At 59.5% G+C, this 228,412-nt stretch carries 214 protein-coding genes, 2 tRNA genes, 3 rRNA genes and 8 pseudogenes (2 of these 227 running past the window's edge); 131 read left to right on the forward strand and 96 right to left on the reverse strand.

The genetic code is table 11. From position 1 onward, the window contains the following. The 6 genes from B723_RS23400 to B723_RS23425 all read left to right on the forward strand — a co-directional run. Window positions 1-203 carry the end of an ABC transporter substrate-binding protein gene (locus tag B723_RS23400; protein ID WP_017339461.1) on the forward strand. Its footprint begins 982 nt before the window's first position, so 203 of the gene's 1,185 nt are visible here — the last part of the coding sequence; its start codon lies off the left edge, out of view; it ends in the stop codon at window positions 201-203. A 35-nt stretch (window positions 204-238) separates the two neighbouring features. Beyond that, entirely contained in the window at window positions 239-1,198 is a 960-nt protein-coding gene (locus B723_RS23405) for a YVTN family beta-propeller repeat protein (RefSeq protein ID WP_017339462.1), read from the forward strand. After that, window positions 1,195-1,926 (forward strand): ABC transporter ATP-binding protein, encoded by a 732-nt coding sequence (locus B723_RS23410; RefSeq protein WP_017339463.1) that lies wholly within the window; start codon window positions 1,195-1,197, stop codon window positions 1,924-1,926. Before B723_RS23405 ends, B723_RS23410 begins: the two co-directional genes overlap by 4 nt. Further along, window positions 1,923-2,714 (forward strand): ABC transporter permease, encoded by a 792-nt coding sequence (locus B723_RS23415; protein ID WP_017339464.1) that lies wholly within the window; start codon window positions 1,923-1,925, stop codon window positions 2,712-2,714. The genes B723_RS23410 and B723_RS23415 overlap by 4 nt, the downstream gene beginning before the upstream one ends. Window positions 2,715-2,856: 142 nt before the next feature. After that, complete coding sequence (locus B723_RS23420; protein ID WP_017339465.1) at window positions 2,857-3,414, forward strand: PQQ-dependent catabolism-associated CXXCW motif protein; 558 nt, start codon at window positions 2,857-2,859, stop codon at window positions 3,412-3,414. A 56-nt stretch (window positions 3,415-3,470) separates the two neighbouring features. After that, a complete protein-coding gene (locus B723_RS23425; protein ID WP_017339466.1) occupies window positions 3,471-4,136 on the forward strand; it encodes a response regulator transcription factor in 666 nt (221 codons plus the stop codon). A gap of 161 nt (window positions 4,137-4,297) precedes the next feature. Here the strand turns inward: B723_RS23425 and nahK are convergent, their stop codons facing one another. The 4 genes from nahK to B723_RS23445 all read right to left on the reverse strand — a co-directional run bounded on the left by nahK (window position 4,298) and on the right by B723_RS23445 (window position 10,464). Beyond that, window positions 4,298-6,895, reverse strand: a complete 2,598-nt coding sequence (nahK, locus tag B723_RS23430; protein ID WP_017339467.1) for a hybrid sensor histidine kinase/response regulator NahK/ErcS' — start codon at window positions 6,893-6,895, stop codon at window positions 4,298-4,300. Further along, window positions 6,864-8,027 (reverse strand): nitric oxide-sensing protein NosP, encoded by a 1,164-nt coding sequence (gene nosP, locus B723_RS23435; RefSeq protein ID WP_017339468.1) that lies wholly within the window; start codon window positions 8,025-8,027, stop codon window positions 6,864-6,866. Before nosP ends, nahK begins: the two co-directional genes overlap by 32 nt. Window positions 8,028-8,297: 270 nt before the next feature. Then, on the reverse strand, window positions 8,298-9,482 hold the full coding sequence (locus B723_RS23440) for a porin (RefSeq protein WP_017339469.1): 1,185 nt from the start codon (window positions 9,480-9,482) through the stop codon (window positions 8,298-8,300). Between the two features lie 175 nt (window positions 9,483-9,657). Further along, entirely contained in the window at window positions 9,658-10,464 is an 807-nt protein-coding gene (locus B723_RS23445) for a sulfite exporter TauE/SafE family protein (protein WP_017339470.1), read from the reverse strand. A 161-nt stretch (window positions 10,465-10,625) separates the two neighbouring features. Here B723_RS23445 and B723_RS23450 point away from each other — a divergent pair, with 161 nt between their 5' ends. Beyond that, on the forward strand, window positions 10,626-11,489 hold the full coding sequence (locus tag B723_RS23450) for an MBL fold metallo-hydrolase (RefSeq protein ID WP_017339471.1): 864 nt from the start codon (window positions 10,626-10,628) through the stop codon (window positions 11,487-11,489). 95 nt (window positions 11,490-11,584) lie between these two features. Here the strand turns inward: B723_RS23450 and bkdR are convergent, their stop codons facing one another. After that, on the reverse strand, window positions 11,585-12,073 hold the full coding sequence (gene bkdR, locus B723_RS23455) for a Bkd operon transcriptional regulator BkdR (protein WP_017339472.1): 489 nt from the start codon (window positions 12,071-12,073) through the stop codon (window positions 11,585-11,587). A gap of 185 nt (window positions 12,074-12,258) precedes the next feature. Between bkdR and B723_RS23460 the strand changes: the two genes are divergently transcribed. The 5 genes from B723_RS23460 (at window position 12,259) to B723_RS23480 (ending at window position 18,474) form a co-directional block, all read left to right on the forward strand. Continuing rightward, the gene (locus B723_RS23460) at window positions 12,259-13,494 is read left to right on the forward strand and encodes a 3-methyl-2-oxobutanoate dehydrogenase (2-methylpropanoyl-transferring) subunit alpha (protein WP_017339473.1); all 1,236 of its coding nucleotides are present in this window, start codon (window positions 12,259-12,261) and stop codon (window positions 13,492-13,494) included. Window position 13,495: 1 nt separating this feature from the next. Beyond that, on the forward strand, window positions 13,496-14,554 hold the full coding sequence (locus B723_RS23465; RefSeq protein WP_017339474.1) for an alpha-ketoacid dehydrogenase subunit beta: 1,059 nt from the start codon (window positions 13,496-13,498) through the stop codon (window positions 14,552-14,554). Beyond that, on the forward strand, window positions 14,555-15,826 hold the full coding sequence (locus B723_RS23470; RefSeq protein ID WP_017339475.1) for a dihydrolipoamide acetyltransferase family protein: 1,272 nt from the start codon (window positions 14,555-14,557) through the stop codon (window positions 15,824-15,826). 3 nt (window positions 15,827-15,829) lie between these two features. Continuing rightward, a complete protein-coding gene (gene lpdA / locus B723_RS23475; RefSeq protein ID WP_017339476.1) occupies window positions 15,830-17,212 on the forward strand; it encodes a dihydrolipoyl dehydrogenase in 1,383 nt (460 codons plus the stop codon). A 242-nt stretch (window positions 17,213-17,454) separates the two neighbouring features. After that, on the forward strand, window positions 17,455-18,474 hold the full coding sequence (locus B723_RS23480) for a branched-chain amino acid aminotransferase (RefSeq protein WP_017339477.1): 1,020 nt from the start codon (window positions 17,455-17,457) through the stop codon (window positions 18,472-18,474). Between the two features lie 75 nt (window positions 18,475-18,549). Here B723_RS23480 and B723_RS23485 read toward each other — a convergent pair whose 3' ends face one another. Then, complete coding sequence (locus B723_RS23485; RefSeq protein WP_017339478.1) at window positions 18,550-19,482, reverse strand: LysR substrate-binding domain-containing protein; 933 nt, start codon at window positions 19,480-19,482, stop codon at window positions 18,550-18,552. A 94-nt stretch (window positions 19,483-19,576) separates the two neighbouring features. Between B723_RS23485 and B723_RS23490 the strand changes: the two genes are divergently transcribed. Continuing rightward, window positions 19,577-20,185 (forward strand): LysE family translocator, encoded by a 609-nt coding sequence (locus B723_RS23490; protein WP_017339479.1) that lies wholly within the window; start codon window positions 19,577-19,579, stop codon window positions 20,183-20,185. Here B723_RS23490 and B723_RS23495 read toward each other — a convergent pair. Beyond that, a complete protein-coding gene (locus B723_RS23495; protein ID WP_017339480.1) occupies window positions 20,182-20,946 on the reverse strand; it encodes an ArsR/SmtB family transcription factor in 765 nt (254 codons plus the stop codon). The genes B723_RS23490 and B723_RS23495 overlap by 4 nt on opposite strands. Before the next feature lie 82 nt (window positions 20,947-21,028). Here B723_RS23495 and B723_RS23500 point away from each other — a divergent pair, with 82 nt between their 5' ends. The 3 genes from B723_RS23500 to B723_RS23510 all read left to right on the forward strand — a co-directional run bounded on the left by B723_RS23500 (window position 21,029) and on the right by B723_RS23510 (window position 24,243). Beyond that, a complete protein-coding gene (locus B723_RS23500; protein ID WP_017339481.1) occupies window positions 21,029-22,141 on the forward strand; it encodes a cytochrome P450 in 1,113 nt (370 codons plus the stop codon). 108 nt (window positions 22,142-22,249) lie between these two features. Further along, the gene (locus B723_RS23505; RefSeq protein ID WP_017339482.1) at window positions 22,250-23,281 is read left to right on the forward strand and encodes a D-cysteine desulfhydrase family protein; all 1,032 of its coding nucleotides are present in this window, start codon (window positions 22,250-22,252) and stop codon (window positions 23,279-23,281) included. A 218-nt stretch (window positions 23,282-23,499) separates the two neighbouring features. After that, entirely contained in the window at window positions 23,500-24,243 is a 744-nt protein-coding gene (locus tag B723_RS23510; protein ID WP_017339483.1) for an SDR family NAD(P)-dependent oxidoreductase, read from the forward strand. A gap of 21 nt (window positions 24,244-24,264) precedes the next feature. Here B723_RS23510 and B723_RS23515 read toward each other — a convergent pair whose 3' ends face one another. Continuing rightward, the gene (locus B723_RS23515; RefSeq protein WP_017339484.1) at window positions 24,265-24,603 is read right to left on the reverse strand and encodes an FKBP-type peptidyl-prolyl cis-trans isomerase; all 339 of its coding nucleotides are present in this window, start codon (window positions 24,601-24,603) and stop codon (window positions 24,265-24,267) included. A 143-nt stretch (window positions 24,604-24,746) separates the two neighbouring features. On the opposite strand from B723_RS23515, the gene B723_RS23520 reads away from it, so the two are divergent. The 3 genes from B723_RS23520 to B723_RS23530 all read left to right on the forward strand — a co-directional run bounded on the left by B723_RS23520 (window position 24,747) and on the right by B723_RS23530 (window position 27,290). Beyond that, the gene (locus B723_RS23520) at window positions 24,747-25,811 is read left to right on the forward strand and encodes a M4 family metallopeptidase (RefSeq protein WP_017339485.1); all 1,065 of its coding nucleotides are present in this window, start codon (window positions 24,747-24,749) and stop codon (window positions 25,809-25,811) included. Next, on the forward strand, window positions 25,808-26,149 hold the full coding sequence (locus B723_RS23525) for a protealysin inhibitor emfourin (protein WP_017339486.1): 342 nt from the start codon (window positions 25,808-25,810) through the stop codon (window positions 26,147-26,149). Before B723_RS23520 ends, B723_RS23525 begins: the two co-directional genes overlap by 4 nt. Window positions 26,150-26,216: 67 nt before the next feature. Next, on the forward strand, window positions 26,217-27,290 hold the full coding sequence (locus tag B723_RS23530) for a sensor domain-containing diguanylate cyclase (protein ID WP_017339487.1): 1,074 nt from the start codon (window positions 26,217-26,219) through the stop codon (window positions 27,288-27,290). Window positions 27,291-27,434: 144 nt separating this feature from the next. On the opposite strand, the gene B723_RS23535 is transcribed toward B723_RS23530, so the two are convergent. Then, entirely contained in the window at window positions 27,435-27,740 is a 306-nt protein-coding gene (locus tag B723_RS23535) for an RcnB family protein (protein ID WP_017339488.1), read from the reverse strand. 184 nt (window positions 27,741-27,924) lie between these two features. Between B723_RS23535 and B723_RS23540 the strand changes: the two genes are divergently transcribed. Together B723_RS23540 and B723_RS23545 are read left to right on the forward strand one after the other, a co-directional pair. Next, on the forward strand, window positions 27,925-29,733 hold the full coding sequence (locus B723_RS23540) for a monovalent cation:proton antiporter-2 (CPA2) family protein (protein WP_017339489.1): 1,809 nt from the start codon (window positions 27,925-27,927) through the stop codon (window positions 29,731-29,733). Window positions 29,734-29,883: 150 nt separating this feature from the next. Further along, on the forward strand, window positions 29,884-30,984 hold the full coding sequence (locus tag B723_RS23545) for a DNA alkylation repair protein (RefSeq protein ID WP_017339490.1): 1,101 nt from the start codon (window positions 29,884-29,886) through the stop codon (window positions 30,982-30,984). Between the two features lie 10 nt (window positions 30,985-30,994). Here B723_RS23545 and B723_RS23550 read toward each other — a convergent pair whose 3' ends face one another. Further along, entirely contained in the window at window positions 30,995-31,891 is an 897-nt protein-coding gene (locus B723_RS23550) for a LysR family transcriptional regulator (RefSeq protein ID WP_017339491.1), read from the reverse strand. Window positions 31,892-32,012: 121 nt separating this feature from the next. Between B723_RS23550 and B723_RS23555 the strand changes: the two genes are divergently transcribed. From B723_RS23555 to lldD, 3 genes are all read left to right on the forward strand, one after another. Next, the gene (locus B723_RS23555) at window positions 32,013-33,659 is read left to right on the forward strand and encodes a GMC family oxidoreductase (RefSeq protein WP_017339492.1); all 1,647 of its coding nucleotides are present in this window, start codon (window positions 32,013-32,015) and stop codon (window positions 33,657-33,659) included. 228 nt (window positions 33,660-33,887) lie between these two features. Then, window positions 33,888-35,510, forward strand: a complete 1,623-nt coding sequence (locus B723_RS23560) for an MFS transporter (protein WP_017339493.1) — start codon at window positions 33,888-33,890, stop codon at window positions 35,508-35,510. 252 nt (window positions 35,511-35,762) lie between these two features. Next, window positions 35,763-36,905 (forward strand): FMN-dependent L-lactate dehydrogenase LldD, encoded by a 1,143-nt coding sequence (gene lldD / locus B723_RS23565; RefSeq protein ID WP_017339494.1) that lies wholly within the window; start codon window positions 35,763-35,765, stop codon window positions 36,903-36,905. A 58-nt stretch (window positions 36,906-36,963) separates the two neighbouring features. On the opposite strand, the gene B723_RS23570 is transcribed toward lldD, so the two are convergent. The 5 genes from B723_RS23570 to B723_RS23590 all read right to left on the reverse strand — a co-directional run bounded on the left by B723_RS23570 (window position 36,964) and on the right by B723_RS23590 (window position 42,511). Continuing rightward, complete coding sequence (locus B723_RS23570) at window positions 36,964-39,432, reverse strand: TonB-dependent siderophore receptor (RefSeq protein WP_017339495.1); 2,469 nt, start codon at window positions 39,430-39,432, stop codon at window positions 36,964-36,966. 98 nt (window positions 39,433-39,530) lie between these two features. Beyond that, entirely contained in the window at window positions 39,531-40,475 is a 945-nt protein-coding gene (locus B723_RS23575) for a FecR domain-containing protein (RefSeq protein WP_031319008.1), read from the reverse strand. Further along, complete coding sequence (locus tag B723_RS23580) at window positions 40,472-40,993, reverse strand: sigma-70 family RNA polymerase sigma factor (protein ID WP_017339497.1); 522 nt, start codon at window positions 40,991-40,993, stop codon at window positions 40,472-40,474. Before B723_RS23580 ends, B723_RS23575 begins: the two co-directional genes overlap by 4 nt. A 149-nt stretch (window positions 40,994-41,142) precedes the next feature. Continuing rightward, window positions 41,143-41,511: a DUF427 domain-containing protein gene (locus B723_RS23585; protein WP_017339498.1), complete on the reverse strand. Its 369-nt coding sequence runs from the start codon at window positions 41,509-41,511 to the stop codon at window positions 41,143-41,145. A gap of 166 nt (window positions 41,512-41,677) precedes the next feature. Next, window positions 41,678-42,511 carry an oxidoreductase gene (locus tag B723_RS23590; protein ID WP_017339499.1) on the reverse strand — a complete coding sequence of 278 codons (834 nt, stop codon included), beginning with the start codon at window positions 42,509-42,511 and terminating at the stop codon, window positions 41,678-41,680. Window positions 42,512-42,740: 229 nt separating this feature from the next. Here B723_RS23590 and B723_RS23595 point away from each other — a divergent pair, with 229 nt between their 5' ends. The 5 genes from B723_RS23595 (at window position 42,741) to B723_RS23615 (ending at window position 47,550) form a co-directional block, all read left to right on the forward strand. Then, window positions 42,741-43,637, forward strand: coding sequence for an AraC family transcriptional regulator (locus B723_RS23595; RefSeq protein ID WP_017339500.1), 897 nt, complete (start codon window positions 42,741-42,743; stop codon window positions 43,635-43,637). Window positions 43,638-43,768: 131 nt separating this feature from the next. Beyond that, window positions 43,769-45,718 (forward strand): DNA topoisomerase III, encoded by a 1,950-nt coding sequence (locus B723_RS23600; RefSeq protein ID WP_017339501.1) that lies wholly within the window; start codon window positions 43,769-43,771, stop codon window positions 45,716-45,718. Window positions 45,719-45,771: 53 nt separating this feature from the next. Continuing rightward, window positions 45,772-46,275 carry a GNAT family N-acetyltransferase gene (locus B723_RS23605; protein ID WP_017339502.1) on the forward strand — a complete coding sequence of 168 codons (504 nt, stop codon included), beginning with the start codon at window positions 45,772-45,774 and terminating at the stop codon, window positions 46,273-46,275. Window positions 46,276-46,794: 519 nt separating this feature from the next. After that, window positions 46,795-47,124, forward strand: a complete 330-nt coding sequence (locus B723_RS23610) for a hypothetical protein (protein WP_031319009.1) — start codon at window positions 46,795-46,797, stop codon at window positions 47,122-47,124. 123 nt (window positions 47,125-47,247) lie between these two features. After that, window positions 47,248-47,550 (forward strand): hypothetical protein, encoded by a 303-nt coding sequence (locus tag B723_RS23615; protein ID WP_017339504.1) that lies wholly within the window; start codon window positions 47,248-47,250, stop codon window positions 47,548-47,550. A 40-nt stretch (window positions 47,551-47,590) separates the two neighbouring features. On the opposite strand, the pseudogene B723_RS33950 reads toward B723_RS23615, so the two are convergent. Continuing rightward, window positions 47,591-47,821: pseudogene (locus tag B723_RS33950) on the reverse strand (LysR family transcriptional regulator); the annotation flags it as partial. Window positions 47,822-47,931: 110 nt separating this feature from the next. Between B723_RS33950 and cynS the strand changes: the two are divergent. Beyond that, window positions 47,932-48,399 (forward strand): cyanase, encoded by a 468-nt coding sequence (gene cynS, locus B723_RS23620; protein WP_017339505.1) that lies wholly within the window; start codon window positions 47,932-47,934, stop codon window positions 48,397-48,399. A 60-nt stretch (window positions 48,400-48,459) separates the two neighbouring features. Further along, window positions 48,460-49,119, forward strand: a complete 660-nt coding sequence (locus tag B723_RS23625; protein WP_017339506.1) for a carbonic anhydrase — start codon at window positions 48,460-48,462, stop codon at window positions 49,117-49,119. Between the two features lie 55 nt (window positions 49,120-49,174). Here B723_RS23625 and B723_RS23630 read toward each other — a convergent pair whose 3' ends face one another. From B723_RS23630 to glsB, 3 genes are all read right to left on the reverse strand, one after another. Continuing rightward, on the reverse strand, window positions 49,175-49,525 hold the full coding sequence (locus B723_RS23630) for a BON domain-containing protein (protein WP_017339507.1): 351 nt from the start codon (window positions 49,523-49,525) through the stop codon (window positions 49,175-49,177). A gap of 72 nt (window positions 49,526-49,597) precedes the next feature. After that, the gene (locus tag B723_RS23635; RefSeq protein WP_017339508.1) at window positions 49,598-51,100 is read right to left on the reverse strand and encodes an aldehyde dehydrogenase family protein; all 1,503 of its coding nucleotides are present in this window, start codon (window positions 51,098-51,100) and stop codon (window positions 49,598-49,600) included. Between the two features lie 84 nt (window positions 51,101-51,184). Further along, window positions 51,185-52,093: a glutaminase B gene (glsB, locus tag B723_RS23640; protein ID WP_017339509.1), complete on the reverse strand. Its 909-nt coding sequence runs from the start codon at window positions 52,091-52,093 to the stop codon at window positions 51,185-51,187. A 312-nt stretch (window positions 52,094-52,405) separates the two neighbouring features. On the opposite strand from glsB, the gene B723_RS23645 reads away from it, so the two are divergent. Genes B723_RS23645 through B723_RS23655 form a run of 3 tightly spaced genes read left to right on the forward strand, consistent with a single transcriptional unit; the run spans window position 52,406 to window position 53,933 of the window. Beyond that, entirely contained in the window at window positions 52,406-52,609 is a 204-nt protein-coding gene (locus tag B723_RS23645; protein WP_017339510.1) for a hypothetical protein, read from the forward strand. 54 nt (window positions 52,610-52,663) lie between these two features. Continuing rightward, the gene (locus B723_RS23650) at window positions 52,664-53,179 is read left to right on the forward strand and encodes a DoxX family protein (RefSeq protein ID WP_017339511.1); all 516 of its coding nucleotides are present in this window, start codon (window positions 52,664-52,666) and stop codon (window positions 53,177-53,179) included. 55 nt (window positions 53,180-53,234) lie between these two features. Further along, window positions 53,235-53,933 (forward strand): dienelactone hydrolase family protein, encoded by a 699-nt coding sequence (locus B723_RS23655; protein ID WP_017339512.1) that lies wholly within the window; start codon window positions 53,235-53,237, stop codon window positions 53,931-53,933. Window positions 53,934-53,998: 65 nt separating this feature from the next. Here B723_RS23655 and B723_RS23660 read toward each other — a convergent pair whose 3' ends face one another. From B723_RS23660 to B723_RS23675, 4 genes are all read right to left on the reverse strand, one after another. After that, window positions 53,999-54,973, reverse strand: a complete 975-nt coding sequence (locus tag B723_RS23660) for a nitrilase-related carbon-nitrogen hydrolase (RefSeq protein ID WP_017339513.1) — start codon at window positions 54,971-54,973, stop codon at window positions 53,999-54,001. Between the two features lie 198 nt (window positions 54,974-55,171). Continuing rightward, window positions 55,172-56,104 carry a GlxA family transcriptional regulator gene (locus B723_RS23665; protein WP_017339514.1) on the reverse strand — a complete coding sequence of 311 codons (933 nt, stop codon included), beginning with the start codon at window positions 56,102-56,104 and terminating at the stop codon, window positions 55,172-55,174. An 81-nt stretch (window positions 56,105-56,185) separates the two neighbouring features. Beyond that, a complete protein-coding gene (locus B723_RS23670; RefSeq protein ID WP_017339515.1) occupies window positions 56,186-57,121 on the reverse strand; it encodes a phosphatase in 936 nt (311 codons plus the stop codon). Window positions 57,122-57,252: 131 nt separating this feature from the next. Then, window positions 57,253-57,873, reverse strand: coding sequence for a cell wall hydrolase (locus B723_RS23675; RefSeq protein ID WP_017339516.1), 621 nt, complete (start codon window positions 57,871-57,873; stop codon window positions 57,253-57,255). Window positions 57,874-58,017: 144 nt separating this feature from the next. Here B723_RS23675 and B723_RS23680 point away from each other — a divergent pair, with 144 nt between their 5' ends. The 3 genes from B723_RS23680 to B723_RS23690 all read left to right on the forward strand — a co-directional run bounded on the left by B723_RS23680 (window position 58,018) and on the right by B723_RS23690 (window position 60,566). Further along, window positions 58,018-58,869 (forward strand): CAP domain-containing protein, encoded by an 852-nt coding sequence (locus B723_RS23680; protein WP_017339517.1) that lies wholly within the window; start codon window positions 58,018-58,020, stop codon window positions 58,867-58,869. A gap of 279 nt (window positions 58,870-59,148) precedes the next feature. Then, window positions 59,149-60,147: a GTP 3',8-cyclase MoaA gene (moaA, locus tag B723_RS23685; protein ID WP_017339518.1), complete on the forward strand. Its 999-nt coding sequence runs from the start codon at window positions 59,149-59,151 to the stop codon at window positions 60,145-60,147. Window positions 60,148-60,152: 5 nt separating this feature from the next. Further along, on the forward strand, window positions 60,153-60,566 hold the full coding sequence (locus tag B723_RS23690) for a bestrophin family ion channel (protein ID WP_017339519.1): 414 nt from the start codon (window positions 60,153-60,155) through the stop codon (window positions 60,564-60,566). Between the two features lie 188 nt (window positions 60,567-60,754). On the opposite strand, the gene B723_RS23695 is transcribed toward B723_RS23690, so the two are convergent. The 4 genes from B723_RS23695 to B723_RS23710 all read right to left on the reverse strand — a co-directional run bounded on the left by B723_RS23695 (window position 60,755) and on the right by B723_RS23710 (window position 66,751). Continuing rightward, complete coding sequence (locus B723_RS23695) at window positions 60,755-61,540, reverse strand: DeoR/GlpR family DNA-binding transcription regulator (RefSeq protein ID WP_017339520.1); 786 nt, start codon at window positions 61,538-61,540, stop codon at window positions 60,755-60,757. An 80-nt stretch (window positions 61,541-61,620) separates the two neighbouring features. Then, the gene (locus B723_RS23700) at window positions 61,621-62,289 is read right to left on the reverse strand and encodes a hypothetical protein (protein WP_017339521.1); all 669 of its coding nucleotides are present in this window, start codon (window positions 62,287-62,289) and stop codon (window positions 61,621-61,623) included. A 447-nt stretch (window positions 62,290-62,736) separates the two neighbouring features. Then, on the reverse strand, window positions 62,737-65,541 hold the full coding sequence (locus B723_RS23705) for an amino acid adenylation domain-containing protein (protein ID WP_031319010.1): 2,805 nt from the start codon (window positions 65,539-65,541) through the stop codon (window positions 62,737-62,739). 271 nt (window positions 65,542-65,812) lie between these two features. After that, window positions 65,813-66,751: a LysR family transcriptional regulator gene (locus B723_RS23710; RefSeq protein ID WP_017339523.1), complete on the reverse strand. Its 939-nt coding sequence runs from the start codon at window positions 66,749-66,751 to the stop codon at window positions 65,813-65,815. 143 nt (window positions 66,752-66,894) lie between these two features. Between B723_RS23710 and B723_RS23715 the strand changes: the two genes are divergently transcribed. Further along, window positions 66,895-67,299 (forward strand): RidA family protein, encoded by a 405-nt coding sequence (locus B723_RS23715; RefSeq protein WP_017339524.1) that lies wholly within the window; start codon window positions 66,895-66,897, stop codon window positions 67,297-67,299. Window positions 67,300-67,330: 31 nt separating this feature from the next. On the opposite strand, the gene B723_RS23720 is transcribed toward B723_RS23715, so the two are convergent. Then, the gene (locus B723_RS23720; RefSeq protein ID WP_017339525.1) at window positions 67,331-69,901 is read right to left on the reverse strand and encodes a bifunctional diguanylate cyclase/phosphodiesterase; all 2,571 of its coding nucleotides are present in this window, start codon (window positions 69,899-69,901) and stop codon (window positions 67,331-67,333) included. Between the two features lie 260 nt (window positions 69,902-70,161). On the opposite strand from B723_RS23720, the gene B723_RS23725 reads away from it, so the two are divergent. Beyond that, window positions 70,162-70,656 carry a PaaI family thioesterase gene (locus B723_RS23725; protein ID WP_017339526.1) on the forward strand — a complete coding sequence of 165 codons (495 nt, stop codon included), beginning with the start codon at window positions 70,162-70,164 and terminating at the stop codon, window positions 70,654-70,656. 107 nt (window positions 70,657-70,763) lie between these two features. Here B723_RS23725 and B723_RS23730 read toward each other — a convergent pair whose 3' ends face one another. Then, window positions 70,764-72,161, reverse strand: a complete 1,398-nt coding sequence (locus B723_RS23730) for an MFS transporter (RefSeq protein WP_017339527.1) — start codon at window positions 72,159-72,161, stop codon at window positions 70,764-70,766. Window positions 72,162-72,663: 502 nt separating this feature from the next. Continuing rightward, window positions 72,664-73,677 carry a GlxA family transcriptional regulator gene (locus B723_RS23735; RefSeq protein ID WP_033037628.1) on the reverse strand — a complete coding sequence of 338 codons (1,014 nt, stop codon included), beginning with the start codon at window positions 73,675-73,677 and terminating at the stop codon, window positions 72,664-72,666. A 247-nt stretch (window positions 73,678-73,924) separates the two neighbouring features. Between B723_RS23735 and B723_RS23740 the strand changes: the two genes are divergently transcribed. From B723_RS23740 to B723_RS23775, 8 genes and pseudogenes are all read left to right on the forward strand, one after another. Next, entirely contained in the window at window positions 73,925-74,350 is a 426-nt protein-coding gene (locus tag B723_RS23740) for a hypothetical protein (RefSeq protein ID WP_017339529.1), read from the forward strand. Window positions 74,351-74,988: 638 nt separating this feature from the next. Further along, complete coding sequence (wecB, locus tag B723_RS23745; protein WP_017339530.1) at window positions 74,989-76,167, forward strand: non-hydrolyzing UDP-N-acetylglucosamine 2-epimerase; 1,179 nt, start codon at window positions 74,989-74,991, stop codon at window positions 76,165-76,167. Between the two features lie 42 nt (window positions 76,168-76,209). Then, window positions 76,210-78,431, forward strand: a pseudogene (locus B723_RS23750) (hypothetical protein). A gap of 12 nt (window positions 78,432-78,443) precedes the next feature. After that, window positions 78,444-80,558 carry a glycosyl transferase family protein gene (locus B723_RS23755; RefSeq protein WP_017339531.1) on the forward strand — a complete coding sequence of 705 codons (2,115 nt, stop codon included), beginning with the start codon at window positions 78,444-78,446 and terminating at the stop codon, window positions 80,556-80,558. Next, the gene (locus B723_RS23760; RefSeq protein ID WP_017339532.1) at window positions 80,555-83,098 is read left to right on the forward strand and encodes a bacteriophage N4 adsorption protein A; all 2,544 of its coding nucleotides are present in this window, start codon (window positions 80,555-80,557) and stop codon (window positions 83,096-83,098) included. The genes B723_RS23755 and B723_RS23760 overlap by 4 nt, the downstream gene beginning before the upstream one ends. Before the next feature lie 8 nt (window positions 83,099-83,106). Further along, window positions 83,107-83,760, forward strand: coding sequence for an alginate O-acetyltransferase AlgF (locus B723_RS23765; protein ID WP_017339533.1), 654 nt, complete (start codon window positions 83,107-83,109; stop codon window positions 83,758-83,760). Further along, window positions 83,757-84,746, forward strand: coding sequence for an alginate O-acetyltransferase AlgX-related protein (locus B723_RS23770; RefSeq protein WP_017339534.1), 990 nt, complete (start codon window positions 83,757-83,759; stop codon window positions 84,744-84,746). Before B723_RS23765 ends, B723_RS23770 begins: the two co-directional genes overlap by 4 nt. Window positions 84,747-84,823: 77 nt before the next feature. Then, entirely contained in the window at window positions 84,824-85,603 is a 780-nt protein-coding gene (locus tag B723_RS23775; protein WP_425311828.1) for a hypothetical protein, read from the forward strand. Window positions 85,604-85,635: 32 nt separating this feature from the next. Here B723_RS23775 and B723_RS23780 read toward each other — a convergent pair whose 3' ends face one another. Beyond that, a complete protein-coding gene (locus tag B723_RS23780; protein ID WP_017339536.1) occupies window positions 85,636-85,965 on the reverse strand; it encodes a DHCW motif cupin fold protein in 330 nt (109 codons plus the stop codon). Window positions 85,966-86,063: 98 nt separating this feature from the next. After that, on the reverse strand, window positions 86,064-87,035 hold the full coding sequence (locus B723_RS23785; protein ID WP_017339537.1) for a threonine dehydratase: 972 nt from the start codon (window positions 87,033-87,035) through the stop codon (window positions 86,064-86,066). Between the two features lie 96 nt (window positions 87,036-87,131). Between B723_RS23785 and B723_RS23790 the strand changes: the two genes are divergently transcribed. From B723_RS23790 to B723_RS34205, 5 genes and pseudogenes are all read left to right on the forward strand, one after another. Next, window positions 87,132-87,941 (forward strand): helix-turn-helix transcriptional regulator, encoded by an 810-nt coding sequence (locus tag B723_RS23790; protein WP_031319013.1) that lies wholly within the window; start codon window positions 87,132-87,134, stop codon window positions 87,939-87,941. Window positions 87,942-88,061: 120 nt separating this feature from the next. After that, window positions 88,062-88,757 carry a tRNA (adenine(22)-N(1))-methyltransferase TrmK gene (locus B723_RS23795; protein ID WP_017339539.1) on the forward strand — a complete coding sequence of 232 codons (696 nt, stop codon included), beginning with the start codon at window positions 88,062-88,064 and terminating at the stop codon, window positions 88,755-88,757. Window positions 88,758-88,916: 159 nt separating this feature from the next. Further along, window positions 88,917-89,216, forward strand: a complete 300-nt coding sequence (locus tag B723_RS23800) for a hypothetical protein (RefSeq protein ID WP_017339540.1) — start codon at window positions 88,917-88,919, stop codon at window positions 89,214-89,216. Window positions 89,217-89,348: 132 nt separating this feature from the next. Next, window positions 89,349-91,475, forward strand: a complete 2,127-nt coding sequence (locus B723_RS23805; protein ID WP_017339542.1) for a TonB-dependent receptor family protein — start codon at window positions 89,349-89,351, stop codon at window positions 91,473-91,475. Between the two features lie 41 nt (window positions 91,476-91,516). Beyond that, window positions 91,517-91,615 (forward strand): annotated as a pseudogene (locus tag B723_RS34205) (arsenical resistance protein ArsH); the annotation flags it as partial. Between the two features lie 227 nt (window positions 91,616-91,842). On the opposite strand, the gene B723_RS23810 reads toward B723_RS34205, so the two are convergent. The 6 genes from B723_RS23810 to B723_RS23835 form a co-directional block, all read right to left on the reverse strand. Then, a complete protein-coding gene (locus tag B723_RS23810; RefSeq protein ID WP_017339543.1) occupies window positions 91,843-92,304 on the reverse strand; it encodes a hypothetical protein in 462 nt (153 codons plus the stop codon). 432 nt (window positions 92,305-92,736) lie between these two features. Next, window positions 92,737-92,852: ribosomal RNA gene (gene rrf / locus B723_RS23815) — 5S ribosomal RNA — on the reverse strand. Between the two features lie 156 nt (window positions 92,853-93,008). Then, window positions 93,009-95,900: ribosomal RNA gene (locus B723_RS23820) — 23S ribosomal RNA — on the reverse strand. 227 nt (window positions 95,901-96,127) lie between these two features. After that, window positions 96,128-96,203, reverse strand: a tRNA-Ala gene (locus tag B723_RS23825). A 10-nt stretch (window positions 96,204-96,213) separates the two neighbouring features. Beyond that, window positions 96,214-96,290 (reverse strand) — tRNA-Ile (locus B723_RS23830). Between the two features lie 123 nt (window positions 96,291-96,413). Further along, window positions 96,414-97,950, reverse strand: a 16S ribosomal RNA gene (locus tag B723_RS23835). Together the 16S, 23S and 5S rRNA genes with 2 tRNA genes alongside form the textbook arrangement of a ribosomal RNA operon. 431 nt (window positions 97,951-98,381) lie before the next feature. Here B723_RS23835 and B723_RS32530 point away from each other — a divergent pair. Continuing rightward, a pseudogene (locus tag B723_RS32530) lies at window positions 98,382-98,522 on the forward strand (TetR/AcrR family transcriptional regulator); the annotation flags it as partial. Between the two features lie 26 nt (window positions 98,523-98,548). Here B723_RS32530 and ydiJ read toward each other — a convergent pair. Then, window positions 98,549-101,572, reverse strand: a complete 3,024-nt coding sequence (ydiJ, locus tag B723_RS23840) for a D-2-hydroxyglutarate dehydrogenase YdiJ (protein WP_017338227.1) — start codon at window positions 101,570-101,572, stop codon at window positions 98,549-98,551. Window positions 101,573-101,729: 157 nt separating this feature from the next. Between ydiJ and B723_RS23845 the strand changes: the two genes are divergently transcribed. Together B723_RS23845 and B723_RS23850 are read left to right on the forward strand one after the other, a co-directional pair. Then, entirely contained in the window at window positions 101,730-102,614 is an 885-nt protein-coding gene (locus B723_RS23845) for a LysR substrate-binding domain-containing protein (protein ID WP_017338226.1), read from the forward strand. A gap of 181 nt (window positions 102,615-102,795) precedes the next feature. Further along, the gene (locus B723_RS23850; protein WP_017338225.1) at window positions 102,796-103,860 is read left to right on the forward strand and encodes an alpha/beta fold hydrolase; all 1,065 of its coding nucleotides are present in this window, start codon (window positions 102,796-102,798) and stop codon (window positions 103,858-103,860) included. 75 nt (window positions 103,861-103,935) lie between these two features. On the opposite strand, the gene B723_RS23855 is transcribed toward B723_RS23850, so the two are convergent. The 5 genes from B723_RS23855 to B723_RS23875 are packed head-to-tail and all read right to left on the reverse strand — an operon-like array spanning window position 103,936 to window position 108,647. Further along, a complete protein-coding gene (locus B723_RS23855; RefSeq protein ID WP_017338224.1) occupies window positions 103,936-104,394 on the reverse strand; it encodes a metallophosphoesterase family protein in 459 nt (152 codons plus the stop codon). Window positions 104,395-104,434: 40 nt separating this feature from the next. Then, entirely contained in the window at window positions 104,435-105,559 is a 1,125-nt protein-coding gene (locus B723_RS23860; protein WP_017338223.1) for an agmatine deiminase family protein, read from the reverse strand. Between the two features lie 23 nt (window positions 105,560-105,582). Continuing rightward, the gene (locus B723_RS23865) at window positions 105,583-106,680 is read right to left on the reverse strand and encodes an extracellular solute-binding protein (RefSeq protein WP_017338222.1); all 1,098 of its coding nucleotides are present in this window, start codon (window positions 106,678-106,680) and stop codon (window positions 105,583-105,585) included. Between the two features lies 1 nt (window position 106,681). Further along, the gene (gene aguB / locus B723_RS23870; protein ID WP_017338221.1) at window positions 106,682-107,590 is read right to left on the reverse strand and encodes an N-carbamoylputrescine amidase; all 909 of its coding nucleotides are present in this window, start codon (window positions 107,588-107,590) and stop codon (window positions 106,682-106,684) included. Between the two features lie 4 nt (window positions 107,591-107,594). Continuing rightward, window positions 107,595-108,647, reverse strand: a complete 1,053-nt coding sequence (locus B723_RS23875) for an agmatine deiminase family protein (protein ID WP_017338220.1) — start codon at window positions 108,645-108,647, stop codon at window positions 107,595-107,597. Window positions 108,648-108,781: 134 nt separating this feature from the next. On the opposite strand from B723_RS23875, the gene B723_RS23880 reads away from it, so the two are divergent. Then, window positions 108,782-109,654 (forward strand): LysR substrate-binding domain-containing protein, encoded by an 873-nt coding sequence (locus B723_RS23880; RefSeq protein WP_017338219.1) that lies wholly within the window; start codon window positions 108,782-108,784, stop codon window positions 109,652-109,654. Window positions 109,655-109,794: 140 nt separating this feature from the next. Here the strand turns inward: B723_RS23880 and B723_RS23885 are convergent, their stop codons facing one another. Together B723_RS23885 and B723_RS23890 are read right to left on the reverse strand one after the other, a co-directional pair. After that, window positions 109,795-110,175: a RidA family protein gene (locus B723_RS23885; protein WP_017338218.1), complete on the reverse strand. Its 381-nt coding sequence runs from the start codon at window positions 110,173-110,175 to the stop codon at window positions 109,795-109,797. Window positions 110,176-110,214: 39 nt separating this feature from the next. Next, window positions 110,215-111,201, reverse strand: coding sequence for a bifunctional helix-turn-helix transcriptional regulator/GNAT family N-acetyltransferase (locus B723_RS23890; RefSeq protein ID WP_017338217.1), 987 nt, complete (start codon window positions 111,199-111,201; stop codon window positions 110,215-110,217). A 207-nt stretch (window positions 111,202-111,408) separates the two neighbouring features. Here B723_RS23890 and B723_RS23895 point away from each other — a divergent pair, with 207 nt between their 5' ends. The 18 genes and pseudogenes from B723_RS23895 to B723_RS23980 all read left to right on the forward strand — a co-directional run bounded on the left by B723_RS23895 (window position 111,409) and on the right by B723_RS23980 (window position 131,831). After that, a complete protein-coding gene (locus B723_RS23895) occupies window positions 111,409-112,719 on the forward strand; it encodes a flavin-containing monooxygenase (protein ID WP_017338216.1) in 1,311 nt (436 codons plus the stop codon). 24 nt (window positions 112,720-112,743) lie between these two features. Then, window positions 112,744-113,160 carry a RidA family protein gene (locus B723_RS23900; RefSeq protein WP_017338215.1) on the forward strand — a complete coding sequence of 139 codons (417 nt, stop codon included), beginning with the start codon at window positions 112,744-112,746 and terminating at the stop codon, window positions 113,158-113,160. Window positions 113,161-113,253: 93 nt separating this feature from the next. Next, a complete protein-coding gene (locus tag B723_RS23905; protein WP_017338214.1) occupies window positions 113,254-113,931 on the forward strand; it encodes a DUF1028 domain-containing protein in 678 nt (225 codons plus the stop codon). Continuing rightward, window positions 113,928-115,079, forward strand: coding sequence for an acetylornithine deacetylase (gene argE, locus B723_RS23910; RefSeq protein ID WP_017338213.1), 1,152 nt, complete (start codon window positions 113,928-113,930; stop codon window positions 115,077-115,079). Before B723_RS23905 ends, argE begins: the two co-directional genes overlap by 4 nt. Window positions 115,080-115,365: 286 nt before the next feature. Next, on the forward strand, window positions 115,366-116,781 hold the full coding sequence (locus B723_RS23915; protein WP_017338212.1) for a purine-cytosine permease family protein: 1,416 nt from the start codon (window positions 115,366-115,368) through the stop codon (window positions 116,779-116,781). A gap of 594 nt (window positions 116,782-117,375) precedes the next feature. After that, window positions 117,376-118,686 carry a nucleotide sugar dehydrogenase gene (locus tag B723_RS23920; protein WP_017338211.1) on the forward strand — a complete coding sequence of 437 codons (1,311 nt, stop codon included), beginning with the start codon at window positions 117,376-117,378 and terminating at the stop codon, window positions 118,684-118,686. Window positions 118,687-118,744: 58 nt separating this feature from the next. Beyond that, complete coding sequence (locus B723_RS23925; protein WP_017338210.1) at window positions 118,745-120,226, forward strand: glycosyltransferase family 2 protein; 1,482 nt, start codon at window positions 118,745-118,747, stop codon at window positions 120,224-120,226. Window positions 120,227-120,291: 65 nt separating this feature from the next. Then, window positions 120,292-121,506 (forward strand): alginate biosynthesis protein Alg44, encoded by a 1,215-nt coding sequence (locus B723_RS23930; RefSeq protein ID WP_017338209.1) that lies wholly within the window; start codon window positions 120,292-120,294, stop codon window positions 121,504-121,506. Beyond that, entirely contained in the window at window positions 121,503-122,903 is a 1,401-nt protein-coding gene (locus B723_RS23935) for an SEL1-like repeat protein (protein WP_017338208.1), read from the forward strand. The genes B723_RS23930 and B723_RS23935 overlap by 4 nt, the downstream gene beginning before the upstream one ends. 41 nt (window positions 122,904-122,944) lie before the next feature. Next, complete coding sequence (locus tag B723_RS23940) at window positions 122,945-124,333, forward strand: alginate export family protein (RefSeq protein WP_238588349.1); 1,389 nt, start codon at window positions 122,945-122,947, stop codon at window positions 124,331-124,333. Between the two features lie 83 nt (window positions 124,334-124,416). After that, entirely contained in the window at window positions 124,417-125,934 is a 1,518-nt protein-coding gene (algG, locus tag B723_RS23945; protein ID WP_017338206.1) for a mannuronan 5-epimerase AlgG, read from the forward strand. 11 nt (window positions 125,935-125,945) lie between these two features. Then, the gene (locus B723_RS23950; RefSeq protein ID WP_017338205.1) at window positions 125,946-127,343 is read left to right on the forward strand and encodes an alginate O-acetyltransferase AlgX-related protein; all 1,398 of its coding nucleotides are present in this window, start codon (window positions 125,946-125,948) and stop codon (window positions 127,341-127,343) included. After that, entirely contained in the window at window positions 127,343-128,431 is a 1,089-nt protein-coding gene (locus tag B723_RS23955; protein WP_017338204.1) for a mannuronate-specific alginate lyase, read from the forward strand. The genes B723_RS23950 and B723_RS23955 overlap by 1 nt, the downstream gene beginning before the upstream one ends. A 116-nt stretch (window positions 128,432-128,547) precedes the next feature. Next, on the forward strand, window positions 128,548-129,969 hold the full coding sequence (locus B723_RS23960) for a mannose-1-phosphate guanylyltransferase/mannose-6-phosphate isomerase (RefSeq protein ID WP_017338203.1): 1,422 nt from the start codon (window positions 128,548-128,550) through the stop codon (window positions 129,967-129,969). 263 nt (window positions 129,970-130,232) lie between these two features. Beyond that, the gene (locus tag B723_RS23965) at window positions 130,233-130,451 is read left to right on the forward strand and encodes a PLD nuclease N-terminal domain-containing protein (RefSeq protein ID WP_017338202.1); all 219 of its coding nucleotides are present in this window, start codon (window positions 130,233-130,235) and stop codon (window positions 130,449-130,451) included. A 452-nt stretch (window positions 130,452-130,903) separates the two neighbouring features. Continuing rightward, window positions 130,904-131,197, forward strand: coding sequence for a hypothetical protein (locus B723_RS23970; protein ID WP_017338201.1), 294 nt, complete (start codon window positions 130,904-130,906; stop codon window positions 131,195-131,197). 27 nt (window positions 131,198-131,224) lie between these two features. After that, window positions 131,225-131,374, forward strand: a pseudogene (locus tag B723_RS33800) (type II toxin-antitoxin system RelE/ParE family toxin); the annotation flags it as partial. Window position 131,375: 1 nt separating this feature from the next. Further along, window positions 131,376-131,831 carry an addiction module antidote protein gene (locus B723_RS23980; RefSeq protein ID WP_017338199.1) on the forward strand — a complete coding sequence of 152 codons (456 nt, stop codon included), beginning with the start codon at window positions 131,376-131,378 and terminating at the stop codon, window positions 131,829-131,831. A gap of 16 nt (window positions 131,832-131,847) precedes the next feature. On the opposite strand, the gene B723_RS23985 is transcribed toward B723_RS23980, so the two are convergent. From B723_RS23985 to B723_RS24010, 6 genes are all read right to left on the reverse strand, one after another. Continuing rightward, window positions 131,848-132,294, reverse strand: coding sequence for an NUDIX hydrolase (locus B723_RS23985; RefSeq protein WP_017338198.1), 447 nt, complete (start codon window positions 132,292-132,294; stop codon window positions 131,848-131,850). Window positions 132,295-132,343: 49 nt separating this feature from the next. After that, window positions 132,344-132,769 carry a hypothetical protein gene (locus tag B723_RS23990; RefSeq protein WP_017338197.1) on the reverse strand — a complete coding sequence of 142 codons (426 nt, stop codon included), beginning with the start codon at window positions 132,767-132,769 and terminating at the stop codon, window positions 132,344-132,346. A gap of 45 nt (window positions 132,770-132,814) precedes the next feature. After that, complete coding sequence (locus B723_RS23995; RefSeq protein WP_017338196.1) at window positions 132,815-133,363, reverse strand: cupin domain-containing protein; 549 nt, start codon at window positions 133,361-133,363, stop codon at window positions 132,815-132,817. Between the two features lie 246 nt (window positions 133,364-133,609). After that, on the reverse strand, window positions 133,610-134,896 hold the full coding sequence (locus B723_RS24000) for an NAD(P)/FAD-dependent oxidoreductase (protein ID WP_017338195.1): 1,287 nt from the start codon (window positions 134,894-134,896) through the stop codon (window positions 133,610-133,612). Window positions 134,897-134,948: 52 nt separating this feature from the next. After that, window positions 134,949-136,439 carry an aldehyde dehydrogenase gene (locus B723_RS24005; RefSeq protein ID WP_017338194.1) on the reverse strand — a complete coding sequence of 497 codons (1,491 nt, stop codon included), beginning with the start codon at window positions 136,437-136,439 and terminating at the stop codon, window positions 134,949-134,951. A 171-nt stretch (window positions 136,440-136,610) separates the two neighbouring features. Further along, window positions 136,611-137,987, reverse strand: a complete 1,377-nt coding sequence (locus B723_RS24010; protein ID WP_017338193.1) for a glutamine synthetase family protein — start codon at window positions 137,985-137,987, stop codon at window positions 136,611-136,613. A 280-nt stretch (window positions 137,988-138,267) separates the two neighbouring features. On the opposite strand from B723_RS24010, the gene B723_RS24015 reads away from it, so the two are divergent. From B723_RS24015 to B723_RS24035, 5 genes are all read left to right on the forward strand, one after another. Next, the gene (locus B723_RS24015; RefSeq protein WP_017338192.1) at window positions 138,268-139,029 is read left to right on the forward strand and encodes a gamma-glutamyl-gamma-aminobutyrate hydrolase family protein; all 762 of its coding nucleotides are present in this window, start codon (window positions 138,268-138,270) and stop codon (window positions 139,027-139,029) included. Between the two features lie 209 nt (window positions 139,030-139,238). Continuing rightward, window positions 139,239-140,381, forward strand: coding sequence for an ABC transporter ATP-binding protein (locus B723_RS24020; protein ID WP_017338191.1), 1,143 nt, complete (start codon window positions 139,239-139,241; stop codon window positions 140,379-140,381). A gap of 29 nt (window positions 140,382-140,410) precedes the next feature. Further along, complete coding sequence (locus B723_RS24025; RefSeq protein ID WP_162491080.1) at window positions 140,411-141,292, forward strand: ABC transporter permease subunit; 882 nt, start codon at window positions 140,411-140,413, stop codon at window positions 141,290-141,292. Beyond that, a complete protein-coding gene (locus B723_RS24030; protein WP_017338189.1) occupies window positions 141,289-142,173 on the forward strand; it encodes an ABC transporter permease subunit in 885 nt (294 codons plus the stop codon). Before B723_RS24025 ends, B723_RS24030 begins: the two co-directional genes overlap by 4 nt. 271 nt (window positions 142,174-142,444) lie before the next feature. Further along, entirely contained in the window at window positions 142,445-143,542 is a 1,098-nt protein-coding gene (locus B723_RS24035) for a polyamine ABC transporter substrate-binding protein (protein WP_017338188.1), read from the forward strand. Between the two features lie 170 nt (window positions 143,543-143,712). On the opposite strand, the gene thpR is transcribed toward B723_RS24035, so the two are convergent. Then, complete coding sequence (gene thpR, locus B723_RS24040) at window positions 143,713-144,252, reverse strand: RNA 2',3'-cyclic phosphodiesterase (protein ID WP_017338187.1); 540 nt, start codon at window positions 144,250-144,252, stop codon at window positions 143,713-143,715. Between the two features lie 60 nt (window positions 144,253-144,312). Here thpR and B723_RS33805 point away from each other — a divergent pair, with 60 nt between their 5' ends. Then, window positions 144,313-144,507 (forward strand): hypothetical protein, encoded by a 195-nt coding sequence (locus tag B723_RS33805; protein ID WP_017338186.1) that lies wholly within the window; start codon window positions 144,313-144,315, stop codon window positions 144,505-144,507. Window positions 144,508-144,522: 15 nt separating this feature from the next. On the opposite strand, the gene B723_RS24050 is transcribed toward B723_RS33805, so the two are convergent. Both B723_RS24050 and B723_RS24055 read right to left on the reverse strand, forming a co-directional pair. Further along, window positions 144,523-144,876 carry a DUF1428 domain-containing protein gene (locus B723_RS24050; protein ID WP_017338185.1) on the reverse strand — a complete coding sequence of 118 codons (354 nt, stop codon included), beginning with the start codon at window positions 144,874-144,876 and terminating at the stop codon, window positions 144,523-144,525. 16 nt (window positions 144,877-144,892) lie between these two features. After that, a complete protein-coding gene (locus tag B723_RS24055) occupies window positions 144,893-145,960 on the reverse strand; it encodes a hypothetical protein (protein WP_017338184.1) in 1,068 nt (355 codons plus the stop codon). Window positions 145,961-146,326: 366 nt separating this feature from the next. Between B723_RS24055 and B723_RS24060 the strand changes: the two genes are divergently transcribed. Further along, window positions 146,327-146,587 (forward strand): hypothetical protein, encoded by a 261-nt coding sequence (locus B723_RS24060; protein WP_017338183.1) that lies wholly within the window; start codon window positions 146,327-146,329, stop codon window positions 146,585-146,587. Window positions 146,588-146,713: 126 nt separating this feature from the next. On the opposite strand, the gene B723_RS24065 is transcribed toward B723_RS24060, so the two are convergent. Further along, a complete protein-coding gene (locus tag B723_RS24065) occupies window positions 146,714-147,604 on the reverse strand; it encodes a LysR family transcriptional regulator (RefSeq protein WP_017338182.1) in 891 nt (296 codons plus the stop codon). Window positions 147,605-147,738: 134 nt separating this feature from the next. On the opposite strand from B723_RS24065, the gene B723_RS24070 reads away from it, so the two are divergent. Then, window positions 147,739-149,184, forward strand: coding sequence for an MFS transporter (locus B723_RS24070; RefSeq protein ID WP_017338181.1), 1,446 nt, complete (start codon window positions 147,739-147,741; stop codon window positions 149,182-149,184). Between the two features lie 59 nt (window positions 149,185-149,243). On the opposite strand, the gene B723_RS24075 is transcribed toward B723_RS24070, so the two are convergent. After that, window positions 149,244-149,693, reverse strand: a complete 450-nt coding sequence (locus B723_RS24075) for a cupin domain-containing protein (protein ID WP_017338180.1) — start codon at window positions 149,691-149,693, stop codon at window positions 149,244-149,246. A 137-nt stretch (window positions 149,694-149,830) separates the two neighbouring features. Next, a complete protein-coding gene (locus B723_RS24080; protein WP_017338179.1) occupies window positions 149,831-150,217 on the reverse strand; it encodes a DUF1801 domain-containing protein in 387 nt (128 codons plus the stop codon). A gap of 207 nt (window positions 150,218-150,424) precedes the next feature. On the opposite strand from B723_RS24080, the gene B723_RS24085 reads away from it, so the two are divergent. Both B723_RS24085 and B723_RS24090 read left to right on the forward strand, forming a co-directional pair. Then, entirely contained in the window at window positions 150,425-151,801 is a 1,377-nt protein-coding gene (locus tag B723_RS24085) for a pyridoxal-phosphate dependent enzyme (RefSeq protein ID WP_017338178.1), read from the forward strand. After that, on the forward strand, window positions 151,798-152,976 hold the full coding sequence (locus B723_RS24090; protein WP_017338177.1) for a cystathionine gamma-synthase: 1,179 nt from the start codon (window positions 151,798-151,800) through the stop codon (window positions 152,974-152,976). The genes B723_RS24085 and B723_RS24090 overlap by 4 nt, the downstream gene beginning before the upstream one ends. 161 nt (window positions 152,977-153,137) lie before the next feature. Here the strand turns inward: B723_RS24090 and B723_RS24095 are convergent, their stop codons facing one another. Continuing rightward, window positions 153,138-154,238 carry a polyamine ABC transporter substrate-binding protein gene (locus B723_RS24095; RefSeq protein WP_017338176.1) on the reverse strand — a complete coding sequence of 367 codons (1,101 nt, stop codon included), beginning with the start codon at window positions 154,236-154,238 and terminating at the stop codon, window positions 153,138-153,140. Between the two features lie 801 nt (window positions 154,239-155,039). On the opposite strand from B723_RS24095, the gene B723_RS24100 reads away from it, so the two are divergent. Next, window positions 155,040-155,309, forward strand: a complete 270-nt coding sequence (locus B723_RS24100) for a DUF2790 domain-containing protein (protein WP_017338173.1) — start codon at window positions 155,040-155,042, stop codon at window positions 155,307-155,309. Between the two features lie 53 nt (window positions 155,310-155,362). Here the strand turns inward: B723_RS24100 and B723_RS24105 are convergent, their stop codons facing one another. From B723_RS24105 to B723_RS24125, 5 genes are all read right to left on the reverse strand, one after another. Beyond that, window positions 155,363-156,301, reverse strand: a complete 939-nt coding sequence (locus B723_RS24105; RefSeq protein WP_017338172.1) for a LysR family transcriptional regulator — start codon at window positions 156,299-156,301, stop codon at window positions 155,363-155,365. A gap of 65 nt (window positions 156,302-156,366) precedes the next feature. Further along, on the reverse strand, window positions 156,367-157,317 hold the full coding sequence (locus tag B723_RS24110) for an aldo/keto reductase (RefSeq protein WP_017338171.1): 951 nt from the start codon (window positions 157,315-157,317) through the stop codon (window positions 156,367-156,369). A gap of 32 nt (window positions 157,318-157,349) precedes the next feature. Then, entirely contained in the window at window positions 157,350-158,828 is a 1,479-nt protein-coding gene (locus B723_RS24115) for an efflux transporter outer membrane subunit (RefSeq protein ID WP_017338170.1), read from the reverse strand. A 19-nt stretch (window positions 158,829-158,847) separates the two neighbouring features. Then, complete coding sequence (locus B723_RS24120; RefSeq protein ID WP_017338169.1) at window positions 158,848-160,317, reverse strand: DHA2 family efflux MFS transporter permease subunit; 1,470 nt, start codon at window positions 160,315-160,317, stop codon at window positions 158,848-158,850. Continuing rightward, window positions 160,314-161,450, reverse strand: a complete 1,137-nt coding sequence (locus B723_RS24125) for an HlyD family secretion protein (protein ID WP_031318774.1) — start codon at window positions 161,448-161,450, stop codon at window positions 160,314-160,316. The genes B723_RS24120 and B723_RS24125 overlap by 4 nt, the downstream gene beginning before the upstream one ends. A gap of 224 nt (window positions 161,451-161,674) precedes the next feature. On the opposite strand from B723_RS24125, the gene B723_RS24130 reads away from it, so the two are divergent. The 10 genes from B723_RS24130 to B723_RS24175 all read left to right on the forward strand — a co-directional run bounded on the left by B723_RS24130 (window position 161,675) and on the right by B723_RS24175 (window position 172,246). Continuing rightward, the gene (locus B723_RS24130) at window positions 161,675-162,298 is read left to right on the forward strand and encodes a TetR/AcrR family transcriptional regulator (RefSeq protein WP_017338167.1); all 624 of its coding nucleotides are present in this window, start codon (window positions 161,675-161,677) and stop codon (window positions 162,296-162,298) included. A gap of 10 nt (window positions 162,299-162,308) precedes the next feature. Continuing rightward, on the forward strand, window positions 162,309-162,836 hold the full coding sequence (mug, locus tag B723_RS24135; RefSeq protein ID WP_017338166.1) for a G/U mismatch-specific DNA glycosylase: 528 nt from the start codon (window positions 162,309-162,311) through the stop codon (window positions 162,834-162,836). 86 nt (window positions 162,837-162,922) lie between these two features. After that, window positions 162,923-163,351, forward strand: coding sequence for a nuclear transport factor 2 family protein (locus B723_RS24140; protein WP_017338165.1), 429 nt, complete (start codon window positions 162,923-162,925; stop codon window positions 163,349-163,351). Between the two features lie 233 nt (window positions 163,352-163,584). Next, a complete protein-coding gene (locus tag B723_RS24145; protein WP_017338164.1) occupies window positions 163,585-164,715 on the forward strand; it encodes a PAS domain-containing protein in 1,131 nt (376 codons plus the stop codon). Then, window positions 164,712-166,139 carry a sigma-54 interaction domain-containing protein gene (locus B723_RS24150; protein WP_017338163.1) on the forward strand — a complete coding sequence of 476 codons (1,428 nt, stop codon included), beginning with the start codon at window positions 164,712-164,714 and terminating at the stop codon, window positions 166,137-166,139. Before B723_RS24145 ends, B723_RS24150 begins: the two co-directional genes overlap by 4 nt. A gap of 260 nt (window positions 166,140-166,399) precedes the next feature. Continuing rightward, window positions 166,400-167,002 (forward strand): dimethylamine monooxygenase subunit DmmA family protein, encoded by a 603-nt coding sequence (locus tag B723_RS24155; protein WP_017338162.1) that lies wholly within the window; start codon window positions 166,400-166,402, stop codon window positions 167,000-167,002. Then, a complete protein-coding gene (locus tag B723_RS24160; RefSeq protein WP_017338161.1) occupies window positions 166,999-167,967 on the forward strand; it encodes a PDR/VanB family oxidoreductase in 969 nt (322 codons plus the stop codon). The genes B723_RS24155 and B723_RS24160 overlap by 4 nt, the downstream gene beginning before the upstream one ends. A 15-nt stretch (window positions 167,968-167,982) precedes the next feature. Beyond that, entirely contained in the window at window positions 167,983-169,005 is a 1,023-nt protein-coding gene (locus tag B723_RS24165; protein WP_017338160.1) for a heme-dependent oxidative N-demethylase family protein, read from the forward strand. A gap of 172 nt (window positions 169,006-169,177) precedes the next feature. Further along, window positions 169,178-170,716 carry an APC family permease gene (locus B723_RS24170; protein ID WP_017338159.1) on the forward strand — a complete coding sequence of 513 codons (1,539 nt, stop codon included), beginning with the start codon at window positions 169,178-169,180 and terminating at the stop codon, window positions 170,714-170,716. A gap of 105 nt (window positions 170,717-170,821) precedes the next feature. Beyond that, window positions 170,822-172,246 (forward strand): gamma-aminobutyraldehyde dehydrogenase, encoded by a 1,425-nt coding sequence (locus tag B723_RS24175; protein WP_052909689.1) that lies wholly within the window; start codon window positions 170,822-170,824, stop codon window positions 172,244-172,246. Window positions 172,247-172,342: 96 nt separating this feature from the next. Here the strand turns inward: B723_RS24175 and B723_RS24180 are convergent, their stop codons facing one another. Next, window positions 172,343-172,579, reverse strand: coding sequence for a hypothetical protein (locus B723_RS24180; RefSeq protein ID WP_017339318.1), 237 nt, complete (start codon window positions 172,577-172,579; stop codon window positions 172,343-172,345). A 181-nt stretch (window positions 172,580-172,760) separates the two neighbouring features. On the opposite strand from B723_RS24180, the gene B723_RS24185 reads away from it, so the two are divergent. The 5 genes from B723_RS24185 (at window position 172,761) to B723_RS24205 (ending at window position 179,377) form a co-directional block, all read left to right on the forward strand. Further along, entirely contained in the window at window positions 172,761-174,524 is a 1,764-nt protein-coding gene (locus B723_RS24185) for an L-lactate permease (RefSeq protein WP_017339319.1), read from the forward strand. A 646-nt stretch (window positions 174,525-175,170) separates the two neighbouring features. Then, window positions 175,171-176,670 (forward strand): glycolate oxidase subunit GlcD, encoded by a 1,500-nt coding sequence (glcD, locus tag B723_RS24190; RefSeq protein ID WP_017339320.1) that lies wholly within the window; start codon window positions 175,171-175,173, stop codon window positions 176,668-176,670. Continuing rightward, the gene (glcE, locus tag B723_RS24195; protein WP_017339321.1) at window positions 176,670-177,734 is read left to right on the forward strand and encodes a glycolate oxidase subunit GlcE; all 1,065 of its coding nucleotides are present in this window, start codon (window positions 176,670-176,672) and stop codon (window positions 177,732-177,734) included. The genes glcD and glcE overlap by 1 nt, the downstream gene beginning before the upstream one ends. Before the next feature lie 3 nt (window positions 177,735-177,737). Continuing rightward, complete coding sequence (glcF, locus tag B723_RS24200; RefSeq protein WP_017339322.1) at window positions 177,738-178,979, forward strand: glycolate oxidase subunit GlcF; 1,242 nt, start codon at window positions 177,738-177,740, stop codon at window positions 178,977-178,979. Then, window positions 178,976-179,377 (forward strand): heme-binding protein, encoded by a 402-nt coding sequence (locus B723_RS24205; protein WP_017339323.1) that lies wholly within the window; start codon window positions 178,976-178,978, stop codon window positions 179,375-179,377. Before glcF ends, B723_RS24205 begins: the two co-directional genes overlap by 4 nt. Window positions 179,378-179,419: 42 nt before the next feature. Here the strand turns inward: B723_RS24205 and B723_RS24210 are convergent, their stop codons facing one another. From B723_RS24210 to B723_RS24220, 3 genes are all read right to left on the reverse strand, one after another. Beyond that, the gene (locus B723_RS24210) at window positions 179,420-180,904 is read right to left on the reverse strand and encodes a bacteriocin immunity protein (protein ID WP_017339324.1); all 1,485 of its coding nucleotides are present in this window, start codon (window positions 180,902-180,904) and stop codon (window positions 179,420-179,422) included. A gap of 76 nt (window positions 180,905-180,980) precedes the next feature. Beyond that, the gene (locus B723_RS24215; RefSeq protein WP_017339325.1) at window positions 180,981-181,457 is read right to left on the reverse strand and encodes a DUF6392 family protein; all 477 of its coding nucleotides are present in this window, start codon (window positions 181,455-181,457) and stop codon (window positions 180,981-180,983) included. Further along, the gene (locus B723_RS24220) at window positions 181,457-184,009 is read right to left on the reverse strand and encodes an S-type pyocin domain-containing protein (protein ID WP_033037334.1); all 2,553 of its coding nucleotides are present in this window, start codon (window positions 184,007-184,009) and stop codon (window positions 181,457-181,459) included. Before B723_RS24220 ends, B723_RS24215 begins: the two co-directional genes overlap by 1 nt. A gap of 185 nt (window positions 184,010-184,194) precedes the next feature. Between B723_RS24220 and yghX the strand changes: the two genes are divergently transcribed. The 3 genes from yghX (at window position 184,195) to B723_RS24235 (ending at window position 186,835) form a co-directional block, all read left to right on the forward strand. Then, complete coding sequence (gene yghX / locus B723_RS24225) at window positions 184,195-185,082, forward strand: YghX family hydrolase (RefSeq protein WP_017339327.1); 888 nt, start codon at window positions 184,195-184,197, stop codon at window positions 185,080-185,082. Between the two features lie 63 nt (window positions 185,083-185,145). Next, the gene (locus B723_RS24230) at window positions 185,146-185,973 is read left to right on the forward strand and encodes a glycosyltransferase family 2 protein (protein WP_017339328.1); all 828 of its coding nucleotides are present in this window, start codon (window positions 185,146-185,148) and stop codon (window positions 185,971-185,973) included. 58 nt (window positions 185,974-186,031) lie between these two features. After that, window positions 186,032-186,835 (forward strand): 2OG-Fe(II) oxygenase, encoded by an 804-nt coding sequence (locus B723_RS24235; protein WP_017339329.1) that lies wholly within the window; start codon window positions 186,032-186,034, stop codon window positions 186,833-186,835. 10 nt (window positions 186,836-186,845) lie between these two features. On the opposite strand, the gene B723_RS24240 is transcribed toward B723_RS24235, so the two are convergent. After that, entirely contained in the window at window positions 186,846-187,790 is a 945-nt protein-coding gene (locus B723_RS24240) for an aldo/keto reductase (RefSeq protein WP_017339330.1), read from the reverse strand. A gap of 10 nt (window positions 187,791-187,800) precedes the next feature. Continuing rightward, window positions 187,801-188,067, reverse strand: a complete 267-nt coding sequence (locus B723_RS33145; RefSeq protein ID WP_144425270.1) for a hypothetical protein — start codon at window positions 188,065-188,067, stop codon at window positions 187,801-187,803. A 51-nt stretch (window positions 188,068-188,118) separates the two neighbouring features. Here B723_RS33145 and B723_RS24245 point away from each other — a divergent pair, with 51 nt between their 5' ends. Further along, the gene (locus tag B723_RS24245; RefSeq protein ID WP_031318996.1) at window positions 188,119-188,907 is read left to right on the forward strand and encodes an alpha/beta hydrolase; all 789 of its coding nucleotides are present in this window, start codon (window positions 188,119-188,121) and stop codon (window positions 188,905-188,907) included. Window positions 188,908-188,916: 9 nt separating this feature from the next. On the opposite strand, the gene B723_RS24250 is transcribed toward B723_RS24245, so the two are convergent. After that, complete coding sequence (locus B723_RS24250) at window positions 188,917-189,246, reverse strand: hypothetical protein (protein WP_017339333.1); 330 nt, start codon at window positions 189,244-189,246, stop codon at window positions 188,917-188,919. A 222-nt stretch (window positions 189,247-189,468) separates the two neighbouring features. Beyond that, window positions 189,469-190,509, reverse strand: coding sequence for a GGDEF domain-containing protein (locus B723_RS24255; protein WP_017339334.1), 1,041 nt, complete (start codon window positions 190,507-190,509; stop codon window positions 189,469-189,471). Window positions 190,510-190,664: 155 nt separating this feature from the next. Between B723_RS24255 and B723_RS33150 the strand changes: the two are divergent. Beyond that, a pseudogene (locus B723_RS33150) lies at window positions 190,665-190,730 on the forward strand (helix-turn-helix domain-containing protein); the annotation flags it as partial. 254 nt (window positions 190,731-190,984) lie between these two features. Here B723_RS33150 and B723_RS24260 read toward each other — a convergent pair. The 4 genes from B723_RS24260 to B723_RS24275 all read right to left on the reverse strand — a co-directional run bounded on the left by B723_RS24260 (window position 190,985) and on the right by B723_RS24275 (window position 195,575). Then, on the reverse strand, window positions 190,985-192,331 hold the full coding sequence (locus tag B723_RS24260; RefSeq protein WP_017339335.1) for a glutamine synthetase family protein: 1,347 nt from the start codon (window positions 192,329-192,331) through the stop codon (window positions 190,985-190,987). Between the two features lie 21 nt (window positions 192,332-192,352). Then, on the reverse strand, window positions 192,353-192,907 hold the full coding sequence (locus B723_RS24265) for a helix-turn-helix domain-containing protein (RefSeq protein ID WP_017339336.1): 555 nt from the start codon (window positions 192,905-192,907) through the stop codon (window positions 192,353-192,355). Window positions 192,908-192,933: 26 nt separating this feature from the next. Then, entirely contained in the window at window positions 192,934-194,223 is a 1,290-nt protein-coding gene (locus B723_RS24270) for an NAD(P)/FAD-dependent oxidoreductase (protein WP_017339337.1), read from the reverse strand. Between the two features lie 149 nt (window positions 194,224-194,372). After that, window positions 194,373-195,575, reverse strand: coding sequence for an NAD(P)/FAD-dependent oxidoreductase (locus B723_RS24275; RefSeq protein ID WP_017339338.1), 1,203 nt, complete (start codon window positions 195,573-195,575; stop codon window positions 194,373-194,375). A 265-nt stretch (window positions 195,576-195,840) separates the two neighbouring features. Here B723_RS24275 and B723_RS24280 point away from each other — a divergent pair, with 265 nt between their 5' ends. After that, entirely contained in the window at window positions 195,841-196,404 is a 564-nt protein-coding gene (locus tag B723_RS24280; RefSeq protein WP_017339339.1) for an RrF2 family transcriptional regulator, read from the forward strand. A 3-nt stretch (window positions 196,405-196,407) separates the two neighbouring features. Here B723_RS24280 and B723_RS24285 read toward each other — a convergent pair whose 3' ends face one another. After that, entirely contained in the window at window positions 196,408-196,743 is a 336-nt protein-coding gene (locus B723_RS24285) for a hypothetical protein (RefSeq protein ID WP_017339340.1), read from the reverse strand. Between the two features lie 69 nt (window positions 196,744-196,812). Next, on the reverse strand, window positions 196,813-197,025 hold the full coding sequence (locus tag B723_RS24290) for a hypothetical protein (protein ID WP_017339341.1): 213 nt from the start codon (window positions 197,023-197,025) through the stop codon (window positions 196,813-196,815). A gap of 169 nt (window positions 197,026-197,194) precedes the next feature. Here B723_RS24290 and B723_RS24295 point away from each other — a divergent pair, with 169 nt between their 5' ends. Beyond that, window positions 197,195-197,482 carry a hypothetical protein gene (locus B723_RS24295; protein WP_017339342.1) on the forward strand — a complete coding sequence of 96 codons (288 nt, stop codon included), beginning with the start codon at window positions 197,195-197,197 and terminating at the stop codon, window positions 197,480-197,482. 30 nt (window positions 197,483-197,512) lie between these two features. Here the strand turns inward: B723_RS24295 and B723_RS33810 are convergent, their stop codons facing one another. After that, window positions 197,513-197,701, reverse strand: a complete 189-nt coding sequence (locus tag B723_RS33810; protein WP_017339343.1) for a hypothetical protein — start codon at window positions 197,699-197,701, stop codon at window positions 197,513-197,515. 219 nt (window positions 197,702-197,920) lie between these two features. Between B723_RS33810 and B723_RS24305 the strand changes: the two genes are divergently transcribed. Then, window positions 197,921-198,283, forward strand: a complete 363-nt coding sequence (locus tag B723_RS24305) for an NUDIX hydrolase (protein WP_017339344.1) — start codon at window positions 197,921-197,923, stop codon at window positions 198,281-198,283. Window positions 198,284-198,297: 14 nt separating this feature from the next. Here B723_RS24305 and B723_RS24310 read toward each other — a convergent pair whose 3' ends face one another. From B723_RS24310 to benA, 4 genes are read right to left on the reverse strand one after another with little or no spacing between them, the layout of a single operon-like run. Next, window positions 198,298-199,071, reverse strand: coding sequence for a 1,6-dihydroxycyclohexa-2,4-diene-1-carboxylate dehydrogenase (locus B723_RS24310; protein ID WP_017339345.1), 774 nt, complete (start codon window positions 199,069-199,071; stop codon window positions 198,298-198,300). Window positions 199,072-199,116: 45 nt separating this feature from the next. Beyond that, entirely contained in the window at window positions 199,117-200,130 is a 1,014-nt protein-coding gene (gene benC, locus B723_RS24315; RefSeq protein ID WP_017339346.1) for a benzoate 1,2-dioxygenase electron transfer component BenC, read from the reverse strand. A 10-nt stretch (window positions 200,131-200,140) separates the two neighbouring features. Then, complete coding sequence (gene benB / locus B723_RS24320) at window positions 200,141-200,629, reverse strand: benzoate 1,2-dioxygenase small subunit (protein WP_017339347.1); 489 nt, start codon at window positions 200,627-200,629, stop codon at window positions 200,141-200,143. Then, window positions 200,626-201,990 (reverse strand): benzoate 1,2-dioxygenase large subunit, encoded by a 1,365-nt coding sequence (benA, locus tag B723_RS24325; RefSeq protein WP_031318997.1) that lies wholly within the window; start codon window positions 201,988-201,990, stop codon window positions 200,626-200,628. The genes benB and benA overlap by 4 nt, the downstream gene beginning before the upstream one ends. A 182-nt stretch (window positions 201,991-202,172) precedes the next feature. Between benA and B723_RS24330 the strand changes: the two genes are divergently transcribed. Genes B723_RS24330 through B723_RS24340 form a run of 4 tightly spaced genes read left to right on the forward strand, consistent with a single transcriptional unit; the run spans window position 202,173 to window position 204,927 of the window. Next, window positions 202,173-202,658 carry an Hcp family type VI secretion system effector gene (locus B723_RS24330; RefSeq protein ID WP_017339349.1) on the forward strand — a complete coding sequence of 162 codons (486 nt, stop codon included), beginning with the start codon at window positions 202,173-202,175 and terminating at the stop codon, window positions 202,656-202,658. After that, the gene (locus B723_RS24335; protein ID WP_017339350.1) at window positions 202,655-204,112 is read left to right on the forward strand and encodes a hypothetical protein; all 1,458 of its coding nucleotides are present in this window, start codon (window positions 202,655-202,657) and stop codon (window positions 204,110-204,112) included. The genes B723_RS24330 and B723_RS24335 overlap by 4 nt, the downstream gene beginning before the upstream one ends. After that, on the forward strand, window positions 204,109-204,492 hold the full coding sequence (locus B723_RS32545; RefSeq protein ID WP_080995151.1) for a hypothetical protein: 384 nt from the start codon (window positions 204,109-204,111) through the stop codon (window positions 204,490-204,492). Before B723_RS24335 ends, B723_RS32545 begins: the two co-directional genes overlap by 4 nt. 48 nt (window positions 204,493-204,540) lie before the next feature. After that, a complete protein-coding gene (locus B723_RS24340; RefSeq protein WP_017339351.1) occupies window positions 204,541-204,927 on the forward strand; it encodes a hypothetical protein in 387 nt (128 codons plus the stop codon). A gap of 23 nt (window positions 204,928-204,950) precedes the next feature. On the opposite strand, the gene B723_RS24345 is transcribed toward B723_RS24340, so the two are convergent. The 4 genes from B723_RS24345 to B723_RS24360 form a co-directional block, all read right to left on the reverse strand. Next, window positions 204,951-205,910, reverse strand: coding sequence for an AraC family transcriptional regulator (locus tag B723_RS24345; protein ID WP_017339352.1), 960 nt, complete (start codon window positions 205,908-205,910; stop codon window positions 204,951-204,953). Between the two features lie 120 nt (window positions 205,911-206,030). Further along, entirely contained in the window at window positions 206,031-206,960 is a 930-nt protein-coding gene (catA, locus tag B723_RS24350; protein WP_017339353.1) for a catechol 1,2-dioxygenase, read from the reverse strand. Between the two features lie 51 nt (window positions 206,961-207,011). Beyond that, window positions 207,012-207,302 carry a muconolactone Delta-isomerase gene (gene catC / locus B723_RS24355; protein ID WP_017339354.1) on the reverse strand — a complete coding sequence of 97 codons (291 nt, stop codon included), beginning with the start codon at window positions 207,300-207,302 and terminating at the stop codon, window positions 207,012-207,014. A gap of 10 nt (window positions 207,303-207,312) precedes the next feature. Next, entirely contained in the window at window positions 207,313-208,461 is a 1,149-nt protein-coding gene (locus B723_RS24360) for a muconate cycloisomerase family protein (protein WP_017339355.1), read from the reverse strand. Between the two features lie 127 nt (window positions 208,462-208,588). Here B723_RS24360 and B723_RS24365 point away from each other — a divergent pair, with 127 nt between their 5' ends. The 7 genes from B723_RS24365 to B723_RS24395 all read left to right on the forward strand — a co-directional run bounded on the left by B723_RS24365 (window position 208,589) and on the right by B723_RS24395 (window position 213,242). Continuing rightward, window positions 208,589-209,473, forward strand: a complete 885-nt coding sequence (locus tag B723_RS24365) for a LysR family transcriptional regulator (protein ID WP_017339356.1) — start codon at window positions 208,589-208,591, stop codon at window positions 209,471-209,473. Window positions 209,474-209,663: 190 nt separating this feature from the next. Then, complete coding sequence (locus B723_RS24370; RefSeq protein ID WP_017339357.1) at window positions 209,664-210,323, forward strand: hypothetical protein; 660 nt, start codon at window positions 209,664-209,666, stop codon at window positions 210,321-210,323. Next, the gene (locus tag B723_RS24375) at window positions 210,320-210,727 is read left to right on the forward strand and encodes a PAAR domain-containing protein (RefSeq protein ID WP_017339358.1); all 408 of its coding nucleotides are present in this window, start codon (window positions 210,320-210,322) and stop codon (window positions 210,725-210,727) included. The genes B723_RS24370 and B723_RS24375 overlap by 4 nt, the downstream gene beginning before the upstream one ends. Beyond that, window positions 210,724-211,296, forward strand: a complete 573-nt coding sequence (locus tag B723_RS24380; RefSeq protein WP_017339359.1) for a DUF4123 domain-containing protein — start codon at window positions 210,724-210,726, stop codon at window positions 211,294-211,296. Before B723_RS24375 ends, B723_RS24380 begins: the two co-directional genes overlap by 4 nt. Then, the gene (locus tag B723_RS24385) at window positions 211,289-211,654 is read left to right on the forward strand and encodes a hypothetical protein (RefSeq protein WP_017339360.1); all 366 of its coding nucleotides are present in this window, start codon (window positions 211,289-211,291) and stop codon (window positions 211,652-211,654) included. Before B723_RS24380 ends, B723_RS24385 begins: the two co-directional genes overlap by 8 nt. Before the next feature lie 13 nt (window positions 211,655-211,667). After that, a complete protein-coding gene (locus B723_RS33815; RefSeq protein ID WP_031319001.1) occupies window positions 211,668-212,492 on the forward strand; it encodes a Tox-REase-5 domain-containing protein in 825 nt (274 codons plus the stop codon). Between the two features lie 30 nt (window positions 212,493-212,522). Further along, the gene (locus B723_RS24395; protein ID WP_017339362.1) at window positions 212,523-213,242 is read left to right on the forward strand and encodes an Imm52 family immunity protein; all 720 of its coding nucleotides are present in this window, start codon (window positions 212,523-212,525) and stop codon (window positions 213,240-213,242) included. Between the two features lie 19 nt (window positions 213,243-213,261). Here B723_RS24395 and B723_RS24400 read toward each other — a convergent pair whose 3' ends face one another. Continuing rightward, window positions 213,262-214,161: a polysaccharide deacetylase family protein gene (locus B723_RS24400; protein WP_017339363.1), complete on the reverse strand. Its 900-nt coding sequence runs from the start codon at window positions 214,159-214,161 to the stop codon at window positions 213,262-213,264. A 100-nt stretch (window positions 214,162-214,261) separates the two neighbouring features. Further along, window positions 214,262-214,419, reverse strand: a pseudogene (locus B723_RS33155) (ABC transporter substrate-binding protein); the annotation flags it as partial. A 106-nt stretch (window positions 214,420-214,525) separates the two neighbouring features. Here B723_RS33155 and B723_RS24405 point away from each other — a divergent pair. From B723_RS24405 to B723_RS24415, 3 genes are all read left to right on the forward strand, one after another. After that, complete coding sequence (locus tag B723_RS24405; RefSeq protein WP_017339365.1) at window positions 214,526-215,206, forward strand: SOS response-associated peptidase; 681 nt, start codon at window positions 214,526-214,528, stop codon at window positions 215,204-215,206. 272 nt (window positions 215,207-215,478) lie between these two features. Continuing rightward, window positions 215,479-215,751 (forward strand): hypothetical protein, encoded by a 273-nt coding sequence (locus tag B723_RS24410; protein ID WP_017339366.1) that lies wholly within the window; start codon window positions 215,479-215,481, stop codon window positions 215,749-215,751. Between the two features lie 192 nt (window positions 215,752-215,943). Beyond that, entirely contained in the window at window positions 215,944-216,171 is a 228-nt protein-coding gene (locus B723_RS24415; RefSeq protein WP_017339367.1) for a DUF6555 family protein, read from the forward strand. 123 nt (window positions 216,172-216,294) lie between these two features. On the opposite strand, the gene B723_RS33510 is transcribed toward B723_RS24415, so the two are convergent. The 3 genes from B723_RS33510 to B723_RS24425 all read right to left on the reverse strand — a co-directional run bounded on the left by B723_RS33510 (window position 216,295) and on the right by B723_RS24425 (window position 217,531). Continuing rightward, complete coding sequence (locus B723_RS33510) at window positions 216,295-216,456, reverse strand: hypothetical protein (RefSeq protein ID WP_017339368.1); 162 nt, start codon at window positions 216,454-216,456, stop codon at window positions 216,295-216,297. A 65-nt stretch (window positions 216,457-216,521) separates the two neighbouring features. Then, on the reverse strand, window positions 216,522-216,833 hold the full coding sequence (locus tag B723_RS24420) for an AzlD domain-containing protein (protein WP_193393033.1): 312 nt from the start codon (window positions 216,831-216,833) through the stop codon (window positions 216,522-216,524). Further along, window positions 216,833-217,531, reverse strand: coding sequence for an AzlC family ABC transporter permease (locus tag B723_RS24425; protein WP_017339370.1), 699 nt, complete (start codon window positions 217,529-217,531; stop codon window positions 216,833-216,835). Before B723_RS24425 ends, B723_RS24420 begins: the two co-directional genes overlap by 1 nt. Before the next feature lie 174 nt (window positions 217,532-217,705). Between B723_RS24425 and B723_RS24430 the strand changes: the two genes are divergently transcribed. Together B723_RS24430 and B723_RS24435 are read left to right on the forward strand one after the other, a co-directional pair. Then, complete coding sequence (locus B723_RS24430; protein WP_017339371.1) at window positions 217,706-218,080, forward strand: DUF2784 domain-containing protein; 375 nt, start codon at window positions 217,706-217,708, stop codon at window positions 218,078-218,080. Window positions 218,081-218,104: 24 nt separating this feature from the next. Continuing rightward, a complete protein-coding gene (locus B723_RS24435; RefSeq protein ID WP_017339372.1) occupies window positions 218,105-219,022 on the forward strand; it encodes a LysR family transcriptional regulator in 918 nt (305 codons plus the stop codon). A 10-nt stretch (window positions 219,023-219,032) separates the two neighbouring features. Here B723_RS24435 and B723_RS24440 read toward each other — a convergent pair whose 3' ends face one another. Both B723_RS24440 and B723_RS24445 read right to left on the reverse strand, forming a co-directional pair. Beyond that, window positions 219,033-220,610: a sensor domain-containing diguanylate cyclase gene (locus B723_RS24440; protein ID WP_017339373.1), complete on the reverse strand. Its 1,578-nt coding sequence runs from the start codon at window positions 220,608-220,610 to the stop codon at window positions 219,033-219,035. 78 nt (window positions 220,611-220,688) lie between these two features. After that, complete coding sequence (locus tag B723_RS24445; protein WP_017339374.1) at window positions 220,689-221,216, reverse strand: DUF3087 family protein; 528 nt, start codon at window positions 221,214-221,216, stop codon at window positions 220,689-220,691. Between the two features lie 212 nt (window positions 221,217-221,428). On the opposite strand from B723_RS24445, the gene ppnN reads away from it, so the two are divergent. Beyond that, complete coding sequence (gene ppnN, locus B723_RS24450; protein WP_017339375.1) at window positions 221,429-222,802, forward strand: nucleotide 5'-monophosphate nucleosidase PpnN; 1,374 nt, start codon at window positions 221,429-221,431, stop codon at window positions 222,800-222,802. Window positions 222,803-222,956: 154 nt separating this feature from the next. Here ppnN and B723_RS24455 read toward each other — a convergent pair whose 3' ends face one another. Beyond that, window positions 222,957-223,220, reverse strand: a complete 264-nt coding sequence (locus tag B723_RS24455) for a DUF2790 domain-containing protein (RefSeq protein ID WP_017339376.1) — start codon at window positions 223,218-223,220, stop codon at window positions 222,957-222,959. A 295-nt stretch (window positions 223,221-223,515) separates the two neighbouring features. On the opposite strand from B723_RS24455, the gene B723_RS24460 reads away from it, so the two are divergent. The 6 genes and pseudogenes from B723_RS24460 to B723_RS24480 all read left to right on the forward strand — a co-directional run bounded on the left by B723_RS24460 (window position 223,516) and on the right by B723_RS24480 (window position 227,226). Beyond that, on the forward strand, window positions 223,516-224,256 hold the full coding sequence (locus B723_RS24460; protein WP_017339377.1) for a response regulator: 741 nt from the start codon (window positions 223,516-223,518) through the stop codon (window positions 224,254-224,256). Window positions 224,257-224,309: 53 nt separating this feature from the next. Then, a pseudogene (locus B723_RS33160) lies at window positions 224,310-224,432 on the forward strand (hypothetical protein); the annotation flags it as partial. 16 nt (window positions 224,433-224,448) lie between these two features. Beyond that, window positions 224,449-225,384, forward strand: a complete 936-nt coding sequence (locus tag B723_RS24465) for an MBL fold metallo-hydrolase (RefSeq protein ID WP_017339378.1) — start codon at window positions 224,449-224,451, stop codon at window positions 225,382-225,384. 202 nt (window positions 225,385-225,586) lie between these two features. Then, window positions 225,587-225,973 carry a hypothetical protein gene (locus B723_RS24470; protein ID WP_017339379.1) on the forward strand — a complete coding sequence of 129 codons (387 nt, stop codon included), beginning with the start codon at window positions 225,587-225,589 and terminating at the stop codon, window positions 225,971-225,973. Between the two features lie 182 nt (window positions 225,974-226,155). Next, on the forward strand, window positions 226,156-226,890 hold the full coding sequence (locus B723_RS24475; RefSeq protein WP_017339380.1) for a substrate-binding periplasmic protein: 735 nt from the start codon (window positions 226,156-226,158) through the stop codon (window positions 226,888-226,890). A 108-nt stretch (window positions 226,891-226,998) separates the two neighbouring features. Continuing rightward, the gene (locus B723_RS24480) at window positions 226,999-227,226 is read left to right on the forward strand and encodes a hypothetical protein (protein ID WP_017339381.1); all 228 of its coding nucleotides are present in this window, start codon (window positions 226,999-227,001) and stop codon (window positions 227,224-227,226) included. A 412-nt stretch (window positions 227,227-227,638) separates the two neighbouring features. Here B723_RS24480 and B723_RS24485 read toward each other — a convergent pair whose 3' ends face one another. Then, on the reverse strand, window positions 227,639-228,412 hold the 3' portion of the coding sequence (locus tag B723_RS24485; RefSeq protein ID WP_017339382.1) for an FAD/NAD(P)-binding protein. The gene runs 660 nt beyond the window's last position; the window shows 774 of its 1,434 coding nt (coding positions 661-1,434); the start codon falls outside the window, past its right edge; its stop codon occupies window positions 227,639-227,641.

Below are 228,412 nucleotides of genomic sequence, written 5' to 3' on the forward strand. Positions count from 1 at the left end.
TCAGCGATCAATTGCCACTGGATGGTTTCAAGGGTCGCAAGCTCAGTTATCGCCCGTGGAACGGCCAGTTGCGCCAGCCGATCCCCATCGTCCAGCCCCGGGCGCTGGTCAGCACCTCGCCGCAGGACGGCTTTCTGCACCCTTTCAACGAAATGGACAGCCTCGGTTACGACAAGCCCGAAGTCAGCTGCCGCTTTCCCTGATCTTCCACAACAACGACAACAATAAGGAATCTGCCATGCGCCGCACCCTGCTTTCATGCGCCCTGCTGCTCGCTGCCGGGCATGCCGTGGCCAGCACCGCCTGGGTCTCGAACGAGAAAGACAACAGCCTCAGCCTGATCGACATGCAGACCTTGCAAGTCACCGACACCCTGCCGGTCGGCCAGCGCCCGCGCGGTCTGTTGCTGTCCCACGACAGCAAGCTGCTGTACATCTGCGCCAGCGATTCGGACCGGGTTCAGGTAATGGACGTCGCCACGCGCAAGATCATCAAGGAACTGCCTTCAGGCAAGGACCCCGAGCAATTCGCCCTGCACCCGAACAATCGCTGGCTCTACGTTTCCAACGAGGACGATGCTTTGGTGACAGTGATCGACACCGAGACTTCCAAGGTGCTGGGCCAGATCAACGTCGGCGTCGAACCCGAAGGCATGGCGGTCAGCCCCGACGGCAAATGGGCGGTAAACACCAGCGAAACCACCAACATGCTGCACTGGATCGACACCAGCACCCAGACCCTGGCCGACAGCACGCTGGTGGATCAGCGACCGCGTTTCGTCGAGTTCGCGCCCGATGGCAAACAACTTTGGGCCTCGGCTGAAATCGGCGGCACCGTGACCATTCTCGACGTCGCGACCCGCCAGGTGCTCAAGACCTTGACCTTCCAGATCAAAGGCGTGCACCCGGACAAGGTGCAGCCGGTGGGCATCAAACTCAGCGCCGACGGCAAGTACGGTTTCGTCGCGCTTGGCCCGGCCAATCATGTGGCGGTGATCGATGCCAAAACCTTCGAGATCCTCGACTATCTGCTGGTCGGCCGCCGCGTCTGGCAGATGGCGTTTACCCCGGATCAGAAGCAATTGCTGGCGACCAATGGTGTCAGCGGCGATGTGTCGGTGATCGATGTCGACAGCCTCAAAGTGAGCAAATCGGTGAAGGTCGGGCGTTATCCGTGGGGCGTGGTGGTGACGCCATGAACGCGCTGGAAGTCAGCGACCTGAGCTTTGCCTATGGCGCGCGCGAGGCGTTGCGCCAGGTGAGTTTCTGCCTGGAGCCAGGGCGTTTCGCGGCGCTGCTGGGGCCCAACGGGGCAGGAAAATCGACCCTGATCGCACTGCTCACCCGGCTCTACGATTTGCAGCGTGGCGACATCCGCGTCGGCGGTTGTTCACTGCGTAACGCGCCGCGCCCGGCGCTGAGACAACTGGGTGTGGTGTTTCAGCAAAGTACCCTGGACCTGGACCTCAGCGTCGAGCAGAACCTGCGGTATCACGCCGCGCTGCATGGGATGTCACGCCGCCAGACCAGCCTGCGGGTCGACGCCGAACTGGCGCGGCAAACGCTGACCGAACGCCGGCGCGAGCGGGTGCGCGAACTCAATGGCGGACATCGTCGCCGGGTGGAAATCGCCCGCGCGCTGCTGCATGAGCCACGTCTGTTATTGCTCGACGAGGCCAGCGTCGGCCTCGATCCGGCCAGTCGCCTGGCGCTCAATCAACACATCCGCAATTTGTGCCGCGAGCAACACATCAGTGTGCTCTGGACCACCCATTTACTGGATGAAGTACAGCCCAGCGATGATTTGCTGATTCTTCACCAAGGGCATTTGGTGGCCAGCGGACAGGCCGATGCACTGAGCCTGGAACACGGCGGCGACCTCGGCTCCGCCTTCGCTCGCCTGACCACCTCCGGAGCCGCCCGATGAATGCTTACTGGCAATGTTTCAGCGGCATCGTGCTGCGTGAATGGCTGCGTTTTGTGTTGCAGCGCACGCGGTTTCTCAGTGCGCTCGTCCGGCCGTTGCTGTGGCTGCTGGTGTTCGCCGCCGGTTTTCGCGCGGCCCTGGGCATTGCCATTATCGAGCCCTACGACACGTACATCCCGTATGAGGTCTACATCATCCCTGGCCTGGCCTGCATGATTCTGCTGTTCAATGGCATGCAAGGTTCATTGTCGATGGTCTATGACCGGGAAATGGGCAGCATGCGCGTGCTGCTGACCAGCCCCTTGCCCCGGACCTTTCTGCTGTGCAGCAAATTGTTGGCGACGTCGTTGATTTCGCTGTTGCAGGTGTACGCCTTTCTGGCGATTGCCTGGGTGTACGGCGTGCAGCCACCGGCCATGGGACTGTTGATCGCCCTGCCGGCGTTGTTGCTGGTGGCGTTGATGCTCAGCGCGCTGGGGTTGTTGCTGTCGAACGCCATCCGCCAGTTGGAGAACTTCGCCGGGGTGATGAACTTCGTGATCTTCCCGCTTTTTTTCCTGTCCTCGGCGCTGTATCCGCTGTGGAAGATGCGCGAGTCCAGCGAGTGGCTGTATTGGTTGTGCGCCGTGAACCCGTTCACCCATGCAGTGGAGCTGGTGCGGTTTGCGCTGTATGAACGCTTCAATCCGTTGGCGCTGACAGTGTGCGCGGGGTTGACGCTGGTGTTCGCGCTGCTGGCGGTACTGACCTTCAACCCGCAGCATGCAGCCTTGCGCAAAGCCAACTGACAAAACCGTCGCTCCCACAGGGGATTCGTGTTGAACACGGGGGAAAATTACTACTTTAGTACTGGTTTTCCTGTCTATCGTCGCATTCCCAACGCACCGAGACTGGCATGTAATGGGTTCATAACTATAAGGATTGAACCCCATGCCGCGTGCCCGACGTCGTCTGCTACGCCCTTCTCTCGCTGCGCTGTCGCTGAGCCTGCTGCTGGGCGCGGCACAGGCCGAAACACCGCTGTTCTCCGCCGAAGGCTATCGCATCGGCCTCTACCGCAGTCCGACCCCGAATCAACTGCAAGGCGCGTCCATCATCGATACGCCGGCCCTGCAAACCCTGCTCACCCAGACACCACGTCCGGTGCTGATCGACGTCTATCGCCGTCAGTGGCTGCAAGGTCGCTTCATCGAAGACCAGCCCCATGAGAACCTGCCCGGCAGTCATTGGCTGGCCAATACCGGCGATGGCGACCTGACGCCCGACTGGCAGGGCTATTTTGCGCGTAACCTGAACACATTGACCGCGGGCGATCTTGCGCGACCGCTGGTCTTCTACTGCCGCTCCGACTGCTGGTTGAGCTGGAACGCGGTCAAACGTGCCGCCGCCTTGGGCTATAAGACTCTGTATTGGTATCGCGACGGCCTGGATGCGTGGCAAGCGGCAAACCTGCCCGTGGCGCCCGCCCGGCCCGAACCCTTTCCGTGACCTTTACGCGTGCGTGTTGTTGCCACACCATAATCAAAATAATGAGGTGAAAGGCTATGTACAAAATTCTGATTGCCGACGATCACCCGCTGTTTCGCGAAGCCATACATAACGTCATCAGCGACGGGTTCCCGGGCAGCGAGGTCATGGAAACCGCCGACCTCGACAGCGCCCTGGCGCTGACTCAGGAACATGACGACCTGGACCTGATTTTGCTCGACCTGAACATGCCCGGCATGCACGGCCTCAATGGCCTGATCAACCTGCGCAACGAGGCACCGACCATCCCGGTGGTGATCGTCTCCGCCGAGCAGGACAAGCAGATCGTGCTGCAAGCCATCACCTATGGTGCGGTGGGCTTCATCACCAAATCCTCGCCGCGGGTGCAAATGACCGAGGCGATCCAGCAGATTCTCAACGGCAATGTCTACCTGCCGCCGGACATCATCCGCACGCAGAAAAGCGGCACCCACCGCCGGATGAACGATAACCCGAGTTTCCCTCCGGAACTGCTCCAGGCCCTGACACGCAAACAGTTGCTGGTGCTGGAACGCATGACCAAGGGCGAGTCGAACAAACAGATCGCCTACACCCTGGAAATCGCCGAAACCACGGTCAAGGCCCACGTCTCGGCGATCCTGCGCAAACTCAACGTGCACAACCGGGTGCAGGCGATCCTGAGTGCCGGGGATATTGATTTCGGGTCTTATCTGCGGCGTTGAATGTCGGGATTACCAATCTCTGTGGCGAGGGAGCTTGCTCCCGCCGGGTCGCGAAGCGGCCCCCTGCAAACGTCCAAATACGCCGAGTGGCCTGATTTACGACGGCTTCGCAGTCGAACGGGAGCAAGCTCCCTCGCCACAGATTCAGTGTCCGGAGGGAGTTAACGGGACAGGCCGAGCAAATGACTCATCGCCGTCTTCAGCTTCATCGGCCGCACCGGTTTGTGCATCAAGGTGTGCCCCAGCTCGCGAATCTGCAATTTGAGCTCATTGCTGTAGTTGGCGGTGATCATCATCGCCGGAATGGCTGAACCGCGCCGGGCGTTGATCCGGGCCACCGCATCCACGCCGTTCTGCTCGTCATCCAGGTGATAATCGGCAATCAGTAAATCCGCTTCTTCATGGTAGTTATCCACCTGCCGCGCCAGGTCCTGCTCCGACAGCGCCGTCACCACCAGGCACCCCCACCCTTCAAGCAAGGTGCGCATGCCGGCACAGATCGCCGCGTCGTTGTCCAGCACCCACACCCGCGCGCCACGCAGACGCTCGAGCATCGGCTCACTCATCTGCAGGCTCGGCGGCGCCATGGGTGCCGTGGCGCTCAGCGGTACTTCGACGGAAAACATCGAACCCTTGCCCGGCCACGAACGCACGTGAATGCGGTGCCCGAGAATCCCGGCAATTTTCTCGACAATCGCCAGCCCCAGGCCCAAACCACGATCCTGATCCGGACGCTGCACATCGCCACGCTTGAACTCCTGGAAAATCTCTTCCAGACGGTTATCCGCAATGCCCATGCCGCTGTCCCAGACTTCGATCGTCAGCCGCTGATGATGACGCCGACAACCGAGCACCACCCGGCCGCTGTAGGTGTAGCGAATCGCGTTGCTCAACAGGTTGCGCAGGATCCGCGCGAGCAATTGAATGTCGCTGCGCACCAGCGCCGAACACGCGATGAAATGCAGTTCAAGCCCCTCACTGCGGGCCACTTGGGTGTACTCGGCGGCGAGGTTTTCCAGCAACTCGCTCAAGGCGAACGGCGCAATGTCGGCCTTGATCACCCCGGCATCGAGTTTGGAAATATCCACCAGGGTGCCCAACAGGTTTTCCACGTCTTCCAGGGAATTACTGACATTGCGCACCAGAATCTCGTTGGCCACCGGTTCCCGGCGTTCGAGCAAGGCACTGGTAAACAGTCGCGCTGCATTCAGTGGCTGCAACAAGTCATGGCTGACGGCGGCGAGAAATTTGGTTTTCGACAGGTTGGCCTGTTCGGCTTCGAGCTTGGCTTCGCGCAGGCGTGATTCAACGCGCCGACGCTCGTCGATCTCGCGCAGCAACTGGTCATTGAGGTTCGTCAGTTCCGCCGTGCGCTCACGTACCCGCAGCTCAAGGTTCTGATAGGCCTGGTGCAGCGCCTCGGCGGTGCGGCGGCGCTCGGTGATATCGCGGATCAACACGAAAATCCCCACCACCTCCCCGGTGGCCAGCCGATTCGGCACATAGGAGCGCAGCATGTAGCGCTCCTGATTGTTGATGTTGGTTTCGGCGAACTCGAACGTTACGCTTTCACCGGCCAGTGCCCGGGCCACGTAGGCTTCCAGCCGCTGATAATGTTGCTCGCTGTGCACCTCGCGCAGGCTCTGCCCGAGCATCACGCCGCGCGGCCAGCAGTACCATTCTTCGTAGACCTTGTTGGTGAACTCGTAGACCAGATCGGCATTGAGGTAGGCGATCAGTGCCGGTACGTGGTCGGTGATCAGGCGAATCCAGCGCTCGCTTTCGCTCAGCGCTTCGGCGTGCTGGTAGCGTTCGGTGATGTCGGTGAAGGTGTTGACGAAGCCGCCGGTGGGCAACGGATGGGTGCGGATTTCCAGGACCCGGCCATCGTAGAGGCGCTGCTCGCATTCCTGCACCGGGCGCCCGTTGCCGTCTCGACTGGCCGGGGTCAACAGGTTCAACTCGCTGTCGGCGATCACTTCGGCGAACGGCCGATGCGCCGCCACCGGCGCAAGGCCGCTGAGTTCAAGGAAGCGCCGGTTCCACAACTCCAGAATGCCGTCGGCGTTGACCATCGCCACGCCTTGGGACAGGTTGTCGACCGCCCGTTGCAGCAAATGGGATTTCTGCGCCACCGCCTGCTCGCGGCGCACCGTTTCGCTGAGTTTGACGTCGGTAATGTCGGTGAACAGGATCACCCGCCCGCCCTCTTGCGTCGGCCGTTCACTGACTTGCAGCCAGCGACCGTCCTGCAATCGGAACAGCAGATTTTCGTCGGCCTGCCCGCGCGGTTCTTCGGTGAACAGGCCGGTGGACAGCATCAGCCGCTTGACCTCAGCCAGGCGCATGCCGGCGTTGATCCGCACCCGACTGTTGCCCCAGAACGCCTTGAAGCGGCTGTTGAACAGCACGATTCGCTGGTCGGCATCGAACAGTACAAAAGCGTCGGAAATGCTCTCGATGGCGTCGATCAGGTGTTGATGCGCGGTTTCTGCACGCAAGCGCGCTTCGCTGAGCAAATGATTGCCCGACTTGAGTTCGGCCATGGCCTGGTTCAAGGCGTCGGTGCGCTCACGCACCTGTTCGGCCAGCACCACCGAATGCTGGAACGCCGCGTACGGGTCGTTGCCGCGGGTGATACCGGATTCGATCCGTTCGATCAGCGCGCCATTGATGCGCTGCAGTTTCTGGTTTTCGTGTCGCAGGCTGGCGACTTGCGCCTGAAGCTCAACGATGTCCAGGGGACCGGCCTCGGGCAATGGCAACCCCGGTGAAGGTCTGGTTGATGTGCATGCCATTGAACTGTTCTCCATAGGTGTTGAAACCCATCACCCGCTGGTCCCGCAAAAACATGGCGATCTGCTCGAGGCTGCCGCCGTCTTCCAGTTCCAGACGCCTGAGAAAACAGTCGCAGCCGATGGTCAGCAACAGATCGCCGAGGCGGTCCTGCAAACCCTCGAACAGATTTTGCAGGTTCGGCAGCATCGGGCCGGGGGTCATGACCGTGAGGACGATGCCGTTTTCCACCGCACAGTAGAAACTCAGGCTCAGGTCCGGATGAACCTGCTGGATTGCCCGTACGTAGTACTGATCGTTGATCCGCACCGCCAGCGGGTGGGCGGCGAAGACTCGGTGATCGAGCTCGGCGACGGGCACGCCGATGTGCCGGGCGTACTCCTCGGCGGCGGGTTCGGCATTCAGTTCGAACACCCGGCGCGAAGCACTGTCGGCGCCAGTGACCACCAGTTTTTCCGCCCGCGGCAGGATGTGGTGGGTGGTGAAGACTTCGAAATCCAGCCAGGTGTTGACCAGCACCACCACCGCCGCGCCACTGTGAAACTCGCCATTAAAATAGACGTGGGTATGGGTCAGGTAATTGTCGTCGCCGGCCGAACCACCGAAATGCGGGATGTCGCCCAACGCTGCGCTCAGCGCTGCGAGGACCATTTCTTCACGGCTGGACAAACCATCCAGCAGGGTCAGGGCAAAACTGTTGCCCTTGATCGGCGCCAGGGTGTTGCTGCGACAGCCACTGACCAGACGCTCGACCATTTGCTGGGCGTCGATCAGGCTGAATCGCTCCATCTCGTCGATCAGTTCGGCGTCGATGGAAAAATGCCGATGGTCGAACCCCACTGCCGTCACGCAGTTGCGACCGTAGCCCAGCGGGGTGATTTCACCGGCGCTGGTGCAGCCAACCAGGCGAATACCGCCGAAGCTTTGTTGCAAGGCCTGACCCAGCGCCTGCAAGTCGTACTCGGCGGAACAGAAAAACAACACGAACCCCAAATGCGGATGCAACAGTTGCCGCGCCAGTTCTTGAGCCACCTGTTCGGCATCGGTCGACTGAGACATTGCACTGACGACACCTTCGCTCTGGACCTGCTGCATCGTCGCCTCCCGCAGGTGCGCATGTATGAGGTTGGAGTGTACGAAGGCCAGGGGCTGCCACGTATGCTACTTGGGTAGCGGTCAGGCGGTTCGATGGGATGAGAGTCGGACATCAAAGGCTGGTGGCTGACACATTTGTGGCGAGGGAGCTTGCTCCCGCTGGACTGCGAAGCAGGCCCGGAACCGGCCGATGCGCGACCAGAACCAGGGTCGCTTCGCGCCCCAGCGGGAGCAAGCTCCCTCACCACAGATGATCTACATCGCCAGCGGTTACCAGGTCAGCACCGCCCCCACTGCAAAGGTGTCGGTGTCTTCGTTCTGCGCGCTGGTGTCGTGACCGTTGATTTCGAACTGGTTGTACTCGGCCACCAGCTTCAGGTTGTCGTTGACGTCATGGAACAGCGCAATGCCACGAGTCTCGTAGTCTGCGCCGCTGCCGACCACGCCGTTGCCATCGTCCTTGGTCTTGCCGTAGGACAAGGCCAGGCGGTTTTTCCCCAGTTTGTAGGAGCCCTGCAACAGGTAACCGTCACTGTCGACGTTGCGCAACGTCGGTTCGCCGGCGTTATTGGTGAAGAACGGGTTGATGCCCTTGGCCTGGAAGCCGGAACCGGTCAGCGACAACCTGCCCATTTTCGCTTGAACGCCATAGCCGACGCCTTTGGAGGTGACGGACTGCACCGTGGAGTCGGTGTTGTCCGACGTCTGGTAGCTGCCGTTGACCCAGCTGTAAATCTTCGCTCCGGCGACGTCGAACTGATAGGTGATCTCGCTCTCGGTCCGCGGGTTCTCCTGATAAGCCTTGCCCGTCGGGCTGCTGTCGTTGGTGTCCACCGGGTCCATGATCCCCACCGCCACCCGCAAGCCGTCCATCACCGGGGTGCGATAGGTGATCTGCGAGGTCGGGAACGGGTACGGATAACCGCTGCCGATGTTGCCGAACGACACCCCGCCACCATCCACCAGCCCCAGGGTATCGCTGACCTGACCGTAACCGGCGAGCAATTCATCGAGCAGGATGTTGGAACGGGCAAACAGGCCGAAGTCCTTGCCGATCAGCACTTCACCCCATTCAGGGTTGGCCACCGTGCCGTAGAACTGCCGCACATCGATAGCCGTGTCGGTGCCGTTGGTTTCGCTGTCGTTGATCGTCACCCAGAACGACGCCCGGGCGCCGAGCTTGAGATCATCGACCTGCTTGCCCATGTTGAAGCCCAGGTAGTTGGGCAGAAAGCCCATTTTGACCCGCGCCTGTCGACGATCGTATTGATCACCGGCACGGTCCACATCACTGTTCACGTAAAACGCGTTGATATAGCCGTCGGTGGAAAATGTGGTCTGGTCCTTGTCGTACAGCATGATCTCGGCTTCGGCCATTGAGCTCAAACCGAGGGTCGACAGGCCGGCGATCAAGGCTGGCAAGTAACGATGCTTGAAATTCTTATTGTTGTGCATGACGCGCTCCGCAGCGGGGGACTGGATGTCGGAGGCGATTATCGAAAGCTGACCGGCGGCGTCATACGCTGCCTTGGAGGGGGTATTGAAGTGCTTTGGCGTGGCGGGTGGAGTGCAGCAAATTCGGCGTAAGACCGGGCCACGACGAGGGCCCGGAACTTAGGGTGTAAGACCGTTAGACACCCGCTCTGAACAGCATGTAGGCCGCGACCACGACGCAGACGCTGGCGAAGCCGACCTGCAGGACCCTGGCCGGGACTCGGGCGCACAGCTGTCGGCCAATGATCATGCCGACCACGCTTGCAATGATGAATGCCACGCCCAGGCCATCGATCCGCACCCCGGCATGAAACGCACCGATCACGCCGATGGCGGAAATCAGGCTGATCACCATCAGGGACGTCGCCACAATCCCGCGCATCTGCACATCGGTCAGTTGCTTGAACGCCGGGACGATCAGGAACCCGCCGCCGACCCCGAGCAACCCGGAAACCACACCGGTCACCGCGCCGAGTGCGGCCAGGGTCGCGGTGCATTTGGCGGTCCAGGAAAAGCGTCCGGTCTGTTGATCGAGCATGCAGTTTTTCTGGCCCCAGTTGGCGTGCCCGTGGTCGCTCGGGCCTTCGTCCTGGCGCTCGCGGCGCAGCATCCGCCAGGCCACCATGACCATCAGCAGGCTGAACAGAATCATCAGGATCTTTTCCGGCAACTGATGGGCGAAGTAGATGCCGACCGGGGAAAAAATCGCCCCCAGCAATGCAATCAACAGCGCTGCGCGATAACGCACCAAACCATGGCGCAACCCGTCAATCGCCCCGACCGCCGCCGCGCTCCCCACCGCAAACAAGGCGACGGGTGCCGCCTGAGTCATGGTCAGACCCAACCCCAGCACCAGGGCCGGAACCGCAAGAATGCCGCCACCGGCACCGGTCAAGCCGAGGACCAGGCCCATGACCACACCAAAAAAACTTGCCAGCAACATAGAACGCTCGTAATCCATGACAAAAGCCGGGAACGCCCGGTATCGATGACTGACAGGATAGAACCCGCGCAGCTTTTTACATCAATTGAATTGTTGTAGGGCTGGTCAGCGCAGGGAAATTGACACTACCCTCAAGGCTTGTCCCAAAAGAAACGGCCACCATGCCCGCCTTGATTGAAGCCTTCCTCGACCCTGCCTCGTCGACCTACAGTTACGTGATCTACGAAGCCGACGGCGGCCCGTGTGCGATCGTCGACCCGGTGCTCGACTACAACCCGGCCGCCGGACGCACCGCCACCACCCAGGCCGATAAAATCATCGCTTTCGTGGGTGAACATCAGCTACAGGTGCAATGGCTGCTGGAAACCCACGCCCATGCCGATCACTTGTCCGCCGCGCCGTATCTGCGCCGGAAGCTGGGCGGCAGAATTGCGATTGGCCAGTCGATCAGCAAGGTTCAGGGGGTGTTCAAAAGCCTGTTCAATCTTGAACCGGAATTTGCGGTGGACGGTTCGCAATTCGATCATCTGTTCGCCCCGGACGAATCGTTCATGATCGGAAACCTCAAGGCCAAGGCCCTGCATGTGCCCGGTCATACCCCGGCGGACATGGCCTATCTGATCGGCAACAGCATCATTCTGGTGGGCGATACCTTGTTCATGCCGGATGTCGGCACCGCGCGCTGCGACTTCCCCGGCGGCAATGCCAGCCAGTTGTTTGCCTCGATCCAGAAGTTGCTGGCGTTTCCGGCCAGCGTGCGGCTCTACGTTTGTCACGACTATCCGCCTGAAACGCGCGAGCCCCAATGCCAGACCACGGTCGGCGAACAGCGCAAGCGCAACATCCACGTTCACGACGGCATCGACGAAGCCGCGTTCGTTGCGATGCGCACCCAGCGGGATGCGGGGTTGGGCATGCCGACGCTGTTGCTGCCGGTGATTCAGGTGAACGTGCGGGCGGGGCATTTTCCGCCGGCTGAAGAGAATGGCGTCATATACCTGAAGATCCCGATCAACAAGCTCTGAAAATCATAATCAAAGAATCGCAGGCTCCTGCAGGATTCGGTGTCACGGCGTATACCGTCAATGTAGGAGCGGCGAAGCCTGCGATCCTTTGATTTTCAATTGGCCAGTGTCAACCCATTCGCCGGCAACGGCAGCGCGGTTTTATAACGCACCTGCTTCAGCGCAAAGCTCGAACGGATGTTGGCCACGCCGGGAACCTTGGTGAGGAAGTCCATCATGAAGCGTTCCAGCGACTGAATGGTCGGCACCAGCACCCGGATCAGATAATCCGGATCGCCTGCCATCAAATAGCACTCCATCACTTCCGGGCGATCCGAGATCGCTTCCTCGAAATGCTGCAACGCCTCCTCCACCTGTTTTTCCAGGCTGACGTGAATGAACACATTCACATGCAGCCCCAGCAGATCGGCGTCCAGCAGCGTCACTTGCTCGCGAATCAGGCCCAATTCTTCCATCGCCTTGACCCGGTTGAAGCACGGCGTCGGCGACAGGTTAACCGAGCGAGCAAGGTCAGCGTTGGTGATGCGGGCGTTCTCCTGGAGGCTGTTGAGAATGCCGATGTCGGTACGGTCCAGTTTGCGCATGAGACAAAACCACCTGTTTTTTATGTTTATGCAGATTTTTTATCCTCAAATGATCTCAAGCGCAACGAAACAGAGAGAAATATTCTTCTTGGCCGGGCCTATGATTGTTGTAGGACAAGATTTCCTCCACAGAGGAATGACGGTCAGCTCACTACAAGAAATTCACAAGATCGAGCGTAGAAGCCATGAACCAAGCGTACGAACCGCTGCGCCTGCACGTTCCCGAACCTTCGGGCCGCCCAGGCTGCAAAACCGACTTCTCCTACCTGCGTCTGACCGACGCTGGCACGGTGCGCAAACCCGCCATTGACGTAGAACCCGCCGACACCGCCGACCTGGCCAAGGGCTTGATTCGCGTGCTCGACGATCAGGGCAATGCCCTCGGTCCATGGGCCGAAGGCGTCCCGGTCGAGATCCTGCGTAAAGGCATGCGCGCCATGCTCAAGACGCGGATCTATGACAACCGCATGGTTGTCGCTCAACGCCAGAAAAAAATGTCGTTCTACATGCAGAGCCTTGGCGAAGAAGCCATCGGCAGCGGCCAGGCCCTGGCCCTGAATGTCGATGACATGTGCTTCCCGACCTACCGTCAGCAAAGCATCCTGATGGCGCGTGAAGTGCCGCTGGTAGACCTGATCTGCCAACTGTTGTCCAACGAGCGCGATCCGCTCAAAGGCCGTCAGTTGCCGATCATGTATTCGGTCAAGGATTTCGGCTTCTTCACCATTTCCGGCAACCTCGCCACCCAATTCGTACAAGCCGTAGGCTGGGGCATGGCCTCGGCGATCAAGGGCGACACCAAAATCGCCTCGGCCTGGATCGGCGACGGCGCCACGGCTGAATCCGATTTCCACACCGCCCTCACCTTCGCCCACGTTTACCGTGCGCCGGTGATCCTCAACGTGGTCAACAACCAGTGGGCGATCTCCACCTTCCAGGCGATTGCCGGCGGTGAAGCGACCACGTTTGCCGGTCGTGGCGTCGGTTGCGGTATTGCCTCCCTGCGGGTCGATGGCAACGATTTTGTCGCGGTCTACGCCGCCTCCGCCTGGGCCGCCGAACGCGCCCGCCGCAACCTCGGCCCGACCATGATCGAATGGGTCACCTACCGTGCCGGCCCGCACTCGACATCCGATGATCCATCCAAATACCGTCCTGCCGACGACTGGAGCTACTTCCCGTTGGGCGATCCGATTGCGCGCCTCAAGCAGCACCTGGTGAAAATCGGCCACTGGTCCGAAGAGGAACACATTGCCGTCAGCGCCGAACTGGAAGCTGAAGTGATCGCCGCGCAGAAAGAAGCCGAGCAGTACGGCACCCTCGCCGGCGGCCAGATTCCGAGCGCCGCGACCATGTTCGAAGACGTCTACAAAGAGATGCCGGAGCACTTGAAGCGCCAGCGTCAAGAGTTGGGGATCTGACATGAACGATCACAACAATAAAATCGAGTTGGAAACCGCCATGACCACGACCACCATGACCATGATCCAGGCCCTGCGCTCGGCCATGGATGTGATGCTTGAGCGTGACGACAACGTCGTGGTGTTCGGCCAGGACGTGGGCTATTTCGGTGGCGTGTTCCGCTGCACCGAAGGCTTGCAGAACAAGTACGGCACTTCTCGCGTATTCGACGCGCCGATCTCCGAAAGCGGCATCGTCGGTGTTGCCGTGGGCATGGGCGCTTACGGTTTGCGCCCGGTGGCCGAAATCCAGTTCGCCGATTACGTCTACCCGGCGTCGGACCAGATCATTTCCGAAGCCGCCCGCCTGCGTTATCGCTCGGCCGGCGAGTTCACCGCACCGATGACCCTGCGCATGCCTTGCGGCGGCGGCATCTACGGTGGCCAGACCCACAGCCAAAGTATCGAGGCGATGTTCACTCAAGTCTGCGGCTTGCGCACGGTCATGCCGTCCAACCCGTACGACGCCAAAGGCTTGCTGATCGCCTCCATCGAAAACGATGACCCGGTGATCTTCCTTGAGCCGAAACGCCTGTACAACGGCCCGTTCGATGGCCACCACGAACGTCCCGTCACCCCGTGGTCGAAACACCCGGCTGCGCAAGTGCCGGACGGTTACTACACCGTACCGCTGGACGTGGCCGCCATCACCCGTCCGGGCAAGGACGTGACCATCCTGACTTATGGCACTACGGTCTACGTATCGCAAGTCGCCGCTGAAGAAACCGGGATCGACGCTGAAGTCATCGACCTGCGCAGCCTGTGGCCACTGGACCTGGAAACCATCGTCAAGTCGGTGAAGAAAACCGGCCGTTGCGTGGTCGTTCACGAAGCCACCCGTACTTGCGGCTTCGGCGCCGAACTGGTCGCCCTGGTGCAAGAGCATTGCTTCCATCACCTGGAAGCGCCGATCGAACGCGTCACCGGCTGGGACACCCCCTACCCGCACGCGCAAGAGTGGGCGTATTTCCCTGGTCCGTCCCGGGTGGGCGCGGCGTTGAAACGGGTCATGGAGGTCTGAATGGGCACGCACGTTATTAAAATGCCGGACATTGGCGAAGGCATTGCAGAAGTTGAACTGTCGGTGTGGCACGTCAAGGTCGGCGACATGGTCGTCGAAGATCAGGTGCTGGCCGATGTAATGACCGACAAGGCGATGGTCGACATTCCTTCGCCGGTGCACGGCAAGGTGATCGCGCTGGGCGGTGTGCCCGGCGAAGTCATGGCGGTGGGCAGCGTCCTGATCAGCATTGAAGTCGAAGGCGCGGGCAATGTTAAAGAGTCGGCTCAGCCTGTGGCTGCTGCCGTAAAAGAAGCACCGGCGCCGAAAGTCGAAGCCGTTGTGGAAAGCAAACCAGCCCCTGCTGTGGCGCCACGAGCAGCCGTATGCCAAGGCCCGATGGTGGCTCGCGAAGCCGATGAACGCCCGTTGGCGTCCCCGGCCGTACGCAAACATGCCCTTGATCTCGGCATCCAGTTGCGTCTGGTGCGTGGCACCGGCCCTGCCGGTCGCGTGCTGCACGAAGACCTCGAGGCCTATCTGGCGCAAGGTCAGTCGAATGCATCGACCGCCACTGCCGCATACGCACAGCGCAACGACGAAGAACAAATCCCGGTCATCGGCATGCGTCGCAAGATTGCCCAGCGCATGCAGGACGCCACGCAACGCGCTGCCCACTTCAGTTATGTCGAAGAAATCGATGTCACGGCCGTGGAAGAGTTGCGCGCACACCTGAATGAAAAACACGGCGCGACCCGGGGCAAGTTGACACTGCTGCCGTTCCTCGTCCGTGCGCTGGTCGTCGCCCTGCGCGACTTCCCGCAGATCAATGCCCGTTACGACGACGAAGCCCAGGTCATCACCCGCCTCGGCGCGGTGCATGTGGGCATCGCCACCCAGGCCGACATCGGCTTGATGGTGCCGGTGGTGCGTCACGCTGAAGCTCGCAGTTTGTGGGACAACGCTCAGGAAATCTCCCGCTTGGCCACCGCCGCGCGCACTGGCAAGGCCGCCCGCGATGAACTGTCCGGCTCGAGCATTACCCTGACCAGTCTCGGCGCGTTGGGCGGGATCGTCAGTACGCCAGTGCTGAACCTGCCGGAAGTGGCAATCGTCGGCGTCAACAAAATCGTCGAACGCCCGATGGTCGTCAAAGGCCAGATCGTGATCCGCAAGATGATGAACCTCTCCAGTTCCTTCGATCATCGCGTGGTCGATGGCATGGACGCGGCGCAATTCATCCAGGCCGTGCGTGGCCTGCTCGAACAACCCGCCACCCTGTTCGTGGAGTAAGACATGCAGACTTTGAACACCACGTTGCTGATCGTCGGCGGCGGCCCTGGCGGTTATGTGACGGCAATTCGTGCTGGCCAGCTGGGCATTTCAACCATATTGGTGGAAGGCGAATCGCTGGGCGGGACGTGCCTGAACATCGGCTGTATTCCATCGAAAGCCTTGATTCACGTTGCCGAACAATTCCATCAGACTCAGCACCACAGCAAAAACTCGGCATTGGGCATCAGCGTTTCCGCGCCGACCCTCGACATCAGCAAGAGTGTCGAGTGGAAGGATGGCATCGTTGATCGCCTGACCACCGGCGTCTCGGCGCTGCTGAAGAAAAACAAGGTTCAGGTCATTCAGGGCTGGGCGAAAGTGATCGACGGCAAGACCGTTGAAGTCGGCGACACACGGATTCAGTGCGAGCACCTGGTGCTGGCCACCGGATCGAAAAGCGTGAACCTGCCGATGCTACCGATTGGCGGGCCGATCATTTCCTCCACCGAAGCCCTGGCGCCGACTGCTGTACCGAAACGCCTGGTCGTGGTCGGCGGCGGTTACATCGGCCTGGAGCTGGGGATTGCCTATCGCAAGCTCGGTGCCGACGTCAGCGTGGTCGAGGCGCAGGATCGTATCCTGCCGGCCTACGACGCCGAACTGACCCAGCCTGTTCACGATGAACTGAAAAAACTTGGCGTGAAGCTTTACTTGAAACATAGCGTCCAAGGCTTTGATTCTTCTAGCAATACTCTGCAAGTTCTTGAACCGGGTGGCGACACGATGAACCTGGAAACCGATCAGGTGCTAGTGGCTGTGGGCCGCAAACCGAACACTCAGGGTTGGAACCTCGAAGCGCTGAATCTGGACATGAATGGCTCGGCGATCAAGATCGATAACCGCTGCCAGACCAGCATGCGTAACGTTTACGCCATCGGCGACCTGAGCGGCGAACCGATGCTTGCACACCGGGCCATGGCTCAGGGCGAGATGGTCGCCGAGTTGATCAGCGGTAAAACCCGCGAATTCAACCCGACCGCTATTGCCGCCGTGTGCTTCACCGACCCGGAACTGGTGGTAGTCGGCAAGACCCCGGACGACGTCAAGGCGGCGGGCCTGGACTGCATCGTTTCGAGCTTCCCGTTCGCGGCCAATGGCCGGGCGATGACGCTGGAGTCGAAAAGCGGCTTCGTGCGAGTCGTCGCTCGTCGGGACAATCATGTGATTGTCGGTTGGCAGGCGGTCGGTGTGGGTGTTTCGGAATTGTCGACCGCGTTTGGCCAGAGCCTGGAAATGGGCGCCCGGCTGGAAGACATTGCGGGCACGATTCACGCGCATCCAACCTTGGGTGAAGCGGTGCAGGAAGCCGCGTTGCGTGCTTTGGGGCATGCGCTGCACCTGTGATTCAGAGAAAAAGGATGGCAGCAGAGATGGCCCCATCGCCCGCAGCTAGCTCCCACGTTTGGAATGCGTTCTCCTGTGGGAGCTAACCTGCTGGCGATTTCTTGAGGCCAACCCGATTTATCTGCCTGTCATCCGATAGTCCGGGCTGCGAAACAGGCCCGGAATGAAGTATTGTTGTCCCCATCCAAAAAACGTCAGAAGCCTTGAACCGTTTCGGCGGTTGTTAAGTGATAGAGGGTGTCATGGGTAACGAAAGCATCAATTGGGACAAGCTGGGTTTTGATTACATCAAGACAGACAAGCGCTATCTGTCGCACTGGCGTAATGGCGAGTGGGACAAAGGCACCCTGACCGAAGACAATGTGCTGCACATCAGCGAAGGCTCCACTGCCCTTCACTATGGCCAGCAGTGCTTCGAAGGCCTGAAGGCCTATCGTTGCAAGGACGGCTCGATCAACCTGTTCCGCCCGGACCAGAACGCCGCACGCATGCAACGCAGCTGCGCCCGCCTGCTGATGCCACAGGTGTCCACCGAGCAGTTCATCGAAGCCTGCAAGGACGTGGTCCGTGCCAACGAGCGTTTCATCCCGCCTTACGGCACCGGCGGCGCGCTGTACCTGCGTCCGTTCGTGATCGGCGTGGGTGACAACATCGGCGTGCGTACCGCACCGGAATTCATTTTCTCGATCTTCTGCATCCCGGTCGGCGCTTACTTCAAGGGTGGCCTGACCCCGCACAACTTCCTGATCTCCAGCTACGACCGTGCCGCTCCACAAGGCACCGGCGCAGCCAAGGTCGGTGGCAACTACGCCGCCAGCCTGATGCCAGGTTCCCAGGCCAAGAAAGCGCATTTCGCCGACTGCATTTACCTGGACCCGATGACCCACACCAAGATCGAGGAAGTCGGTTCGGCCAACTTCTTCGGGATCACCCACGACAACAAGTTCGTGACCCCGAACTCGCCGTCGGTCCTGCCGGGCATCACCCGCCTGTCGTTGATCGAGCTGGCCAAGACGCGTCTGGGCCTGGAAGTGGTTGAAGGCGACGTGTTCATCGACAAGCTGTCCGACTTCAAGGAAGCCGGCGCTTGCGGCACGGCGGCCGTGATCACCCCGATCGGCGGCATCAGCTACAACGACCACCTGCATGTGTTCCACAGCGAAACAGAGGTCGGCCCGGTTACCCAGAAGCTCTACAAAGAGCTGACGGGCGTACAGACTGGCGAGATCGAAGCGCCAGCAGGCTGGATCGTCAAGGTTTGATCCAGCACTTCAGGCACTAAAGAAGCCCACCCCTCGCGAATGCGTCGGGTGGGTTTTTTGTTGGCCGGGCGTCTTTCAGCGCCGGTCACTTGCAGGCGAATCACCTTGCGCCCCCACCTGTCCGGAATCCTTTTCGATCCGCGCAAACAACCACTCGACAAACACTCGTGCCTGCGCCGTCACATCCGGCGCAACACCGTAGTAATAACGCGGCAACGGCATCCGCAACTCGGGCAACGGGCAAATCAGGCGACCGCTCGAAAGGTGGGTGCCCAGCAAAGAGGTCGGGCACAAGGCGATGCCCTGCCCATCCACGGCGGCCTCAAGCACCAGGTGCATGTGATCAAACTGCCGGGTGAGCTGAGTGGCTGACTGGGTTTGACCAAAGTGCAGGGCCCAATTGTGCCAGTCTTCGCGACGCGCCTTGGCGGTCAGTAACGTGTGCCGCCCCAGGGACGCGAGGTCCTCAAGGGCCTGGCGCTGGATGAGCGAGGGTGCCGCGACCAGCAACAGCTCGTCTTCGAAGAGGGCTTGCGCCTCAATCGCCGGGGCCCAATCGTCACGACCACGGCGTATGACGATGTCAAACCCGTCGCGTGCATGATCCGGTGCCTGGGTCTGGGTGATCACCTGCGGCGTGATGTCCGGGTGCTGCGCAATGAAATCCTCCAGCCTGGGCATCAGCCAGAGCATGGCAAAGGAGGGACGGACATTGATCTTCACGGTCGGCAGCGACGCATGGTGTTTGAGCGCAGCGGCGGCGTTGGCGATCTGCGCCAGCCCGGCACTGACTTGTTCATAAAAGCGCTGACCGGCCGGCGTCAGCACCGATTGGCGGATACGCCGCTCGAACAGCAGCACCCCCAAGTGTTCCTCAAGCAATTTGATATGTCGGCTGACGGCACTGTGACTGACATGCAGCTCCTCGGCCGCCAGGCTGAAACTCTGATAACGAGCAGCAACAGCGAAAGCGCGCACAGCATTAAGCGGTGGTAGTTGATTAATCATGCGTCTAATTTAGTCACCTATGCGCTGCATTTAAAGTGTTTGTCACGCCCACGTCGTCGCGCCAATCTGCCTGCACCACCTGACGGAGCAAGACATGAACAGCTACGGACTCTTTCTACTGTTTGCCACCCTGACCATTTTGAGCCCAGGACCTGGCGTGGTGCTGACCCTTTCCAACGCGGTGCGCCACGGATGGACAGGGGCGGTGCCGGGCATTCTGGGGATCGCGTCGGGGGCGTTTGTCGTAGCCACCATCAGCGCCACGAGTGTCGGCCTGATCCTCAGCACCTCCGCCAATGCCTTTACCGTATTGAAATACGCAGGGGCCATCTATTTGTTGTACCTGGGTTACAAAAGCTGGCGCTCGGATCGTTTCAGTACGCAGCTTGAAACGCGCCCCTCAAGTCCGGGCTATCGCTTCCTTGAAGCGGCTTCCATCCAGTTGTTGAACCCCAAAGCTGTGTTTTTCTTTCTGGCGGTGTTCCCGCAATTCATCGACACCTCGGCGCACTTCTCCACCCAGTTCTTCAAGCTCGTCGCCTCCTACGCCGTACTGGTTGTTCTGGTGCATGGCAGCTATGCCTTGCTCGCCAATGCCGCCAAAGGCTGGTTATCGAGCGCGAAAGGTTCCTGGCTGGCGGCGAAAGTCTCGGGCGTGACCTTCGCCGGTTTCGGCGTACTGATGGCCTCGGCCAATCGTTAAGGCGCAGAACTGGCGATCGCGCGGCGCTTGGGCTCGGTGGACGCAGGTTGTGCTGTCGTGACCTGGACCGGCAGTTCAACGGCAAACCGGCTGCTGAATTCCTTTCGCCCCGTTGCCGTCAACGTCAGCGCCCGACTGTCCAGATCCTGAGTCACCCATTTGCGCTGGATCGCCGTCTGCAGCAACGCCGCCCCCAGTGAACCGCCCAGATGCGGCCGGCGCATGCTCCAGTCCAGGCAGGGACAGGCGAACCGCCGCCTCAGGGTGCTCAGGTCCTTGACCTCAATGCCCAATCCTTCAAACAGCGCTTCGCCGCTGTCGCTCAGCCGATAGGCCTGCTCATCGGTGTCCAGCAACCAGCCGTTTTCCAGCAGCCGGTCATGCAACAACACCGCCAGCGTGCCGGCCATATGGTCGTAGCACGTGCGGGCAAATTGCAGGCGGTCCGGCGTGCGCGGGTTGAAGGTCGGCGCCGTGTTCTGGCCGATCACCATCAATGCTTCCAGTGCCTGGGCCACGCGCTTGTCCGCCAGATTGTAGTAGCGATGGCGTCCCTGAACGTGCAGGCGCACCAGCGCCAACTCCTTGAGTTTGGCCAGGTGCGCGCTGGCGGTGGAAGCGCTGACCTCGGCAATCGCCGCCAACTCTGTGCTGGTGCGGGCGTGGCCGTCCATCAATGAGCAGAGGATCCTGGTCCGCGCCGGTTCCGCAATCGCGGCGGCCACTTGAGAAACGCCGATGTCGTGTTGTTCTACGTTCATATTTCGCTCCCGGACGAATCAAGGGCCATTCGGACTGGAGATAGTAGCAACACTTTTTCAACCACGAACAAGGTTGCGCCCCATGGACCCGATCATCGCTGCGACTCACGCCGATCCTTATCCTTATTACGCGCAATTGCGCGCTCAAGGTGGGCTGGTTTTCCACGAAGGACTAAAGCTGTGGGTCGCCAGCAGCGCCAAGGCTGTGGCGGCGGTGCTCGCGCATGCTGACTGTCATGTGCGGCCGGCTCATGAGCCGGTGCCCAAGGCCATTGCCAGCGGTGTGGCCGGCAAGGTCTTCAGTCAGTTGATGCGGATGAACGAGGGCGAACGCCAGCGCTGCCCGAGGTCGGCCATTCAACCAGGGCTGGCGATGATCGACAGGGATGAGATCACTGCGCTGGTCGGCGCGCGATTGATCAGTGCGGATGCCGATGGGCTGCACAAGGCGATGTTCCGTGGCCCGGTGTGCGTGGTGGCGGCCCTGCTGGGGTTCACGCCTGCGCAGGGCCGGATCGTCAGTGAGCTGACCGCGGAGTTCGTCGCGTGCCTGTCGCCCCTCAGCGATCAGGCACAACTGGACGATGCCCATGCGGCGGCGGAACAGTTGAGCGGTTATTTCGTCGAATTGCTGGATGACCCGGACAATCAAAGCGGCTTGCTCGCCGGTATTCGCCAGCGGTTTGCGGCGGGTTCCGCCGACAGCGATGCAATGATCGCCAATCTCATCGGCCTGCTCTCCCAGACCTATGAGGCCACCGCCGGGCTGATCGGTAACGCGTTGTTGGCGTTGATTCGAAACCCACAGTGGCTGAGTGATTCGATCAGCATTGACGACCTGGTAGCTGAGGCCCAGCGTTTCGATCCATCGGTTCAGAACACCCGCCGGTTTGTCGCCGCCCCCTGTGAAATCGAAGGTGTGAGCCTGCAGCCCGGCGATGTGATTCTGCTGCTGCTGGCTTCGGCCAATCGTGACCTGCAGCTCAATGATCAGCCTGATACCTTCATGTTCGAGCGTCCGCAGCGTCACAGCTTCACTTTCGGTTCGGGACGTCATCAATGCCCGGGCCAGACGCTCGCCCTGAACATCGCCAGCGCCACATTGGCGCAGATCCTGGCCTTGAAACCCTTGCTGGGCCGATTGACCTGGCACTACCGCCCTTCCCTGAATGGTCGAATTCCACTGTTCGCATGAAGGGCCAATTAGTTACATCAGGTTAAAGGTGAAATGACTGGCGATGCGTTTATCACGACGGACTTTCTCCATAGAGTCAGGCTGATAACAGTCAGCGAGGCGCCATCGATGCAAACCCAACTGGACAAGTCACTGAGTGCTTTTGCGCGAGCAGACCTCCTGCAAGGTTCAACGCCCATTCAGCGCGCCGAACGTCTCGAACAGCTGTTGGGCCTGCAGACCCGGGGAATCCGCCTGTTTCTCAAGCGCGACGATCACATGCTGCTGGGCGGTGGCGGCAACAAGCTGCGCAAACTCGAATTCCACATCGGTGCCGCGCAGCAGGCCGGCATCGATACGGTCATTACCGTGGGCGGTGTGCAGTCCAACCATGCGCGACTGACCGCGGCGGTCTGCGCGCGTCTGGGCATCGATTGCGAATTAATCCTCACCCGCTCGGTGCCCAAATCCGAGGTGGATTACGAACTCAACGGCAACGTGCTGCTCGACCAATTGTTTGGCGCACAGCTGCAAGTGCTTGCCGCAGGCACCGACTCACTCGCCCGGGCCGAGGCGCGAGCGGCGCAACTTCGGGAATCGGGGCGCAAGGTGCTGGTGATTTCCATGGGCGGCTCAACCCCGCTGGGCAGTCTCGGCTATGCGCGTTGCGCAGCGGAAATCGCGGAGCAGGAGACGGCGCTCGGCCTCACCTTCACCCAGGTCGTGGTGCCCAACGGCAGCGCCGGCACCCACGCCGGGCTCGCGACCGGTTTCCAGTTGCTGGGCCGAGGCACATCCCTCGTCAAGTCTTACTCGGTGTTATCGGATCGCGACTCGTCAGCGACCCGAACCCTGAAACTGACCCGGGACACCCTGGCGTTACTGGGCAGCAACGCCCTCGTACCGCCCGAGGACATCGTGATTGACGGCAGTCAGCTGGGCGAGGGTTACGGTCTGCCGACCCAGGCCATGCAAGACGCCGTACGCCTGATGGCGCGCGCGGAAGGTCTGTTGATCGACCCTGTGTATTCCGGCAAAGCGTTTGCGGGCCTGTTGGCCGATCTGAAACAAGGTCGTTTCCGTGGCGGCGACAACGTGCTGTTCGTGATGACCGGCGGCACGCCTGGGTTGTATGCCTATCGGGAAACGTTTCAGGATTAAAAGCCGATCCTCAAGAAACAAGAAGAGTCTTAATGACTGCAAAAGCAGTCACTAAGACTCTTCAATGACTTAGTCAAAATAACAACACCCTCCGTGCAAACCGCAATCTGCAAGGCTTTTGGCATTGGCCCGTTTTTTGAAGACGTTCTCGCGCGCTCGATTGGCCTGCGAACGCACCAACCAAAAAACAGGCTGCCCATGAGTAAAAGGATTGCTGCATGCACAATGAATTTCAGAATCGCCTGGCGGTCGTCACCGGCGCGAGCTCCGGCATTGGCCTGGCCGTCACCGAACGCCTGCTGGAACAGGGCGCTCGCGTCTTGGCAATGTCACGCCAGCTCGGTGGACTGGCGGGATTGGCGGAACGCTTCAGCGACCAGTTGGCCTGGGTCGATGGGGATGTGACCCGCCAGGAGGATCTCGACCGGTTAGCCGAGCGCGCCAAAGTCCTGGGACCGGTGGATTTCGTGGTCCCCAACGCTGGCATCGCGCAACTGGCCGATGGCCTTGATGTTTCAGCTTTCGACCGGCAATGGGCAGTGAACGGTGCAGGGGCGCTGAATACCCTGGCGTGCCTGCGCAGCCACCTGGCCGATTCCGCTTCAGTGGTATTCATTGGCACGTTCCTGGCAGGAATCACCTTTCCCGGCCTGGCCGCTTACATCGCCTCCAAGGCAGCACTGATCGCCCATGCACGAACCCTGGCGGTTGAGCTGGCCCCCTTCGGAATCCGCATCAACACCGTCTCGCCCGGCCCAACGGCCACGCCGATCTGGTCGACCCTGGGGCTCAAGACCGAAGAGTTGGGTGACGTCGCCACCGCGGTCAACCTGAGGCTGCTCGATGGGAAATTCCTCGAAGCCGGTGCGGTGGCGGACGTGATCCTGTTCCAGCTGAGTCGCGGTGCTCGCAGCGTGCATGGGCAGGACTGGATTGTCGACAGTGGTTACACGCTGCGATAAGGCGTTTCAGCTGATGTGGGATCAATCATCCCGCGTCAGCACTTCCAGCAATTCAATCTCGAAAACCAGGTTCGAATTCGGCGTGATCTTGCCCATGGTGCGCTCGCCATAGGCCAGGTGCGCCGGCACCAGCAACTTGCGCTTGCCGCCGACCTGCATGCCCATGATCCCTTGATCCCAGCCCTTGATAACCCTCCCGGTGCCAATCACACACTGGAAAGGCTTGCCTCGGCTGTAGGAAGAATCGAATTCGGTACCGTCTTCCAGCCAGCCACGATACTGGGTGGTGATCAGAGCACCTTTGACGGCGGCTTTGCCATCGCCCGGCTCAATATCGATGATTTGCAGTTCGTCGTTCATGCTTCTACTCGTTTACGGTCGCCCGGTCCGGGGCGCGGACGAAGGTTTTCGCAGAATTCTGCACCGAAGGCAATCCATGGAACCGAAGCCCTTGGCTTCCGCTCACATGAGTATCGACCTCGTGCTCAGCAAAGGACGCTCAGATGACCGATCAACGATCACCGCGCAGTTTCATTCCGCCCTACATTCTCAATCGAATCATCGCCCACGGTTCCGAGCGTCAGCGCTCCAGCGCGATGATCACCTTGACCCACGTGCGCACGCTTCGGCACACGCCGGGTTTGTCGGTGCCTTCTTCCGCTGCGGCGATCCTGCCCACTTCGGCTCAACCCGGTCAGGTCCAGCGCAGCATTCATGATGCACAAGGCAAAATGCTGCTGCCGGGAATGCCCGCGCGCCTTGAAGGCCAGCCCGCGACGGGCGACGCAGCGGTTGACGAGGCTTATGATGCAATGGGTGCCAGTCACGATTTTTTCTGGAAGGTGCTGGGGCGCGACTCCATCGACAATCAGGGTTTTGCGCTGATCGGAAGTGTGCATTACGGCCAGAATTACGAAAACGCATTCTGGAACGGCGCACAAATGGTCTTCGGGGACGGCGACGGCGAGATCTTCGAGCGCTTCACCCGCTCGCTGGATGTGATCGGCCACGAACTGAGCCACGGCGTGATCGAAAGCGAAGCCGGCCTGGTCTATGCCAACCAGTCCGGGGCATTGAATGAGTCGATATCGGATGTTTTCGGGGTGCTGATCAAGCAACGCGTGCTGGGTCAGACAGCCGCAGAGGCGGACTGGCTGATCGGCGCCGACTTGCTGACGCCTCGCATCAAGGGCGTCGGTTTGCGTTCGATGGTTCATCCGGGCACGGCTTACGACGACCCGCTGCTCGGCCAGGACCCGCAACCGGATCACATGCGCAAGTTCGTCATCACTCAGGAAGACAATGGCGGTGTGCACATCAATTCCGGCATCCCCAATCGAGCGTTTTATCTGGTGGCCGAAACCTTGGGCGGATTTGCGTGGGAGAAGGCCGGGCGCATCTGGTACGACACGCTGTGCGACAAACGTCTGCCCGGCGAAGCGTCGTTCGAGCAGTTCGCGCAACTGACCGTTGCCCACGCTCGCAACCGCTTCGGCACCGACGAAGCCCGAGCGGTAAAACACGGATGGGCCGAAGTAGGTGTTAAACCGAGTCAGGAGGGTTCATGAAAACGCTGCCAGCGCTGGGCGATGAAGCCGTCGTTCGTCTGTCCCGTCAGGGTGGTTTCGCGAGGGTCCACGCCTTGACCCGCCCCCGAGAAATCGAGTTCACGCACTGCGATCTCGATCAGCGCATGCGTATCTGCACGTTGCTGCAGGCTTGCCTGCCACTGGCCCGGGAGTCTTGCGGTCAGGGCGATCAACGCTTCTATCAAATCGAAGTGCGCTCGCGCGTCAATGATCAGGGTGGTGGTTGGGTGCTGAATGTTCCCGAGGATCAGGCACCGGGGGAACTGGTGCAGTTGTGGGACAAAGGTGTACTTCTTCAGGGGGGACCGTGCAATTGAGCAAGCGTGTGAACTAACATAAGCACACCTTTTCGTGATGATGGCACGCCATGATGGCAAACCCTGAATGAATTTTGTCTGGACCAGCGCAGCCCTCGGCTCATTAGTAGTTGCCCTGATCATCCTGCTGATCTGCCGCGAACGCTCGCAGCAAAAGCAGTTGGCCGAGTACCATGCGCTGATTACCAACCTGTCCGAACGACAAACCATCCACCAGGATGGCGACGCCGAACGCTTCAAACGCAGCCAGTATTTCGCCAGGATCGGCACCTGGGACTGGGATGTCGACACCGACCGGCTCTACTGGTCGGAAGCCATCTACGGCATGTTCGGCTTCAAGATCGGCGAAGTGACGCCCTCCTACGCCTTGTTTTGCGCCTGCGTGCACCCCGACGACCGGGTCAGGGTGCGGGCCGGTGAGCTGCGTTGCCTGGAAACCGGCGAGAATCATGACGAGGAATACCGGGTGATCTGGCCCGACGGCACCGTTCGCTGGCTACGCGAGACCGGCAACGTGGTGAAGAACGATCACGATGAAACGATCAAGATGATGGGCGTGGTCCGTGACATCACCGAGGAAAAAGCTTCCGCCAGTTACTTGCAGCACCTGGCCCACTTCGATCCGTTGACCGGCCTGCCCAATCGATTGGTGCTCGAAGAACGCCTGTCCCAAGCACTGGAGCAGGCGCGAATCACTGCCACGCGAGTAGCCCTGGTGTTCGTCGACCTCAATGGTTTCAAGGCCATCAACGACCATTACGGCCATGCCGCCGGTGACCGCGTACTTGTCACCACCGCCACGCGCCTGAAGAGGATCCTGCGCGCAACCGACACCGTCGCCCGCATCGGCGGCGACGAATTCGTGGTCATCCTCCAGGGCCTGCCTCAAGGTGGCTGCCTGCAAGACGAAGCCCGACGTATCTGCCAGAAAATTTTCGTCGAACTCTCACCGCCAGTGACCATCGGCAACGACCATCGCCACATCGGCACCAGCCTGGGCGTCGCGGTGTTTCCGGACCATGCGCCGAGCATGGACCGATTGATTCATATTGCCGACCTGGCGATGTATGAGGCTAAACGCAGCGGGAATAACCAGTATCGGCTGGGTGAGCAGACGTTGAGTCATAGTCGGGTTGAGTGAAACTGTTCAGTCGTAACCTTGGCCATAGGCAACGTCGTTGAAAACGAGTCGCTCCTGACGTCCAGTCAACGACATCGCCGTGGAGCTTTACCGCGAGCCTGGACAATGACAATCAACCGTCCATGGCCAATTGTTGCTGGCGGCCTAACGCTCCACCGGCGTGATATCCATGATCGTCCCGTTGGTGATCATCACCATCATGTACTTGTCATTGATCTGCACCCACTGCGCCTGTTCCTTCGGGGCTTTCAGGCCCTTTGCCTTCCAGTTGCCGATGGCCTTCTCGCTGCGCTGGTAAACATCCGGGGCGCGGTCGCCGACCACCAGCTCGCGGGTGTTGTTGACGCCGGGCTGGACAGTTTTTTGCGGTTCATCGGCTTGAACGATCGAGCTGATGCCGGCGATGCCTGCGACGAGGGCGAGGCTGGCGATAAGGGTCTTGCTGTTCATGGGTGAAGCTCCAGTAATGTCGTGGTCTCTGAACTCCGACTGCGGCAGCACAGAAACATTCCTTGTGGTTGCGTGACAGAGGCAACGACGCACCATTCATACAATCATTGCCATCCGGGCTGACGCCTGCCGTCGCAGCCTTTATCCTTGTGCCCCCCGCCGTACCGAGTTCTGGAGTTTCCCAATGCCCCATGAAGGCAACCTGTTGCAAGCCGCTGTCGTGTTTCTGTTCGCGGCGGTGCTCACCGTTCCTTTGGCCAAGCGCCTGCAACTGGGGGCGGTGCTGGGCTATCTGTTTGCTGGCGTGATTATCGGGCCGTCGGTGCTGGGCCTGATCGGCAATCCGCAGAGCGTCAGTCATATTTCCGAACTCGGCGTGGTGTTGCTGCTGTTCATCATTGGCCTTGAGCTGTCGCCTCGGCGCTTGTGGGTGATGCGCAAGTCAGTGTTTGGGGTCGGCCTGGCGCAGGTGCTGCTGACCGGGTCGGTGATTGGCGTGTTGGCGCTGTTCGTGTTTGGCCAGCCGTTGAACAGCGCGATTGTGCTGGGCCTGGGCCTGGCTTTGTCGTCCACTGCGTTTGGTTTGCAAAGCCTGGCGGAACGCAAGGAACTGACCAGTCCGCATGGGCGTCTTGCCTTTGCAATTCTGTTGTTCCAGGACATCGCCGCGATCCCGTTGATTGCCATGGTGCCGCTGCTGGCGGGCGGCGATCACACCAGCAGTGCGGCCGAGGATTTGAATCACGGTTTGCGGGTATTGGGCAGCATTGCGGTGGTGGTCATTGGTGGTCGCTATCTGCTGCGACCCGTGTTCCGCGTGGTGGCCAGGACCGGTTTACCGGAAGTCTCCACCGCCACCGCGTTGCTGGTGGTGATTGGCACGGCGTGGCTGATGGACCTGGTGGGCGTGTCGATGGCGCTGGGCGCGTTCCTCGCCGGTTTGCTGCTGGCGGACTCCGAGTATCGCCACGAGCTGGAAGCACAGATCGAACCCTTCAAGGGTTTGCTGCTGGGACTGTTTTTCATCAGCGTCGGCATGGGCGCGAACCTGAGTTTGCTGCTCAGCGCGCCGATCACGGTGCTGGGGCTGACACTGCTGCTGATCGCCATCAAGCTGCCGCTGCTGTTTGTGGTGGGTCGACTGGCCGGTGGCCTGGGCAAGGTCAGTGCGATTCGCCTCGGCATCGTGCTCGCCGCCGGTGGTGAATTCGCGTTCGTGGTGTTCAAGATCGGACGGGATCAGGGCTTGTTCGAGCCGCGCCTGTACGATTTGCTGGTGCTGACGATCACGCTGTCCATGGCCGTGACGCCGTTGTTGCTGCTGCTCTGCGCGCGACTGGTCACACCGAAGGTGCAACCTGTGGTGGTGCCGGAAAAATTCCGCGAGATCGACACCGACGAACCCCGCGTGGTGATCGCCGGCATGGGCCGGATGGGTCAGATCGTCGCCCGTATCCTACGAGCGCAAAATATCAAGTTCGTGGCCCTCGACACTTCGGTGGAAACCATCGAACTGTCGCGCAGTTTTGGCGGCGTACCGGTGTTCTATGGCGACCCGATGCGCCCGGAAATCCTCAGCGCGGCCAAGGTCGAGCAGGCAGAGTACTTCATCATCGCCACCGATGATCCGGACACCAACATCAAGACCGCCGAGGTGGTGCACCGGCTGTATCCACACATCAAGATCATCGCCCGCGCCCGTAACCGCCAGCATGTGCACCGGTTGGTGGACCTGGGGGCCGAGGCGATTCGGGAAACCTATTATTCGAGTCTGGAAATGAGCCGGCGCACCTTGGTAGGACTGGGGCTGACCCAGGCTCAGGCCGATGCGCGGATCAAGCGCTTCAAGCATCACGATGAACAGGTGCTGGAAGCGCAGCATGCGGTGTATGACGATGCGGCGAAGGTGTTGCAGACTGCGCAGGAAGCCAGGGCGGAACTGGCGAAGCTGTTTGAGTCCGATCAGCTGGAAGAAGAATCCAGTAAGAGTTGAAGTGAATGTGAGGGCCTCATCGCGTGCAAGCCCGCCCCCCACACTAGAGCGCATCTGGCATGCTCATTCGATCAACTGTGGGAGCGGGCTTGCTCGCGAAGAACGATAACGCGGTATATCCGAATAAATAACGACTTCAAGGAATCCACAATGGCCGCTGCCCCACCCGCCCCCGCCCTCAAGGAAATCTTCAACGCCGAGCGCCTCAAGCACATCGCCACGGAGATGACGGCGGTCTACCCCGCGTTCAACGCCAGGGCCTTCCTGAAAATGGCCAACGACGGGCTCGCCGAGTTGTCGATCATGCAGCGGATGGCCCGGGTCAGCGAGTGCCTGCACGCTGTCCTGCCGTTGAGTTATGAAGCGTCGCTGGACGTGCTGCGCGCCCTCGCCCCGCGCCTGAACAGCGGTTTCGTCAGCATCTCGCTGCCGCATTACGTCGCGACCTATGGCGGCCACGCGTTCGAGCAGTCCATGGACGCGCTCAAATACTTCACCACCTTCGGCTCCGCTGAATTCGCGATCCGCTATTTCCTGCGCAGCGACTTCGAGCGCGCGCTGGCGGTGATGCACGAGTGGTCGCTGGACGAAAACGAACACGTCCGGCGTCTGGCCAGCGAAGGCTGCCGCCCGCGTCTGCCGTGGTCATTTCGACTGGAACAGATCCAGGCTGACCCGACCCTCGCCGCCGCTATCCTCGACAACCTCAAGGCCGACGACAGCCTTTATGTGCGCAAGTCGGTGGCCAACCACTTGAACGACATCACCAAGGACCATCCCGAGTGGGTGCTGGACCTGATCGAAGGCTGGTCGCTGGACAACAGGCACACCGCGTGGATTGCCAGGCACGCCCTTCGCAGCCTGATCAAACAAGGTAACTCGCGGGCGCTGGCGATCATTGGCGCGGGTGGCAAACCCGAGGTCGAGATCATGGACGTGAACGTCGAACCGGCGGTGATTGCATTGGGGGAGAAAATCACCTTGTCCTTTACCGTTAAATCCACAGTCGAGAACAGCCAGCGACTGGTGATCGACTACACCATCGATTACGTCAAAGCCAATGGCAGCACTTCAGCGAAGGTGTTCAAACTCAAAGCGCTGACATTGCCTGGCCACACCACCGCCGTGCTCAGCCGTGGTCAGCACATCAAGGAACTCACCACCCGCAAACATTACGCGGGCAAACATGCAGTACACGTGATGGTGAACGGCGAGCGCCTGGCCAGCACGGCCTTCGAAATCCTCCCCTGAAACCCGGCGCCTACAAAGGGTTCTGGCCCAGCAGTAAAGTTTGTTCCTGCTCACACAACTCCACTACGTAATCCCACAACACCCGCAGCCGCACGGATTTGTGCAGCTCGCGGCGGGTGCTGATCCAGTAGCTGCGCTGGATGCTTTCATCCGGCAACAACGGCACCAGCTGCGGATCGGCACTGGCCATGTAGCACGGCAACACCGCGATCCCCAGGCCTGATCGCGCCGCCTGTTGCTGGGCGATGACGCTGGTGCTGTGGAAGACCACCTGCGGGTTGCGGCAGAAGCTGTTGAGGAACATCAGTTCCTGGCTGAACAGCAAATCGTCGACATAACCGATCCACGCATGGCGACCGAGGTCTTCGCGGCTGCGCAGCGGTGGTGCGCTGTCGAGATACGCCTGGCTGGCGTACAGCGCCAGGCGATAGTCGGTGAGCTTGCGCGTGACCAGCATGTCGGCGGACGGGCGTTCCAGGTGGATGCTGATCTCGGCTTCGCGGTTGAGAATGCTGACAAACCGTGGCACCGCCACCAGTTCCACTTCGAGCCCCGGATAGCGTTCGAACAGCCCGTTCATGCGACTGGCGAGGAACATGATGCCCAGCCCTTCCGTCACGCCGACGCGAATCTTGCCCAAGGGCGCCGTCGATTGGGTGATCTCCTCCTGAGCCAGCAGCGCAACGTTTTCCATCGCCTCGGCGTGTTTGAGCAGCGCTTCGCCGGCCGGGGTCATCTCGTAGCCCTGGGCATGCTGGACGAACAGCGCCGAGCCAAGGCTCTTTTCGATGGCCTCGATATGCCGGGCCACCGTGGCGTGGGTAGTGTTCAAACGGCGGGCGGCAGTGAGCAAACGCCCGCTGCGCTGCAATTCGAGAAAAAACCGCAGGTCATTCCAATCGAACATGAACCGTCCTTAGGGCTGCGCTGTTTGAAAACGCACAGCGGCTGCGCAAAAACTAACATTCTTTTGACGAAAGCTAACAACTAGGATGACCGACAACAAGAACAACAATAAGAGGTCAGGGATGCAGACTTCCCTTGAAGAATTCGACTACATCGTAGTCGGAGCCGGGCCGGCCGGTTGTTTGCTGGCCAATCGGTTATCGGCCAATCCGCAACACCGCGTGCTGCTGCTTGAAGCCGGCGGCCGCGATAACTACGCGTGGATTCACATCCCCGTGGGTTACCTGTTCTGCATCGGCAACCCGCGCACCGACTGGTGCTTCAAGACCGAAGCGCAACCCGGCCTGCAAGGTCGCGCCCTGAGTTACCCCCGTGGCAAGGTGCTCGGCGGCTGTTCCTCTATCAACGGCATGATCTACATGCGTGGCCAGGCTGGCGACTATGACCGCTGGGCCGCCGACGGCAATCCCGGCTGGAGCTGGAACGACGTCCTGCCGCTGTTCAAGAAAAGCGAAAATCACTTTGCCGGCGACTCTGAATTCCACGGTGCCGCCGGGGAATGGCGGATCGAGCGCCAGCGACTGTCATGGCCGATTCTCGATGCGTTTCGTAGCGCAGCCGAACAAAGCGGCATCGCCAGCATCGACGACTTCAACCAGGGCGACAACGAAGGTTGCGGCTACTTCCAGGTCAATCAGAAAGCCGGCATTCGCTGGAACGCGGCCAAGGCATTTCTCAAACCGGTCCGTCTCCGTCCCAACCTCACCGTACTGACCGACGTCGAAGTCGACCGCGTGCTCCTGGAAAACGGCCGCGCCTCGGCGGTCAGCACACGCTGGCAAGGCCAGGTAAAAACGTTCAAGGCACGCAAGGAAATCATCCTTTGTGCTGGCGCTGTCGGTTCACCGAGCATCCTGCAACGCTCCGGCATCGGCCCTCGCCCACTCCTGGAAAAACTGGGGATCGGCGTGGTGCATGAGCTGCCCGGCGTGGGCGGCAATCTGCAGGATCACCTGCAACTGCGGCTGATCTATAAACTGGAAAATGCCCGGACCCTGAACCAGATCGCCGGCAGCGTCTGGGGCAAAATGGGCATGGGGTTGCGTTACCTGTATGACCGCAGCGGGCCGCTGTCCATGGCGCCAAGTCAGCTCGGTGCGTTTGCCCGGTCAGGGCCGGAACAGACCTCGGCGAACCTCGAATACCACGTGCAACCCTTGTCGCTGGAACGTTTCGGCGAGCCATTGCACGCCTTCCCCGCCTTCACCGCGTCGGTCTGCGATTTGCGCCCGCAGAGCCGTGGTCGAATCGACATTCGTTCGGCGAATCCGCAGGAAGCACCGCTGATCCAACCCAATTATTTGAGCCACCCGGAAGACTTGCGCGTCGCGGCTGACGCCATACGCCTGACCCGGCGCATCGTTTCCGCCCCCGCCCTGCAAGCATTCAAGCCGGTGGAATACCTGCCCGGTGACCGCTTGCAGACTGAAGAAGAACTGCACGAAGCCGCCGCCCGCATCGGCACGACGATTTTCCATCCGGTCGGCACCTGCCGCATGGGCGACGACGCCGACGCGGTGGTCGATGCGCAGCTCAAAGTCCATGGCATCCCCGGCCTGCGCATTGCCGATGCGTCGATCATGCCGCGCATCACCTCGGGCAACACCTGTTCGCCTACGCTGATGATTGCCGAAAAAGCCGCGCAACTCATTCTTAACCCCAATACAAGGAGCAACAGCCAGGAAAGGGAACTGGTCACGAACGTCTGAATGCCGAACTCGGTCAATGTAGGCGCTGGCGAAGCCTGCGATCTTTTGGCGCCCATGGCGCGCCAGAGCATCAAGGTCAAAAGATCACAGCCTGCGGCAGCTGCTACAGGGATCGGGTAAATCAGCAAGATCGATGCAGGTAGCGTCGAATTGACAGTAGCGGCACCCGCCCACAAGGCAGGCGCCGACAGTGGAACAACAAAAACAATCACTGTGAGGGATACCGATATGTCAGAACATGTACAGCCCCTGGACATCACACGCAGCGTCGATACGAGCCGCGACACCCGCAAAGTCATTTTCGCTTCGTCACTCGGGACGGTGTTCGAGTGGTACGACTTCTTCCTCTACGGTGCCCTCGCGGCGGTCATCAGCAAACAGTTCTTCGCCGGGGTCAACGACACCACCGCGTTCATCTTTGCGCTGATGGCGTTCGCCGCCGGTTTCATCGTGCGCCCCTTCGGTGCGCTGGTGTTCGGTCGGTTGGGGGACATGATCGGGCGTAAATACACCTTCCTCGCGACCATCATCCTCATGGGTGTGGCGACGTTCTGCGTCGGGCTGCTGCCGACCTACGCCAGCATCGGCATCGCCGCGCCGATCATTCTGGTGGTGTTGCGTATGCTTCAGGGGCTGGCCCTGGGCGGTGAATACGGCGGCGCTGCGACCTATGTCGCGGAACACGCGCCCATCGGCAAACGCGGCTTCCACACCAGCTGGATTCAGTCCACTGCAACCCTCGGCTTGCTGCTGTCGCTGCTCGTGGTGCTGGGTTGCCGTTATTTCACCGGTGACCAGTTCGAAGTCTGGGGCTGGCGGATTCCGTTTCTGTTTTCGATCGTGCTGTTGGGCATCTCGACCTGGATTCGCCTGAGCCTGCACGAATCTCCTGCGTTCGTGAAAATGAAAGAGGAAGGCAAACTCTGCAAGTCGCCGCTGCGTGATTCCTTCGGTAAATGGGAAAACCTCAAAGTCGTGCTGATCGCCCTGTTCAGCATCAACGCCGGGCAAGCAGTGACGTTTTATGCGGCGCAGTTTTATGTGCTGTTCTTCCTCACCCAGTTCCTGAAAATGGATCCGGCACTGGCCAACAGCCTGTTGATCGTCAGCGTGATCATCGGTGCGCCGTTCTTCATTTTCTTTGGCTGGCTGTCGGACAAGGTCGGGCGCAAACCGGTGTTGATGATCGGCCTGTTGCTGGCCACCGCGCTGTACTTCCCGATCTTCAAGTCCATCGCTCACTACGCCAACCCGGCCATCGACCAGGCCAGTCGCCAGGCGCCGATCACCGTACTGGCCGACCCGGCCACGTGCACCTTCCAGTTCGATCCGGTGGGCAAGGCGAAATTTGACAGCCCTTGCGACAAGGTCAAAACCTTCCTGGTGAAACAGGGCTTGCCCTACACCAGTGAAGCAGCCCCGGCCGGCAGCGACGTGCAGGTCAGCGTTGGTGAGGTAAAAATCGATGGCTACGACGAAGCGGCCCTGCGCGGCGCAGTGACATTGGCGGGGTATCCGTCACAAGCGGATACGCAACAGGTCAACAAGCCGATGATCGTGGCGCTGATGGTGGTGCTGATCATCATCTCCGCCATGTGCTACGGCCCGCTGGCGGCGCTGATGGTCGAACTGTTCCCGACGCGCATCCGCTACACCTCGATGTCCCTGCCTTATCACATCGGTAATGGCTGGTTTGGCGGGTTTCTGCCGACGGTGTCCTTCGCGTTGGTGGTGTATACCGGTGACATTTTCTACGGGCTTTGGTACCCGGTAGTGATTACTGCGGTGAGCCTGGTGGTGGGGATGATTTGTTTGCGTGAGACCAAGAATGTGGATCTGGATACCAACTGACACCTGACTTGATGAATTGATTGGTAGGCCAGCCTGCTAGCGATGGTCGTTAACGATAACGCGCTGTCTGAATGAACGCGCTGTCTGGACGTCCATCGCTGGCAAGCCAGCTCCCACAGGGTTCCGCTGACATCCGCGAGTTCAAATCGGTATCCACTTCCTCAAGTGAACAGAATTACCGCAATCGCGAGCCGTTTTCGCTACTCTGACCCGAAGCATCCATCGCCCCGCCACTCACCCGACCGAGGCACCATGATCATTTCATCCGCATCCGACTACCGCGAGGCAGCCCGCCGCAAACTTCCCCGCTTCCTGTTCGACTACATCGACGGCGGCGCTTATGCCGAGCACACACTGAGGGCCAACAGCGCCGACCTGACGGGTATCAGCCTGCGTCAGCGCATCCTGAAAAACGTCGAAACCCTGAGCCTTGAAACCACCCTCTTCGACCAGCCCCTTGCGATGCCGATCATCCTCGCACCGGTCGGCCTGACAGGCATGTTCGCCCGTCGTGGCGAAGTGCAAGCGGTCAAGGCCGCACAAAACAAAGGCATCCCCCTGTGCCTGTCAACGGTCTCGGTGTGCTCGATCGAAGAAGTGGCGGCCCAAACCCAACAATCCATCTGGTTTCAGCTGTATGTACTGAAAGACAGAGGCTTCATGAAAAATGCCCTGGAGCGGGCCAAGGCCGCCGGGGTGAAAAACCTGGTGTTCACCGTCGATATGCCCACGCCCGGCGCGCGCTACCGGGACGCACACTCGGGGATGTCCGGGCCTTTTGCGTCTTCGCGAAGAATCCTGCAAGCCATGACCAAACCCGACTGGGCCTTCAACGTCGGCCTGATGGGTCGTCCGCATGACTTGGGCAACATCTCGAAGTACCTCGGCAAAGCCGTCACCCTCGAAGACTACATGGGCTGGCTGGCCAACAACTTCGACCCGTCGATCAGCTGGAGCGATCTGGAATGGATACGGGATTTCTGGAAAGGCCCGATGATCATCAAAGGCATCCTCGACCCTCAGGATGCCCGGGACGCAGTCAGCTTTGGCGCGGACGGCATTGTGGTGTCGAACCACGGCGGGCGGCAGCTGGACGGCGTGCTCTCCACCACCAAGGCATTACCGCCGATCATGCAAGCGGTGGGCAATGACCTGACGGTGCTGGTCGACTCGGGAATCCGCTCGGGGCTCGATGTCGTGAGGATGCTGGCGCTGGGCGCGAAAGGCGTGTTGCTTGGGCGTTCCATGGCGTACGCGCTGGCCGCCGACGGTCAACGCGGGGTGGAAAACATGCTGGACATTTTCGCCAAAGAGATGCGCGTGGCGATGACGTTGACCGGGGTCACTTCGATTGGTCAGATTGATGAATCGACGCTGGTGCAGGCGGTTCGGTGAGCTGATCGCAATCATTAAAAAGCCGCGCAATGGCGCGGCTTTTCCCGAGAGGCGAGCGTCAGAAACTCGCTTTGACCGACACCATGAAGTTGCGTGGGTCGCCGTAATAGTTGCCGAAGCTCTCGGTACCGATGGTGGTGTAATAACGCTTGTCGAACAGGTTGTTGCCGTTCAACGCCACCGACCAGGTGTCGTCGATGCGGTAGCCGATCCGACCGTTCCAGATCGCATAACCTGACTGAGTGATCTTGTCGCCAGTGGCCGGAGAGACGCGGAAATTATCGCTTTGCGCGTTGACGCCGGCACCCAGGGTGAACCGCTCGAGAGCACCGCCCAGCGCGTAATCCCCCCACATGCGCAACACGTGTCTCGGCACATAACTGTTGAACGCGGCGCCGTTCAGGCTGGTGTCGATGTCGTCGAGGGTCTTGGTCTGGGTGTAGGTGTAACCCGCGAGCAATTGCAATCGTTCGATCACTTCACCGCTGATCTCGGCCTCGAAGCCCTGGGCGCGCACTTTTCCCGCGTTGACATAGCAGTAGCCATCCGATGACGGGCAAGAGGAATTGAAGTCCGTCTGCGCCTGGTCCTTCTGGATGGTGCGGAAAAGGTTGAACGAGCTGTTCAGGCGACCATCGAACCAGGCGCCCTTGATCCCCAATTCATAACTCTGCCCCACCAGCGGTTTGAGGGCCGAACCGTCTTCCGAACGAAAGTTGCCTTGAGGGGTAAAGATATCCGAGTAGCTGGCGTAAGCCGTCAGGTGCTCGTTCAGGTCCAGCAGCACGCCGGCAAATGGCGTGACCTGGCCTGTCTCCGTGGTGCTGGCGTGTTCCGAGGTGCCTGTATTGATGAAGTCGTAGTCGGTTTCCGAGTTGTACCAGCTCACACGACCGCCGACGACGAGGGTCAACGGATCTGCCAGTTTCAGGCGCAACGTCGAGTAAACGCCTTTCTGTTTGGTCACGGAATTGACCGGCCCGCCGCGAGACGAGTTGTCGATGAAGTAGCTGTCGTCCGGTTCAGGAACATGCTTGTCGGGGTTGAACACATTCTGCCGCTGCGGCAGAAACGCCACTGAGTAGAAGTCGTCTTTTTTCGCACGGCTGGCGTTGAAACCTGCCACCAATTCGTGTTGTTGGCCGAACGCGTCGAACTTGCCGTCCACGTAAGCATCCAGGCCGTAATCGACCTGGTCGTAGTCATACATACTGCCGAGCATACCCGTGGTGTTGGTGCCGGGAGTCACCGCGCCTGAGGCAAACGCGTATTTGATGTCCTGGGTGTTTTTGGTGTAAACGCTTGCGACCTTCAAGGACCAGTCTTCGTTGATTTGATGTTTCAGATCGCTGAAGACGGTGGTGCGCTGGCTGCGCCAGGTGTTCCAGGAAGGGTCGAGGCAGCTGGAGCGGCTGAGTTTCAGGTCACTGCGATCCCGGTAACGCGGCAGACCGCCCCAGCAGGGATTGGCGTCGACGTCTTCATAGGCAACGCCCAGCCCGAGTGTCGTGTCGGGGCTCACATCAAAATCGAGGGCACCGTAATACACCTGATCCTTGCGACTGGCGTCGTCCACAAAGTAATGCCGGCTCTGCTCGGCGACTACCGCCCGGCCGCGCACCGTGCCGGAGTCGTTCAGCGGTCCGCCGGTGTCGACCTGTCCGCGATAATTGTCCCAACTGCCACCGGACAGCGTGATGTCCGTATGCGGCGCGGTCTGGCCGCGCTTGCGCACGAAATTCACCCCGCCGGCCGTGCCACCCGAACCCTTCATCATGCCCGCGGCACCACGAAGGATTTCGACCCGATCGTAATACGCCATGTCACCACTGAAACTGTCGGCCTGAACATAAAGGTTGCCCATATCCAGCGGCACGCCGTCGTACTGGTACTGGCCCGACATACGGAAGCCGCGCGAATAGAAATATTTGCCGCCCATGGTCGAGTCGTAGACAGTAATGCCCGGCGTCTTTTCCATGACCTGTTCGATGGTGTTGAGGTTCTGGTCGTCAAGCATCTTGCGGGTCATCACCGTGACCGATTGCGGCGTTTCCTTGAGCGAGTGCTCGCCCTTGCCGATGGTCACCGCGCCCGTGGTGTACGAGCCGCTGTACTCGGTGGTCGCGCCCAGCATCTGCCCGTTGATGTTGGTCGCCCCCAGTTCCAGTGCCGAGCCGGTGGCCGGTACTGGCCGCAGCACGTAAGTGCCGTTGGCCTGGGGTTCGGCTTGCAGACCGCTGCCGCCCAGAATTCGCGCGAATCCTTCACTCACACCGAACGCCCCCTTGAGTCCGGGGGACTTCAGCCCTTCGGTTTGTCGCGCATCAAAGGAAATGGCGGCGCCCGCCGCACTGGCGAAATGACTGAGGACTTCGGTCAGACTGCCGCCAGCAATGTCGAAGGATTGAACCGAAGTTTGCTGTTGCGCCGCCATCGCCGCGACCGGCCATACGCACATCGACGTTGCCGCGATCAATCCGACGTTCACTGCAATCGCCAGACGACCTGACGTGTAGACCCGAGACATGCTTACCCTCCCCCAAAGATCATCAATAAAACTCACTGAGGGATGAGCCGAACGATGTGAATGAAAAGTGCAAAAGACTGAAATTATTTTTTGTCGCCTCAGCCGGAAACATTGACCCAATAGCGACTGAATCGGCTGATACGCAGGGAAAAACCGCTTTCCAGCGCAGCCAGCGCCAGGTCCGTGTTATCGATGGGGAACGCCCCGGACACCTTCAGATGGGCAATGCGCGGATCACAGCGCAGCACGCCAGTGCGATAGCGCGACAGGTCGGCCAGCAACTCGGCCAACGGACGATTGATGGCGATGATGCTGCCCTGCTGCCAGGCGCCCGTCGAAGCATCATTGCGCCGTACCGTCCCCAGTGAAGCAGGATTGAAACTCAGGGACTGGCCAGCCTCGAGGCGCACCTTCGGGCCAACGCCAGATGAAGTCACTTCCACCGCCTTCTCAAGCACGGCCACCTCGCCGTCCTGATGCCCGGACCGGACGATAAACCGTGTCCCCAGCGCCAGCACCTCGCCATGGCGAGTGACCACCTTGAACGGTCGCTGCGAAGGATCGACAGCGGTCGTGACAAGCATCTCGCCCCACAACAGTTCCAGCACCCGTTGGTGCCCATCGAAACGCAGGTTGACCGACGTGTCGGTATTCAGCAGCAATGAACTGCCATCCGCCAGGCGGAACTCCCGGCGCTCACCCACGGCAGTGCGGAAATCGGCGAACAGGTTCTGGCTTGTTTCACTGCGCCATCCCAACCAACCCAGCGAACCGGCCGAGGCCAGTACCACGACACTACGCAACACCTGCCGACGCGAGCTGTCAGCGCCGCGCAAGGCCGGTGAGGCCAAGGCGCCAGGCACGCGACTCATTTGCTCGCCGACGGCGGCCATGCGCTGCCAGGCTTGAGTGTGCACAGGGTCGGCGAGCAGCCATTCGTTCCATGCCGCGCGATCGGTGTCGGTCGCGACACCTGACTGTAGGCGTGCATACCACTGAGCCGCGACACTGATCGCCTTCAATTCGGCGGGTGAAAGGCTCATGCCAGCTGCAACTGGATTTGCATCAGACAGCAATGCTCCATGGCCTTGGCCATGTGATTGTTGATGGTGCGCACGCTGACGCCCAGGCGCTGGGCAATCTGCGGGTAGGTCAGGCCTTCGAACTGAGACAGAATGAACGCCTGTTTGACCTTCGGCCCCAACCCTTGCAGCAAACGATCGATTTCCATCAGGGCTTGCAGCAGGATCGCCTGCTCTTCCAGCGAAGGTTGTTGCCCTTCGGGCATGGCCGCCAAGGCTTCCAGATACGACTGTTCCAGCGAACGCCGGCGGAACAGGTCAATCAACAAGCCCTTGGCGATCATCGACAGGTACGGCCGCGGCTCGCGTATCTCCAGCGCGTTGCGCGCCTTGATCACCCGGACGAAGGTGTCCTGCGCCAGATCCGCCGCATCGAAGGCGTTACCCAAGCGCTTGCGCAGCCAGCCATTAAGCCAACTGTGGTGGTCGCAATACAGATCATTGACGGCGCTGCGCAGGGACAAATCGTTGGCGGACATGACAATGGAATAATTCGCGACTGATAATGAATCGCATTGTCATCGGTACAGGAGGTGATTGGCAATAGCTGTATTGGCCAAACCCCGCCTCACCCGTAGGTGTGACGGGGTTGTCAGCCTTAGAAGCTCTATCTTCGCTGAAGCGCCCCTCATTCAATGTTTTCGAGAATCTCGAACTTCACTTGATCGGGATAGAAGGCCACATGATTCTTGATTTGTTCTACCGACACTTTGGGGTTTTCATAACTCCATGCCGCATTGGCCCCCTCATGCCCCGTAATCTGCAGGCTGAAATAGCTCGCGTCGCCCTTGTAAGGGCAATAGCTGGTGTGATCGGTGCGGGCAAAATACTGCTCGTGGATGTCCTCCCGCGGGACGTAATACACCGGAGGGTAATTGGCCTCCAGCAGCACCCGCGCGCGGGTGGAAGCGGCCACCTGAATACCGTGAAACTTCACCAGCAGGGTGCCTGGCTGCTCGCCAATGGTGATGACAGGACTGGGACCGGAGCTTTTCATGAAATGCGTTCCTCGGGACGATGATAAACCTGTGGGAGCGTGCGAGCGGCGGTCCGACTTGCCCGCGATGGGGCGCGCAGAGGCCCCAAAACGTGAGAACACAGCTTCAGGTATAACCCAGATTTTTCCATCACGACGGCTTCGCAGCCGAACGGGATCAAGTGCTTTATCCGTCCGTGGACCGGCTCACCGCTTCCCACGCCTCGATTTCACGCGTCATCGCCTCCAGCCGCTCGCGCACCAGCTGCAGCGCATCGCTACCGAGCAACAGGTGCGCAGGTGGCGCCTCACTGTCAATCAACGTCAGCATGGCTCGGGCGGCTTTCACCGGATCGCCCAACTGTTTGCCGCTCTTGTTCTGCCGTGCGCTACGGATCGGGTCGAAAGTGGCATCGTATTCGGCAATGCTGCGTTCGGATCGGCGCATTGAACGCCCGGCCCAATCAGTGCGAAACGATCCCGGTGCAACGGCCGTGACTGCGATGCCGAATGGCTTGAGTTCCTTGTTCAAGGTGTCGGAAATCCCCTCCAGTGCAAATTTGCTCCCGCAGTAATAGGCAATGCCAGGCATCGTGATGAAACCGCCCATGGACGTGATGTTGATGATGTGCCCTGCCCGGCGCTGGCGAAAAAAGGGCACGAAAGCCTTGGTCACCGCCACCGCGCCGAACACATTCACCTCAAACTGCTGGCGCATTTCTTCAAGGGCCGACTCTTCGAAAATACCTTCGTGACCATAACCAGCGTTATTGACCAATACATGCACCGGGCCGAGGCTGGCTTCGACCTCGGCCACCACCGCGTCGATCCGCGCGAAGTCAGTGACATCCAGGCATCGACCGAAAGCCTGTTTCGAGGCATGCGCCTCGAACTCAACCCGCGCCGATTCGCTGCGCACAGTGCCGATCACCCGATGCCCCGCCGCAAGTGCCTCGTTGGCCAACGCCTTGCCGAAACCGCTGCTGACGCCGGTGATGAAGAGGGTCTTTTTTGTACTCATGTTCACATTCCACCCAGGTAGTGCTGCCGCACAGCGCGACAGTCAGGCTCGACACCATGTTAGAAGTGCGCACGCGCTGACTGAACGCTTATTGCTGTGAGTTATTTGCCTAATCCTATGGATTGATTGCTTTACACAGACGGCAGGGCCACATTCAAGCCCAATGAACACGCAGCAGGACCGAACCGTGAACCCATCAGCCGTAGATCAAAACGATTGCCAGCAACGGATGATCGACCTGCTCAGCCGACTCGCTCCGGACGAAGGCTACAACCTTACCGCGCTGGCGGATGTGCGTTTGCTGCGCTCAAACCGTCCGCTGCATCGCACCCCGGTGCTTTACGATCCGGGCATCGTCATCGTCTGCCAGGGGCGCAAACGCGGCTATTGGGGGGAAACGACCTACGTCTACGATGCCCGGCATTATCTGGCGGTGACCGTCCCGGTTCCCTTCACCATGGAAACCGACGCCAGCGAGGACGAACCGCTGCTGGCGATCTATCTGCATCTGGACTTCAACCTCGTCGCCGAACTGATGTTGCAACTCGACGACCAACCGTCGGCCGCGCCCCAAGGCATGTTCGCCTCGCCCATGGAACCGCGCCTGAGCCAATCGGTCCTGAGGCTGCTGGAGGCGCTTGACTCGCCGCTGGACAGTCGCCTGCTCGGACCGGCGCTGGTGCGCGAGGTTTATTACCGGATTCTTACCGGCGCTCAGGGCGGTTCGATGCGCGCCGCCCTCAGCGCCAAAGGCCGATTTGGCCGTATATCCCTGGCCCTGCGAAAAATCCACGCCAGCCTCGGCGAACGGTTGGAGGTGGAAGACCTGGCCAGGGAGGCCAACATGAGCGTGCCGACCTTCCACGCGCATTTCAAAGCGATCACCCACACTTCGCCGATGCAGTACCTGAAGACCACGCGCCTGCATCAGGCCCGCCTGTTGATGGCGCGCAACGGCTGCAGCGTCGCGTCGGCCGCTTCGCAAGTCGGCTATGAAAGCGGTTCGCAGTTCAGTCGCGAATTCAAAAGGCTGTTCGGTCGTACGCCCACCGATGAGGTGACGCGAATGAAAGGCTCGTTCGCCCTGCCGCCTCTGGAGAACGCGCAGTTTGTGTCCTCCCATTGAGCGCCTCGATCTGCAGATCGTTGCAATGTCTGGACATGCACAAGCTGTACATCCATACAGATAAAGATTGCTCCATCGCTCATCAGCCGCCATTCTGTGCACCTTCCGGCAGCTGATGAACGATGGTGGTTATGCGGTTGTACCTCTGTGAAAAACCTTCCCAGGCCAAAGACATTGCGGCCGTGCTCGGCGCTCGGCGTCGCGGCGACGGCTGCTGGCTGGGAACGGACGTCACGGTAACCTGGTGCATCGGCCATCTGCTGGAAACCGCGCCGCCGGATGCCTACGACGCACGTTACAAGCGCTGGGTGTTGGCGGATCTGCCGATCATTCCGGACAAATGGAAAATGACCGTCAAACCGCGCACCGCCAGTCAATACAAGGCCGTCAAACGCTTGCTTGGCGAGGCTGATGAGCTGGTGATCGCCACCGATGCCGACCGTGAGGGCGAAATGATCGCCCGGGAACTGGTGGAGCATTGCCGTTATCGCGGGCCGATCCAGCGATTGTGGCTGTCGGCGCTGGACGATGCGTCGATCCGCAAGGCGTTGGCTGCACTGAAACCGGGAGCGGAGACGTTCAGTCTCTATCATTCGGCATTGGGCCGTTCACGGGCCGACTGGCTGATCGGGATGAACATGAGCCGGTTGTTCACGCTGCTGGGGCGCCAGTCCGGCTACCAGGGCGTGTTGCCGGTCGGTCGGGTGCAAACGCCGACCCTGCGGCTGGTCGTGGATCGCGACCGCAGCATTGCCGATTTCGTCCCCGTGGCTTATTGGGCCATCGACGTGCAGCTGCTGCACGATGGCACCGCGTTCACCGCACAGTGGCGCGCGGCCTCCGACGCTTGCGACGATCAGGATCGCTGCCTCGACCAGGCGCTCGCGCAACAAGCGGCGGCGGCGATTGGCAATGCGGCGAGTGCCCGGGTGATCAAGCTGCGTACCGAGCGGATGCGAGAAGTGGCGCCGCTGCCGTTCGATCTGGGCACCTTGCAGGAAGTCTGCTCGAAGAAGCTTGGCCTCGGCGCCCAGGAAACGCTCGACATCGCCCAGGCGCTTTACGAAACCCACAAGGTCATTACCTATCCGCGCAGTGATTGCGGCTACCTGCCTGTCAGTCAACACAGCGAAGCGCCAGGTATTCTGGCAGCGTTGAGGCAGGCTGATCCGGCCCTCAACGCCTTGCAGGACTACCTGGAACCCCAGCGCCGCTCACGGGCGTGGAACGATGCGAAAGTCAGCGCTCACCACGGCATCATCCCCACTGCCGCGGCAAAAAACCTTGATCGGCTGGCGGGCAAGCAGCGTGCGGTCTATACCCTGATCCGTGCACGTTATCTGGCGCAGTTTCTGCCCAATCATGAATACGACCGGACCCAGGCCGACTTCGACTGCGCCGGTCAAGCCTTGCGCGCCGTCGGCAAGCAGATCATCGAGCCTGGCTGGAAACGCGCCCTGCCCGAGGCCCTCGCCCCGGCCAAGGGCCGCGAAGCGCCAGCGCCACAAACCTTGCCGACATTGGCCGAAGGACGTGAGTGCACGGTGGCCGAGGTGAAGCTCAAGGACCTCTGGACCCAGCCGCCCAAACCCTTCACCGAAGGTGACTTGATCAAAGCGATGAAGAACGTCGCCAAACTGGTGGAAGACCCACTGCTCAAGCAGAAACTCAAGGACACCACCGGGATCGGCACCGAAGCCACCCGCGCCTCGATCATCCAGGGCCTGCTCGACCGCGGTTACCTGATCAAGAACGGGAAGGCACTGGCCGCGACGCCGGCCGCCTTCAGCCTGATCGACGCGGTGCCACGTGCCATTGCCGATCCGGGCACCACGGCGATCTGGGAACAGGCGCTGGACATGGTGCAAAGCGGCGAAATGAGCCTGGAAGAGTTCGTCACCAAACAAGCCGCGTGGATGAGCAAGCAGGTGGCCCGCTGCGCCGGCCTCAGCCTGACCATCAGCGGCCCGGCAAGCCCGGCCGGGCGCGGTGGCGCGCCATGGAAAAACAAACGCAAACCGGCCAAGCGCAAACCCGCGACTGCTGGCACGCGCGCAGCAAAACCGGCGAGCAAGGCGTGATCGGGCAATGGTCTACTGTTCATCAGATCCGCTGACATCAGGAGCGAGCCCGCATGCCCTCGATTGAACTGCACGCCGCACAGCGCGATGAACTGGAAACCATTGAAAACCTGATGCAGTTCTACCTGCACGACTTCAGCGAATGGCTGCCGCTGAAACTCGGCGCGAATGGTTTCTTCAACCTCCAGGACCAACAGGATTACTGGCGAAACCCTGCCACCCGCCCCTTTTTGATCAAGGTCGATGGGGAACTGGCCGGTTTCGTGACCGTGGATGACCGCACCCATCTTCCCGGCGCCGAGCACAACATCGGCTACCTGTTCGTCAGCCGCCGCTTTCGTGGCCAAGGTGTCGCGACGTTTGTCGCATCCACCCTCTTGAGCCAGCTCCCCGGTCAATGGCAGATTTTCCACATCGACGCCAATCAGCCCGCGCGTTTGTTCTGGGCGAGTGTGATTGACGATCTCACCGGCGGCACGTACACACGGCATCAGCAGCCGGTAGACGATTTCCCCTGCACCTTTTATCGCTTCCAAAGCTCACCGCTATCGTCCTGAGTGACGTTCTCCAGTTCCGCTTTCTCATTCCAAACAGCTTTGTCCGACAATATGTAGTGCTTAAAAATAATCACTACAAAACCGTTGACGCCTCCGATTTGCCCTTGCATGATGCAGACATCTCCCCGATCGGGAGTACGGCAACATGTTTGAGCAAGCTCGTCTGACCGCCGAGCTGTTTTTCCCGGATACACGCTGCCCACAAGGCAGATTGAAGAAGCTGACCTGGCCCGAACGTCCAGTACAAGGACGAGAAGCGCTGGCGATCAATCCTCATGAAGCTTGTGGCCGACCCTGAAAACGTCGGTAGTGGCCCGAAGGTTATCGCTGCTTCTCTTCGTTGTGACGCTATTGCGTAGCAGTTATTCAACACGACTACATGCAACAGACGCGGGACCCCGTCATTTCGGCGGCCGACCGCTGACGTCCTGGTTTCGGTGCCAGGGATCAACTAACCGATGGGCTACCTGTATTAGCGAATCAACTTTGAAAGATCACCAAATGGTCAAGGGGCTTTATATGAATCTGAACAATCAACCCACCATCGATGAACTGGCTCGTATGTTCGCTGCGCAAAAAGACAGCCATGACAGCCATATCCTGTGGATCAGCAAATCGGGCCAGGTGCATATCGACTGCCTGTCGCCGCATGCCCATGAAGCCGAGTTCGACCAGAACAACCAGAATCTGCTGGCCCGATTGAAGATGTACCGTCGCGGTCAGGGCTATGTCGGCAAAAAAGCCGCAGCCGACAAAGACTTCATCGGTAATGTTCTGCAAACGCTGAAACAGGCCTGGGCCTCGATGCAGAACCAGAATGAAGTTCGGGTGATTGACCGGTTCTACTGATAATCCAACACAATAAAAAGGCCCCGCTCGAATGATGATCGAGCGGGGCCTTTTTGTTTGTCTCCACTGTGCCAAACAAAGCTATCGTTAAAGGTATCCGCTGTTGGTCCCTGGAGACTTGCGATGAAAAACAACCTGAAATTCCTGCTGTTGCTGCTGATGACGAGCGCTGTTCAGGCAAACAGCGTCAACGGAGTCCCGTCATTCGCAGTGGAGTGCCCTGGCAAGATCCTCGTCCAGGCGGATCAGGACGGGCCGGTGATGATCAACGGCAAGGAAGCCGAAACCAAAGCCATCAATGATCGCCGCTTCGAAGCCAAGAGCTCCGGCATCACACTGTCCATCGTCCTGGCCGATGACGATTCGGTGGTCGTGTCTTCCACCGGCAAGGCGCCCAATGGAGTGTGCCAGTCAGTCGATGACTGACGTCGACGACTCGGCTTTCCCAGAACCAACTCCATAACGGCAATTCCTTCACGTTATGCAGCGTCCGTTTGCCCGCCTCCAACGCCACCAGCCCCCACCTCACACACCCGATGCAGGCCTCGCCCGCGTCAGTCGGCCTGACCGTGCGCGAGGTGCGATCGAACAGGCTACCCCCCAGTGTTTCCTCCAGTCGGCGAATCTGTTGCGACAAGGTTGGCTGTGACACGTGCAGTGCCGCGGCAGCACGGGTGAAACCGCCGTAGGATTGAACCTATAGGCAGGACTTATGCGCAGCATTGCATATCGGTCTTGGACGCTATGAATCAACCAGCAGAAGATGGCTTCACACCCAAGCAACACCACGCCGACAGGAGATACCCGATGCAACAGTCCCACGCTTACAACGACCCGAGTCTGGCCCTGACCACGTCGATCCTCGACGCCAAGGCACGCAAAAACCTGTCCTGGCAGGACCTGACCGACGGCACCGGCCTTGGCCTCGCCTACGTCACCGCCGCCCTGCTCGGTCAACATCCATTGCCGGAAGCCGCGGCCAAAGTGATCGGCGAAAAACTCGACCTGGACGCCGACGCTGTGGCCCGCCTGCAGATCATCCCGCTGCGCGGCAGCCTTTCGGGTGTCCCGACCGACCCGACCATCTACCGCTTCTACGAGATGATCCAGATTTACGGCACCACCCTGAAAGCCTTGGTTCATGAACAATTCGGCGACGGCATCATCAGCGCGATCAACTTCAAGCTCGACATGAAGAAAGTCGATGACCCGGAAGGTGGCTCTCGCGCCGTGATCACCCTCGACGGCAAGTTCCTGCCACTGCGTCCTTTCTAAGTGGATACCGGCCCGCACACAGGTGCGGGCCAAACCCGAATCACGCATGAGGATATTGTTATGAAAACGCTCATTGAAGGTTTTCTGAAATTCCAGAAGGAAGCCTTTCCGCAACGCACCGACCTGTTCAAACACCTGGCCACCACGCAACACCCCGGTACGTTGTTTATCACTTGCTCCGACAGTCGTGTCGTGCCGGAATTGCTGACCCAGCAAGAACCCGGCGAACTGTTCGTAATCCGTAACGCCGGCAACATTGTGCCCTCCTACAGCCCGCATCCAGGCGGTGTATCGGCCACGGTCGAATACGCGGTCGCCGTGCTGGGCGTCACCGACATCGTGATCTGTGGCCATTCGGACTGTGGCGCCATGACCGCCGTCGCCTCGTGCAAATGCATGGACCACCTGCCCGCCGTCAGCGGCTGGTTGCAACACGCCGAGTCGGCGAAAGTGATCAATGAATCGCGCCCTCACGCCAATGACGCGGCGAAGGTGAGTTCGATGGTGCGGGAGAATGTGATCGCTCAACTGGCCAACATCCAGACCCACCCGAGCGTGCGACTGGCTCAGGAAAAAGGCCTGCTGAACCTGCATGGCTGGGTCTACGACATTGAAACCGGTTCGATCGATGCGCTGGATGCCCACAGCCGCACGTTCGTGTCGCTGGTCGAACACCCGACTACCTGCGCGGTGCACGGCAAAGCGATGGAAGCGGCTTGATCCAGGTCGGCAGCCGATGCAGCGCGCCCGGTTCACGGGAGCACTGCATCCAGTTTCATTTGTCGTCAGGCTTGCCTGACGCTGGTGACCGGATCTCCGGGCTGTCCTCGGCGTTTGGCGGTGTTGGAACGCTTCCGGGCGTGAACACGTGAGTCAGCAATTCCCTGGCATCGATTTCATTGACACCATTCACCGTGCGGGCCAGCGCAACGACCTGCTCACATTGTTTATGGGTGTTGACGCGACCACTTAACACCACCGTTCCTGCAAGTGTTTTGACATGGACTTGCAGACTAAGGGCAGGATCGGCCAGCGCCAGGGCCGACTTCACCCGAGCGGTCAGCCACGCGTCATGTGCGATTATTCCCAATTGATGAGAGTAATGCTCCAAGGAATGATGTTTCATGGCGAACCCTCTTTCGAAACGCAGACGCAGACACCTAAATTATAGTGCGGCCTGCGTCTGTGGTCGGGGTTCTCAGCGTTTGACCGACAGATCCACCTGCGTCATGCGACTGCGAATCGTGAACACACCATCCCCCGAGAGAATCGCGCTGCGGGCAAACAGGCGGCCGCTCTCCCAGTTCGAAAGCCCCAGTTCCGGCTTGTTCAGCGCGTATTGTCCATCGACCCAGCGGGTGATGCCGTTGCCGACAAAAGGCGCGTTGACCGCATTGTAGAAACGCTCATGGGCCTCGGCATCTTCACTGATCAACGACACGGTGAACTGCGGGCTGTAGCGGTTGAACAAGGCGATGGCGCTGTCCAGGTCGTCGACGATCTTCAGGCTGACTTCCGGGGTTTCTTCCCACTCCCACTCGCGGCCCAACTGGTCCTCGGGCAGCGGCTCGGCCAATGCTTCAGTTTGATAACCTTCAGCGCGGCAGACGTCGACCTTCGCGGTCCTCCAATCGTAAGGCAGGTACGTCTCGCTGCCCTCGACGATGTGCAACTTGCAGCCCTCGTCCCGAGCGGCGCCAGCCTGTTTCAAGGCCTGCAGAAACAGCGGCACCAGTTCGGCGGCGCGGTCGCGGTGGATCAGGCAGACGTTCAGGGTGTTGCAGACCTTGCGGTCCAGGGAATTGCGCACGACGGCGGCAAAACGTTGGGCGTCGGCCTCCTTGTCGGCGATCAGCCAGGCGCCACCGGTGCCATGCAGGCTGACGGCCGTGCCGGCCTGCTGCGCGATGCTGCCCAATTGGCTGACGGCACGCCCCGAACCACGGGCCACCGCCAGCGACAGGCGTCGGTCGGCGAACATCGCCCAACCGGCGGCGTGATTGACACTTTCCACCAGCGACACCGCACCCACCGGCAAACCGGCGTCGCTCAACGCCGGGTTCAACGCATGGGTGACAATGGCTTTCGCCGTGCCCAAGGCGTCGCTGCCAATGCGCAGCACCGCAGTGTTGCCGGTACGCAACACGCCAGCGGCGTCGGCGAAGACATTCGGCCGTCCTTCGAAGACGAAGGCGACGATACCCAGCGGCGAAACCACCTGCTCGACTTTCCAGCCGTCATGCTCGACGCAACTGATCACTTTGCCACGCGTGGCTGACGCATCGCGCCAGGCCCTGAGGCCCGCGATCATGTCGCGGCGCATGCGTTCATCGGCCAGCAACCGCGTGGTCGAGCGTCCACGAGACTTGGCCCACTCGATGTCGGCGAGGTTGGCCGCCTCGATCAAGTCCCAGCAGCCCTGATCTTCAAGGCGCCGGGCAAAGAAATCAAAGAACTCACTGATCGCCTGGTCCGACACGGCGGACATTGCCGTAAACGCCGCTTCGGCCCGCTCGATCGCTACCGCCGCCGCTTTCTGGTCCGCGACGGGAATCAGCAGCAACTCGCCGCTGACCTGCTCCACCAGCAGGTGGTCCCCGGGCTGAAAGCGCAAGGCCAGTTCGGGGCTGACCACGGTGACGCGGTTACCAGCGAAAGGAATTGGCGTGCCAGCGATTAGACGTTCGAGCGCAAGAGACATGAAGCGGTTTCACCATGCAAGGGGCGGCTGGAAAATGTATAGCAAAACGCCGGAAGCGTCATTAACCCCGCCCGCTCGAATTTCTCAAAACACCGACCAGCCAATTCGCTGGCTCAGCAGTTCCAGTGCGGCCATGCCCGCGAGCGAGTTGCCGGCCGTGTTCAGTTCCGGCGACCAGACGCACACCGTGAACTGCCCCGGCACCACGGCGACGATCCCGCCGCCCACGCCGCTCTTGCCAGGCAGGCCGACACGATAGGCGAAGTTGCCCGCCTCGTCGTAGAGGCCGCTGGTGGCCATGATCGAGTTGACTTGCTGGGTCTGGCGGGCGCTGAGGATCTGTTCGCCGCTGTGTTTGCAGAAACCGTCGTTGGCCAGGAAGCAGAACGCCCGGGCCAGGTCCACGCAGCTCATGCGCAGGGCGCAATGGCTGAAATAGCTGCGCAATACCGCTTCGACATCGTTATGAAAGTTACCGAAGGATTGCATCAGGTAGGCCATGGCGGCGTTGCGCGCACGGTGCTGGTATTCGGACTCGGCGACCTTGCCGTCCACCATCACCTGCGGGTTGCCCGACAAACGCCGGACGAAATCGCGCATCGATAACGCCGGTGCGGCAAAACGCGACTGGTTGATGTCGCAGATCACCAGCGCACCAGCGTTGATGAACGGATTGCGCGGGCGTCCGCGCTCGAACTCCAGTTGCACCAGCGAGTTGAACGGCTGGCCGGAAGGTTCGTGGCCCAGGCGCTGCCAGATGGCTTCGCCGGAATGATCGATGGCCTGCACCAGGCTGAACACCTTGGAAATGCTCTGCACTGAGAACGGCGTATGGGCGTCACCGGCACAAAACAGTTCGCCGTCGTTGCCATACACGGCAATGCCCAACTGGTTGGCCGGCACGGTGCCGAGGGCGGGAATGTAGTCAGCCACCTTGCCCTGACCAATCAGGGGACGAACTGCGTAAAGGATCTCGTTCAACAGCGCTTGCATGCCGGGTTCCGAAGTCTTGCCCCATGGGATTGCGGGGACACTGACGCTAGACGCTGGCGGTCAGCAACGAATCACAGATTGCCTGAACACAATCTCATAAACACCACTGCTCCCCGTGGGGGCTTGCTCGCGCCCACAGGGGATTTGCATTGCCTGTGTATCAGCATGTATACAGCCCCGTTTTTGACACACCCCGTCCATAAAAACCCGCACCCGCGACACATCGCAGATACACCCGATTGATGAAATGTGCCTGTCGATTGGCTCAGCCGATCAAAGCGCTCAACTCACTCAATGCTATGGGGTATCACCATGTTCAAGCTCTCGACTTCTTCCCTGACCCTCGGCCTGATCGTTGCGGGCGGGCTGGCCCTGTCCAACGTCGCGTCGGCTTCCGAGTCCGAAGCGTTCAGCATGAAACAGCTGGCCCACGGCTACAGCCAGGCCCAGGCCGACACCGCGGAAAAACCGGCTGAAGGCAAATGCGGCGAAGGCAAGTGCGGCGCCAGCGAGTAACCCCTGCGCAGGGCCGTCGGGCCCCGCATCCCTGACTGAACGGAGACCAAGTCCATGAACGCTGCAATCTCGTCGGCCGTAAAAGGCCTGCACCTGAACCTTGACCGTGCCGGTAGCTGGCTCGCCCCTCTGACCTTGCGGTTGTTCATCGCCTGGGAATTCTTCGAGTCGGGCCTGGAAAAGTGGAACGGCGAAAACTGCTTCGCCGACATTCAGGATCGCTTCCCGTTTCCCTTCGACCATGTGCCGGCCACGCTGAACTGGGAACTGTCGATGTGGGCCGAACTGATCTGCGCCCTCGCCATCCTTGTCGGACTGGGTACGCGGATCTCCGCCATTGTGTTGATCGTGGTGACTGTCGTTGCGACCGCTGCCGTTCACTGGCCAGCCGATTGGTCTACATTGAGTGAGCTTGCCCAGGGTTACTCCATCAGCAACAAGGGGTACGGCAACTTCAAATTGCCGCTGATCTACCTCGCCGCCCTGATGCCACTGTTGCTCTCGGGTGCCGGCAAACTCAGCCTCGATGCGTTGCTGGCCCGATTCTTCTGGCATCGCAACAATCGCTGAAATGTTAATGTGGCAAGCTGTACCTCCCACCTCACTTGCGTAGACAGGAGCCACCATGAGCGTGACCACCCAATGGATCGAGATCGACAGCGCCGAAGGTAAATTCGGCGCCTACCTGGCCATTCCGCATACCCGGAAAGGCCCTGGGATCGTGCTGATCCAAGAGATCTTCGGCGTCAACGAACACATTCGCTCCGTCGCCGAACAGTACGCCGCCGACGGCTACCTGGTGATCGCGCCGGACCTGTTCTGGCGCAGCGGCCACCGTATCGAACTGACCTACGATGAAGCCGGCTGGAAACGTGCGATCGAGTTGATGAACGCCACCGACGTCGACAAGGCGCAGAAGGACATCGAACTGGCCATCGACGCCCTGAAAGCCCAGCCGGGCCTGGACGGCGGGATCGCTTCCATCGGCTACTGCTTTGGCGGCCTGCTCTCGTACCACACCGCCGCCAACGGGCTGGTGGACGTGGCCATTGCCTATTACGGCGGCGGCATCCAGAACCAACTGGACCGGGCCGACGAAATCGAAGTGCCGCTGCTGATGCATTTCGGCGAACAGGACAGCCACATTCCGCTGGAAGCCGTCGAGAAAATCGCCGAGCGCTTCGACAACAACGATAACGTGGAAATCGTCGTGTACCCGGAAGCCGAACATGGCTTCAACTGCTCGCACCGTGACAGCTACAACCAGCGTGCAGCGGCCGAGGCCCATGGCAATACGCTGATCTTTTTGGGTATGGAACTGTAAGGCCCACACACGCGAAAAAGGCACCTTCATACGACGATGAAGGTGCCTTTTTTTTGCAACGATGGCTACAGGCTCACTTCTTCCGTTTGGGCAGCCACCACCAGCTGCGGTTGAGCGTTACGTTCATGCACATGGCGATGGGGCGTGCGGTCGATGTTAAGGCTCAGGATTTCCGGTCGGCTGTAGTGACCGCGGCCATCCATCTGGCGTTTACGGATTTCGATCTGGAACAAGTCGATGTCAGCGATGACTTCGCCTTCGCCTTCGGTCAGTGCGCCGACAACCTCACCTTGCGGATCGATGATCGCGGTGTAGCAGCCGCCGGAGATCGGACCGATCTCGCAACCGGTGTCAGCCATGATTTGCGCCTGCTGTTCCGGGTACAACCAGGCCGTCGAATTCACCACGAAGCACGCCGATTCCAGCGCGTGCATGCGGATGCTGACCTCCATCTGGCGAGTGAACAGCGGGCCGGCAAATGAACCGGGGTACATCGAGGCGTGAATCTGTTCACCGTCTTCGATCAAGGCGTAACGCGCCAGCGGGTTGTAATGCTCCCAGCAAGCCAGTTGGCCGATGCGGCCGACGGCGCTGTCGGTGGCCCGCAGGCCGGAGCCGTCGCCCATGCCCCAGATCATCCGTTCGTGATAGGTCGGCGAAATCTTGCGCCGCGCCTGAATCAGGGTGCCGTCCGCATCGAACAGCAACTGAGTGTTGTAGAGAGTGCTGCCATCGCGTTCATTGACGCCAATGGACACGACCATGTTGGCGTCCTTCGCGGCTTTGCCGATCGCATCGGTAGTCGCGGAAGGGACAACGACGGCCTGGTCCAGCAGTTTGTAGTGCTCGGCGCCCATTTTGAATGGGGCCTGCACGAAGGAAAAATACGGGTAGTACGGCACGATGGTTTCCGGGAAAACGGCGAATTGCACGCCCTTCTCGCCGAGTTCTAGGATTTTGTTGACGACCTTTTCTACAGTGCCTTCACGGCTGTAGAGCACAGGAGCGATCTGAACGGCGGCGGCTTTGACGATGGTCATGACGGTGATCTCGTTGGGGAATGGGTTTCAACGAGGACCAGATTACGGTAATAATATTTTGTCTTGAATGTCGAATACACCACCTTTCAGGACAAACCGCACCATTGGATTTTGCGACTGCTGCGCAGCCGAGCGGGACGGTGCGGCGTTCCGACAAGCTCCCTCGCCACAGTAGAGCACTCGGCCATCGGCCTGGGATCAACTGCGATTGGCACGCTGGATGACTTGCGGTGGTTGGCCGAACGCACGAATAAAAGCCCGGCGCATACGCTCACGATCACCAAAACCGGTCTCTGTCGCCACCACATCGATGGCATGCCGGCCGGTTTCCATCATCAGGCGCGCGGCTTCCACTCGCAGGTTCTCGATAGCCTTGGCCGGTGATTGACCCGTTTCGGCATGAAACACACGACTGAACTGTCGCGGGCTAAGGTTGGCCGCGCTGGCCAGCGCCTCGACCGACAGCTCGGACTTCAGGTTCTGCTTGGCGTAGATCAACGCGGACTGGATGCGGTCAGTCTTGGGCTCGAGTTCGAGCATCACCGAAAACTGCGACTGCCCGCCCGCGCGCCGGTGATACACCACCAATTGCCGGGCCACGCGCCGCGCCACGTCGGCGCCCAGATCCTTTTCAACCAGCGCCAGCGCCAAATCGACGCACGCGCTCATGCCCGCCGCGGTCCAGACGTTACCGTCGTTGATGAAAATCCGGTCTTCTTCCACCCTCACTTTCGGGTACGCCCGCTGCAATGCCGGCGCATGACACCAGTGCGTGGTCGCACGCCGGCCATCGAGCAGGCCGGCTTCGGCCAATGCGATGGCCCCGGTGCAAATGGACCCCAGGCGTCGAGAGGTCCGACTGGCGCTGCGCAAAAACTCCACCATGCCGGGCGAGACCGGACGGATCAGGTTGTCGCCCATCACCAGCAGCGTGTCGAAGGGGCCATGGTGGAACGCCGTGGTCTCCACGCCGAAACCCGCCGAGGTCCGCACGGTACCGCCGTGCTCGGACAGCAAGGTGATGTCGTACATCGGAGTGTCGACGGCACCGTTGGCCATTTCGAAAGCCGCACACATGGCCAGGCCCAGCACCTGGAAACCGGGGTAAACGATGAGGCCGATGTTGTGCACGGTGGCAGACTCCTTTGACCTTAAAGGTGGCATGACGGGTTTCCGGTCAGCCGAGTCTGCACTGTACTCCTGAATCAGTCGCTAGTGCCTGGTCATCAACCCGTGCAGCACACCGAACCGCAAGCCGGGCTCGGAAGGTGTCATGTGCGAGACGCCAAAGACTTTGAACGCCGCCAGCATCAGCACCAGTCCGCCCGGCAGGATGCTCAGGCGATGACTCTGCAGACCGGCCAGCCTGAGCTGTTCGACGTGCCCTGCTTCCAGCAGGCGCAACGAAAGACGCAACAGGCCGCTGTAGGTGATTCCGCTGTGGCCATCGTCGTTCAAACCGTTGGCCTTGAGGACTTTGGCCAGCATGCGTGCGGTGCCTGAAGAACCGATGACCTGCTGCCAGCCCAGCGTGCGATAACGGCGCGCGACGCGTTCGAACTGCAGAGTCGCGACACGCTCGGCCTCCAGCAGTGCCGGGGCCGAGATGCGGCCGCCTTGAAAGTAGCGCGCGCCAAAGGTGCCGCTGCCGATGGCGATGCTCTCGGTCAACAGCGGTTGAGCGCCCTGCCCCAGAATCAATTCCGTGGAACCGCCGCCGATATCGATGACCAGTCGCTTGCGCTCGGTGCCGGGCACCGTATGGGCCACGCCGGCGTACACCAGCCGGGCTTCTTCATGCCCGGAAATCACATCAATGCGAAAACCCAGGTGCCTTTCCGCGCTGGCCAGAAACAGCTGCGCATTGTCAGCTTCGCGCACCGCACTGGTGGCCACCGCCCGCACACGACCGGGCTCGAAGCCACGCAATTTTTTGCCAAATCGCGCGAGCGCCTGCCATCCACGATCCAGCGCCATTTCGTCCAGCGCGCCGCCTTGAAACCCCTCCGCCAACCGAACGGGCTCACGCAGGGTCTTCACTTCCTGGATCACCAGTTGCTGGTTCCGCCTGACCGACTGGCCGATCATCAAACGAAACGCGTTGGAGCCCAGGTCAATGGCCGCAAACAGGGAGGCGTCTCCTTTCATTGAGGTATTCCTTGCGCAATTCATCTGTCAGCAGAAGCCGCTCCGCTGAACACTCAAGACGGTTTGCAAGGATGTTGACATGGGTTCGATGACACCCAGATGACACGCTCCGGGGCGAACGAAAAACTCTCCTATTTCGCATCGCCATCATGGGGCTTGTAGAAGCGGAACAATCCAATATCCGCCGTTTTGATGTACTCCTTGGCCCAATCCGGTTTCACGGTGCGGTCGTGGAAGTACAAGGCTCCGCTTGTGCGATCCGGCAACTGTTTATTCAGCGCCTTGCGCGCGATTTCCTTGGCGAGTGCGTAAGGCACCTCTTCCTGGACCGAATCGGAGCGGCCGTCACACCACCAGGAAAACTGGCAGCTTTTGGTTTCGGAGCCCTGCTTGACCACACCGCACACGGTGTCCGGAAAACCTTTGTGACCCAGGCGATTCATGACGACGTTGGCGACCGCTTCCATGTCGACAGCGTCCTTGCCTTTGGCTTCCCAATAGATGGAACGGGCCAGGCAAGTGATCGCATCGTCCAGCGGCGCTACGCCTGCGGGATCCACGGCCTGGACCTCGGACTGGGTAATGGCTTCGGATTTTGGGGCCGGCGCGGGGCTGGGGTTATCCGCCGCTTTTTGCTCCAGTACCTCGGCCTTGTTCTCGGCCGCTTGCTGTTTTTGCTCCTGATCCGTGGCGAAAGCCAGGCCGGCAAACAGGGTAATTGCGAGGCAGGTGGCAATCCAATGGAAGCGCATCGTCGAAAGACTCGGTTGGCGGTTTCGGATAAGTGTAGTAGTGAAATGACAGCAATCACCTCCCCGGCATTTTGGAAAAATCCATTGCCTGCAGGGGGGCCACTTCGCGCATCATGGGCGCAGTCAGATCCAAGGGAGATTTCCATGCGTGTCCTGTCATCCGCTTTGCGTCTTGCCACGTTGTCGTTGGGCTTGCTGTTCGCCGCGAAGGCGCTGGCGGCTGACGAGAAACAACTGATCGATTCGATCAACGACTACCGCAGCCAGGTGCAGCGTTGCGCGGGTGAGGTATCGGCGGAACTGCCGCCGCTGGCGGGTGATCCACGGCTGGCGTTGTCCGCCACCAGCGTCGTCAATTTGCAACAGGCCATGGTCGCCGCGAATTATCCGATGAAGAATGTGCAGGCGATCAGCCTGTCCGGGCCGCGTGATGCGGCATCAGCGATGAAAGCGATCCAGGAGAGCTTTTGCCAGATCGTGCTGGACCCGCAATTCGTCGACATTGGTGTGAGCCGCCAGGACCGTGAATGGCGCATTGTGCTGGCCCGTCCACTGTTGAGCGCACGGCTGAGCGACTGGCAGGCCGAAGGCCAGAAATTGCTGGCCGAGCTCAATGTCGCACGCGGTCGGCCGCGCCAGTGCGGCACGCAATCCTTCGCTGCCGCCACACCGCTGACCTGGAACGCTATCCTGGCAACGGCGGCCGAGACCCATTCGCGGTCGATGGCCAACAACAACTATTTCGATCACAAGGACCGCGATGGCCGCACGCCCGGTGATCGGGCAGAGCTGGCGGGTTACAGCGGCCAGCAGATCGGCGAGAACATCGCCGCCGGACAAGACGCCGTGCGCAAGGTAGTCGATGGCTGGGTCGCCAGCCCCGGACATTGCGCCAACCTGATGAACCCGCAATTCCAGGAGTTGGGTGCGGCGTATGCGGTCGACCCGAAAAGTGATTCGGGAATTTACTGGACGGCGATGTTCGGTACGCCGTAAGGCACCTCCCATACAAACGCAAAAACCCGGAGTGGGTGTGGCGTCGACGCTATGTAGCCGATGCCCACCCTGCACAGCAGTTCGACCGTATTTGTTGAAGCAGGCCGGTTTCACCAGGCAACCGGTCCCCTCCCGGAATTCGTCATAGAGCCCATCGATCACCCGGTCATAAATAGTGATTGGACGCCCCCTCAAGTTGCTCTTAGCCTGCGGCTCACACATCCGTTAATGACGGAATACCCATTAGAAGTGCGACCCGAATCGCCAAGCGAGGCTGTCATGTCAGAGCGAGTCTTGATCGATGGGTTCTCCCGGCGTGTGGACTATCTGCGAATGTCTGTCACGGATCGCTGTGATTTCCGATGCGTGTACTGCATGGCCGAAGACATGCAGTTTCTGCCACGCCAACGGATCCTGACCCTGGAAGAAATCTACGAAGTCGCTGAAAGCTTCGTGGCGCTGGGAACGCGCAAAATCCGCCTGACCGGCGGCGAGCCGCTGATTCGCCCGGGCGTGGTGCAACTGTGCCAACGCATCGCCGCCCTGCCCGGCCTGCGCGAATTGTGCATGACCACCAACGGTTCTCAGTTGAGCAAACTGGCCAAGCCGTTGTTCGACGCCGGGGTCAAGCGACTGAACATCAGCCTCGACTGCCTGGACCCGCAGCGCTTTCGCGAACTGACGCGCACCGGCGACCTGGCGCAGGTCATCAAGGGCATCGACGCCGCCAATGCAGCCGGGTTTCGCAACACCAAGCTCAACTGCGTGGTCATGAAGGGTCGCAACGATCACGAGATCAACGACCTGGTGAGTTTCGCCATCGACCGCCAGCTCGATATTTCATTCATCGAAGAAATGCCCTTGGGCACCATCCATGAGCACAGCCGCGCGGAATCGTTTTATTCCAGCGCCCAGGTCCGTGAACGGATTGCCGAACGCTACACGTTGATTGACTCCGCCGAGTCGACCCAAGGCCCTTCCCGCTACTGGCGCCTGGCCGAGGCGCCGCAGATCCGACTGGGGTTCATTTCTCCTCACAGCAACAACTTTTGCGGCACCTGCAACCGGGTGCGGCTGACCGTCGAAGGTCGACTGCTGCTGTGCCTGGGCAACGAGCATTCCGTCGATCTCAAGGCCGTGTTGCGCGCCCATCCAGGCCAGCCCGAGCGCCTGGAGAACGCTATTATCGAGGCGATGAAGCTCAAGCCCTATCGGCACAATTTTGAAGTGAACGATGATGTTCAGGTGGTTCGCTTCATGAACATGACCGGCGGCTGAAGACCATGATTGTCAGGCCCAAACCCAATCTGATCGGCGTGCTGACTTCACTCAAGGGTTCGATCGCCAAACGCATTGCCTGGCGCAGCCTGATGGTGACATTGCTCGCCTCGGCCATCGTGCTGATCGAAACCCTGCACCCCAGTTACTTCTCCAAGGTCAGTGCAACGCCGTTCACCCTGCTGGGCTTGTCGTTGTCGATCTTCATGAGCTTTCGCAACAACGCCTGGGCCATTGTCAGCTACACGTTTTTCGGTCTGGACGCGATTGGCGATGAGCTGGAAGACCCGCTCGGTCGCGACGAAAATGACCTGCCCACCGATGCCTTGGTGCGTATCATCGAACGTGAAGTGCTGTCGGCGCTGGGGGTGACGCAACTTCCTCCGGTTCTGGAGCCCGTTGATTTTGTGCTTGAGTGATCGAGACGGGGCGACTTGGCCATCGTCAGCAGTCGGGCGATGGCTTCCGCCACGGACATCAGCGCAGACCATCTACGACATGTGCAAAGCGGTAGACCGAGGCTCGATCAGGCCGTAGGAGACTTAGACGAGATCGCCTTTTTTCCGCCAGTCACTGGCGGCTGAGAATGGTGGGCGTTGCGTCGTTTTCAGTCCTGCGCCTGAACCACCTCGATTCCCAGTTTCCGATAATCCCCAACATCGCCCGACGCCACATGACGCTCGGTGATCAGCGTATGAATGCGGTTGCATGGCGCGACCACGAACGGTTCCACCGCGCCCAGTTTGTCCGCTGTGGTGACGGCGATCACTTGCGAAGCACTGTCAATCAGCGCCTGCTTCACCGGCACCTCGTCGAAATGCAGTGAGCTGATGCCGACTTCCGGATGAATCGCGCAGACCCCGGTGAACAGCACGTCGGCCTTGATGCCCTGCAGCAGGCGCACGGTCTCGTGACCACTGACCGACATCGTCGCCAGGTTGAGTTGTCCGCCGGCCAGAATCACTTTGATGCCTTTGTATTCGGCGAGGATAATCGCGGTCATCGGCGAGGTCGTGATCGCCGTGATAGAAATGTCCGTCGGCAACGAACGCGCGATCTGGAGCGTGGTGGAGCCGGAATCGAACATCACGATCTGGCCATTCTCCACCCGGTCCGCGGCGAGCTGCGCCAGGCGGGTTTTCACCTCATCGGTTTCGCTGACACGGGTGAAATAATCCTTGCCCGTGTCCTTGGGCCGAGGCAGCGCCCCACCGTATACGCGCTGCACCAGACCGGCCGTGGCCAGTTCCGACAGATCGCGGCGGATGGTGTCTTCGGAGACTGCGAAATGCTGGCTCAACTCGGAGGCCATGACCTTGCCGTCACGCTCGAGGATCAGGAGGATTTTTTGCCGGCGCAGTTGGGGAAGTTCGGCCGCCGAATGATCGTGCATGTTTTCGCCTGAATTTGCGGGTTTATTCGAGATTAGCCAAACCCAGGCGCAAACACAATCGGCGCAGCGATGGGCAACCGTCAGTTACTCGCGACTTGAGCCACAGTGCCCGAACTCACCAGTGCCGCCAGGGAGGCATCGAACTGTTTCAGGGCGCTCACTTGCAGCTCGGTTTGCTGGTCGATCTGCGCGGCGATTTCCGGCGCCGCCTTGCCCTGCACCCACACCGAAGGCATTTGCTGCGCGCGAGCGCCTTCGGCCTTGCCAATGTATTGCAGGTTCGAGTCGTAGAATTTCGCCATGAAACGCGCTTCAACCTGATTGTTGCGCTTCGACACCAGACGGCTGTAAGTGTCCAGCATCACCACCACGTCCGGGCGCGCTTGCACCAGTGCGTCAAGGTTGTCGTAGACGGTCACCGTGGCAAATTTTTTGTGCAACGAACCCATCAGCCAGTTGATTGCCAATTTCGGATCGGAGCTTTTCACGAAGGCATTGCTGATACGCGAATCCAGCGCCGGGTTCTTCGCGCCGTTCAGCGCAACCGAGTGGTACTGCTCAAGGTATTCGAGGGTGTTGACGGTGTTTTCGCTGTAGAGCACACCCACCGTTTGGGCAGGCTTCAGGCTGGCGGCGCTGTCGGCGACCGGCAAGAAATGGCAGGTCTGTTCAGCGGCATAGGCCGGTGCGGTGGCGGCAACGCTGCCGGTCAATACAGCGACAAGGGCCAGCCAGGTAGAGATTCTCATCGCGCAGATTCCTTCGGAGGCGAATTCGGTATGTAGCTATCCTCCTCCGTTGCCGGAAAAACAGAACTTGCGTTTATTGATGGTGGTTATTGATTAAACGAATGGTTGGGCGTGGTGGTGACGGACTTCAGGCCGGCTATCAGGCCGCCTCGCTTTGGCCTTTGATCTTGATCTGCCCCGTCGGAAGGCCGAGCGCAGGTTCTGCGCAGTGGGCAACCCGGCATGGATGCCGGGTTAGCCGCCCCCGGCCATGGATGGCCGATGGCGGCGGGCCCACGGAGCAGGACCGGAGCGAGGGCATGCCGAGCTTTAGCGAGGCACCGTACGTCAGGGGCGCAAGCGCTTGGTTACTTGGCGCTCTTCCAAGTAACCCGCCGTAAGGGCGGAACCATTAGTGGCCTTCACAGCAGCAATGGATATTCACCCAGTCCCAATCCCAATCTCTATTCAAGCCACCCGCTCAACCGCATCCACACTGGCTTTCTTCTTCCCCCTGTTCCACCGCATCAAGACAATCCGAACCACCTTGTTCCACACATAACCAACCCCAACACCACCAACGAGAGCGACGACAACCGACAACGCCGGCACATCAACAATGTGACGCGCCAGGGACTGAAACTGAAAATGCGTCAAATAGATATACAGCGTTGATGCGGCAATTAACGCCAGGCCCCGCGCAATGAAGCCAGGCACAGGAATGGACTTGACCCAGATCACCACGAGCACGGCAGGCAAAGCGATATCGACATATCCGTTTATGTCCATGTTGTGCGGCCCATAGATGAGCAGAAGATCCTGCCCGCCCAGCACAATGACGGCCACCGCACTGACGATCCATTTCTTGATGCTCGAGTTGGCATAATGAATGGCCATTCCGAGCACCATGATCGCCAGATAGTGTTGCGGCACTCTGTCATAGAGTTCGGAAGCATCAAACAAATAGGCACTGATCAGAACATCCGCCACGGCCAATACGCAGGCCGCAATGACCAGATTCTGAAACGGATTTGACATGATCATTTTTCTGACTCGCTCGAACGACAGGGCGAATCCAATGATCAGGATCATTTGCAGAAGAACTTCGACATACCAATAGGTAAAGGTGCCTACAACACGTTCTGGAAACCAGTTCGAAACGAGCAATACCGTTTGCCAATGAACCCTGTCGAAAACTATTTGAATCAAGATGGCGTACAGGATGGTGGGTATCGCGATACTGACAATGGACTTTAAAAGTGTACGCGCATTACCGCGCTCATTGATCGCTTGAAGTTGAAACCTGGCCAGGCTGATGCCCGACACGATAAACAACACCTTCGTCTCGCCTGCAAGCGGGAATTTTGAAAAAATATCCAGATGCTCGATAACAATAAGCAAAATGGACATGACACGCAGAAGAACAGGAACCTCCATTGCCCGAAGTGAAAACCGGGAAGACCGGGTTTTATGGGTCAGCTCACACAATTCACGCACCGGTATCATTTCCCACTGATCCGGGAGATGGCCAATCAGCGCTTCAAGTGCCATGGAAGCCTGTACAAACGAGAGCGAATCCCCACCCAGTTCGACGAACGACAAATTTGAATCAATACGCGGGACTTCGAGTATTTCCGACCAGGCGGCTACCAGCTGGAGCGCCAGCGGTGACAGGTTCTGGCTCGAATTGATCGACGTCGCGTCCGTATCAATCGAGGGTAATGCGCGCCTATCTATCTTTCCGTTCGGCGTCAGTGGAATAGCGTCCAGGAAGACGAACAACGCCGGGACCATATAGTCGGGGAGCTCCTTGCCGACATGGTCACGCAATTCAACCGATGTAACCGGCGTAGTCGCAACGCAGTAAGCAACCAGCCGGGCGAGCGACGTGTCATGGTTGGCAAGCACGACACACTGTTTGATTCGGGGATGCCGTGACAGCGCGCCTTCGATTTCAGTCAGTTCGATTCGATGGCCGCGAATCTTGACCTGACTGTCACCTCGCCCCAGGAAGCTGACACTGCCATCGATAAGATAAGTGCCCAGGTCACCGGTTTTATAACAAATATCGTGTTCGTCGTTCGTAAACGGGTTCACCACAAACTTTTCTCTGGTTTGCGATGTGTCATTCCAGTAACCCAACGACAAATAAGGGCTGCGTATCAGAATCTCGCCCACTTCGCCTTCGCTGACCAACTGATTTGACTCATTGACCACCAGCAGTTGCGCACCTTCAATCCCCTTGCCCAGCGGAATTTTCAGACGGTCGATTTCAGGATCGAGATGATGGTACGCCATGGCCTGCGGCGTTTCTGTCGTGCCGTAGAAGTTCACGCTGACGGCACCGGGCGCAATAACGAGAATTTGTTTGTACAGCGTCTGACTTAATGCATCTCCGCCCCAGAACAGATATCGCAGGGCATTGAATTCAAGTTTTTTAAGTTTCGCGCCCGTTTCAATCAATTTTCCCAACGGGGGCGTCAGATGAATAATCGAAACGCCATTTTCCTGTATCCACGTAGCCAAAGCTGAAGGATCAATGACGATTGACTGCGATGGAACCACAACTTTCGCGCCAATGGAGAGCGGCGTAAAAACATCCCGGTACACCGGGTCATGCCCCAGACCGGACAGCAGGGAAAAGCAATCGTCTTTGGTTAATGAATGACGCCGGGCATGCCATTCAATGAAGTGAACCAAAGGCGCGTGATGAGTCACGATTCCTTTCGGCTCACCCGTACTTCCGGAGGTGAAGGTGACATAGGCCGGATCGGCCGGATTGACTTCAGGCAGGCTTGTTTGATCACAGGCGAAGGCTTGCAGTGCAAGGGCGGGACTTTCCGGAATGTGAACGACCCGCGTACTTGTCTCAAGGCATTCAAGCCTGAGTTCGTCAGGCGCCTCGCCGCACACCAGCACAAAGGAAGGCTCCAGCGCCTTGATGATTTGCCCTACACGCGCTGGCGGATAGGCGACGTCGGCCACCGTGAACATCAATCCGGCCCGCGACGCTCCGAGCATGGCGTAGACCAGCCCCGCACAACGACTCGAAACAATAACAACCCGGTCGGATTGTTTTGCGCCCTCCCTGATCAGCAAGGACGCCATGCCCCGGCTTATTTCTTCAAGTTGTCGATAGCTGCACGTCGCGTCTTGAGAGATGACAGCGATGGCATCGGGCGAACGCCTCGCCTGCTGCAAGAAGTCCATGAATATTGGGCGTTCGGCACAGTATTCCAGCCTTAACGTTGGGTTTGGGCGAAGATCGTGCATTTAATCCCTATGCTCCGCATGATCTATACGAGGTTGACGCCGTGCTCATAAGATCCTGAGTAAGAAGATTCAGAATCGGTGGCCGAGCAAAAACATGTAGCGTAGTTGCAGTTCAGAACGAATGCCTAAACGTTAGTGCAGAGTGGCCGGCGTTGCCGATAATTTCGAAGTGCTGCGATGCTCTGCCCGGCGTCATCGCAGGATGCCCACGCGAGTCGCTCGACCGGAGCCGAACATCTTCCTCCATGCGTCGGGTCAACGAAGCCATCGATCATTTGCCCAGCGGCAATGCCTGTCGGTCGCCCACCGGCGCATGGAGCGCCATCACCTCGACGACCCAATCGATGAACACGCGCAACTTGAGGCTTATATGCCGGTTCGGTGGAAAAGCCACGTAAAGCGGCATCGTGTCGAGGTGCCAGTCTTCGAACAGCGGCACTAACTCGCCACTCGCCTCGAAGGTTTTGGACATGTACTTGGGCAGCCAAAGAACACCCAACCCTGCCAGGCCGGCCGCGAGGTAGGCATTGCCATCGTCGACGGCCAACACGTAGCGACCTTTGATCTGCAAGCGCTCGCTGGGGTTGTGCATCGCATAGGGCAACGGTTTGCCGGTGCGCGCCCACAGGAAACCGACGATCCGATGGTTCGACTCTTCCAGCTCTCGCGGATGCAAGGGTGTACCGACGCGAGCCAGATAGCTCGGTGCTGCGAAAACGCCAAGCGACAGATCAGCGACGCGCCGGGCCATCAGCGACTGATCCGTGAGTTCACCGCCGCGCACCACGCAATCGACGTTCTCATCGATCATGTCGACGATGCGATCGCTGACGCCCATGTCGATCTGGATGTCCGGATATCGCGCGTAGAACCCAGGCAATGCCGGCATCAGAATCATGCTCGCCAACGGGCTCGGCACATCGACTCGCAACCGGCCCCGGGGCGATGCCGAGGCGCCGGACAGACTGGTTTCCGCGTCGTCGATGTCGGCCAGCAGTTTGATCACGCGTTCGTAATACACGGCGCCATCGGCGGTGACGTTGACTTTGCGCGTCGTACGGTTGAGCAACTTGACGCGCAACCGCGCTTCCAGTTGCTGCACCAGTTGAGTCACGGTGGTCTTGCTCATGTGCAGGGTCTCTGCAGCCTTGGTGAAACTGCCCGCCTCCACCACACGCGCAAATGCCTGCATCGCGTCAAAACGGTCCATCGCCACCCCTTGTTCCGATCAGATTGTTTGTATTTTCCAAACAGTGATCACCAAGGTTGCTCGTTTATCGCCCCGGCGCAAGTCCTTACAGTCCCTACATCGTTAGTTTCGGGTCGGTTTCGGCCTTTTGATCGAGGTGATTTATGACAACGCGTGACGTGGTTTTTCCGAGCGGACGCCAAGCGCTTTATGAGCGCAATCGCTACTCGCCGGCGATTCGCTCCAATGGCTTTCTGTTCGTGTCCGGACAAGTCGGCAGCAAAGAGGATGGATCGCCCGAGCCTGATTTGGAGAATCAGGTCCGGCTTGCCTTCAACAACCTGAACGCGATCCTGGTCGCGGCTGGTTGCACTTTCGACGACGTGATTGATGTCACCGTCTTCATCGTCGATCCCGAATCGACGTTCGAAACGATCTGGAAGATCGTGCCGGAGTTCTGGGGCAACGCGCCGCACCCGACGCTGACCGGGATTGGCGTCACGTGGCTGTATGGTTTCCAGTTCGAGATCAAGGTGATCGCCAGACTTCCGGAAACCGTCCAGGGATGAACGACCGTTGTTAAGGGTCGGTAGCCTGCCTCTAACGAGCTTCTTCGAAGAGGCCTACCAACTCATTGAAAGCAACAATATCCAGCGGCCGGCTCAGGAAATAGCCTTGACCTTCATCGCACGATACCGCCTTCAGCAACTTCAGGTGATCGGCCGTCTCAATGCCCTCAGCCGTTACGGTGAGCGATAACGCACGTCCCAGGCCCACGATAGCCCGGATGATCGCCTTGTCATCCTCGCTATCGGCCAGCCTGTTCAAAAAACTGCGGTCAATTTTCAGGCCGTCGAACGGGAATGCACGAAGGTAGCTCAACGACGAATATCCCGTTCCAAAGTCGTCCATTGATATCCGTACGCCGAGACGTTTGAGCGTACGCATGACCTCAAGAGCGCCGGTGGCGTCTTCAAGCATGACGCTTTCGGTAATTTCCAGCTCTACGCGGCCAGGGTCGATGCCAGAGTCCAAAAGGGTTGTCTGAATACGCTCGACCAGATTGCCTCGTTTGAATTCGGTCGGTGACAGGTTGACTGATACGAACAAACTTTCCGGCCACCGTGCGGCGCAGCGGCAGGCGGTATCGAGAACCCAGTTGCTCAGGGAAAGAATCAGCCCGGACTCTTCGGCAATCGGGATGAACGTGTCGGGTGGTATCAAACCGCGCTCAGGATGTTGCCACCGGACCAGCGCTTCAGCACCCACCATCTGACCGTCAGCGATACGATAGCGTGGCTGGAAATGCAGCCGCAGCTCTCCATGTTTGATCGCGAAGCGCAGGTCGCTTTCCAGACGACGGCGCTCGATGATCCTGGCGTTCATATCGCCGGCATAAAAGCGCCAAGTGTTACGCCCTCCGGCCTTGGCCTCGTAGAGTGCGATATCCGCATAGCGAAGCAGCACGGTCGCCTCGCATGCGTCATGAGGCGCCATTGCAATGCCTAGACTGGCGCTGACGAACACTTCCTGCTCATCGATCGTTATTGGCTGCTCGATGGACTCGATCAAGCGGCGACAGAGCGTCTCGACTTCTTCCTGGGAACTCACGTCGGTCAGGATCAATACAAACTCATCCCCGCCCACCCGAGCGACCAGGTCGCCATGGCGCACGCACTCTGACAGACGACTCGACACTTCATTAAGGACCAGATCACCTGCGGCATGCCCGAGCAAGTCATTCACCGGCTTGAAACGATCCAGATCCAGGCTGAGCATGACCAGCGGCTGTTCTATCGTTGGCAATGCCTTGAGTTTACCGTCGAGAAACTCTTGAAGGCGGGTTCTGTTCGGCAGCCCGGTCAGGGCGTCATGCTGCGAGAGGAATTCGATACGCCGACGAGCTTCGACTTCCTCTGTCACATCCGTCGCAGTCCCCCGGAACCCTCCACCTGCCATCTTTCGAGCCGAAAGACGAGTGATTCGCTCCTGGCCTTCGGTATCGACGTATCGGCACTGAATGCTGATATCCGGACGACGGTTCGGGATGCTGAGCCACTGAGCCAGCGTGCCCAGTTCGGTACTCAGCAGATCATCGATTACCGCACCAATCCAGATGTCTCTCGAGAGCCCCGTCACGTCTTCGAATCGTTCTGACAAATAGGTGAAATGCCACTCGGGATCAATTTCCCATACCCAGTCCGAGCTGGCTTCAACCACGTCGCGAAAGCGTGCTTCGCTGGTGGCAAGGGCGTCCTGACTGCTTTGCAGTGACGCATAGCTGGCATCAAGTGCCAGCGCACCCGCGGTCGTGCGACGCAAAATGACCCACGTCATCAGGCACACCAACAACGCGGCAATGCCGATCAATGGCAACCCTATCCCCAGCAACCGCAGGCCCGGCCTTTCCGGTCTCCACTGCAGGCTGCCGGCCGAACCGTCATCGCCCAGTGGCAAGAGCGACGCAGTGTCGGTTTCGCCGGACGTGACGACGTGCAAACGGTCGACCCCGAAATCGTCGCCGATCATCTGCAGCTTGGCGTTGTTCAACACATCGACGAAAACCAGCACTGAAGGTGGCCTGTCATCAGGCACCACTGTCGGATCGGTTCCCGGCGTAATGGCTGCTGCCGCGATGAGTGCGGGTACTCCTCCCAGGTTGATGAAGGCTGTTATCGGCGTCTCGGTTTCCGCTCCTGCACGCGCCTTGTCAAGAATTCCGGCGATGGACTGCTTGAGCCACTCAGTGACTTCCACGGATTTCAGCTCACCCTTGACCACAGCGTAAACAGTGCGATCAACGTCGTTGACGACAAACAGTCCCTGGACCCCGAAATCCGTGTAGAGCGTTGCTCCGACGTTCTGTCGTACGAAGGCCCAGTCAGGGTCCACTTCGGCATGCAGGTGCCTGTAGGCGTCACCCCAGAAGGCGTAATCCTTGACGGTTGAGCGCAGCGATTTTTCCAGCGACTGGACGGCCTTCTTCGTGTAGAACGCGCTTTCAGCCTCCTCTGTCCGGTCCAAATCATGTGCAAGGTAAACGAGCGAATAGCTGGCCAGTAAAAACACCCCCGCCAATAGACCCACAAACTTGAGCAGCGAGGCGCGAGCCAGTACCACGCTCGAGCGACGGGAGGAAGCAGGGTTACTGGAGGTGGAACTGTTCGGCATAGATTCCTGCTGGTCGTCGACGTTAGTGTGTTGCATACCCTGATATCGGCCGCGTTGGCAGAACGATGAACAGCGGCATCCATGAAGGGCCGATTACTATTAAAGCCTATGGTTCTGCGCCCGCCACGATCTGACTGTGAACAGATGTCACTGGGGAACGATCCGGCACCCGCGCCGGACATGATTTGCAGCAACCATCGCTAGCGGTTCAGCGTTAATATCTGCCCGCTCCCGTTCACATTCTTGAGGATGATCCAGGCATGTCCACACCCGACACTTCCCTGCAAGACACCGCCGCGCCTGACGGCGTTTGTTACGGCTGCGGCGGCAGCAATCCACACGGGCTGCACATCAAGAGCTTCTGGCATGAAGACGGCGAGCATGTCATTGCCGAGCATATGCCGGAAGCCAAGTATTGTGGTTGGCCGGATCTGGTTTACGGTGGTTTGATCGCGATGCTGGTTGATTGCCATTCCAACTGGACGGCGATGGCCTATCACTACCGCATGGAAAACCGCGAAGTCGCCAGCCTACCGCGCATCAACTGCGTCACTGGCAACCTGGGCATCAAGTTCATCAAGCCGACGCCGATGGGCGTACCGCTGACCCTGCGTGCGAAAGTGGAAGGCGAAGTGGGACGCAAAACCCGCGTCGTCTGCGAGGTCTATGCCGGGGATGTGCTGACGGCGGTCGGGGACTCTATTTTTGTGCGCGTCGATGCCGGGCAACTGGCGGCAGTTGCTCATGGTCGATAGGCAGCAACCTTCTTCAGAAGCCCGAACGATTTAAGTTGGGCTGATACGCAAAATGGCAAGGCTCGATAAAATCGGGCCTTGCCATTCACTTTTGTCGGGCCCGCCCCTTACAGGTCGGTGATTTCCTTATGGCGTGGCACCAGCAGTTTCATCACGCTCCAGGCCACCAGATAAGCCACCGCACAGATGGCGAACATGATCATGTAGCCGGTGTGAATGTCGTTGATCGATTTGTAATAGTCGAACACCCAGCCGCCGACTTTGGTCATTGCCACGCCGCCCAAGCCGCCCGCCAATCCGCCAATGCCGACCACCGATGCGATGGATTTTTGCGGGAACATGTCGGACACGGTGGTGAAGATGTTGCACGACCACGCCTGATGCGCCGACGCGCCTACGCCGATCAACAGCACCGGCACCCAGAAGCTGATGTATCCGAAGGGCTGCGCCAACAGTACCAGCAGCGGGAAGAAAGCGATCACCAGCATGGCTTTCATACGACCGTCATACGGCGCGTCGCCGCGAGCCATGAAGTAGCTGGGGAACCAGCCGCCGCCGATGCTGCCCACCATGGTCATGCTGTACAACACGGCCAGCGGCCACACGATGGCCTGGCCTTTCATGCCGTATTGCGCTGACAGATACGTCGGAAGCCAGAACAGGAAGAACCACCACACGCCGTCAGTCATGAATTTGCCGAAGGCAAAAGCCCAGGTCTGGCGGTAGGTCAGCAACTTGAACCACGATACTTTCTTTTCGGCGACGTTCGGCGCCGGAGTATCGATCACCTGCGCATCACTGCGGATGTAGGCCAGCTCCTGCGCCGAGAGACGTTTTTGCTTTTCCGGTTTGTCGTACAGCGCAATCCACACGGCCACCCAGACGAAGCCCAGCATGCCGATCACGATGAACGCCGCTTCCCAACCCCACAGGCCGGCAATCAGCGGTACGCAGATCGGTGCCAGGATCGCGCCTACGTTGGCGCCGGAGTTGAAGATACCGGTGGCGAAGGAGCGTTCCTTCTTGGGGAAGTATTCGGCAGTGGCCTTGATCGCGATCGGGAAGTTACCCGCTTCGCCTATCGCCAACACGGCGCGGGAGAGCATGAAGCCTGCGATCGACACTGGGATGACAGCCAGTCCGAACGCGCCGCACACCGCTGCGATGCCCTCGCCCATCGGTACTGAAAAGGCATGCATCATGGCGCCGGTCGACCAGATACTGATCGCAATGATGTAGGCCTTCTTGGTCCCGATCTTGTCGACGAACCGACCAGCAAACAACATGGAAATCGCGTACACAAACTGGAAAACGGAAGCGATGTTGGCGTAGTCGCTGTTACTCCAGCCAAATTGCGTCGACAAATCCGGTGCCAGCAGGCTGAGCACCTGGCGGTCCAGGTAGTTGACGGTGGTAGCAAAAAACAGCAGCGCGCAGATCGTCCAGCGGTATTTACCGACAGCCTGGCCGACACGTTGCGCATTGATGGGCTCGTTCAGATTCATGGCATCACTTTATTATTGGATTATGGTGATGATCTCTCGGTTTCAAGCGAGATCACTTCTTACGCGCAGCACGCCGCTCTGCGGCTCGCGTCAGACGAGTAGCACGTGCAAGCAGGGGGTTGGCGGAGCTGCCGCAGACAATGCGCACGGGCAGGCAGTCAGGACCGGACCATAAGAAGCGGGATGCAGGGAGGCGAGAAAGCGGATTGAGTTCATGATGGGACCCGGTTTTTGTTTTTAGGGGTGTAACATCGTATGTCGTCGTACAACTGCGCCTTTTATAGCGAGTCCCCTACCCGGCTGTCAATCTGGAAAATTGCCGTTCGTCTCGCCGTTCACCCCTCGCTGAAGATTCGCTATCGGCCAAACACTCGGGGCGAAGCAGTCCGACAGCCTTTAGTCCGGGCGAAATTGCCAGCAGATTTTTAATTTCAGATAGTCGTACGACAACACATGTCGAACGCAAAGATCGCCGGTCTCGAAGAACCGGCTCAGAAGAGTGTCATTTGACCAGCCGCGTTTCCTTGGACGGCCTGTAACCGAAATACGAGCTATAGCACTTGCTGAAATGGCTCGGCGACACAAACCCACAGGCCACCAGCACATCCACCTGGGACAGCTCCGTGTGCTGGAGCAGTCGACGCGCCTCGGTAATCCGCAGCTCCATGTAATAACGCTGCGGCGTGGTGCCGAGTTGCTCCTTGAACAAACGCTCGAGTTGCCGACGAGAACGACCTGCATAGACGGCCAGTTGTTCCAGCTCCAGCGGTTCTTCGAGGTTGGCGTCCATCAGCTTCACCACCTCGCGCAAGGGAGCGCTCACACAGACGTTCTCCGTCGGTTTGATGCGCCGGTAGCGGGACTCTTCGAACGCGAGGATGTCCTCAATACCCTCGACCAGCGCCTTGTCGTGCAGGCCCTTGATCCAGTCCAACGCCATGTGGAAGGCACCTGACGGGCTGGACGCCGTTAGCCGGTCCCGGTCGATGACAAAGGGCTCGCTGGTGACGTGCGTGGCCTTGGCAATTTCCGCGAGCGCGGGGCGATGTTCGGGGTGAATCGCGCAACGATAACCGTCGAGCAACCCGGCGATCCCGAGGAACCATGCGCCATTCCACAATCCCGCCAGGCTCACGCCCTGGTCGGCGGCCGCTCGCAACAGACTGATCAACTCGTCAGTCGCCTTCAGCTCGGTTCGGTAGCCACCGCAAATGACCAGCAGATCGAGGTCATGAATCACCGAGCAGTCGATGCGCGCATCCGGCCGAATGACCAGCCCCAGATCGCTGACCACTTCCCCGTCGTTCAAGCCGAAGGTGCGGGACGAAAACAGTTTGGGGCGTAGCAGATTCGCGGTGACGATTGTATCCAGCGCCTGGGTAAAAGCAGGCAGCGAGAAATGTTCGAGCAGCAAAAAGCCTGTTCGCGTCATTTGAACAGGCTCGTTGGGGTTGTCGTTCAGATAGCGGAGATTTTTCCCCTTCATGCCTCCGCTAAATTGGCGTCGTTCGATCAATGTTTTTGGCACTCGGTTGCGTGAACGGACAGGAGTCTGGTGCATCAGGATATCGCAAAACGGTCCACGCTCCTCCCATCGGTTCCTCTGGGGACCGCGCCATGATTCGTACCTTCGATTCGCGACTTCTACAGTGACAGCCTGTCGCCGATCAAAAACGAATGGAACCCGGCGCGTCATCGCGTTTTCGAAACGTTATCAGCGCCGATCCTTGATCTGGCAAGGCGCCATTGGAGAGGAAACCCCGATGAACAGTAGAGTGCTGTTTCTGATCGCCAGCCTCAGTCCGACCCTGGCTTTCGCTGAAGGCTGCGACGTCCTGACCCGCTCCCAAAGCCCTTCCGTGCCCGTGGTCGAAACCCATAGTTGCTATGAGTATGAAGGCATGCCGGTCAATTCCATTGATTGGTCATGCAGCAATGAAAGCAAGGAAATGATGACCAGCACCAAGAAAAAGGTGAAACAGTGCGACGGTCATTATCAGGCCACTTGCATTGCGACCTTGACTCAGGAGTCGCTGGCCAATCCTCACTCCACCAGTAAGGACAAGAACGCCAAGTCGCTCAACATTCCAGACAATGCCCAAGTGACTACGTATTACTACGACGCCGAACACTTGAGCCAGCTGAAGATTGATTGCGAGTCGGGTGGCGGACACTGGAAAGCGAAGTGATTAGCCAGGCTTAACTTGGCAGTCAAACACTTAACCTGCCAATTCGCAGCAGGACCGTTATCAAACACGGGTGACAAGCTCACAAAACATTGTTGCGTCGCGACAATATACAGGCGTCACTTAAGTGACTATAACCCGTTATACTCCAGCCAGCCGACGCCTTACCGGGAACGTTCCCGACTCTTATAACGCGAGAATAATTCACACGTAGCGACGAATGGTATTAAATAATAAAAAAGCCCATAAGAATCATAATGTTAAATTAAACATAACAAACATCAAGACTCTTGCTTAAATTGTAAAAAACTAGAAAAGACCGACCACCCATATAAAAGTTTCAAACTTTTCCCATCAGATAAAAAAATACATTTAACACTTTTAAATACTGTTCTCGGATGCTAATAATTCGGACGATTCCGGGTTCCAGGCAACAAACTTATTGACCTGAAGTGAACATCTACTCACCTCTCACGCCGATGACCCGACCTTAATTAAATTCAAAACGCTAGCTTGCCCAAGTTCCAATAAAACCTGGGCAGCTGTTGTGTTGCGCACTAAAACTGCGCAAGGAAGGCATCATCGCTCGCCATAAGATTAAAATCCTTTCGATCTTCGGAACCCGTCCAGAAGCCATCAAAATGGCGCCGTTAGTCAAAGCCCTCGCCGAAGAACCGGGAATTGATTCGCGGATCTGCGTCACTGGCCAGCATCAAAGCATGCTGAAACAGGTGTTGGATCTGTTCGATCTCAAGGCTGATTACACCCTTGATGTGATGACGCAACACCAGACGCTCAACTCGCTGACTGCGGCGTTATACGCAGCAATTGACCCGGTGCTGGAAATGACCCGCCCGGACCGGGTGCTGGTGCATGGCGATACCACCTCGGCCATGGTCGCCGCGATGGCAGCTTTTCATCGACGCATTCCGGTCGGCCACGTGGAGGCCGGGCTGCGAACCGGGGATATCTACAGCCCGTGGCCGGAAGAAATGAACCGTCGCTGCATCGACCTGGGTGCGGACATGCTGTTCGCGCCGACCCATGAGTCGCGCCAGAACCTGCTCGATGAACGCCTGCAGGGCCGCACCTTCGTGACCGGCAATACGGTGATCGATGCGTTGCAGATGACCGCACGGCGCATCGAGCAGGACGCTGACTTGCGGGCCAGTCTGGACCAGCAATTCTCGTTTCTGCAAAGCGGCCGCAAGGTGCTGCTGGTCACCGGGCATCGTCGGGAAAACTTCGGCGAAGGCTTCCTGCATATCTGCAAGGCCCTGAGTCATCTGGCCCGGCGCGCGGATATCCAGATCGTCTATCCGGTGCATTTGAACCCCAATGTCATCGGCCCGGTCACCGAGCAACTGGGCGATCTGCCCAACGTGCACCTGATCAAGCCGCTGGATTACCTGACCTTCGTGCGCCTGATGCAACGTGCCCATGTGATCCTCACTGATTCCGGTGGCGTGCAGGAAGAAGCGCCGTCACTGGGCAAGCCGGTGCTGGTCATGCGTGATGTAACGGAACGTCCGGAAGCGGTCGCAGCGGGCACTGTGCGCTTGGTTGGCACCGCACCGGACTCGATTATCGCCGGTGTCAACGCGCTGTTTGATGACGAACTGCTGTGGCGTCGCTGCGCCCAGGCGGCCAACCCTTATGGCGATGGCAAGGCCAGCGCGCGCATCGTCGACGCCCTGATGGGGCGCGCGGTCGATGACTTCGTCGTGGTACGCGCGCTGCCCAGGTTCCTGCAACACCCGACAGCGGCTGCCGTGCGCGAGGAACCCGGGAAAAATCTCTCGGCCTCCACCTCTCTATAAACCAAAACCGCTCCTCCCCCTATCTGCTCGAGATCTGCCTGAATGAAGTCTTCCGTTGCCATCCATACGGGTGCGCTCAGCGCCCTTGCCTGTGGCGTGAGCCTGCTCGCGCTCATGCCGACCTTTGCCTTGGCCGCGGACAGCCCGCTCACCCAGGCGATCAACCGGCTCAACGCCGACACTCGCCAGGAGCGTGAGGTGCGCTTGAGCGATCTGGGGATCGACGCGCCGATCATTCTCGGCTCCACCGATGCCCGTCGCGAGCTCTATCTGCCGGTGCCGGCGGGTGTGCCGCTGACGGAGGCCACCCTGAATTTCGACGCCAGCTATCTCAATGGTGAAGGCGGCCGCAATACGCTGCTGCTCTCACTGGACGGTTATCCGGTGCGCGCCGAAGGGCTCAGCGAACCCCAGGGTGACGCCAGCGCCACGCTGGGCGTGGACAAGAAAGCGCGGGACAGCGGCTCGCTGCGCCTGGGCATTGCCTGGTCGTCCATCGTGTCCCGCGTGTTGTGCGAAGACGAACGCGCCATCGGCAACGTGCTGCGTATCGAACCGGACACGCGCCTCACCTACAGCTACGACGCCAGCCAGTTGCAGGACGTCGGCGCCGCGTGGACGGCACTGCCGGGCAAACCGGGAATCATGGTCGCGTCGGGCACCTTGTCCGCCGAAAGCTACGATGCGGCGTGGCGCCTCGGGGTAGCGCTGGAACGGATCGGCAAACACAGCCGCATCCTGCCCTTCCCTGCCATTCAAGACAGTATTGACCTGGGCAGCCTGCACATTCCGGCTGAGCTGCTGAGCATTCCAGCATTCCAGCATTCGCCAGCCTCAACGGCAAAGGCCCGCACGCGCTGGCGGACGCTGCACAAATCGGCGCCCTCCTGATGTTGGGCCAGACGCCGAACGTCCAGGCGGACCTGGCCATCAACGACCCGCAACTGCTCAAGGCCGTCAATGCATCTCTGGACGCGCTGCACAGCCAGATTCAAGGTCTCGACGCCACAGCCGCCAACGCGCTGGTACAGTGGCGTGAACGGCATATCAATGCAGGCCTGGCCGCCACCGGTACAGACAACGTGCGCCTGGCACTACTGGGCACACGTCCGGTGCTGATGATCGCGCCGCAAGCCACCGGCAAGGCCCTGGCCTTGTTCAGTTCGGCCTGGAACACCTTGGCGCGCAGCCGCCAATTGACGGTCAGCGAAGCGCAGTTGCCATTGAGCGCCGACGGCCGCGTGGCCTTATCCCGCCTGGGCGGTAATCCTGGCGCCATCAACGTGCTGGCCAAATCCGACTGGAGTACTTCGTTTCCTCTCGGCAGCGTGGCCTATGACGGCCGCTTGCCAGTCAAGGCAGTGATCGATGTGTCTGCCGCGCCCGGTGCCTCGGACACTGCACCGGTAGCCTCGCTGTTTCTCAATGATTATCTGATTGGCGCGCAACAGCTCGTGGCCAACGGTGAAATGCAGCGCATCGAAGCGCGTATCCCGCGTTATGCGGTGGGTGCAACGAATGTCTTGCGCGTGTCGTTCCAGCGTCAGCCCGTGAGTGATCGCTGCCTGGAAACGCCACAAGCCTTCCCGGTCTCGGTGCTGCCGACCAGCCACATCGTGCTGGACAAGACGGCCCTGGGTGATGACTTCTCCGGCATGGCCGCGCGCTTTGCCATGGACACGCAAATCCTCGTCCCCCAGACCTACCTCGACCACCCGGCAAGCAGCTTGCCGCAAGTGATTTCGGTGGCTGACGGCGCTGGGGTTTCGCCGCTACGGGCACAACTGAAAGTCAGTGCCGATCCAAAGATTTCGGTCACACCGGATAAAGCCTTCCTCGCCTTCGAGCTGCCGATCAAGGACAGCAAGGAATCGGTACAAGCGGATGAGCAGGGTCGCCTGCGCATCAATCACAAGGATCAGGTGTTGCTGGACGTGCATCCCCTGAACCACCTGGCCTCGTTGCAAGTAGTGAATGCCGGCGGACAGCACGGTCTGGTCTATCGACCGCTGGGCACTGACGCGCCACGCTTCGCCAAACAGATTCTGCTGACCCGCGGCGACGTGGCGATCCTCGGTGACAACGGCGCACTGAACACCTTCGACACCCAGGACCCGAGCGGCAGCCAATTGATCGACAACAATGAACCCAAGGGCCTCGACGCCTGGCGCACGCCGTCGCTGTTGTGGCTGATCCCGGGTGGCATCCTGTTGGTTCTCATCCTGTTGCTGGCTGGCCGAAACGCCCGTCGCAATCGCCAGTAACGGAACCCTTCGATGACGTCGCTTTATTGGCCCTACTGGCTGGCCCACTACTACAGCTTCCTGGAAATCTCGACCATCGTGGTCGCGGTGCTGATCCTGATCTCCAGCCTGGACGATCTGTTCATTGACCTGTGGTACTGGTCTCGTCGCCTGTTCCGCAAGTTCACCGTGGACCGAAAATACCGGCCGCTGACCGCCGAGCAATTGATGGCGCGGGATGAACAGCCGCTGGCAATCATGGTCCCGGCCTGGTTGGAATACGACGTCATCGCGCCGATGATCGAGAACATGGTGTCGACCCTGGATTACCAGAACTATGTGGTCTTCGTCGGCACCTACATCAACGATCAGCGCACCATCGACGAAGTGGAACGCATGCGTCGGCGCTACAAGCAACTGCATCGAGTGGAAGTCCCGCATGCCGGGCCGACCTGCAAGGCTGACTGTCTGAACTGGGTGATCCAGGCGATATTCCTGCACGAGAAAACCCATGGCATGACTTTCGCTGGCGTGGTTCTGCACGACAGCGAAGACGTGCTGCACCCAATGGAATTGCGCCTGTTCAACTACTTGCTGCCGCGCAAGGACATGATCCAGTTACCCGTGGTGTCACTGGAGCGCAACTGGTACGAATGGGTGGCCGGCACCTACATGGACGAATTCGCCGAATGGCACGGCAAGGATCTGGTGGTGCGTGAAAGCATGACCGATACCGTACCGTCCGCCGGGGTCGGCACCTGTTTCTCCCATCGCGCCCTGCGAGTACTGGCCGGGGAAACCCAGAACCAGCCATTCAACACCGACAGTCTCACCGAGGACTACGACGTCGGCGCGCGCCTGGCCAAGGTCGGCATGAACGCGATCTTCGTGCGTTTCCCGGTGCAGTTTCGCGTGTTGCGCAAATCCTGGTTTCGCAAGCCTTACGAATCGACCCTGAAGATGCCGTTGTGCGTGCGCGAATTCTTTCCCGATACCTTTCGCACCGCGTTCCGCCAGAAGGCTCGCTGGACGCTGGGCATCGGCCTGCAAGGCTGGGAACAAATGGGCTGGAACGGTTCGCTGGCCAACCGCTATTTGCTGTTCCGTGACCGCAAAGGCGTGGTGACCGCGTTCGTCAGCATCATCGCCTACGTGATTCTGGTGCAACTGCTGGGCTTGATCATCCTGCGCCAGAGCGGTCTGTGGGACGTGAGTTTCCCGACGCCGTTCGAGACCAACGGTTTCATCAAATACCTGCTGCTGGCCAACGGTATCGCGCTGGCCTGGCGTATCGCCCACCGCTGCTATTTCACCACCGTGCTGTACGGCTGGCAGCATGGCTTGCTGTCGATCCCGCGCATGGTCGTGGGCAACTTCGTCAACTTCATGGCCGCATCAAGGGCCTGGCGCATGTTCATCGTCGGCAAAGTGCTGAACCGCAAGCTGGTGTGGGACAAGACCATGCACGACTTTCCGTCCACCGACCTGGTCGCGGCCGCACCGCGCAAGCTGGGCAGCGTGTTGCTGTCCTGGCAGGCGATCAACGAAACCGACCTGCAAAGTGCCCTCATCGAACAGAAAACCCGGCACATGCCATTGGGGCGGATTTTGCTCAGCAACGGTTGGCTGGATGACGAGACACTGGCGGAAGCCATCGCCTTCCAGAACGACCTGCCGCGGGTATTCGATGTGGCTGCCAAGGCGCAGTTGTCGACCCTGACCCTGGACGATGAATTCGCTTTGCGTTGGCGCGTCGTGCCGCTTGGCTTGAATGCCGACGGCCGCGCACAAGTTGCCGTGGCCAGCCCGTTGCCGACCGCCGGCCTGCAACAAGTCAGCGAGGTCTTGGGTAGCGAACCGGTGCAGCTGATTGCCCGGGAAAGCGAAATCGTTGCCCAGTTGCGTCAATTGAGCGTGCGCGATGGCCAAGCCGTGCCGGATGCCCGCGCGCCACTGTTGGGTGACCTGCTGATCGAAATGGGCCTGCTGAATCGCGACGAGTTCAACCGCGCCATGTTGCAGTACCGCCCGCAGCGTCACGGACGCATCGGCGACTATCTGGTCGACAGCGGCGTGCTGCCCCGCTCCACCATCGAAAAGGCCGTGGCCCGTCAGCACAGCCACTACCCTGCGGAGCTTCCGGCATGAACCGCCCCTTGCTGACCCTCATGGCCACGGGGCTGAGCCTGCTGCCTGCGTTTGTGCACGGCGAAACATTGCCGCTGCCGTTGACCGGTCCGGCCTATATCACCGCCAACGAGGCGTACAGTGCCTACGAGCGCAAAGACTATGACCTGGCCATCGCCAAGGCCCGCGAAGCATTGCGTCAGCGCGCCGACATCACGCGCTTGAATACGCTGATTGCGTTGGCTGAGCGCGACAAGGAATTGCGTGACCATCCCAAGCGCTATCCGCAGTCCCGTCAGGCCCCTGGCTTCGGGGCCGCGGCAAAGGCCTTCAAGGCCTATGATCGCGATGACTTCGGCGCGGCGGCTCAAGCTTCACGTATTGCAATCGCTCAGGCACCCAAACGCATGGATTATCGGCTGCTGCTGATCGAGTCGTTGCAGCGCCAACAGAATTTGCAGGAAGCGGATCAGGCGACGTCTCAGGCGCTGGCCGTGTTCCCGGACGACGATACGTTGCTGATGCGCCGCGAAGCGATTCGTCGGCAACTGGCCGCGCCACTGGCGGTTGCGGGCTATCGCGCCCTCGAGCAAGGCCATGTGCCGCTGGCCGTGGACCAGGCCAGAAAAGCCGTGGCCTGGGCGCCGGAAATCGGCGCCCATCAGCAACTGCTGATCAGTGCCCTGCTCGCCGCCAGCGACTACCGCGGCGCCGAGCTTGCCGCATCAGGCGCATTGGCCCAGGACGACGGGGAAATTGCACCGTGGATTTTGCGCAGCTACGCCCTTGATCGACAGGGCAAAACGCAGGCGGCCCAGGCAGATCTGAATCATGCCCTGGCTATCGATGGCCTGCTGGCAACAGAAACCCGTGACATTCGTTTCTTCGCCGCCGACACCGCACTGGACCATGGCGAGCCGCAACAAGCGCTCGATCATCTGCAGCCACTGGCCGACGATGAAAGCGGCGAAGTGGCCCGCCGACGCACCGCCGCTCGCATGGCGCTACGACAGAAAGACAACGGCTCGAATGCAGTGACCCGCTTTTCGGCACCGGCGTTGAACTGTCAGGAAACCGCGTTCGGCCTGGTCTGCGATATCTGGCCTGGCAATCAGCGCGACGGCAGCACCGAGATGGCCGGTCAGGCCTACGCGGCGGTGGCCCGCAAAGACCCGGCAACAGCGGGTGCACTGGCGACTGAAGCCATTCGCCGGGCGCCGCAGAATCCAGCTTACCGACGTCTGCTGGTCAGCGCCTTGAGCGAGCAGAAACGTGTACCCGAAGCCATCGCGGCGGCCAGCGAAGGTCTGATAATCACCGGCGATGACGCTCGCCTGCTGGCCCAACGCGGTCGCCTGCGTCAACAGTCGGGTGACGATTCCGGTGCACGCCAGGACTTTACTCAGGCCTTGGCAATGGGCAGTTTGCCCGCTTACGAAGAGGCCAGCCTGTATGCCGCCATCGGCCAGCGCCGGACTGCGCGCGAACGATTGCAACAAGCGCGCGACACCGGAGAACTGGAGTCGATGAGCGATTTGCAGATCGCTTATCTGTCGGTCCAGGCCGGCGATGATGACGGTGCCCACGCGTCATTTCGTCAATCCGATGCAGTCACCCCACTCACGCCGACAGCCGCTCAGGACGCAGCCTATAACGCCATCCGGGTCAATGACGACGCGCAAGCCGTGGCCTACTTCAAACGCGTCATCGATGCGCAAGCGTCCGGTGACCTGGACATCCCTGCGCAACAGCTGTTCGACACCCGCCGCACGGTGGGCGATGTGTCGCGCAGAGTCGGCTTGACCAGCACCACCAGCTATCGCGGCAACAATTCCAGCAGTGGCCTGAGTTCGGCGCCCGGCAGCGGCAGTAGCAGCAATGACAGCCTGCAAAACAGCACCGAACTGTCCTGGCGTGCCTTGGGGTATCGCAACGCTCGCTTTGTCGAACTCTACGGCCGCATCACTGACACGCTGTGGAGCAAGAACGGCGATTCGGATACCGGTTTCGATGCGCTGCAAGGCGCCGTCGGAATCCGGGTCAAACCGTTCACGTCGCTGAACGTGATGGCCGCCTTCGAGCGCACATTCCCCTTGGGATCGTCAGACGTCGACGGTGACTGGCTGGTGCGCCTGGGGTATGGCTCAAGCGTCGGCACCGATCTGCGGGTCGATGCTTCCAGTTGGTGGACCTCGCAGTTCTTCGCTGAAGCCGGTCATTACATCAACGACTCGCGGGACTACTTCAACAGCGAATGGCAGGTCGGTCGCAGCTACGCCATTGGCGGCGCGGGCTCGCGCTGGGTCACCTTCCCCCATGTGGTGGCCGCTTTCGACTACGACTCGAAAATGAACAGCGGGACCGATGCCGATGGCCGCACCGAATCATCGTCCGGCAAGGCCGGGGGCGTGGGTGTCGGCAATAACGTCCGCTACTGGTTCCGCGAGGACGCGTACAACGCGCCCCGCTCCTACGTGGATTTTTCCTTGCAGTACCGCGTGAAGGTGCTGGGCGATGACCGCGCTCAAGGCGTATTCGGTCGCCTGACTTATTCCTATTGAGGACTTGTATGAACGTTCGAATCTGTTTGTGGCTGGGCCTTGCCCTCCTCCCGTCGTGGGCTCAGGCCGCCCCCGACATTGCCCGGTTGTACGCACCCGCATTGCCCGAGGGTTCGGCGTGGCTGCGGGTGGTCAATCCATCCGACACGGCCATGCAGGTTCAGGTAGGCCAAGGCATGAGCGTCGCACTTTCCGCCCAGAGTGCGGTGGCCAGTCCCTTTCAGGTCGTCGACTCGCGACAGCCGTTGCAGGTCACCGTCAATGGTCGCGTGATCCAGGGCTTGAGCGCACCAAAAAGTGCGTGGGTCACGCTGATTCTCGACAGCGACCCGGCACGTGCACCTCGCCTGGTGATCGACCCGCCCTTGCGCGGTAAAGACCTGCGCGCCGAACTCAACGTGTACAACCTGGGCAGCGGTTGCGAAAAGGCCAACGTCCAATTGGCCAATGGCGCCACGGTGTTCAGCCAGGTGCCGTTCAACGGTCAGGCCCAGCGCACGATCAACCCGGTGCAGGCGACGCTGGTTGCCAGCTGCAACGAGCACAGAAGCCTGCCGTTGAAGCTGGAACCCTTCAAGGCCGGCGACCGTTACAGCCTGTTCCTGATCGGCTCCGGCCAGGCGCCACGATTGATTGGCCTTGTGGACCAGACCGCGCCATGACCTCTCCTTTTAAACACGTTCGCTTGACCCCGCGCCTGGCGGTTTCCACCCTGATTGCGGGTCTGTTGCTGAGCCTCTCGAGCACCGCCGTCCAAGCGGCTTCGGCAGTGATCACGGGCGACGGCGGGTGGCTGTTCCCGGCCTGGGAAAGCCTGAGCAAGGTCGACAACACCGGCACTGCCCGCAATGTTGTGCTGATCAAAGAATTGCAGCAGCAACTCGAACGCGAACACATCGGGCTGATCGTGCTGGTTGTGCCGATGAAAGCGCCGTTCTATGCCCAGCGCCTGCCCGTCGATCAGCCGATCAGCGCGGCAGTGATGCAGCGTTACGAACACCTGCAAAGTGACCTGACTCGCGCCGGACTGAGTACGCTGAACATCAAGCCCATCCTGCAAAGGACCGAGCAAGGCGAACAAACGGCGTTTTACCGCGCCGACTATCACTGGACCGCCTGGAGCGCCGAAAACACCGCCGACGCCACCGCGCAACTGATTACCGGGCGCTATCGGCTGCAAGGGGAACCCGGTGGCGGCGCCGCGCTGGGTCCTTGGTTCGACCGCCGCGCGTTCGGCGATCTGGCGAGCAATTTTCTTCCGGCGATCAAACGCAAGGCGATTGGCCGCGACCTCTACACCGTTCGCCATCAGGCAGAAAACGACTTGCTGATCGATGACGCGCCGGCACCGGTGCAAGTCATCGGCAACAGCTTTGTCCAGCCTTACCTGGGTTTTACCCAGAAGCTCTCCAATGCGCTGGACCGCCCCGTCGCGCTGACGTGGAACCCCGGTGATGTCGGCCCATGGGCTACGCTGCTGCAATACCTGGAGTCGGCGGATTTTGCCCAACACAAGCCGCAAGTGATCGTCTGGCAATTCAATGAGGGGCAGTTTCACCTTGGGCCGGATGCGACTGCCAACTGGAGCGCCAAGGGCGTCACCTCGCTGAGCCAATGGCATCAACGCATCAACAAGGCACTGCCGTGAATATTTTTGGCTATACCGCCCGCCGCGCCAGCGTGGCAGCGCTGTTGTTTGCCGTCACCCTCAGCGCAGGAACCAGCATGCTCTACATGACAAACAAGCCCCTGAACCCGGGGATTGTCGGCATCGTCTGGCAGCCGGACAACAGAACGGTCGGCATCAACGGTCACTGGGAAAAACTCGGTGCTCGTGAACTGCTGGTGCAATGGACCGTCGTTGACGACCAGGCCTTCATCCCCGGCACCGACCTGCCCGGTGTGCCGGTGCTGCCCGACTGGGTGCGCATCGCCAAGGCGCCCTGGGCGCAGGATGTGATCCTCGGGCTGGCGGGTTACTTCAGCGAAAATCGCTCGCGGGACAACATCGAGCAACTGGCTAAAGTCTCGGAACGTATCGCCAAACTGCCTACACCGCTCCACGTCACCGGCTGGTATTTTCCTGCCGAAGTCGACCCCAGCTGGACCCGTGCCAAAGAGTTGCCCGCCCTGCTTGCCAAACTGCCGCGACCGTTGTGGATCAGCGTTTACGACGGCGCCAATATCGGCCCCGTCGCCACGGCCGAATGGCTCAAACAGTGGCTGCCGAATGACATTGGCGTGTTTTTCCAGGATGGCGTCGGTGTCTACGCCCGCACCGCGCCGGTCGCCCGAACCTACGCCGACGCCTTGCGCCAGCGTCTGGGCAAAGACCGTGTGCGGATCATCGTCGAAGCCTTCCGCCCCAATTTCGGTGGCGGATTCCGCTCCGCCACCGCCGCCGAGCTCAAACCGCAGTTGGCCGCCTATGACGGCTATCCGCTCTACCTGTTCGACGGACCACACTACGTGACGCCTGAATTGGTGGAGCAACTCGGGCGATAACGAAGAACGTGCGCAAGTGGTCACTCCCAGCGTCAATCCACCACGAACAACCTGGCACCCAGGGGGCTGGAAGATCGATGCCCCTCTGCATTGCTACCCACCTGATAGCTCATCCCGGCGGTAAGTGTGAACTGGCGACCATCCTCCAGTTCCGTGTGCAACTCGCCTTCCAGGCACAACAGGATATGACCCCTCCAGCACCAGTGATCGGCCAGATAGCCGGGACTGTATTCGACCATCCGCACGCGCGTCGATCCAAACTGGCACGTTCGCCAAGAGGCGGTACCGGTTTGTCCAGCATGCTGGACTGGTTCGACCGTCGACCAATCAGTCGTACCAAAGGGAACAGCCGTGAGATCCATGGTTGCCTCATCAATGAAGAATGTCTGTGGACCGTAGCCATCCAGAGAGACTTGCGATAGACACAGATGCCTCGCATTTATGAGATACAGGCCTCCACTCAGGCATGAAGGTCTGGGGCGATCACTCTCGCATACACCGCTCGGTCAACATTCCCGCCAGACAGAATCACTCCGACCCTTTTGCCTTCCATGGTTTCACGCTCCTGAATAAGCGCCGCCAGGGCCGCCGCGCCTGCCCCTTCAGCGAGGTTGTGGGTATCGGTGTAATACACGCGCATGGCCTCGGCAATCTGGCCTTCGCTGACGGATACGATCCGCGCCGCCGCTGCCCCGTAGATAGCGAAGGCCTCGGGAACCGGCTTGCGTACGGCGAGGCCATCGGCAAAGGTATTCGCCGAGGCGGTTTCGCAGATTGCTCCCGCTTCGAACGATAGCTTGGCGCCTGCCGCCTCTGTGGAAACCACCCCCACCACTTGGGTTTTCAAGCCCAGTGCGTCGCGGGCGGCGATTACTCCACAAATCCCAGAGCCACAGCCAATCGGTACATAGACGATGTCCAGGTCCGGCGCAGCCTTGAACAGTTCCAGCGCATAGGTGGCCACGCCTTTGACCAGCTCGGTGTGGAATGGCGGCACGAGGTACAGGTCATGCACTTTTGCCAGGCGTGCAGCCTCTTCACGGGCCTCATCGAAGTCGCGGCCATACTCGACCACTTCACCGCCGAAGCCGCGCATGGCATTGTTCTTTTCCAGCGAATTGCCTTCCGGCACTACGATCAACGCCCGCAAGCCCAGCGCGCTTGCGGCCAGCGCCAGGCTCTGGCCATGGTTGCCTCGGGTAGCGGAAACAATGCCCTTCACGTCCGGGTGCGCACGTTTGAGCCAGTGCATGAAGGTAATGCCGCCGCGCACCTTGAAAGCACCCGTAGGGGTGTGGTTTTCATGCTTGACCCACACCGTGCAACCCACACGCTCCGCCAGCAAGGGCCAAGCGTACTGGGCGGTGGCGGGCATGACCTGGTACACATGGCGAGCCGCTTGTTCGATATCGTCGCGAGTCAGTCTGTTCATGAAGCAGCCTCCTGAGGTTTTGCCCAGTCTAGGCACCGCTGCACTGCGCTGGCTTTCAAAAAACTGACCTGACTTTTATGCCCGCTCTTCTCTACTATGGCGCTTATGAACCGTCGAAACCGCCTGCAGCCATCGCTCGTTCCTGAACCGGTCCGCCGTGCCGAGGCAGGGCCTTGGGCGATCGAACTGTTGCCCGGTTGCGCCTACTCAGCCCGATATGTAGCGACCCACGCGGCGATCGGTTTTGCCTTCGACAGCCAGCGAGGCCTGCACGCGATCGGCAGCGACCGGGTGCACCCTTTCCTGGCCACGCCCAATAGCCTGGCGTTCGTCCCGGTCGGTTGCGACGTGCTGTCCGAATCATCCCAAGGCGGTGAGTACCTGCGGGTCATACATACCGAGGGTATGGAATGGATAGGTGATCATGCCTTCAACAATCGCATTGATCCGCAGGCCATTACCCTCGCGTTGCGAATGCGCAGCGCGCTGTTGCGTGCCTCGGTGGATGACGATTGGGAGGCCTGGGCACTTGCCCTGGCTCAACGGGCGAAGGGGCACGACGTGTCGTCGATACCGTTCCAGGGGGCTATCACCCACAGCCGAATGCGCCTGCTCGATGAATTTATCGACGCGGGCCTCGAGGGTCCGCTCAGTGTGCAGGCGATGGCAGGATTGCTTGAACTGTCCGAAGGCTATTTCATGCGCGCATTCAAAAACGCGACGGGCAAAAGTCCGCATAGCTACCTGATCGACCGACGCCTCGCCAAGGCCCGTGCCCGGCTGCGCGATTCAACAGCCAGCCTGCCGGAGATCGCCCTCTCCTGCGGTTTCAACTCCCAGGCGCACATGGCGACCGCCTTCAAGCAACGCCTTGGCGTGAGTCCGGCGCAGTTGCGTAAAGGTTGAAGGGGCGTTCGTGGTCAGGCCATCGGATGGCAGGCATTTGTAATGCACCGCGTAGCTCGGCAGAATCGCGTCCCGATCCGGCCAAAAGTGGCGGGCGCTCGTAATGAAAAGAGGCTGCAGTTGAACGAACAGACATTGTCCATGCGCCTGGAGCACGTGGCGGCGCATGTGCCAGCAGGTGCGCGCCTGGCCGATATCGGCTCGGATCACGGCTACCTGCCGGTGGCGTTGATGCGCCGTGGCGCCATCACCGCGGCGGTGGCCGGCGAAGTGGCAGAGACGCCGTTCCGCTCTGCCGAACGCACCGTGCGCGAGAACGACCTGGACCAGTGGATCACCGTGCGCCGGGCCGATGGCCTGGCAGCGATCGAGCCGAGAGACGGGATCACGGCGATCAGTATCTGCGGCATGGGCGGCGAGACGATCCGCGACATCCTCGACAATGGCACAGCGCGTCTGAACGGCCAGGAGCGCCTGATCCTGCAGCCCAACGGCGGCGAGCAGCCACTGCGCCAATGGCTGATGGAAAATGGCTACCAAATCCTCGTCGAGGAGGTGCTGCGGGAAAACCGCTTCGACTACGAAATCATCGTCGCAGAGCGCACCGGGCCGGTGACGTACACCGCCGAAGAGTTGTATTTCGGCCCGCTGCAGATGCAGGCACGCAGCCCGGCGTTCCTGGACAAGTGGCAGCGCCTGCTGCGCCAGAAGCAAAAGACCCTGGCCCAGTTCACCCGGGCGCGACAGGCCGTGCCCATGGAGAAGGCGCAGGACATTGCCCGGCAGGCCCGGTGGATCAGCGAACTGCTGGCTTGAGCCCGCATGCCAGCCTGAGTCATTTGCCACCCATTAGCCGAATAGCATCCGTGAACAACGTGGTGGGTTTACACCGCCAGCTCTCAACCGCAGCCAACCGTCTAAACTGATGAGTACACGACTGCAGACACTGCGAGTCGTCTGTTGCAGGAAAACGCCATGACCGGAAAAACAGCACGTCAATACTCGTCATGGGCCCTGCACTCCCTGCTTGCCATCAATCTGGTGATGATGGCGGGATGCTCGGGAAAAAACTCCACAGTTCGGTATTCGGCTTCAAACATAGGCTCAAGCTGCTATGCCAAGGCATTGCCCACTTCCGGTGAGGGCGGCCTCGCTTGGGGGGATACCCTGGACATGGCGCGCCAGAAATCCATGAACAACTGCATTCGCTATGCCGGCCGCTCCGGTGGCACGCCGGATACCTGCCAGGTGGTGTTGGCCGAGTGCAGAAATTAGGCGCGTAGGGTAGCAAGAGCATTCTTCTCCCCCGCGCTTATCTGGTCAAAAAACAAAATTGCCATGTGTTTCCTTCGTTCTTCCCTACGTCGCAGTTCTTCACTGCCCATTCTGTTCGCCTGGAGTTTCTCAATGCCCTCGCCCAATTCCTTGCCCGCTGCGCTGCTGGGCCTGGCCTTTGTCTGTCCGGCCATGGCCGATGCCCAGGGCCTGGAACTTGGACAAGTGCTGATCAGGGCTGAGGACCAGAGCGGCGAAGACGCGTCGGTCGAAGACGCCGAGGCCCGACTTGCCGAAGTGCCTGGCGGCACCAATGTCGTCGACCTGCGCCGCCCCTTGCAGGGCCGCGTGGCCAGCAACCAGGATGTGTTGGCTTATCAGCCGGGAGTCTATGCCCAGTCTGCGGGCAACGAAGGGGTAAAAATCTCGATCCGCGGGTCGGGGATCAACCGTGCACCTGGCGCCCATGCCTCGGGGTTGTACACCCTGCTCGACGGTCTGCCTCTGACCGGCCCGGGTGGCACGCCCTATGAACTGCTGGAACCGCTGTGGCTCGACCACGTGGAGGTGCTGCGCGGCGCCAACGGTTTCGACCGGGGCGCCCTGGCCTTGGGCGGGGCGATCGATTACGTCAGCCACACCGGCTACAACGCACCGCTGTTACAGGTGCGTTATGCGATGGGCAGCCATGGTTATCAGCAGCGCCAGGTCAGCTCCGGGCAGGTACTGGGCGATTTCGACTACTACGTGGCCACGACCGATGCACGCTCCGACGGCTACCAGGACCACACGACCAGCGAGAGCCAGGGCGTCATCGCCAACTTTGGTTATCGCTTCAATCCGAACCTGGAAACGCGTTTCTATCTGCGCTATCGCCAGACCGACAACGAGCTCGCGGGACGGGTGACCAAGCACTCCATCGAGCACGACTCACGGGCAGCCAACCCCGCTTACGTGTCGCGCGATGACAGCCGTGAACAACCGGGCAGTACCTTCATCGGCAACAAGACCACTTACTATATCGATGACGATTCGAGCGTTCAGGCCGGTCTTGTCTACCACGACTATCCCATGGACTTGCGTGAAGGCCCCAACCGCCTGAAGGTCGCGTACACGGACGTCAGCGGCACGTTCGACTACAAGCGTCGCGACACACTCTGGGGCCTGGAAAGCCATAGCATGCTGGGACTTCGCGTGACCAAGCACCTGCCCAACGCGGGAGCCAGCGAATCGGTGCGCATCCCCACCGGCAACACCGCCCGCTACACGCCAGACACACCCATTCGCAACTTCACCTATCAGGGCTCGGACACCGTCCTGCACATGGGCAACGACCTGGAGATTGCCGACGACCTGTGGCTGACGACCGGTCTCGCCGCTATCTACACGCGCCGTGAAAGTACCGTGACCTACCCGCAAGGGGGCGGCAAGACAAGCCTGAACGACTGGGACTACGCTCCTCGTTTAGGCCTGCGCTACCAACTGACACCTGACGTGCAAGTGTTCGGAAATCTCAGCCGCTCGGTCGAAGCGCCACACCCGTGGTCGCTGATCTATAGCTCCAACATTCGATTCCCGGCAGGCAGCGGCGTTGCCACAGGCGCTCAGCGCGATCCGATCAAGCTGCAAAACCAGACCGCGACCACCCTGGAAATCGGCGGCCGCGGCGACAGCGCGATGGGGCAATGGAGCCTGGCCTGGTACTTCGCCCAAGTGCGTCACGAATTACTCTCGGTATTGCCGGATGCCAGCGCCACCACGCCTTACGAACTCAACGCCAGCCCCACCGTTCACCAGGGTGTGGAAGCCAGCCTGCAGAGCAACCTGTGGTCGCGGGACGATGGCGGCCAACTGAGCCTGCGCCAGAGCTATACCTTCAGCGACTTCCACTACCGCGACGACGACCGCTTCGGCGACAACCGTCTGCCGGGCCTGCCGATGCACTACTACCAGGGCGAGCTGCGCTACGACTGGCCGCAAGGCTTTTTCGCAGCGTTCAACACGCAGTGGGTGTCCAAAGTTGCGGTGGATTACGCCAACAGCTATTACGCCGATCCTTATGCCCTGTTCGGCGCCACCCTCGGTTACAACACACCCAAGGGCGACTGGCAGACCTGGCTGGACGTGCGCAACCTGACCGACAAGCACTACGCCGCCACCGTCACCCCGGGCTATGACGACAAAGGACTGGACGCAGCACGATCCACGCCGGGTGAAGGTTTGGGGGTGTATGTCGGGGTATCGTGGAGTTTGCTCTGAACGGGTTGAGGCAAACGAGTCTGACCATTGAGTCGATCAGTCCATCGGGATTGCCGTTACCGGATGACGCTCCAAACGATCACCCCAAAGTTCAGGAATTGCTCGAGCTGATGCAATGGTCTGAAGGACAGGTCTGGTGTCATCCGAGTGTCCGCCCCAAGGAAAAACACTCGCGGTCATGCAAGTCAGCGGCGGCTCCCCGGTAGTGGACGTCATGGAGGAACGGGTGAAGTTCACTCTGTTGGCCCGACGTATTAATCAGCGGTCGACTTGAACCTCAGGCACCTGCCTTTTGAAATACAAAACGCCCGATGTGATGCATCGGGCGTTGGGGTGAAACAGGTGCAGTAGTTGGCAGCAGCTGCTATCAGTTCTGCGCTTTGCTCATTTTGGTGAACAGTTCGGTCGGTACTTTCTTGCCGTTGGAGGTGAACTGGTTGGTACGGAATTTGTAGACCTCGCCTTCGGAGAGGAAACCGTCGTTGTTGGTGTCCATCGCCTTGAACTCTTCAGCGCCTTGCGGGGCGACGGCAAGCAACTCTTTCAGAGAAACGCGGCCGTCGTGGTCGGTGTCAGTACGAGCGAAAGAAGCGTCGCCGCATTTGCCTTCACCGCACTTGCCTTCACCCGTCTTGGTGACCTTGGCGCCGGTTTCGCTGGCGCCGCACTTGCCTTCGCCACACTTGCCTTCGCTGGTCTTTTCCGCCGCGGCGAGTTGGTAGCCTTGAGGCAGTGCGTCAGCGGCGAAGGCGGACGAAGCAAGGTTCATGCTGCCAACCAGCGCGACAGCAATCAGGCCAATACGGGATTTGTTCGAGATATGGGACATGGTTATTTCTCCGGATACTGTACGCGGTAAGACCGCTTAGGGTCATGCCACTGGGGCGATAAGCCGTGGTGCGAGAGGCATTTGCTTTCTCGCTAGGGCCAGGCTATTTGACTGCAACCGTGTATCCCGGATGTATCCGGATCGAGGGGCATTTGTACACCAGCATCTGTACAGCGGGTCCGGATACACAGCGATACACAGGCCCCCGCTCTTTTTATCCTTGCGACTGGAAGTCCCCGAATAAACGCCTCGACCTGGCGCGTAGCGCACGGGCATTCAGCCTGTGCCTCCATTGTCTACGGGACCGCTAGCAGGATTTAACATGTCAATGAATCGATCGCGCCGGACCGTTTACTCGGGAATTTTTGCGCCACTTTCCTGCGGGCAAAACAAAACCCCAACTGCTTTCGCAATTGGGGTTTCGGAATTTAATCTTGACGATGACCTACTCTCACATGGGGAAACCCCACACTACCATCGGCGATGCATCGTTTCACTGCTGAGTTCGGGATGGGATCAGGTGGTTCCAATGCTCTATGGTCGTCAAGAAATTCGGTAGCCAGGTCGTGGGCCTTTGCAGGTTCACGCTCCAGCGAATGGGTATGCGATAGTTTGTGTGTTTGTTTCTCGAACTTTCGGTTCGTTTCGTCTTCACACACCGCAATCTGGTGCCTTTTCAGGTCAGCAAATTGCTTGGGTGTTATATGGTCAAGCCTCACGGGCAATTAGTATTGGTTAGCTCAACGCCTCACAGCGCTTACACACCCAACCTATCAACGTCGTAGTCTTCGACGGCCCTTCAGGGGACTCAAGGTCCCAGTGAGATCTCATCTTGAGGCTAGTTTCCCGCTTAGATGCTTTCAGCGGTTATCTATTCCGAACATAGCTACCCGGCAATGCCACTGGCGTGACAACCGGAACACCAGAGGTTCGTCCACTCCGGTCCTCTCGTACTAGGAGCAGCCCCTCTCAAATCTCAAACGTCCACGGCAGATAGGGACCGAACTGTCTCACGACGTTCTAAACCCAGCTCGCGTACCACTTTAAATGGCGAACAGCCATACCCTTGGGACCGGCTTCAGCCCCAGGATGTGATGAGCCGACATCGAGGTGCCAAACACCGCCGTCGATATGAACTCTTGGGCGGTATCAGCCTGTTATCCCCGGAGTACCTTTTATCCGTTGAGCGATGGCCCTTCCATACAGAACCACCGGATCACTAAGACCTACTTTCGTACCTGCTCGACGTGTCTGTCTCGCAGTCAAGCGCGCTTTTGCCTTTATACTCTACGACCGATTTCCGACCGGTCTGAGCGCACCTTCGTACTCCTCCGTTACTCTTTAGGAGGAGACCGCCCCAGTCAAACTACCCACCATACACTGTCCTCGATCCGGATAACGGACCTGAGTTAGAACCTCAAAGTTGCCAGGGTGGTATTTCAAGGTTGGCTCCACGCGAACTGGCGTCCACGCTTCAAAGCCTCCCACCTATCCTACACAAGCAAATTCAAAGTCCAGTGCAAAGCTATAGTAAAGGTTCACGGGGTCTTTCCGTCTAGCCGCGGATACACTGCATCTTCACAGCGATTTCAATTTCACTGAGTCTCGGGTGGAGACAGCGCCGCCATCGTTACGCCATTCGTGCAGGTCGGAACTTACCCGACAAGGAATTTCGCTACCTTAGGACCGTTATAGTTACGGCCGCCGTTTACCGGGGCTTCGATCAAGAGCTTCGCGTTAGCTAACCCCATCAATTAACCTTCCGGCACCGGGCAGGCGTCACACCCTATACGTCCACTTTCGTGTTTGCAGAGTGCTGTGTTTTTAATAAACAGTCGCAGCGGCCTGGTATCTTCGACCGGCATGAGCTTACGGAGCAAGTCCTTCACCCTCACCGGCGCACCTTCTCCCGAAGTTACGGTGCCATTTTGCCTAGTTCCTTCACCCGAGTTCTCTCAAGCGCCTTGGTATTCTCTACCCAACCACCTGTGTCGGTTTGGGGTACGGTTCCTGGTTACCTGAAGCTTAGAAGCTTTTCTTGGAAGCATGGCATCAACCACTTCGTGTTCTAAAAGAACACTCGTCATCAGCTCTCGGCCTTAGAATCCCGGATTTACCTAAGATTCCAGCCTACCACCTTAAACTTGGACAACCAACGCCAAGCTGGCCTAGCCTTCTCCGTCCCTCCATCGCAATAACCAGAAGTACAGGAATATTAACCTGTTTTCCATCGACTACGCTTTTCAGCCTCGCCTTAGGGACCGACTAACCCTGCGTCGATTAACGTTGCGCAGGAAACCTTGGTCTTTCGGCGTGGGTGTTTTTCACACCCATTGTCGTTACTCATGTCAGCATTCGCACTTCTGATACCTCCAGCAAGCTTCTCAACTCACCTTCACAGGCTTACAGAACGCTCCTCTACCGCATCACCTAAGTGATACCCGTAGCTTCGGTGTATGGTTTGAGCCCCGTTACATCTTCCGCGCAGGCCGACTCGACTAGTGAGCTATTACGCTTTCTTTAAAGGGTGGCTGCTTCTAAGCCAACCTCCTAGCTGTCTAAGCCTTCCCACATCGTTTCCCACTTAACCATAACTTTGGGACCTTAGCTGACGGTCTGGGTTGTTTCCCTTTTCACGACGGACGTTAGCACCCGCCGTGTGTCTCCCATGCTCGGCACTTGTAGGTATTCGGAGTTTGCATCGGTTTGGTAAGTCGGGATGACCCCCTAGCCGAAACAGTGCTCTACCCCCTACAGTGATACATGAGGCGCTACCTAAATAGCTTTCGAGGAGAACCAGCTATCTCCGAGCTTGATTAGCCTTTCACTCCGATCCACAGGTCATCCGCTAACTTTTCAACGGTAGTCGGTTCGGTCCTCCAGTTAGTGTTACCCAACCTTCAACCTGCCCATGGATAGATCGCCCGGTTTCGGGTCTATTCCCAGCGACTAGACGCCCTATTAAGACTCGCTTTCGCTACGCCTCCCCTATTCGGTTAAGCTCGCCACTGAAAATAAGTCGCTGACCCATTATACAAAAGGTACGCAGTCACCCCACAAAGTGGGCTCCCACTGCTTGTACGCATACGGTTTCAGGATCTATTTCACTCCCCTCTCCGGGGTTCTTTTCGCCTTTCCCTCACGGTACTAGTTCACTATCGGTCAGTCAGTAGTATTTAGCCTTGGAGGATGGTCCCCCCATATTCAGACAAAGTTTCTCGTGCTCCGTCCTACTCGATTTCATGACTAAGAGATTTTCGCGTACAGGGCTATCACCCACTATGGCCGCACTTTCCAGAGCGTTCCGCTAATCTCAAAGCCACTTAAGGGCTAGTCCCCGTTCGCTCGCCACTACTAAGGGAATCTCGGTTGATTTCTTTTCCTCAGGGTACTTAGATGTTTCAGTTCCCCTGGTTCGCTTCTTAAGCCTATGTATTCAGCTTAAGATACCTAACTTATGTTAGGTGGGTTCCCCCATTCAGACATCTCCGGATCAAAGTCTGTTTGCCGACTCCCCGAAGCTTTTCGCAGGCTACCACGTCTTTCATCGCCTCTGACTGCCAAGGCATCCACCGTATGCGCTTCTTCACTTGACCATATAACCCCAAGCAATCTGGTTATACTGTGAAGACGACATTCGCCGAAAATTCGCGATTAAACTCACAAATTTTACCTTAGCCTGATCCGCTACCAGTGAAAGTAACGTTCAGTCTATCTTTCTATCACATACCCAAATTTTTAAAGAACGATCTAATCAAAGACTAGAAATCAATATTCACACCGGAATATTCATTTCTAAACTCTAACAGCAGAAGCAGTTATATGGTGGAGCCAAACGGGATCGAACCGTTGACCTCCTGCGTGCAAGGCAGGCGCTCTCCCAGCTGAGCTATGGCCCCATAACAAAATTGGTGGGTCTGGGCAGATTCGAACTGCCGACCTCACCCTTATCAGGGGTGCGCTCTAACCAACTGAGCTACAGACCCAATTTCGAGCGCGCAACTGTTAGCTTGGAGCTATCAGCTTGGAGCTTAAAGCTGCTTCTATCGTCTTCTTCAATGAATCAAGCAATTCGTGTGGGAACTTATGGAGCAGCTGATGTCGTCGATTAAGGAGGTGATCCAGCCGCAGGTTCCCCTACGGCTACCTTGTTACGACTTCACCCCAGTCATGAATCACACCGTGGTAACCGTCCTCCCGAAGGTTAGACTAGCTACTTCTGGTGCAACCCACTCCCATGGTGTGACGGGCGGTGTGTACAAGGCCCGGGAACGTATTCACCGCGACATTCTGATTCGCGATTACTAGCGATTCCGACTTCACGCAGTCGAGTTGCAGACTGCGATCCGGACTACGATCGGTTTTATGGGATTAGCTCCACCTCGCGGCTTGGCAACCCTCTGTACCGACCATTGTAGCACGTGTGTAGCCCAGGCCGTAAGGGCCATGATGACTTGACGTCATCCCCACCTTCCTCCGGTTTGTCACCGGCAGTCTCCTTAGAGTGCCCACCATAACGTGCTGGTAACTAAGGACAAGGGTTGCGCTCGTTACGGGACTTAACCCAACATCTCACGACACGAGCTGACGACAGCCATGCAGCACCTGTCTCAATGTTCCCGAAGGCACCAATCCATCTCTGGAAAGTTCATTGGATGTCAAGGCCTGGTAAGGTTCTTCGCGTTGCTTCGAATTAAACCACATGCTCCACCGCTTGTGCGGGCCCCCGTCAATTCATTTGAGTTTTAACCTTGCGGCCGTACTCCCCAGGCGGTCAACTTAATGCGTTAGCTGCGCCACTAAGAGCTCAAGGCTCCCAACGGCTAGTTGACATCGTTTACGGCGTGGACTACCAGGGTATCTAATCCTGTTTGCTCCCCACGCTTTCGCACCTCAGTGTCAGTATCAGTCCAGGTGGTCGCCTTCGCCACTGGTGTTCCTTCCTATATCTACGCATTTCACCGCTACACAGGAAATTCCACCACCCTCTACCATACTCTAGCTCGTCAGTTTTGAATGCAGTTCCCAGGTTGAGCCCGGGGATTTCACATCCAACTTAACGAACCACCTACGCGCGCTTTACGCCCAGTAATTCCGATTAACGCTTGCACCCTCTGTATTACCGCGGCTGCTGGCACAGAGTTAGCCGGTGCTTATTCTGTCGGTAACGTCAAGACACCAACGTATTAGGTTAATGCCCTTCCTCCCAACTTAAAGTGCTTTACAATCCGAAGACCTTCTTCACACACGCGGCATGGCTGGATCAGGCTTTCGCCCATTGTCCAATATTCCCCACTGCTGCCTCCCGTAGGAGTCTGGACCGTGTCTCAGTTCCAGTGTGACTGATCATCCTCTCAGACCAGTTACGGATCGTCGCCTTGGTGAGCCATTACCTCACCAACTAGCTAATCCGACCTAGGCTCATCTGATAGCGCAAGGCCCGAAGGTCCCCTGCTTTCTCCCGTAGGACGTATGCGGTATTAGCGTCCGTTTCCGAGCGTTATCCCCCACTACCAGGCAGATTCCTAGGCATTACTCACCCGTCCGCCGCTCTCAAGAGAAGCAAGCTTCTCTCTACCGCTCGACTTGCATGTGTTAGGCCTGCCGCCAGCGTTCAATCTGAGCCATGATCAAACTCTTCAGTTCAAACATCTTTGGGTTTTTAAGAAACCCTAAACTTGGCTCAGCAATCGTTGGTTACATCTTTGATTTCTCGCGGAGTAACTTGTGATGCTGATAATCTTGTTGACTATCAGTCTGACTCCACAAGCACCCACACGAATTGCTTGATTCAGTTGTTAAAGAGCGGTTGGTTAAGATCTTTCGTCTCAACCGAGGTGCGCATCCTACAGCAAGCGACCTCATGTAGCAACCTTAAAAGTTTCTAATTTCACTAATGAAATCAACTACTTAAGCCAGGCAAACATTGATCTGCTCGCTAGCGGGAGGCGAATAGTACAGGATTAAAATACGTGGTCAACCCCCCGCCTCAAAATTCTTTTCCTTATCAAGGAACCAGACCAAGTCAGCATCCGTTCGTTGCTACACCTTTTTTTGCCTCCACTGTCCCACCCTCGTCGTCGATCGCGGGAGCGATGCTGATTGCCAGGGCGCTGGACAACCCTGAGTTGTCCGAGCAGTTCCTGCAGTCGGTCATCAATGCATGGCCTGCTGCTCCCGAGAAAGAGGAGCAGGCCAGCGTTTCGACAGCCACTTGACGGCCCAAAGGACGACTCAAGTCCTTTCATTTAAGGCGCGCATGCTCCAACACCACTTCCAGCGGATGGCGCAGTTGCTTACTGGCCAGGCGCTTGACCTGGCTTCGGCACGAGTACCCCGTCGCCAGCGCTTCGCCCGCCTTGTCCAGCTTGCCCGCCCATGACTGTTCGAAAATGGTCCGCGAAGTGTCCTGGTTTCGCGCTTCATGGCCGTAGGTCCCGGACATCCCGCAACAGCCCGTCGCCTCGGTCACCAGCTTGAGCCCGAGCCGGGCAAACACCGCTTCCCATTGCGAAGTACTGGCCGGGACGTTGGTCTTCTCGGTGCAGTGCGCCAGCAAACGGAATGTCTGTGGGGCGGGATGAGACTTTTCAGGCAGCACATCAAAGAGCCACTCCTGGGGCAGCAGAACCTTCGGGCACCCGTTGAGCCCCGGCACTTTCTGATATTCCTGGCGATAGACCAGCGTCATCGCCGGGTCCAACCCCACCAGCGGTACTTCACAGTCAGCCAGCGCCTTGAGCTGACTGGCGTTGCGGATCGCTGCCCTGGCGAATGCGCCGAGGAAGCCCTGTACGTGCAAAGGCTTGCCGTTGGCGCTGTAGGGCGCCAAGAAAATCCGATAACCCAGCTGGTGCGCCAACTCGATAAAGCTCGCCAGCAATGGGGTTTCGAAGTAGCGGGTGAAGGCATCTTGCACCAACACCACGCTACGCTGACGTTGCGCAGCGGTCAGTTCGCGCAGGGCCGGCACGCTGGCGACAACGACGTTGCAGCGGGTCAACGTCGCCTGCAAGTCGTAGCGATTGATCAGTGGGCTGTCGAGCATGCCGACGCGTCGCTCAAGCAGGCGGCTCATCCATTTCGCGCCCATCACTGCGTTGTACAGGCCCGGCGCGTAGGCCATATAGGGAATGGTGAACTCCAGCGAACCGATCAGGTAGTCACGAAGCGGACGTTGATAGCGACCGTGATACAGCTCCAGAAAACGCGATCTGAATTCCGGGACGTTGACCTTGACCGGGCATTGCCCTGCACAGGATTTACAGGCCAGACAGCCCGCCATCGCGTCGTACACCTCGTGGGAGAAATCCGCCTCACCCCGCGAACGCGCCATGTTGTTACGCAACCGCGCTGGCAACCCGCTCAACCACGACAACTTGCCCCGGGCCGCTTCCAGTACATCAATATTGGCCGCACCCTGCAGGCGCAACCATTCGCGAATCAATGACGCCCTGCCTTTCGGTGAATGCTGGCGTACACGGGTGGCTTTCCACGACGGGCACATCGCATCGTTGGGATCGTAGTTGTAGCAGGCGCCGTTACCGTTGCAGTGCATGGCGGTGCCGAAACTTTGCCACACGCGCTCGTCGATTTGCCGATCCAGATCACCGCGCAGCGTGACTTCGTTGACCTTGAGCAAGCCTTGGGCAGCATCCGGTGGTGTGCAGATTTTGCCGGGGTTGAGCTGATTGTGCGGGTCGAACGCGCCCTTGAGCGATTGCAGCGCCGGGTACAGTTCGCCAAAAAACTCGGGGACATATTCCGAGCGCAAGCCCTTGCCGTGCTCACCCCACAGCAGTCCGCCATAACGTCGCGTCAGCTCGGCCACGGCATCGGAAATCGGTTTGACCAGCGCGGCCTGGGCCGGATCTTTCATGTCCAGCGCCGGGCGCACATGCAACACGCCGGCATCGACGTGACCGAACATGCCGTAAGTCAGACCATAGCTGTCGAGCAACGCACGAAACTCAGTGATGTAGTCGGCCAGTTTCTCCGGCGGCACGGCGGTGTCTTCAACGAAAGGCTGCGGCCGAACCTCACCTTCGACGTTGCCCAACAGCCCGACGGAACGTTTACGCATGGCGTAGACACGGGTCACCGCCTCGGCACCCTCGGCCAGCGTGTGGCCCAGCCGCTCGATGGTCGTGTCGACCTGCAGATGCTCGACGAACGACGCCACTCGAGCGTTCACGCCCGTCAGGTCTTCCCCGCTGAACTCGACCAGATTGATGCCCAGCGTCGGGCACTCGGCGTCCGCCGGAAAATACTCGGCGACGCTGTGCCAGACGATGTCTTTCATCGCCAGCATCAACACTTTGGAGTCCACCGTCTCGATGGACAGCGGCTTGTGCGCCAGTAACGCGTTGGCGTCGCGCAGCGCATCCATGAAGCTGCTGTAGCGCACATTAACCAATACCGAATACCTGGGAATCGGCAGCACGCTCAGCTTGGCCTCGACGATGTAGCCCAACGAACCTTCCGCGCCGCACAGCACGCTATTGAGGTTGAAACGCCCGCGCTCGTCGCGCAGGTGCGCCAGGTCGTAACCGGTCAGGCAGCGATTGAGTTTGGGGAATATCGACTCGATCAGGTCGGCCTGGGTTTCCTGTATCTGGCGCGCTGTGCGGTACACCTCGCCGATGCGCCCGGGCTGTGCGCAGGCTGCCTCCAACTCTGAGACGGAAAGCGGATGGCTGTGCAAGCGCTCACCACCGAGCAGCACGCTGTGCAGTTCCAGCACATGATCGCGGGTCTTGCCGTAGGTGCAACTGCCCTGGCCACTGGCATCAGTGTTGATCATGCCGCCCACGGTGGCACGGTTGGACGTTGACAGCTCCGGTGCGAAGAACAGGCCATGGGGCTTGAGCGCGGCATTGAGCTGATCCTTGACCACGCCGGCCTGCACCCGCACCCAACGCTCGGCGACGTTGATTTCAAGAATTGTGTTCATGTGCCGCGACAAGTCGACCACGATGCCATCGGTCAACGACTGGCCGTTGGTGCCGGTGCCGCCGCCACGCGGGGTCAGCTTGATCTGGCGAAAGCGCGGTTCGGCCATCAATGCAGCGATGCGCACGATGTCGTCGGCGTCCAGCGGGAATACCGCTGCTTGCGGCAGGCGCTGATAAATCGAGTTGTCCGTTGCCAGCACGGTACGGGTGGCGTAGTCGGCACTGAGCTGACCGCGGAAGCCGCTGGCACGCAGGGCTTGAAGAAATTCCGGGTACTGTGCAGCGAGGGCATCCGTAGGCAGCTGGGCGATCATCGCAAAATGTTCTCTTGTAGGTCTAACACGGAAAAATCAAAACACTTGTCGCCTGAGCATTAATCGGTCAGCCTCAGGTCATCGGCTGCGCCAATGATCCTGCAGGCTGTGGCGCCGGACAAACGGATAATCCTGCCGCTATCGATGACTTTTACGAATGAATTACCGCCACCTCACCCCTTCCATGTCGTTGTTGCTGGCCTTTGAAGCCGCCGCCCGGCATGAAAGCTACACCCGCGCCGCGATGGAGCTCTCACTGACCCAAAGCGCCGTCAGCCGGCAAGTCCAGGCGCTGGAGCAGCAACTGGGCCTGACGCTGTTTCGCCGTGAAGGCCGGCAAGTGCAGTTGACCGATGTCGGCCGCCTCTATCAGCGGGAAATGAGTGACGCGCTCGGACGCATCCGCAGCGCCACGTTACAGGCGATGGCGTATCAATCGGGCAGCGGAACCTTGCGCCTGGCCACCCTGCCAACGTTCGGCTCGAAGTGGCTACTGCCGCGTCTTCACGATTTCTACAAAACCCATCCCGGCATGCTGGTGCACATCAGTTCCCGGATCGATGCGATCGACTTCGAAACCAGCGGCATCGATGCCGCGATCGTCGTCGGCAATGCCGACCTGCCAGGCCTGATCAGCCATCGTCTGCACACGGAAGAGTTGATGGTGATCATGTCGCCGCAAGCGGCCGAGACCCATGACACCTGGACCCCGGAACGCATTGGCGGACAGACGCTGCTCAACGTCGCGAACAATGCCAACGTCTGGGGCGAATGGTTCAGCCACCACGGCCTGCCCCATCGAATGATGCGCCTGGGACCGAGTTTCGAACTCACCTCGCACTTGATCCAGGCCGTCAGGGCCGGCATCGGCATCGGTCTGGTGCCGCGCATCCTGGTGACCGACGAGCTGGCCAACGCCGACTTGATCAGCCTCGGCCTGCCCTTCGCCAGTCAACGCAGTTACTACCTGACCTATCCACCGCGCAACGAAAGGCTGCCGTCGCTGATCGCGTTCCGCAGCTGGTTGCTGGAACAGATCTGACCAACGCCGACTGATTCGCCTCTTTGTATCACTGTGTATCTGTCTATCTTTCTGATACATAAGTTTTCACCCGGCCGCCGATTCGACACAGCCCAGATACGTCATCGCGTTCAAATGCACACACGGTTTCAAGGGGATCAGCCAGACCCCCTGGCCAATGGCTTGCAACGGAGACATCAGGATGAAGATGGCACTGCAAAACAAAAACGCTAAAACCCACCGCCGTCTGGTCGGCTCATCGATGCTCGCGCTCGCCCTGTTTGGCGCTATCGGTGCAGCCAACGCCCAATCAACCACCGTTGCACAACCCGCCGCGATCAAGGCTGACGTCACTTACACAACCCCCTCCCCATTCGGCCCACTGAAGCACATCAAGGCCGGACTGCTGGATGTGGCTTACGCCGAAACCGGCCCGGCCGACGGACCGGTGGTGATTCTTCTGCACGGCTGGCCTTACGACATTCACAGTTATGACGAGGTCGCACCGTTGCTGGCCGCGAAGGGCTATCGAGTGCTGATGCCGTATGCGCGTGGTTATGGCGATACCCATTTCCTGTCCGAGAAAACCGTGCGCAACGGCCAACCGGCTGCGCTTGCCAGCGACGTCATCGACTTCATGGATGCGCTGAAGATCAAACAAGCCGTGCTCGGTGGCTATGACTGGGGCGCACGTTCCGCCGACATCGTCTCGGCGTTGTGGCCAGAACGGGTCAAGGCGCTGGTCTCGGTCAGCGGTTACCTGATCGGCAACCAGGCGGCCGGTAAAAACCCGCTGCCACCCAAGGCTGAATTGCAGTGGTGGTATCAGTTCTACTTCGCCACCGACCGCGGTCGTGCCGGGTACGAGAAAAACACCCACGACTTCGCCAAGTTGATCTGGCAGCTGGCTTCGCCGAAATGGGCGTTCGATGACGCCACGTTCGACCGCAGCGCCAAGGCGCTGGAGAACCCGGACCACGTCGAGATAACCGTGTTCAACTACCGCTGGCGCCTGGGCATGGTGCAGGGCGAGCCTCAATACGAAGCGCTGGAGCAGAAACTGGCCACGGCGCCGTCCATCAGCGTGCCGACCATCACGCTTGAAGGCGATGCCAACGGCGCACCGCACCCTAATCCCGAGGACTACGCCAAGCGCTTCACCGGTAAATACGAGTTCCGGCTGATCAACGGTGGCATCGGTCACAACCTGCCGCAAGAAGATCCGAAGGCGTTCGCCAAGGCCGTGATTGATGCGGATCACCTGTGAGGTTGATCTGACCTTTCCCCGCTAAGCCTCCTCACAACGACGGCTCGTTTTACGAGCCGTTTGTTTTTGCGAGACTCACTCCAGCAGCGAGACCAGACGTGGCGCTATTGCCGTCTCCAATACCTCCAGTAGCGCCAGCGTCACCGGCAATTTGAAGCGCCTGCGTCCCGCACTGCCGGGATTGAGGTAGAGCCGTTCGCCACGCCATTCCACAAGTGGCTTGTGCGAATGGCCGGTGACTATCAGCTTGATGGCCGCATCGAGTACGACCGGGACATCGGCGATGTCGTGCACCAGCAACGTCCCCCACCCGTTGAGATCGAAGCGCAAATTATCTGCGATATGTTCGGCCCAAGGAGCGTCCAGGTCATTGTTCCCGCGCACGACATGCAGGGGAGCGATCAACGCCAGTTGATCGAGAATATCGACGCTGCCGATGTCGCCCGCATGAATGATCCGCTCACACCCCTCCAGCGCGGCAAGCGCCTCAGGGCGGAGCAAACCATGGGTATCGGAAATCACGCCAACCTTCATGCAACGCTCCAGACCAGATTCAAGCAGTGGAACCTCCAGACTAAACCAACGGCTGATGACTGGTCACACAATGTATACCGCCACCCCCGGCGGAAATGGCGTCTATGTTCAGTTGCACCACCTCTCGATCCGGATAGAGCCCGGATAACACTGCAAACGCCTTGGCATCTGCCACCTTGTCACCAAACTCCGGCGCAATGACCGCGCCGTTGATCACGAAGTAGTTGATGTAGCCGGCCGCAAAATCCGGGTTGTTGCGACTGAATTGACTCTTTCGCGGATTGAGCGGTGGCGACACGGTATGGACCTGCAGTTTTCGACCCTCGGCATCCGTGGCATTTTTCAGAATATCCAGATGGGCCCGCGTGACGTTGTAGTCGTAGGACTCGGGGTCGTTGTCGAGGTTGGCGATCACAACGCCGGGTTTCACGAAGCGGGCGTAGAAATCCACATGGGCATCGGTGATGTCTTTTCCTTTTATACCTGGCAGCCAAATGATCTTGCGCAGGCCGAGCCGGTCTTTCAGTTCTTGCTCGACGTCGGCCTTGCTCCAGTCAGGGTTACGATTGCGGTTGATCCAGCTGCTCTCGGTCATGATCCCGGTACCGTGGCCATCCACTTCGATGCCGCCACCCTCGCCCACCAATTCGCTGCGCAGATAATGGGCATCCGCCGTGTCGGCCACTTGAGCCGCCAGATGCGCATCGTGGGCATGCTGCTGTTTGTCGCCCCAGCCGTTGAAATTGAAATCCACGGCGCCGAGTCCACCCTGCCCGTCGATGACGAAGTTGGCGCCGGTGTCGCGCATCCAGATGTCGTCGAGTTCGGTGGTGACATAAGTAATATTGGCAGTACCGCAATGTTCCTGCGCCAGGCTCCGCTCGAGCGGGCGGCAGAAAACGGTCACCGGCTCATAGCGGGCGATGGTCCGCGCAATCCCGCCAAGCGCCGCTTGCACATCACCCGTGAAGTCTTCCCAGATGGCCTCTTGCGCGCCAAAGGCGATGAACGCTTGTGCGTGCCGGTCACCCTCATCGGGCATCCGCCAACTGCCCTGCGCCGCCGCGTGCACTTGCAGGGGCGTCAGACCCAATCCGAAAGACGCTGCAGCCCCCACACCCGCCAATACCGATACCTGTTTGATGAACTCACGACGCGTCGACATGCAGTGATCCTTTGAAAATTGGCTCATTTCGCCGTGGCCGTCTTGAATTTGGTCCAGGTGCGCATCCGTGCGCGCATGTCGGACTGCGGAATGTCCTTGCCCGGTATCAGCCGCGCATAAGTGGCTTCATCCAGATAGATGTCCGGGTTGTTGCGCATCGTCGCATCGACGCTCGGGCGTGCCTTGGCGTTGGATGTCGGGTAGCCGGTGAAGTTACTGATGGCCGCCATGTTCTCCGGACGCATGACGAAGTTGATGAACGCGTAGGCGTATTCCGGATGTTTGGCGTCGACCGGAATGGCCATGGTGTCCATCCACACCGTGGTGCCTTCGCGGGGAATGCGGTACTCGAACTTCGTGTGCTTGCCGGCACTGTCTGACGTCCTCTGCGCCTGGGTCATGTCGCCGCTGTAACCGAGCGACACGCACAGGTTGCCGTTCACCAGATCGGTTACCGGTTGCGACTGGAACTTGCGAATGTGCGGGCGCAGTTTCATCAGCAGTTCACTCGCCGCCGCGAGGTCTTCGGGTTTGGCGCTGCGCGGCTCACGGCCCAGATAATTGAGCACGACGGCGAGCACTTCATCCGGCGAGTCGATCATCGAGATACCGCAGTCGGCCAACTGGCCGGCCAGTTCCGGTTTGAACAACATGTCGAGGCTGTTGACCGGCGCATTCGGCACGCGCTGTTTGATCTGCTCATCATTGTAGGTCAGGCCGATGGTGCCCCAGGTGTAAGGCACGGTAGCCTGACTCGAGGTTTCATATTGCCGGCGCAGCTTCTGCAAACCGGGCTCGATGTCATCCAGGGAGGTGAGCTTTGATCGGTCCAGCGGCAGCAGGCTCCCGGCGCGCATCAAGCGTTCCGCCACCGTATCGCCGGGGAAGATCAGGTCATAACCGCTGCCGCCGGCGAGCATCTTGGCCTCCAGTGTTTCGCTGCCATCCATGACGTCGTAAATCACCTGGATGCCGGTCTCGGCGGTGAATCGCGCCAGGGTGTCTTCGGCAAAATAATCGGCCCAGTTGTACAACCTGAGGGTTTTCTCTTCGGCGTGCAGCGATGACGAGGCCAGTGCCAGGCCCAAGGCGCCGAGCAACAGCGTGTGCGGAATGCGCATATCAAACTCCTTGAGTGTTCCAGCGTGCATGAAGGTGACGACCGTCCTGACTCAACAACGCGCCGTACATGTCCGGGCGCCGGTCTCGGTAGATGCCCCAGCTCAGGCGTTCTTCGCGCATGGCGGCCAGGTCGAGGCTGTGCACCAGTACGCCGGTGCTGTCGCGGTCGGCCTCGGCGAGCAATTTGCCCTTGTGGTTGCAGATGAAGGACGAGCCGTAGAAGCTCATTTGCAGGGTCGGATCGGTGGTCGCCACTTCTCGACCGACGCGATTGGCCGCCACCACCGGCAAGATGTTCGCCGCCGCGTGACCACGCATCGTCATCTGCCAGTGATCCCGTGAATCCAGCGCTGCGCAGCCAGGTTCAGAGCCGATCGCCGTCGGAAACAGCAACACCTCGGCGCCCATCAATGCCAGGCAGCGTGCGGTCTCGGGAAACCACTGGTCCCAGCAGATCCCCACGCCGATGCGCCCGAACGCGGTGTCCCAGACCCGGAAGCCGGTATCGCCGGGGCTGAAGTATTCCTTCTCCTGATAACCGATGGCGTTGGGGATGTGGGTCTTGCGGTACACCCCCAGCAGACGCCCGTCGGCATCGGCCACGCTCAAGGAATTGAAGCAGGCGTTGCCGGCTTTCTCGAACCAGCTCAGCGGCAGCACCACGCCCAACTCCTTGGCCAATGCGGCAAAGCGTTTGAGTACGCGGCTGTAGCGGTATTCTTCGGCCAGCGCCAAGTGTTTGTGGCTTTGCTCGATGCAGAAATACGGCGTGGCAAAGAGCTCCTGCAACAGGATGACCTGAGCGCCCTTCGAGGCCGCCTCACGGACCAGTTGTTCGGCAAGATCAAGGTTGTAGGGCAAGTCCCAGGTGCAGGGCATTTGGGTGGTGGCAATCGTCATAAAGGTCATGGCATCACCCCTTCACTGGCCAGGCAGGCTGCTGCTGGGTGATGCAATGCACCCCGCCGCCGCCATGGGCCAGGTGATTGATCCGCACCGGCACCACTTCGCGTCCCGGGAATGCCTGGGCCAACACTTCGGCGGCTACCTGGTCGGCATCGATGCCATAGGCCGGCATGATGATTGCGCCGTTGGCGATGTAGAAGTTGGTGTAGGAAGCGCAGAACACTTCGGCTTCGGTGTCCACCGCATCGGTGGCTTCATAGAGCTCGATCAGCTCGAACTTCCGGCCTTGGGCATCGGTGGCCAGCTCCAGTGCGCGGCGGTTTTCTCGGGCCACTTCGGCATACACCGACTGCTTGTCGTGAGTGGCATCCACCAGCAATACGCCGGGGCGTGCGAACGCACAGACGCCATCGACATGGCCGTCGGTCATGTCGCCGGTCACGTAGTCCGGATCGCCCGGCAGCCAGATGGTTTTTTTCACGCCCAGCAGGCGGGTGAAAATCTCCTCCATCTCTGCCTTGTTCATCCCGGGATTGCGGTTGGGATTGAGCAACACCGACTCGGTGGTGATCAGCGTGCCCTCGCCGTCCACATGAATCGCCCCGCCTTCGTTGCTCAGCGGTATGCCAAAGCACGGCAAGCCAAGGTGATTGAGTGCACGACGCGCCAGGCCTTCGTCCAGATCGTGCGCCGACTTGCCGCCCCACGCGTTGAAGCGCCAGCTCACCCCGGCGAGGCCTTGTTGCGCGTGGCAGACGAAGCTTGGGCCGGAGTCGCGGCACCAACTGTCGTTCACCGCCAATTCGATCAGCTCGATGTTGGGTCCGCACAATGCATGGGCACTCGCCACAGCCGACGGATCGACCACCATTTTCACCGGTTCGAACCGGGCGATGGCGTTGGCGACCCCGGCAAAATCCTTTTGCACTTGCGCCAGGGTCACGCGCCACCCCGACTCCCAGAGTGCCTGGTTGTGCGGCCAGACCATCCAGGTCGCGGCGTGTTTTACCCATTCTGCCGGCATCCACCAGCCCGTGTGTTGATGTTCGTTCTGCTGCATGACAAGCACCCTTGAGTTAAGTCATTGTGTTCAATGAAAATGACCTTGGCGGTCTTTGCATGCATGCTACGGCCGTAAAAACGGGCTAACAAACGATGGATTTTGCAGAAAAGTGATTAGAGGAACTTATCGATATGCTCAAGCACTGGCCCCCGCTCAGCACCCTTCGCGGCTTTGAAGCAGCCGCCCGGCTGGGCAGTTTCCACAAGGCTGCCGACGAACTGCACCTGACCCAATCGGCGATCAGTCAGCAGATTCGAACCCTAGAGGCGTACCTTGAGCAGCCGCTGTTTTTCCGCAGCGGACGCAGCGTCAGCCTGACCGATGCCGGTCACGATTTGCTCAGCACTACCCAGGCGTTATTGCAGCAACTGGCGGTTGGCATTCGGCGTCTGGGGCAATACCAGAAACCCAACCAACTGGTGCTCAACACCACGCCGACATTCGCCCGGCACTGGTTGCTGCCACGGCTGGGGGATTTTCGGCGTCAGCATCCGGAAGTCGATCTGTGGATTTTCAGCACCGACGAAGTCCCGGACATGACCACCCAGACCATCGACCTCGCGGTGCGCGATGACATCAGCTCCCAGGCTGAATGCAGTTTCAAGGTGCTGCACGCCGACCGCCTCTATCCGGCCTGCCACCCCGATGTGCTGGCGGTGCCTATCGAACAGCGCACGACCCTTCACGGAGAGCGGGAAATGGACTGGAGTCATTGGGCCGTGGAGGCTGGTATCGATGTGGGACAGAAGGACCAGGGCTTGAATTTTTCCGACCCCGGGTTGCTGCTGGATGCGGCGTGCGCAGGGCTTGGGATCGCGCTGGTCAGTCAGCTATTGAGTCGACAAGCACGTGACAACGGATTGCTGCAGCCGTTAGTAGAGGAAACCATTCGCGGGCCGAACTGGGCGTTGCTGACTCACCGGGACAGCGAGAACAATCCCCTGGCGCGGAGTTTTATCGAGTGGTTGCTAGGTAACCTGGCCCCCGCCAGCGAGACGATGTAACGAACAGCTTTCCGAAAAAGCGCCGTCGTTGCAGGAGCCGGCTTGCTGGCGCTCACGTCACCGCGGTGTTCCTGAAAAACCGAGGCGTACTCGATCGCCAGCAAGCCGGCTCCTACAGGTCGTGTATCACGCTCGCGAACTCAGTCCTTGGCCGCCATCGCGGTCACTTCCACACGCATGCCTTCCACCGCCAGCGACGCCACGCCTACCGCGGCGCGAACCGGCCACGGCTTGGCGAAGAAACGCTTGTAAACCTCATTGAACGCGGCGCGGTCGGCCATGTCGGTGAGGTAGATGGTCAGGTGCATGACCCGGTCCATGGAACTGCCGGCGCGCTCCAGCGCCACCTTCAATGCCTGCAACGTGCACTCGCTCTGCAGGGTGATGTCGCCCAGTTCCAGGCTGCCGTCGGCGCGGGTCGGGATCTGCGTGGAGACCAGGATACCGTTGAAGCCGGCCACATCGGAGGAGATGGAATCCGCATCGGGATCGGGGGTGAAGGTGATGTCTTGGTTCGCCATGGGGATCTCTTGTTCGAGGGAATAAAAAGTGTGGGCAGTTTACAGCGTCACATGGCGACTTGCGCCTCCTGACAGTGCATCGGGTCTGCGGCGGGAGAATTGCTGTTCGGTGACGACGCTGCCCCACTGACTCCCTTGCTCCTCTTGCGTCAGTACAAATCCAGCCGCTTCATAGAGTCGACGCGCCGCGTCCAGGCCCTTGAACGTCGATAGCTCGATAGCCTCGAAGCCGAACCGGTCGCAGAACGCTACGGCCTCCTGCAACAACTGGCGGCCAACCCCGCCACCCCGGCAACCATCGTCGAGGATGAACCAGCGCAGGTGGGCCTGGTTGTGGCCCAGATCCTGCCCATCGATGGCGATCGAGCCGACGATGCGATCATTCACTGTCGCCACCCAGATTTTGTTGCATGGCTGGTCCAGACGCCGCACGAACTCGGCAACGCCACTGGCGACCTTGCTCTCGAAAAACTGACCGAATCCAGAGTGCCTGGCGTAGAAAGCCGCATGCATTTCAGTTACGCGCCCAACGACCCCGGGGCGGTAACCGGCGCTGATTTCGACCGAAGGGCGCGGCGTCTGGCCTTCGCCCGTACGGCTTGCTTTCAGGGCATGGGCATACGCAGAAAGCCCTTGCGCGACCGCCTGTTGCTGCGAGGGATTCAAGTACTCCAGCGCCGTTTTGACTTGCGTTTGGCTGTAGGCATGGATCGCAGCGACCGTACGTTTGCCTTGCTTCGTCAGTTGCAAGCGCTTGACGCGACCATCGGTGTCGGCACTTTCCGCCAACTCTCCGGCCTTGATGAGCCTGGCCACCATGCGGCTGACACTGGACTTGTCCAGGTCGAGCAACTGCACGAGCTGAGCCGCGGTCAGGGCCACTCTCGCCTCGATTTCCAACAGTGTGTGTACGGCTGAAGGTGAATAGTCGGTGGCCGCCAAGGTGGCACGCATAAAGCCCCACTCACGAACCATCGTGCGCGATGCAGAACGGATTTCTTCAACCAGAGTGGGATGAGTAGTCACTTCAGGCCCCTCCTGAAAATAGTTGCACCATACAACCATATTGTGAAGTGAGGGTTCAACAGGCACTGAGTCAAACGCTCTGCCTCAGTTATTTATACTCAAATGCCAGCTTAATAATATTTTACCGATACCAGGGTCATCCCTAGTCTTGAGCCCAAGAAATGGCAGGCCGCTCGCGACCTGACTCCAACGTCGAAGGGTATTGAGATGACCACTGAAAAAACAAAAACAGATACGCTGATTGTTGGCGCCGGTCAGGCTGGCGTGGCCATGAGTGAACACCTGAGCAAACTGGGCGTGCCGCACCTGGTGCTGGAGCGCAACCGCATTGCCGAGCGCTGGCGCACCGGGCGCTGGGATTCGCTGGTGGCCAATGGTCCGGCGTGGCATGACCGCTTTCCGGGTCTTGATTTTGACGACCTCAGCCCCGATGCGTTTGCGCCGAAAGAGCGTGTCGCCGATTACTTCGAAGCCTACGCGAGGAAATTCAACGCGCCGATCCGCACCGGTGTGGATGTGCTGAAGGTTGAACGCAACGTCGGTCGTCCAGGCTTCACCATTGAAACCTCTGAAGGTGTGATCGAGGCCAACCGCGTGGTCGCCGCCACCGGGCCGTTCCAGCGTCCGGTCATTCCGCCGATTGCGCCGCAGGATCAGCCGTTCCTGCAGATTCACTCCGCCGATTACCGCAATCCGCAGCAATTGCCTGAAGGCGCTGTTCTGGTGGTCGGCGCCGGCTCGTCGGGCGTGCAGATCGCCGATGAACTGCAACGTGCCGGCAAGCAGGTTTACCTCTCCGTCGGCGCCCACGACCGCCCTCCTCGCGCCTATCGCAACCGGGATTTCTGCTGGTGGCTGGGCGTGCTCGGCGAGTGGGACCAGGCGGCGATGAAGCCGGGGCGGGAACACGTCACCATCGCGGTGAGTGGCGCGCATGGCGGCCGCACCGTGGACTTCCGAGGCCTCGCCCATCGCGGAATGACGCTGGTCGGTCTGACTCAATCATTCAATGGCGGCGTGGCGACTTTCCAACCGAACCTGGCGGAGAACCTGGCACGCGGCGACGAGAATTATCTGGCGTTGCTCAACGCCGCCGACGCTTACATCGAACGCAACGGCCTGGACTTGCCGGAAGAACCTGAAGCGCGCATCACCTTCCCCGACCCGGAATGCGTGACCCAGCCGATTCTTGAACTCGACCTGGCCAAGGCCGGCGTGACCTCGATCATCTGGGCCACCGGTTTTGCCACGGATTACAGCTGGCTCAACGTTGACGCCTTCGACGACAAGGGCAAACCACGGCATCAGCGCGGCGTGTCGAGCGAACCGGGTGTGTATTTCCTCGGACTGCCATGGCAGTCGCGTCGCGGGTCTTCGTTCATCTGGGGCGTTTGGCACGATGCCAAATACGTGGCGGATCACATCGCCATTCAACGCTCCTACCTCGACTACCACGACGCGGCGCAACGCGAGGCTGACCAAGCCCCGCTCGCCCATAAAACCACGGTCAGTGCTTAAACCTTTTTCTGCCAGGAGCGACAAATGTCCACGCCAACCCATACCCGTATCCGCATGTTCAACACCAAGGAAACCTATCCGAACCAGAGCCTGGACAACGACCTGTGCCAAGCCGTCCGCGCGGGCAACACGGTTTATGTTCGTGGCCAGGTCGGGACAGATTTCGAAGGCAGACTGGTCGGTCTCGGTGACCCGCGAGCCCAGGCCGAACAGGCCATGCGCAACGTCAAGCAATTGCTGGAAGAAGCTGGCAGCGACCTGAGCCACATCGTCAAAACCACCACGTACCTGATCGATCCGCGGTATCGCGAGCCGGTGTATCAGGAAGTCGGCAAGTGGCTCAAAGGCGTGTTTCCGATTTCGACCGGGTTGGTGGTGTCGGCGTTGGGGCAACCGCAGTGGTTGATGGAGATTGATGTGATTGCGGTGATTCCCGAGTAAGCAGGGACACCGCGTCGCGGCCATCGCTGGCTTGCCCGCGAAGGGGCCAGCCAAGACACCACATTCGCCAAGGCAAACCAAGGAGCAAACCCCATGACCTTCTCCATCGCCGCCCGTTGCCCGGAAACCGGTCAGTTCGGCATTGCGATCAGTTCCTCCAGCATCGCCGTCGGCGCCCGCTGCCCCTGGCTGCTGCCGGGTGTCGGTGCCGTCTCCACACAGAACATCACCCTCCCGTCCCTCGGCCCGGACGTCCTCGCCCTGATGGAGCAAGGCCTCGCCCCGGCGGAAGCGCTGGACAAAGTCCTCACGCGCAATGGCTACAGCCAATACCGGCAGATCACGGCGATTGACCACCTTGGCCAGACCGCTCATTTCAGTGGCGCGCAAACCTTGGGTAACCACAACGCCGTGTCCGGCGAACAATGCGTCGCCGCCGGCAACATGCTCGCGGACCGCTCGGTGATCGAAGCCATGGTTGAAGCCTTCGAACACGGCGAAGGGCAACTGGCCGACCGCTTGCTCGCCGCGATGAAAGCAGCCATCGCCGCCGGTGGCGAAGCCGGGCCGGTGCATTCGGCGGCGATGGTGGTGGTCGGCGAACTGACCTGGCCGATCATCAACCTGCGGGTCGATTGGGCGGACGATGATCCCATCGGCCAGTTGGAAAAGCTCTGGGTTGCCTACTGCCCGCAAGTCCAGGACTACATCGACCGTGCCCTCGCCCCGGACAAATCCCCAGGGTACGGTGTCGCTGGAGACGACCGATGAGCGCCAGCCGCGATTTGCTGGAGACGTTAGTGGCATTCGACACCACGAGCCGCGAATCAAACCTGCAGCTCATCGAATTTGTCCGCGACTACCTCGCGAGCTTCGACGTGCCATGCGAACTGATCTACAACGAGCAGCGCAGCAAGGCCAACCTGTTCGCCACCATCGGCCCGGCGGACAAGCCGGGCATCGTGCTGTCGGGGCACACCGACGTGGTGCCCGTCGATGGCCAGCCGTGGACCGTCGCGCCGTTCGAACTCACCGAGCACGACGGCAAGTTGTTCGGTCGCGGTACCGCGGACATGAAAGGCTACATTGCCTGCGTGCTCGCCCTCGTTCCTTCCTTGGTGAACGCCTCGTTGCGACGGCCGGTGCACATTGCGCTTTCGTATGATGAAGAAATCGGCTGCCTCGGCGTGCGCTCGTTGCTGGCGGCGCTGGAACAATGGCCAGTCAAACCGATGCTGTGCATCATCGGCGAGCCTACCGAGCTGAAACCGGTGCTCGGGCATAAGGGCAAACTGGCGATGCGCTGCGATATCCAGGGTCACGCGTGCCATTCGGCGTACGCGCCGCTTGGGGTCAATGCCATTGAGTATGCCGCCGAACTGATCGGTGAACTGGGACGGATCGGCAACAGGCTCAAAGCGCCCGAGCACCGCGACGCGCGTTTCGATCCGCCATTTTCCACCGTGCAAACCGGTGTGATTGGCGGCGGCAAAGCCTTGAACATCGTCCCCGCCGATTGCCGTTTCGATTTCGAGATCCGTGCCCTGCCCTCGCATGATCCAAGCGACGTCGCCCGGGAACTGAAAACCTATGCCGAGCAGCAGGTGCTGCCGCGAATGCGTGCGGTGAGTGAACAGAGTGAGATTCGCTTCAGTGAACTCTCGGCATACCCCGGATTAGTGACCGATGCACACAGCGAGGCGGCTGAGTTGATCGCTGCATTCTGCGGCTCCCGAGCGTTCGGCACAGTGGCCTTCGGCACCGAGGGCGGCCTGTTCGACGCCGCTGGCATTCCCACCGTTGTGTGCGGCCCAGGCAGCATGGATCAAGGGCACAAACCGGACGAATTCGTCAGCCTCGAACAATTGGACGGTTGTGACGCCATGCTGCAACGGATGCTGCTATCAATCAGCGAATAACACAGATTCTGAACACCCCATAATCCCTGTGGGAGCTAGCCTGCTAGCGATAGCGATTTGACAGTCAACACTGATTTGGCTGACAGATCGCTATCGCTGGCAGGCTAGCTCCCACAGGGTTTTCGGCTGCCCGGCGACCTACATTTTTTAACGTCTATACCAACAATCTTTGTAATTTATCTATCCCCATCCACCGCACATCATCAACTCCAACAAGAAAAGCGTCGTCCCCGCGCGGCGCTTACCGAAGTACGTCCACGTACTCAAAATTGCCTTGGAGTCCGTCATGGTTACCGCAGCAACAACCTCCGCCCCGCTTATCGAAAAACACACCATCGGCTATGTGCCGCCCGAAGATCGCCACGGCAAAACCCGTGACCTGTTCACCCTCTGGTTCGGCGGCAACATCGCCCCGCTGCCCATCGTCACCGGCGCTCTTGGCGTGCAGATGTTCCACCTGAACCTGGTGTGGGGCATCGTCGCCATCCTCGTCGGCCACCTGGTCGGCGGCGTGCTCATGGCGCTGCACTCGGCCCAGGGCCCGCAGATGGGCATTCCACAAATGATCCAGAGCCGCGCCCAGTTCGGCTCCCTCGGCGCCCTGCTGGTGGTGCTGATCGCCGGCATCATGTACATCGGCTTCTTCGCCTCCAACATCGTCCTCGCCGGCAAGTCCCTGCACGGCGTGGTCGACAGCGTGCCGGTGCCGGTGGGCATCGTCATCGGCGCCCTGGGTTCCGGCATCATCGGCATCATCGGCTACCGCTTCATCCACGTGCTCAACCGCATCGGCACCTGGGTGCTCGGCGCCGGCATCGTGCTCGGCTTCGGCTACATCTTCACCCACGTGCAGACCGCCGACTTCCTCACCCGTGGCAGCTTCAACATTTCCGGCTGGCTGGCCACGGTCTCGCTCGCTGCGCTCTGGCAGATCGCCTTCGCGCCGTACGTCTCCGACTACTCACGTTACTTGCCGGCCAACGTGCCCGTGGCCGCAACGTTCTGGACGACTTATCTGGGCACCGTGCTCGGCTCCAGCCTTTCATTCATCTTCGGCGCCGTCGCCGTGCTCGCCACCCCCGTCGGCATGGACACCATGGACGCCGTCAAACTCGCCACCGGCTCCATCGGCCCGCTGATGCTCGTGCTGTTCCTGCTCAGCGTCATCAGCCACAATGCCCTCAACCTCTACGGCGCCGTGCTGTCGCTGATCACCCTGGTCCAGACCTTCGCCTACCGCTGGATCCCCACCGCCAAAAGCCGTGCCGTCCTCTCGATCATCATCCTCGCCGCCTGCTGCTTCGCCGCCGTCGGCGCTTCCGCCAACTTCATCGGCCATTTCGTCGACATGGTGCTGGTGCTGCTCGTGGTGCTGGTGCCGTGGACCGCGATCAACCTGATCGACTTCTACGCGATTCACAAAGGTCAGTACGACATCCATTCGATCTTCAAGGTCGATGGCGGGATCTATGGCCGGTACAACCCGCAGGCGTTGTTGGCGTATGCAATCGGGATTGCGGTGCAGATTCCGTTCATGAACACGCCGCTGTATGTCGGGCCGATTTCAGAGCACATCAATGGGGCCGACTTGTCCTGGCTGGTGGGCCTGATCATCACCTCGCCGCTCTACTATTGGCTGGCCAATCGCGACACCGCTTACAAGCGCCGCCTCTCGACCGGAAAACTCGCCAACAGCCTTTAAGCGCCGCTTCGGATTGTCGAAACGAGTAAACAAAAAACCGCACTGATGCGGTTTTTTGTTGCGTGATCATTTTCTGTAGTTCCAATGTTTTTACTATGACGCCTTACACAAGCGCCAATAAAACAGACATTCAAAAATTGACATGTCTCAGCAACTTTACACAATAAGAAAAATTCAAAAGACATGATAAAAAAGTTGTAACGCTGGCGTTGCACCGCGTCAGTGCTCATCGGAAAACCAATGTAATTGACCGCCTGTTTTTGGTGCAAAAATTCACATTCCATTCTTATTACTAATCGCCATAAATCATCTATCTACCTGTTTTAATTGAAATTTATTTTTCGATAAATGGCTGTTGCTTTGGCACGCTCTTTTGGAATCCTAATAGTTATAGTGTTCACAAAAAATGTTCGAAATTTCTGTTAAAAAAAATGACAGTGCTTTTGATATGTTTGTCTACACTCTCAAATCTGCAAGTACGGGTCACGGATCACGCCATACAAAACAGCCGCTTAGTTCGTCCGGCAGAGTAACTGTCGGTCTCCGCGGCATGTCGATGGCATTTCGGAATCAAGGTATACGGGGAACTCACCGATGCGTATCAGCATATTTGGTTTGGGGTATGTGGGCGCTGTATGCGCGGGCTGTCTCTGTGCTCGCGGTCATGACGTAATCGGGGTGGATATCTCTCAGGTAAAAATCGACCTGATCAATCAGGGCAAGTCGCCCATCGTCGAGCCAGGCCTGGAGGCTCTGCTCGAGCAGGGGGTACATTTTGGGCGGCTGCGGGGTACCAGTAATGTAAAAGCGTCCGTGATGGACACGGATATGTCGTTCATCGCCGTCGCTACGCCCTGCAAGAAGAACGGCGATCTGGATCTGGTCTACATCGAGTCGGTCTGCCGCGAGATCGGTGAAGCCCTGCATACCAAGGACAGTTGGCATACGGTGGTGGTGCGCAGCACTGTGCTGCCGGGCACCGTGAAGAACGTGGTCATCCCGATTCTTGAAGACTGTTCCGGCAAGAAGGCCGGGGTCGACTTCGGCGTGGCGATCAACCCGGAGTTCCTGCGCGAAAGTACTGCAATCAAGGATTACAACTGCCCGCCCATGACCGTGATCGGTGAGTTCGACCAGCGCAGCGGTGACATGCTCGTCGCACTCTACCAGGAGCTGGACGCGCCGCTCCTGCGCAGGAGCATCGAAGTGGCGGAGATGATCAAGTACACCTGCAATGTCTGGCACGCGACAAAAGTGACCTTCGCCAATGAGATCGGCAATATCGCGAAGGCCGTCGGCGTGGACGGTCGCGATGTGATGGACGTGGTCTGCCAGGACACCAAACTCAACCTGTCGCGTTATTACATGCGCCCCGGTTTCGCGTTCGGCGGTTCCTGCCTGCCCAAGGATGTGCGTGCGTTGAACTATCGCGCCGGGCAACTGGATGTCGAGCACCCGCTACTGGCCTCGATCATGCGCAGCAACGCGGCGCAGGTACAAAGAGCCTTCGACATCATCACCAGTTACGGCAAACGGCGTATCGCCCTGCTCGGCCTGAGCTTCAAGGCGGGCACCGATGACCTGCGCGAAAGTCCACTGGTCGAGTTGGCCGAAATGTTGATCGGCAAGGGCTACGACCTGCATATCTTCGATCGCAATGTTGAATACGCACGTATCTATGGGGCCAACAAGGAATACATCGAATCGAAGATTCCGCACCTGGCTTCGCTGTTGCAAGCCGACCTGACGAAGGTGATCGAGGAGGCGGATGTGATTGTGCTGGGTAACGGTGACGAGTCCTTCAAAGCCATTGCGCTTGATGTGCCCGAAGGCAAGCAGGTGGTTGACCTGGTGGGCTTCATGCAACACACCAGTGACGATCGGCTCGAGGGTATTTGCTGGTAAGTGCGGCGCTGGGCTGCCCCCCGAGCGACTCGGGGGTTATCGAACAGGGGTCACAGGTATGGCTGATTCCAGGGATTATTTGCGCGACGCTGCGGGGTGGCTGTTTTACGGCGCCGCGCTGATGGCGCTTGCACTGTTGTTGCCGCGCTCAGTGTTCGATCCGCAATCCAGGGACTTTCTCCTGTTGCTGGGGGCGGTCGGTATCTGGCGGTATTCGATGGGCGCTGTCCATTACCTTCGGGGCTTGCTGTTCCTTTATCTGGTGTTCCCTTACTACAGACGCAAAGTCACCCGGCTTGGCAGCAGTGCCGATCCGTCCCACGTGTTTTTACTGGTCACCAGTTTTCGTATCGAGGCGCTGACCACGGCGCAGGTGTACCGCTCGGTGATCGAAGAGGCCATCGGCTGTGGCTATCCGACCACGGTGGTCTGTTCCATCGTCGAGCTCGCCGATGAATTGCTGATCAAAGCGCTCTGGGACAGCTATACCCCACCGGAACGGGTCAAGCTGAGCTTTGTACGGATTCCCGGCACGGGGAAGCGCGATGGCCTTGCCCATGGTTTTCGGGCGATCTCCCGGCATGTGCCGGATGCCGACGCGGTGGTGGCGGTGGTCGATGGCGACACCGTGCTTTCACCCGGACTGGTGCGCAAGACCGTACCCTGGTTCAGGCTGTTTCCAAACGTCGGCGGGCTGACCACCAATGAGTTCTGCGAGGTACGCGGCAGCTACCTGATGAGCGAATGGCACAAGCTGCGGTTCGCCCAGCGGCACATCAATATGTGCTCGATGGCACTGGGTAAACGAGTACTGACAATGACCGGGCGGATGTCGGTGTTCCGCGCCCAGGTGGTGACCGATCCCGGTTTTATCCAGGACGTCGAGCGCGATTATCTGCAGCACTGGCGTCTGGGCCGTTTCCGCTTTTTGACCGGGGATGACAAGTCCAGCTGGTACAGCTTGATGCGGCTGGGCTACGACACCTTTTATGTGCCCGATGCAGCAATCAACACCGTCGAGCATCCCCCGGAAAAAAACTTCTTCAAGGCCAGCCGCAAGCTGATGTTCCGTTGGTATGGCAACAACCTGCGGCAGAACTCGCGGGCCCTGCACCTGGGCGTGCGGCGGTTGGGCTGGTTCACCTCGCTGGTGCTGCTCGACCAACGCATATCGATGTGGGCCAGCCTGCTCGGGCCATCGGTGGCGATCATTGCCAGCCTCAAATACAGCATCGCCTACCTGATGATCTATGTGCTCTGGATCGGCGTGACTCGCCTGATCCTCAGTCTTCTGTTGCTGGCCTCGGGGCACCCGGTCGGGCCGGCTTACCCAGTGATTCTCTATTACAACCAGTTGGTCGGCGCCATGGTGAAGATTTATGTGTTCTTCCGCCTCGACCAGCAATCGTGGACACGCCAGAAAACCAAACTGGATCGCGGGCTGGCGAGCTATCAGCGCTGGTTCAATACTTGGTCGTCGCGGACCATGACGTTTTCGGCCGGCAGCGTGTTTTGCGCGCTGCTGATGTGGATTGTGTAGCGCAGGTGTCAGGGCAGTCGGCAGGCCGTGCCGGATCGGACTCAATCGATGGGAAGGAACGCGATATGAACACAGCTTTTGTTGCTGTTGATGACAATGTCGTGCACGAGTCGGAGGTGCAGCGTCAGCATGCGCGTCTGACTCTACCGGCGAGGATCAAGTTTCATGGGCCCGACCGGGAGGCATTCGATTGCGAGCTGGTCGACTTGTCGGCCGGCGGCTTCAGCCTCAGTCAACCGGGCACATCGCTGATCGTTGGCCGGCATCACAAAGGCAAACTGGTGTTCCAGGTCGATGCACTAGGGTTCGCCATCGACGTGGAGTTTGTGGTGCGCTCGATTAACGACGAGGGGCAGCGGATAGGTTGCGAGTTCCACAACCTGCATCCGCGTGCCATCTCCGCCTTGCGTTACGTGATCACCTCTTACCTTTCGGGTGGAGTGGTCCGCCTGGGTGACATGCTCGCGACCCAGCAGCGCGACAATTTCGCCAAGCCGCGAAAGCACGAAAGCGGCAGCGGCATGGGTGTGTTCGCTCGCGTGCGGGCGACCACAGTCAGCCTGCTGATGTTCCTGGTGGGACTGGCTGCCTTTGCTTATGTGGCGCACCAGTTGTATGGCATTTACTTCATCACTCATGCCGAATCGGCGCGGGTCAATGTGCCCGGTCAGTTGATCGGTCTGCCGCGCGACGGCAGCGTCCATTCGTTAGTCAAAGTGGGCTCAGTAGTGGCCAAGGGGGCCCCGCTGGCGACCTTTTCCGCCTCGTTGCTGGATGTGATGAAAGGCAACCTGCCGCCCGGACAGGCGACGCCGGAAAATCTTGAACGCCTGTTCAGCCGAACCCTGCAAGGTTCGCTGACCAGCCCATGCGATTGCCGGGTGGTGTCGCAACTGGTGCCGGATGGCCAGGTCGTCGGCAAGGGCACTACGGTGTACGAGTTGATGCCGATCGACGGTGTGGCAACTATCGAGGCGCGCTTCCCCTACAAGAATTTCGCCAAGATCCAGCCCGGTAAGGCAGTGAGCTTCCAACTGATCGGAGAAGCACAGCCACGCACCGGCAAAATCACCGCGGTAGCGCTGGACAACGGCGGCCTGGCCTCCGACCTGCGGGTCACCATTGAGCCTGACAGCCCGTTGCAAACCGATCAGGCCGGGCGGCCGGTGGAGGTCAGTATCGAAGACCTGCAGGGCAATACCTGGGTGCAAAATGCCTCGGCGGCCAGTACCTGGATGAAGAACACCTGGGAAAATAAAGTCATGGCGGCCGGAAAATGAACGGCGCAGGGCGATCCGGGCTGCGGTTGTCTGCGCTGGCCGCGGTTCTGACGATGATCCACGGTTGCGGAACCCTGCCCGATCAAGGGTTGGCGCGCGAGGCCATGGCCCGCGGCGATTACGAGACGGCTCGCACTAACTACGCGCCCCTGGCCAAGGATGGCTATGCCGACTCACAGGCCGGGATGGGCGACTTGACCGCCTCGGTGGGTGACCCGGCAAGCCTGAAAGAGGCTGAAGCCTTGTACCGGCGAGCCGCGCCGACATCGGCCAAGGCGCAGTCACGTCTGGGCCGCTTGTTGCTACGTAAGGGGCCGACTAATCCCCGGCAAGTGCAGGAGGCCCGGCAATTGTTGGAAGGCGCGCTGGATAACGGCGAATTCAGTGCGGTGGTGCCGCTGACGGTTTTGTACCTGGGTTACCCGCAACTGACGCCTGGCGTGGATCCACAACAAAAGGTCGACAGCTGGCGTGCCAAGGGCATTGTCGGGGTGGATCTGGCGCAGATTCTGATTTACCGCAATCAAGGCACCTATAACGCTCACGTGCTGCAGATCGAACAGATGTGCCGGGTGCGGCTGGAGGTACTCCATGCCTGTTATGTCGAGCTGGCCCTCATCAACCGTATGCGCGCCCAGCCCAAGGCGCAAGCGGACTTGTTGGTGCAGTTGCGCCAGGCTTGGCACCGGAAACAAGTAGCGCCCTTGCGGGTCGAATCGGTGGCGCGCGTGCTGTCATCGCCGGCCCTCGAAGGCCAGGCCGACCCGCAAAGCGCCAAGCGCCTGCTCGAGGAACTGGCACCGGAGTATCCGCCGGCCTGGACCAGTCTGGCTCGGTTGATCGACGACTACCCCGCCCAAGGCGATGCGCCGCAATTACTCTCGGCCTTGCAGCGCGGGCGCGAAGCGCGCGATCCACGGGCGGAACTGCTGACCGGGCGGCTGTATTACCTCGGCAAATGGTTGCCGCAAGATCCGCGCTTGGCGCAAGAACACTTGCTCAAGGCGGCCGCGGCCGGTGAATTCAAGGCGCATTACTATCTGGGCCAGTTGTACCGGCGCGGTTACCTGGGCCAGGTCGAACCTCAGAAAGCACTGCAACATTTTCTGCTCGCAGCCCGCAATGGCTCGCCCAACGCCGATTTGGCCCTGGCCCACATGTTTTCCGAAGCCCGCGGGGTCAAGGTCAATCGGATCAACGCTTTTGTCTTTGCGCAACTCGCACAACGCCAGGGCGTGGTCAATGCAGGGCCAGTGCTGTTGGCCGTGCAGTCGGGAATGACCCCGGCAGAGAGGAAAATCGCGCAACCCATGCTTGAGGAAGAAGCCCAGGCCCGTCTGACGGGCGCGGCTTTAGCCAGGCTGCAAACTCCGGAAGATGCACAGGACTTACTATGAAGCAAGCATTGTTGGCTGGTTGTGGTCTGGGAGTTTCGCTGATGTGCAGCTCCGGTCTGGTGCTGGCGGCGGAAGGGGCGCCGAAAAATTTCGGCCTGGATGTGAAGATTACCGGTGAGTCGCAGGACGACCGGGACCTTGGCACGGCATCCGGTGGCACCCTCAACGATATAGGCATCGACTTGCGCCCCTGGGCCTTTGGCCAATGGGGTAACTGGAGCGCCTATACGATGGCGCAGGCGGTGGCGGCGACCGACACCATCGACACCGATACGGTGAACAACGGCGCCGACCAAAACAACACCCGCGAAGCGGATGACAGCTACCTGGCGCTTCGCGAGTTCTGGGTTGATTATCAAGGCATCACGGCCTATCCGGGCGAGCATCTGCGCTTGGGACGCCAGCGTCTGCGTGAGGACAGTGGCGAGTGGATGGACACCAACATCGAAGCGCTCAACTGGACCTTCGAAACCACGCTGCTGCGCACCCACCTCGGCGCCGCCCAACGCTTTTCCGACTATCGCACCGATTTCGACGACCTGGCGCCCGAAGATGAAGACCGTTCCCACGTCTTCACCGACATCTCCACACAATGGACGCCCAATAACTGGGTAGGCCTGCGTGTCCATCACTCAGAGGACAGCGGCAGCCTGCCCGATCCCGGCGAGCAGGTCGATACGCTCGACAAGACCAACACCGGCAGCCTGACCTGGGTCGGTCTCGAGGCGAACGGTGACGGCTACAACTACCGCTCGACGATGCCGCTCAATTACTGGGCCTCCGCGACCTGGCTGACCGGTGATCGCGACAACCTCACCAACGTGATCGACCCCGTCGGCGATCGAATCGCGACGGGGCACACCAGTGGCGATGTCAACGCCTGGGCGGCGGACCTGGGCCTGCGCTGGAACATCGATGAAAGCTGGCGTGTCGGTGCCGCCGCCGCTCGCGGCGACGGCGGTGGCAACGATCAGGAAAACCAGTACCAGCAAACCGGCCTGCAGAGCAACCGCTCGAACTTCACCGGCACGCGTTCGCGCGTACACCGCTTCGGTGAAGCTTTTCGCGGTGAACTGAGCAACCTTCAGACGGCGACGCTGTTCGGCTCCTGGCAGATGCGCGAGGACTACGACGCCAGCCTCGTCTACCACCGCTTCTGGCGGGTCGACGACGAACAGCAAACCGGCGACGACGGGATCGTCAATGCAGCGCTGGTAGACGGCGAGAAGGACCTGGGCCAGGAAGTCGATCTGGTCATGACCAAGTACTTCAAACAAGGCCTGTTGCCCGCGAGCATGGTGGATTGGGTCGACGAACCCTCGGCACTGATCCGCTTGCGTCTGGGTGTGTTCTTCCCCGGTGACGCCTACGCCAATGACACCGATTCGAGCATGCACCGGGCATTCATTGATTTCGTCTGGAAAATCTAGGACCCGGTGGTTGCCCGCGGTGACGCCATCGCTGGCAACGGCACATTGAACACACCAGGCTGCATTTTTGATGAGTGAGACTTATGGACCGTGTCGTCAAGATAGGACTGTTGCTCGCCGCCATGCTGTTGATGCAGACGGCAGGCGCCAATGCGGCGGGTGACATCCTGATACCGCGCTATACCATCAGCGAGACACCAGGGAAACCGTTGCTGATCAAGGAACCGAAAATGCCCGACTTGTCCGGCTATACCGCCGAGGCAGTCGCCGCGAAAATTGCCTACAAGCCCGCCGGCCGTGCCTTGATCCAGCCGATGATCAAGGAAAACGCGCTCGACGAGTTTATCGGCGGCGAGGATCGCTTCAAGGAATGGGTGGTGCGCCAGAAGCAAATGCCCGTGGCGATCTTCATCGATCGCGGCTACATGAGCCTGACGCAACTGGCGCGCAGCCTGCCACAGTCCGCCTTGCGCGAAACCGCGCCGGGGGTGTTCCTCGCGCGCCTGCCGATCGTCATTCGTCCCGGCGCAACCCTGCATATCGACAAGTCGGTCAAGGAATTGCGCTTGTCCCAGGACGGCGGTTCCTTCCTGGTCAATGACGGCAAGCTGTTCATTACCGACACCAAGGTCAGCGCCTGGAGCGAGAAAGACGACAGCCCGGCCTGGTTCAAAAAAGAGGAAACGTTTCGGCCGTTTCTCATCTCCTGGGGCGGCACCGAGACCTACATCGTCAACAGCACCATCACCAGTTTCGGCTACACCGAGAGCAAGAGCTACGGGGTGAGTATTTCCCAGTACAGCCCGAGCATGGCACCGAAGATGAAGCGCAAAAAACCGACCGGCTGGCTGATCAACTCGCAGTTCGTCGACAACTATTTCGGCTTCTATTGCTACGAGGCCGACGACGTGGTGATTCTGCGCAACACCTTTCGCGCGAATATCGTGTATGGCATCGACCCGCACGACCGTTCGCGTCGTCTGATCATTGCCCATAACGATGTCTTCGATACCCACAAGAAACACGGCATCATCCTTTCGCGAGAGGTCAACGACAGTTGGATCATCTACAACCGCACCTACAACAATCAGCTGTCCGGCATCGTCCTGGACCGTTCCAGCGTCAACAACCTGCTGGCCTATAACGAAACCTACAAAAACCGCTCCGACGGCATCACCCTGTATGAGAGCGGCAATAACCTGATGTGGCGCAACCGTGCGGCGGACAATGACCGGCACGGCATCCGGGTACGCAACAGCACCGGCGTGCGGCTTTATGAAAACGAACTGATGGCCAATGCCCTGACCGGGATCTATGGCCACATCAAGGATTTGCGTGGCAGCGACCGCGACCTGAAGGAAGACCCCTACGAAGAAAAACTGTCGCTCACCGTGGTCGGCGGCAAGCTGATCGGCAACGGTTCCAGCCCAATCGCCGTGTTTTCACCCTCGCGCCTGGAACTCTATGACTTGACCTTTCTGGCGCCACAGAAACAGGACGGCCTGGCCTTCACCGGTTTGCTGGGAGAGGTCCAGGGCGACCTGATGGACATCCTCCTGCGCCGCCATGCCGCCGCACTGATTCTGCCCGTGACACTGTGAGGAGCCTTCCGATGAACACCCTTCATGGATTTGCCGCTGTGACCTTGCTGTCCATGTCGATGGGGGCACAGGCACTGCCGAATTACACGGCCGAGGCCTGCTGTCAGCTGTGCCCGCAAGCGGCGCAGGCAATGTATTACGAACCACCGGAGCTGAAAAACTACGCGACGCTGGTGGAGGCCAAGGACCAGTGGCTGTTTCGCACCCGCAGTGATTTTCGCACCGACTTCGGCCTCGACGAGAGCGGTTACAACACCCTCAAGCGCCTGCGCGACGGGCTCGCCCAGCGCGGGGTCGAACTGGTGCTGGTGATGCCGCCCAGTCGCGGCATGCTGCACGCCGACCGCCTGACGCCGCTGGAACTGGCCAGCTTCGATCAGGCCAGCGCCCGGCTGAACTACCTGCAAACCCTGGACCGGGTGCGCGGCCTGGGTATTGCGGCCCCGGACTTTACTCCCTTGTTGAGTGAGCCACAGCCCGCCGGGCAACCCTTCTACTTTAAGGGCGACCACAACTGGACGCCCTATGGCGCCGACCGCAGCGCCCAATTGGTGGCCCAGTCGCTCAAGGGCAACGATGTGCTCAAGGCGTTGCCGCATCAGCTCTTCGCCAGCCAGCCGGCGGGCCTGCTCGGACGCTCGGGTACGCTGCAAAAAGCCGCCGCGCAGATCTGTGGCAGCGGCTATGCGGCGCAGTATGTCACCCGTTACCAAACCCACGCCCAGGGCGATTCCAAGGGCCCGGCCAAGGTCGCGTTGATCGGCACCAGCGCCAGCGGCGAGCTGTTCAACTTTGCCGGTTTCCTCGAACAATATCTGGAAACCCCAGTCCGCAACTTCAGCATACCGGGCGGTGGCTACGATGATTCGTTGATCGCCTACTTGCTCGGCGACGACTTCCAGAACGCCCCGCCGACGGTGCTGGTGTGGGAAATCGACAATCTAGACGGTCTCGGCAAATCCAGCTTCTCCCGGCAGGCGATGGCGGCGCTGAGCGATGGCTGCGACAACCAGGCCCCCCTGCTCAAAAGCCAGGCAACCCTGCACGGCGGGCGCAATCAGGTGTTGTTCAACGGCGGTGGCGGCAATGTGTATCCGATCAAGGGCAATCGTTATCAGGTCGACCTCACCTTTTCTGATCCCGGCGTACGCCTGATGAACGCGACCCTGACCTACCTGAACGGACGCCAGGAAAACCTCAGCTTGAGTCGTTCGCCGACGGTCAGTACCCAGGGCCGCTTCGCCTTCGAACTGCGCGGCGACGGGGACTGGGACGATCAGACGTTTCTGTCCATGGACGTGCAACCACCGCCGGGAATGACCTCCGGAACGCTCTCGACCCGCTTGTGTGTCAAACCCGCGATCACCGCGGCACCGTCCCTGCGCACCGCGCAGAGGGAGGAAAACTGATGCGTCAGGCACGCTGGGCCGCCGTTGGCATGGCCCTCATTCTGATGGGGCCGATCGTGCAGGCGTGCGCGCAACTACGCCCGCCGCAGGGCTATTACGCGCAGGCCATAGAAAAAAAAGGCGACGCGCCGGACTGTCCGGCGACGCCCAAACCCTATACCGGTGACCTGTTGATCCCCAGCAAATACGAAGGCTCGGGCAAGGCACGGGATCAGCTCAACGCCGAATCCAACAAACGCTACAAAGAGATGTCGGGCGATATCAACGATCTGGAAAAAGGCGTCAACAAACAGGTCGCCGCCTATTTGCGGCAAGGCCGCGCCGGCCATGTGGACTGCACCCTGAGCTGGCTCGGCGACTGGGCCAAGGCGCAGGCGCTGCTGAGCACCACCTACACCCATACCGGCAAGTCGATGCGCAAATGGGCACTGGGCAGTATTTCTTCGGCGTATCTGCGGCTCAAGTTTTCGCGGTCGCAGCCCTTGAAGGGCCGCGAGGCGCAGACCCGGCCGATCGAAGCCTGGATCGGCAAGGTTGCCGAACAGGTGGTGCGCGATTGGCGCGACCAGCCGCTGGACCGGCTCAACAACCACCAGTATTGGGCAGCATGGTCCGTCATGGCGGCCTCGGTCGTAGTCGATCGACGCGACCTGTTCGACTGGTCGGTCGCGCAGTTTCGCATCGGCGCGTACCAGGTCGATGCAGACGGCTACTTGCCCAACGAACTGGGCCGCGACACCCGCGCACTGGCTTACCACAACTACGCGATGGGACCGCTGATGATGATCGCCTCCTTCGCCCAAGCCAACGGCGTCGACCTGCGCGAAGAAAACCAAGGCGCCATGCGACGTCTGGCGGCGCGGGTGGAAGAAGGCATCAAGGATCCAGGCGTGTTTGAACGCAAGACCGGCCACAAACAGGAACTTGAAGACCTTAACGAGGATGGCAAGTTCGCCTGGCTGGAACCCTACTGCGCGCTGTACGCCTGCTCGGCGGCAACCAACCGCTGGCGCCAATCGGTCGAACCGATGAAAAACTACCGTCTGGGCGGCGACATCACCCAGCTGTTTGCCGACCAGAAAGAATAAAGGCATCTGCCGATGCGGCCACTCTGAATTGAGCTTGTGTTTCAAATAATGGAAGGCAGTCCTTCGCTCTGCGAAGCGCCTTCATACCGAGTGATGAAGGTGCGGGAGGTAAAAAAATGATTCCAGTCATTCTGTCCGGCGGCAGTGGTTCGCGGTTGTGGCCACTGTCGCGCAAGTTGTACCCCAAACAATTCCTGAGCCTGGCCGGCGAAGGATCACTGTTTCAGCAAACCTTGCAGCGCCTGTCGTTCGATGGCATCGGCAAGCCGATCGTGGTCTGCAATGTGGAACACCGCTTTATCGTCAATGAACAACTCGCCGCCATCGGCTGCACGCCGCAAGCGATCCTGCTCGAGCCCTTCGGCCGCAACACTGCACCGGCGGTGGCGCTGGCGGCCCTCCAGCTGATTGCCGAAGGCCGCGACGAGCTCATGCTGGTACTGCCTGCCGACCATGTGATCAGCGACGTCCCCGCCCTGCGCGCCACACTGGCACATGCGCAGGAGGAAGCGCTCAAAGGCAACCTCGTGCTGTTCGGCATTCCGGCGACGCGCCCGGAGACCGGCTTCGGCTATATCAAGGCCGACTGCAGTGATGCCGGCGCCAGTGCTTTCAAGGTCGAGCAATTTATCGAGAAACCCGACGCGCAGACCGCCGCCGAATTTGTTCGCTCCGGCGAATACTTCTGGAACAGCGGCATGTTCCTGTTCCGTGCCAGCCGCTACCTCGACGAACTGCGCACTCACGAACCGGACATTTACGAGAACTGCGTGCTCGCCCTGGAGCGCAGCCCGAGCAGCGAAGGCGTGACCAGCATCGATCGGGCCACCTTCGAATGCTGCCCGGACAACTCAATCGACTACGCGGTGATGGAACGCACCAACCGTGCCTGGGTCGTCCCGCTCAGCGCTGGCTGGAGTGATGTCGGTTGCTGGTCCTCGCTATGGGATGTGCACGACAAGGACGCCGATGGAAATGTGCTCAAGGGCGATGTCGTCAGCTACAACAGCCGCAGTTGCTATGTGCATGGCAACAGCAAGCTGGTAACCCTGCTCGGGGTGGAAAATCTGGTCGTGATAGAAACCGAGGATGCACTGATGGTCGCGCACCGCGACACCGTGCAAGACGTGAAAAAACTGGTGAATGCGCTCGACGCCCAACACCGCTCGGAAACCCAGAACAACTGCGCGGTGTATCGCCCCTGGGGCAGTTACCACTCGGTGGACAACGGCATCCGCCACCAGGTCAAGCACATCACCGTCAAACCTGGCGCGCAACTGTCCCTGCAAATGCATCACCACCGTGCCGAACACTGGATCGTGGTCTCCGGCACCGCCCAGGTAACGTGCAACGACAAGGTCTTCCTGCTCACTGAAAACCAGTCCACCTACCTCCCGATCGCATCGGTACATCGCCTGGCCAACCCCGGAAAAATCCCGTTGGAAGTAATCGAAGTGCAGACCGGCAGCTACCTGGGCGAGGACGATATCAAGCGTCTGGAAGATGTCTACGGCAGGAACCAGGAGGTCAAGAGTTGAGACCGCTTAGCAACCACACCAAACATCTCCACTAATGGAGCGTCCGGGCAACAAGGACATCCAGCTCGACCTGTTCCTGGACTACGCGAGCAACCTCAAACGCTACCCGGACGCGGATCATCGAAATGATTGGCGACGCGGTATAGAGGAATCGCAGGCGGGCGCAAAAGTGCGCCCACCTCCCTCCCCCACAAAACCTCAAAATTTAATGAACCCCACTGCCCCCTGCCCACCTAACTGAAAGACCATCAGGAGGGCAACTTATGCAAACCGAAACCATCTGGATCGTACTCGCCGCCGTTCTTGTGCTGGTCGAGCTTTGGGCAATCAACAAAGTGCGCAAAGCCGAAGGCAAATCGAGCAACAAACTCGTATGGATGGTGGTGATTGTGTTTGTACCGCTGTTCGGGCTGATCGCGTGGGCATTGGCCGGCCCGAAACACACCAATCCCAATCCGCATTCGCCGCAGGCTAGACAATGATGTCGGGGGATCCGCAATAGCGATGCCACAGTTTGAAATGACAAAGCCCCAATGATTGGGGCTTTGTCATTTCTGGCCACTCAACTTCAAAACGGAAGTCCGAAAATCTCGTAGGAACTCACCCTTTGTGGTGAGGGGATTTATCCCCGTTGGGCTGCGAAGCGGCCCCAAACCCTGCCCCCCATTTCCCACGACACTCCACACAGCCCGAATCACCGCGACAAGCCCTAAAAAGTGGCATTCAGCCTTGTCACAACAAACGCGAAAGCGTCCTACAGCCCGGTTGAGAGCGCCAAAATCGCAGCTTATAGTTTCCTTCCTCGCCGCCATTGTCGGTGACCGGGATTCGCAGCCCAAAAGAGGAGACACCAAAGACCGCCAGGCCCGCGTAGCCGACCTCCGTCGGTTAACCAGTAATGGCAATTTTGATTCATCTTTTCCGGACTACATCCATGAACACTCAGCATCCGCCGCACCGCTTCAGCCCCATGTCCCAATTCGCCACCGACTACCCCGTCCTCCTCATCGACAGCGACGCCCCCATCTGCGAACTGCACAACTGCGTCAGCGAACGCCTCAACGCCGTCCTCAAATACCTCAACCTCATGGCCTGCACCAGCCTGCCGGACTACGCCGAAAACGACATCAACACCGTCACCAACATCGCTTTGATCCTGCTCCGGGATGTCGGTGATGTGTTTCGGGTGATTGAGCAGCGTGGGTTTGAGACGCCCAAAAATCAATGAACGAATTTCACACAAAAACCCGCGTTAATGCGGGTTTTTGTGGGTCCTGGCTACAGAATCTACTTTGTGCGCACCGGGATGACCGACTACACGATGCTTACTGGAAGCGATAAAACGGATCAGGCGCGAGGCATCAAACGAGCTAAACAGATACTCGATGCCATGAAAGGTAAATGACATGAGCGAAACGACATTCAATCCCGAGGATATGCCCATCCTCAATCTCGACACTTCTGGCACAAGTCGTCACGAAGCTTCCCGCTTCCTCGACAGCCCGGAAGTAATGGCTGCTTACATTGCTGAAAGCATGAAGGCGGGTGACACGGCGCTGGTTCATGCGCTGAGTGAAGTTGCAAAAGCTATTGGCGTAAACAAAGTCGCCCAGGAAGCAGGGGTCAACCGCGAAAGCCTTTATAAGGTGCTTAAAGGCGGAACGAAAATGCGCTTTGAGACAATCAGGAAGCTGATGACAGCGATTGGTCTGGAACTCACCGTACGCCCGGTAGCGGCGCCAGCCGCAGCCCCCAGCAAGCCCAGACCTGTACCCGGAAAATCCGCTGCTCGGCCTGCTGCCGGTAAACCGAAGTCCAACGTTGCGGCAGCCAAAGATGTGAGCAAGCCTGTTCCAGCCTAAACCGGCTGGTTATGGCTCAATTCGACAGTGCGACTTTCTTCAGCAGCTCATAAAGCCCATCAGGAACCAGCGCCCCGTCCTCAGTAAAACTTGCCCACGGGAGCCACTTCGCGACGAAAACTGCGCCATCGCTTTCTTGAGCGTCCAAGTGCGGCAACGCATAGACGCTGGCATCCACGAACTTCGCATCGTAGACCTGCACGATTTCGTGTCCCGGTATGCCGTTATACGTAAAGAGGCTTTCAAGAGTACCAAGCAAGTGAACATCGGTGATGGGCAAACCGAGTTCTTCCTGTACTTCTCGCACAATGGCTTGTGCACTGGTTTCACCGAATTCGATTCCGCCACCGATCGGACGGAAAAATGGCTTTTCAGTGATGGGGTCGCGACTTTCGTTGACGAGTATCTTGCCATCGTGGTGGAAGACGCAAAGTGCGAGGGCGCGGATGCGTGGCGTGGTCACGAGGTTAAGTCCTTTTATCTGGCAGAGTGTGTAACGGTCACGATGCTAATCAATGTCTGCGACCGGGTTTCCAGACATAGTGGCTAAAAACAAAGACCGCCATTGCGAAGACAACAAACAGCATACTTACCGCAAGCCACCGCGGCAGCTCACTCAAAAACCCGATTTTATCAATGAACGGAACACTGAGAACGGTCCCAATCGAAGCCCCGACGATAACCCCTACCCTCGCCCCCCACACACTCGTGTACCGCTCCTCTTCGCCGAACTCAATCCGTTTCAACCTCGGCGCAAGGTAATACACGCCGAAAATGCAAAAGACCACGAAAGAGGCAAGTCCCACCGTCTTGAGATACGCGTCACCCACACCAAAAATTTGCTTCAGCCCCGCCACCAATATCACAGAGTAAAAACCTGAACTGGCAAAGACCATCGGCCATGCCCGGAGGTAGTAGCGCAACGTTCGAGCATCCATACGCACACGATCCATTAGGGGTACAGCAATCAAGCCCTGGTAAAATCAGAAGTTAGCCGGTGTATTCACGCTAATGATTTCCGCTTCATCCGCCCCAATATTGCGAAACTTGTGCGGCAACGTCGTCGGAAAGTAGTAGCCGTCACCCGCGTTGAGCACACTGACCTGCCCATCAACTGTCAGCTCGACAGTGCCCCGCGTAACCAACCCACACTCCTCCCCTTCCGAGTGCACAATCGGCTCTTCCCCCGAACTCGCCCCCGGCGCGTACTGCTCCCGCAAAAGCCGCATCTGCCGACTCGGCACCGAAGCGCCAATCAGCAACAACCGCAGCCCATGACGCCCAAGATCCGGTTGTTCATTGGCGCGGAACACGTATTGGTGCTCACGCGGCGGCTGATCGAAGGTAAAGAAATCCGCCAAAGACATCGGTATGCCTTCGAGCAGTTTTTTCAGGGAGCTGACGGAGGGACTGACGCGATTCTGTTCGATCAGGGAGATGGTGGCATTGGTGACGCCGCTACGCCGGGCCAGCTCGCGCTGGGAGAGTTTGTAGCTTTCGCGTACTAATTTGAGTCGTGAGCCCGTGTCCATGACAGCCTTATGCGAGGAAAACTTAAGGGTTATGGGGGTGGATGGCGGGCGACTTTTGGCCGCGAAAGTACCGCTTCCCTGTCCCAGGATTGTGAAAGGCGGGTATTAAATCACGTTTGGTGGTGTTGCTCAGCAGGTTCGATGAATGGCCGAATAAAAAGCCAAAAGCGCGGGCCGCTCCGCCCCCGGCGTGAGCAAGCTCCCTCGCCACAGGGACATTTAGATCGTGTGGCGAGGGAGCCAGGCTTAGATGCCGAACCGATCGCGCAGCGCGTAATAGGCGGCACCCATGGCGGTGAGTGGGGCCTGAAAGGTGCGGCCACCGATCATGGGCATATGCGGCAAGGATGCGAAAGCGTCGAAGCGTTCGGCGTCGCCGCGGATCATTTCCGAGATCAGTTTGCCGGCCAGGTGCGAGCAGGTGACGCCGTGGCCGCTGTAGCCTTGCATGTAGTAGGCGTTTTTTTCTATGCGGCCGAATTGCGGCATGCGCGACATGGTCAGCAGGAAGTTGCCGGTCCAGCGGTAATCGATCTTCACGTCCTTCAGTTGCGGGAAGGTCTTGAGGATTTTCGGTTTGATCAGTTGCTCGATGTCGTCCGGTTCACGGGCGCCGTAGACCACTCCGCCGCCGTACAGCAGGCGGTTGTCGGCGGTGAGGCGGTAGTAGTCGAGCAGGTAATTGCAGTCTTCAACGCAGTAGTTGTTTTTGATCAGGCTGCGCGCAACCTTTTCCGACAACGGTTCGGTGACGACAATTTGCGAGCCGCACGGCATGCTTTTGCTGGTCACACGATTGTCGAGACCCTGCGGCAGGTAGGCGTTACCGGCGATCAACAGGTATTTGGCACGGACCAGGCCTTTGGCGGTGCGCACGGTGATCGGTTCGCCGTAGGTGATTTCCACCGCCGCCGATTGTTCGTAGATTTTGCCGCCCAGGCCGATGATGGCCGAGGCTTCGCCGAGGGCCAGGTTCAGCGGGTGGATGTGGCCACCCTGCATGTCGAGCAGGCCGCCGACGTAGTTGTCGCAACCGACTTCGCGCTTGATGTCAGCCGCGTCGAGCATTTTCAGGTTCTTGTTGCCGTAGCGTTCCCAGCTGCTTTTCTGCTCGGCCAGGCCTTTGAGCTGCTTTTTGTTCAGCGCGGCGAAGATGCCACCCGGCTTGTAGTCGCACTGGATGTCGTAGTGCTGTATGCGCTGACGGATGATGTCGGCGCCTTCGAAGATCATGCTGCCGAGGACTTCGGCGGTCTTGTCGCCGTAGCGTTCTTCGATGACATCGACATCGCGGCTGTAGGAATTGACCAGTTGGCCGCCGTTGCGACCGCTGGCGCCGAACCCGACTTTGGCGGCTTCGAGCACGGTCACGCTGTAGCCGGCTTCGGCAAGGAACAGCGCCGAGGACAAACCGGTGTAGCCGGCGCCGATGATGCAGACGTCGCAGTCCACCGCTTGCTCCAGCACCGGGAAGTCGCCGGTGAAGTTGCGGGTGGCGGCGTAGTAGCTGTTTACATGTGTTGTTTGTTTCATAGGTTTCTCCGATGGCCACTGGCATGTGCCGGCGACCGCCGTTGTAGAAGTGTTAAAGCTTGATCCAGGTCGCTTTGAGTTCGGTGTATTTGTCGAACGCGTGCAGCGATTTGTCCCGACCGTTACCCGACTGCTTGTACCCGCCGAACGGCGCGGTCATGTCGCCGCCGTCGTACTGGTTGACCCAGACGCTGCCGGCGCGCAAGCCGCGGGCGAAGGTGTGGGCCTTGCTCAAGTTGCTGGTCCAGACGCCTGCAGCCAGGCCGAAGATGCTGTCGTTGGCGATGGTCAAGGCTTCTTCCTCGGTGTCGAAGGTGATCAGCGACAGCACCGGGCCGAAGATTTCTTCACGGGCGATGGTCATGGCGTTGGTCACGCCGTCGAAAATCGCCGGTTCCACGTACAGGCCACCGGTGGCCTCAAGGGTGCGGCTGCCCCCCGCGATCAGTTGCGCGCCCTGGTCTTTGCCGACCTGGATATAGCGCAGCACGTTGTCCAGTTGACGCTGATCGACGACCGCGCCGACGGTGGTTTGCGGATCGAGAGCATGCCCCGGTTTCCAGGCGTGCAGCGCTTCCACCAGTAGCGGAATGAACTGCTCGCGAATCGAACGCTCGACCAGCAACCGCGAACCGGCGGTGCAGACTTCGCCCTGGTTGAAGGCGATCCCGCTGGCCGCTGCTTGTGCTGCCGCGCGCAGGTCCGGCGCGTCGGCGAACACCACGTTCGGGCTCTTCCCCCCGGCTTCGAGCCAGACGCGTTTCATGTTGCTTTGGCCGGCGTAGATCAGCAGTTGCTTGGCAATCGCGGTCGAGCCGGTGAAGGCCAGTACGTCGACGTCCATGTGCAACGCCAGCGCCTTGCCGACGGTGTGGCCGTAGCCCGGCAAGACGTTGAACACCCCTTTCGGAATGCCGGCGTCCAGCGCCAGCTGAGCGATGCGGATCGCGGTCAGTGGCGACTTTTCCGAAGGCTTCAAGATAAACGAGTTGCCCGCCGCCAGGGCCGGGGCGAACTTCCAGCTGGCCATGATCAACGGGAAGTTCCACGGCACGATGGCGGCGACCACACCGGCGGGTTCGCGGGTGATGAGGCCGAGTTGATCGTGCGGCGTGGCGGCGACTTCGTCGTAGATCTTGTCAATGGCTTCGGCGCTCCAGCGGATCGCGTTGGCGGTCGCCGGGATGTCGATGTTCATCGAATCGTTGATCGGCTTGCCCATGTCGAGGGTTTCGAGCAGGGCGAGTTCTTCCTGGTTGGCCAGGATCAAATCCGCGAAGCGAATCAAAATGCGCTTTCGCTCTGCGGGCGCCAAACGCGCCCAGATGCCGGATTCGAAGGTGCGGCGCGCGACGGCCACGGCTTCGTTGGCGTCGGCTTCGTCGGTGCTGGCAACGTTGGCCAGGAAACGGCCGTCGACCGGGCTGATGCATTCGAAGGTGTCACCGCTGAGGGCGGCGCGGTATTGGCCATCGATGAAGGCGCGGCTTTCGATGGTCAGGGACTGGAAGCGTTGTTCCCAGTCGCTGCGAGTGTTTGTCATTGTTGTGACTCGACGCAGAGGAATAGGGGGTCGTGTTAACCGATGGGATGAGCGATGAGTACCCTGTGGCGAGGGAGCTTGCTCCCGCTGGGTTGCGAAGCGACCCCAAAAGGGAGTCCTTCGGCCTCCAGCGGGAGCAAGCTCCCTCGCCACAGGTTGAATGTCAGCCCATCAAACGGTGTGCAGATACCAGTTGTACTCAAGGTCCGAGATGGAGTTCTCGAACTCGGCCAGCTCGCTTTCCTTGCACGCCACGAATACGTCGATGTACAGCGGGTCGATGTATTTGGCCATGACTTCGCTGTCGTCCAGTTCGCGCAGCGCATCGCGCAGGTTGTTCGGCAGGCTTTGTTCGTTTTGCTCGTAGCTGTTGCCTTCCACCGGAGCACCCGGCTCGATCTGGTTGGTCAGGCCGTGGTGAATACCGGCCAGCACCGAGGCCATCAGCAAGTACGGGTTGGCATCCGCACCGGCAACGCGGTGTTCGATGCGCACCGAGTCCGGCGAACCGGTCGGCACACGGACCGCGACGGTGCGGTTGTCGATGCCCCAGCTCGGCGAGTTCGGCACGTAGAACTGCGCGCCGAAACGGCGGTACGAGTTGACGTTCGGGCAGAGGAACGCCATCTGCGCCGGCAGGGTCTCGAGCACACCGCCGATCGCGTGTCGCAGCGCGGCGTTCTGCTCGGGATCCTCGCTGGCGAAGATGTTGTTGCCTTCTTTGTCGAGAATCGAAATGTGCACGTGCAAGCCGTTGCCCGCCTGGCCCGGGTACGGCTTGGCCATAAACGTGGTGTCCATCTCGTGGTCGTAGGCGATGTTCTTCACCAGACGCTTGAGCAACACCGCGTAGTCGCAGGCCTTGATCGGGTCATTGACGTGATGCAGGTTCACTTCGAATTGCGCCGGGGCGCTTTCCTTGACGATGGCGTCGGCAGGAATGCCCTGCTCTTTCGCGCCTTCGAGGATGTCTTGCAGGCAATCGACGTATTCGTCGAGGTCGTCGATCAGATACACCTGAGTCGACACCGGACGCTTGCCCGATACCGGCGAACGCGGCGACTGCGGACGACCGTTCACGTTGTCCTGGTCGATCAGGTAGAACTCGAGTTCGAACGCGGCGCAGATGGTCAGGCCAAGTTCGTCGAACTTGCGCACCACATTGGCCAGCACTTCACGCGGGTCAGCGAAGAACGCCTCGCCCTCCAGTTCGTGCATGGTCATCAGCAACTGAGCGGTCGGGCGCTTCTGCCACGGTTCGATGCTCAGGGTGCCAGGGATGGGGTAGCAGATCCGATCCGAGTCACCGATGTCCAGACCCAGGCCGGTGCTTTCCACCGTAGAACCGTTGATGTCCAGGGCAAACAGCGACGCCGGGAGGTTGATGCCTTTTTCGTAAACCTTATGAAGACTGGTGCGTTCGATGCGCTTGCCGCGCACCACACCGTTCATATCCGCAATCAGAAGGTCGACGTACAAAACCTCAGGATATTTCTTAAGGAATGCGTTTGCTTCGTTGAGTTGAACGGTACGCAGAGGGACCGACATGATGCACCTATTAGCTGTTAATTATTATGTTCACTACCTTGTTGCGAGCCCAGTCAACCCGAACGGCAAAGTGAAGTCAATAGCGAACACCCGGCCTCTCATCCGTTATTTTCGGGCCTTTTTCGGGCACGAGAGTGCCAGATGAACCTTGAACGCCGCGCAAAGACTAGCGATCTGACGTGCGGCGTTTAGAATTTTTTACATGAGAGTTGTTAATTAAAATCAACAAGGCTAAGCTCCGGAAAAGCTCGTTCAAGTGTGAAACTTCGAGGTGATAAAAATGGCATTCAAGCCATTGATCGGCGTTACAGCGTGCGTCAAACAGATTGGCCTGCACCCCTACCATGTCAGCGGCGACAAGTACTTGCGTGCTGTCAGCGTCGCGGCTTTGGGGCTGCCCGTCGTCATTCCTTCCTTGGGCGAACTGACCGAAATCGATGACCTGCTATCGCAGCTCGACGGCCTGTTGCTCACCGGCTCGCCGTCGAATGTGGAACCCTTCCACTATCAAGGCCAGGCCAGCGCTCCCGGCACGGATCACGATCCAGCGCGGGACGCCACCACCCTTCCCTTATTGCGTGCAGCCATTGCGGCGGGCGTTCCGGTGCTCGGCATCTGCCGCGGCTTCCAGGAAATGAACGTGGCGTTTGGCGGCAGCCTGCATCAGAAGGTGCATGAACTGCCGGGCATGCTCGATCACCGAGAAGCGGACAGCCCCGAGCTGGCGGTGCAATACGCTCCGGCACATGCGGTGACGGTGCAACCAGGTGGCGTGTTCCAAGCGCTGGAGTTGCCGGCCGAGTTCATGGTCAATTCGATTCACAGCCAGGGCATCGACCGCCTCGCGCCCGGCCTGCGCGCCGAAGCGATTGCGCCGGACGGTCTGATCGAGGCGATTTCGGTGGACCACAGCCCGGCCTTCGCCGTCGGCGTGCAATGGCACCCGGAATGGCAGGTGCTTTCGAATCCGCCCTATTTGAGTATTTTCCAGGCGTTCGGCGATGCATGCCGGCGACGGGCCGCGCTGCGTAAAACCCGCTGACCCAAAAAACCCATTTACTGCCCCCGCGAGTTTGGCGGGCGTGCCTTTGCACGTCCGTGACTCGCGAAAACAACACACTGCAATAACAACAAGTACGACCCAGGCAGCCAGGACGGCGGCGCCGAATAAGCCCGCCCAGTGCTGGCTTGCAATCAACTATTAAGTCAGGCCGCGTTGGCCCGACGACTGAAACCTGTTGGGAGTTTCACATGGCAAACGCCTCCAGCATTTACAGGAAGGCTCTTGAAGGTCACCCGTCACCGAAAAAGGTGCTGGTGAAAGTCGACCGCGTCACCAAGAAATTCGACGAAACCACCGCAGTGGACGATGTCTCGCTTGAGATTCATCAAGGGGAAATCTTCGCCCTGCTCGGCGGTTCCGGTTCCGGCAAATCGACGCTGCTGCGCATGCTCGCCGGCTTCGAGCGCCCGACAGAAGGGCGGATTCTGCTCGATGGCGTGGACATCACCGACATGCCGCCGTACGAACGGCCGATCAACATGATGTTCCAGTCGTACGCCCTGTTCCCGCACATGACTGTGGCGCAAAACATCGCCTTCGGCCTGAAGCAGGACCGTTTGCCCGCCAGTGAAATCGACGCCCGCGTAGAAGAAATGCTGCGCCTGGTGCACATGACCCAATACGCCAAACGCAAGCCGCATCAACTGTCCGGCGGCCAGCGTCAACGTGTGGCCCTCGCCCGCTCCCTGGCCAAGCGTCCAAAGCTGTTGCTGCTCGATGAGCCGATGGGCGCACTGGATAAAAAACTGCGTTCGCAAATGCAGCTCGAGCTGGTGGAAATCATCGAGCGCGTCGGCGTGACCTGCGTGATGGTGACTCACGATCAGGAAGAGGCCATGACCATGGCCCAGCGCATCGCGATCATGCACCTGGGCTGGATCGCCCAGATCGGCAGCCCGGTCGACATCTATGAAGCCCCGGTCAGCCGAATGGTCTGCGAGTTCATCGGCAACGTGAACGCCTTCGAAGGCACGGTCGTGGAAGACCTTGAAGGGCACGCGATCATTCACAGCAAGGATCTGGAACAGAAGATCTACGTCGGTCACGGCGTCAGCACGTCGGTGCAGGACAAGTCGATCACCTACGCGATCCGTCCGGAGAAAATGCTGGTCAGCACCACCCAGCCCGAAAGCCGCTACAACTGGTCCCAGGGCAAGGTGCATGACATCGCCTACCTCGGCGGTCACTCGGTGTTCTACGTCGAATTGCCCGGCGGCAAAGTCGTGCAGTCGTTCATGGCCAACGCCGAACGCCGTGGCGCGCGTCCGACCTGGGACGACAAGGTCTACGTGTGGTGGGAAGACGACAGCGGCGTGGTACTGCGCTCATGAAAACACTCAATCAGCAGTTCATGCGGCTGATGCCGAGTGGTCGAAAGCTCGTCATCGGGATTCCTTTCCTATGGCTGTGCCTGTTTTTCCTGTTGCCGTTCTTCCTGGTGATGAAGATCAGCTTCTCGGAAGCGGCGCTGGCCATTCCTCCTTACTCCGAGATCTACACCTTCGCCGAACAGAAATTCCAGCTGTTCCTCAACGTCGGCAACTACTTGCTGCTGACCGAGGATGAGTTGTACATCTCGGCTTACTTCGGCTCATTGAAGGTCGCGTTTTTCAGCACGCTGATGTGCCTGGTGATCGGCTTCCCGATGGCCTACGCGATCACTAAAGCAAGCAAGGAAGCGCAGAACGTCTTGCTGCTGTTGATCATGATGCCGACCTGGACCGCGATCCTGATCCGCGTTTACGCGTGGATGGGCATCCTCAGCAACAACGGTTTGCTCAACGCGTTTCTGATGTGGACCGGGTTGACCGATCACCCGATCGAGATCCTCAACACCAACACGGCCGTGTACATCGGGGTGGTGTATGCCTACTTGCCGTTCATGGTGTTGCCGCTGTACGCCAACCTGGTCAAGCACGATCAGAGCTTGCTGGAAGCGGGTTCCGACCTGGGTTCGAGCAACTTCAACAACTTCTGGAAAATCACCGTGCCGCTGGCCAAGAACGGGATCATCGCCGGTTGCATGCTGGTGTTCATTCCGGTGGTCGGTGAGTTCGTGATTCCGGAACTGCTTGGCGGCCCGGAAACCCTGATGATCGGTCGCGTGCTGTGGCAAGAGTTCTTCAACAACCGCGACTGGCCGGTGGCGTCTGCCCTGGCGGTGGTGATGCTGTTGATCCTGATTGTGCCGATTCTGCTGTTCAATCGCAGCCAGGCCAAAGAGATGGAGGCACGGGGATGAAACGCTTCGGATTTTCAAAGTTCATGCTGATTTTCGGCCTGTCGTTTATCTACCTGCCGATGCTGATCCTGGTCATCTACTCGTTCAACGCTTCGAAACTGGTGACGGTGTGGGGCGGTTGGTCGTTCAAGTGGTATGCCGGCCTGCTCGACAACACCCAATTGATGGGCTCGGTGGTGCGCTCGCTGGAAATCGCCTGCTACACCGCGATTGCCGCAGTGGCACTGGGGACGTTGGCGGCGTTTGTGCTGACTCGCGTGACGCGCTTCAAGGGCAGGACGTTGTTTGGTGGCCTGGTCACCGCGCCGTTGGTGATGCCGGAAGTGATCACCGGTCTGTCGCTGTTGCTGCTGTTCGTGGCCATGGCGCAGCTGATCGGCTGGCCACAGGAACGCGGCATCGTCACCATCTGGATCGCCCACACGACATTCTGTGCGGCGTATGTGGCGGTGGTGGTGTCGGCGCGCTTGCGCGAGCTGGACCTGTCCATCGAAGAAGCCGCCATGGACCTCGGGGCGAAGCCGTTCAAGGTGTTTTTCCTGATCACCATCCCCATGATCGCGCCGTCACTGGCGGCCGGCGGCATGATGTCGTTTGCCCTGTCGCTCGACGATTTGGTGTTGGCGAGCTTCGTGTCGGGGCCGGGGTCGACGACCCTGCCAATGGAAGTGTTCTCGGCGGTGCGCCTGGGTGTGAAGCCTGAGATCAACGCCGTGGCCAGCCTGATTCTGCTCGCCGTTTCGATCGTGACGTTCATGGTCTGGTACTTCAGCCGCCGCGCCGAAGCCAGCCGTAAACGGGCGATCCAGGAAGCGATGGACCAGACCGCCAACGAATCGTGGCAGCAACCGAAAAAGCAAATGGTAGAAGCGACGGTTTAGTGCCGTTGCTGAAGCGGTCAGTGAACACCAAACCTGTGGCGAGCGAGCTTGCTCGCGCTGGGTTGCAAAGCGACCCCGAAAAATCCGGCAACCCTGCCAATTTTGTGAGTGCTACGCACTCAAGCGGGAGCAAGCTCCCTCGCCACAGGAGTTTTGTTTACTCCACAGGTTTTGTGTTGACTCCACGGGTTTTGGGTTTGCTGCAAAGGTTTTATGTTCACTGCATTTTTGCTGTGTGATTTTGAATAAAAAGAGAATTGGAGTTGTACCGATGAAAATGTTTGGCAGGACTCTGCTGACACTGTCCTTAATGGGCGCAATGGCCACTGGCGCCCAGGCCAATGACAAGGTTCTGCGCGTCTACAACTGGTCCGATTACATCGCCCCGGACACCGTCAAGAAATTCGAAGACGAGACCGGCATCCGCGTGACCTATGATGTATTCGACAGCAATGAAACCCTTGAGGCACGCCTGCTCGCGGGCAAATCCGGCTACGACATCGTCGTGCCGTCCAACAGCTTCCTGGCCAAGCAGGTCAAGGCCGGCGTCTATCAGGAACTGGACAAGTCGAAGCTGCCGAACTGGAAAAACCTCAACCCGGTCCTGCTGAAAAACGCTTCTGCCAGCGACCCGGATAACGCTCACGCCTTCCCGTACATGTGGGGCTCGATCGGCATTGGTTTCAACCCGCAGAAGGTCAAGGAAGTGCTCGGCGCCAACGCCCCGACCAACTCCTGGGACTTGCTGTTCAAACCGGAAAACGCGGAAAAACTGAAAGCCTGCGGCATCAGTTTCCTCGATTCGCCGACCGAGATGCTGCCCGCGGCTTTGCACTATCTGGGTTACCCGGTGAACTCGCAGGACAAGGCGCAGATCGCCGAAGCGGAAGCGCTGTTCATGAAGATCCGGCCGTCGGTGGCGTACTTCCATTCGTCGAAGTACATCTCCGACCTGGCCAACGGCAACATTTGCGTGGCGGTCGGTTACTCCGGCGACGTGTTGCAAGCCAAGGCCCGCGCGCAGGAAGCGGGCGACAAGGTGAAGATCGACTACAGCATTCCGAAAGAAGGCGCCGGCAGTTTCTACGACATGGTCGCGATCCCGCGGGATGCGGCGAACGTCGAGAACGCCTACCTGTTCATGAACTTCCTGATGCGCCCGGACATCATCGCCGAGATCACCAACAACATCGGCTACAGCAACGCCAACGCAGCGGCGACGCCGTTGGTGGATGAAGCGATTCGCAATGATCCGGGCTCGTATCCACCGCTGGCCGTGATGGCGACGTTGTATGCGATTCCTGACATGCCGATCGGGGTTCAGCGGGTGATGACCCGGGGCTGGACGCGGGTGAAGCTCGGGAAGTAAAAAATATTTGTGATCACCCCGGAGCAAGCCCGCTCCCACAGTTTGATCCGGGATGATCACTCGTTTTCCGTTCACGCAGCGCCTTACCACCGCTGCACTCCTCTCTGACGAACGGCCTCACCTGGCTTCCTCGGTTCAGGTGAATTTGGCGCCCTCCTCGGGCGCCTTTTTTATGCCGGAACCAACGGCCATTCGGCCAGCGCCCGATAGCGGCCCTTGTGGGATTCAAACAAGACGAACCGGTCCGCCCGCAGAAAAAACTCCGGCGGCGTAGCCGATTCAGGCACCGGCGCCCGATAGTCGCGCATCAACGTCAGGTGTGGCCGGAACTCCTTCGGCGTCTCCTCAAAACCGAACGGCAACATCGCCTGCTCCAGCGCATACACCAGCCGCAACAACTCCGGCGGCGCTTGCTCCGGCGCGAGAACCAGCACCCCTGCCCTGCGCCAGACATCCATCCGAACCAGCGCCACTCGCAACGCCACACCGGGAACACGCACCTTCGCCGCCGCCACGCAGATCTCGGCAATCTGCGCTACGCCAACCGTGCCCAGAAACAGCAACGTCAGGTGAAAGTTTTCCGCCGGCACCGGGCGCCCATGACGCAATTGCAGCGCACTGCGCCACTGGGCGATGGCCTTGCGTTGCTCGGGCGGGCAGCTCAACGCGAAAAACAGCCGTTTGACCGGCTCCGGGGTTTCGTCGCTCACACCTGGCACCTCCTGACATGCACGTTATAGTTGAACCAACCGAATCTACGGGACGGGGCCATGCGAGAAATCATCAGCAAAGAGCCATGGTGGGCCATGCCACCGCAACCGGGTCAGGATGAGTCAGAACTGGAATGGGGCTGGCTGGTTCACTATAGCGAAGGTGAACCGCGTTTCGAATTCGTCAGGGAGCGACCGACGGACAGCGAGATCCAAAATCGAAAAAGTTGCAGGATCACCCCCGCGTCGGAGTGATCCCGTGATTGATGCTCAAGCCTTCACGATCATTTCAAAACCACCGAACACCAGGCGCTGCCCATCGAACGGCATCGGATTGACGTCCGGCTGCATGCGCGGATCGTTCATGAGTTTTTCCATCCCGGCGTCTCGGGTTGCCTTGTCCGGCCAGATGATCCAGGAAAACACGACGGTTTCGTCTTCCTTGAGTTTCACCGCCAGCGGAAACGACGTCACCTTGCCGTCGGGCACATCGTCACCCCAGCATTCGGCGAGGCTCAGCGCGCCGCTTTCCTTGAAAATGGCTGCAGCGGTTTCGGCGTGTTTCTTGAATTTTTCGCGGTTGGCGGTGGGTACGGCGGCGAGGAAGCCATCAACGTAGGACATGGTCGTTCTCCTTGGGTTATGGGTCGTTCTGCGGGTTAGTCGGTTGGGGCGGACTCCAATCGACCGTGTCGCCGTCCGAACCGACCGACGGTACTTCGGCACTCCCCGCCAGATTGCCCTCGATCTGACTGGCCATGTACAACGTCCCCGCCATCACACCGGTGGTCGGGTTCTGCACCATTTTTATCCAGGCTTTGTCGAACGTATTGCCCAGACTGCTGCGAATCAGCGCCTCGCTGTCCGGCCGGTCGCTGGCCTGAATCAACGCGCGAATCCCCGCCACGCCCAGAGTAATCAAGCCTCCTGCGAGCTTGCCCGCCGCTGCGGACACCGCGCTGGCGGCACCGCGCGGGGCCATTTCGGCTTCCATCCGCTGGCTCGCGCGTTTGGCCACGGGTGCCATGGCGGTGTCGGTCGAATCAACGCCCTTGCTACCGCCGGCCTTGTGGATCTTGTCGATCAGCGCCGCGTAAGCCGGCAACGTGTTCAGCGGCTGGGTGTGCACGACCTGGTACAGCGTCGCATCCCGTGCGGGCGGCGGACCCAGGGCGATGGCCGGGATTTTCTGGATACGGCCATTGAGCTGGGCCATGGGGACGCCGTGGCGCTGGGAGATTTTTTGCAGTTCTTCCTGAAGAATATCCACGTAGAACACCGTGGCCAGGCCGAGGATCTGGTCGGGATCAATCTCGACCGCGACCGGGGCCAGCACACGTTTCTGGTATTGCTCCAGCAGATAGGCTGCCAGGCGCTTGGACGAAGCATCCTGCTCGCCCTTTGCGCTGAGGGAGTACCAGCTGACCTTCATCGACAGCCATTCCTGGGTCCAGTAGCTGCTGAACCAGGGAATGAAATTTTCTTCGGTGAGTTGATAGACCCGGGTGCGCCAGTAATCCATGGCGCCACGGGAGTAGATTCTTGCCTGTTCGGTGGCGGACCGGGACGCGGCGATGATGTCCCGATCCACCAGCTGCCAGGTGCTCTGGGAAATGATCACCGGCGGCGCTGGCGCCGGGGCGCGCGCAGGCATGGCGCATCCCGCCAACACCAGCAGCACGGCGACGATCAGCGAACGCAGGTTCAAGATCGCATGTCCTACAGTCTTCCCGTGAACAGGTTATTCGGGGGTTAAGGCACCCTGATTTGAGTATAGGCGTCGGTGAGGGCCTGCTCTGGGGTTGATGGTGTTGCTGAGTGCCTCATCGCTGGCAAGTCCGCCATGAGGCACTCAAGAACACCACAAAAACCGACCATCACTTCCGTCGATATTCACCATCGCCGCGAATGCCTTCCGCTCGTGAACCGTCAGCGTAGGATCGACCTCAACCCGACACAAAACCCCGAACCGGAGGGGCAAAATCATGTTGATCCATCTGCTGACCTGCCTGGCCCTGACAGCCTTCACGCTGACCGTTTTTTCGTGGTACGTCCTGACCGAGGAGCGCACATCATGATCCACACCGTCACCCTCGCCGTGAGCTTTCCGGTGTTCGGCAACAACTACTACTCGCAGCAGGTCGTTTCGCGTAAGGAGCTGTCGCTGGTGTTCGACAAGAATTTCGAAGCGCTGCTGATGCCGGCCGCCGCCAACCACTTCAGCAACGAAGTAGTCGGGCTCAACGATCAGTTCCGCTTTTTGAATGATGTGCTGGCCGAGCACCTGCTGGATGCCGAACTGGCCCAACATTCCTCCCGTTCGTTCACTTTTTGAGTGCGGCCCATCAGTGCCATCCGTGCATCGGCCGGCACGTCGGCCTGAGGGAAGTTCAGGCTCCATAGGGAACACATGGCTTCCTCATCAGCGCCACTTGAGTCCATTTTCCATTTGAAGAACGCGCTATTGCGCACAAACCTCACGAACACACCCGCGTAACCATCGGTGCACCGAATCGGCATCCAGCCGGGGGTGCCAAAGCATGGCGACGGTGAATTCCGCCAAGGAAAACGGCAGCGCAAAGCTGTGCATGCCCGCCCGCAGGTTTTCGGTGTGCCGCTCAGGAACGGTAGCGATCAAGTCAGTGGCGCGGGCGAGCGCCAACGCGGTGGAGAAACCGGCAACGATGGTCACGATCTGCCGCTCCAGTTGCAACGTCGCCAGCGCTTCATCGACCGGCCCCTTGTCGAGCCCACGCCGCGAAACACTGATGTGGCCGCCCGCCGCGTAGCGTTCCGGGGTGATCTCGCCCTGGCTTAGCGGGTGCCCCGTACGCACCACGGCGATAAAACGGTCGCGAAACAAACCCTGCGTACGCAGCTCGGGCCCGGCGGCCCTCCCCACCACACCGGTTTCCAGATCAACGCTCCCGTCACGCAGCGACGTGCTGTCCTTGTCAGGTTTGTGCATGAAGCGCAGACGCACGCCAGGCGCTTGTTCGGCGAGGCGTTCAATGAGCGGCGCGCCGAAGTTCTCCACAAACCCCTCGCTGGTGCGCAACGTGAAAGTGCGCACCAGTTGTTTCAAGTCAGGCTGCTGCGCCGGACGCAACACCGCCTCGGCGTCCTGCACCAGCTGGCTGACCCGCTCGCGCAGTTCCAGCGCCCGCGGCGTGGCGACGAGCCCTCGCCCGGCCCTGACCAGCAACGGATCGCCCGTGGTTTCACGCAAGCGCGCCAACGCCCGACTCATCGCCGAAGGGCTCAACCGCAAGCGTTTCGCCGCACGCGCCACGCTGCCCTCGGCGAGCAGCACATCAAGGGTGATCAGCAGATTGAAATCAGGATTGGACATGGCTCGCCCCGCGACAAAGTGAGATGGCGTTGAACGCACGAATACAGTGCAAATCATGCGCCTTCCGCCATGTTAGGTGCTGGCGTAGATTTCTGACAGCTCCGCTTTGGGAGTGCCAGATCAAGAGAGACAGAATGAAGCCGACTATTGCCCTCGTAGACAACGCACCACAGACACCCTCCGTGCGCTGGGCGCTGATCAGCCTGTCGCTGTCGATGCTGCTGTCGTCGCTCGGCACCAGCATCGCCAATGTGGGGTTGCCGACGCTGGCGCAGGTGTTCAACGCGACGTTCCAGGAAGTGCAGTGGATCGTCATTGCTTATCTGCTGGCGATCACCACGCTGATCGTCAGCGTGGGTCGGCTCGGTGACCTGATCGGGCGTCGACGCTTGCTGCTCGGCGGCATCGGCGTGTTCACCCTGGCCTCGGCACTGTGCGCTTGTGCTCCGACACTGGGCATGTTGATTGGCGCCAGGGCCCTGCAAGGGCTCAGCGCGGCGATCATGATGGCGCTGACCATGGCCTTCGTCGGCGAAACGGTAGCGAAGGACAAAACCGGCAGTGCCATGGGTTTGCTCGGAACGATGTCGGCGATTGGCACCGCGATGGGACCGTCGCTCGGCGGTCTGCTGATTGCCGGTTTCGGCTGGCGGGCGCTCTTCCTTGTCACCGTGCCCTTGGGCCTGATGACGTTGCTGCTCGCACATCTTTATCTACCCGGCGACCGCCAGAGGCCAGCCACCGGGCGTGCCCGTTTCGACATGTGGGGCACCCTGGTGTTGGCGCTGACGTTGGCGGCGTATGCGCTGGCCATGACCCTCGGCCGCGGCCATTTCGGGCTGTTCAATATGGGTTTGCTGTTGGCCGCGGGGGTCGGCGTGGGGCTCTTCGCGTTCGTCGAGACACGAGTCGCTTCGCCGTTGATTCGACTGGCGATGTTTCGCAACCCGGTGCTGAGCGGCAGCCTGGCGATGAGCACGCTGGTGGCGACGGTGATGATGGCGACGCTCGTGGTCGGGCCGTTTTACCTCGCCCATGGACTTGGACTGGAAGCGGTTGTGGTGGGACTGGTGCTGGCGGTCGGGCCGTGTGTCGCGGCGTTGACGGGGGTGCCCGCTGGCCGGATCGCCGACCGTTTCGGCGCACAACGGATGACGGTCGCCGGGCTGATCGCGATGGCCGTCGGTTGCCTTGCACTGTCGGTGTTGCCACGGACAGTCGGCATCGGCGGCTACGTTGTGCCGATGGTGGTCATCACACTCGGCTATGCGGTCTTCCAGACGGCCAACAACACCACGGTCATGACCGATGTTGCGCCAGACCAGCGCGGTGTTGTCTCGGGCATGCTCAACCTGTCGCGCAATCTCGGACTCATCACCGGAGCCTCCGCGCTGGGCGCCGTGTTCGCCCTTGCCTCGCAGGCAGCCGACATCGCCACCGCGCAACCCGAAGCCGTAGCCCACGGAATGCGGGTCACCTTCGCGGTAGCGCTGGGGCTGATCGTGGTTGCGCTTTGTGTAGCGCCGACTCGACCACCAGCAATCGACCGCCCTCCTCAACCCACCACAAAACCTCTGTAGGAGCTGCCGCAGGCTGCTCCTACAGGGGGATGTGTTGGCTCTTGCGGATTCAGCGGGTCTTACTGTTTGATCACAACCAGCGGTTCGCCTTTCTTCACGATGTACGTCGCCAGTTCGGAGCCGGTTTTTGTCCCGACGTTCTTCGCAATATGCGCGACGCCAGCCGGGATGTACAGCGAGTCACCGGCCTTCAGCGTGACCGGAGGCTGCCCTTCCAGTTGATATTCGAACGTGCCGTCGATGACATAAGCCACTTCCACGCCTGGATGGGAGTGGTTGGGTGACGAGACGCCCGGATCAATATCAACCCGAACCTGGATCACTTCGCGACCGTCGACGTCGAGATCCTTTTTCAGAAGATCGGTGCGATGAATCCCTGTCTGCCAGCTTTTTGCAGGGGCTTTCACTTCTTCGGCCTGAGACACACCGGAGAACGCAGCGAGTGCGGCGGTGGTGACAACAGCGACACCGAGCATTTTGACAGCGTGACGAGCATTGATGCGGAACATGGCGTTTCTCCGGTTATACCGTTGTGGTGCCCTCATTAGGCCGCCGCCGTGTATCCCGTACGTGTCGTGGACGCCATGGATTTGTAAGCGAAGATAGCTGTGGGCGCGGCGGATACTTAGGGATACAAACGGCCAACTCATCTGGAGGTGTTGAGCACCACTGCCGCACGAATCAGCGCCTTGAGCGCCTGCTCATCAATCACATCGCCTTCATGCAGATCAATCGCCCGTCGGGTGTTGCCCTCAAGGCTGGCGTTGAAGAGGCCCGAGGGATCGTCCAGCGAGGCGCCCTTGGCGAAGGTCATCTTCACGGCGGTCTTGTACGTCTCTCCCGTGCAGATGATCCCGGCATGCGACCACACCGGCACGCCTCGCCATTTCCATTCCTCGACCACGTCGGGGTCTGCCTGCTTGATGATCGCCCGGATGCGCGCGAGCGTCTCGCCCCGCCAGTCATCCAATTCCTTGATTCGGGTGTCGATCAGCGCAGAGGCCGATTCGCCGCCGCTGCTTTCCTTCTTCATGGTGCTCGCTCCTGTGCAACAAAGGTCGAATCAGTATTGCCGACTTGCGCAATCTCTCCAGGCGCAACGTGACCGGCTGGCCGCACAAGGTTGCGAGTGAGGCAATCGCGGCCTATGGTCCAAGCGATGCATTGTTGGCAACGGAGGCGCGAGGACGTGCTGCCGGTTGCCGTCCTTCAGTGCGAATACCCGCGAAGAGGTGACAACATGCTGAACGATTCCCGCCCTGCCGTGCTTGAACTGATTGGCAACACGCCGCTGGTGCGCGTCAGCCGTTTTGATACCGGCCCGTGCACGCTGTTTCTCAAGCTCGAATCGCAGAACCCCGGCGGCTCGATCAAGGACCGCATCGGCCTGGCGATGATTGACACCGCCGAGCGCGATGGTCGGCTCAAGCCCGGTGGCACGATCGTCGAAGCCACCGCCGGCAACACCGGGCTCGGCCTGGCGCTGGTCGGCCGCGCCAAGGGTTATCGAGTGGTGTTGGTGGTGCCGGACAAGATGTCCACCGAGAAAGTCCTCCACCTCAAGGCCATGGGCGCCGAGGTGCACATCACCCGCTCCGACGTCGGCAAGGGCCATCCCGATTATTACCAGGACGTCGCGGCGCGGCTGGCGCTGGACATTCCCGACGCATTCTTCGCCGACCAGTTCAACAACCCCGCCAACCCGCTCGCCCATGAGTGCAGCACCGCGCCGGAGATCTGGGCGCAGACCCAGCATGACGTGGATGCCATCGTCGTCGGTGTCGGTTCGGCCGGCACGCTGACCGGGTTGACCCGATTCTTCAAGCGCGTGCAGCCGGATCTGGAAATGGTGCTGGCCGATCCGGTCGGTTCGGTAATGGCCGAATACAGCCGCAGTGGCACCATGACCACACCCGGTTCGTGGGCCGTGGAAGGTATCGGTGAAGACTTCATTCCGTCGATTGCCGACCTGTCCAGCGTGCGCCACGCCTATTCGATCAGCGACGAGGAAAGCTTCGACCACGCCCGCCAGTTATTGCGCGCCGAAGGCATTCTCGGCGGTTCTTCGACCGGCACCTTGCTGGCCGCGGCGCTGCGTTATTGCCGCGAGCAAACCGAGCCGAAGCGCGTGGTCAGCTTCGTCTGCGACACCGGCACCCGCTACCTGTCGAAGGTCTACAACGACCAGTGGATGAACGATCAAGGGCTGCTGGCACGCAAACCTTATGGCGATCTGCGCGACGTGATCGCGCGGCGGTTCGAGGATGGCCGGGTGATCAGCGTCGGACCGGACGACACCTTGCTCACGGCATTCCAGCGCATGCGCCTGGCGGATGTGTCGCAACTGCCGGTGCTGGTGGACGGCAAGCAACTGGTCGGTGTGATCGACGAATCCGACATTCTGCTGGGCATGGCGGAAGATCCTTCACACTTCCGCTTGACCGTGGCCAGCGCAATGACCGACAAAGTGGAAACCCTGCCAGCCAGCGCCAGCATGGCCCAGCTGCAGACCGAACTCGATCGCGGACTGGTGGCGATCATCGCCGACGCGTCGGGCTTCCATGGCCTGATTACCCGCGTCGATCTGCTCAATCATTTGCGGAGATCCCTTGCATGAGTCAACACGATGAAAACGCCGCGCCCCGCGCCTTCGCTACTCGGGTGATCCACGCCGGGCAGGCACCGGACCCGACCACCGGCGCATTGATGCCGCCGATTTATGCCAACTCCACCTACCTGCAACAGAGCCCCGGCGTGCACAAGGGTTTCGACTACGGCCGCTCGCACAACCCGACGCGCTTTGCCCTGGAGCGCTGCGTCGCCGACCTGGAAAGCGGCACCCAGGCCTTCGCGTTCGCCTCGGGGCTGGCGGCGATCTCCACCGTGCTGGAGCTGCTCGACGCCGGCTCGCACATTGTCTCTGGCAATGACCTGTACGGTGGCACCTTCCGGCTGTTCGACAAGGTGCGCAAACGCAGCGCCGGCCATCGTTTCAGTTTCGTCGACCTGACTGACCTCGCGGCCTTCGAAGCGTCCTTGCAGGACGACACCCGGATGGTCTGGGTCGAGACGCCGAGCAACCCGTTGCTGAGCCTCACGGACCTTACCGCCGTCGCACGCATCTGCCGCGCGCGCGGCATCATTTGCGTGGCCGACAACACCTTTGCCAGCCCGTGGATCCAGCGGCCGCTGGAGCTGGGTTTCGACATCGCGCTGCACTCGACGACCAAATACCTCAACGGCCACTCCGACGTGATCGGCGGCATCGCCGTGATCGGTCAGAACCCTGAACTGGCGGAACGCCTGGGCTTTTTGCAGAACTCGGTGGGTGCGATCGCGGGACCGTTCGACGCCTTCCTGACCCTGCGCGGCGTGAAGACCCTGGCGCTGCGCATGGAGCGACACTGCAGCAACGCGCTGGAACTGGCGCAATGGCTGGAACGTCAGCCGCAGGTGGCGCGCGTCTACTATCCGGGCCTGCCGTCACACCCCCAACATGAATTGGCCAAGCGGCAGATGCGCGGTTTCGGCGGAATGATTTCTGTCGATCTGAAAAGTGATCTGGCCGGCGCCACGCGCTTCCTCGAGAGCGTGCGCATCTTCGCCCTGGCCGAGAGTCTGGGCGGCGTGGAAAGCCTGATCGAGCACCCGGCGATCATGACCCACGCCACCATCCCCGCCGACACCCGCGCACAACTTGGGATCGGCGACGGGTTGGTACGATTGTCGGTGGGGGTTGAGGATGTCGAGGATTTGCGTGCGGACCTGGCTCAGGCGCTGGCGCGGATCTGAACAACGGAGGGGCATCCAAACCTTTGCGCAATCTCGCAAAGGTTTCCTGTTCACACTTAGGCGCGCGTGCACACGTGTGTGGCAAGGGGATTTATCCCCTCGCCACAGGTTTCTTTCCCGCCTGAAGATTTACTCAAGTGAACAGCATCAGTGCCTGTGCGTTATTTGTCGGATTTGATGCTGGTCCAGACCCGCGTACGAACCCGCTCGAGTTTTTGCGGCAACGGCTGCACCACGTAAAGTGTTTTCAACGCTTCGCTGGTCGGTGTCAGGTTCGGGTTGCCGGTGATCTCTTTGTTGATCAGCGCAATCGAGTCCTTGTTGGCGTTGGGGTAGCCGAGGAAGTCACTGATCGGGGCGATGACTGTCGGGTCCAGCAAGGTGTTGAGAAACTCGTGGGCTTCTTCAACGTTCTTCGCGCTTTTCGGGATGGCGAAGGTATCAAACCAGATCGGCGCGCCTTCCTTCGGCAAGCGCCAATCGACCACCACGCCGTTGCCCGCCTCCTTGGCGCGATTGCCGAACTGGTAAAAGCTGCCGGAGTAGCCGATGGCGACGCAGATATCGCCGTTGGCGATGTCGGTCATGTACTTGGCGGAGTTGAAGTAGGTGACGTAAGGCCGGATTTTCAGCATCAGTGCCTTGGCTTTTTCGTAGTCGTCCGGGTTCTGGCTGTTAGGGTCCAGGCCCAGGTAGTGCAACGCCAGCGGCAGGATTTCCGAAGGTGAGTCGAGCATCGCGACGCCGCAGGATTTGAGCTTCTCCATGTTCTCCGGCTTGAACACCAGATCCCAACTGTCCACCGGCGCATTCTCGCCCAGCGCGGCCTTGACCTTGGCCGGGTTGAAGCCGATCAGCACGGTGCCGTACATGTAAGGCACGCCGTACTGATTGCCGGGGTCGTTCTTGTCCAGCAACGCGAGCAGTGCCGGGTCCTGGTGCTTCCAGTTCGGCAGTTTGGACTTGTCGAGCTTCTGGAACACTCCGGCCTTGATCTGGGTTTCGATGAACTGGTTGGACGGCACCACCAGGTCATAGCCCGAGTTACCGGTGAGCAACTTGGCTTCCAGCGACTCGTTGGTGTCGAAGGTATCCCAGGTCACTTTGATGCCGCTTTTCTCGGCGAAGTCCTTGGGCACGGACGGCAGGATGTAATCCGCCCAGTTGTACACCCGCAGTTCCCGCTGTTCGGCGTGCACGGCGCTGGCCAGCAGCGTCAGCCCACACACGGTGGCGCCCAGTATGCGTTTCATCGTGACCATGAATGAATTCCCCAAGTGTGTCGCTCGTTGGTTTTTATGTTCTGTGCACGGCAGGACTTGAAAATTGCCAAGGGCAAGGAAAACGGGATTCTTGTTGTGATGTTGTCAGCGTGCTGGAACAGCAATGCTGCTTCGATTCTTGCTGACGAACTGGGCACTTCATAGTGCGAGGTAGGCCAAAAGGGGATCGAAATGGCCAATATCGGTGTCCCGCTTGATCTGGTCGTTAGTGGGGGGCTTTGTTCCCCTGAAACATAGAATCTCCCACAGGGAACTGCGGTGTTTTGCGGAGACAATGACGAAAACGACAAAGCCCGCACAAGGCGGGCTTTGGGATTCGAGTAGGTGGCCGGTGCTGGTCTCCGGCTTACAAGGTTTATCAGGATTCTCACAGAACAGTTTTGTGCTCTTCTGCTTCACACGGCATAAGGGCTGGATCTCAGCGCGGAGATCTTTCTAACCGTGTACCCTTCGGAACGCGCCCCACGTGTCCTTGCCATCCGTTTGCGCATCAGTCTGCGTCTTCACCTACATGTTCAATAGTAGCCCACCGTCAGCCGTGCGGAACGGTATTTTTAGATCGATTTGATCCGCCACGAAGCCCGGCAGGAAGCAAAGAAAATAACCCTCCCGAAGCGGCCATCCCAGCATACCTGCGCAATTTGGCAACAGTGTTTCTCCAGCGGGCCGCTATTTGAGGAAAGCCTAAACTCTTAGCATCGACTTCACCCGGTGAACAAATGAATCAAACAGCCACTTAGTCACCGGGACCCACCGAAACTCGATGCGAAGGTGAACACCATGAAAACGTTAAAGATCGCGATGTTTCTGGCACTTGCCGGTGTAGCCGCACAGGCCTACTCGGATGAAACTCCCACTGATGCGGCCAGCCAGATTCCGGTTGAAAGTTACTCTTACGGCATGAAACTCGACATCCAGAAAATCATTACCGTGTCCGATACAGGAGACGAGTGCGCGCCGGTGCCGAAGCAAATGACCTATGAAGACTCGAAGGGTCAACGCCATATCCTTCAGTACCAGGTGATGGGCACCGGCTGTTCGAATGGTTGAGGACCGTGCGGACGATGGGGGGTCGACACTCCATGCCTGCCGCCCCCCCTGCATCAGCGCCCGGCGGCTGAACCGGCGATCGCTTCATCGGATGCCAATAACACCGGTATGTAATCCTTCAGAAATTCCACCCATGTCTTTATCTTTGCGTCCACGAACTTTCGTGACGGGTAGATCGCAAACAAGTTGAACTCTTCAAAGTGATACTCCGGCAATACACGCACTAACGTGCCTGCTCTCAGACCGTCAACGGCAGATGCAATCGGTTGAATACCGATCCCCATCCCGTTTGTGATCGCGACAGTCATTGCATCGGCCGTGTTGACGTGAAACGGAGAGACCGGAATGTTCACCGTCTCCACGCCATCAGGCCCTTCGAATGCCCAGTTTTCAACCGGCATGACCGTATTCACGATCCGCAAACAATCATGTTCGCCAAGCGCCGTTGGAGACTCCGGACAGCCACGTTTCTTCAAGTACACCGGCGAGGCGCAGAGAATGCTGTAAGTGATGCCAAGCCTTTGCGCGACAAACCCTGAATCGGGCAGATCCCGCGCCAGCACAATCGACATGTCATACCCCTCCTCCAGCAAGTCAGGCAGTCGATTGGTCACGGTCAGGTCGAACATCACCGACGGATGCGTCTCCCTGTATTTGGCAATGGCATCGATCACGTAATGATTGCCGATGGCGGACATCGCGTGAATCTTCAGCCTGCCCACCGGGGTGGTATGAGCGGTGCCCGCTTCCTCGTCGGCTTCACGCATCTCATCCAGAATTTTCTCGCAGCGCTGCAAGTAGCGAACCCCGGCTTCGGTCAACGCCAGGCGCCGGGTAGTGCGATTGATCAGGCGGGTTTTCAGCCTGGCCTCCAGACTGGTCACCGCTTTGGACACGTTGGTCGTGGTGGTGTCCAGTATCTGCGCCGCCGCCGTGAAGCTGCCGGTTTGAGCGACGGCGACGAAACAACGCATGGTCTGGAAAATGTCCATTGCAGGACCTCGGGAAAGGGATAAAAAAAAGCGACCTTACAGAAGGCCGCCCTTCTCGTCTCGGGTTACTGCTTGCGCGGAATAAACCCCGGCACACCGGTTTCCACCACCGAGTTGAAGCGTATCCGGGTTGTAATCTCCTCCTTGATCTCCAGCATCGCCCGGTGCGGCAGAGTGGAAAGATCGATGTTTTCCCGGATATGGCTCGGCGTGGCCGATGTGGTCAGGAACGCAACACCGCGTTGAATCGACCAGGCCAGTGCCACTTGCGCCGGAGTCTTCTGCACGCGCCGGGCGATCCCGGTAAGCACCGCGTCTTCCAGTACATTCGGTTCCATGCCATGCCCGAGTGGCGCAAACGCCAGGACGATAATTCCATGTTGCTTGCAAAACTCAAGCAGTTCCCACTCCGGCAAATAAGGATGGGACTCGACTTGCACGACGGCGGGCTTGATCCGCGCTTCGGCGACAATCGCCTGCAACGCCGGCAACGTGACATCCGACAAGCCGATGGACCTGCATCGCCCCTCATCCACCAGGCGCTCAAGCGCCCTCCACGTCTCGATCAGCGTAACGCCTGAATCGTAGATCACGTTGCCTTGCTCATCCCGCGGGTCCTGGTTGTCGCCCGGTTGAAAAGCAAACGGCGTATGGATCAGGTAGCAGTCGATGTAGTCGACCTGAAGGCGACGGCAACTGGCCTCGAAGGCCGGTTGAACCCGATCGGGACGATGGTTGGTGTTCCACAGTTTGGTGGTGATGAACAGGTCTTCCCGGCGGATCTTTCCACCCTCCAGCGTTTCCTTGATCGCCACGCCGACGCTGTCTTCGTTGCGATAACGCTCGGCACAATCGAAGTGGCGAAACCCGGCGTCCAGGGCTTCCTTGACCGCTTGAGTGGTGACGCTGAGATCGCGGAACAATGTGCCAAATCCAACCGCCGGCATTTCCACAGCGCCGTGATTCAGCGCAAATCTTGTATCGCGAAGGTCATCGTAAAAAGCTTCGTAAGACATATTTTCACTCCAATGTTCAGCGGCCGCAGCCTCTATTGATACGAAGGTTTCTGACCTTCGCGATAAGCAACCCGTTGCTCGAACGCACCGACGGAATTGCCGCCGAGCGCCACGTACAGCCGAACCGTGTCGAGGTACTGCGCAGTCTTCACGCGGATTCGACCCAGCAACGCCTGCTGATAGGCGCGTTCCGCTTCCAGCACCTGGAGAATGCTGTTCTCGCCCTGGGTGTAGGCTTGCCGGTTCAACTGCAAGCTGGTTTCAGCGGCGCGCAACGCGTCCTCCTGCGCGAGGTTTTCCTCGGCGTCATGGTTGATGGCTTGCAGCGTGTCGGCGACCTGGCCGAACGAACTGATCACAGTCTGCTGGTAACCGGCGAGCGTCGCGTTGTAGCCCTCGACCGCTGCCTGACGTTCAGCCTTGAGCGTACCGCCATCGAAAATCGGCCCCGCCAGCCCTGCCGCGAACCCCCAGAGTGCGGCACCGCCGTTGCCGGAAGCGGCCTGCGCCAACGACGCGGACAGGGTGACGTGGGGATAGAGATTCGCGGTCGCGACGCCAACCGCCGCGCTGGCCATGTGCAGTTCCGCCTCGGCCTGCATGACATCCGGCCGGTCGTGGGCCATTTCCGAAGGCACGCTGACGGGCACGTTGGCCGGCAAGACAAACTCGGCCAGGTCGAAGTCCGGCGCGCTCCAGTCGCCCGGGCCTTTGCCGGTCAGAATCGACAACGCATGACGTGCCGAATCGCGCTGCTGCGCGAGGGGTGGCAACAGCGTACGGTCCTGCGCGAGCCGCGTTTCAGCCAGCGAGACATCGATCTGCGTGGTGGTGCCGTTGGCATGCGCCAGGCGCACCAGCTCGAGGTTCTTCGTGTCGTTGGCCAGCAGTTTCTCGACGGCCTGCATCTGCGCATTGGCCGAAGCCACCAGCAACGCCTGACTGGCGACACTGCCGGTCAACGTCAGGTACGCCGCTTCGTAGCGATGCTTCTGCAGATCGGTAAACGCTTGCTGCTGTTCGACCAGACGCTTGTTGCCACCGAACGCATCAAGGTCGAAACCAACCCGGGGTCCGATCGCATAGAAGTTGGACACGGACGGTTCTTTGGCGGTGTGTACCCGTTGCCGGCCGGCCTGGGCGCCAAAATCGACCTGCGGATACAGCGCGCCTTCCGCCGCCGCCACCGAGGACGCCGCTTGCCGGATCGTGGCGTCCGCCGCGACGAGCTCAAGGTTGCCGTCAATGGCACGACGAACCACCTTGTCGAGCTTCGGCGATTGAAAAGCGCTCCACCAGTCACCGCTCACTTTACGACCCGGCTGGATGCGCTTATCACCGTTCTGGCCAAGGCGCTGCTCGGCCTGTTGATCGTAGTGCTGCGACGTGCTCGGTGGTTGCATCTGATAATCAGGGCCCACGGTGCAGGCAGTCAGGAATACCAACGCCGCCATCGCACCGAAGGTGTTTTTGAACTGAGGTCCATTGATGAAGCGTGCATGGGATTTCATTGGGCAAACTCCACGTAAACTAGTTGGTCGGAACGGGCTTGCGAAGAAAGACAACCAGTGGACTGACCACCAGCATCGCCACCAGCAAAATCTTGAACTGGTCGACCACAGCGATAAAAGCCGCCTGGCCGGTGATCATTTCGTTGAGCCCCTCCAGCGCTTGCAGGGACGTCGGCACCGCGGCGTGATACGGCGTCAGATTGCTCACCAGCGCCATGTGCATCGCTTGCGTGTTGTTGAAGAAAAACAACTGCACGATCGCCACGCCGAGGGTGCTGCCGTAGACCCGCGACAGATTGAACAGGCCGGTGCCTTCCGGGCGCAGCGCGGGATCGAGCGTGCTGAACGCGACCTTGGTCAGCGACGGCATCAGGACGCCAATGCCGATCCCCTGGATCGCGCCTGCCACTGCCACGGGCGACCAATCCATCAACGGCGAATAGCCGAGCATCAGCCAGTTGGCGTAAATCACCACGGCCACCCCGGCCGCGACGAACCAGCGACGGTCGAAACGCTCGGGAACACGGTTCATCAGCACAAACGCACCGACCAGCCCGATGCCACGCGGGATCGTCAACGAGCCCGTCGTGTCCGGCGGGTAGCCGAGAATTTCATCGAGCATCGGCGAGGTCAGGGCCATAGTCGACAACAGCACAAAACCGACGGCAAAAAAGATGATCGTCGACAGCACGAAGTTGCGATCATCGAACAAACGCTTATTGAGGAAATGCACCTTCGCCGTCAGTACATGCACCGCGAACAGGTACAGCCCCAACGCACAGCCCAATGCTTCCAGCCAGATCTCGGTAGAGGCAAACCAGTCCAGGCGCTCACCGCGATCGAGCAGCATTTGCAGGCTGATCAACCCCAGCGTGAAAGTGCCAAAGCCGAAGAAGTCGAACGCCGGCGCTTTCTCGGCTTTCTTCTCCTTGAGCCACAGCGCCATCACCAGGAAGATGTACGCCGCCAGCGGCAGGCTGATGTAGAAGATCGGCCGCCAGCCGTAATGCTCGCCAACCCAGCCGCCGATGCTCGGGCCGCTGACGATGCCGAACAGCACGACGGCCGTCCAGGTTGCGCCAAACTTCGCACGCTTTTCGGCAGGCAGCGTCTCCAGGGCAATCGCCATCGACAGCGGCGCGAGCACGCCACTCGCCAGGCCCTGCATGATCCGCGCACCGATGAATGCCAGCGGAGTCGTTGCCATCGTTCCCAGCACCAGACCGAGCACGAAAAACGCCAGCGCTGCCTGATACACCCGCTTCAAGCCATGACGCGCAGCGAGCCACTGCGCGATCGGCATAGTGATAGCGCTCGCCGCGAGGTACGAGGTGAAGATCCAGCCGGCCTGATCGTCGGTCATCGACAGGCTGCCCTGAATCAACCGGAGTACCGCGTTCGGAACAGGCAGGTTCGCCGACTGCATGTAAGTCGCCAGCAGCGCGACGAACCTCAACGCACGGGCGCCCTCTCCCGCTGGGGCGTTCATGAATCGGCACCTGCGGACAACAGCGCCTTGAGTGGATGCCACCACGGTGTGCGGTATCCGGTGTCGACCTTGACCGTGGCGCTGGTGCCCGAGTACAGCGGCAGCGCCGGACTCATTTCGTCGAGTTCAAGACGAACCGGCACCCGCTGCACCACCTTGACCCAGTTGCCGGTCGCGTTTTCCGGCGGCAGCAAGGCGAAGTCCGATCCGGCACCAGGGCTCATGCTGGTCACGTGGGCTTTGAAAACGTGATCGGGATAGGTGTCGATGCGAATGGTCGCTGCCTGGCCGGGGCGCATGTGCGTCACCTCCGTTTCACGGAAGTTGGCCTCGATCCAGATCTCGCGCTCGGACAGCAGCGCAAAGGCAGGCGCGCCGTTGTTGACGTAGTTGCCGACCTGCAAATCGTCGACCTTGGCGACGATGCCATCGTCCGGTGCGTACACCGTGGCATACGAGAGGTAAAGCTGCGCCTCGTCGAGCTGGGCCCTGGCTTCGCGTACCGTCGGGTGGCTATCGGCGACGATGTCGGGATTGCCGTTCAACGCAACGACCGTGTTGGCGATCTGCTGTTCGATGGACGCAATGCGTTGCCGTGCGACTTTAAGGTCGGTGTCCGCACGCTCGTAAACCGCACGCGAGACAAAGTCGGAAGCCACCAGCGCCTTCTTGCGGGCGAACTCTTTCTGATCGAAATTTGCCGACTCTCTGGCCGATTGCAGCTCAGCCTGTTGCTGGCGATAGCTGGCCTTGAGCCCGTCGATGCGCAACCGTGCCACGCTCAGCTGTGCTTCGGCGCGGTCAACCGCGATCTGCAACGGTTTCGGGTCGATGCGGAACAGGACCTGGCCCTTGTGAACGAGCTGGTTATCCTCGACTGCGATGTCGACCACTTGCCCTGAGATGCGTGCATTGATCGACGCTTTTGCCACCCGGGCGTAAGCGTTATCGGTAGAAACAAACGGAACCCCCGCCAGGTAGTGTGCGTACCCGTATGCCGCGAAAAGCACCGGAACGCCCACCATCAGCAGTGGCCGCAGTCTTTCCTTGAGCGGTTTCCTGGGCGCGTCTGGATGGGCCGGCCCTGGATGCTCGAAGGTCTGTGTGGCTGGAATATCGAACTGTCTGGTCATGATCGGATGCACCTCTAACCGGGAAATCGGGCTAATACCCACTAAAAACAGCCTTACCGTGCGCAAAAAGGAGGATCGCTCCGCCGCACCTGTTTCGTAGCCGCTTCACCCCGTTCGAGCTCCGCTACAACAAACCTGCAACCAAGGAATTTCTGGTTCCTTAATTTTGTGCGATGGTGTAAGAATATCCCCACCGAAATCTCCATTCAAGGATTTTGTACGACATGGCACAAAATAAAACCACCGAAGGAAAAGGCCGCGGCCGCCCTCGCGCCTATGACCCGCAGACAGCGTTGCAGCAGGCGCTGGGAGTTTTCTGGAGCACCGGCTATTCCGGCGCCTCGCTGGACAGCATTGCCACGGCAGCGGGCATGAATCGCCCGAGCCTCTACGCCGCATTCGGCGACAAGCACGCGCTCTATATAAAAGCGCTTGAGCAGTACTGGGAATTTGCTGCGGCGGCCATGCAAGCGGCGCTGACGGATGATGAGCTGACACTGCGCCAGGCGTTGACGCAGTTCTATGAAGGGCAGTTGGCGATCTACTTCTCGGGTGACGGCCAGCCCCGTGGCTGCTTTGCGATTGGTACGGCGACCACTGAGGCGGTCGAAGACCCGGAAATTCGCGAGGTGTTGTCGGAACGGCTCAGCCGTCTGGATGCCGATCTGGAAACGCGGCTGCGGGCGGCCATCGACAAGGGTGAGTTGAACAAGGATGTCGACCCGGCCGCCCTCGCCGTCCTCGCGTCATCGTTGCTGCACAGCATTTCGATCCGGGCGCGGGCAGGCAAATCCCGCGATGAGTTGACGGAACTGGCACGCAACGCGGTCAACGTGATGTGCGGTTGAGGTTTTTAAAGTGAGTGAAGGACTCGAAGACATTCTGGCCGATCATCTGGCGGTGATTTTTTGCGGGATCAACCCGGGCATGATGGCCGCGGCCCAAGGGCATCACTTTGCCGGCAGGGGCAACCGCTTCTGGCGCACGCTGCACCTTGCCGGCTTCACGCCTGAGGAAGTACGTCCGGAAAACGACCGGCAGCTTTTGCAGTATCAGTGTGGCTTGACCGCCGTGGTGGATCGGCCGACGGCGCGAGCGGACCAGCTCTCGGTAGATGAATTCACCGCCGCCGCTGCGAATTTCGAACAGAAAATCGCACGCCATGCGCCACGCTTCGTAGCGTTTCTCGGTAAAGCGGCGTATTGCGCGTTATCCCGCCAGCGAGAAATTGCCTGGGGCCTGCAACCAACGACGTTTGGCACTGCTACGGTGTGGGTGCTGCCCAATCCGAGCGGGCGCAACCTCGCCTTCAGCCAGGAACAGCTGGTGGCCGCTTACCGCCAACTCTATCTGGCCACCCACGAGGGCCAGCCATCGACCGCTTGAATACTGCGCCATAAGCAACGCTTCAGACCCATTGAGATACAGTCGCTGGCAATGCTTTCAGAACAACAACAAAACAGGAGTTGAAGATGTCCGGACTGAAACTGCACCCCAACGCAGCTGCCTCCTTGAATCAATGGCACGCCATGATCCGCGAGGGTGACCTGCAAGCCCTGCCCGCCTTGCTGGACCCGAACGCGGTGTTCCGCTCACCGATGGCGCACACACCGTACCCGGGCGCCCAGGTGGTCACGATGATTCTGACCACGGTGTTTAACGTCTTTGAAGATTTCACCTACCACCGCGAATTGGCGACTGCGGACGGCTTGAATGTCGTCCTCGAATTCAGCGCCAAGGTCGGCGGAAAAGCGCTCAAGGGCATCGACATGATCCGCTTCGACGAGCAAGGCAAAATCGTCGAATTCGAAGTCATGGTTCGTCCGATGAGCGGTTTGCAGGCCCTGGGCGAAGAAATGGGCCGCCGCCTCGGTGCTTATCTGGCGGCCAGCAAGGCCTGACAACGATCGGGGTCACCGATCGGATTGACCCAACCACCTCCCGCCTCCCGACTACGCTCAACGTGAGTGCTGCATAAATGCCTGTTTCGTTGCATTATCGCAGCACTCAACGACTCGCCTGCCCTTGTACTCCCCTGTTCGTCGCGCCTTCCAGTTGGCATGCGATATGCCCCGCTTTGACTGCCTGAGTGATTTCAGCCAGGTCCCATTAGCCAAATCGAGCCGATCCATCGATGGATATCCTGAATTTACTGACCAACAAGGCACCGCCGCTGACCAGCACCCTCAGCGCTGACGGGCAACTGATCAGCCTGTCCCCCAGCCTGAGCGATCAACTGGGCTATGACCCCGAAGCGCTGCTGAACCAGCCGATCGAGCGCATCTTCAGTGTCGAATCGTTGCGTGCCGTGCAGTCGTTGTTTGCCAATCCGCCCGCCGATGAGCAAGTGCACAGCCTGGAACTGACCCTGATTCGCCACAACGGCGGCTTGCTGCCCGTGGTCGCTTGCGGATTGCTCGAATGGCGCTCGGTGCACCCGGCGCGCCTGCATCTGCTGAAAATTCCTCTCGGCGCACTGGGTCATCGATTGCGGGAAATGCACAACGCCAATGAAGTCATGAGCCAGATGCTGCAAAGCGCCAAGGTCGCGTACTGGTGCATCGAGTTCGCCGAGGCGGTGGACATCAACACCTCCCCCGACGAAATCGTGCGCCAGGTGTTCGAAAACGACTCCCATTGGCGACTGTGCAATCGCGCCATGGCCGACGTGTATGAAATGCCTTCGGATGTCGATTTCAACCAGCAACCGGTGCGCCTGTACTGGCCGCGCAGCCCGGCCAACGAAGAGTTTGTGCGGCGCCTGATCGAAGCCGGTTTCCACGTGGACTGCGCGCTGTCGGTGGATCGCCGGCACGACGGCTCGCCGGCCTATGTCGAGAATGATGTGCGCGCGACCATCGTCAACGGCCATCTGTTGCGCATGTGGGGCAGCATTCGCGATGTCAGTCAGGAACTGCGCATGCAGCACGACGCCGAGCAGCGCATCGACGCCTTGCGCCGGGTGTTCGATGCGGTGCCTGACGCGGTGCTGGTGATCGATGAGCACTTGCAACCGCAATGGCGCAACGCAGCGTTCGAAGAAACCTTTGGCATCACCCATGGCGACGGCATCGCTCGGCTGCTGCTGGACAACGCCCTGCCCGAACGCACCTGGCACAGCCTGCCCTTGCCCGACTTGAGCGGACGCCAGCTGAATTTCAATGTGCATTGCTCGCGCATCCTGATTCGTGAAGGCGTGGCCTGGCGGGTGGCGGTGCTTCGCGAAAGTCAGGGCGTGCGCCGTGCCGAAGAGTTGCACCCATGAAAGACAAGAACCTGCCACCCACGCTGCAAATGGGCATGCGCTCTTCGGTCAACGTCAGCAGTGAAGTGCTGGGCGCCTTGCTGGAGACTCCCGCACTGCACGCCTTGCTCGACAGCTTCAGTGACGCGCTGATCGTGACGGACGGTGAAGGCCGGGTGCGCTTTCTCAACCTCGCCGCCGAGCGGGTCAACCGGGTGTCCCGCCAGCAAGCCAGCGGTTTGTCCGACAGTGAGTTTTACCAACGCTCGGCGCTGAATTACGACGATTTTCAGGCGGCGCTGAATCGCGGCGGCAATAGCGCGCTTACCCGTTCGCGGGAAGGTCGGGTGCTGCTCAGCAGCACCCACGCCATTCCCACCGGGGCCTACGAAAAACCGTTCAGGATGCTGACCCAGAAAGACTTCGACGGCAGCCAGCCGCAGCGTCGCGCCTCACTGGGCAACCGGCCGGTGGAAACCCAGGGCCTGCGCGATCCACAGGACAACGCATTGCATTTGTCGCCGCAGCTCTCGAGCATCGCCGATACCGGCGTGCGCGCATTCCGGCGGCGTGCGCGGTTGCTGCTGCTGGGCGAACCGGGCGTCGGCAAGACCGCCATCGCACGGCACATCCACCGCGCCGCCGGTTGGGGTGATCGGCCATTCATTCACGTCAACTGCGGGAGCATCCCGGAGAGCCTGTTCGAATCGGAGATGTTCGGCTACGAACGCGGCGCCTTCACTGGCGCGTTGCAGGGTGGCAAGCAAGGTTATATCGAGGCCGCTTCGGGCGGGACGCTGTTCCTTGACGAGATCGGTGAAATCCCGTTGCACGTGCAGGCCAAACTGCTGAAGTTTCTTGAAGACAGCACCATCCAGTCGGTCGGTTCACCGTTGAGCAAAACGGTGCAGGTGCAGGTCATTGCCGCCACCAACAAAGACTTGCGTCACTTGGTGAGCATCGGTGAGTTTCGCGCCGACCTCTACTATCGCCTGGCGGTCCTGCCGGTAGAAATTCCACCGCTGCGCCAGCACCGGGATGACTTGCCGTTCCTCATCGACATTCTGCTGAGTCGCATCAATGGCGACCGCGAGCCGTCACTGAGCCTGTCCGCCGGTTGCCGCAAGCGGCTGTTGGGTTACGACTACCCCGGCAACATCCGCGAACTGGTGAACATCTTCGAACGGCTGGCGGTGCTCGCTGACGATGAAGCCCAGGAGCATCATCTGCCGGCTGAACTGCTCGACCCGGTGCGCCCTCAGGAGCGGGCAAAACCAGTGATGGCCGACGAAGAGGAGACGGAGCAAAACCTCAAGCTGCAGGTTCAGCATTTCGAACGCCAGGTCATTCTCAGGGCCGTGCATGTGTGCGGCAGCAAACGTAAAGCGGCGGTGCACCTGGGGATCGACATCGGGACGTTGATTCGCAAGCTCCAGCGCGACTGAAACCCGCAATGTCAGTGAGCACGCCGCTCCTACAGGGTTGCGTGTTGTTCCGGATGACACCTAACCGCTGCAAAAACGCATACATACCTGGTTACTTTTGCCTGTCACTCACGCCCTGAAATCAAACAAATTCTTTATTTTCAATAAGTTGAATAACTGGCACGACCTGTGCTCCTGCTACCTGCAACCCACCATCGTTGGGCTTTGCATCAGGGCCGGCTTTCATCTAGCCGCGCCGGTAGCCAGGAGGAATAATAAAAATGTTGATCACCGGGATCAAAAGCCGACCGGTCTATGACCGGTTGCAACCGCTGCCGGGAGGTATCCGGCACATCATTGCCGGGCAAGGCAGCGGCGGTCGCGCCATGTTGCGCTTACTGGAAGAAATGGCTGGCCTGGACCGGCCGATTACCTTGCTCTACTCCCTGGAATCCTTTTCCGGCCAGGACTTCCTCACGCAGTTGCAGCAGCACCCCGAGCACCCGCTGCATGTGCATGCAACCAACCAATCGTTGATCGACGCGCTCAAAACCCTGCTCGGCGAAGCGCGCATGGGCACCCGCCTCTATCTCGCCGGTTCGGAAAGTTTCCTCGGCAGCGCCATGCAAGTGGCCACGCATTTCGACATGAACCGCGACGAAGTGCTGCGCGAGCACTCCGGCACGCTGGTTCGCCGCGTCTGGTGCGTGCATTGCGACACCTACACCGAAAACGTGACCCAACGCGTCTATGACTGCCCCGGCTGTGGCCTGACGCTGGTGGTGCGCGATCACTATTCCCGGCGGTTGGCGGCCTTTCAGGCGGTCAAGGCCGATGCTGAAGTCCCGGGTGAATTGCCCGAAGCCGAGGAGCTCGACACATGAGCCAGAACAATGGCACGTTGAACCTGCGCGTCGCCCGGATCGAAGCGGTGACCCCGGAAATCAAGCGCTTCACCCTGGTGTCGCCGACCGGCGCGCACTTGCCGGCCTTCTCCGGCGGCAGCCACGTCGTGGTGCTGATCGCCCATCAGCAGAACACCTTGCGCAACCCGTATTCGCTGCTGAGTTCGCCTTACGACACCAGCAGTTATCAGATTGCCGTGCGCCGGGTGGACGCCGGGCGCGGTGGCTCGGCGTCCCTGCATGACAACGTCAGTGAAGGTGATCTGATCGAGGTCACCCCGCCGGTCAACCTGTTCCCGCTGATCAAACAGGCACGCCTGCACCTGTTCATCGCCGGTGGCGTCGGCATCACGCCGGTGATTTCCCAGCTGGAAGAACTGCGCCTGAGCAAAGTGCCGTTCGAGCTGCATTACGCGGTGCGCGGTGCAGAACATGCGCAGCTCGGCCAGGAGTTGCAGGCCACTTACGGCGAGCAGGTTCACCTGTACCGCAAAGGCATTGAATCGCGCATGGAGATCGGCCGGGTGCTCGCCGACCGCCCGTTGGGCAGTCACGTCTATGTGTGCGGCCCGGACAGCATGATCGACGCCACGCTGGCCTGCGCCCGCGACCTTGGCTGGACTGACAGTCACGTGCACTTCGAACGTTTCCTCGAACAGAGCAGCGGCGGCGAAGCCTTCAGTTTCACCCTCGGCCGCAGCGGCGCAACGATTGAAGTCTCGCCCGACCAGACCATGCTCGAAGCGGTCGAAGCCGCCGGCTACAGCATGCCGTACCTGTGTCGCGGCGGAGCCTGCGGGCATTGCGAAACCGCAGTGCTGGAACTCGACGGCGAGCTGCTGCACAGCGATGACTGGCTGTCCGACGAAGACAAGGTCGGCTGCAAGAAAATCATGCCCTGCGTATCCCGCGCCAAGTGCAATCGCCTGGTCATCGACCTCTGATCGACGGAGAACAAAATGAATATCCAATTCAATCCCGACGAAACCTATCGCGACGACTACACCTTCGCCAACAGCCCGGAAACCATCGCCCGCGCGCCCTTCCCGTTCCCCGATGACGACTACATGTATTCGATGAACCTCGAACCGCATGTGTCGGTGGGCGACGGTGCGTTTCGCGCCGCATTCGATATCGACGAACACTACATCAGCGAATGCCGGGACCGCGCGATCACCCTTGAGAAAGATCCTGGCATGCACTACGTCTCGGCGCCGCACATGATGGAAGCGCAATGGGATTTGCTGGAGCTGATCATGGAGTCCTACGCCCGGGACTATCCGCAGTACTTCAGCCTGGCGCGTGAAGGTCGGCAGTGGCACTGGACCAACCGCCTGCTGGACATCGACGACCATTTCACCTTCGGCGACCCGGCCACCCTGCCCTACGAGCCGATGGAGTACGTGACCCGCCAGGCCCAGGGCGATTGGGTGTTGCAGGAAGAACGCGACGGCACGCTGTACTGGGGCGCGGGGATCGCCACCCAGCGCGCGGATTACTCGCTGCGTTTCAACCTCGGCATGAGCTGGGAGGAGTTCCACGGGCCGGTGCCGCTGGTCAAGGAAATCGGCATGCTCGACCGCGCCTTGAAGTTCCTGCTGCGCCTGCGCACTGGCCATCCGGTGCGTCGCCTGAACTGGTCGCTGACCGTTAACCCGCGCCTCGAAGTCTCGGCCGAAAGCCTGCCGGAATGGGCGCCGGACCGGACCATCGTCACCGCAGAAAACGCCGGCAAACTGGTTTACCTGCGCATCGAGTTGCAACCGCTGCATCGCCTGCCGCGCAGTAACGCCATCGTCTTTCCGATCCGCACGTACCTGCTCAGCCTCGAAGACATCGCGACCAACCCGGCGTGGGCCCGACGCATGCACCGGGTGCTGCGGGACTTGAATCAGCAATTGGTTGATTACAAGGGTTTCAGCCGTTATCGCGATGCTGCCGTTGAATGGCTGTCGCAGTACGACGACGAAACCAAAGCCTGACGCGATCCCCCGTGGGAGCCAGCCTGCTGGCGATGGCGGTCTTGAGGTCGCTATGGCTCCCACAGGTTCGAGGTGTCCGTGAGACCCCCATACAACAAAAAGATCGACAAGAACATCGGCCGGCCAACCGGCCAACCCAGCAAACACCTGCCATTGATAATGAGGAAATAAAATGAGTGGCTCATCCAACACGCGTGCAAGCGTCAGCGCCGATCAGGACGCGGAACAACTCCGCGCCCTCGGCTACAGTTCGGACTTCAACCGCAGCATGAGCCTGTGGGAGAACTTCTCACTGGGCTTTACCTACCTGTCGCCGGTCGTCGGCGTCTACACCCTGTTCGGTTTGTGCCTGGCCGCCGGCGGCCCGCCGATGTTCTGGTCCTACCTGCTGATCGGCGCCGGGCAATTGCTGGTGTGCCTGGTCTTCGGTGAAATCGTCTCGCAGTTCCCGATTTCCGGGGGTGTCTATCCGTGGGCCCGTCGCCTGGTGGGCAAGCGCTGGGCGTGGATGGTCGGCTGGGTGTATGCCTGGGCGTTGTGCGCCACCATCGCTGGCGTCGCCGTGGGTGCCGGGCCGTACCTGGCGATCATGCTGGGTTTCAATCCCGGTCCCGAAGCCAACATCTACATTGCCCTGACGATCATCCTGCTCTCGACCGCCCTCAACCTGGTGGGCACCAAACTGCTGGCGCGGGTGGCCATGTTCGGCTTTCTCTGCGAGCTGGTAGGGGCGATTCTGGTCGGCGGCTACCTGCTGATCTTCGAGCGTCATCAGCCATTCAGCGTGCTGTTCGACACCTTCAACCTTGAGGTCAACGGCTCGTACTTGCCGGCGTTCCTCGCGGCCTCGTTGGCGGGTCTGTTCCAGTACTACGGCTTCGAGGCCTGCGGCGATGTCGCCGAAGAAACCCCGAACCCGGGCAAGCGCATTCCGAAGGCGATGCGCATGACCATTTACATCGGTGGCGCGGCGGCGATGTTCGCCTGCCTGGCGCTGATTCTCTCGGTGCCGGACATGGCCAAGGTCCTGGCCGGTGAAGACACCGATCCGGTGGCCACCATTCTCGCCAATGCTTTCGGTCCGGTAGGTTCGCGACTGGTGATGGCGGTGGTGATGGTGTCGTTCATCTCTTGCGTGCTGAGCCTGCAAGCGGCGGCCAGTCGTCTGCTGTTCGCCTATGCCCGTGACGAAATGATCATCGGTAGCTCGCTGCTCAAACGCCTCTCGGGCAACCATGTGCCGTCGTTCGCGTTGCTGATCAGCGGCCTGGTGCCCGCGGCGATTGTCTGCCTGGGCATGTTCATGGCTGATGCCGTGGCGACCATCGTCGGATTCGCGGCGATTGGTATCTACGTGGCCTTCCAGCTGATCGTCGTCGCCGCGTTGATCGCCCGCGCCAAGGGCTGGCGCCCGAACGGGCAGTTCACGCTGGGTGCGTGGGGCTTGTGGGTGAACCTCGCTGCGTTGATTTATGGCGTCTGCGCCATCGTCAACATGGTCTGGCCGCGCTCGCCGGATGCGCCGTGGTACATCAACTTTTCGATGATCCTGACCACGCTGGTGGTAATGGGCGCTGGGCTGGTTTACATGCTGCTGGGCAAGCCGTACGACAAAGGCACGGCACCGGCGGGGGATGCGTGGAAGTTCTCGAAACCGCAGGTTAAGGATACTGACCTGTCCGGTGCTTCGATCAATCGATCGACGATCTGACAACGACTGCCCCGAAAGGAACCGGATCCTGTGGGAGCGGGCTTGCCCGCTCCCGAACGGATTCGGTTCCGACAGAAAAACAATAGATTCGAAGAGGACAACGCCATGCAAACCCAACTCTTGATCAACGGCCAACTGCTCGACGGCGAAGGCCCCGCCCAACCGGTGTTCAACCCGGCCCTCGGTCGCGTGCTGGTGGAAATCAACGAAGCCAGCGAAGCCCAGGTCGATGCCGCCGTGCGCGCCGCCGACGCCGCGTTCGACAGCTGGTCGCAGACTCCGCCCAAGGAGCGCTCGCTGCTGCTGCTCAAACTCGCCGACGCCATCGAAGCCCACGGCGAAGAGCTGGCCAAACTCGAATCCGACAACTGCGGCAAACCCTACAGCGCCGCGTTGAACGACGAGATTCCGGCGATTGCCGACGTGTTCCGTTTCTTCGCCGGCGCCAGCCGTTGCATGAGCGGCTCGGCCGGCGGTGAATACCTGGCCGGCCACACCTCGATGATCCGCCGCGATCCGGTGGGCGTGATCGCCTCCATCGCGCCGTGGAACTACCCGCTGATGATGGTCGCCTGGAAAATCGCCCCGGCCCTCGCCGCCGGTAATACCGTGGTGCTCAAGCCGTCGGAGCAAACCCCGCTGACCGCGCTGCGCCTGGCGCAACTGGCGTCGGAAATCTTCCCGGCCGGCGTACTCAACCTGGTGTTCGGCCGTGGTCCTTCCGTCGGCAGCCCATTGGTCACCCACCCGAAAGTGCGCATGGTGTCGCTGACGGGCTCCATCGCCACCGGTTCGAACATCATTTCCAGCACTGCCGACAGCGTCAAGCGCATGCACATGGAACTGGGCGGCAAGGCCCCGGTGATCATCTTCGACGACGCCGACATCGACGCCGCCGTGGAAGGCATTCGCACCTTCGGTTTCTACAACGCTGGCCAGGACTGCACCGCGGCCTGCCGCATCTATGCGCAGGAAGGCATCTACGACAGATTCGTCGAGAAGCTCGGCGCGGCGGTCAGCAGCATCAAGTACGGCCTGCAGGATGACCCGTCGACCGAACTCGGGCCGCTGATCACCGCGCAGCACCGCGACCGGGTGGCCGGTTTTGTCGAACGCGCCATGGCGCAATCGCACATCCGTTTGATCACCGGCGGCAAGGCGGTTGAAGGCAATGGTTTCTTCTTCGAGCCGACGGTGCTGGCCGACGCGCTGCAGGACGACGAAATCGTCCGTCGCGAAGTGTTCGGGCCGGTGGTGTCGGTGACCAAATTCAGCGACGAAGCGCAGGTGCTGGGCTGGGCCAACGATTCGGATTACGGCCTGGCGTCGTCGGTGTGGACCGCCGACGTCGGTCGCGCGCATCGCCTGTCGGCGCGCTTGCAGTACGGCTGCACCTGGGTGAACACGCACTTCATGCTGGTCAGCGAAATGCCCCACGGCGGTCAGAAATTGTCCGGCTACGGGAAGGACATGTCGATGTACGGGCTGGAGGACTACACCGTTGTGCGGCATGTGATGTTCAAGCACTAAAAGCTTCGCGAGCAAGCCGGCTTCCACATTTGACCGCATGCCCCTGTGGGAGCGGGCTTGCCCGCGATGGCCTTACCGCTGATCCAACGCCAGGCCCTACAACGTCCTCTGCCCGTTGCCGATGTCCTTGGCTTTCTCGACCCCCCATTCCATCGCGGCCTCCATGTCGAGAAAATGCAGCGCGGGATGGTCGTTCTCCTCAATGGCCGAGCCATCAGGTCGGTAGACACCTATGAACATTCCCAACGAACCGTCCCGCAGGATCTCGGCCTTGACCTCGATGCTGCATCCGTTCGACAGCGTTTCCGTGTGGCGCAAATGGCGTTCAGTCATTGTTGCGTTCCTCCGGGTAGTTAAGTCGGTCAACGCGTACCGCAGTCCCTATTTTTAGTACAAAAAACCGCTGAAAGGCCTGGTGTACAAGGGTGCAAGACAGCGGCGCAATGCCACCTATACTACAAGCCACCGCCCCCTCGGGGTCTGCACTCCCAACAATAAAAAGCAGAGGTGGAACATGGTCTGGCAGCAAATCTACGATCCGTTCGGCAACCCGGTCATTTCAACCATCATGGCAGCAGTGCCGGTCGTGGTGATGCTGGCAGCCCTGGCGTTCTTCCACATCAAAGCACATTTGGCGGCATTGCTCGCCCTCGCCTCCGCCCTGGTCATCGCGATCTTCGCCTTCGGCATGCCGGCGAACATGGCAGGCTCGGCCGCCCTGTATGGCGCCGCCAACGGTTTGCTGCCAATTGGCTGGATTGTGCTCAACATCATCTTCCTGCACCGACTGACCACCGAGAACGGCTCGTTCAAAGTGCTGCAAGACTCGCTGGCGCGCATCACCGATGATCGACGCCTGCAGTTGTTGCTGATTGCCTTCTGCTTCGGCGCCTTTTTCGAAGGCGCTGCCGGTTTCGGTACACCGGTGGCGGTGACCGGGGCGATTCTGATCGGTCTGGGCTTCTCGCCGCTGGCCGCGTCCGGCCTGGCGTTGATCGCCAACACCGCGCCCGTGGCCTTTGGCGCGCTGGGTACGCCGATCATTACGCTGGCCAAGGTCACCGGGCTGGATGAAATGGAGCTGTCGATGATGGTCGGGCGGCAATTGCCGTTTTTCTCGGTGATCGTGCCGTTCTGGTTGATCTGGGCCTTCGCCGGCTGGCGCAAGATGCTGGAAATCTGGCCGGCCATCCTGGTGGCCGGCGTCAGTTTCGCCGTGCCGCAATTCCTGGTGTCCAACTACCACGGGCCAATGCTGGTGGACGTGGTTGCCGCGCTGATTTCCATGGCCTGCCTGACCGGTTTTCTCCGGGTGTGGAAACCCGCGACGGTGCACACCTCCGCTGCGCTGTCCGGGCGTGTCGATAATTCCAGAATCGCCGACGAGCATGACGAAAAACCCGTTGCCAGTACGACCTTTGCCAGCGACGCCAAGCCTGCTGTCATGCGCGCGTGGATGCCGTGGATCATCCTCACGGTGTTCGTTTTCGCCTGGGGCACCCAGGGCTTCAAAAACATGTTCGATACCCGTCCGGCGATCGATCCGGTCACACACTCCGCCAAGCTCGACCCTCAAGGCAAACCGCTGCGCGAAGCGAACCCGATCTTTGCTCCGGTCATCACCTTCGGCACGATCCACCAGCAAATCGAAAAAGTCCCGCCGGTGGTGCCTGCGCCTAAAACCGAAGACGCGGTCTACAAATTCACCTGGTTGACCAGCACCGGCAGCGGCATCTTGCTGGCGGCGATCCTGGGCGGGCTGCTGATGGGCTATTCCATCCCGCAACTGATCAAGCAGTACCTGCGAACCATCTGGGTCGTGCGTTACTCGCTGATTACCATCGTGGCGATGCTCGCCCTCGGCTTCCTCACCCGTTATTCGGGGCTGGACGCCACCATGGGCCTGGCGTTCGCGGCGACGGGGATTTTCTACCCCATGTTCGGCACCCTGCTCGGCTGGCTTGGCGTGGCGCTGACGGGTTCGGACACGGCGTCTAACGTGCTGTTTGGCGGCTTGCAGAAAGTGACTGCCGAGCAACTGGGTCTTAGTCCGGTGTTGATGGCGGCGGCCAACAGTTCCGGTGGGGTCATGGGCAAGATGGTTGATGCGCAGTCGATCGTGGTGGCCTCGACCGCCACGCGTTGGTACGGCCATGAAGGGGAGATTCTGCGTTATGTGTTCTTCCATTCCATCATTCTGGCGATTCTGGTGGGTGGGTTGGTGACGTTGCAGGCTTATGTGTCGCCGTTTACGCAGATGGTTGTGGGTGGGCATTAAGCGGATGCGGTTTGCCTGGGTTTTGGGTGCAGGCGCTTGGGGGCATATCCGTTTTTTTGGTAACGGCGGCTATTGGTTCCGCCCTTACGGCGGGTTACTTGGAGAAGCGCCAAGTAACCAAGCGCCTGCGCCCCTGACGTACGGTGGCTCGCCATTCCCTCGCTCCGGTCCTGCTCCGTGGGCCCGCCGGCATCGGGGTAGCACCAATGTCATGCCCGCCAAAAATCCCCTGTGGGAGCTAGCCTGCTAGCGATGGAAGTCCAGACACCGCGTACATTCAGACAGCACGCGTTATCGTTAACGACTATCGCTAGCAGGCTAGCTCCCACAGGGGAAATGTGTACGCTGCAAGAGCCAGGTCGGTCCGAAGGCCGCCTCGCGGTGCTTTTGCGGTAGCCGCCCCCGGCCATGGATGGCCGATGGCGGCGGGCCCACAGAGCAGGACCGGAGCGCGGGCATGCCGAGCATTAGCGAGGCACCGAACGAAAGGGGCAAAAGCGCTTGGTTACTTGGCGCTTTTCCAATTAACCCGCCGTAAGAGCAGAACCATAAGCAGCCGTTACCGCAGAAACGGATATTCACCCAAACGCTCAAACAAACAGACCGCTGCCCCGGCAATGCACGAACGGAGTATCGTAAAACGACTATGAACATTCTCTACGATGAACGCGTTGATGGTGTGCTACCGGACGTCGACAAGGCCGCCTTGCTGCGAGCTCTGCAAACCCGCTTGCCGAAACTGGAAGTGCTGCATCAACAGGAAGAGTTGAAACCGTACGAATGCGACGGCCTCTCGGCTTATCGCACCACGCCCCTGCTGGTGGTGTTGCCACGCCACCTCGACGAGGTGCAAGGCGTGCTTCGGCTCTGTCATGAGCTGCAGGTCCCGGTGGTCGCCCGCGGCGCCGGCACCGGTTTGTCCGGCGGCGCATTGCCGCTGGAAAAAGGCGTGCTGCTGGTGATGGCGCGTTTCAACAACATTTTGCACATCGACCCCGCCGCCCGTACCGCACGGGTCCAGCCGGGTGTACGCAACCTGGCGATTTCCCAGGCAGCGGCACCGTTCGGCCTGTACTACGCGCCCGACCCGTCTTCGCAAATCGCCTGTTCGATCGGCGGCAATGTCGCTGAAAACGCCGGCGGCGTGCATTGCCTGAAATACGGTCTGACCGTGCACAACCTGCTCAAGGTCGACATCCTTACCGTCGACGGCGAACACCTGACGTTGGGCTCCGATGCCCTCGACTCGCCCGGCTTCGACCTGCTGGCGCTGTTCACCGGTTCCGAAGGCATGCTCGGGGTGATCACCGAAGTCACGGTCAAACTGCTGCCCAAACCGCAGACTGCGAAGGTGCTGCTGGCGGCGTTCGATTCCGTCGAAAAAGCCGGTCGCGCGGTCGGTGACATCATCGCCGCCGGCATCATTCCCGGTGGCCTGGAAATGATGGACAACCTGGCGATTCGCGCCGCCGAAGACTTTATCCACGCCGGTTACCCAGTGGACGCCGAAGCGATTCTGCTGTGCGAACTCGACGGGGTCGAAGCCGATGTCCACGACGACTGCGACCGCGTGCGCCAGGTGTTGGAAAACGCGGGCGCCACCGAAGTGCGTCAGGCCAGGGATGAAGCCGAGCGCGTGCGTTTCTGGGCCGGGCGCAAGAATGCCTTCCCGGCCGTGGGTCGCCTTTCGCCGGATTACTACTGCATGGACGGCACGATCCCGCGCCGCGAGTTGCCCGGTGTGCTGCGTGCGATTGCGGCGCTATCCGCCGAGTATGACTTGCGCGTCGCCAACGTTTTCCATGCCGGTGACGGCAACATGCACCCGCTGATTCTGTTCGACGCCAATCAACCGGGCGAGCTCGACCGCGCCGAAGCCCTGGGCGGCAAGATCCTCGAATTGTGCGTGAAAGTCGGCGGCAGCATTACCGGTGAACACGGCGTGGGCCGCGAGAAAATCAATCAGATGTGCGCGCAGTTCAACAGCGATGAACTGACCGTATTCCATGCCGTCAAGGCCGCGTTCGATCCGAGTGGCTTGCTCAATCCGGGCAAGAACATTCCGACCCTGCACCGCTGCGCCGAGTTTGGCGCCATGCACGTGCACATGGGTCAGCTGCCCTTCCCTGAGCTGGAGCGTTTCTGATGCGCAGTGAACGGGATATCGATGACAGCGCCGTGCTGCTGGAGCAGGTCAACCAGGCCCTGGAAAACGCCACGCCGCTGCGGATTCAGGGTTCCAACAGCAAGGCGTTTCTGGGCCGTATCGTTGCGGGTGAAGTCCTCGACACCCGCGCGCACCGCGGCATCGTCAGCTACGACCCGACCGAACTGGTGATCACCGCCCGGTGCGGTACGCCATTGTCGGAATTGACCGAAGTGCTGCACGACGCGCAGCAAATGCTGCCCTGCGAACCGCCCTCCTTTGGTGACGACGCCACGGTCGGCGGGATGATCGCCTGCGGGCTGTCGGGACCGCGACGGCCATGGTCAGGTTCGGTGCGCGACTTCGTCCTCGGCACGCGGGTCATCACCGGGCATGGCAAACACTTGCGCTTCGGCGGCGAAGTGATGAAGAACGTCGCCGGCTACGACCTGTCGCGCATGATGGCTGGCAGCTTCGGTTGCCTTGGCGTGATCACGGAAGTCTCGCTCAAGGTGCTGCCCAAACCACGCCAGTGCCTGAGCATCAGCCTGGAAATGGACAGCGATCGCGCCTTGCTGCGACTCGCGGAATGGGGTCAGCAACCGCTGCCGATCAGCGCCGCGTGCCACGACGGAACGAGCCTGCACCTGCGACTGGAGGGTGGCGAAGGCTCGGTGGCGGCGGCCCATGACCGGTTGGGCGGCGAGCTGCTGGACAGTGCTTACTGGACGGATCTCAACGAACACCGCCTGAGTTTCTTCGACGAGGATCAGCCGCTCTGGCGCTTGTCCGTGCCGCACAACACGGCTCGGTTGTCCCTGCCCGGCCGGCAATTGATCGACTGGGGCGGCGCCCAGCGCTGGCTCAAGTCCGACGCTGAAGCGGCGTTCATTCGCAAGGTCGTCGAAGAGGTCGGCGGCCACGTCACCTGCTACAGCCATGGCCTGATCGACAGCCCGTTCCAGCCGTTGCCTGCCGCGTTGTTGCGCTATCACCGCAGCCTGAAACAACAACTCGATCCACGGGGCATCTTCAACCCCGCACGCCTGTACGCGGAGCTTTGAACCATGCAGACGACCCTGAGCGACACCGCCCGGCACCTGCCCCGTGCCGAAGAAGCCGAAAGCATCCTGCGCACCTGTGTGCACTGCGGGTTCTGCAACGCCACGTGCCCGACTTATCAATTACTGGGTGATGAACTCGATGGGCCACGGGGCCGTATCTACCTGATCAAACAAGTGCTGGAAGGCAACGAAGTCACGCAGAAAACCCAGCAGCACCTGGACCGCTGCCTGTCTTGCCGCAATTGCGAAACCACCTGCCCCTCCGGTGTCGATTATCACAACTTGCTCGACATTGGCCGCGCAGTGGTCGATGCGGCGGTGCCTCGCGCCATCGACCAACGCCTGTTGCGTGAAGGTTTGCGCAGTGTTGTGCCCAACCCGGGACTGTTCAAGGCGCTGGTCAGCAGCGGTCAGTTTTTCCGGGTGCTACTGCCCAACACGTTGCAGGCCAAGTTGCCTCGCCGTGTTTATCCCTCCAGGCCTCGCCCTGCCACGCGCCACGCGCGCCAGGTGCTGATGCTCGAAGGCTGCGTACAACCGAGCCTGTCGCCGAACACCAACGCGGCAGCTGCGCGGGTCCTGGATCGACTGGGCATCAGTGTCACCTCGTCCGGTGAGGCGGGCTGCTGCGGTGCCGTGGATTATCACCTCGACGCGCAAGCTGCCGGACTCGACCGCGCACGGCGCAACATCGATGCCTGGTGGCCGAGTATCGAGAACGGCGCCGAAGCCATCGTGCAAACCGCCAGTGGCTGTGGCGCTTTCATCAAGGACTATGGCCATCTGCTGGAGCGCGATCCGGCCTACGCCGAGAAGGCGAAAAGGGTCAGCGCGCTCGCCAGGGACCTGGTGGAAGTGCTGGGCGACGAACCCCTGGAAACACTCGGCGTCCACAGCGACCAGCGCCTGGCCTTTCATTGCCCCTGCACCTTGCAGCACGCGCAAAAACTCGGCGGCGCGGTGGAAGCGATGCTGAGTCGCCTCGGTTTCAACCTGACGGCCGTACCCGACAGCCATTTGTGTTGCGGTTCGGCGGGCACCTATTCGATCACCCAACCCGAACTGTCCCGACAATTGCGCGACAACAAACTGAACGCACTGGAAAGCGGCCACCCTGACGTCATTGTCACGGCCAATATCGGCTGTCAGTCGCACCTCGACGGTGCGGGCCGAACCCCGGTCCGGCACTGGATAGAACTGGTCGAAGCCGCGCTGCCCTCAACGATCCCCGGAGAAACCCCATGAAGAGCAAAGCCATCCTGAGCCAGGCCGAAGTCAGCCAGATCCTCGCGGCCGCACGCACCGAGGCGCAGAACAACCAATGGGCCGTGACCATCGTGGTTGTCGACGACGGCGGCCATCCCCTCGCCCTCGAACGCCTCGACGGTTGCGCGCCCATCAGCGCCTACATCGCCACTGAAAAGGCTCGCACCTCGGCGCTGGGGCGGCGGGAGTCCAAAGGTTATGAAGAGATGGTCAACGGTGGTCGCTTTGCATTTTTGTCGGCGCCGCTGCTGACGTCCCTTGAAGGTGGCGTGCCGATAATCGTGGGTGATCAGGTAGTCGGCGCAGTCGGGGTGTCTGGCGTCAAGGCCGAGCACGATGCGCAAGTGGCGAGGGTTGGGGCGCAGTGTTTGCATTGAAGGTCGATCCCACACTCGGCGTCATGCGTGCACGGTAAACGTCTACTTCGCAGGTCGGTTGAAAACGATGTAGAGCGGGTCAAGCCCGGACGAGACCGGGAATACCAGGATGTAGTCGTCAAACCGGTCATGCGCCCGTTCGGCTTTGGCTTCAATCGTCGGCACTCGCGCGGACTCCACAAATCCCACACGACGCTGATGGGTCGGTGTAGCCGCCGGAGCGGTTTCAACGAAAATCGGTCTAGCCCAGTGGACAGTGACTCCAGCAACTTCAGGAGTAAAACTGAACCGGTTCCAATGCTGATCCTGCGTCGCCGCTCTGACCCTCACGCCAGAGATCGAATGACAGCCTCTGCATGCGTTGAGGTAAACCTGCGACAACGTTTTGATCTCACGCAACCCCTGGAACATTTTTCCAGGTCTGGCGGGGACTGCCGCCGTACTCATGCGAAAAGGCACTTCGACCTCAGCCTGGTTCGCAGCCAAGTGTTGCCAATCCTGGCCTTCGATGGGCAAAAGCTCGGACAAAGGGACGCTGACACCGAATATTTGAGCGTCTGCCCGACTGGAAAAGGCGAAGCTCAATACGGCAGCACGCTGGTTTTCAGTGTCTGGTCCGCCTGATGCGTTTTGCCAGGAAAACCCGGCAACCGTCGAACGTATCGCTTTAAGCAGATCCGCCTGCTGAGACGCCAGCAGCACCGGCGAACCGCCAGTCAGTAAAAGATCAGGACGTTTATGGGCAGAATCGAGGGAAGCGCTGATGGTGTGCACCGTTTGTATTGTGCTGCGCGAATCAATCAAGCGCTGATGCGCCACTATCAGCAACGCTTCCGCTTCATCATGCAGAGCGCGATGTCGTTGAGAAAGGCTTTCCAGCCGTAAGAGGTAGCGATCATGGGTGGCGTTGATCTGTTGCACGATACTCTGCCATTGCGCTTGCTCGGATCGTGCATAGGTGAGGTTGCGCTGAGCGCCGCTTTGGACGAATTCCACTCTCATTTTCCAGGACTGAAACTTTCTGACGGCTATCAGTGCTTCATGCTGGGCATGTTCCAGCGCGCGTATGCCGGTTTCCTGAGGGGAGATGTCCAGACGGGTGTTCTTTTGACGTTGAAAGTTCCTGATCTGTAGCTCGAAATGGCCGAAAGCCTCTTCAACGACCTGACCTGAAACGGCCACATCCGCCGCGATTTTTTCGACTTCGGCCAGGCTTCTGGCCAAAGGGGTTAGCGGCGCAACAAGTGGTTTGGCAACAGGAACATCCTCGTCTTTGAATGCCGGTATTCCTTGCTGGTGATGCCATGTCCTGACGTGGTGGACAACGGCTTCCGGGGTGTTGGTATTCGACTTGTCCATCGGGTAGAACAGCAGATCTGCACCTTGGGGATGACCGACGATCCGGTCGAAATGGTTGATCAGTCGATCATGGTCCGATTTCGGTAGGTCAACGGCCCAGATTTGGTTGACCAATGCCTGGAATTCCAGAGCGGTGTAATCCTTGAGTGTGGTTTTAAGTTCCATCATGAATTCTTCCTTGTTTCTATCGAGTCGCGGAATGCGAAGGCACCTGCTCTCCTTATAAGCAAGTGCCTGTTGGAATTTACTCGTGTCCTTTGTCAATCAAAGTGAAGACCAATGTTTTCACTTCCATCGCAGCGGTGTATTGAAATACAACTTTTTTGCCGGGATGAACCGCCGGATCAAGGGGATAGGCTTCCCATCCGCCGGTCTGACCCATCGGTTGAGGCATTTTGATGGGGCCTCTTGATTCCATTGGTTCGCCGAAGAGTGCGTGGACATCGGACTGGGTCAATGCCAGCTTATATGGCGTTGGGAGCTCACCCTTGTACTCGACGGTCGAGGGGGTCGTTTTGATGAGTGTTACAAAGACAGTTTCAAGCTGTTTACTCTCAGCCCAGAAGGACAGTGCGATGCCGACCTCGGGATTCAGATGCAACTTATCACGGCCTGGATACAGCTCCTTTAGCGGTTGATCGGGAACGATGCCAAGTGCGATCAAGTCGTTATAACTTTGGCCTAGGTTATCGATCCACGCTTCGATATTTGTATTGGTCATCAGTACCATCCTTGATCGTTGCTAAGTTTATGTAGCAAATCTCGTCCCAGCTCAATCTCCGATTCCGAAAAGCCAGACTCAATCAAACCTGGCTTTAACGCATCAAAATTCGTATCCACAGCCATTCGCAAGTCGAACGCATCGGCAGCCTGTTTCCGTGCGTTGTTACGTCCTCCGTAAGTTTCACTATATTTTCGATGCACTGCTGTGGGGATTGCGATACTCGGTGCTTTTCTTAAAAAGTCGGCCAATTCCTCAGGACCGATGTCCGGCCAGGAATCAACGATGTACGCCTCCAACGCCCTCCGCGATGGAATATGGTCAATATCCAACCCATCTCCCCTGCTCCGACCACTGAGTTCGTTATATGGCCCTACTTCCAGCGGCTCAACCGGCGGACCAACAAAAACCAGTCCCGGCGAAGGCAGTTCCATATCCCCCGGAAACCCGGGAATACTCGCACCAATCTCCCCTTCATCAACCGCCGGAAACGTCTCGTTTTGCGGTAGGACCGGGATGACCGGGTTGCCGGGATAAACCGCGGGCGGAATGGACGGGGTTGGTGATGTCGTCGAACCCAGTTGTTCACTGCCCGGCGGCACCAACGGTGTCCAGGTGCCAACCGGTGGAATCGGCCAGGGCACAACCGTCGGTACGATGCCCAACCATCCTTCGGTAGTTTGCGGTGTCTTGATGCTGATTTTGTCGAGGTTGAACGGGTCGGCCCAGAACTCCGGCCGCTCCTGATACCGCAGTTCGAATTCTCGGTTCGTACCCACCCATGTGCTTTTCGGCGCGTACGGGGCGAAGCCTTGTTCGACTCGTTTTTTGTTCACCTCATCGAGTGGACGGGTCAACGCCGGGTGTTCACCGAGCGTTCGCCACAGGGCTTCGTCGAACGCCTCGAAAGACTTGAATTCCTTGCCCCGGAACTGATCGCCAATCTGACTCGGGATCGCTGCGCCGGCCGTCTGGCTGACGCCCTTCCACCAATCAGCTGTCGGCGGTTGACCGGTTCCAGTGACAACGCCGGAACCCATGGCCGGAACGTTGAAGGACAGGTAGGTCGGTGGCAGACCAGGCACGCAGACAATGCAATCCTGAATGCGCCAATCAACACCCGCCGGGATGTCCTGAATCTGCGGTTCCGTGACAGTCAGACGAGTCTCGCTGGCCAAGGTCGCGTGAGGCGCGGCGTCAGGAGTGAACTGCACATACCTGGCCGGTGATCCAGGAACCTCGGCGGTGTAGATGCCTGTTCGCGGGTCGAGCACAGCATTCACGACCGGGACGCGAGAATCGATTTCGCCCCCCGTCGCGCCGACAACGATCGCGGTTCCTTCCGGTGTGGCTACAGGTTTGAGCCGGTATTCCACCTCCACCGAACCGCCTGCGTCAGCAGCAGTCCGCATCTCTTGAGGGTCATGAAGTTCCAGGGCTTGAGCCGGAACGGCGACGGCCTCGGACAATCGTTGTCGTTGCTCGGAGGTCAGCTCGCCGTTGCCCAGTGCGCTGGGATAGGCCATCCCCACCACGAAAATTGCGGCTTGCCCTACCGTGAGCGTCGCGGTGACGGAGCCCAGTTCGGTGATTGCTCGCGAAACGGCAATGACCAGTTTGTCGGCATCAACCCATTCCCCGCCGTGGCTGGGCAATACCCCGGCAGACAGCGCTGACGATGTGGCAGGTAATTGGAAGGTGTTGGCCTGTTTGATCTGTTCGAGGCGAGCATCCTCATCAACCTGTTGCTTGAACCGAATGCGCGCATCACGCTGCTCGGCGTGCTGCCGATGACGCTCCCAGAGTGCCTCCCGCTCACGCCAGATGATGGTCTGCTCGGCATGACGAGTGGCCAACGCATTGGATTTATCGTTGAGCCCGTCGATCTGCGCTGGCAGCAATCGGGCTTCATGAGCCGCGTTGTAGGCGCTCTCCCAGAGCTGATGACCACCCGTCAGCGCATCACCGAACTGCCCGAGTCGGGCCAGGTAGTCGTCGGCGGTTCGCGTGAGCGGATCGTGCCCGTCGAATGACCGGGCAAGCGCATTTTTTTCGTTGAGCTCCGCGGTTTTTAGGGCGATCAACCCGTCGATTTCGTTCTTGTCTTTGGTGATGAGATAAAGCTGCCAGCGCTCACTCGAGTCGCCGGCATGGTGCCGTTTTGCCGCCGAGATTTCGTTATCAAGTGACGAAGTGAGTTGCTCGGCTCGGGCGGTAAAACGTTGGTCTATTTCAGCTCTGGTTACGTTTTGAAGCTGGGTGAATTGTGCGAGTAGTTGATTGCGCGCATAGATGCGAGCCTGCTCTCGGGCTTGAGCAGCGGCCGCCACTGCCTGTGCTTCCTGCGCTGCCTTGTTCCGGTGGTACTCTTCCTTGGCAAGCCGTCGGGCTTCTTTCGTGCTTTTGCTGGGACCACTGGTTACGCCTGAGGCTCCTACGCGGTTGCCTCCAGAACCTCCACCACCGCCCCAGCCACCACCGCCGCCCGAAGCAGGCGGCCCGGACCTGATGACGACGTCTCCTGACGTACCATCGTTGAATCGTTGTGCCATACAGTCTCTCCTTGTCTGTAGGGCACAGCTTGTCGATGGGGGAATGGCGAGGTGCGGTACATATGTATCGCGGGAATTTATGTCGGAAATTGACGCTTTCTGAACAGCTGAGTCGCGAGTCTACAAAAACCCTGTTCATGCGCTTAACTGACAGGAGTCCATTACGTCAAAGAGGAAGCGCACCGATGCACCGTCTCACTGCAAAAGACTTCGCCCCGGAACTGCTCGAGCTCTACGACTACTACGCCCACGGCAGGATCAACCGGCGCGAATTCCTCGACCGTGCGGCGTTGTTCACTTTGGGCGGTTTGACGGCCAGCGCGTTACTCGCTGCCCTGAGTCCGAATTACGCACTCGCCGAGCAGGTTGAGTTCACCGACCCGGACATCATCGCCGAATACATCACCTACCCCTCCCCCAAAGGCCACGGGACGGTTCGCGGTTATCTGGTGCGTCCGGCCAAAGCCACCGGCAAGGTAGCGGCTGTGGTGGTCGTGCATGAAAATCGCGGACTCAACCCGTACATCGAGGATGTCGCACGGCGGTTGGCCAAGGCCGGCTTCATTGCGCTTGCGCCCGATGGACTGACCTCGGTGGGCGGCTATCCCGGCAACGATGACAAAGGTCGGGAGCTGCAGGCGACCGTTGACCCTGAAAAGCTCATGAATGATTTTTTCGCCGCCATCGAGTGGCTGATGAAACACAATGCGAGCAATGGAAAAGTCGGCATCACGGGTTTCTGCTACGGTGGTGGTGTGGTCAATGCCGCGGCGGTGGCCTATCCGGAGCTGGGCGCTGCCGTGTCCTTTTATGGTCGCCAGGCAGAGGCCAAGGATGTTCCCCGAATCAAGGCACCGTTGATGCTTCATTACGGTGAACTGGACACGCGCATCAACGAAGGATGGCCCGCTTACGAGCAGGCCTTAAAAGCGGCAGGCAAGACTTATGAAGCCTACATCTACCCCGGTGCCAACCACGGTTTCCATAATGACTCGACACCGAGATACGACGAGGCCGCCGCCAAGCTTGCCTGGGAAAGAACACTGAACTGGTTCCGGCGCTGCCTGGTTTAGCGCAAGAAATGCTAAGCAGGGATTCATTTCTATGTTCTCAGTCTTCTTAGAGTGCCAAATCCCATGAGCAACATTGATTTCCTATCGCAAAGAACCCCACTTTTCAGCATTGTTCTGGTCAATTACAAGACCATCGAAATAACCCGGATTTGCCTCGACCTGCTGCATCAGCACCTGGGTGAAAGCAACATCCCGGTCTGGGTAGTCGATAACGATTCCGCCGATGAAAGCACCGACTATCTGCGCACACTGGACTGGATCCACCTGATCGAACGCTCCTGTCCCGAAAAGGAACCGGGCCATATTGCACACGGAAGAGCACTCGACATGGTGCTGGAGCGGGTTGAAACCGACTATCTGTTTCTGCTGCACACCGACACGTTCATTTTCGACAAGAATGTGTTTTCGATGATGATGAACAAATGCATTAATAAACCGAACGTCGTGGCCATCGGATGCGTAGAGCAAATCAACCGCAGTACCACGAGAGCCCTTTGGCGCTTTAGCTCTCGACTGGTAAAACATCACGTCAGACGCCTGAAACTGTCCTTGGGGTTACGCTCCAGAGAGCCAAAGCCCTACAGGGAAGTTTATTTGAAAAGCTTCTGCACCTTATGGAATTGCAAGCTGATGAAACAACACTCCATGCATTTTCTGATGGATGATCGCGTACCCGGTTATACACTCCAGGATCGCATGACCCAATTGGGCTATGTTGTTGAGCTGTTGTCGACGCGCAAGATATTCAGCTACCTCGACCATATTCAGGCTGGCACCGTCGCGGCCGCTGGTGGTTACGAAACAACGCACAGACGAACGAAGATGTACAACGACATCCTTAAACGCTTGAACAGTGAACACAGCCAGGTTTCGTCTTCACCTAAAAAATAGGGCGTGTAACGCTACCTGGAAGTACCCAGGTTGTTATGAATAGTTTATTGGAGCGGTAATGAGACCCATCACGCAGACACTGCCCATCACCGTTACGCCAGAGCTTGATTTCGACCAGAACGCCGCCAGCTCGCTGGGTCAGTCGCTCGCAATGACTTACGCTCAGGCCACCCCTTTTCCACACATCGTCATTGACGACTTTTTACCGCAAGACCTGATTGCGAGCATCTGCTCGCACTTTCCGGTCGAGCCAACCAGCAACGAAATGCTTTATGAGCGCGGCTACAAAGGTCAGCACAAACGGCAAATCAGCCCCAACGAATGCGACCCCTATTTGAAGACGGTTTTCAACGCCTTCAACTCTGCACCCATGTTGCAGTTTCTGGAAAAACTTACAGGTATCGAAGGCTTGATACCCGATCCTTACTTTACCGGCGGCGGGCTGCATGAAACGAAAAGGGGTGGTTTCCTGGGCGTGCACTCGGACTTCAGGCTCAACAAAAAACTGAATATCGAGCGCAGACTGAATGCCATTATTTATCTGAACCAGGATTGGCAAGAGGCATACGGTGGCAACCTGGAGCTATGGGATGTCGGGATGAAAACCTGCCTGAAGAAAGTCCTGCCGGTCTACAATCGCTGCGTCATTTTCAACACCGACAAGGACAGCAACCACGGGCACCCGGAGCCTCTGACGACGCCGGAACACATTACGCGCCGGTCCATCGCGCTGTACTACTACACCGCAGCCACCGTGGTTGCCGACCCTGCGCAAAGAAACAAAACTCATTACAAACCACGGCCCAAGGATCGTTTGAGCCTCAAGTACTACCTCAACAAACTCATCAAGAAAAAGTCCTGACGAGTGGCGTCTACCCCACCACATCAATCAACTGCTCGCGCTGCGCTCCCGTCAGCATCGGACCGAACCCAGCGCCGGCATTTTCCGCCATGTAACGCGGGTTGCCGGTGCCGGGGATGACGCAGGTCACCGCCGAATGCGCCAGCAAATACTTGAGCGCCAGTTGCGCCCAACTGGTGACGCCGACTTGCGAGGCCCAACCCGGCAGCGGCCTGCCCTTCAAGCGAGCAAGCAAATCACCACCGCCGAACGGCCGGTTGCAGATCACCGCCACGCCGCGTTCACGGCACAGCGGCAGGATGCGTTTCTCGACGCCGCGATCGTCCAGCGCATAGTTGATCTGCAAGAAATCCAGTGGCTCGGCTTTCAGCGCCGCTTCCACTTCGTCATACGCCGACGCGGTGTAATGGGTGATACCGATGTAGCGAATGCGCCCTTCTTCCTTCCATTGGCGCAACGTTGGCAAATGGGTTTTCCAGTCCAGCAGGTTGTGAATCTGCATCAGATCGATCCGGTCGGTCTGCAGCAGTTTGAACGACTGCTCCATCTGCGCGATGCCCTCTTCGCGGCCACGGGTCCACACCTTGGTCGCCAGAAAGGCCGGCGAGCGCGGCTTGTGGATCGACAGCAGTTCACCGGTGGTCTGCTCCGCGCGGCCATACATGGGCGAGCTGTCGATCACCGTCCCGCCCTTTTCGAACAACGCACTGAGGACGGCGGGCAGGTTTTTGTAGGCCGGATCGGCAGGCGCGACATCAAAACCGCGATAGGTGCCCACGCCGACAATGGGCAGTGGCTCGTTGCTGGAAGGAATGGCGCGGGTCAGCATGTTCTTGCCTCCTGTTTCCTTCGACGGCGCGATGGCTGCAAAGGCCGGATCGAAAGTGAGCATCGCCGAAGCACCGGCAGCCAGCGTGAGTATTTGTCGACGCGTGTATCCATCAGTGTGGCTCATGGTTTCGTCCTTACACTTCTTTACTGTCTGCCTGTTGTGCGGTCAGCCACACGCATAACCCGCCCCGCAGTTCGGCAAACGGCAAAATCAACAGCGCCACCAGACTCCTGCTGGCTACAACAGAATAGCTGTCGGGGACAATTCGTCCCGGCGTGGAATACAACAAGGCTGTAAAGGCTGGTGTGCAGCAGCAATCGGTTGGCTGAATATCCGTTTTTGGGTGATGGCTGATAGGGTTCCAAGGACGGCGGTGTAGCCGCACGCCGCTGTCGTTCAACTACACTCCGACAGCGATCAGCCGTCGCGGTCGTCAGGTCCAGAGCAATCAATGCCACTCACCAACGTTAGCCGAATGTCGCGCATCCTGATGTATATCGTCGTCATCGTCGCCGTGCTGTACCTGGCGCTGTGTGCCGCGCTGTTCATGTTCCAGCGCGCGCTGATCTACTTCCCGCAACCCGCTGCGCCCGGCGCGCCCGAAACGCTGCTCACGCTATCGGTGGCGGACGCACAGGTGCAGGTCACCGTCAGGCCGCACGACGGGCCCAATGCATTGATTTATTTTGGTGGCAATGCCGAGGACGTTTCGCGAAACCTGCCGCAATTCTCCCGGGCGTTCCCCGACCACGCCCTCTACTTGCTGCACTACCGGGGTTTTGGCGGGAGCACCGGGTCACCTTCCGAGGAGGCGATTTCACGCGATGCCATGACCTTGTTCGACAAGGTCTACGACACACATCCGCACATTGCCGTGGTGGGTCGCAGCCTCGGTTCGGGCGTCGCCGTGCGCCTCGCGAGCCAGCGCCCGGCCGCGCGACTGATCCTGATCACACCCTACAACAGCCTCGAGGATCTCGCCGTCCGCCAATACCCGATTTTCCCGGTGAAATGGCTGCTGCAGGACAAGTTCGAATCGTGGAAATACGCCGCGCATATCTCGATACCGACGCTGCTGCTGGCGGCAGAGCAGGACGAAGTGATCCCGCACTCGAGCACAGAAAAGCTCTACGAACATTTCGCCAAAGGCGTGGCGACCCTGAAAGTGATTCCAGGCGTGGGGCACAATTCGATCTCCGACAGCCCCGAGTACCTGAAGCTGATGGAGGACGGGTTGTAGCTCACTCGATCATTTGCGCGCCAGCTTAAAGCGCACGCAATCTTCGTAGAAACTCTGGCGCAGCGCCGCAGGCTTGATCCGCGACGGGCTGTCGTAGGTTTGTTCGGTAATCCCCATTGCCGTCATGCGCATCCACGGCTTGCTGAACTTGTAGGTCTGCAGTTTCTGCCGGGCGGCGTAGAGCGAAACGCCCGCCAGTTTGAGTTCCTGGGCTCTTGCTGCAGTGCCCGCGCCCCAGCTGCACATGTACCGGTCATTACTTTGAAGCTCTTTGGCCTGGACGGCGACGGCGATACCTGCCAAGCCCAACGAAATCAGTGAGATCCATACATTGCGCATTTAAAGCCAGCCCTAACCACCTGAAATTAAAGTGATTCTGTCTGTAACTTTGAGGCTTCGGGGCCAGCAAAATGCCTTGATTCAAACCGCCTCAGTTTCCCGAGCCCCGTTTGAGGTCGATAACGCCGCCCAGGATGACGACAATTCACAACAACCGTAGCAGCGTGGTGGAGTCACTCAGCACCGCCATCGGGCCTGCGGCTTGAAAATGCGGTTCAACGGCTAGCTGTCTACCCGGTTACGCCCATTGCGCTTGGCCTGGTAGAGCGCGTCATCGGCGCGGGTCACCAGACTGTCCAGGCTCTCACCGGATTGCGCGAAGGCCACACCGAAGGACGCCGTGATCGTGTCGAGTACCTTGCCATCGATACGCGCCTTGATCCGCAACGCCTGGATTTTCACCCGCAGTTGCTCGGCAAACACCCCGGCACTCGCCAGGTCGGCGCAGTGTTCCAGAATGACGCAGAACTCCTCGCCACCGTAACGCGCCGCCGTGGCATGGGGTGGCAGCGAACTGCGCAGTACTTGCCCGACATGTTGCAGGACACGGTCGCCCAACGGGTGGCCGTACTGGTCATTGAATTGCTTGAAGTGGTCGATATCCAGCATGACCAGCGCCACGCCCCGGTCAGGATTACTCAGCGCCTGCTCCAGCAAACGGGTGAAGGCTGTCCGGTTGAGCAGTTCGGTCAGGCCATCGAGTGTCGCCGCCAGTTGCGCACGTTCAAGTTTGCTGCGCAGGCTTTTGATCTCGCTCTGGGCCGAGTGCAACTGGGAGAGGAAGCGTTCCTGCTGGTTCTGCATGAGCTGGGTGCTCTGTTGCAGCTCGCTCAGTATATCCGGCAAACGTTCGTTGGCAGGCAACTCGAGCATCTCCAGGCAACGTCCCAGACTGCTTTGAAAGTTGAGATTGCCCTCGACGCTGCGCGAAACGTCGCGCTGCATGTCATCCACCAGATTGATTGCCTGTTGCTGCCCGGCGCGGGCCTCCGCCAGTTCGTCGCGAATGATGTAGTCGCGAAACAGCCGCGTCGCGGACTCCGGCGGAAAATAATCAAAGTCCTTGACCACCCGGTCCAGCTGACGATTGAGCTCGGGGTCCAGGCCTTTGCTGTAGGTGTACCAGAGCGCGTAATGCACCGGATTGGGCGGGATGTTGTGACGCACCATCAGCGGGATGGCTTGTTTGAGCAGCGCCGCAGCTTCGCGGGAATCTTCCGGATACAGCGCAAGGGCAGTCGCACGCGTCTCTATTTGGCTCATGTCATCACTGTGGTTGTTAATGATTGGCAAATGCAAAACGCTGCGAGCATAACCAGACGCGTGGCAAACGGCTATCTCAACATTTAACACCGACCATTGTCGGAACGCTGGTCGTGATGCTCTGAGGAAGGCATCAAAAGTAACCACTGTGAATTCCTGGCGTTCAGGAGAGTCTGGTGGTGTCTCAGGGCGTGCTGGAAATCAGCGTCAACGATGAGCGTTCCTGCTTTAAATGATCGTTCTAAATGACTGAGCGATTTTTCAATCGCAGCTTATTTCAGGCAAAAAAAATCCCGGGCAGCTGATGGACGCCCGGGATTTAAAAATGCATAAACCGTGGTGGTGAACGCGGGGCGGATATTACGGAATATTTCACCGTGTAACAAGATATTTTGGCTCACAATCTGGTTACTAAATCTCCTAACCCCTTAAATATCCACACTTTTTTTAAGGTCGCGCGACGATAAGCGGTCATCTACAAGTACCAGCGATATTCACGGGCACTGATGTCGTGCAGAAATGCCAAATGGTCCTGACGCTTGTTTTCGCAATATACATTCACGAACTCAGCGCCCAATCCCTCGCGCAATTGCGCATGGCTTTGCATTGAACGCACGGCCTCCAACATCTCCAGCGGAAAATCGATGCCACTGCCCCGATCTTCGTTGAGCGGCGCGATCGGCTCACGACCGGCTTCCAGTCCTTGTTCGAGCCCCACCAGAATCGCCGCCAGCACCAAGTAAGGGTTGGCGTCAGCACCGGCGAGGCGATGTTCGATCCGCAGGTTTTTCGCATCCGACTCAGGCACTCGCAGGCACGCGTCCCGATCTTCAAAACCCCAACTGGCGCGTGTCGCGACGTTCACGGTGCCGCTCAAGCGACGCATTGCATTGTGGTTCGGCGCGAAGATCGGCATGCAATGCGGCAGCAGTTCCAGGCAACCGGCCACCGCATGGCGCAGCGGTTGTTGCCCGTTGGCCGCCAGCAGGTTGTTGCCCGCCTCGTCATACAGGCTCACATGGACATGCATGCCGCTGCCGGGGTGTTGCAAGTAAGGTTTGGCCATGAAACTGGCGCGGTAGTTGTGCTTCATGGCCACGCCCCGGGTACTGCGGCAAAACAGGGCGGCCCAGTCGGCGGCACGCAGGCCGTCATCGAGGTGGCCGAAGTTGATCTCGAACTGGCCCGGGCCCAATTCGGCGGTGATCACCGTGGTGTCGATGCCTTGCGCCTGCGCGGTCTCGACCATTTCATCGAGCACCGGTGCAAACCGCGACAATCGTTCAATGTGCATGTTCGGTTGATCGTCCGCATCGTCGGTCAGCGGATCGCGCGCGAACTGCGGCAAGCCGTCACGCAACTGGCGATCGAACAGGTAGAACTCCAGCTCGAAGGCCACCACCGGGAAAATACCTTTGCGCGCGAGACGTTCCAGCACCTGCGCCAAGACTTCCCGCGGCTCGAAGACAATCGGTTTTTCAGTGCCGCTGGAGGTGATCAGCATCTGCCCCAAGGGTTGCTTTTCCCAGTTGACGATTTTCAACGTACCCGGCACCAGACGGCGCGGCGCATCCGGATCGCCGTCGTTGAAACAGTAGTCGCCAATCTTGAACAGCCCGCCCTGGGCGCCCAGCAACACACAATTCTGCGGCAGCTTGAGCGCGCTGCCCGCGGCGACTTTTTCGAGCATCTCGATCGGGTAGCGCTTGCCATAGAAATGCCCGGGGATGTCCAGGGAAATCAGGTCCACGTAGCGCACATCCGGGAAGCGCTGGCGAAACGCGCGAACTTCAGCGACCAGATCAGAGCAGACAGCATCCATCATGTTGTTCCTTTGTTTTTATCAGGTGTAAACCCAGAGCACCCGGGTGAGCTGATCGGAGAGATTGCCGTAGCGACAATGGGTATGGCTGGCGAGCTGAAAGCTGTCCCCGGCTCCCAGGGTGACCGGTTGATCGTCATCCAGCCAAAGTGTCAGTTGCCCTTCGAGCACGTAACCGCCCTGCTCCGAGCTGTCGCTCATGTGGCGGTCGCCGCTGCTGGCGCCGGGCTTGAGCCGGCTTTCGAGCATCGAAAACGACGCACGCATTTTCGGCGAGACCAGAATGTCGGTGATGCCGTCGGCGTAATACAGGGTGCGGCGTTCGTCCGGCCGGGTTACCCAGGGCAAGGCCATGGGTTTGGGCAGGCTGTAGAAATAAGTGGTCGGCACGCCGAGGGTTTCGCTGATGGCGGTCAGGTCAGCTACCGTCGGCCGTGACAGCCCGCGCTCGACTTGCGAGAGAAAACCGACGGAGCGACCGATTTTGTCCGCCAGTTCCTTGAGCGTGTATTTTTTGTGTTTGCGCAGGTCCTGAATCAGGATCGCCAACGCCGAGATTTCTTCTTGCCTGTCCATCTGAAAGCTTCCGGAAAATGTGCGAATCAAAGGCTGTCGCGCAAGCGATACCAGGCCTTGCCGATGGCTTCCAGCGGGGCTGCCATGTACTTGCCGCCGGGGAAACTGCCATTGACCAGGCCTTGATACAAGGCCAGCTCATCCGGCCCCCCCAATATCGCGTCGGACACGGCGCGGGCCCCGGCCAGGGTCGGCAGCACGCCGTGGCCGGAGTAACCCTGAAGCCAGTAGAGATCGCCCCGGCGACCGATATCAGGTGTGCGCTTAAGGGTGAGATCGATGTGCCCACCCCAGGCGAATTCCAGCTCTACATCCTTGAGCTGTGGAAACACCCGTTGCAGAAAGGGTCGGGTCGCCGCGGCGATGTCCCTCGGCATGCCCCCCAGGTAGGTGCAACCACCGCCAAACAGCAGCCGGTTATCCGGCGTACGACGGAAATAATCGAGCACGAATTGATTGTCGGTGACGCAAGCATTGCTCGGCAGCAGCGCAGTCGCCTGCGCTTGCGGGAGTGGCGCGGTGGCCACCTGATAGGTGCCAACCGGCAACACACAACTCGACAGCTTGGGATCAAGCCGATCCAGATACGCATTGCACGCCAGTACCAGCACATCGGATCGAATACGACCGTGCTCAGTGGTGACCACGTAGCGGCCACCCTCTTGGCGATAGTTCAGCGCCTTGCTTTGCTCATGAATTTTCCCGCCGGCGCGCTCGATGGCGGCGGCCAGGCCGAGCGCCAGTTTCAGCGGATTCAGGTGCCCGCCTTCCGGATAGAACAGCCCGGCCTGATAGCGTTCACTGGCGACCCATTGCGGCAACTGCTCACGCGGGATGAATTGCAAACCGTCGTGGCCCCACTTGTGGCTGGCCTCGTGTTGCCATTCGGTCAGCAGACTCACCCGACGCGGCAACACCGATGTCCAGAGGTGACCGGCCTGGTAGTCGCAATCGAAATCATGGCGTTCGGGCAATGCCCGCAGTTCCTGTGCAGCCCAACGCATGCCGTCCCACAAACGCCGCGCACGTTCGTAACCCAGCGCGGCCTCCAACGGAGGCATGTCGCACGACCAACCGAGAATGGCCTGACCGCCATTGCGCCCCGACGCCGCCCATGCCACCCGACTGGCTTCCAGCAAGGTCACGCACTTGCCAGCCAAGGCCAGTCGCAACGCCGTGTGCAAGCCACTGAAGCCGGCGCCGACGATCAATACGTCGGTGTCCTGCTCGCCCTCCAGAGCCGCACGCTCCAACAGACGATCGGCGCAAGTGTGGGCGTAGTAACTGGCGACGTGGCGGTTGGATTGCTGGAACATGCAAGCCTCGTGAAATTTTCTATTTATAATTTCATGAAAAAATACACGTTAAATTTCACCATCGCAACCATTCCGGTCGCAAAAAAAATCCCGCCCAAGAAACTTGGGCGGGATTTTCCCCATCAGGCAGTGTTATCGAACAACAGGCCTCAGGCGACAGGAATCATGGGATCAGCCGCCGCCAGCGCAGCGGCACGGTCAGCAGCCGGTGGGTAGATCCACACTGTGTTGATCTGCGTCTTGAGGTTCTTGCCTTCCTGTTTGACCAGTTTGACCTGGCGGTCCCAGCCCTCGGTGTACACCGCGCCCCAGCTCCCCAGATCCAGGCAGGTTACGTACTTAGGCTGGCTGTACGGTGTCGGATCGACGCCGAGAATGTGCGCGGCCACGTTATTGCCGGCGTGACGCCCCAGGGAAATGGCGTGTTGGCAGGTCATCAATGCGTAGTTGCCAATGTCGTCGGAAGCGGCGTAGGCAACGTCGCCCGTGGCATAGATATCCTCCTGACCAATGACTTTCAGGTGGCTGTCCACGTGCAGGCGGCCGAGGTGATCGCGTTCGGCCGGGATCTGTTCGGTCAGCGAGCTGGCGCGCACGCCGGTGGTCCAGACCACGGTTTTCGCATCGATACGCTGGCCGTCGCTCAAGTTGACACCGTTGGCATCGACGGAGAGAACCGACGCCTTCAAGTGCCATTTCACGCCGGTTTCAACGCTGGCCTCTTCGATCGACTTGGCGATTTCGGCGCCCATCGACCCGCCAATTTTCTCGCCGCGGTCGACGATGATCACCTCGACATCCGTTTGATCACCCAGGATGGCACGCAGTCGCGCGGTCATCTCGGTCGCCGTTTCAATCCCGGTGAAGCCGCCACCCGCCACGACGACGGTGTTGCGGGCTTTACTTTCCGGCAGGCTGGCCAGGGATTTCAGGTGGTTTTCCAGGCGCACGGCCTCTTCAATCTGGTCAACGTCGAACGCATGTTCGACCACGCCTGCGGTAGCCGGGATGGCGAGACGGCTGCCGGTGGCCAGAACGAGTTTGTCGTAGCTGCACACTTGTTTGGCACCCGATGCATCGATGTAGCCCACGCGTTTTTGCACAACGTCGATGGTTTCTGCAGCGCCCTTGATGAACTTCACGCCGACCGCATCAAACAGCTCACCAATCGGTGCAGCCAGCTGGTGCGCATTCGGCTCATAGAAGCGCGGACGCACGCGCAGCTCGGCCTGCGGGGCCAGAACGGTCACTTCAACGTCGTTGTGACCATGAATGTCGAACAGACGCGTAGCGCTCAAAGCTGTCCACATGCCACCGAAACCTGCGCCGATTACCAGGATGTGCTTTTTCATTTTTAACTCCGAGAGAAGGCGATCATTGAATTCATCAAAGGTCATGCGCTGCCAAGGCCGACCGAACAACTGCGAATATATTGATCCTAGTTATACGGCGCAATCGATTTTTTATGATGCTTGCTATCGAAAACTTTGATCCACGGCATGGCGCTACCAGGCAAGGCAGAAAGGCAGTACTGGAAGAGATGAGCGGCGGCGGGGGCTCGTTGCTCGGCTAACGCTCTGCTGGTAACATTTACGACAACATTAGTCGGAGATCAAAATGTCTCTTTATAGCGCGGGCGTTGAGTACGGCATTCACTGCCTGCTTTTTCTGGTAGGCAATTGCGGCGACACCCGTGAGGCGAGCGTGCGCGAACTGGCGGAGCTTCAAGGCGTGCCGCAAGACTATCTGGCGAAAATTTTCACCAAACTGGCCAAGGCAAAACTGGTGGTGGCCACTGAAGGCGTGCGCGGCGGTTTCAAGCTGGCGCGTCCCTCCGACGAAATCAGCGTGCTCGATATCGTCAATGCCATCGACGGTCAGAAACTCATCTTCGATTGCCGCGAGATTCGCGGGCGTTGCGCCGTGTTCGAAGGTTCCGCACCCGCTTGGGCGCTGACAGGCCCCTGCTCGGTGCATGCGGTCATGATGACTGCGCAAAAACGCATGGAGGATGCCCTCGCCCAGCAGACCATTCTTGATCTCGCCAGGAGAGTGGGACGAAAGGCGCCGGCCGAATTCGGTGCGCAGGTGGACAACTGGATCAACGATCGCCGGGAAAAGAAAAGCAGTGCCCAGGCATCTGACGACCAGACTATCCCGGTCACCGAGATTTCCGGCTAAGCCTCACAGACAGTCGCGAACGGCCTGGCGCAATGCGCCGGACTTGGCCCAGGGCGGGCCCTGATAAAGCGATACCCGGCTGCCATCCCTGGATTTCACGATATCGACAATCTCGTCAGCCGTGATAATGCTGGGGGCTGTTATCCGGTAGCCATTGGAAATCCCCGTTTGAGTCGACGCGGGAATTTCCTTCTGCCACGCCGGCAGCACGCAGGCGGCATAGTCTTTCGGTACCTTTTCGCTGTATTTGCTGACATTCGGCTCACCCGGCACCACGGAAGCCGGCAATGAACACCCCGCCAGTAACGCCACCACGACTCCCGCCATCAATGTCCGCATGACGCTTCCTTTTTCTGAAAAAGGAAATGTAGCGCGTCATTCAGCAGACATCCATTGATTGAACAGCTCTCACTGTGGGGCGTTTTCATCTTTTTTGGGGGACCTGGCGTTCAAATAGGTCATCCACCGTTCATACGCCTCGTGCTGCCATTGGTTCACCCGCTCCCATTCCGGGCCGCTCAGTTGATGCGCAGAGATCAGCGTCATCATTTCCGTGGTCGCCGCGTCCAGATCGACGATCAGCTCATGCGCGTGAAATCTAAAATCATCAGTTGCCGTCATTTGAAGTTGCCTCGCCCTAGCGAAAGTTGACCACTTGAGTACGACACCAGATCTGTCCGTTCCCGTTCAACTTCCCGACCAAAGGCTGCATCGACTGTTCAGACGAACAAAACGCCCTGATCCACGAATCGGGACTAAAATTCGTAGCAGAGATGTTCAGGAGGTTGTCATGTGGCTTAACAAATCTGAAAACCAACTTCGGCGCGACCTGCAAAGCGTTGCATCGGACTTGAGGTGGTCGGCGGTAGACCTTCTGCGACTGGAAGTTCAGTTTCGACAGGCAGGCAATGAAGTGGACGCACAAGCGGTGCGCAGACTGCACGACCTGTTTCAGGGGGACGAACAGCGATTGACGGGGTATGCCGAAGAGGTGAAGGCCAAGGTGATTACTCGAAACAAGCCTGCCACCTGCACCAATGGCGGGATGAGTGGAGGCGGAGGTTCTCCCAAGTCATAAAAGCCCCGGAAAACCGGGGCTTGAAGCTGACTATTTAGCGGCCGGCCTCTTCGCCCGTACCTTGTAACCGGGAAGAGACGCTGCAAAGGCCAGGGCTTCCTCCCTGCTGGCAAAAGCGGCCAACCGGTCGCCTTGGGTGCATACCCGCCAGGGGCCGTTGTTTACGCTGAGTACGTCATAACCGTTCATGTGCATCTTATTCAGCATCGGAACGCTCATAAGCTACCTCCATTTCGGTACTGATTTCAGAACAGACCTGCCTACCTTACACCCACCCTTCGCACAGATGCCGACCGGACGTCGCGACAGGATGCCGGCATCCGGTTGCACTTTCAGCCCCTGAGACACCTCCAACCTTCCAGGCGTCCGCTAAATCGGCGCCGGCCTGAATATTGCATTTTTATTACCAAAATATGACAACAGGCAATCAGGTAACACATGAAAGTACGCGCCACCGTCATTTGTGAGCAGGACCGCTACATTCTCCTGGTGCGCAAGCCAAGGAGTCGCTGGACGCTGCCCGGCGGAAAAGTCGAGCCCGGTGAAACCGTTGCAGCCGCGGCCATGCGCGAACTGTGGGAAGAAACCGGGTTGGGGGTCGACGATTTGCTCTACCTGATGGAACTGGATTCGGGCGGCACCCGGCACCATGTCTACGAGGCATCGGTGCTGAACTCGAATGAGGCGCGCCCGCAAAATGAAATCTTCGATTGCATGTGGTTTCCGATAGACGCGGTGCACAATCTGAACACAAGCGACGCCACGCTGAGAATCGTCAAAGCGTTTCAGCGGCGCCTGTAATTCTCAGCGTTTTTTCAGCCCTGATCGCCACCACCCACCGGCATGATCATGCCGGTGATGTAGGACGCTTCGTCGCTGGCCAGAAACAGAATAGCGCCTGCCTGTTCATCCAGTGTGCCGTAACGTTTCATCAAACTGCTGTCGAGCGTCTGGTCGACGATCTGCTGATACCACACCTTTTCCTCAGTACTTTGTTCGGCGCTGTTGCGCGGAATCACCCGCGGCGGTGCTTCGGTGCCACCGGGCGCCGTGGCATTGACCCGAACGCCACGGCCGGCGGTTTCGAACGCCAGGCAAGCGGTCAGCGCATTCACCCCGCCCTTCGCCGCACCATACGGCACACGGTTGATGCTGCGGGTGGCGATGGACGACACGTTGACGATGGCGCCACTGCCCTGCCCCAGCATGAACGGCAATGCGGCATGGCAGCACCACAGCGTCGGGAACAGCGAGCGACGAACCTCGGCCTCTATCTGCGGTGCTTCGTAATGTTCGAAAGGCTTGGCCCAGATCGTCCCGCCGACATTATTGATGAGGATGTCGAGGCGCCCGAAACGCTCGACGGCGGTTTGCATCACGCGGCTGCATTCGGCGTACTGCTCGAGATCGGCGGTCAGCGCGAGCACCTGGGCATGCTGGCCCAATTGTTGTTGCACCTCGAACACCAACTCGGAGCGATCAACCAGAACCAACCGCGCGCCCTCCGCCGCCATCCGTTCTGCGACGCGCCGGCCGATGCCTTGCGCAGCGCCGGTGATCAGCGCGACTTTTTCGTGAAATCTGTTCATACCCACCTCGTGTTCACGCCAACCCGGTGTTGACTCAGAGAATGCTCATGCCGCGCTGGCGGCAAACTTTTCGTAGTAGAAATTCACCGGCGCGATGCCTTGATCGCGAATGTATTGGCTGACGGCCTCGACCATCGGCGGCGGGCCGCACAGGTAGACGTCGACGTCACCATCGTTCAAATGCCTCGGCTCGATGTGCTGTGTCACGTAGCCCTTGAGCGGGTGCTGGCTGTCGGGACTGGCCACGCAGGCGCTGAAGCTGAAGTTCGGGATGCGCGCGGCGAAAGCTTCGAGGCGATCCATTTCCACCAGATCGAAATCGTTGGTCACGCCGTAGATCAGATGCAGCGGATGCTCACTGCCCTGCTCGGCGATTTTTTCCAGCATTGCGGTGAACGGCGCCAAGCCGGTACCGCCCGCCAGCAGCAACAGCGGGCGACGAATGTCACGCAGATAAAAACTGCCCAGCGGCCCGGCCAGACTCATGCTGTCGCCGGCCTTGGCCATGCCGGTCAGAAAACTGCTCATCAAGCCGCCGGGCACGTTGCGAATCAGGAAACTGACCTCGCCGTCACGTTGCAACGAACTGAACGAATAGGCACGGGTCTGCTCGCTGCCGGGAATTGCGAGATTCACGTATTGCCCGGGCAGGAACGCCAGTTTGCTCAGTGCCTCACCTTTGATCGACAGCGCGATGGTGCTGTCGGACAGCTGACGCACGGCGCTGATGGTCGCGTCGTAACTGGCCTGTTGCGTGCGACAGACCTCCGAGGAAGCCGGTACGCGCACCACGCAATCGCTCTGGGCGCGCATCTGGCAAGTCAGGACAAAACCTTGCTCCGCTTCGTCCGCCGTGAGGGCGTCTTCGATGTATTCCTCACCCAGGTCGTAGCGGCCAACCTCGGCGAAACACTTGCAAGTGCCGCAGGCGCCGTCGCGGCAATCCAGCGGAATGTTGATGCCTTGGCGGTACGCGGCATCGGCCACGGTTTCGCCAACGTTGGCGTCGATGAACCGGGTGACGCCGTCTTCGAAATTGAATGCAATGGAATGAGTCATGACGGCCGCCTCACAGGTGGTAAACATCGATGACCTGGCGAACGTAGTCGTTCTTCAGGATCACTTTCTTGGCCTTGATCAGCGGGTTCTCGCCGCGCACATCAAGGGTGTAGAAACTGCTGCCGAAATAGCTGTCGACGGTCTTGTAGCGAAAGCTCAGCGTGTGCCAGTTGAAGCGCACCTTGCAGAGGCCGTCCGCCTGTTCCAGCAGCTCGATGTTGCTGATGTTGTGCGAGGTGCGGGTGTCCGGCACGGTGGCACTGGAGCGCTCGGTCTTGATGCGGAAGATGCGGTCTTCCAGGCCGGTGCGATTGCCGTACCAGATCAACGAGATTTCCCGCTGCGGGTCTTCGGTCAATTCGTCGTTGTCGTCCCAGGACGGCATCCAGAAGGTCGCATCCGGGGCGTACAACTCCAGCCATTCGTCCCATTGCCGTTCATCGAGGTAACGCGCTTCGCGGTAGAGAAAGTCGCGCACGCTGTCGTAGGTAATAGTCATTGCACGGCCTCCACGGCAATCAGCTTCGATTGCTCGGCGGCCAGAGCCTTGAGCATGGTCTGCTGCCAATACTTGTGCTGCAACACGAACAGGCCTTCGTCTTCGGTGCGCACACCGCTGAGCAGTGGATGCAGGTCGATTTCTTTCGCCGCTTCGTCGGCCCCTTCGATCCAGTGCTCGGCACCACGGGACATGTCGTTCCAGGCGGTCACGCTGCCCTGGTAGCTGGTCTGGCAGGAGCGGAACTCCTCCAGATCGTCCGGCGTGGCCATGCCGCTGACGTTGAAAAAGTCTTCGTACTGACGAATGCGGCTTGAACGGGCGTGGTCGCTTTCGCCTTTGGGGGCGATGCAGTAAATGGTGATTTCCGTGCGATTGACCGAGATCGGCCGGGCGATGCGGATCTGCGAGCTGAACTGATCCATCAGGTACACGTTCGGGTACAGGCACAGGTTGCGCGAGTTCTCGATCATCCAGTCGGCGCGGGCCTTGCCGAAATCCTGGGCCAGTTCATCGCGGCGCTCATACAGCGGGCGATCTTCCGGGTTGGCCCAACGGGTCCAGAGCAGCATGTGGCCCTTGTCGAAGGAATAGAAACCGCCGCCCTGCTTGGCCCAGCTGCCAGCGCTCATGGTCGGATTGCTGTCGCCGGCCTCGCGCTGTTTGCGCTGGTTCTGGGTGGCGGCGTAGTTCCAGTGCACCGAGCTGACGTGGTAACCGTCGGCGCCGTTTTCGGCGGTGAGTTTCCAGTTGCCTTCGTAGATGTAGCTGGAGGAACCGCGCAGCACTTCCAGGCCATCGGCGGACTGGTCGACGATCATGTCGATGATCTTCGCCGACTCGCCCAAGTGCTCGACCAGCGGCACGACATCAGCCTTGAGACTGCCAAACAGGAAGCCGCGATAGGATTCGAAACGGGCGACTTTGGTCAGGTCATGGGAGCCTTCGCAATTGAAGCTCGCCGGGTAACCGGCCTCGGACGGGTCTTTGACCTTCAGCAGTTTGCCGGAGTTATTGAAGGTCCAGCCGTGGAATGGGCAGGTGTACGAGCTCTTGTTGCCGGATTTGTGCCGGCAGAGCATCGCGCCACGGTGACTGCAGGCGTTGAGAAAGGCATTGAGTTCACCGTCCTTGTTGCGCGCGATGAAGATCGACTGGCGCCCCATGGTGGTGGTGTAGAAATCGTTTTTATTGGGGATCTGGCTTTCGTGCGCCAGATACAGCCAATTACCTTCGAAGATGTGTTCCATCTCGAGATCGAACAGGCGCGGATCGGTGAACATCTCGCGCTTGCAGCGATAGATTCCTTGTTCTGGATCGTCCTCGAGCAGGGAGTGAAGATATTCGGGTCGCAGGGTCATGGCCGCCGCCTCCATTGTTATTGTTCAGGCAAGGCTCATGCTAGGACGGGGCAATGGGGTGGACTATCCGCGGGGTGCAGACCTTTATCCGTTTAGTGCAAAACGTATTTTCGGAATCGGACTACATAACTGCTTACAACTTCTGCCATAGACTTCGCGCCTGACGACAAGGAGTGGTTTCCATGGCTAATCACGGCTACATGACCATAAACGGAAAAGCTCAGGGATTGATTTCAGCGGGCTGTTCAACCCAGGACTCTATTGGCAACAAGTACCAGGCTGCGCACACGGACGAGATCATGGTGCTGTCCTACAGCCACAACATGACCACTATCGGGAACCTCAACAGATCCACACACAACCCGATCATCATCACCAAAGCCGTCGACAAATCATCGCCACTACTCGCCCAAGCGCTTTCAAACAGAGAGGAAATCAACTGCACGATCAGTTTTTACCGCGTATCGCCCTCTGGCTTGCAGGAAAAGTTCTATACCGTTTCGATCAATGGCGGAGTTATTACCGACCTGACGCTCGAAATGCCTCACGCCATTCTTCAAAACGACGCCGAGCCACAAGAGCAGGTGGCGATTCGTTATCGCGACATCGCGTGGACCCACCATCTGGCTAAAACCGCCGGTTACAGTTCGTGGGGTGAAGAGGGATGAATCCGTGGGACATCAACAGCGCGGCGGGAAAACTGGTGGGGCAAGCTCGCACGCTTGGCACTCGTCATCTTGCATACGGTAGGGCGCGGGAACAGTTCAACAGAGAAGTCGCTTTTTATGCAAAGCGTATTGCTGACGATGTTGGGCGAGGCCACAAAACTCCGGAACAGGGCTTACAGGCGCTTGTGCAAGAACAACGCGACCTGCTCATCCAATCGCAAGCCCTGACGGGAAAAGCTCCGGCCGCGATCACTGAACCTATTAAAAGATTGCCGGTATCAAGGCTCACACAGCCCGTTTCAAAACCTGACCCCGTTCGTTTACTGCGCTACGTCCATGCGCAAAATCTCAAGTCGACTGCCATGAACTCGCCCGGCGCCTTGAAGGCGGCTACCTCGCCGCATCCTGCCCCGGACTTGAAGTTTTTCCCTCAGGAGCAATGGCCAACGCCGGTCCCACAAGAAGAACCCGGGTTCTATGTCGTACCGAGAAGCACGACCGCTGACAAACTGCAGGCTCAGCTTTTTACTTCAGCCTCCCCCGCCGTCATCGCCAAATTCAAGGCGCTGAACCCGAATCTGGATCAGGTGAAAGCCGGGACGATGATTGTTCTCAGCGATCCGAACAATCATCTGTGTACTTTCGAAGAAGCGTTGTTGATGCAGGCGGCGGCTAATGTAAATAGAGCCTTGGAACCGCTGAGTTCGGAAGAGGCCGATTTCATGGCGCGGCACTATGACGAGATTGCCTTCCTTATTTCCAAGGGTTCACTCGGGGCAAGTGCGGGATTGGCCATGTTCTCGAAGAACCTCCACGACGTGGATATTATTCTCCGTGACATCGAAAATTTGCATACCCGGACTTTTCAAGCCAACGGTCACCTGAAGTCCGCCGAGTTTTATGCCGAACGCAAACGTCTGCTGACTCAGTTGAATGCTCAACTGACCAAGCTTACAAAAAAAAGCATTGGGTTTCCGGACCATCCCAATCTGAAAAACGTGTTGGGGATATCGACTAAAAGCCTTGTTCATCGCTGGAGAAAAGCAGGGGCTATTGGGCAGATTCCTGGTTATGCCACACATATTGACGCTGTTTCCAAAGCGGCGAAGTACGTCAAATATGGTGGTTGGGTTGGCACTGCGGTGGGTGGTGGAGCGTCAGTCATCAAGGTTCAGGATGTTTGTGCAGAAGGGAGTGTGGAGGCGTGCGAGAAGGTGAAATTTACCGAAGCTGGAGGCTTTTTAGGAGGGATCTTGGGCGGAGTGGCAATCGGAGCAACATTATCGGCACCCGCGGTAAGCAGTCTATGCGTTGCACTTTCTATACCGACGGGTGGGACGGCCGGTCTCGTATGCGGCGTGTTAATAGTCGGTGCTGGATCTTACGTAGGTGGTTCGGCCGGGGGAATTCTCGGAGAGAGTGCAGGGGAAATAGTCTACGAGAATACAAAATGAGCACTGCTCGGTTTGTTGTAGGTTTGCTATCCGCATCTGTATTTTTATGTATGTCTGTTTGGTGCGGGGTCGCGCTTTATATGGCTTATAAAAAAATCGAAATGCTTTTACATCTATTCCCAAAAAGCGTTGGAGTAAAAACTTTGACTCCTTTAAGGCATGCAGGATTCTGGGGGAAATTGATGTTGATTGGAGGGATAACCGGTTACGTTGCTTTTCCACGACTTTATCTGAAAAATGGTCAGTTAAGCAGTGAAGACCTACAAGCCATTCCAAACTCACTGAGACTTAAATTGGCAATTATGCACTGGCTTCTCGTAACACTTGTGTTAGCGATGTTTGCACTTTGCTTTATCAGCAAATCCGGATTGTTTTATTAGCGGCATCCTAAAAATTTACGCCGGAGAAAAAATTCATGAGATCGCTAAATGAGCCAGGGAACTGTTGACGTGTTGATCGCCGGCATCGGCCTGATTTACTTTGCAGCAGCATTAGTTTGGATCACTGTCGCATTGCACATGGCTTACACCAAGATGGACTGGATGCTTGAGCAGCTTAAAAATTGTACGGCGATCATGGTGCGAGCCCCTCTCAGGCATGGTGGTCCATGGGGACGGCTAATGCTCATAGGAGGCATTTCCGGGATCGTGACTTTCCCGAACTTTTATCTGAAAAGAGGCGAATTGTGTCCGGAAGATTTGGAAAAATTTCCCGCGAATTTAAAGCGAAAATTGGCCGTTTTGCAGTGGACCTTATTGGGGCTCTTATTTGTGATGTGCTGTCTCGCAGCCATAGCCAGGTTTGACCTCGCATAAAACATGCTAATTGGCCGCATGATTCACTCCCGCCGCTTCAACGTATCCGAAGGCAACTCCCCAAACTGCTTGCGATAGTTATCCGAAAACCGCCCCAAATGCAGAAACCCATAATCCATCGCCACCTCAGTGACGTTTCGCACATTGCAGGTCGGGTCGATCAGGCATGCATTGATACGTTCCAGGCGTTTCTGCCGAATGTAATTTTTCGGCGTGGTGCCGGCGTTGCGTTCGAACAACCCGTACAGCGAACGCAGGCTCATCCGCGCCTGTCGCGCCAGTTCTTCGCTATCGATGTCCTGCTTGAGGTTGCGGGCGATGTAGTCGGCGATCACCTCGAACGTCGCCGTCTGTGAGCCAAGGCTGATACGGCTGACATTGGTCTGCATCAGGCTGAGCATCTTGCTGACGATGATCTGCGCGTAGTGCTCCTGCACTTTTGGAATCTGCTCGGTGGCTTCGGCTTCCTGGCAAATCATCGCCAGCAGGCCGACAAAACCTTCCAGCTCATTGAGCTGATAACGGTTCTCCAGGAACCGCACGCCCTGCGCCGGATAGCGCCAGCGTTGCTCGTCGCAGACCGATTCCAGCAACGACGTCGGGACTTTGAGGATGAATTTTTCGCAATCGTCGGAGTACGTCAGGTCTACCGGATCATCGGGGTTGATCAGCAGCAATTCGCCAGGGGCGAAGTAATGTTCCTGACCGTGACCACGCCACAGGCAATTGCCGCGCAGCAAAACTTGCAGGTGATAGATGGTTTCCAGCGCGCCGGAAGTGACGCGAACGCTGCCGCCGTAGCTGATGCGGCACAGGTCGAGACTGGCGAACTTGCGGTGATTGAGACTGGCCAGCGGGTGCCCGGCGCGGGGCATCAGGATGCAATGATTACCGACATGCTGATTGACGTAGCCCGACACCGCGTACGGGTCGGCATGGTCGAATACGGAGCTGCGCTGACTCAACAGTTGCGCTTGCATCATCGGGTCACTCTCATTGTTGTTATAGGTTGCGTCGGGCCATTCTAGGGCACTGCCCGAAACACACAAAGCCACGAGATAAACGGTCGGTTATCTCGTGGCCCGGTTCGGCAGTCGAGGTGATCAGTCCTCGAGTGCGCGAACCCGCTCGTGACGTTGCTGCTCTTCAGGCTGGGCAGACGACTGCAAGGTGAAATCGAATTCGATTTCGGCAAAGCGCCCGCTCACGCCGTAGGCCGCCGCACGTGCCTGATCATCGCTGAAGGTGATCTTCGCGATCAGCTCGTCACGGGTGGCGTAGGCGAAATCGTCGTGCAGGTATTGATCGCCATCGAGGTTGATCTGGGTGGTCAGGTGACGATGATCCGGTGCCGAGATGAAGAAGTGCACGTGCGCCGGACGCTGGCCGTGACGGCCCAGTTGATCGAGCAGTTGCTGGGTCGGACCGTCCGGTGGGCAACCGTAGCCCGACGGCACGATGCTGCGGAAACGGTAACGGCCTTCGGCATCGGTGACGATACGGCGACGCAGGTTGAATTCCGATTGCGTGGTATCGAAGTACGAGTAAGTGCCGCCCGTGTTGGCGTGCCAGACATCCACCACGGCGCCGGCCAACGGTTCGCCAGCGGTATTGAACACTCGGCCCTGCATGAACAGCGTCACACCCGGATCGACGCCATCATCCAGACGCGCTTCGCCCTGGGACAACGGTGCACCGGCCACGTACAGCGGCCCTTCGATGGTCCGCGGCGTGCCACCCGCCTTGCCGGCCTGCTCGTCTTCGGCGTCCATCAGCAGGTCCAGGTAATGTTCCAGACCGAGCCCGGCCACCACCAGCCCGGCTTCCTGACGCGCACCCAGTACGTTGAGGTAGTTGATGGCTTTCCAGAATTCTTCCGGGGTCACGGCGAGATCTTCGATGATGTTCACCGAGTCACGCAGGATGCGGTAGATCAGTGCCTTGACCCGCGGGTTGCCGGCGTCATTGAGCAGGCCGCTGGCCTCTTCGAGAAATTTCTGGGCGCTGGCAGTGTGGGAAATCTTGACGTTCATGGTGGTTCCTCATCTTGTAATTATTAGCGTAGCGAACTGAACAGGCTGGGTTCAGCGGTCATCCTCGCGGATGGAAGAAGGATGCCGGCACATCGCGGTGACTTCGATCGCCATGTACGGATACAGCGGCAATTGCATCAGCAGGTCGTGGAGCTCTTGAACGCTGTCGACATCAAACACGCTGTAATTGGCGTAAAGCCCGGCGATGCGCCACAGGTGACGCCACTTGCCTTGTTCTTGCAGGCGCTGGGCGAGCGCTTTTTCGTCAGCCTTCAATCGGGCGGCTGCTTCAGGATTCATGTCGACCGGCAGGTTCACGGTCATTTTTACGTGGAACAGCATAAGGCTCTCCTCAAGCAAGATGAATGGCAGTAGAGGTTTTGTCGCGACGGAAGAACGCCAGGCGCTCTTCATCGAGGCTCAGGCCCAGGCCCGGGGTTTTCGGTACGTGCAGCTCGAAATCGCGATAGACCAGCGGCTCGCTGAGGATGTCTTCGGTGAGCAGCAGCGGGCCGAACAGCTCGGTGTCCCACGCCAGTTTGTTCAGCGTGACAAATGCATGGGCCGAAGCCAGTGTGCCGATGCCACCTTCAAGCATGGTGCCGCCGTACAGGCCAATGCCGGCCGCTTCGGCAATCGCGGCCGTTCGCAGCACGGCACGCGGGCCGCCGTTCTTGGCGATCTTAAGGGCGAACACCGACGCAGCGCCTTCACGCGCCAGGTTGAACGCATCTTCAACGCACTCGATGGATTCGTCGGCCATGATCGGTGCCGGGCTCATGGTGTTCAGGCGCGCCATGCCGGCGCGATTGTTGCGCGAAATCGGCTGTTCGATCAGGTCGATGCCGTTGGTGCCGAGGATCCGGCAGGCACGCAGCGCGACGGCTTCGTCCCAGGCCTGATTGACATCGACCCGCACGCTGGCGCGATCACCCAGGGCTTTCTTGATCGCGATGACGTGGGCCAGGTCGCGATTGACTTCGCCGGCACCGATTTTCAGTTTGAAGATGCGATGGCGGCGCAGGTCGAGCATTTTTTCCGCTTCGGCGATGTCCTTGTCGGTGTCGCCACTGGCCAGGGTCCAGGCCACCGGCAGTGCATCGCGAACCCGCCCGCCCAACAGTTCGCTGACCGGCAGGCCGAGTCGTTTGCCCTGGGCGTCGAGCAACGCGGTTTCGATACCTGACTTGGCGAAGGTGTTGCCCCGGATGCTGCGCTCCAGGCGTAACATCGCGGCGTTCACGTTGGCGCTGTCCTGGCCCAGCAACAGCGGCGCGAAGTGGCGGTCGATGTTGGTCTTGATGCTGTCCGGGCTTTCGTTGCCATACGCCAGGCCACCGATGGTGGTGGATTCGCCAATACCTTCAATGCCATCGGCGCAACGCACGCGAATGATTACCAGGGTCTGGTTCTGCATGGTGTGCATCGCCAGCTTGTGCGGGCGGATGGTCGGCAGATCGACGATGATCGTCTCGATCGATTCAATGGCAGTTTCCAGCATGGCGATACCCGTCAGGTTCTTAAAGTTCTGGAACCGATTCTGGTACGGCTTTTTTCGGGAAGCCAATATAGAATTGGTCTGACTTGATACCTTAAAGGTATGCAACTGGATTGTTTGCGGAGGCCTCATGGAACTGCGTCACCTGCGGTATTTTCAGGTGTTGGCTCAAACCCTCAACTTCACCCGCGCCGCTGAATTGCTGCACATCACCCAGCCGCCGCTGAGCCGGCAGATTCAGCAGCTGGAAGACGAACTCGGGGTGTTGTTGCTGGAACGCGGCAGGCCGCTGAAGCTGACCGACGCCGGTCGGTTTTTCCATGAGCACTCCACCGCCCTGCTCGAGCAACTGGGCAAGGTCTGCGACAACACACGACGGATAGGCCTGGGCGAAAAAACCTGGCTGGGCATCGGTTTTGCGCCGTCGACACTCTATGGCGTGCTGCCGGAACTGATCCGCCGTTTGCGCAGCGGCGAGCCTCTGGAGCTTGAGCTCGGGCTCTCGGAAATGACCACGCTGCAACAGGTGCAGGCGCTCAAGGCCGGTCGGATCGACATCGGTTTCGGGCGGATCCGCATCGACGACCCGGCCATTATCCAGACTGTCTTGACGGAAGACCGCCTGGTCGCCGCCCTGCCCGCCGGCCATCCATTGCTGGCCGGACCGATCAGCCTGCGCGATCTGGCGAAGGAACCCTTCGTGCTGTACCCCGGCAATCCGCGTCCCAGCTACGCCGACCATGTGATCGCGTTGTTCGAGTCGTATGGTGTGAGCATCCATGTGGCGCAATGGACCAACGAGCTGCAAACCGCCATCGGTCTCGTGGGCGCGGGAATCGGTGTCACCCTGGTGCCGGCCTCAGTGCAATTGCTGCACCGCGACGACATCGGTTTCACGCCGCTGCTGGAAGACAACGCGACTTCGCCTATCATCCTTAGCCGGCGCGTAGGCGATGTCTCGCCGGGGTTGAATCATTGTTTGCGGATGATTGATGAGTTATTGCCGAGGGACTGACCGGCGAACGCACGACCAGAATTCAGATACATTTGGTCACAACTTCCTGCCCGACCCGACTTTGTCGGCTGCAGGGAACAGGTCATCATGCCCTGCGCAGAGAATGCGGCAACACCCTGTCTCATCTTTTTGCAGTCCGAATGGAATTCGGCAGTTACGGTTTTGCGACGGTAACGTTCAAGGAGTAAGGATGCTTCGCCCATCGACATTCAAGTCATCCATTCGCCTGTATGGTCTGCTCAAAAATGTGAGCGGTGCTCAGGCCGGACTCGCGCTGACGACCCGAAACAGCCAGGGACACCCTGCCGTCCAGGCCTTCGTTTCCAGGCTGGACGCTGAAATCATGGCCCGCACGTGCGGTGATGACGATCTGCAGGTGCGGCCTCTCTCGCAATTCTTTGACCCTGACTCTTTCCTCGCCGCCAATCGTGGTTGGCTGACGCTGCATATCGGTTGCGGTTTCGCCGCTCACACCGACAGGCTGATCGAGACCGATAAACGATTACGCCCCATGGGTTGGTTCATTCACGCCGATATCGGGAAGTGGACGTCTGACCACTACGTGTGTTGGGGCGAGCAACTTTCCCGCCAGCTCCAGGCGACTTACGACGCTGCCGGCCTGCATCACTACAACTCCCTGCTCAACGAACTGGATGACGCACCGGCGTACGATCTCCAGTGGCATACCACAGAAGCCCTCAACGCTTTACCGGGCGGTGCCTGCACCACCGCTCCCCCCACACAGGTTGCACTGTTTGACGCTATCGAATGTCGATGGTGTTTCGCAAAATCGAATGCTCAAGGAAACAGCTTGCACGATACACGCGTGCTTCAAGGAGGATTGTCATGAGTGGAAAACCTGCAGCACGGGTCACCGACCCTACGGCGTGTCCACTTCCGGGTCACGGTACGAACCCTATTGTCAGCGGTTCGGCGGATGTCTTTTTCGACGGACTGGCCGCCGCCCGGCAAACCGACACAACGGCCTGCGGAAGCGCACTGACGAGCAACGTCGTTCCCAATGTGCTGATCAATGGCCTGCCGGCGGTGACCATCGGGACGTTGGGTAATCACGGAAACGTTGTGGTGGGTGGATCCGGCACTGTCATCATCGGAATGAGTGGTGGCGGGGCCGCGGTATCAGCGGTCGCTTCGTTGCTCAAACTTCCGACGCTGTGCCTTCCCTGCTTGCTGGCGGCAGCCAAAAGGAACGCGAGTTTTGTTCCGCTGGAAAATCTCGGGGCCTCCCAATGATCCCGGACGACCAGACAATTCTTGTCGATCCGCAAACCCGGAATTCGTTGCAGACGATTCAGCGTGCTCGCCGAGCGAATCCCGGTCTGCGTCACTACGCATTGGTTGACGGCGCGCGCTATCTGACGCTGACCAAACGCTTCGATGAGCCCGGTGACCGGGTTCAATGGCAATGGTTGCTGGAAGGCACCGAGCTGGATGAAATCAAGCACGCAGGCCCGGCACTGGTGACCTTTACCGATGAAGACCCGCTCAGCGATCAGCTACTGCTATGGCTGATCGGCAGGGACCAGCAATCGCCCCTGGTGTCCTGGCTGTGGAGTGAACAGGGGTTCGAAACCCTCGCCGCCCACCTGAAAAGCCAGTTGTTTACCCGCCTCCCGGACGGTCGTCGTGCGTTGTTCCGCTATTACAACCCGACCGTGCGCCAGGCCCTCGAACCGGTTTTGACCGAGACGCAACAGGCGGAGCTCATGTCCGGCATCCTGTTCTGGCAAACCTGGCGACCCTTGCAGCGGGATTACCTGACCTTCAATGCACCGAAAAAAACGGAGGTTACCAGTGCTTGAACTCAGTGCAGAACAACTCGAACAACTGGATCACATCCGTCAGGACGAAGTCATCGACAAGCTCCTGCTCGAAGTTCGCCAGCAAGACCCCGCGTGGTTCGCAAAAGTAGGTGAACCCAAGGCCAGCGCGTATCTCAGACAGCTACGTGATGAGGCCGAAGCGTTTGGTATCGTGGCCCCCGAAGAAACCGAACTGTTCATGCGCTATGGGTTGTACAAGCCGGGCTTTCAGACATCGCCAGGGTTTGTGGAATGGATGCAACGCCCTGTTGCCGATACGCCGGAACAACGTTTTCGAGATTACGACAGCGTCATGCAATACATTGACTCACTAAAGGAATGGCCACGCGCCAAGTAAACCAGGGACGACAATGAGCAACCTTCTGAAAACACCCGGAACCGCAGGCTCCGGCGAACAACTCGCCCGAGGGCCGTTTCCCGTCCCTCGCGGAGGCATGCGCGGTCCTTTCGAAGGAATCAGGGTTCCACCACCCACCCGCATGCCTGCGCCACCGCCCCGCCCTGCTCCCATGCCGGCACCGCAACCGGCGCCCAAGCCGATGCCAATGCCGCAGCCGCAGGTTCAACCGAAACTTCAAACCGACCAGAAAACCGACGCACCACCGGTGACTCGCGAACAAACGCGTCAGAAAGAAGAGCAGTGCAAGAGCGAGAAAAAAGATTGCGTGGACTGCCCTCCGGACAAAGGCGTGATGGCGATCGCCAACAACGGTAAAGGTCACAGCATGTCTGACCTGTCCTCTCGCTATCAGCAATGGGTGACGAACTTCCCCTACCCGAACGAATGGCGGTGGAGCAACACCTGGTGGGACGGCTTTGACAAAAGCCGATGCACATTACTGGAGGCCAAGGCACGCTATGCCTTCATGTTCTTCCCTGTCCTGAATACCCCTCGGCCTTGGGCCAATGTCAGAGAAGAATTGATCGCCCCCGCCAGAGCACATTCACAGAAAGCCAGGCCTACGCCTCCTGTTTCGGTGGAGTGGCATTTCATGCAACGCGTGGTCTACGAATACTGTTCAGAACAATACAGCGACCTTGGCCTGACCAACCTGAGGGCGTTCTGGAACCCCCTGCCCGGTACCAAGGACCAGGAGGAATACGACGAGCTGCGCAAGGAAGAAGAGAAGCAAATGGAGGAGTACTACAGAGATAACCCGGGATTGATCGCCTAGTCCGACCCGCAACGCATTCAAGGTGTCAGCATGACCAACTTCAAAAGCTTCATCTTCACACTCAGGTTCAACAAGCAGGCCATTACGTCACTTCCCCTTGAGCTGCAGATAGAAAAAGCGGCCAGGTTTTTGCGAGAGCTCGGGGCCATCAGCCCGCTTCTGGCCAACTGGTATCTGCAAGGGAAAAGCCTTAAGGACTCGCTTGCAACCAATGTCAGTACCGACACTCAAGCGCTGATCGACAAGGTTAAACGAGCTCATGATCCCGAGCTGCCTGACCTGACCGAATTTTCGGTGTGGAACGCCATCGAGGACCCGCTTGAGGGAGGTGTCGCTTTTCATTACAGCGCACACAATCTCGACTCCATGTCCGCCCTGTCCTTCGAGGACGCCGGTGCCCTGTTGATGAAGTTTGAACACCCGCAGGAGATGTTCACGGAAATCATCAGCCTGGCCGTGAACATCTGGCCTGAAATTGACTGGGTCACCCTCGTACCGGCCCATTACTTCAGAAAAGGACGTGTCTTCAAGGACCGACAGACGATTGGATGGATCGGCTTTTGCCCCAAATCGTTGAACCTCGCAGACTTCCCCCAGGCACACAAACTAATTCCTGTGCCTGACCGGGGAACCCTTGTCATCAGCTGCCCTGAGGTGATGAACGAGCAAAACCTCGACCACGTTGAACGGGTTGGGGATATCGATACAAAACTGGTGGAGCTGGGTTATTTGCCGATGTTTCTGAACTGAAGCCTGGCCGACGAGCGGATCAGTTCGCGTCCGCTCCCCAGATCCAGTTCCAGATCCCCGGCAATTTCACCGGTTGTGAACTGTCGCGAACAGTACGCGCCATCGCCGCCCGTTGCAGCTCGGCTTGATCGTCATAGAACGGCTTCTGCGCCGCTTTCAATCCGGTCGCCTGTGCGCTATCCAGCAGGATTTGCAAGTACTCGCGGGCATGCCGGGCGGTGTAGCGATTGAGGTCGTGGAAGGTCACCACCACCGGGATCACGCCGTCCACGGTGGGCAGTTCGCCCAACGCAATGCGCTCTCGCACTTCCGACAGCTGTCGCAGCATGTTGGCCCGCCGCCGGGGACTGGCATTGAAGCCCCAGATCTTGCCGTCGTTGGCACTCAAGTCGGTCAGCAACACGTGCAAGCCGTGCTTTTGATAAGCCGCGAAGACCCGTTTGTCATAGTTCCAGAATGGCGGACGCACCAGGGTCGGTGGCGTGCCGGTGATCGCGGCAATATCGGCACTGCCCTTGGTCAGCGACTGTTCCAGTTCTTCCGGGCTCAGGGAACGGTGATTGGTGTGCCAGTGAGTGCCCGTGTGAAAACCCAGTATCTGCCCGTCGGCGTGTTCGCGGCGCATGACCTCGCGACCGATGTCGCTATCGCCCGCCCGTGGCGCGCCGGTCTGTACGAAGAACACCGCTTTGAGGTTCGGTTGCACCGGGTTCGTGGCCAGGCTGTCGAGAATGGTGATCGTCGGATTCCAGAAACTCGACGCGCTGGGACCGTCATCGAAGGTCAGCAGAAAACGGATCGGCGGTTGCGCGCGCAGCCGCTGTTCCGTCTGCGCCGTCATTTCGATGGGAGCCGCAATGCAACCCGCCAGCCCGACGGCAATGGCGAGTGCGCAGAAAACCTTGAACAGCTGTTTCATGGAGTGCCCTGGACCAGACCGTTGAGCCCGCACACATGTGCAGGCGCCGGTTGGATCAGGTTACACAGTGTTTGGTTCCAGCGCTGCCATGCAGCGTCGGTTACTGGTTGAGGGCCTGCTGGAACGAGCTGTCGATGATCGGCACGGTTGCCAGTGCCGAAGGCAGTGCCTTGACCTTGAACAGGACGTCCGCCGTGCCCTGCAAATCTTGGCCGCCTGCGCGTCTACCGGGCCGACGGTCATGTGCGCCTCCAGTAGGCGACTTTCCTGCCCTTGAGGTCGGCGATGGTTTTCACCGGTGAATCCTTGGCGCACGTGATCTGAGGCACGACTATGCTGAAACCTCCGACGGGAGGATTCGGTCATGTGCGGACGACTGTCGCAGTACCGGGGCATCCACGATTTTGTCGCGGTACTGAGCATTCCCGATGCGCTGATCAACCATGTCGGCGACGAGCCGTTGGCCCGCTATAACGCGGCGCCGACTCATCAACTGGCGTTGTTTCACCAGGAGGACGTTGGGCTTGTGGCTGACAAGGTGCGTTGGGGCTGGCGGCCGCATTGGGCGAAGGATCGCGCGGCGCCGATCAATGCCCGCGTCGAAAAAGTCGCCCATGGCCCGTTCTTCCGCACGATCTGGCCGCACCGCGCAATCGTACCGATTGATAACTGGTTCGAATGGGTCGATGCGGGAGACTCGACCCGACAGCCGTGGCTCATCCGTCGACGGGACCGCGCGCCGATTTTCTGTGCCGCGATTGGACGGTTTCCTACGAATAGCGAGGAAGCGCGAGACGACGACGGTTTCGTGATCATTACCGCAGACAGCGCCGGCGGCATGCTAGATATTCATGACCGCCGACCGGTGGTTCTGTCGCCAGAACTGGCAAGGGAATGGCTCGACCCCGCCACTCCCCGGGAACGCGCCGAACAGATGGCCTTGTGGCAAGGCGAAGGCAGTGAGGTATTCGAGTGGTACAAGGTCGGCAAAGCCATTGGCAACGTCAGGAACCAGGGCGCTGAGCTTATTGATGAGCAGAGATGAAACTATCAGTACCGAGACAAACGCAATCGTATTTAACACCTGTCGATACAGGCTAATAACTTGAACGTTACAAAGAGTGTTTCACCCAAGAAACACTTGTAGAAGTCTGGCGATTTGATCCTTCAACCGCTTGTCTGACATCTGCATCGGCGTACATACATTTAGAATGACTACGGATAGCATGCGCGCCGCATTTCCATCGGCACCGCCCAGTTGACCAAAAAGTCAACAATTAAGGAAATCCCACAACTACAAGCCTTGCAGAGAACTAAATGCGCGACGATTTTGCAATTGATCAAGTCGTTAGTCTGGAGTGCGTTTATCTTTCGATGACAGAACACTTTCGACTTAACTGTTTTATCGAACATTACATCAAGACCCGTGACCTGCGATCAGTTCCGGGGATCGACGGCATCCTGCGTTCAACCCTCGGGCACTATCCGGGCAAGCCTCCGGTGATGGTCAACGAGCTGAGTGCATGGATCGACAAGACCTTGGGCTATCGGGCTTCCCATCCCGATGTGTTGCAGCTGGACGACGCTTGAAACCACACTCGGGGACCCGTTTGGCAAAAGAACTGAACGAACCCGCCGTCGAAAGACTCTCAACAACTGAGGCTCGCTGAGCCTCATCTGTTTTCAGCCGTCTTATTTCTGCACGAAGCTCGCCCCGCAGATCTCTATGAATGTCCTGTTCGACGACTAAGCCAACGACTTGGCTGGCTTCACGAGAAATACATGAGCGAACTCGTTCCTTATGCCGTGCATTACATGTTCGACGGTGTGCGAAAGCATTTTTTCAAACTGGCGGTGCATTTTTCTGATGTCGATGCCATACATTCGGCGTCTGCGCATGCTTATCCGGAATCCGATCGAAAGATCGCCGTACATGCCACCCTTGAAACGGCACGTATCAAGGCGCAGCAATTGGGTATTACCCAGATTCGCTGGAATGTGTCGATCTGATTGGCCTATACAACAAAGCCCCGGTTGATTCGGGGCTTTGTTGTAGGTGTAGATTGGTTGGGGTTGGGGGCATATCCGTTTCTGCGGTAACGGCGGCTATTGGTTCCGCCCTTACCCCAGAGCTCAGGGCTTCAACGGAAACTCCATATCACGGTCCGGCAATTCTTTCCCGTCATCAGGGTGCTTCCAGGTCGGCGACGAACGCCTCTGGCGCTCGAGCTCTTCTTCCGTCGGTTCATCCATGTCTTCATCATCCGGATCCGGACGCTTTGGTTCAGTAGCCATGCTCACCTCTCTTCCTAAGGGATCCGTCATCAACTTTAAGCGTAGATCAGTTTCGAAAACCCGGTTCAAAGCCACCAGCGCAGCAAAAAGAAAAACCCCATGCTCAACAGCATGCTGAGCAAGGTATTGCGGGTGTACAGCACCAGCCCCACCGCCACCAGCGAACTGATCAGATACGGATTGTCCCACTGCAAATTCAGCTGCTTGTCCGGCATGAACACAATCGGCCCGCAAATCGCGGTCAGCATGCCCGGCACCGCAAAACCAAGAAACTGCCGGGCGTTGCTGCTCAGGCGCAGCGGCAGGCGCGGTTCGAGAAACACGTAGCGGTTGAGGAATACCAGAATTCCCATACCGATAATCACGGCCCAGACCATCATGTGCGTCCACCGTAGAATTTATTGCAGACGAAGCCCGCCGTCATGCCCGCCAACCCCGACAGCACCAGCGCCGAGCCCCATTGCCAATAGCTGAACAACACCGAACAGAACAGCGACACCGCCACGCAAACCACGGTCGGTACGTTGCGCACCACCGGGGTGATCAGGGCGATGAAGGTTGCGGCGATGGAGAAATCCAGACCCAGATGCTCCAGCCCCGGAATGCTGGAGCCGAGCACAATGCCAGCAAGGGTGAAGAGGTTCCAGGCGATGTAAAACGTCAGGCCGACGCCCAGCGCGTACCAGCGGTTGAACTGCTGTTTGTCATGCTGGCTGGTCAGGGCAAACAACTCGTCGGTGAGCAAAAAGCCCAACCCTGCACGCCAGCGCCCCGGCAGCGGCGAAATCACCGAGCGCATGCTCATGCCATAGAGTAAATGCTGGGAGGTCAGCAGCAACGTGGTCAGCAGAATCGAAAATATCCCGGCACCGCCCTTGAGCATCCCGATGGCCACCAGTTGCGCCGCACCGGCAAACACGATGCTCGACAACCCCTGGCCTTGCAGCGGCGTGAGGTTGGCTTCGATGGCCATGGAACCGGCCAGCAATCCCCACGGTGCGGTTGCCAGGGATAACGGCATGATCGCCGCGGCGCCGCGGAGAAACGCGCTGCGCGGCACGAGTGAATTGGACATAACGCTCTACAACCAGAGAAAGACGTCAAACTGTGCCAGCAGTCGCCGCCGATGGCTTGAACAATCTTGCGCACTGCTGCAAACGGCAGGATGCGCGCCGGGTTAGCTGATTTTCGTGATTGGCACTCCGCCCGAGTACCATGGAGCGATCGCATCACGTGTCAGGGAGTCGACATGCTTTACCGAATCGCCGCCGACGGGCTGGTGCTGTTTCACCTGTTGTTCATTCTGTTCGTGCTGTTCGGCGGGCTGCTGGTGCTCAGATGGCATCACCTGCTCTGGTTGCACCTGCCGGCTGCGGCGTGGGGCGTTTGCGTGGAGTTTTTCCATTTGTTCTGCCCGCTGACAGACTGGGAAAACCGCATGCGCCAGGCCGCCGGGCAAACCGGCTATGGCGGCGGTTTCATCGAGCATTACGTGTGGCCGGTCATTTACCCGGCGGGCCTGACACCCGCTATTCAACTGGGCCTCGGCAGCGTGGTGCTGGCGCTCAACGTGCTGGTCTATCTTAGGTTGTTCAGGCTGCGCAAGTTACGCCGGGCCGCCTGAACACTTCCCTCAAAGGATCTGCACATGTTGTCCATCGAAGACCTGGCATTGCTGCAAGCCATTCGGGAAACCGGCAGCCTGTCACGCGCGGCGGCACATCTGGGCAAGGCGCCGTCGACGGTGTCCTATGCGGCGCGGCAACTGGAAGAGCGTTTCGACGCGCTGCTGTTCGATCGGCGCCGCTACCGCCTGCAGCTCACCCCCGCCGGGGAGCTGCTGGTGAATGAAGCGGCGCGGTTGATGCAGGATGTCTCGCGCCTGACCCAACGGGTGCAGCAAGTCGCCAACGGTTGGGAGAGCCGACTGTGGATCGTCACCGACGAGCTGCTGGAGTTCGAGGCCCTGATCCCGGTGATACACGAATTCGACGCGCTGCAATCCGGTGTACCGCTGCGCATCACCCAGGAAGTATTGAAAGGTGTGTGGGAAGCCCTGCGCGAGGGCCGCGCGGACCTGATCATCGGCGCCACCAACGAACCGCCGGCGATCCCTTCCTTGCGCTGGATGCAACTGGGGGAAATGGAATGGGTGTTTGCCGTCTCGCCCAGGCATCCACTGGCCAAGGTTAAAGAACCGATTTCCCGGACAACGGTGACGCAACACCGGGCGATCGTCGTGGCAGATTCGTCCAGAGCCACCGAAGGCAGCACCTATGGCGTCTCCGGTGGGCAACCGGTGCTCGCCGTGCCGACCATGCGCGCGAAAATCCTCGCCCAGTGCGATGGCCTGGGCGTGGGCTGGCTGCCCAGACATCGGGTTGGCTCGTTGCTGAAGAACGGCACGCTGGTCGAGAAACAGATGGCCGATCCCCGGGAACCGAACATTCTGTACGCCGGCTGGCGCGGCGATCATGACGGACGCGCCCTGGGCTGGTGGCTGGAAAAACTCAAGCAGTCGTACCTGGCGACCAGGCTGGTCCAGGGCAGCGACCGGTTCGTCTGAACCGGCAGACTCAGTTGGCAATGACGCTCATGTTCCGGCCGCTGGCCTTGGCAACATAGAGCGCCTTGTCCGCTGCGCCAATCAGGTCGTCAGCCTGGGCTTGTGAGGTCGGATCGTAAGCGGCGACGCCCAGGCTGACCGTCACCATGCCTTCTGCGCCTTCGCTGTGGCGAATACCGGCATGCAGCACCGCGCGACGGATTTTTTCCGCCACCAGAAACGCCCCGACATAGTCGGTCCCAGGCAGCACCACCGCAAACTCTTCGCCGCCGTAGCGCGCCGCCAGATCTCCGGGGCGCTGGATATTTTCGGTGATGATCGCACTGATATTGCGCAAACACTCATCACCGGCCAAGTGGCCGTAGTGGTCGTTGAACAGCTTGAAGTGGTCGACATCAAGCATCAGCAATGCGAGGCCGGTCAGGCTGCGCTTGGCACGGCCGATTTCCGAGTGGATGAACAAATCGAACTGACGCCGGTTGGACAGCCCGGTCAACGCGTCTTCCAGGGCCAGCAGTTCCAGGCTGCGATTGACCTCGATCAGCGTTTCCTGGGCATCCAGCAACTGGCTCTGGATGCGGTTCTGCTGCTTCATCAGATTGATGAGGCGATAACCCAGCACGCCAAGAAAAACCAGCAGCAGCGCGACAATGCCGGCACTGAGCAATGACTCCTCACGCCAGCCGGCCAGCACTTCATCCCTGTCGAGCGCAGCGAAAACGATCAGCGGGTACCCTTCGACCCGGCGAAACCCCACCACCCGCACAACGCCGTCCAACATGGACTTGACCGTTGACGTGCCGGAATTGGCCATGGGCAACAACTGTTTGAACAGCGGGCTGCTGGCGAGACTGGTGCCGACCTCCGCGTCCTTGAACGGCCGACGAACGACGATGCTGGCGTCGTCGGCGATCAGGTTGATCACGCCGTTGCGGCCCATGTCGATGCTGTCGTACAGGGACAGAAAATGGCTGAGATAAATCGTCGCCAGCGCCACACCGGCAAAACGGCCGTCGGCGTGATTGATCCTGCGCGACACCGTCATGATCCATTCGCCGCTGGAACGACTTTTGATCGAAGGACCGATGTGCGGCCCACGGTCGGGATGATCGCGATGGTAGATGAAATACTCACGGTCGGCGTTGCTGGCATCCGGCAGGACCGCGCCGTTGGAATTGGCAACCCAGCGACCCTTCTCGTCATAGACGAACAGGCCGTGCAACTGGCTCAGCTCACTGCGCTGGGCACTGAGCAAGCGTTCCAGGTGAGGCAACAAGGCCGGTTCGAAGCCGTCGTTTTCCAGGCGCTCCACCAGTGTAAACAGCAGCGTATCGGCCTGCTTGATCGTCGCCTGTGCTTGTGAGGCCAGGGTCTGCGCAAGGTTGGACATCGCCACGCCCTTGTCATGCAGATGGTACTGGCGCGAATTCCAGGCTTCCCAGATCACGATGGCGATCATGGACAGGCACACCGCCAGAAGCAAAACCACCGCGGAGCGGACCTTGAGTTTTGCCCCGGCCTGTTCGGTGACCAGGGACACGCTGTGGCGGGATTGTTCGATTCGGTCTTTGACGGACGGATTGCCCATGACGCTCCCTGAATCCTGATGAGTGGCGACTGATCCCGTTCGCCTTTTTATTATCGTGACGCCTCAACAATACACCGGTTAGCGCGGCGTCTGTTTCAATGCCTCAAGCCACGCCGGGTTCAATTGCGTCTGATCGGTCTCGATGCCCAGCGCTTCCATACGGGCCTTGTGCAGGTCCATTTCGCGAATCAATTGGCTGTGATCACTGGAGTTGCCGTCCAGCTCGTGCATCTGGCTCAACCCCAGGTGATAGAAGCGCAGCAGCTTCATGGCGCCGGGATCATCCTTTTCCACCGCCGCCGTGACCTGATGCATGACGTTGGTGATGCTCATCAGGCTGCGCTTGAGCTGCCAGCCGTACACGGCGGGCGCCATCCACGCCTGATGCCAGAAGGTGCCGCGCATGAGTGCCACCATCAACAGCACCGCGACAAACACGCCACCCACGTTGAAGCGTAGATTGTCCCCCCCCGGCTCGCCGAACATCGCCACCGCCGCGGTCGACAGGACCATCGCCAGGGCCAGGAAAACCACGGCGATGATGATCGTGCTGCGGCGCGTCTGGCTTCGATAAATCTCGGGGTTTTGCGGCTGGATTTCGAACATCGCGACGGGTTTCCTCGGGAACATGGGCAAAAAGACTGCGGGGCATTATCGCCTCTGCGGGGGATTTAGCTATGCTGGGGCTCCTTTTCATCTTTTCATCGTCAAAGGGGAACGTGGCGATAGCGCGCAGTTCGTGCCATCTTCTTTTATGGATACATACTATTCGGATGTCATGCGTCCTCGGCGGGTGACATCGTTTTAAGGATCATTGAATGTCCCAACGTCAAGTAATCAACGCTTCGGTCAGCCCGAAAGGCAGCCTGGAAACCCTCTCTCAACGTGAAGTACAGCAACTGAGCGAAGCCGGATCCGGCAGCACCTACACCCTCTTCCGCCAGTGCGCCCTGGCCATCCTCAACACCGGCGCCCATGTCGATAACGCCAAGACCATCCTCGAAGCCTACAAGGACTTCGAAATCCGTATCCACCAGCAGGACCGCGGCGTGCGCCTGGAACTGCTGAACGCCCCCGCCGACGCCTTCGTTGATGGCGAAATGATCGCCAGCACCCGGGAAATGCTGTTCAGCGCCCTGCGCGACATCGTCTATACCGAGAATGAACTCGACGCCCAGCGCATCGACCTGAGCACTTCCCAGGGTATCAGCGACTACGTGTTCCACCTGCTGCGCAACGCCCGCACGCTTCGCCCCGGCGTCGAGCCGAAGATTGTGGTGTGCTGGGGTGGCCACTCGATCAACACCGAAGAATACAAATACACCAAGAAAGTCGGCCACGAACTGGGCCTGCGCAGCCTCGACATCTGCACCGGTTGCGGCCCTGGCGTGATGAAAGGTCCGATGAAAGGCGCGACCATCGCCCACGCCAAGCAGCGCATTCATGGCGGTCGTTACCTCGGCTTGACCGAACCCGGCATCATCGCCGCCGAAGCGCCGAACCCGATCGTCAATGAGCTGGTGATCCTGCCGGACATCGAAAAGCGTCTGGAAGCGTTCGTGCGCGTAGGCCACGGCATTATCATTTTCCCGGGTGGCGCGGGCACGGCCGAAGAGTTCCTGTACCTGCTCGGCATCCTGATGCACCCGGACAACAAGGGCCTGCCCTTCCCTGTCATCCTCACCGGGCCGAAACACGCGGCGCCGTATCTGGAGCAACTGGACGCGTTCGTCGGTGCCACTCTGGGTGAGGCGGCGAAACAACATTACGAGATCATCATCGACGACCCGGCTGAAGTGGCACGGCAGATGACCGCCGGTCTCAAAGCGGTGAAACAGTTCCGCCGCGAGCGCAACGACGCGTTCCATTTCAACTGGCTGCTGAAGATCGACGAAGGCTTCCAGCGCCCGTTCGATCCGACCCACGAAAACATGGCCAACCTGAAACTGAGCCGCAGCCTGCCCGCCCACGAACTGGCCGCCAACCTGCGTCGCGCGTTCTCCGGCATCGTCGCCGGCAACGTCAAGGACAAGGGCATTCGCCTGATCGAAGAGCACGGTCCGTATCAGATCCGTGGCGATGCGGCGGTGATGCAGCCGCTGGATCAACTGCTCAAAGCCTTCGTTGCCCAGCACCGGATGAAATTACCGGGTGGCGCGGCGTATGTGCCGTGTTATCGCGTGGTTGCGTAACCCGGATAGAGTGTGAGCAAGCCGATGTGGCGAGGGAGCTTGGGTCGCGAAGCGGCCCCAAAAGCTTTTGCGACTGCTTCGCAGCCGAGCGGGAGCAAGCTCCCTCGCCACAAAGGTCGGTCCACACAGGTATCAATATCCGACTTCCAGGCGATCAACCACCCTGGTTGCCGCATTCGGCAAACTTGCTGTAATCCAGCACTTTCTGCGTACCGCTGGAGTCCAGGTACGTCATCCGCGCATTGACGATCCCGCATTGGCTGCCGTCATTTTCTACCGTTGAAATAACCTTCTTGATGTCCAGATGGGTGCCAGCAGCGTGGGTCTGCGATGGGCTCTGGACATCGGCGTAGGCGGAAAACGCAGCGACGTTCAGAACGGCAAGGAAGCTGGCAGCGACGAGTTTGTTCCGGTTCATGGTGATGTCCTCAAGGTTTCAATGGGTAGTGGTGTGAGGCAAGTTGTCTTGTCTCGATGGAACCCATTCAATCGTCCCGAGGTATCTGCCATGTGTCGTAGCACCGGGCCTTTTAACGCGTAAGGTGTCATACGGGGCGCTCGATACACTTCGATACACCCGCCCCCGAAAAAAGCTGCCGTGTATACCAGTGTATCTATTACATCCTCAGATACAGTGAGATACAAAGGCCGGCAGGCAGCCGCGACGTGGCTCCCTAGAATGCGCAACGTGCGAATAAAAAGAGGGTTGAGTGATGGAACATGTGAACCACATCCTGATCGTCGACGACGATCGCGAGATCCGCGAGCTGGTCGGCAACTACCTGAAGAAAAACGGTCTGCGCACCACGGTGGTTGCCGATGGCCGGCAGATGCGCAGTTTTCTGGAAACCAATCAGGTGGACCTGATCGTGCTGGACATCATGATGCCCGGCGATGACGGCCTGCTGCTGTGCCGCGAGTTGCGCTCGGGCAAGCACAAGGCCACGCCGATCCTGATGCTCACCGCACGCAACGACGAAACCGACCGCATCCTCGGCCTCGAAATGGGTGCCGACGACTACCTGACCAAACCCTTCGCCGCCCGCGAACTGCTGGCGCGGATCAACGCGGTGCTGCGCCGCACCCGGATGCTGCCACCCAACCTGCTGATCACCGAAAGCGGTCGATTGCTGGGTTTCGGTCGCTGGCGCCTGGACACCACCGCCCGGCACCTGCTGGACGAGGACGGCACCATGGTCGCCCTCAGCGGTGCCGAATATCGACTGCTGCGCGTGTTTCTCGATCATCCGCAACGGGTGCTCAGCCGCGACCAGTTGCTGAACCTGACCCAGGGACGCGATGCCGACCTGTTCGACCGTTCCATTGATTTGCTGGTGAGCCGCCTGCGTCAGCGCCTGATGGATGACTCGCGGGAATCGACCTACATCAAAACCGTACGCAGCGAAGGCTACGTGTTTTCCTACCCGGTGGAATTGCTCGGCGCCGAGTCATGAAACTCGCCCTGCCCTGGCCCCCAACACCCATGCGGTGCGCCTGGACGAAAAAGGGCCCGACCGAGGTCGCTCATGCGGCCAAGGTGTTCAATGCCATGCAGACACGCATTGCGACCTATCTTAACGAGCGCATGCAACCGCTGGCAGCGATTTCCCATGACCTGCAAACACCGATATAGAGCGCTGTCCTTGATGATCTCACTATCCGATCTGCTGCGATTTTGCGCAGCGCTGCTGCTGGCCGCAACGCTCTGTGTCAGCCTTGACACCAGCGGCGCCATGGCCGCGGAACCGGGCGTGGCGCCACTGGAACTGGTGGTGCTCGGCTCGGGCGGACCAGGCGCCGGCGGCCGTGCCGGTGCCGGTTACGTGTTGCTGGTGGATGGCACGCCGCGAATCCTGCTGGATGCCGGACCGGGAACATTCGTGCGGCTCGGTGAAGCGAAGCTCGACATCCGCCGCCTTGACATCGTGCTGCTGACTCATTTGCACGTGGACCACGTGGCGGAACTGCCGGGCATCGTCAAGGCACGGGCCGTGGCTTCTCGTTCGGACATCACCTTTACAGTGTTCGGACCGGGTGCCGCGCAACCCTATCCTTCCACTCGTCACTACATCGACCTGATGTTCGGCAAGGACGGGGCCTTCAGCTATGTGCAGGACTTCGCCGGCACCGTGAGTTTCAACACCACTGACCTCGATCACCTCACTGCACCCAAAACCCTCCTCAGCCAGGACGGCCTGGTGATCAGCGCGGTGACCGGACACCACCGCGACGCGCCGGCGGTGATTTACCGCGTCGATTACCGGGGTAAAAGCATCACCTTCAGCGGCGATATCGATGCACAGGGCCATGCCGCGCTGACACACATCGCCAGGGGCTCCGACCTGCTGGTGTTCAACGCCCCGGTCCTCGATCCACCCGACGCCCCACCCGCGCTCTACAACCTGCACACTGCGCCCGGCGACATCGGAAAGATCAGCGCCGCAGCACAGGTGTCGAGCCTGCTGCTCAGCCATCTGTCCCGAGACATCGACGAATCCCGCGATGCGGTCACGCAGTCGATCCACCGTGCTTATCAGGGCCCGGTGCAGTTCGCCGAGGATGGTTTGCACATTCGGCCTTGAACGCAAACGGCTGGTTCAGGCAGGCATCGCGGCTTTTTCATGGGGATTTGTATCCTTGTGTATAGGAGGCCACGACAGATACGCAAAAGCTGATTTCGCCCCGTTCAGGCACACATCTGCGATACACCCGAGCGTTTAACTGTGTTCACCGGATAGCAGTCGCTACCGCCTCACTCAAACACAAGCGCACGGAGAATCAATCATGTTCAACTTCTCGAAAGTCTCGTCCCTGGCACTCGGTCTGGCACTGGTAGGCGGTCTTGGCCTGTCAAACCTGGCCTCGGCCAACACCGCGAGCACCGCGTCCCACAGCCAGGTTCAGCAACTGCTGGTGGAAGGTGGTTCGGACCGCCTGCAACAGAATCGTGTGGCTGAAGGTGGTGCTGATCGTCTGCAAGAGCTGCGTGAACGTGTGGCTGAAGGTGGCTCTGATCGCCTGATCGAAAATCGCGTCGCTGAAGGCGGTGCCGATCGTCTGCAAGAACTGCGTGAACGTGTTGCGCTGGTCAGCCCGAAGAACGCCGTACAAGGGGGTGTGGTGGTTGCGGAAAACCGCGCCGAGTTCGGTTCGAAATATCAGCGGTATTGATTACAGGTTAATCCGCAACACCCCAAGCCCGGAGACCCCGGGCTTTTTTTTGCCTCATCGTTCCCACCGGGACGAGCGATACGCATAAATCCTCAGTTCTGACGCAAAAGCCCGACGATTGCGCGGGACAGTCGCAACAGGCGCGTACTAAGATTTGCGCTTCATTTCATCAAGGACGATTCATGAAGCGCTTGGCCGGCTGTCTGCTGTCTTTCCTGACATTTACTGCGGTCGCGGCAGACCTGAACATGCTCACCGACAACCATCCGCCCCTGCATTTTCAGCAGGGCAACGCGATGGTGGGGTTTGGCGTGGATGTGGTGCAGGCGCTGGCCGACACTGCCGGCGATCAGGTGCACTTTCAACAGGTGCCGTTGCTGCGTGCCTTGCGCGTGGCGAGCACTGAGCCTGCCACCGGGGTATTCACCGTGTTGCGCACCGCCGAGCGTGACAGCCAGTATCAGTGGGTCGGCCCCTTGATGGAGGTGGAAACCGCACTGTTCTCCACGGACAGCAACCGGCAACGGGTGCGCAGTTTGCTGGAGGCCAGCCGTCAGGGTCGAATTGCCGTTCCACGGAAATGGCTGGTCTACGGCTACTTGCAGAAACAGGACCTGAGCAATCTGTACGGCGTGGAAACACCCGAACAAATGATGCGTCTGGCACGGCTGGGCCGTACCGAATTCGTGGTGGCCGACACGCTGTCCGTCACCCGCATGGCCCGTGAGGAAGGTGTACCACCCGAGCAGTTGCACTATCAGATCCCGTTGATGAAGCAAGCCACCTACATCGCCTTTTCACCACAGACCGATGCGCGCCAGATCGCGCGCTGGCAGCAGACGCTGGATGAGATGAGCCGGGACGGGCGCCTGGAAAAACTCAAGCAGCGCTGGCTGGTGGATCGCACGCCGCGCTGACGATGGATCAACGTTCTCGATAACGACTATGCGTCAGGGTGTTTTTTCATTCTGAAGCTCCAGCACTACAGTGGGCCCATCTTCTTCCCACGCTTCTGGAGTTACATCATGAAAAGCATTATCGGTCTTGGTTTCGCCCTGTCGGTTCTTGGTGCCACGTCGGCCATTGCTGCACCTCACGCTACTTTGCCAGTGGTTGCGGCGGCAGCGAAGGTGAGTCAGCCGGCTACTTTGAATGTGAATACGGTGGGTGTTGATCAAAAAGACAGCCAGGCGAGCACACTTTACGTGGCTGAAAACCGCCCTGAGTTTGGGTCGAAGTATCAGCGTTATTGATTTGCCGGTTTGTACTGCTGGAAACAGGAACCCCCGGGAAGATTTGGTCTTTCCGGGGGTTCTTTTGTTTGTTCGGGTACATATCCGTTTCTGCGGTAACGGCGCCTTATGGTCCTGCCGCCCGCAGCCATCGGCCATCCTTGGCCGGGGGCGGCCTGTCATTTGAAGCGTACGCGTTCCCCCTGTGGGAGCTAGCCTGCTAGCGATGGACGTCCAGACACCGCGTTCATCCAGACAGCACGCATTATCGTTAACGTCCATCGCTAGCAGGCTAGCTCCCACAGGGGAATTTTGTCAGGCATGACATTGGTGTTCAGCGTCGATGATCCTGACGGACTTCAGGCCGGCAGTGGGCAACCCGCGGAGCGAGGGTATGGCTAGACACCCCCGTACGCCAGGGGCGAAATGCCCGCTACCTCGACCCCGCCAGACGCAGAGCCAGAGCCTTCGCCTGACTAGCCACATCAGTCACCGCCGTACTCTCCCACCACATCCCCCGCAACGGCGGCCCCATGGCAAACAACCGACCGACAACCCGCCCATCTCCCCCCAGCACCGCGCCATCGACCGTCGCCGCAATACCCAGCGCCAGCGGCCCCGGCCGCACCAGACCGCGCGCCAGCAACTGCTGCGGCAACGGTCGCGCCACTCGCCGCCAGTCGTACTCGATGCCACTGGAATTGATCAACGCCGCCCCGCTGACAACCACCGTTTCAGCTTCACCACGACGGCGAATCCGAATGCTCACCTGATCACACGAAGAAGGCTCAAGCCCCTTGTACGAAGCCGCCTGAATCCGCAACCGCCCTTCCCCGTGCAACCGCGCCACCAACTCCGCACTCAACGGCGGCGAACGGTGGTGATGACTCTCCCACCACGGCCGCACATGCCGTACAAACTGCCGACGCTGCACGTCCGTTGCCTGATGCCACAAACGGCCGATGTGCGCCCGCACCGTATCCAGCGGCGCCTGCCAGTCGATGCCCTGCGCAATGGCATCCCGGCAATGCCGGCGCAGTTCGCGCACCAACTGTCGCGGCGTGCGAATGCTGTGATCCTCGGCCAGAAAATCCGCCCAGGCCGGCGGTTGCCGACGCACATGCGGCAGCAGCCCATGCCGGGAAAACACTTCGATCGGCCCGCGATGCCCGGCCTGTTCCAGCGACACCACGGCATCGACCATGGT

Source organism: Pseudomonas fluorescens NCIMB 11764 (genome assembly GCF_000293885.2).
GTDB lineage: Bacteria > Pseudomonadota > Gammaproteobacteria > Pseudomonadales > Pseudomonadaceae > Aquipseudomonas > Aquipseudomonas fluorescens_B.

Excerpts from the sequence above, each read along its gene's own strand:
- B723_RS24105 (WP_017338172.1), bottom strand. The coding sequence starts at position 156,301 with ATGGACATTTTCCAGACCATGCGTTGTTTCGTCGCCGTCGCTCAAACC.
- B723_RS24465 (WP_017339378.1), top strand. The coding sequence starts at position 224,449 with ATGATCTCACTATCCGATCTGCTGCGATTTTGCGCAGCGCTGCTGCTG.
- B723_RS24400 (WP_017339363.1), bottom strand. The coding sequence starts at position 214,161 with ATGAAACAGCTGTTCAAGGTTTTCTGCGCACTCGCCATTGCCGTCGGG.
- B723_RS23600 (WP_017339501.1), top strand. The coding sequence starts at position 43,769 with ATGCGGTTGTACCTCTGTGAAAAACCTTCCCAGGCCAAAGACATTGCG.
- B723_RS33510 (WP_017339368.1), bottom strand. The coding sequence starts at position 216,456 with ATGGCTACTGAACCAAAGCGTCCGGATCCGGATGATGAAGACATGGAT.
- B723_RS24230 (WP_017339328.1), top strand. The coding sequence starts at position 185,146 with ATGAGCAACATTGATTTCCTATCGCAAAGAACCCCACTTTTCAGCATT.
- B723_RS24080 (WP_017338179.1), bottom strand. The coding sequence starts at position 150,217 with ATGAAGAAGGAAAGCAGCGGCGGCGAATCGGCCTCTGCGCTGATCGAC.
- B723_RS23885 (WP_017338218.1), bottom strand. The coding sequence starts at position 110,175 with ATGGCGAACCAAGACATCACCTTCACCCCCGATCCCGATGCGGATTCC.
- B723_RS24095 (WP_017338176.1), bottom strand. The coding sequence starts at position 154,238 with ATGGTCACGATGAAACGCATACTGGGCGCCACCGTGTGTGGGCTGACG.
- B723_RS24205 (WP_017339323.1), top strand. The coding sequence starts at position 178,976 with ATGAAGAGCAAAGCCATCCTGAGCCAGGCCGAAGTCAGCCAGATCCTC.
- B723_RS23510 (WP_017339483.1), top strand. The coding sequence starts at position 23,500 with ATGCACAATGAATTTCAGAATCGCCTGGCGGTCGTCACCGGCGCGAGC.
- B723_RS23505 (WP_017339482.1), top strand. The coding sequence starts at position 22,250 with ATGCAAACCCAACTGGACAAGTCACTGAGTGCTTTTGCGCGAGCAGAC.
- B723_RS23700 (WP_017339521.1), bottom strand. The coding sequence starts at position 62,289 with ATGAGAATCTCTACCTGGCTGGCCCTTGTCGCTGTATTGACCGGCAGC.
- B723_RS23520 (WP_017339485.1), top strand. The coding sequence starts at position 24,747 with ATGACCGATCAACGATCACCGCGCAGTTTCATTCCGCCCTACATTCTC.
- B723_RS23920 (WP_017338211.1), top strand. The coding sequence starts at position 117,376 with ATGCGTATCAGCATATTTGGTTTGGGGTATGTGGGCGCTGTATGCGCG.
- B723_RS24420 (WP_193393033.1), bottom strand. The coding sequence starts at position 216,833 with ATGGTCTGGGCCGTGATTATCGGTATGGGAATTCTGGTATTCCTCAAC.
- B723_RS24270 (WP_017339337.1), bottom strand. The coding sequence starts at position 194,223 with ATGTTCCAGCAATCCAACCGCCACGTCGCCAGTTACTACGCCCACACT.
- B723_RS24365 (WP_017339356.1), top strand. The coding sequence starts at position 208,589 with ATGGAACTGCGTCACCTGCGGTATTTTCAGGTGTTGGCTCAAACCCTC.
- B723_RS23625 (WP_017339506.1), top strand. The coding sequence starts at position 48,460 with ATGAAAACGCTCATTGAAGGTTTTCTGAAATTCCAGAAGGAAGCCTTT.
- B723_RS23895 (WP_017338216.1), top strand. The coding sequence starts at position 111,409 with ATGACCACTGAAAAAACAAAAACAGATACGCTGATTGTTGGCGCCGGT.
- B723_RS24020 (WP_017338191.1), top strand. The coding sequence starts at position 139,239 with ATGGCAAACGCCTCCAGCATTTACAGGAAGGCTCTTGAAGGTCACCCG.
- B723_RS33815 (WP_031319001.1), top strand. The coding sequence starts at position 211,668 with ATGAGCAACCTTCTGAAAACACCCGGAACCGCAGGCTCCGGCGAACAA.
- bkdR (WP_017339472.1), bottom strand. The coding sequence starts at position 12,073 with ATGCGCAAACTGGACCGTACCGACATCGGCATTCTCAACAGCCTCCAG.
- B723_RS23585 (WP_017339498.1), bottom strand. The coding sequence starts at position 41,511 with ATGAAAAGCTCCGGTCCCAGTCCTGTCATCACCATTGGCGAGCAGCCA.
- B723_RS24255 (WP_017339334.1), bottom strand. The coding sequence starts at position 190,509 with ATGAGCCAAATAGAGACGCGTGCGACTGCCCTTGCGCTGTATCCGGAA.
- B723_RS24250 (WP_017339333.1), bottom strand. The coding sequence starts at position 189,246 with ATGCGCAATGTATGGATCTCACTGATTTCGTTGGGCTTGGCAGGTATC.
- B723_RS24240 (WP_017339330.1), bottom strand. The coding sequence starts at position 187,790 with ATGAGCCACACTGATGGATACACGCGTCGACAAATACTCACGCTGGCT.
- cynS (WP_017339505.1), top strand. The coding sequence starts at position 47,932 with ATGCAACAGTCCCACGCTTACAACGACCCGAGTCTGGCCCTGACCACG.
- ydiJ (WP_017338227.1), bottom strand. The coding sequence starts at position 101,572 with ATGATCGCCCAGCTGCCTACGGATGCCCTCGCTGCACAGTACCCGGAA.
- glsB (WP_017339509.1), bottom strand. The coding sequence starts at position 52,093 with ATGCAAGCGCTGTTGAACGAGATCCTTTACGCAGTTCGTCCCCTGATT.
- algG (WP_017338206.1), top strand. The coding sequence starts at position 124,417 with ATGGACCGTGTCGTCAAGATAGGACTGTTGCTCGCCGCCATGCTGTTG.
- B723_RS24335 (WP_017339350.1), top strand. The coding sequence starts at position 202,655 with ATGAATCCGTGGGACATCAACAGCGCGGCGGGAAAACTGGTGGGGCAA.
- B723_RS24215 (WP_017339325.1), bottom strand. The coding sequence starts at position 181,457 with ATGACCAATACAAATATCGAAGCGTGGATCGATAACCTAGGCCAAAGT.
- B723_RS24410 (WP_017339366.1), top strand. The coding sequence starts at position 215,479 with ATGCGCGACGATTTTGCAATTGATCAAGTCGTTAGTCTGGAGTGCGTT.
- B723_RS23465 (WP_017339474.1), top strand. The coding sequence starts at position 13,496 with ATGAACGATCACAACAATAAAATCGAGTTGGAAACCGCCATGACCACG.
- B723_RS23680 (WP_017339517.1), top strand. The coding sequence starts at position 58,018 with ATGCGTGTCCTGTCATCCGCTTTGCGTCTTGCCACGTTGTCGTTGGGC.
- B723_RS23915 (WP_017338212.1), top strand. The coding sequence starts at position 115,366 with ATGGTTACCGCAGCAACAACCTCCGCCCCGCTTATCGAAAAACACACC.
- B723_RS23845 (WP_017338226.1), top strand. The coding sequence starts at position 101,730 with ATGAATTACCGCCACCTCACCCCTTCCATGTCGTTGTTGCTGGCCTTT.
- B723_RS24065 (WP_017338182.1), bottom strand. The coding sequence starts at position 147,604 with ATGTCCAATCCTGATTTCAATCTGCTGATCACCCTTGATGTGCTGCTC.
- B723_RS24295 (WP_017339342.1), top strand. The coding sequence starts at position 197,195 with ATGTGGCTTAACAAATCTGAAAACCAACTTCGGCGCGACCTGCAAAGC.
- B723_RS24005 (WP_017338194.1), bottom strand. The coding sequence starts at position 136,439 with ATGACAAACACTCGCAGCGACTGGGAACAACGCTTCCAGTCCCTGACC.
- B723_RS23675 (WP_017339516.1), bottom strand. The coding sequence starts at position 57,873 with ATGCGCTTCCATTGGATTGCCACCTGCCTCGCAATTACCCTGTTTGCC.
- B723_RS24340 (WP_017339351.1), top strand. The coding sequence starts at position 204,541 with ATGAGCCAGGGAACTGTTGACGTGTTGATCGCCGGCATCGGCCTGATT.
- B723_RS23740 (WP_017339529.1), top strand. The coding sequence starts at position 73,925 with ATGAACAGTAGAGTGCTGTTTCTGATCGCCAGCCTCAGTCCGACCCTG.
- B723_RS24280 (WP_017339339.1), top strand. The coding sequence starts at position 195,841 with ATGTCTCTTTATAGCGCGGGCGTTGAGTACGGCATTCACTGCCTGCTT.
- B723_RS23420 (WP_017339465.1), top strand. The coding sequence starts at position 2,857 with ATGCCGCGTGCCCGACGTCGTCTGCTACGCCCTTCTCTCGCTGCGCTG.
- B723_RS23720 (WP_017339525.1), bottom strand. The coding sequence starts at position 69,901 with ATGCCGAACAGTTCCACCTCCAGTAACCCTGCTTCCTCCCGTCGCTCG.
- B723_RS23805 (WP_017339542.1), top strand. The coding sequence starts at position 89,349 with ATGCCCTCGCCCAATTCCTTGCCCGCTGCGCTGCTGGGCCTGGCCTTT.
- B723_RS23535 (WP_017339488.1), bottom strand. The coding sequence starts at position 27,740 with ATGAACAGCAAGACCCTTATCGCCAGCCTCGCCCTCGTCGCAGGCATC.
- nosP (WP_017339468.1), bottom strand. The coding sequence starts at position 8,027 with ATGCAGCAGGTCCAGAGCGAAGGTGTCGTCAGTGCAATGTCTCAGTCG.
- B723_RS23655 (WP_017339512.1), top strand. The coding sequence starts at position 53,235 with ATGAGCGTGACCACCCAATGGATCGAGATCGACAGCGCCGAAGGTAAA.
- B723_RS23990 (WP_017338197.1), bottom strand. The coding sequence starts at position 132,769 with ATGGATGCTCGAACGTTGCGCTACTACCTCCGGGCATGGCCGATGGTC.
- B723_RS23590 (WP_017339499.1), bottom strand. The coding sequence starts at position 42,511 with ATGAGTACAAAAAAGACCCTCTTCATCACCGGCGTCAGCAGCGGTTTC.
- B723_RS24345 (WP_017339352.1), bottom strand. The coding sequence starts at position 205,910 with ATGATGCAAGCGCAACTGTTGAGTCAGCGCAGCTCCGTATTCGACCAT.
- B723_RS24015 (WP_017338192.1), top strand. The coding sequence starts at position 138,268 with ATGGCATTCAAGCCATTGATCGGCGTTACAGCGTGCGTCAAACAGATT.
- B723_RS23940 (WP_238588349.1), top strand. The coding sequence starts at position 122,945 with ATGTGCAGCTCCGGTCTGGTGCTGGCGGCGGAAGGGGCGCCGAAAAAT.
- B723_RS24370 (WP_017339357.1), top strand. The coding sequence starts at position 209,664 with ATGCTTCGCCCATCGACATTCAAGTCATCCATTCGCCTGTATGGTCTG.
- catC (WP_017339354.1), bottom strand. The coding sequence starts at position 207,302 with ATGCTGTTCCACGTAAAAATGACCGTGAACCTGCCGGTCGACATGAAT.
- B723_RS24435 (WP_017339372.1), top strand. The coding sequence starts at position 218,105 with ATGTTGTCCATCGAAGACCTGGCATTGCTGCAAGCCATTCGGGAAACC.
- B723_RS24075 (WP_017338180.1), bottom strand. The coding sequence starts at position 149,693 with ATGTTCCGCATCAATGCTCGTCACGCTGTCAAAATGCTCGGTGTCGCT.
- B723_RS23755 (WP_017339531.1), top strand. The coding sequence starts at position 78,444 with ATGACGTCGCTTTATTGGCCCTACTGGCTGGCCCACTACTACAGCTTC.
- B723_RS23930 (WP_017338209.1), top strand. The coding sequence starts at position 120,292 with ATGAACACAGCTTTTGTTGCTGTTGATGACAATGTCGTGCACGAGTCG.
- B723_RS24310 (WP_017339345.1), bottom strand. The coding sequence starts at position 199,071 with ATGAACAGATTTCACGAAAAAGTCGCGCTGATCACCGGCGCTGCGCAA.
- B723_RS23635 (WP_017339508.1), bottom strand. The coding sequence starts at position 51,100 with ATGTCTCTTGCGCTCGAACGTCTAATCGCTGGCACGCCAATTCCTTTC.
- B723_RS23970 (WP_017338201.1), top strand. The coding sequence starts at position 130,904 with ATGAACACTCAGCATCCGCCGCACCGCTTCAGCCCCATGTCCCAATTC.
- B723_RS24010 (WP_017338193.1), bottom strand. The coding sequence starts at position 137,987 with ATGTCGGTCCCTCTGCGTACCGTTCAACTCAACGAAGCAAACGCATTC.
- B723_RS23615 (WP_017339504.1), top strand. The coding sequence starts at position 47,248 with ATGAAAAACAACCTGAAATTCCTGCTGTTGCTGCTGATGACGAGCGCT.
- B723_RS24245 (WP_031318996.1), top strand. The coding sequence starts at position 188,119 with ATGCCACTCACCAACGTTAGCCGAATGTCGCGCATCCTGATGTATATC.
- B723_RS23760 (WP_017339532.1), top strand. The coding sequence starts at position 80,555 with ATGAACCGCCCCTTGCTGACCCTCATGGCCACGGGGCTGAGCCTGCTG.
- B723_RS23545 (WP_017339490.1), top strand. The coding sequence starts at position 29,884 with ATGGCCGCTGCCCCACCCGCCCCCGCCCTCAAGGAAATCTTCAACGCC.
- B723_RS23540 (WP_017339489.1), top strand. The coding sequence starts at position 27,925 with ATGCCCCATGAAGGCAACCTGTTGCAAGCCGCTGTCGTGTTTCTGTTC.
- B723_RS24260 (WP_017339335.1), bottom strand. The coding sequence starts at position 192,331 with ATGGATGCTGTCTGCTCTGATCTGGTCGCTGAAGTTCGCGCGTTTCGC.
- B723_RS24175 (WP_052909689.1), top strand. The coding sequence starts at position 170,822 with ATGCAAACCCAACTCTTGATCAACGGCCAACTGCTCGACGGCGAAGGC.
- B723_RS23495 (WP_017339480.1), bottom strand. The coding sequence starts at position 20,946 with ATGAACGTAGAACAACACGACATCGGCGTTTCTCAAGTGGCCGCCGCG.
- B723_RS23955 (WP_017338204.1), top strand. The coding sequence starts at position 127,343 with ATGCGTCAGGCACGCTGGGCCGCCGTTGGCATGGCCCTCATTCTGATG.
- B723_RS24470 (WP_017339379.1), top strand. The coding sequence starts at position 225,587 with ATGTTCAACTTCTCGAAAGTCTCGTCCCTGGCACTCGGTCTGGCACTG.
- B723_RS23790 (WP_031319013.1), top strand. The coding sequence starts at position 87,132 with ATGGCGCTTATGAACCGTCGAAACCGCCTGCAGCCATCGCTCGTTCCT.
- B723_RS23860 (WP_017338223.1), bottom strand. The coding sequence starts at position 105,559 with ATGTCGACGCGTCGTGAGTTCATCAAACAGGTATCGGTATTGGCGGGT.
- B723_RS24440 (WP_017339373.1), bottom strand. The coding sequence starts at position 220,610 with ATGGGCAATCCGTCCGTCAAAGACCGAATCGAACAATCCCGCCACAGC.
- B723_RS24085 (WP_017338178.1), top strand. The coding sequence starts at position 150,425 with ATGCTGAACGATTCCCGCCCTGCCGTGCTTGAACTGATTGGCAACACG.
- B723_RS23875 (WP_017338220.1), bottom strand. The coding sequence starts at position 108,647 with ATGCAGCAGAACGAACATCAACACACGGGCTGGTGGATGCCGGCAGAA.
- B723_RS24060 (WP_017338183.1), top strand. The coding sequence starts at position 146,327 with ATGATCCACACCGTCACCCTCGCCGTGAGCTTTCCGGTGTTCGGCAAC.
- B723_RS23980 (WP_017338199.1), top strand. The coding sequence starts at position 131,376 with ATGAGCGAAACGACATTCAATCCCGAGGATATGCCCATCCTCAATCTC.
- B723_RS24425 (WP_017339370.1), bottom strand. The coding sequence starts at position 217,531 with ATGTCCAATTCACTCGTGCCGCGCAGCGCGTTTCTCCGCGGCGCCGCG.
- B723_RS23950 (WP_017338205.1), top strand. The coding sequence starts at position 125,946 with ATGAACACCCTTCATGGATTTGCCGCTGTGACCTTGCTGTCCATGTCG.
- B723_RS23670 (WP_017339515.1), bottom strand. The coding sequence starts at position 57,121 with ATGAAAGGAGACGCCTCCCTGTTTGCGGCCATTGACCTGGGCTCCAAC.
- B723_RS24170 (WP_017338159.1), top strand. The coding sequence starts at position 169,178 with ATGAGTGGCTCATCCAACACGCGTGCAAGCGTCAGCGCCGATCAGGAC.
- benB (WP_017339347.1), bottom strand. The coding sequence starts at position 200,629 with ATGACTATTACCTACGACAGCGTGCGCGACTTTCTCTACCGCGAAGCG.
- B723_RS24375 (WP_017339358.1), top strand. The coding sequence starts at position 210,320 with ATGAGTGGAAAACCTGCAGCACGGGTCACCGACCCTACGGCGTGTCCA.
- argE (WP_017338213.1), top strand. The coding sequence starts at position 113,928 with ATGAGCGCCAGCCGCGATTTGCTGGAGACGTTAGTGGCATTCGACACC.
- B723_RS23610 (WP_031319009.1), top strand. The coding sequence starts at position 46,795 with ATGAATCTGAACAATCAACCCACCATCGATGAACTGGCTCGTATGTTC.
- B723_RS23480 (WP_017339477.1), top strand. The coding sequence starts at position 17,455 with ATGGGTAACGAAAGCATCAATTGGGACAAGCTGGGTTTTGATTACATC.
- B723_RS24030 (WP_017338189.1), top strand. The coding sequence starts at position 141,289 with ATGAAACGCTTCGGATTTTCAAAGTTCATGCTGATTTTCGGCCTGTCG.
- B723_RS23810 (WP_017339543.1), bottom strand. The coding sequence starts at position 92,304 with ATGTCCCATATCTCGAACAAATCCCGTATTGGCCTGATTGCTGTCGCG.
- B723_RS23645 (WP_017339510.1), top strand. The coding sequence starts at position 52,406 with ATGTTCAAGCTCTCGACTTCTTCCCTGACCCTCGGCCTGATCGTTGCG.
- B723_RS24180 (WP_017339318.1), bottom strand. The coding sequence starts at position 172,579 with ATGACTGAACGCCATTTGCGCCACACGGAAACGCTGTCGAACGGATGC.
- B723_RS24050 (WP_017338185.1), bottom strand. The coding sequence starts at position 144,876 with ATGTCCTACGTTGATGGCTTCCTCGCCGCCGTACCCACCGCCAACCGC.
- B723_RS23525 (WP_017339486.1), top strand. The coding sequence starts at position 25,808 with ATGAAAACGCTGCCAGCGCTGGGCGATGAAGCCGTCGTTCGTCTGTCC.
- B723_RS23775 (WP_425311828.1), top strand. The coding sequence starts at position 84,824 with ATGCTCTACATGACAAACAAGCCCCTGAACCCGGGGATTGTCGGCATC.
- B723_RS24475 (WP_017339380.1), top strand. The coding sequence starts at position 226,156 with ATGAAGCGCTTGGCCGGCTGTCTGCTGTCTTTCCTGACATTTACTGCG.
- B723_RS24145 (WP_017338164.1), top strand. The coding sequence starts at position 163,585 with ATGGATATCCTGAATTTACTGACCAACAAGGCACCGCCGCTGACCAGC.
- B723_RS24070 (WP_017338181.1), top strand. The coding sequence starts at position 147,739 with ATGAAGCCGACTATTGCCCTCGTAGACAACGCACCACAGACACCCTCC.
- catA (WP_017339353.1), bottom strand. The coding sequence starts at position 206,960 with ATGAACGTCAAGATTTCCCACACTGCCAGCGCCCAGAAATTTCTCGAA.
- B723_RS24210 (WP_017339324.1), bottom strand. The coding sequence starts at position 180,904 with ATGATGGAACTTAAAACCACACTCAAGGATTACACCGCTCTGGAATTC.
- B723_RS23410 (WP_017339463.1), top strand. The coding sequence starts at position 1,195 with ATGAACGCGCTGGAAGTCAGCGACCTGAGCTTTGCCTATGGCGCGCGC.
- B723_RS23530 (WP_017339487.1), top strand. The coding sequence starts at position 26,217 with ATGAATTTTGTCTGGACCAGCGCAGCCCTCGGCTCATTAGTAGTTGCC.
- B723_RS23705 (WP_031319010.1), bottom strand. The coding sequence starts at position 65,541 with ATGCACGATCTTCGCCCAAACCCAACGTTAAGGCTGGAATACTGTGCC.
- B723_RS23445 (WP_017339470.1), bottom strand. The coding sequence starts at position 10,464 with ATGTTGCTGGCAAGTTTTTTTGGTGTGGTCATGGGCCTGGTCCTCGGC.
- moaA (WP_017339518.1), top strand. The coding sequence starts at position 59,149 with ATGTCAGAGCGAGTCTTGATCGATGGGTTCTCCCGGCGTGTGGACTAT.
- B723_RS24115 (WP_017338170.1), bottom strand. The coding sequence starts at position 158,828 with ATGAAATCCCATGCACGCTTCATCAATGGACCTCAGTTCAAAAACACC.
- B723_RS23555 (WP_017339492.1), top strand. The coding sequence starts at position 32,013 with ATGCAGACTTCCCTTGAAGAATTCGACTACATCGTAGTCGGAGCCGGG.
- aguB (WP_017338221.1), bottom strand. The coding sequence starts at position 107,590 with ATGACCTTTATGACGATTGCCACCACCCAAATGCCCTGCACCTGGGAC.
- B723_RS23960 (WP_017338203.1), top strand. The coding sequence starts at position 128,548 with ATGATTCCAGTCATTCTGTCCGGCGGCAGTGGTTCGCGGTTGTGGCCA.
- B723_RS24155 (WP_017338162.1), top strand. The coding sequence starts at position 166,400 with ATGTTGATCACCGGGATCAAAAGCCGACCGGTCTATGACCGGTTGCAA.
- B723_RS24265 (WP_017339336.1), bottom strand. The coding sequence starts at position 192,907 with ATGGACAGGCAAGAAGAAATCTCGGCGTTGGCGATCCTGATTCAGGAC.
- B723_RS23880 (WP_017338219.1), top strand. The coding sequence starts at position 108,782 with ATGCTCAAGCACTGGCCCCCGCTCAGCACCCTTCGCGGCTTTGAAGCA.
- B723_RS23490 (WP_017339479.1), top strand. The coding sequence starts at position 19,577 with ATGAACAGCTACGGACTCTTTCTACTGTTTGCCACCCTGACCATTTTG.
- B723_RS24275 (WP_017339338.1), bottom strand. The coding sequence starts at position 195,575 with ATGAAAAAGCACATCCTGGTAATCGGCGCAGGTTTCGGTGGCATGTGG.
- B723_RS23850 (WP_017338225.1), top strand. The coding sequence starts at position 102,796 with ATGAAGATGGCACTGCAAAACAAAAACGCTAAAACCCACCGCCGTCTG.
- B723_RS24405 (WP_017339365.1), top strand. The coding sequence starts at position 214,526 with ATGTGCGGACGACTGTCGCAGTACCGGGGCATCCACGATTTTGTCGCG.
- glcD (WP_017339320.1), top strand. The coding sequence starts at position 175,171 with ATGAACATTCTCTACGATGAACGCGTTGATGGTGTGCTACCGGACGTC.
- B723_RS24140 (WP_017338165.1), top strand. The coding sequence starts at position 162,923 with ATGTCCGGACTGAAACTGCACCCCAACGCAGCTGCCTCCTTGAATCAA.
- B723_RS24025 (WP_162491080.1), top strand. The coding sequence starts at position 140,411 with ATGCCGAGTGGTCGAAAGCTCGTCATCGGGATTCCTTTCCTATGGCTG.
- B723_RS24445 (WP_017339374.1), bottom strand. The coding sequence starts at position 221,216 with ATGTTCGAAATCCAGCCGCAAAACCCCGAGATTTATCGAAGCCAGACG.
- B723_RS23690 (WP_017339519.1), top strand. The coding sequence starts at position 60,153 with ATGATTGTCAGGCCCAAACCCAATCTGATCGGCGTGCTGACTTCACTC.
- B723_RS24430 (WP_017339371.1), top strand. The coding sequence starts at position 217,706 with ATGCTTTACCGAATCGCCGCCGACGGGCTGGTGCTGTTTCACCTGTTG.
- B723_RS24380 (WP_017339359.1), top strand. The coding sequence starts at position 210,724 with ATGATCCCGGACGACCAGACAATTCTTGTCGATCCGCAAACCCGGAAT.
- B723_RS24100 (WP_017338173.1), top strand. The coding sequence starts at position 155,040 with ATGAAAACGTTAAAGATCGCGATGTTTCTGGCACTTGCCGGTGTAGCC.
- B723_RS23800 (WP_017339540.1), top strand. The coding sequence starts at position 88,917 with ATGACCGGAAAAACAGCACGTCAATACTCGTCATGGGCCCTGCACTCC.
- B723_RS24035 (WP_017338188.1), top strand. The coding sequence starts at position 142,445 with ATGAAAATGTTTGGCAGGACTCTGCTGACACTGTCCTTAATGGGCGCA.
- B723_RS23405 (WP_017339462.1), top strand. The coding sequence starts at position 239 with ATGCGCCGCACCCTGCTTTCATGCGCCCTGCTGCTCGCTGCCGGGCAT.
- B723_RS23695 (WP_017339520.1), bottom strand. The coding sequence starts at position 61,540 with ATGCACGATCATTCGGCGGCCGAACTTCCCCAACTGCGCCGGCAAAAA.
- B723_RS23575 (WP_031319008.1), bottom strand. The coding sequence starts at position 40,475 with ATGAGCCTTTCACCCGCCGAATTGAAGGCGATCAGTGTCGCGGCTCAG.
- B723_RS24460 (WP_017339377.1), top strand. The coding sequence starts at position 223,516 with ATGGAACATGTGAACCACATCCTGATCGTCGACGACGATCGCGAGATC.
- B723_RS23570 (WP_017339495.1), bottom strand. The coding sequence starts at position 39,432 with ATGTCTCGGGTCTACACGTCAGGTCGTCTGGCGATTGCAGTGAACGTC.
- lldD (WP_017339494.1), top strand. The coding sequence starts at position 35,763 with ATGATCATTTCATCCGCATCCGACTACCGCGAGGCAGCCCGCCGCAAA.
- B723_RS23605 (WP_017339502.1), top strand. The coding sequence starts at position 45,772 with ATGCCCTCGATTGAACTGCACGCCGCACAGCGCGATGAACTGGAAACC.
- B723_RS24150 (WP_017338163.1), top strand. The coding sequence starts at position 164,712 with ATGAAAGACAAGAACCTGCCACCCACGCTGCAAATGGGCATGCGCTCT.
- B723_RS23415 (WP_017339464.1), top strand. The coding sequence starts at position 1,923 with ATGAATGCTTACTGGCAATGTTTCAGCGGCATCGTGCTGCGTGAATGG.
- B723_RS24125 (WP_031318774.1), bottom strand. The coding sequence starts at position 161,450 with ATGACCAGACAGTTCGATATTCCAGCCACACAGACCTTCGAGCATCCA.
- B723_RS23905 (WP_017338214.1), top strand. The coding sequence starts at position 113,254 with ATGACCTTCTCCATCGCCGCCCGTTGCCCGGAAACCGGTCAGTTCGGC.
- B723_RS23965 (WP_017338202.1), top strand. The coding sequence starts at position 130,233 with ATGCAAACCGAAACCATCTGGATCGTACTCGCCGCCGTTCTTGTGCTG.
- B723_RS24220 (WP_033037334.1), bottom strand. The coding sequence starts at position 184,009 with ATGGCACAACGATTCAACGATGGTACGTCAGGAGACGTCGTCATCAGG.
- B723_RS24000 (WP_017338195.1), bottom strand. The coding sequence starts at position 134,896 with ATGAAACAAACAACACATGTAAACAGCTACTACGCCGCCACCCGCAAC.
- B723_RS24305 (WP_017339344.1), top strand. The coding sequence starts at position 197,921 with ATGAAAGTACGCGCCACCGTCATTTGTGAGCAGGACCGCTACATTCTC.
- B723_RS23595 (WP_017339500.1), top strand. The coding sequence starts at position 42,741 with ATGATCGACCTGCTCAGCCGACTCGCTCCGGACGAAGGCTACAACCTT.
- B723_RS33810 (WP_017339343.1), bottom strand. The coding sequence starts at position 197,701 with ATGAGCGTTCCGATGCTGAATAAGATGCACATGAACGGTTATGACGTA.
- B723_RS23460 (WP_017339473.1), top strand. The coding sequence starts at position 12,259 with ATGAACCAAGCGTACGAACCGCTGCGCCTGCACGTTCCCGAACCTTCG.
- B723_RS23935 (WP_017338208.1), top strand. The coding sequence starts at position 121,503 with ATGAACGGCGCAGGGCGATCCGGGCTGCGGTTGTCTGCGCTGGCCGCG.
- B723_RS23425 (WP_017339466.1), top strand. The coding sequence starts at position 3,471 with ATGTACAAAATTCTGATTGCCGACGATCACCCGCTGTTTCGCGAAGCC.
- B723_RS24415 (WP_017339367.1), top strand. The coding sequence starts at position 215,944 with ATGAGCGAACTCGTTCCTTATGCCGTGCATTACATGTTCGACGGTGTG.
- B723_RS23485 (WP_017339478.1), bottom strand. The coding sequence starts at position 19,482 with ATGATTAATCAACTACCACCGCTTAATGCTGTGCGCGCTTTCGCTGTT.
- B723_RS24165 (WP_017338160.1), top strand. The coding sequence starts at position 167,983 with ATGAATATCCAATTCAATCCCGACGAAACCTATCGCGACGACTACACC.
- B723_RS23900 (WP_017338215.1), top strand. The coding sequence starts at position 112,744 with ATGTCCACGCCAACCCATACCCGTATCCGCATGTTCAACACCAAGGAA.
- B723_RS24285 (WP_017339340.1), bottom strand. The coding sequence starts at position 196,743 with ATGCGGACATTGATGGCGGGAGTCGTGGTGGCGTTACTGGCGGGGTGT.
- B723_RS23730 (WP_017339527.1), bottom strand. The coding sequence starts at position 72,161 with ATGAATCTGAACGAGCCCATCAATGCGCAACGTGTCGGCCAGGCTGTC.
- glcE (WP_017339321.1), top strand. The coding sequence starts at position 176,670 with ATGCGCAGTGAACGGGATATCGATGACAGCGCCGTGCTGCTGGAGCAG.
- yghX (WP_017339327.1), top strand. The coding sequence starts at position 184,195 with ATGCACCGTCTCACTGCAAAAGACTTCGCCCCGGAACTGCTCGAGCTC.
- B723_RS24130 (WP_017338167.1), top strand. The coding sequence starts at position 161,675 with ATGGCACAAAATAAAACCACCGAAGGAAAAGGCCGCGGCCGCCCTCGC.
- B723_RS23925 (WP_017338210.1), top strand. The coding sequence starts at position 118,745 with ATGGCTGATTCCAGGGATTATTTGCGCGACGCTGCGGGGTGGCTGTTT.
- B723_RS24330 (WP_017339349.1), top strand. The coding sequence starts at position 202,173 with ATGGCTAATCACGGCTACATGACCATAAACGGAAAAGCTCAGGGATTG.
- B723_RS23550 (WP_017339491.1), bottom strand. The coding sequence starts at position 31,891 with ATGTTCGATTGGAATGACCTGCGGTTTTTTCTCGAATTGCAGCGCAGC.
- glcF (WP_017339322.1), top strand. The coding sequence starts at position 177,738 with ATGCAGACGACCCTGAGCGACACCGCCCGGCACCTGCCCCGTGCCGAA.
- B723_RS24185 (WP_017339319.1), top strand. The coding sequence starts at position 172,761 with ATGGTCTGGCAGCAAATCTACGATCCGTTCGGCAACCCGGTCATTTCA.
- B723_RS24090 (WP_017338177.1), top strand. The coding sequence starts at position 151,798 with ATGAGTCAACACGATGAAAACGCCGCGCCCCGCGCCTTCGCTACTCGG.
- B723_RS23470 (WP_017339475.1), top strand. The coding sequence starts at position 14,555 with ATGGGCACGCACGTTATTAAAATGCCGGACATTGGCGAAGGCATTGCA.
- B723_RS23650 (WP_017339511.1), top strand. The coding sequence starts at position 52,664 with ATGAACGCTGCAATCTCGTCGGCCGTAAAAGGCCTGCACCTGAACCTT.
- B723_RS23995 (WP_017338196.1), bottom strand. The coding sequence starts at position 133,363 with ATGGACACGGGCTCACGACTCAAATTAGTACGCGAAAGCTACAAACTC.
- B723_RS23710 (WP_017339523.1), bottom strand. The coding sequence starts at position 66,751 with ATGGACCGTTTTGACGCGATGCAGGCATTTGCGCGTGTGGTGGAGGCG.
- B723_RS23765 (WP_017339533.1), top strand. The coding sequence starts at position 83,107 with ATGAACGTTCGAATCTGTTTGTGGCTGGGCCTTGCCCTCCTCCCGTCG.
- benC (WP_017339346.1), bottom strand. The coding sequence starts at position 200,130 with ATGACTCATTCCATTGCATTCAATTTCGAAGACGGCGTCACCCGGTTC.
- B723_RS23630 (WP_017339507.1), bottom strand. The coding sequence starts at position 49,525 with ATGAAACATCATTCCTTGGAGCATTACTCTCATCAATTGGGAATAATC.
- B723_RS24290 (WP_017339341.1), bottom strand. The coding sequence starts at position 197,025 with ATGACGGCAACTGATGATTTTAGATTTCACGCGCATGAGCTGATCGTC.
- B723_RS23660 (WP_017339513.1), bottom strand. The coding sequence starts at position 54,973 with ATGACCATCGTCAAAGCCGCCGCCGTTCAGATCGCTCCTGTGCTCTAC.
- B723_RS24395 (WP_017339362.1), top strand. The coding sequence starts at position 212,523 with ATGACCAACTTCAAAAGCTTCATCTTCACACTCAGGTTCAACAAGCAG.
- B723_RS23785 (WP_017339537.1), bottom strand. The coding sequence starts at position 87,035 with ATGAACAGACTGACTCGCGACGATATCGAACAAGCGGCTCGCCATGTG.
- B723_RS23855 (WP_017338224.1), bottom strand. The coding sequence starts at position 104,394 with ATGAAGGTTGGCGTGATTTCCGATACCCATGGTTTGCTCCGCCCTGAG.
- B723_RS24120 (WP_017338169.1), bottom strand. The coding sequence starts at position 160,317 with ATGAACGCCCCAGCGGGAGAGGGCGCCCGTGCGTTGAGGTTCGTCGCG.
- B723_RS24235 (WP_017339329.1), top strand. The coding sequence starts at position 186,032 with ATGAGACCCATCACGCAGACACTGCCCATCACCGTTACGCCAGAGCTT.
- B723_RS24110 (WP_017338171.1), bottom strand. The coding sequence starts at position 157,317 with ATGTCTTACGAAGCTTTTTACGATGACCTTCGCGATACAAGATTTGCG.
- B723_RS23560 (WP_017339493.1), top strand. The coding sequence starts at position 33,888 with ATGTCAGAACATGTACAGCCCCTGGACATCACACGCAGCGTCGATACG.
- B723_RS23440 (WP_017339469.1), bottom strand. The coding sequence starts at position 9,482 with ATGCACAACAATAAGAATTTCAAGCATCGTTACTTGCCAGCCTTGATC.
- B723_RS24160 (WP_017338161.1), top strand. The coding sequence starts at position 166,999 with ATGAGCCAGAACAATGGCACGTTGAACCTGCGCGTCGCCCGGATCGAA.
- B723_RS23865 (WP_017338222.1), bottom strand. The coding sequence starts at position 106,680 with ATGCGCATTCCGCACACGCTGTTGCTCGGCGCCTTGGGCCTGGCACTG.
- ppnN (WP_017339375.1), top strand. The coding sequence starts at position 221,429 with ATGTCCCAACGTCAAGTAATCAACGCTTCGGTCAGCCCGAAAGGCAGC.
- B723_RS23580 (WP_017339497.1), bottom strand. The coding sequence starts at position 40,993 with ATGTCCGCCAACGATTTGTCCCTGCGCAGCGCCGTCAATGATCTGTAT.
- B723_RS23715 (WP_017339524.1), top strand. The coding sequence starts at position 66,895 with ATGACAACGCGTGACGTGGTTTTTCCGAGCGGACGCCAAGCGCTTTAT.
- wecB (WP_017339530.1), top strand. The coding sequence starts at position 74,989 with ATGGCGCCGTTAGTCAAAGCCCTCGCCGAAGAACCGGGAATTGATTCG.
- B723_RS24480 (WP_017339381.1), top strand. The coding sequence starts at position 226,999 with ATGAAAAGCATTATCGGTCTTGGTTTCGCCCTGTCGGTTCTTGGTGCC.
- B723_RS32545 (WP_080995151.1), top strand. The coding sequence starts at position 204,109 with ATGAGCACTGCTCGGTTTGTTGTAGGTTTGCTATCCGCATCTGTATTT.
- B723_RS24360 (WP_017339355.1), bottom strand. The coding sequence starts at position 208,461 with ATGCTGGAAACTGCCATTGAATCGATCGAGACGATCATCGTCGATCTG.
- B723_RS23780 (WP_017339536.1), bottom strand. The coding sequence starts at position 85,965 with ATGGATCTCACGGCTGTTCCCTTTGGTACGACTGATTGGTCGACGGTC.
- B723_RS23450 (WP_017339471.1), top strand. The coding sequence starts at position 10,626 with ATGCCCGCCTTGATTGAAGCCTTCCTCGACCCTGCCTCGTCGACCTAC.
- lpdA (WP_017339476.1), top strand. The coding sequence starts at position 15,830 with ATGCAGACTTTGAACACCACGTTGCTGATCGTCGGCGGCGGCCCTGGC.
- B723_RS23515 (WP_017339484.1), bottom strand. The coding sequence starts at position 24,603 with ATGAACGACGAACTGCAAATCATCGATATTGAGCCGGGCGATGGCAAA.
- benA (WP_031318997.1), bottom strand. The coding sequence starts at position 201,990 with ATGACCCTGCGACCCGAATATCTTCACTCCCTGCTCGAGGACGATCCA.
- B723_RS23500 (WP_017339481.1), top strand. The coding sequence starts at position 21,029 with ATGGACCCGATCATCGCTGCGACTCACGCCGATCCTTATCCTTATTAC.
- B723_RS23770 (WP_017339534.1), top strand. The coding sequence starts at position 83,757 with ATGACCTCTCCTTTTAAACACGTTCGCTTGACCCCGCGCCTGGCGGTT.
- B723_RS23725 (WP_017339526.1), top strand. The coding sequence starts at position 70,162 with ATGTCCACACCCGACACTTCCCTGCAAGACACCGCCGCGCCTGACGGC.
- B723_RS33805 (WP_017338186.1), top strand. The coding sequence starts at position 144,313 with ATGCGAGAAATCATCAGCAAAGAGCCATGGTGGGCCATGCCACCGCAA.
- B723_RS24455 (WP_017339376.1), bottom strand. The coding sequence starts at position 223,220 with ATGAACCGGAACAAACTCGTCGCTGCCAGCTTCCTTGCCGTTCTGAAC.